Below are 230,686 nucleotides of genomic sequence, written 5' to 3'. Positions count from 1 at the left end.
CGGGGTCACGGGGGTCACGGGCGGAAGACCGCGGAAGGACGAGGCAGGTGCCCGGGGCGAGCAGCTCCCGGCGAAGGGGGCGGCAGCACGGGGAGGACCGCCGGACTCGGCCTCGGCGGCTCATTTCAACGGTCCCCGCGGGTTCCCGGCAAGCAATGATCGACGTTCTGGCAGACAGTCGCTTGGCTCCTTCCGGCTGGTGCATCGAGCATGGCCGGGCCATGGAACGGTTCTCCTTGCTCCAGAAGGTCCTTCCCGAGTGCGCGGCCTCGGCGGAGGCGTACGACGACGACACGGCGTATCCGCTCTTCCCGGAGGAGGCGTCGGCGGTGGCCCGGTCAGCCGAGAGCAGACGGCGCGAGTTCACCACCGGGCGCGGCTGTGCCCACCGGGCGCTGTCGGGTCTGGGGCTACCTCCGGCACCGGTGCCCAGGGACGGGCAGCGCGCGCCGGTCTGGCCGGCCGGGGTGATCGGCAGCATCACGCACTGCGTGGGCTTCCGGGCGGCCGCAGTGGCCCGGGCGGGTGAACTGGCCGTGCTCGGCATCGACGCCGAGCCCCACCGGCCGCTGCCGGCGCGGGTGGGCGAGGAGATCACGGTGGGCGGGGAGCGCGCACGCCTCGGTGTGCTGTGCCGGGAGGCTCCGCGGATCTGCTGGGACACCGTGCTGTTCAGCGCCAAGGAGTCCGTCTACAAGGCGTGGTTCCCGCTCACGCGTGCCTGGCTGGGTTTCCAGGACGCGGAGGTCGGGCTGCGAGCGGACGGCACCTTCGCCGTCCGGGTGCTGCCGGCCGCCCGGGCCGTCCTGGACACGGGCCCATCGGGTTTCGCGGGGCGCTGGCTGGTCGGCAGGGGGCTGGTGATCACCTCGGTGACGAGCGTGCGGTGGCCGGCACGGTCGCGCCGCGGGCCCGCTGTCCCGCGGTACGGGACGCTTCGGGGAGCACGGCCACCGTTCAACCGCGGCGGCGTCGCAGTTGAACGGAACGGTGAACGCACCGCCTGAGAGGGCGCCTTGTTGGCCGGTCGGCCCCTCGGCTACCGTCACCGACCGTCGTCCGCACTCCGAAAGGCACAGCTATGGCCGAACCAGGACCCGGCTCCCCCTCCCCCTGGCGCAACCGGGACTTCCGTCTGCTGCTGAGCGGGCAGGTCATCTCCTTCGTGGGTGACCAGGCCCAGTTCTTCGCCCTTCCGCTGATCGTGCTGGCGATCTCCGGCTCGGCGACGCAGGCGGGTCTCGTCACCGGCCTGGGCACGGCGTCGTTCCTGCTGTTCGGTCTGGTCGCGGGCGCCTTGGCGGACCGCTGGAACCGCAAGGCCACCATGATCTGGTGCGAAGCGGGCCGTGCGCTCCTCGTCAGTTCTGTGGTGGCGGCGCTCGCCGCGGACGGCCTGACGCTGCCACACCTCTACGGGGTGGCCGTGCTGAACGGCATGCTCAGTACCCTCTTCCTGTCGGCCAACAGCGCCGCGCTGCCCAATGTGGTGGGGCGTGAGCAGTTGTCGGCCGCGCTCGGGTACAGCGAGACCGTCCACAACACGATCCGGATCTTCGGAGCGGTGGCCGCGGGTGCGCTGTACTCCCTGAGCCGTATCGTGCCGTTCGCCGTGAACGCCGTCTCCTTCGCCGTGTCGGCCCTGAGCCTGCGGCTCATCCGGCGCGACTTCCAGGAGGAACGGCGCACGGGGCCGCGTCCCCGTCTGACGGCGGAGATCCGCGAGGGGCTGAGCTGGGTGTGGCACCAGCCGGTGATCCGGTTCCTGACCCTGGTGAGCGCCGCCGACAGCGTCCGCTACGGCGCCGGCTACCTGGTCATCGTCGTCCTGGCACAGGAGGCCGGGGCGTCCTCGGTGGAAATCGGTGTGATCTTCAGCGGTGCGGCGGTAGGCGCGCTGCTCGGTGCCCTGGTCTCGGACCGCGTCGTCAAGCGGTATCCGCTCGGGCGTATCGCCGTGACCATGCTGTGGGTGGAGGCGCTCGGCTTCCCCCTGTACGCGGTCGCGCCCAATCCGGCCACCCTCGGGCTCGTGGCGGCGCTGGAGTCGCTGGTCGCCCCCGTGTACATGGTCGCGATCTCCACCTACCGGCTCGCGATCACCCCGGACGAGCTCCGCGGCCGGGTGAGCAGCACGGAGTCCACCCTGACCATGAGCGCCCTGGCCGTCGGGTCGGCGCTCAGCGGCACGCTGATCACCGCGCTGGGCACGGACCGCGTCGTCCTGCTGCTCTCCCTGTGGATGATCTGCCTGGCCGTGCTCACCTCGACCCGGCGCGCCGTGCGCACGGCGCCGGTCGCCGCGCTCGCGCAGCCCTCGCCCCGGCCCGGGACCGGTGACGAGAGCGTGGTCCGCACCGGCGGGTAGGACGTACCGGCTACGCAGGAAGGTGGTGTGTCATGGAGCGGCATCCGCTGCTGGGCACGCTCGTCGATCCCGACCCCCGGCGCGGAATCCGGTTCCACGACGGACGGGGTGGCTGGGATTTCCACCCCTACACCGAACTGGCGCGTGCCGCCTTCGCGGCGGCGGACCGGTTGCGGTCGCTCGGTGTGGTGCCCGGCGACCTCGTCGTCCTGGCGACGGGGACGGGTCCCGAGTTCGTGGCCGCCTTCCTGGGTACGGTGGCCGCTGGTGCCACTCCCGCCCCGCTGGCTCCCCCGGGCGTGTTCGAGGATGCAGACGCGCATCGGCGCCACGCGGAGCGGATGTTCGCGTCCGTCCGGCCGAAGGTCGTGGTCACCCGTCCCGAATGGGGGCCGGGCGCGGTTGCCGCCGGGCCCGGCCGCCCGCGGGTGCTCACCGTGACCATGGCCGGGCTGTCGGCGGCAGGCGCGGGGCCGCAGATCCTCGCGAGGCCGCCCGAGCGGGCGCTGGTGCAGTTCACATCGGGGTCGGTCGGCCGGTCCAAGGCGGTTGCCGTCCCGGCCGGCGCCCTGTCTGCGAATCTGGCCGCGGTGCGCCGCTGGCTGCGGATGGGGGTGTCGGACGCCACGGCGACCTGGCTGCCGTTCCATCACGACATGGGCCTGGTCGGCTGCCTGTTGACGCCGCTGTCGATCGGCGCCGATCTGTGGGTGATGCGTCCGGAGGATTTCGTGCGCACGCCGCTCGAATGGCTGCGGTGCTTCGGCACCCGGGGCGCGCGGCTCACCGCGTCTCCGGCCTTCGGACTCGAGCACGTCGTTCGTCGGGTGCGGGCCGAGTCCCTGGAAGGGATGGACTTCTCCGGATGGTCGGCCGTCATCACGGGGGCCGAGCGTGTTCCGTCGCGGACGCTGCGGCTCTTCGCCGCACTTCTGTCGCCGTTCGGGTTCCGTTCTCCGGCCCTGCTGCCCGCGTACGGGCTGGCCGAGGCGACCCTCGCGGTGACGGGGTCCTCGCTCGACGACGAACCGCGCACCCTGACGGTCGACCCACGCGCGCTCGATGTCGGCCGCCCTGTGCGTCCGGTCACCGGCGGTACCGGTGCGGACGGCGCCGATACAGTGGAACTGACCGGCTGTGGGAGCCCTGTGGTGTCCGGGAGCCGTGTGCTGGTCACCGACCGGCTGGGCCGGCCGCTGCCCGAGGGGCATGTCGGCGAGATCGTCGTCGGCGGCCCCTCGGTGGCCGAGGGCTACACCGGGGCCGACGCGGAGGCCGGTGCGGGCGTCTTCAGCGGGGGCCAGATCCGGACGGGCGATGCCGGGTTCCTCCACCGGGGGGAGCTCTTCGTGGTCGGCCGGCTCGGTGACAGCCTCAAGTGCCGGGCGACGACCGTCTTCGCGGAGGACCTGGAGGCTTCCGTGACGCGGCTGCCCGCGCTGCGGACGGCCGGGGTGGCCGTGCTGCTCGGCGCCGCCGCGGGGTGCGACACCGCCGTCGTGATCGTGGAGCGCCGTCCCGGGCCCTGGACGGAGGAGATCGTACGCCGGCTGCGGCACCGCGTGCCGGGGCTCGACGTGATCGTCGTGACCGGCCCTCGCGGCACGGTGCTGCGCACCTCCAGCGGGAAGCCCCGGCGCCGGGCGATGTGGCGGGCGTACCTCGCCGGCGAACTCGGAGGCACGGTGTTCGAGTCGAACGTCCTGGACGTCGCTTCGGCCGCCCCGACAGGATGACGAACTGCCACGCCGCCCCCGCCACCCGCCCGCGCGCCTCTGCGGTGCTCCGGCGGCAGGAAGCCGGCGCGGCCGCCACCCCTTGCTCTCCCGACGAAGGGACGACAGATGCGATCCGATGGTTCCCCACGTTTCCGCGTGGTGGTCAACGCGGAGGAGCAGTACTCGATTTGGCCAGCCGACCGCGCCCTCCCGGAAGGGTGGCGCCCGGAGGGCACGTCCGGCTCCGAGGAGGAATGCCTGCGCCGTGTCGACAGCGTGTGGCCGGACATCCGCCCGCTGACCGTCCGTACGCTGCCCGCCGCGAGGACGTCCACCACCTCCGCCTCGCACTCCTGCCAGGGTGACTTCCGATGACTGACGTGACGACCGTCGAACGCACGGCCCCCGCCTCACTCGGCCAGCGTCTTCTCGGGCTCATGGAGCACTACCGGGGACGCGAGTCGCCGCTCGCCGTGCCGGTCTTCTACCGCCTCGACGGCCCGCTCGACCGCGCCGCGCTCCGGGAGGCCCTCGACGCCCTGGCCGACCGGCACGAGGCGCTGCGCACGACGTACGAGACCTCGCGCAGGCGTCTGGTGCAGCACGTCCACGAGCCCCGTCCGGTGCCCCTGGAGACGCACCGGACCGACGGCACTCCCGCCGCCCTGGAGGGGGTCATGCGGGATCTGGTCCGCACCCCGTTCGACCTGGGGGTGTCGCCGGTGCGGGCGGCACTGCTGGAGGTCGGGCCCGAGGAGTCGGTGCTGATGCTGAACATTCACCATCTGTCGACCGACGGCTGGTCGGGGGGCGTGCTGGCCGGGGACCTCGGCCGGTTCTACCGCCCGGGCGGCTCGGCGGCCCTGCCGCGGCCGGAGCGGCCGGCCATGCAGTACACGGACTTCAGTGAGTGGCAGCGGGACCGCTTCGAGTCGGGGGCCCTGGCCGGGCAGCAGGAGTTCTGGCGTTCCCGGCTGGCCGGTGCCCGGCCGCCCGCGCTGGTGGGGCGCCCCACGGGAAGGGCCGACGGCCCCCAGCGGCCCGGAACGCACACGTTCGACCTGCCCGAGGCCGCCGTCGCGAGTCTGGCGGAGATCTGCCGGTCCAGGCGCACCACGACGTTCGTCGCCGGACTCGCCGTCTTCGCGTCGGTGCTGCACGCCCACACCGGGGACACGGATTTCGGTGTCGCCTCGATGTTCGCCAACCGGCTGCGTCCCGAACTAGCCGACACCGTCGGTTTCTTGACGAACCTTCTGGTGTTGCGGGTGACCATGCCGCAGCGGCCCACCTTCGAGGACGTGCTGGCGGCCACCCAGGACATCGTGTTCGACGCCTTGGGCAACCAGGAGATCCCCTACCACCTGGTGCCGCAGGCGCAGGGCGAGCGCGGCCCGGGGCTGGAGAACATCCTGTTCCAGGTCATGGCCGGACCCGAGTACCAGCTGTCCCTGGACGGACTGGAGGTGTCCCAGCTGGCGCCGCCGGACGGATCGGGCAGCCGTTTCGACCTGGAGTTCGCGCTGATCCCCGGGCGCGCCGGCATCCAGGGCATCGTCTGGTACGACCAGCGCCGGTTCGAGAGCGCGTGGGTACGCCGGCTCGTCGGCGATTTCGCGCACATGGCCGTCCACGTGGCCGAGCACCCCGACCGGCCGGTGGGTGAGGGCGGGCGGAGCTGATGCCGGCGTCCCGGCCCGGCGAGTCCGCCGGGCTCACGGTGGAGGCAGCGGTCAGCGCCGTGCTCAGCTGGGATTACGACGCCCGGCCCACGCGCCTGTCGCAGGTGTACGAGTCGGCCAAGCTCGCCCAGTGGAACGCGTCGACGGACATCGACTGGTCCCTGCCGGTCGGGTTCGGCTCCCCGTTGCCGACGGGCTCCGCCCACGCTCTGGGCACATTCCGCTCCTCGCCGCTCGCCCACCGGGGCACGGCGGGCTGGGACGCCTTCCGCTGGGAGGTTCAGGCATGGATGGTCTCCCAGTTCCTGCACGGGGAGCAGGCTGCGATGGTCTCCTGCGCCCGGCTGGCCGAGGTGCTGCCCGGCGTCGAGGCGAAGTTGTGCGCGATCAGCCAGGCGGGTGACGAAGCCCGTCATGTCGAGGCGTTCACCCGGTACGTACGTGAGCACGTGCCGGACCCCTATCCGCTGACAGGACCTCTCCGGACCCTGTTCCAGGACGCGCTGGTGGCGCGGGAGTGGGAGTTCACGGCACTCGCGGTCCAGTGTCTGGTGGAGCCGGTCGCACTGGCCGGGTTCCGGCTGGCGGAGGCGACCTTCCACGATCCGCTGATCAAGCAGATCATGGTCCGGATCGCCCGGGACGAGGCGCGCCATGTGTCGTTCGGCGTCCTGCTGCTCAAGGACGTGCTGCCCGAGCTGTCCGCCGCGGAGCGGGCGCACCGGGAGGAGTTCGTGCTGGAGGCGATCGAGCTGCTGCGCGTGCGGTTCCTGCTGACCGACGTGTGGGAGCGGCTCATGGTGGACCGGGCCGAGGGGGTGCGGTTCGCCACGTACGACCCGGGCCTGGCCGCGTACCGCCGGTCCCTGTTCTCCCGGGTCGTGCCGATGCTGGCGCAGATCGGGCTGCTGACGCCGGCCGTGGTGACGGGGCTGGACCGGATGGATCTCCTCGACCGCGCTGCCGCCCGGACCGTCGCACGGATGGGTCTGGGCGGCCGCGGCGCCGGCTGACGGGCGGCGCCGCGGCCGTCGCGTGCGGCGCGTGCGGCGCGCTCGGGCTGCTGGGGTGCGGTTCCTCAGCTCTGGTGCCGGTCGAGGGCCGCCGCCACGTCCGCCGGGTTGTCCAGCAGCAGGTTGTGGCCGCCGGGAAGCAGTTCGAGGCAGAAGCCCACGGAGGTCCATTTCGCCCAGGACACGACGTCCTCCACGGGTACCGCATGCTCCTGTTGGCCCAGCAGGGCGAGGATCGGGGCGTCGATGGGCTCCGGCGCGTGAGCGTGGCTCTCGATCGCCCGGTAGTCGGCCCGCAGGGCGGGTTCGACGAGGTCCAGGAGGTCCGGGTCGGCGACGAGTTCGTCCGGCAGGTAGCCGTCCTCCCGTACCCGTGCGAAGAACTCGTCCCGGGGCAGTCGCCAGGCCTCGGTCACGGGGATCCGGTCCGGGGACTGGTGCGCGGACACCGCGAGGCCGCGCAGCTGTCCCGCCGGCAGTCGGCGGGCGACCTCGTACGCGATGACCGCGCCGGCACAGTGTCCGTAGAGGTGGACGCCGCGGCTTCCGGCGTGCGCGGCGATCTGCGCGCTCAGGGTGTCCGCGAGCACGTTCAGGTCGGACACCGGAGCCTCCGCGGTACGCGACTCCCGGCCCGGCAGCCGGACGCCGACCGCCGTCCACCGGCCGTCGAGCTCGCGGCACATCTTCTTGACGGCCGCGACCCCTGCGCCGGCGTGCGGAATCGCGTAGAGAACTCTCTCGCCGCCCGGTTCCCCTGCTATTTCTACAAGTCCTCGACTTTTCGCCATGCGCGGCATCCTAGGTCTCTGGACCGGCCCGGCACCACGTTCAATTTGTTCGTTTCCCTGAGCCGCGCATCAGGTGGATTCTTTCCGGACCACCCGATGAATTCAGCGGATTGGAGAGTGGAATGACTGTTCCACGACTCGCGGTTTCCTTGGTTCAGCAGGGCGTCTGGGACATGCCGCTCGAATCCATGCCATTGGCATCCGGATACCTCAAGGCAATGGTTCTGGACGACGCCGAGCTGCAGGGCAGGGTGTCGGTGGACATCTGCAACTTCCGCGGGAACATGACGCACGGGGAGATGGCCGGGCGGTTGTTCTCGGGAGCCGTTCCCGACGTGCTGGCCTTTTCGGTGCTCGGCTGGAACGTACGTTCCTTCGGCGCCCTCGCCGCGACCTTCAAGCAGCTCAACCCGCAGGGCTTGGTCGTCTTCGGCGGCACGCACGTCTCCAACCAGGCGGAACGGATCTTCCGGATGTACCCGGAGGTCGACGTCATCGTCAACGGTGAGGGCGAGCTCACCTTCACCGAGCTGATCCGGGCCAGGGTCGAGGGCGTGCCGAGCACGCGCCTCGGCGCGATCCGGGGCATCTCCTGGCGGCGGGCCGACGGCACCGTCGTCACCAATGAGGAGCGGCCGCGCATCGAGGACCTCGACGTCATCCCCTCGCCGTTCCTCACCGGCGCAATCGAACTCGTCGACGCCGACGGAAACTTCCGCTACGACGTGGCGCTCATCGAGACGAACCGCGGCTGCCCCTACAAGTGCGCCTTCTGCTATTGGGGCGGGGCCGTGGGCCAGCGGGTGCGCGCATTCTCACGCGAACGACTCAAAGCCGAACTGGAGATGTTCGCCAAGCTCGGCGTGCACACCGTCGTGGCCTGTGACGCCAACTTCGGCATGCAGGCCATCGACCGGGAATTCGTCGACGACCTCATAGAAATCAAGGAACGGCACAGGTTCCCGCGGGCCTTCGAGACGTCCTGGGCGAAGAACAAGTCGAAGACGTTCTACGACATCGTCCGGCGGATGAAAGAAGCGGGGCTCCGCAGTTCCTTCACCCTGGCACTCCAGTCGCTCAGCCCGGACGCGCTCACTTCCATGAAGCGGCGCAACATGAAGGTGAACGACTGGCGGGATCTCGTGGAGTGGCTGAACAAGGAGGGAATGGACTGCTATGCCGAGCTGATCTGGGGCGCGCCCGGCGAGACGGTCGATTCGTTCGTGCGCGGCTACGACGAACTGGCGGAACACGTCTCGCGCATCGCCGTCTATCCGATCATGCTGCTGCCCAACACGGACTACGCCGAGAACAAGGACGTGCACGGGATCGTCTCGCTGCGCGGCGACCACGACGACTTCGAGTACGTGCTCGCCCACCGCACCATGTCGTTCGCGGACAACGCGCGCATGCAGCGCTTCCTGTTCTGGGCGCGGGTGATGGCCGAGAACGCGGTGCTGCGGCACTGCTGGCTGCCGTTGCGGGTCCTGGCCGGCTGGCCGCAGTCCCGGGTCCTGAACAGCCTTGCCGACTGGGTGGACGCCACCGCGTCACCCGACGCCGTTCCGCTGCGCGAGGCCGCCGCCCGTGCGCACGGCGGAGGCGCCCCCGCGTATGCCACCGCCATCGGCTACCTGTTCACCGACCCGGCGGGCCGCAGTGCGCTGGAGCAGTGGTGGCGCGAGGCGGTGAGCCCGCTGCTGCCCGAGGAGCACCGGGCCTTCGTCGACGAGGTGTTCCGCTACGACCTGCTGACCCAGCCCGTCTGCGACGGTTCGCTCCCGCCGGTCGAGGTGGCCGGGTGCTCGTACACGGTCCGCGAGGGGGTCGTCCTCACCCACAACGTGCCGGCGGCCCTGGCGCTGCTGCGGGCGGGCGAGGAGATCGATCCGCGGCCCGAGCCCACGGCGCTCGACCTGTACTACCGCGAGGGTGCTCTGAACGCGGTGCTCTCCACCAACCACGAGGAGATCGTGCACTTCATGGCCGAGCCCCGGCCGGCGGGCGCGCCCTTCGATCTGGCCCGGACGGCCTGACCGGGCGGCGCCGGCACGCATGCGAAAGGGGAGGGGGCCACCCGCCGAGCGGGTGGCCCCCTCCCCTTTCGTCGTACTGTCTCAGCCGCCGCTGGTCAGCGCACCTCGGTCGACCTTCCCGGTGGCCGTCAGCGGCAGGGTGTCCACGGCCGCGATCCGGGCCGGAACCATGTAGGCCGGCAGCAGGGTGCCGAGGTACCTCCGGACCTCCTCGACCCCGACCGGGGACGCCGCCTCCGGCACGTAGGAGGCGGCCAGGTCCTTGCCGCCGGGTACGTCGACGGCGACCACGGCGGCCGTGCGCACGCCCGGACAGCGCACCAGCGCGCTCTGCACCTCACCGAGTTCGATCCGGTAGCCGCGTACCTTGACCTGGTCGTCGAGACGGCCGAGGAACTGTACGTTCCCGTCGGCGAGCCAGCGGGCCCGGTCGCCGGTCCGGTACATGCGTGCGCCGGGTCCGGGCGCCCAGGGGTCGGGCAGGAACTTCCGGGCGGTGAGTGCCGGACTGCCGACGTAGCCGACGGCCACGCAGTCACCGGCGATGTAAAGGTCGCCGGGGGTCCCGACGGGGCAGGGCCGCAGGTCCTCGTCCAGCACGTAGTAGCGGACATTGGGCATGGGCCTGCCGTAGGGAATGCTCGGCCACTGGGGGTCCACCGCCGTCACCGGGTAGTGGTTCGACCAGACGGTGCACTCGGTGGCACCGCCCAGTGCGATCACCTCCGCTCCCGGGAAGGCGGCGCGCATCTCGTCCGGCAGGGGCAGCGGGATCCAGTCCCCGCTGAGCAGTACCAGCCGTAGCCGGTCGCGTCCCCGCGCGTCGCGCTCCCCGAGGAACGGGGTGAGCATCGCCAGCGCCGCGGGAGCCGAGTCCCAGAGGGTGACCGGTTCGCCCTCCAGTACGTCGATCAGGACGTCGGGTTCGGAGATCTCGGCCTGCGTGGCGACGCGGACCGAGCCTCCCGCGGCGAGCACCCCGAACATGTCGTACACCGACAGGTCGAAGCAGAACGAGGTCACGAACAGCACCCGGTCCGCGGGGCCCACCCGGTACGTGCCGTTGATCCATTCGATGAGGTTGACGACGGACCGGTGCTGCACCGCCACGCCCTTGGGGGTCCCGGTGGAGCCGGAGGTGAAGATGGCGTACGCGAGATCGTCGGCGGTGACCGCGCCCTGCGGGGGCAGCGCGGGGCGGGCTGCCACGTGCGCCCCGGTCCAGACCCGTCCGCCGCGTTCCGCCTCCGTCACCGGTCCGGCCAGGCGGATCAACGCGTCGTAGCGGCCGTTCAGTTCGCCGGCGAAGTCTCCGTCCGCACGGCGCTTCACCTCCACCTCGGTCACGGTGGGCAGCACCTCGGAGAGCCGGTGGAACAGGGCGGGCGGCACCCTGAGTCCGGCGTGCGACTCGGCATCCGGGTCGATCAGGTCCGCGAGCAGGATCCCGCCCCCCGGTCGGAGCAGACCGCTGAGCGAGGTGAGGGTCTGCAGCAGGTAGTCCATGTCGGGCAGGAACTGGACGGTACTGGCCATGATGATCAGGTCGAACGGTCCCCGGACGGTGTCCGCGACCTCGTGCGCGTAGGCGACGACGCCCTCGGCCGCGAATCCGCCGGCGGCCGCGGCGTCGAGGTTGCGCCGCACCGCGACACTCGACGGGTCGACGGCGACGTACCTCCGGGCCCCGGGAGCGAGGGCCTCCGTGATGAGTCCGGACCCGCAGCCCACCTCCAGGATGGAGGCACCCGGCCCGGCCGCCTCCCGCGCCAGGGCCGCCACGTGCTGCGCGTACGCGGTCACGTCGTCGGGCGTGTAGGGGCGGTCGGAGCGCCTCAGGTTGAACCCGGCGGCCTCCAGCGGGTCGGGCTCTCCGGAGAGGAAGTCGAAGAACTCCTCGACCACCGTCCGGTCCAGGACAGACTCCCAGGTGCTCTCGGCGTCGATGTCCGGGCAGACGACGTCGGTCACGGTCGGCACGACCCAGCGGAGTTCCTGCACGGTCCGCAGGTGCACGGCGTCGGTGATGACGCACCGGACGCCGAGGTCGCGCAGGAGCCCGGTGACCCGCTGGCGCGGCCAGGCGGGATCGAGGGGAAGGTACGCGGCCCCGGACTTGAGCACACCGAGCAGCGAGGCGACGGCGGACGGGGTGCGGTCGCAGTACAGCGCCACGTAATCGCCGCGCCCGAGGCCCCTGTCGCACAGCAGCCGGGCCATGCGGTCGCTCCAGGCATCCAGTTCGGCATGGGTCGTCACCCGGCCGTCGGCCGCGACGAGGGCCGGCCGACCCGGGTGGGCGGCGGCGGCCTCGCGCACCAGGTCCGCCACGGTCGCCGTGGTCCGGTAGCCGCGGGAGGTGTCGTTCCAGGCGGGCGGCGGGAGCCGTACGTCCGTGGAGGTCATCGCGGCTCACCTCCGGCGCGTCCCACGACGGCCTCGATCTCCCGCGACAAGCTCTCGACCGTGGGGTTGTCGAAGAAGAGGCGCAGCGAGAGTCGTTGCCCCACGGCCCGGCTCAGGCGGGCCATGATGCGGGCGGCGAGCAGGGAGTGCCCGCCGACGTCGAAGAAGTCCTCGTCGTCCGCGAACGTGTCCTGCTCCAGGGCGGCGGCCCAGGCGGCACGCACCTGCTCGGTGACGTCCGTGACGTCGGTGACGGGGGCGGGCTGGATGGACGGACCCGATGACATGTCCTGCCTCCTTGGGGCGGTGGTGGAGAGGTGGACGACCAGTGCGGTCAGCGCCTCCCGCAGGTGGGTGAGCAGCTCCTCCGCCGGCGGCCGTCCGGGGGCCTCGGCATGCACGACGCGCAGACGCATCCGTCCGCCGACCGGCATCGCGCTGATCTCCAGCTCGTAGGGGCGCGCGTTGGCGGGGCCGCGGTCGGCCGTCCCGCCCAGGGCTGCCGTGGTGAACAGCGCCCCGGCCGCGGCCGGTTGCCCGGCCGCGCCGAGCAGCCCGCCCATGCGGCCCAGGTAGTTGAAGTTGACGGTGGCCGGCGGTACGGCCGCCATGCGGTCGCGTACGGCGGGATCGCTCGCGGCGTACCGCAGCAGCCCGTAGCCGGCCCCGTCGGCCGGGACCCCGCGCAGCTCGTCGCGGACCGCGCCGAACACGGCCAGGGGATCCGGGTCCGGCGGCAGGTCGAGCCGCACCGGGTGCATGACCGTGAACCAGCCTACGGTGCGGCCCGGATCGACCCCCTCGAACAGGTGGTCCCTGCCGTGCCGTTCGAGGTCGATGCGGACCCGGGACTCCCCCGTCCACCGTGCCACCGCACAGGCGGTCGCGGCCAGGAGGAGGTCCTGCGCGCGGGTGCCCACGGCGTTGTCCGCGTGGGCCAGGAGCGAAGCCGTGGCCTCTGGCGACAGCTCCGCGGTGACCACGCGCGCGTCCCGCTCGAGCCCCGGGTCCACGGGTCGGCCGGCCTGCCGTTCCGGGGCGCCCGGCGGGGCCCAGTGGTCGAGTTCGGTCCGTACGGCGGCGGAGTCGGCGTGGGCGTGCAGCAAGGCCGTCCACCGGGAGTACGGCACGAAGGCCGGCAGGCGTACGTCCTCCCCCGCGGCGAGCTGTCGGCAGGCCGTGGTGAGGTCGTCCACGACGATCTGCCAGGAGACGAAGTCGATCACCAGATGGTGGGCGACGAGCAGCACGTGAACGGGGCCGCTGCCGTCGTCCGTGGCCGGGAGGACCGCGGCGGCGAGCAAGGGACCCTTCTCCAGGTCGAGTGAGGCGTGCAGCTCCTCGGCCACGTCCTCCGGCGCGCGGGCGCGGCTCTCCTCGACGAGGTGGACGGCCGTACCGGCGGGGTCGTGCCACTGCCGCGGGGCGGCCGTGGCCGTCGGTGGGGTGAAGCGGTGCCGGAAGACCGTGTGGTGCCCGGCGACCCTCCGCAGCGCCTCACCGAGCACGGCGCGGTCGGCCGCTCCCGTCGTCCTGAGGAGGATCGCCTGGTTCCAGTGCGACCGCTCGGCCGGTTCGAGATCGAAGAACCACTGCTGGACGGGGGCCAGGGGGATCGTGGCTCCAGGCCCGGGATCCTCGGACCGTGACCGGACCGGTTCGCCCGGGGCGTGGGCCTCCCGTGCCGGAGGCCCTGCGGCGTCCGCCTGGGCCGCTTCGCCCATGTCCTCGGCCACCGCGGCGAGTTCGCGGAGCACGGGGTGGGTGAACAGCTGCCGGGGAGTGATCCGGATGCCCTCGTCCGCGGCGCGGGAGACGATGCGCAGGCCGGTGATCGAGTCGCCGTCGAGATCGAAGTAGTCGTCGTCCGGATCGACGGAAGGGACGCCCAGGATCTCCTTCCAGATGGCGGCGAGCCGGCCTTCCATCGGGGTCATGGTGCCGGTGCCGGTCGTGACGGCCTCGCCCCCCACGGGGTCGGCCGGTGCCGTCCCGGGCACGGGGGTGGTCCGTGCCGTCTTCGCGTTGCCCGCCATGGGCAGCCTGTCGACGATCAGGAAGTCGGCCGGGAGCATGTACTCGGGGAGGACTCGGCGCAGCTCCTGGCGCAGCGCCGCGGCCGTGCACCCGTCATCGGGGCCGCCGTGCCCGAGGCCGGCCGGTTGGACGTGCGCGGCGGGCGAGCCGTCCGCGCCGGGGACGACCAGAGCCCGGGCGACGGAGGGCAGGCGGGTGAGGGCCGCCTCCACCCGGGCCGGTTCGACGCGATAGCCGCGCACGGCCGTACGTTCGCCGAGCCGGCCGAGGACCACGACGTCACCGTCGGGCAGGTAGTAACCGGCATCTCCGGTGCGGACGAGCGACGGACCATCGGGCTGCGCGGCCGACGGGGTCCGCCCCACCAGGAGTTCGCCGACGACACCGGGGGGACAGAGCCGCCCCGAGGCGTCCAGGACGTAGCGCTCGACACCGGGCACGGGGCGGCCCACCGGTACGGGCAGGTCCTCGCGCGGCACGTCCCGCGGGACCTCGTGGGCGCTGACCACCGGGAGGGTGTCGGCACCGCCGTACTCGTGCACGACACGTACGCCTCCGGCCGCCGCGGTCACCTCCCGCAGCAGTCCGCCCGGCAGCGTCTCACCACTGATGGCGAGGGCGGCCGTACGCGGCCTGCGCCCGGCCAGCGCGGGAAGGAGCCCGGCACACTCCGTGGGGGTGAGCGTTACGAGCGCGAAGTCCCTTTCACCAGTGAGGAGTTCGGCCAGCTCGGCGGGGCTGCCGCCGGCCCGGGTGAGTACCGCGCGGCCCCCCGTGGCGAGGACGGCGAGCAGCCGGGCCAGCATCCGGTCAGGTGCGAGGGAGCCGTGTACGAGCACTCCGTCGAGGGGGCCGTACTGTTCCCGCAGCCACTGGGCCCAGGTCGCGAGCGTCAGATGATCCAGTTCCGTGGCGCGCGGCGGACCGGTCACCCCCGAGGTGCGCTGGATCACCGCGGGCCGACCACCGGCCGTGGTGTCCGGCACGGGATCCGGCTCTCCGGGGAGGTCCTCCCCGGCGGCGGGCGGTATGCCGTCCACGCAGACGACCGGCAGTCCGAGCGCGCCGAGCCGCTCGCGGCCCGAGGCCGTGGTGACGACGAGATGCGCGCCGCCTTCCGCGGCGACGGCCCGGACCCGGTCGGGCGGGCTGTCCGCCCCGACGGGGTCGCAGGCCACCGAGGCCATCATCGCGCCGAGGCCTGCGACGGCCAGGTCGGCGGTGGGCGGCAGCCACACCACGGCGACGGCGTCGGGCCCGGGGCGGGTGGCCCGGACGCGGTCGGCAAGCACGGCCGCCCGTCGGACCAGCTCCCCGCGGGTGAGCAGCTCACCGTCCGCTTCGACGGCCGTCACGTCCGGCAGGGCGGCGGCGTGGCGGAGCGTCTCCTCGGTCACCGTACGCGGGTTCTCGGGGCCCGGTCCGCCGCGTGAGGCGGCGAGCAGCCCGTCGCGGGTTTCGGCGTCCAGCACCTCGACACGCCCCACGGGGGTCAGCGGCGCCCGCAGCACGGCCCTCAGCACGTTCTCGAACTGCGCCGCCAGCCGGACGACGGTCGGCTCGTCGAAGAGCTCGGTGCTGTACTCCCAGGCGAGCGCCACCGAGTCGGACGCCTCGTACACGGCTGCGGAGAGGTCGTAGACGACGCCGCGCTGACGCAGCGCCACCGATTCCAGGGCGAGATCGCCGAGGCTCAGCGTCCGGCCGCTGCCGCCGGACAGGAACCGGCCGACCGCGAGCCCGGCGTCGTCGTGCGCCTTGTTCTGGCCGAAGGCCACCTCGACGAGGGGGGCCCGGCTCCGGTCGCGGCGGAGGCCGAGCCGTTCCACGATCCGCTCGAAAGGCAGGGTCCGGTGCTCGAGTCCTTCGAGCAGACTGCCGCGGACCCGCCCGAGCAGTTCCTCGAACGGCTCGTCGGGATCGACCGGCGTCCGGCAGACGACCGGGTTGACGAAGTATCCGAGCACGTCCTGGAACTCACGCCGCTGCCGGTTGGTGGTGATGGCCGCCAGCGCGATGTCCCGTTCGCCGGTGCAGGCGTGCAGCAGGACGTGGAAGACGGCGAGCAGCACGGTGTACACGGTGGTGCCGCGGTCGTGGGCGAAGGCCTCCAGCTCCTTGACGGCATCCTGGCCGAGGTCGTGGAAGTAGGTGGCGCCGTGCTGTGCCTGGACGACGGGGCGGGGCTTGTCCAGGGGGAGCTCGAGGGCGGGTGGCGGGTCGCGGAGCACCTCCCGCCAGTGGGCCCAGTCGCGCTCCCCCACCGGCCCGTCCGCGGAACCGGTGTGCCAGCGGGCGTAGTCGGTGTAGGTGTGCGGCTGCGGGGGCCGGTAGATCTCCTCGCCGGTCACGGCCGCCGTGTAGGACGTCTCGAGGTCCCGCAGCATCGTCACCAGCGACCAGAAGTCGGAGGCGATGTGATGGCTCGTCACGAGAAGAACGGGGCCGCCGGCGCCTGCGCCGGTGTAGAGCCGTACCCGCAGCGGGTACTCCGTCTCCAGGGCGAAGGGCCGGAACGCCTCGGCGCTCAGCTCCCGTTCGGCCAGCCCGGGGTCGAGCACGGTGTCGATCACGCGGAAGTCCGCGCGGGCCCGGGCGGCCACGTGCTGGAAGGGCTCGCCGCCGCGCACCCCGAAGGTGGTGCGGAGCACCGGGTGGCGGTCCACCAGGTCTTGGAAGGCGCGCCGGAGTGCGTCCACGTCGCAGCCGGAGGTGATCCGGGCGGCGAAGCTCTGGTTGTAGGCGGCACTCTCAGGGGCGAGCCGGTCCGCGTGCCATATCGACAACTGGTTCGCGGACAGCGGAAATTCGCCACTGGTCCGCCCTTCGGCCGCCAGCGGCTCCAGCAGCTCCCCGGTCTGTTCGGCGAGCTGCCGGGCCAGGGCCTCCACGGTGGTGCCGGAGAGCAGGTCGTGCAGGGGGACGGTCCGGCGGAGGCTGTCCTCCAGGGCCATCTTGAGGCGCAGTGCGCGCAGGGAGTCCAGCCCCAGGTCGCGCAGCGCCGCTTGCGGGCCGTGCTCCTCGGGGACCGCCCCGGTGAGGGCGGCCACGCAGCGCAGCACGTGTCCGGCGATCAGCCGGGTGCGTACCTCGGGGTCGGGCTCGGACCGGATGTCGTCGGCGGCCGGCGGGGCGCCGGGCTCCGGCTGGGCTGCGAGCAGGGCGGCGAGTGCGGCACGGCGGACCTTCCCGAGCGGGGTGCGGGGGATCTCCTCGACCGACACGAAGCGTGCGGGGACCTTGTAGCCGGTGAGGCGTTCCGCGCAGTGGGCCGCGAGCCGGGTGGCGTCCAGGGCGCCGTGCGGCACCACGGCAGCGACCAGCAGGTCACCGCCACCGCCCAGCGGAAGCCCGACCACGGCGGCTTCCGCGACGTCGGGATGGGCCTCCAGGACCTCCTCCACCTCGACCGGGTTGACCTTGTGCCCGCCGGTGTCGACCAGGATCCGTTTGCGCCCGGTGACGTAGAGGCGGCCGTCGGGCCCGAGCCGGCCGAGGTCGCCGGTGAGGTGGCGGCCGTCGGCGGGGCCACGGGGCTCCCCCTGTCCGGCGTACCCGGTCATCACCGAACCGCTGGTGACGGCGATCTCCCCGGTCTCGCCGGGCGGCAGCGGTCGGCCGCGGTCGTCCAGGATCTCCACCCGGACTCCGTTGAGCGGACGGCCCACGGACTCCGGCACGACGGGGCCGGGGCCGCAGTCCCAGGACACGCTGCCGGCCTCGGAACTGCCGTAGGTCTGGCGCACGGGCACGCCGAAGCGCGCCAGGAAGCGTTCCTGGACACCGGGGGCGAGGAAGTTGCTGCCGGACAGGCACAGGCGTACCGACGACAGGTCGGCCTCCTGGTCCGCGGGCCAGTCGGCGAGCGCCCCGAGGAGGTACGGAACGGCGGGAAAGACGGTGGCCCGGTGTTCCCGCAGCAGGCCGAGGATCCTGCCGACGTCGAGTGCCGGAGCTCCGTCGGGGACGTCGCCGGACTCCTGTGGTTCGACGAGGACCAGCGTGGCGCCCACGAGCACGGAGACGATCATGCAGCAGAACTGGCCGAGCGCGTGGAACAGGGGGACCGGACAGAGGATCACGTCGTCGGGGGTGATCCCGGCGGTGGAGGCGATGTTGTCCGCTTCGGCCAGCTGGTTCGCCTGGCTCCGCCGGATGCGCTTGGGCTCGCCGGTGGATCCGGAGGAGTGGGTGAGGACCCAGGGGCCGTCCGACGGCTCGGGGGCGGCGGCGGAGTCGTCCGGGCTCCGGGTTCCCGCGACGGCCAGGGTGTCGAAGCCGAGGACTCCCGGGCGGGGTCCGCCGACGACGATCAGTGCGGGCGCCCGGCGCCACGTGGCGCCCAGGCGTTCCAGGAGCGGCGCCCGGAGGGTGTCCGTGATGACGACGGCGGGTTCGCAGTCCGTCGTACGGGCGAGGATCTCCTCGGCCGTCAGGTCCGGGTCGAGGGCCTGCACCTCGGCCCGCAGGCCGGCGGTGGCGAAGTAACCGATGACGAATTCGGGGCAGTTGGGCAGCACGATCAGTACCCGGTCGCCGGGGCCCACGCCGAGCCGGGCGAGGCCGCCGCGCAGCGCCGCGGTCCGGTCGTTCAGTTCGCGGTAGCCGAGGCGGCGTTCGCCGAAGATCACGGCGGTGCGGTCCGGTTCGCGTGCGACAACGGCGCGCAGCCGCGCGTCGATCACCGGGCACCTCCGTCGGCCGCGTCCTGCCGCAGCTGTGCCAGGACGTAGTCCTCCACGTCACTGACCTTGCGGATGCCCTGGGCGCTTTCCTGGTCGATGGGCGGCAGGGCGTACTCGTCCTCCAGGGCGAAGGCGAGTTCCAGCAGGGCGAGTGAGTGGTAGCCGAGCGTCTCCACCAGGTCGGGGTCGGGGTCGGTCGCGTCGGCGGCACCGGCCTCCGGCGCCATGCTGATCACGATCTCGCGGATCTGCCGACGCGTGTCTTCCTCGGTCCGCTGTGTCATGGGGTGGTCCCGTCTGTGAGTCCGTGGGGTGTTCTGTCTCCGGACCGGCGCCCGGCGCCCGGGGGCCGGGGGCCGGGCGCGGCCGGATATGCGCCGTGTCCGCTCATCGCGCGGTCACGACCTCCAGCAGGTGGGGCCGGGCCGAGGTGAGCGCCGTGCGCAGGGCGTCGGCGAGCAGGCCGGGCCGTTCGACCCGTGAGGCCTCGCAGCCCTGGGCGCGGGCGAGTCCGGTGAAGTCCAGACCCGGCAGGGCGGTGCCGACGGCCTTGCCGATGCCGAAGCGCTCGGCGAACCGGTCGACGGTGGCGTACGAGCGGTTGTTCACGACGATCACGGTGAGCGGCAGGTCCAGCTGGGCCGCCGACCACAGGGCCTGGATGGAGTACATGGCGGAGCCGTCTCCGACCACCGCGATCACCCGGCGGCCGGGCCGTCCGAGTGCCATGCCCACCGCCGCCGGCAGGGAGTGCCCCAGCGCTCCGCTGGCGCAGGTGTAGAAGCTCTCGGGGCGGGTGTTGGGAAGGTACTCGCACATGACCGGGCGGCTGCTGGGTGCCTCCTCGACGATGACGCTGTCCGCGGGGCGCAGCCGGGCGAGTGTCTGCATGAGGAACGGCTGGCCGATGGCCGCGCCGTCGGGGGCCACCGGGTGTGGCCGGGGCCGCCGGGGCGGCTGCGCGCGCGTCGTCCGCGGGGGGTACCCGAGCAGATCGCGCACGCCTTGCCGGACGCTGGTCACCACTGAGGTGCCGACCGGGGTCCAGGCCGCGGTGTGCGGGTCGTCGGTAAGCTGGAACAGGGCGGTGTCCGGCGGTACGACGGGGCCGGCGCCGGCGACGTGGTAGGTGAACACCGGTGCTCCGAGGGAGAGGACCACGTCGTGTCCGGTGAGCTGTTCCACGATGCCCTCGCGCAGGGGCGGCAGGAATCCGGCGAAGAGCGGATGGTCCTCGGGGAAGGAGCAGCGGTAGGACATGGGGGCGGCCCAGACCCGGGCCCGGTGCAGTTCGGCGAGGGCCACGACGTCGTCGAAGGCCCGCTCCTGGTCGACGGCGGCGCCGACCACGAAGGCCGGCCGGGCGGCGGCGGCCAGCGCACGGCCGGCGTCGTCGACGCGTTCGGGGTCTCCGCGCAGGGCGGTGCTCACGGTGCGTGGTGCGACGGGCTCGGCGGGGGCCGCCCAGTCGTCGGCGGGGACGGAGACCAGCGTGGGTCCCTGGGGCGGTGTCATGGCGAGGTAGTAGGCGCGGGCGATGGCCGCCGGCACGTCCTGGGGACGGGCGGGTTCCCTGCTCCATTTGACGTACGGGCGCGGCAGTCCCGCCGCGTCGTCGTTGAGCAGGTACGGCTCGCCGCCCAGCAGCGAGCGTGCCTGCTGACCGGCCACGATCACCAGCGGGGTGCGGTTGCGGTGGGCGGTGAACAGGCTGCCCATCGCGTGTCCGACCCCCGCCGCCGAGTGCAGGTTGACCACGGCGGCGTTGTGGGTGGCCTGGGCGTGGCCGTCGGCCATGGCGAGCACGACGGACTCCTGGAGGCCGAGCACGTATCGGAAGTCGGCGGGGAAGTCCCGGAACATGGGCAGTTCGGTGGAGCCCGGATTGCCGAAGACGGTGGTCAGGCCGAACGATCTGAGCAGGTCGAAGGTGACGTCGCGCACGGTCAGGGTGTGGTCGTCCGCCATGGACGGGGCCTCCTGGGTACGAGGGGTTCGGCAGGGTGCGTGGGGCGGTCAGCCGCGATCCGTCCTGGCCGCCTCCAGGGCGGACCAGACACGGAACGGTGACAAGGGGGTGTCCGTCAGCCGTTCGCCGATCTCGGGCACCGCGTCCGCGACGGCGTTGGCGACGGTCGCCGGCGGCGGGATGGCGCCTCCTTCCCCCAGCCCCTTGAACCCGCCGGGGATGATCTCGCTGGGTGTGACGCGGTCCTCGATGGTCACCGGCGGCACGTCACCGAGGGTCGGCAGGACGTAGTCGCCATAGGCAGCGGTCAGCGGACGTCCGGTGGCGGGATCGTGCACGACCTCCTCCAGGAGTGCGATGCCCAGCCCCTGGGCGACTCCGCCGGTGATCTGCCCGGCCGCGATGAGCGGATTGACCAGCACTCCGCTGTCGTTGACCGTCCAGTAGTCCTCGACGGACGCCCGGCCGGTCTCCAGGTCGACGGCGACGGCCGCGCCGTGTGCGCTGTAGGAGTAGGTGAGGGCCGGCGGGTCGAAGTCGACCGACTCCTCCAGCTGGATCCGGTCGGGGTCGGGGCGGCCCCAGCCCTTCCAGCCGCGCGAGGCGACCTCGCGCCAGGCCATGGTCGCGTCACGGCCGGCAACGCGGAACACGTCCCCGTCCAGGGCGACGTCCGCCGGTTCGGCGCCGAGGTATCCGGCGGCCAGGAGGCGCATCCGTTCCCGCATCCTGCCGGCCGCCTTCATCAGGGCTCCGCCGGCCAGCGTGATCGACCGGCTGGCCTGTGAGGTGAGGTCCGAGTACGGCGACGTGGCGGTGTCCCCCAGCTCGACCGTGATCCAGTCGAGGGGGACGCCCAGCTGGTCGGCCGCGATCTGGGCGAGGGCCGTCTCGATGCCCTGGCCGATCCCGACGACGCCGGAGAAGACCGTGACGGTGCCGTCGTGGTTGACGCGCAGCCGGGTGCTCTCCCAGCCGCTCCAGTCGATGTCGAAGGCCTCCAGGAGCGCCGACGGCGCGAATCCGGTGATCTCGACGCTCGCGGTCACGGCGACCCCGCGCCGGATCGTCGGGGTGGACCTCTGCCGGCGGTCGGCGCCGATGGCGGCGGCACGGCGCAGGGCGGCCGGGTAGTCGCCACTGTCGTAGGTCAGTCCGGTGCGCGTCGTGTACGGCATCTCGTCCGGTCCGATCATGTTCCGGAGCCGCAGCTCGACCGGGTCGAGGCCGCGTTCCCGCGCGGCTTCCGCGACCAGCCGCTCCCGGATCCAGGAGGCCTCCTGCATCCCGTATCCGCGATAGGCGCCGGTGGGCACGGCGTTGGTGAACACGCCGGTCACCGTGGAGCCCGCGCGCTGGAAGCGGTACGGACCCTCCACCGCGAGGCCCGTCACCTGGAACGGGCCCGAGCCCGCCTGGATGGGGAACGCGCCGAGGTCGCCCAGGATGTCGGCGTGGACCGCCAGGAACCGGCCGTCGTCGTCCAGGGCGAGACGGCCGCGGGCCTGCTGTCCGCGCCCCTGGTAGCTCGCGGTGAGGTTCTCGGTCCGGTCCTCGATCCACTTGACCCGGACGCCGAGCACCATGGCGGCGAGGCAGACGAGCGCCTCGTCGACGTAGAGGGTGACCTTGCCGCCGAAGGAGCCGCCGATGTCGGGGGCGACGACCCGGATCTCGTCGACGCGGAGCCCCAGCGCCGCGGCCAGGTCCCGCCGGACCGTGTGGGGGGACTGCGTGCTGCTCCACACGGTCAGCCGACGGGTGTGCCCGATCCACTCGGCGAGCAGCCCTCGCGGTTCGAGGGGGCTGTGGCTGACCCGCTGGACGCTCAGCCGTCGCTCGACGACGTGCGGCGCGGCCCGGAACACCGCCTCCAGTTCTTCGGCGGGATCGCCGAAGTGGATCCTTCCGGCCACGTTGCTCCCGGTGTCCTGGTGGACCAGGGGCGCGTCCTTTGCGAGCGCCGCGTCGATACCGACGACGGCCGGCAGCGGATCGATGTCGACCGCGACGCGTTCGGCCAGGTCCTCGGCGACGGCGCGGCTGTCCGCCACCACCAGGCCGATGGGCTGGCCGACGTAGCGCACCGTCCGCGCCTGCGGGTCGATGTGCCGGGCGCGCTGGCCGGGCAGCCGCCAGGAGGTGGGCAGCGGGCCGAGCCGCCCGGCGATGTCGTCGGGCCCGAGGACGAGCCGGGCATCGCCGGTGGCCAGGACCGCCGTGGCGTCGAAGCGGGTGACGATGCCGTGGGCCTCGGTGCTGCGCAGGACGAACGCGTGCAGGGCACCGGTCTCGTCGAGGTCGTCGACGTACCGGCCCCCGCCGCGCAGCAGCCTCGCGTGGTGGATGCCGGGAACGGTGCGGCCGATCAGGGGTTCACGCCGCTTCACCGGCCGGCCTCCCCGCCCTGCCAGTGCCGTTCGACGGCGGCGCGGATCCCGGCGTAACCGGTGCAGCGGCACAGGTGACTGTCGACGACGCTCTCCAGGGCCTCCGCCGCACCCATTCCGGCGCGTTCGGCGTAGTGGAGGCCCATGAGCACACCGGGGGTGCAGAATCCGCACTGGAGCCCGTGTTCGTCCCTCATGGCCTGCTGCAGACGGTTCAGTCCGCCCTCGGGTGCGAGCCCCTCGACGGTCTCGACGCTCGTGCTGTCGGCCTGGACGGCCAGCATCAGGCAGGAGCGGACCGGCTCGCCGTCGACCAGCACGGTGCACGCTCCGCACGCGCCCTGTTCGCAGCCGACGTGCGTGCCGGTGAGGCCCAGCGCGTGGCGCAGGAAGTCGCTCAGCAGGGTGCGGACCTCCGCTGGTGCGGACCTCACCGTCCCATTGACGGTGAGGGTGATGTCCTGGGACCTCATGGGGCGTTCCTCTCGGCTGTGAGGCGGGCGACCGCCCTGCGCAGAGCGGTCCGGAGCATGTCGGTGCGGTACGCGGCACTTCCGTGGAGGTCGGCCGGCGGGTCGCAGGCGGCGGACGCGGCTTCCAGCAGGCTGCCGAGGGACGTGGCCAGCCGCTGTCCGACCAGCACCTGTTCCGCTTCCCGCAGCCGGACCGGCCGGTCGGCGACGCCGGCTGCGGCGACGCGGGCCTGCGTGACGACCGGCCCCGCGAAGGCGACGCCGAGGCAGACCCCGACGAAGGGCCGGCCGGCGCTGCCGCGCCGGGTCACTTCCTCGAACCGGTGGCGGAATCCCGGCCGGCGTGGCAGGTGCACCGCGGTGAGCAGTTCTCCGGCCCGTCGCGCGGTGAGGTGGGGGCCCTGGAAGAAGTCCTCGGCATCGACCGTCCGCGCGCCCTGGGTGCTGTGCAGGGTGAGCCGGGCACCGAGGGCGAGTACGGCCGCGGGCAGCTGCGCGGCGGGGTCCGCGTGGCAGAGCGAGCCGCCCAGCGTGCTGCGGTGGCGTATCTGCCGGTTGGCCACGAGGAAGGCGGTGTGGGCCAGGACGGGCAGCACCGCGGTCAGGGCGGGATCGGACTCCACGTCGCGGAGCCTGGTCATCGCGCCGACGCGTACGGCGTCGGCGGTGACCCGGATGCCGGTGAGTCCGGCGACCCGGTTGAGGTCGATCACGGTGGCCGGCCTGACGCGCCGCTGGTTCAGCAGGGGGACCAGGCTCTGTCCGCCGGCCAGCGGTACCGCGGGCCGGTCGGCGCCGGCCAGGACCGCGAGGGCTTCGTCCAGCGTCCGTGGCACCTGGTAGTCGAACGCCGGCGGCTTCACCGTGCTCCCTCGTGGCCGGCGCCGGGGGAATCCTCCGTGCGCGCCCGTACCAGTTCGACGGCCTGGGGCGGGGTGAGGTGGCACAGTGCGTCCAGCACGGTGGCGTCGAGCAGCACCACCGCTCCGGAGCGCTCCGATTCCAGCCTGAGGCGTTGGCCGTTGCCTGTGGGGCTGACCGTCACGCGTACCGCGGCCGACTCGCAGACGATCCTGCACAGTTCCGATTCCTGCCGTCCTGCAGAACTCCAGGCGAGTCCGCTCATGACGATTTCCTGCCGTCGTGGCCGTACCGGCCGTCAGAAGATGATGGAGAGCTGTTCATGCGTGGGTACTTCCATGTCGAGGAGCACGCGTCGGCGCAGCAGGCGGTACGTTCCCCCGCCGAGGTCGGTCACGATGTCCTGCCGGGCGGCGGTGGCGGTCGCGCTCTCGCCGCGGCCGCGGGCCCAGGTGGCGAGCACACCGGACTCGACGCGCCACGTCCCGGCCCGGTCCGTGGCGAACACCCGTACGGTCCCGAGGAAGCGGCGCTGGACGCCGCCCGGGCGGTCCGACCAGGCGTGCTTGAGGCCGAGCCGGCCGAGCTTGAGGGCGAGCACGTGCCTGGTCGCCTCGAAGAGCATCGCCTGATCGCTGTGCCGGGGGAGGTCGGGGTCCTCCCGCAGCAGCGGCACCGGCACCTGGTAGAGGAAGCCGTCCTCCAGCAGGTCGAGCCAGTCCTGGTACTGGCGGTCGTCGAGCAGCACCGACTCCTCGTCGAGGAAGTCCCGCAGCGGCCGGTCCATCTCCCGGTGGCGGGCGCCCCGCCCGGGGAACGGCTGGTGTTCGGGCAGCGGCCGCGTCGGCTCCGCCGTGCCCGTCACGCTCGCCTCAGTCACCGGTGGCCTCCATCAGTTCGGACCAACGCCGGTAGAAACCACGCTGGTTGTGTTCGGAGAGGGTCAGGTACTCGGCCCGGCCCGGACCGGGGAAGCCGGGGACGGGCGTCCCGAGTCCCATGCCGAGGGAGAGGTCGGTGGGCGCGTCGTCCGCGACGCTGCCGCTGATCGCCGCGTCGATCCGGGCGAAGTTCTCGAAGTCGTCCATCTCGAAGAGGATTCCGCCGGCGGACTGCGACCGGGCCTGGAAGGCGTACGAGCGCCGCTTCCACTCCGCGCTCATCGATCGGGGAACCAGCGTCCAGTAGGTGCATTCCGTGTGGCGTGCGTCGATCGGGGTGTGCACGCGCCAGACGAAGTACTTGGTGAGCGGGTCGGTGTCGCGGCCCACGGCCCGGTCGTGCGAGACGCTCAGAAAGGCGGCGTTGGGGAAGACGGTGCCGTGCACGACCTCGCAGTGCGAGTTGAACCTCACCTGCTCCTCGGTCTGCGCGGCGGTGAAGCGCGGCCACTCCTCGCGCGGATATCCCAGGTACGCGGCCTGCTTCAGGTCACGCTCGAGCGTGGGATTCGCCTTCTCGACGACGTAGCCGGCGCGCACCGCATGGCCCTGGGGGGTGCTGATGTTGATGCCCATGAGGTCGAGTTCGCCCTTGCCGAGGGTACCGTCGGCGAGGCTGCTGCCGTAGATGCCCTGTTCGAAGGCGGCCTGATGGGTGGTCTGCATGTGGTAGCCGTCGCCCGCGAAGTTGTCCGTGGCGATCTTCCAGTTGCCCTTCACGACGGAGCGCTGCGGCGGCCCGTAGACCTCCCAGTCGCCTCCCGTGAGATCGAGCAGCGCGTCCAGGTACCAGCGGAAGTCGCCGAGGTACTCCTCCAGCGGCGGCGCCTGCTCGTTCCAGGTGGCGAAGACGAAGCCGCGATAGGCGGTGACCCGGGCCCGGGGCAGGTCGTAGGCCTCCTTGCGGAAGTCCGGCGGGTAGTTGCTGCGCAGGCTCGGCACTCCGACGAGGCGACCGTCGTTGGAGTAGGTCCAGCCGTGGTAACTGCACCTGAAGTGGGCGGAGTTGCCGAAGGTCGCACGGCATAGCTGGGTGCCCCGGTGGCTGCACGAGTTCAGCATGACCCTGACGCTGCCCTCTTCGTCGCGGGCGACGATGACGCCGTCGTCGCCCAGCCGTCGCACCACGTAGTCGCCGGCGTCGGGCAGTTCGGACTCGAAGCCGATCAGCTGCCAGGTCGTCCGGAACACCCGCTTCATTTCCTCCTTCAGCACGTCTTCATCGGAGAAGGCGCGGCGATCGAGCCGATACACCTGTTGCGCATCCTCCGAACGAGCTGCTTCCAGCATCCTGATCCCCCTTTTCCAGGCCGGCGGGAACGGCCTTCACCTCCGACGACGCGAGAGGCTAGATCCTCCGCGTTCTGTCTGGCCAGTGCGTGAGCAATCGCGAACAGCCGCCCTGTTCAGCATCACCCGACGCCGTTGCCAGTGAGCCGTCGCTTCTGTTCTAGTGCGTCGACGCGCTTCGATGCCGCCGTTACCCACTAACAGTTCTCCGAGACGGAGGAAATCCCTTGCCGACCCATGCCCTCTCCGCGGAAGAATTCACGCACAACGACCTGGAGTACATTCCGGACCCCTTTCCGTTCTACGAGAAGATGCGGAACGAGAGTCCCGCCTTCCGCTCGGACCGCATCTTCGGCGGCGCGTGGCTGTTCTTCGGCTACGAGGACTGCCTGCGGCTCATGAAGGACGAGCGCCTCTCGAACGCCCGGGCCGCGGTTCCGCTCTGGTTCCTGCCCGAGTCACAGCGGGAGGAGTTCGCCGACATGATCGGCGTGTACGAACGCTGGCTCGCCTTCCATGACGGGAAGGAGCACACGGTGAACCGCCGGCAGGCCAACAACAGCTACCGGCCGTTCAGCGACGAGTGGCTCGAGCCACGCATCCAGGGCCTGGTGGACGGGCTCCTGGACAAGGTCGACCCGGCCGCCGGCTTCGACCTGATGTCCGAGTTCGCGTTCCCCCTGCCCGCCATGGTGATAGCCGATGTGCTGGGCGTCCCGGTCGAGGCCCACCCCGAGCTGACCCGGTGGACCGACGACATCGCCCACCTCTTCGGGTCGACGCAGGTCACCGTCGAGCACCTCAAGCGGACCCAGGCCAGCACCCGCGAACTCACCGAGTTCCTGGCCTCCCCCGAGTGCGCCGAGAGCGCGGCGCGGCAGAACGGGCTGCTGCACACGCTGCGCACCACGGAGGTGCACGGGCACCGCTTCTCCGAGCAGGACGTGGTGGCTCAGGCCGCGCTGCTGCTGTTCGCCGGCGTCGCCTCGATCCGCTACCTGATCGGCAACAGCGTCCACGCCCTCGACCGGTGCACGGCCGAGGAAGTGGCCCTCCTGCAGGATCCGGCCGCCGTCCCGGACGCGATCGAGGAACTGCTGCGCCTGTGCACCCCCGTGCAGTTCGTGGGCCGGGTGGCCCGCGAGGACATCCCCTACACCACCGCCGCCGGCGAGGAGATCGTGCTGCCGGGCGGGCGTCCGATGATGCTGTACGTGGCGTCCGCCAACCGCGACCCGCAGCAGTTCACCAAGCCCGACGAGCTGGTGCTCGACCGGCCGGCCCCCAACCAGCACCTGACGTTCGGCGCCGGCCGTCACCTCTGCTTCGGCGACCCCCTGGTGCGCCAGACCATGCGCATCGCGCTGGCGACGCTCTACCGGCGGATGCCGGGGCTGCGGGTGCTGCCGCAGACCCTCAACTACAACAACAACCTCGGCTTCCACGGGTTCACCGCCCTGCGCGTCCAAGACGGCGCGGCCTCCGCCCGCGGGGCCGCGTGAACCCTCCGTACCCCACCCCGCCGCTTCCCGAGGAGACCCTGATGCCCCTGCCCAGACTGTCCAACTTCGTGGACGGGAAGAAGACCGAGCCACTCGGCGACGGTTTCACCGAGCTGCTCGACCCGTGCACCGGGACGGCCGGCGCCCTCGCTCCCGCCAGCGGCCCCGAGGACGTCGATGCCGCGATGCGGGCGGCGGAGACCGCGTTCGAACAGTGGCGGCGCACCACGCCCGCCGAACGCCAGCAGGCGCTCCTGCGCATCGCCGACGCCCTGGAGAGCCGGATCGACGAGTTCGCCGCGGCCGAGCTCCTCGACACCGGGAGCACCGCGGCCGCCGGCGAGGCGCCGCTGATGGTGGACCAGCTGCGGTTCTTCGCGGGAACGGCCCGGCTCCTGGAGGGCAGCTCCGCGGGCGAGTACTCGCCCGGCCACACCTCGTACGTGCGCAGGGAGCCGGTCGGCATCTGTGCCCAGCTCGCTCCGTGGAACTTCCCGCTGCTCATGGCCGTGCTCAAGAGCGCGCCGGCGATCGCGGCGGGGAACACCGTCGTGCTCAAGCCCGCTGAGACGACACCCCGGTCGGCCCTCCTGTTCGCGGAGCTGGCCGCGGAGTTCCTTCCCCCGGGTGTCCTCAACGTGGTCTGCGGCGGTCCCGCCACCGGCCGGCTGATGGTGGAGCACCCGGTACCCGCGATGGTGTCGCTGACCGGATCGCTCGAGGCCGGCATCGACGTCGCCCGTTCGGCCGCGGCCGACCTCAAGAGGGTCCATCTGGAACTCGGCGGGAAGACGCCGGTGGTCGTCTTCGCCGATGCCGATCTGGACGCCGCCACAGCGAAGATCATCGACGGCGCGTTCGGCAACGCCGGACAGGACTGCACCGCGGCGACCCGGGTGCTGGTCGACGGCGCCGTCCACGACGAGCTGGTGGAGCGGCTCGCCGCCGCCGCGCGGGCCGTTCGTCCGGGCCCGCCGGCCGACCGGGGCGCGGCGTACGGTCCACTCAACAACGCCGCCCAGCTGGAGCGGGTGCGCGGGATCGTCCAGCGCCTTCCGGAGCACGCCCGGATCGTCACCGGCGGGAAGCAGGCGGGCGGGGAGGGGTACTTCTTCGAACCGACCGTCATCAGCGGCGTGCGGCAGGACGACGAGATCATCCGTACCGAGGTCTTCGGCCCGGTCATCACGGTCCAGCCGTTCGATTCCGAGGAGGAGGCGGTACGGCTCGCCAACGGGGTGGAGCAGGGTCTCGCCTCGGCGGTGTGGACGTCGGACCACGCGCGGGCGATGCGGCTCACCGGTCTGCTCGACTTCGGCACGGTCTGGGTCAACACCCATCTCGGATTCCCCTCGGAGATGCCGCACGGCGGGTTCAAGCACTCCGGCTACGGCAAGGACCTGTCCGTGTACGGGTTCGAGGCGTACACGCGGATCAAGCACGTCATGCACCACGTGGGCGCGTAGCCCGGCAGGCACGGACGAAGGCGCCGGAGGGGATTCCCCTCCGGCGCCTTCTCGCTGCTCACGACCGGGTAGGCGCCACGACGGCGGGAAGGTCACGCAGTGCCCCGCCGACCAGCTCGCACATCCGGCTCTGCTGGGTCGTCACGAACAGGTGCCCTCCGGCGATCTCGCAGGAGGTGAAGGGACCGCTGGTGTGCCGGCGCCAGGCCGTCACGTCCGCGGCGTCGACCAGAGGGTCCGCGTCTCCGCCGAAGGCGCTGACGGGGCAGGCCACCCGCGTGCCGGCGGGGCGCTGATAGGTCTCGGCGGCCGCGAAGTCCGCGTGCAGGGCCGGCAGGATGAGCTCCGCCAGATCGTCGTCGTCCAGCGCTCCCCCCGGCTCGGGCTGGAAGCGGCGTACGGCCTCCAGGAACGGGCCGGGTTCCAGCGTGTGCAGGCCCCCGTAGTGCAGTGGCCGGTGCGGTGCCCGGGATCCCGAGACGAACAGCCGGACGGGGGGCAGGCCGTCCCGGGTGAGACGCAGGGCGGCCTCGAAGCTGACGAGGGCCCCCATCGAGTGTCCGAAGAGGGCGTAGGGGCGGTCGATGTCCTCGCGCAGCACGGGTACCAGGGCGTCGGCGACGGCGTCGACCGTGCGCAGCGGTTCTTCCCGGAGCCTGCGTTCGCGTCCCGGCAGGGCGACGGGCACGACTTCCACCTCCGCCGGGAACGTCCGGGCCCAGGAGCGGTACACGCTCGCCCCCGACCCTGCCCAGGGCAGGCAGTACAGGCGCACCGCGGCTCCGTCGCGAGGTCGGGGCACCGTCAGCCACCCGCCACCGCGCACGGTCCCGGTGCCCGCCGAGCCGGCCGCCGCCATCTCAGGCCTCCCCAAGTTCGTGGAGCACACGGATCAGCTCCTCGACCAGCCGCCCGGCGCGCTCGGGCGTGCACCACCTGGTGGTGTGGGTCAACAGGCCGTGCAGAGAGCGCCCGTCGTCGACGAGGGTGAGGAAGAGGTCCTGGTACTGCTCGGCGACGGCCAGGGAGACGGGAACGGGTTCGACGTCGCGGTCCCCGGTGTCCAGAGGCATGTCGATGTAATTGAACAGCACCTGCCCGTAGTCGGCGCCGGTTTCGAAGAGGGCTTCGATCGGCAGCGAGTGGGCGAGTCCGTCCAGGTAGGAGTCGCGGACGGCGCCGAGGCGGTCGCGGAGGTCCTCGCTCCCGCGCAGGTCCAGCCGAAGCCACAGGGTGTTGGCGAAGAACCCGACGGTACGGGCGAAGTCCTGGGTACCCCGGTTGGAGACGGACGTGCCGATCACGAGGTCCGACCGGCCGGTCATCCGCTCCAGGGCGACGGCCAGCGCCGTCAGCGGCACGACGGACGCCGGTGTACCCGTGCGCGCGGCGGAGCGGACCGCGGCCACCGCGGACTCGGGGACGGCGAACGTGTGCTGGAGGCTGGGCAGGCTCATCGTGTTGCCGCCGCCGAACAGGGGCTGGGCACCTGCCAGTCGTCGCTGCCAGTACGGGAGGTGCCTGGTGTCCTCACCGGCACCGAACTCCGCGTACGGTCTGGCCTGCGGCAGCCGGGGCGGCTGCTCGCCGCGTTCCAGTGCCCGGTAGCAGGCCAGCAGTTCGTCGGCGAGAACGCCCATCGACCAGCCGTCGGTGTTGAGGTGGTGGACGACGAGCACCAGCAGCCACTCCCGGGCGGCGAGACGCAGCGCGTCGAGGCGCAGCAGTGGCCCCACGGCGAGGTCGAAGGGCTCACGGACCCGCTCACCCGCCCGCGGAAGGGCGTCCTGGACGGTGACCGCCCGTTCGCCGCCGCGTAGGTCGGCCGTACGGACCGCGACGCGGACGACGGGCAGCACCCGTGCGACCGGCCGCTCCCCGTCGCGCGGGAAGACCGTGCGCAGCGCGGCGTGCCGTTCGGTCAGCCACCGCAGGCTCCGCTCCAGCAGGGGGACGGAGAGGTCTCCTCCCCAGCGCAGCAGCGTGTGCACGTTCAGCGACGGGTGGTCGTGGCCGGCCATCCATTCCTGCGCCCGGGAGAGCCGGGACGGCTCCGCGGCGGGTTCCGGCCCGGGATCCTGGGGGGCTGCGGCAGGGAGGGCGGCGGCCAGCGCGGCCAACTCGCCGAGCACGGGGGACGCGAACACCTGACGCGGGGTGAACCCGAGCCCACGTTCGGCGGCGCGGTCGATCATCCACAGGGCCTTGAGGGAGTCGCCGCCGATCCCGAAGAAACTGTCGTCCGGCGATATGGCTTCGCGCTTTCGCTGTAATACCTCCGCCCATATGTCGGTCAGTACGTTCAGGGCCGCTTCATATTCCGGCACGAGGTGCCTCCTCTGTCTGCGATCACACGTCGCCCGAGGGTACGAAGCGGACACGCGTTCCCCAAAGGAGCGCTCAACTCGAGTTTCACACGGGCGTGGTGGCGTCTCGGAGCACACCGGCGCGCGTGATCGACGCATAGATGTCCCTCACTTCGAGCGCGGCGCGCTGCCACGAAAAGCCGTCGACGGCGCGTAGCCGGCCGGCCCGCCCCATCCTTTCCGCGGTGTCCGGGTCGTCCAGCAGGGAATTCACCCGGGCGGCGAAGTCCTTGGCGAAGACATAGGGCTCTTCCGGCTGCCCGCCCGTCCCGGGCCGGCCGTGCAGCGGTACGAGCCGGCCGGTCTCCCCGTCGACCACCACCTCGGGGATGCCGCCGGTCGCGGTGGCGACCACCGGCGTGCCACAGGCCATGGCTTCCAGGTTCACCATGCCGAGCGGTTCGTAGACCGATGGGCAGGCGAACACCTGTGCATGAGTGAGGAGTTGGACCAGAGCCCGGCGGGGGAACGCGCCGCCGATCCAGTGGACGTCGACGCCCTCGCCACGCAACCGGCCCACCCCGTCGGCGAACTCCGCGCGGGCCCGAGCGGTGTCGGCGGCCTGTGCCACTATCACCGTGCGGGTGCCGGGGACGAAGTGCCGGGCGGCCCGCAGGAGGTGGTCGAGCCCCTTCTGCCTGGTGATCCGGGCCACGGCGGCCACGATGGGCCGGTCGGTGCGTATGCCGAACGGCTCCAGTGCGTCGGTGCCGTGGTCGGGGGCGAACTCCCGGGTGTCGATGCCGTTGTGCACCACGGTGACCCGGTCGGGGTCGACTTCGGGGTGGAGCCGGGTGATGTCCCGGGCCATGGCCCGGGAGACGGCGATCACGCGGTCGGCCGTGCACAGGGCGGTCCGTTCCATGGAGCAGGACAGGCCGTACCCTCCGGCGAGCTGCTCCTCCTTCCACGGTCTCAGGAGTTCCAGGCTGTGTGCTGTCACCACGTGCGGGATGCCGTGGAGCTGCTGGGCGAACCGGCCGGCCAGCCCCGTGTACCAGGTGTGACTGTGCACCACGTCCGCGCCCGCCACCGCGTCGGCCATGGCGGCGTTGACCGCGACGGCCTGCAGGGCCGGGTTGGCGTCGCACAGTCCGGCCGGCACCCCGTGGGCGAGCACGCCCAAGGTCCCACCCTCCCGGGCGGGCCGCGCGTCCGGGGGGAGGGAGGGCCCGTAGTGGTGGACCCGCAGATCCACCAGTGGCCGCAGCTCTCCGGCGAGGGCCGTCACGTGCACGCCCGCGCCCCCGTACACATAGGGCGGGTACTCGCGGGTCAGCAGGTCCACGCGCATGGGGCGGTCCTTTCCGGTGCGTCGGGAGGCACGGGTCGGTCGAAACGGTCGCTGCTCGGGTGGCCGGAGGCCCCGGCCAGCCTTTCGAGGACGCGGGCGACGCCGTCGTCGTCGTGGTCGGGTGCCACCTCGTCGGCCACGGCCTTCAGGTCGGGATGGCAGTTGCCCATGGCCACGCCGTGGCCCGCCCGGCTGAGCAGGGGGATGTCGTTGGGCATGTCTCCGAAGGCGACCACGTCGGAGAGGTCGACGCTGTAGCGCTCCGCGGCGAGGGCCAGTCCCGTCCCCTTGTCCGTACCGGCAGGCAGGATCTCCACCAGGCCGCGGTCCGAGTGCGTGACGGCGGCCAGCGGGCCGCATACCCGGGCGGTGAGCGCTGCCAGATCGTCGTCCGGGAGCACGGGATGGCGCAGGAAAACACGGTCCACTGGCCGGCGCCACAGGTCCCGGTGTCGGCAGGTCCGGACCGGCGAGAGGGTGTCGTGGACCGGAAACCCGGGGGTGCGTACGAACTCGCCTTCCGGGGTGTTCACGGCAAGGGACAACTCGCCCGGTACGCCGCGCTCGGCCAGCTCCTCGTGCAGGCGGGCGACCAACGTGCGGGCCAGGTCCCGGTCGAGGGCGACCGTGCTGAGCATCCGGTGCGCGGTCACGTCGTACAGCTGGGCCCCCTGCCCGCAGACGGCGATCCCCCGGTACCCAAGGGCCTCGAAGACCCGCCCGCACCCGGAGGCAGGCCGTCCGGTGACGATCAGATGGCGCATGCCGACCCGTCGCGCGGCCCGCAGCGCTTCCCGCGTCCGCGGGGCGACGCTCTTGTCGCTCCGCAGGAGCGTTCCGTCGAGGTCCGTGGCCGCCAGCCTCAGCATGCCCGACCGCCGCGGGGGGCAGGTCCGGTGGATCCCCGGACCACGAGCTCGGGCGCGTAGACGAGCTCGGCGCGGGGCACGGGCACGCCGAGCAGCGCCTCCTTCAGCGCCGCCGCCGCGCTCTCCGCCATCCGCCGGACGGGCAGCTGCAGCACCGTCAGCGCCGGGTCGGTGAAGCGGTTGGACGGCGCGTCCTCGAGGGCCATCAGCGACACGTCACCGGGCACGGTCAGGCCCCGGCCCCTGACCGCGTCGAGCACGCCGAGCGCGAGCAGCCCGTTGTCGCAGACGACGGCCGTGCAGCCGGCGTCCAGAAGCGCTCCGGCGGCGGCGTATCCGCCTTCCGGCGACGAGATCGTCTGCTGCACGAGCACGGGACCCCTCCCCAGAAACGTTTCTGCACGGTCGCCGGTCGCCCGGTGCCCGGTGTGTGCGAGGACGAGCCCGATCGCGGTGTGGCCCAGCCCGGACAGGTACCCGAGCGTCCGCTCGGCGGCCACCACGTCGTCGGTGCAGAGCTCAAGGCCGACGGAGTCCTCCGCGCCCGCGTGGACGACGAACATCGGCGCGCCCCGGCAGGCAGCGACCCCGCCCTCCGGCCCCTTCTCCTCCCTGTTCCACACCGGTCCTATGTGCACCACACCGGAGATGCCGCGTGCCCTGAGCCGCCCCGGGAGCTGCTCGTGCCACTGTTCCTGCCACTCCTGGGCGGCCCCCTCCGGGCAGAGGACAGAGAGCAGTCCCTGCCGTAACAGGGCGTGCGCCATCTGGCTCGCCAGATGGATGAGCAGGGGGTTCTCCAACTCCGGCACGACGATGGCGACCAGCCCGGTCGTGGGCTCCCGGTACCGGTCGTGCGCCGTCCGGCGGCGCGGTACCGGTTCGGCGCGCTCCCCCGGAACACCCGCGCGGTCCACCGTTGTGTTGGTCATCGTTCCTCCTTGAGTCACGCACGATGTGCGCCCGATCGGCGTTCAACCGCTGCACCAGCGCAGTTGAACAGGATGGTCCGGACCCGGGAACCGGGGTCAGACCGCTGAGGGGCTCATCACCTCGGTGTCCTCACCGATCTCTTCGGCGAGGTAGCGCCACATCTCGGCGTATCCGAGGAACAGTTCGGCAACCAGGAGGCGACAGTGCGGTGGAACGCTGTCGGCGATGTTCCGCCGCTCGCGGGCGGCGAGGGCACAGGAGTCGAAGACCCGCAGCACCAGTCGTCCGGTGTCGTTGAACCGGAGGGAAGGATCCCGGCGCAGGTGGTCGAAGATCGACGTCAGGTCCGACAGCTTCCGGCTGCGCAACAGCGGCGGCACTCCGGTGTCGGCGGCCGGCCTGGTCCGCCGGCCCGGCTGCGGCTTCCCGCCCCGCAGCTTCAACGGCACGGGGTCCACGCCCTGGCGGATCCGTGCACGCACGTCGGCGACCGTCGCCGGGGAGATGCCCACCTTCCTGGCGATCTGCCGCAGCGAGGCACCGGGATTGGAACGGATCATCTCGCTCGCCAGTTCCCGGCCCTGCACGCTGTTGACCGGGCGGGCCCGGCCGTCGAGACCGACCCGGACGGCGACCTGGGGATCGTCGCCGTCCATGCCCCGTCGGACCTCGGCCACCTTCCTGGCGGAGAGACCGGTCACGGAGGCCACCGCGCGGTCGGACCACTGCGGGTGGGAGACGAAGATGCGCTGCACCGCGGCGATCCGGTCGGCCCTGGCCAGCGGCAGGCCGTGGGCCACGTTGGCCGCCACCGAGAGGACGAACGCGTCCTTCTCGTCACCGTCGAAGAACCGCACGGCTATCTCGTGGTGGCCCCGGAGCTCCGCCGCCCGCAGCCGGTGCACGCCATCGACGACGCGCATCGTGGCGCGATGCACGGTGATGGGCGGCAGTGCTAACTCGCTCTCGGCCAGGGCCTGTGCGTGACCGGCGTCCGCACCCGAGCTCCGGAGCGAACCCAGGGTCACGAGCCGCTCAAGGGGAACGAGTTCGACAGGGGATTGGCGGAGCTCGCTTTCGCACTGCGCCACGTAGGAAAGGGCGTCGTTCTCGCGTGCCCCCATCTGTTCAAATGCGCTCAACGCAGGCTCCTCAAAAGGATGTTCTGACGACAGAGTTCGGCATCCGTCGAGCAACATACCTTGATCACCGCGTTCCGCCACCAAACATATAGCCCGGTTTCTTTGCGCTCCATTACCGTGTGCGCTTCCGCAAAGCAAGAGGGGGCGGTCCCTTGTGGAACCGCCCCCTCCTCCCGCCGCGCACCCGCCCCCGTGGGTGCGTTCAGCGCACCGACAGTCCGCCGTCGGGACGGAGCACCTCCCCCGTCATGCCCGCCGCCCGAGGTGAGGCCAGGAAGCGGTAGAGGGGTGCCAGTTGCTCCGGTTCCAGCACGGTCCCGAGCGGGTTGTACGCGCGGATGGTGCGAACGATCGGGTCCGGGTCCCCGAAGACCGGCCGGCTCGCCGGTCCGGAGCCGTCCACGGCCCGGAGCCCCGTCACCACCCCGCCGGGGGCCACCGCGTTGACGCGGATCCGCGGCGCCAGGTCCGCGGCCAGATGGCGGACGAGCCCCAGGGCCGCGTGCTTGGCCGCCGCGTAGGCGACGCCCGCACCGTTCCCGCTCACCAGGAACGACGCGTCGGAGAGCGTGAAGACCATGCAGCCTCCCGTACGCTCCAGGGCGTCGGCCGCGGCCCTGGCACCCAGCAGGTAGCCGACCACGTCGACGTCCAGGACCTGCCGGGCGGCCTCGGCCAGTTGCTCGGCCGGGAGGTCCCGCAGCCGGGCCCCGGCGTCGTGGACCCCGGCGTTCCCGACGAACACGTCGAGCCGGCCGAACCGGTCGAGGGCGACGGCCACGGCCCGCTCGTTGTCCCGCACACTGCGCACGTCGCCGCGGACGAAGGCCACCCCGGCCGGCAGTGCCTCCCGGGGATCCTCCTGGTCCAGGACGACGGCACGATGCCCGTGCGCCGCGAAGTCCTCGACGACGGCCCGTCCGATGCCCGAGCAGCCCCCCGTGACCAGGACCACGGGGGTCGCTCCGCCCGCCGTGCCGCTCCCGTCCGCGCTCAAGCCGGCGGAGCGGTCCACAGACCCGGGTCGGGGGTGCCGATGAGGGTGGTGGAGACCAGTTCGTCCCTCGCGTTGGCGGTTCCCCACACGTCCTGCGTCTGGGCTGTCGCGGGGTAGACCTTGGGCGTCCAGCCGTGCTCGTCGTCGATCACCTGGGCCGCGGTGGTGTACTCGAGGACGAATCCCGACGACGGGTCCTGGAAGTAGGAGAACGTGTTCTGGCCCACTCCGTGGCGTCCCGGCCCCCAGAGGGGCGCTATGCCGTGGCGCATCATCCCTCCGGTCGCCCGCATGAACTCGTCGAGTCCGCGCACCTCGAAGGCCACGTGGTTCAGAGAGGTGTGCGGCGCCCGGGTGAAGGCGATGATGTGGTGCGCCCGCCCGGTGCGCATGAAGCACATGATGTCCTCGACCCAGTCGGACACCCTGAACCCGAGCACGGACTCGTAGAAGGTGCGGGCGGCCTGCAGGTCAGGGGTGTTGAGCACCACGTGGCTGATGCCGATCGGGCGGGTCTCCGTCTCCTCCACCGGCCGGAAGGCACGGCCCGCCACGTCCGCGGACACCTCGACCGTCCGGCCGTCGCAGTCGAGGAACCACAGGGCGTATCCGCCCCCGAGGTCCTGTCGTCGGCCGGGTTCGCGGACGATCTTCGCCTGCGGATGACGGGCCACCCGCTCGGCGATCTCGTCCACTTCGGCGGCCGAGGAGGCGGCGAACGAGATCAGGTCGACCCGGGGTTCGGCGGTCTCGCGAAGGCGCAGTACGTGGCTCTCTGGGCAGCCCGAGCCCAGGTAGAGCCGGCCGTCGTCACTGCCCACGGCCTCCAGTTGCCAGCGCTTCTCGTAGAATTCCCGCGCCGCGGCGAGCTGCGGCACCCCGAATCCCACGTGGCGGACGTGCGTAATCATCCTTCATCCTTCGTTGTTCGACATGCGTGGTCATGAGCCCGGCACGTTCCGGTCAGGTCAGGTCAGGTCAGGTCAGGTCCGTCACGAAGACCAGATCCCGCAGCCGCAGCCCCGGCGGAAGGTCCGCGTTGACGGTGCGGAGCACCTCCTCCCGGCAGTCCAGTTCGACACGGGGCGGGAAGACGGGCTGCCGCCACGGCCGGGAGGCCCCGGCAGCGCCGGGCACCGCCCGGCAGACGGCCGTACCGGGGTGGCCGGAGGGTACGCACCAGATGTCGTACCTGCCGTCGTCGTCACCGGGTGTCCACCGCAACGCCGCGGACCAGCCGGACTCCTCGGCGAGCAGGCACAGCCGCTCGGGGTCGAGACCTCCGTCCGGGACCGGGTCGCGGACCGCCCCGCCCGGGCGGCGCAGCGCGAGGGCCTCCGCCAGCCGCCCGTTGGGGACGCCCCGGAACCCGAACGCCTTCGCCTCCCCGGCGAGGCGGTTCCGCAGCCGTCCGACCGTCAGGGTCCCGCCGTCCGCCCACTCCGGGTCGGCGCCCGCCGGCGGACAGCCGACGTGCAGCACGGCGTCGTACCGGAACAGCGTCATCTCGGTCGGCGCGGAACCACGGCGCGGGGCGGTCTCCGCATCCGAGATCCCGTCGATCCGCCCCACCAGGGAGTGCAGGTACTCCGGATACAGGCTCAGTTCCCCGTCGAGCCTCAGGTCCCGGCCCACCTGGGCCGCCAGCCGGCCGCGGTCGGCTCCGGCCGGTGCCCGCCGGTGGTGCCTGAGGCCGACGAGGGCGTCGCGCAGCCCCTCGTGCCTCAGGTCGCCCAGGAAGACATGGCCGCCGTGCGCGACCGCCGGCAGGACGCGGCGCAGGACTTCCTCGAGATACAGGATCGAAGGGAAGTACTGCGCCACCGAGTTGACGATCACCAGGTCGTAGGGACCGCCCTCCACGGGCGCGACGGCCGGCGCCTGGGAGGCGGTCACGACGGTCGCAGGGGCGTGCTGTTCCAGTTCGGCCGCGAGCGCCCTCAGCAGGAAAACGGCCTGTTCCGATAAATCGGTGGCGGTGTAGACATCCGGGCGGAGAGCGCGGACGAGGGGATCCATCAGAAGTCCCGTACCGGCGCCGATCTCCAGAATTCTACGGGGCTTGAAATCAGAAATCCGCGCGACGGTCGTGTCGACCCATTCTGCCATCTGGGCGACGGAAACAGGACGTCCGGTGACGCCGTCCGTCCACCCGGTGATTCTGGACGTCTGTGGAGTGGTGTCGAGCGCGGCCATTTCATAGCAGTCGTCGAAGACGTACTGCCACGATTCCACGACCGGATCGGCGTCCCCGGCCGGACCGCCGCCGGGATCCGCCACCGGGACGACCCGGGCTGTGAACCGCCCGCTCTCATCCGGTGCCCCCTCACCGTACTCGACTCTCGCCGCCCGCACGCGCGGATGACCGCGGAGCAAGGCTGCGACCACCGCGACTTCATCCTCTTCAACCAAGGGGATTCCGCGGGGTTTCGGCATGGACTCACCTCCTGGAATTCTCGTCAATTCCTTCGCGATCCCAGGGAGTTTAGGGCCGGGCAGCCGGACGGCGCATCGCTGTGCAGGTGTTCATATCGAGCATCGACCGGTGGCTGCGGTGCCTCCTAGAGTCCCCGCACATGAGCCTGTACGACGTGATCGTGGTGGGTGCCCGCTGCGCCGGAGCTCCGCTCGCAATGCTTCTCGCCCGCACGGGGCATTCGGTTCTGCTCCTGGACCGCGCCTCCTTCCCGAGCGACACCCTCTCGACCCACTGGATGCTGCGCCCCGGTGTCGAACTCCTCGCCTCCTGGGGCCTGGAGGAGCGGCTCGCGGCCACCGGCTGCCCGCCGATCGACCGTCTGCGCGTGGACTTCGGCGGCACGGTGTTGTCCGGCACCCCGGCTGCCGCGAGCGGACCCGCGACGACGTACGCCCCTCGCCGTTCCGTGCTGGACGCACTGCTGGTCGACGCGGCGCGGGAGGCGGGCGCCGAGGTGCGCGAAGGTTCCTCCGTGCGCGAGGTGGTGTGGGAGGACGGCGTCGTGACCGGTGTGCGGGGGCAGGACGCGCGGGGCACGTCCTTCACCGAGCGGGCCCGGCTGGTGGTCGGCGCCGACGGACGCGGTTCGACGGTCGCGCGGGCGGTTCGCGCTCCCGTGACGAAGGACCGCGGGGCGCTCGCCGCCACCCTCTACGGATACTGGTCGGGCGTGTCGGCCGACGGGGCGGAGACGTTCGTACGGCCCGGGCTGGGGGCTTCCCTCTGGCCCACCCACGACGGACTGACCGTGGTGGCACTCACCGTGTCCCGCACGGAGTTCCTCGCCCACCGTTCCGGCGCCGAGCGGCTGTACCTCGACGCCCTGGCGCGCGTGCCCGAGCTGCGGGCACGGTTGGCCGGCGGGCGTCTCGCCGAGCAGGTCAGGGCCGCCGGGCAGCTGCGCAACTTCTTCCGCCGGCCGTACGGCCCCGGCTGGGCGCTCGCGGGTGACGCCGGACAGCACAAGGACCCGATCGGTGCGCACGGCATCTCGGACGCGTTCGCGGACGCCAACGGTCTCGCGCGGGCGATCGGCCAGGAGTTCTCCGGCACGCTGCAGCCCGGACGGGCCATGGCCCGCTATGCCGCGCGGCGTGACGCCGGCCGGGCCGCGATGTTCGAGTTCGTCTGCCGCCAGGCCTCATTGGGGCCGCTGGACGAAGACTTCACCCGGGTCGTACGAGCGGCCGCCGAGGACGCCCGCCTGCGGGGACGGCTGCTCGACGTGTTCGCCGGGAGCCGGCGCGTCGAGGAGCTCTTCCAGCTCGCCGCGGCGCCCACCGGCGTCCACGCGCAACTGCCCCAGGACCGCACTTGAACGACGCACCCCCCGAACCAACAAACATACCACCCGGTTGGTTTTGAGTCCTCCGGTGGTTTGCCGCGCCCGCCGGTACCCGGCGCGCGGCCATAACGGCAGTGCGTCGGACGGGGCCGGCCGATACCCTGGGGCCATGTCCACGCCCCGGATCTCCTAGCTCACGGACCCGCTTCCACGCCAGAAGTGTGTCCATTTGCTACCCGGAGCGTCATCAAATGATCACTGTTAACGGTGTCGGCCTGCGCGTCGGCGCCCGTCTGCTGCTGTCCGACATCTCCTTCACCGTCTCGGCCGGCGACCGGATCGGCCTGGTCGGCCGTAACGGTGCGGGCAAGACGACCCTCTTGAACGCCCTCGCCGGGCAGGCCCGTCCCGCCGTGGGAACGATCTCCCGTACGGCACCCGTCGGTTACCTGCCCCAGGATTCCCGCGCGGCGGATCCCACGGTCACCGTCACCCACCGGATCCTCTCCTCCCGCGGGCTCGACCAGGCGGTCCGGGCCCTGCGTGCCGCGGAGGCCGCCATGGCGCAGGCCGCGGACGATGCCGGCCGCGCGCGGGCGATGAACGCCTACGTCCGCGCGGAGGCGGCGTTCCAGACCGGCGGCGGCTACGCGGCGGAGACCGAGGCCGCCCGCATCGCCGCCGGGCTCGGGCTGCCGAACCGTGTCATGGCGAAGCCGGTCGGCGAGCTTTCCGGAGGTCAGCGACGACGGGTGGAGCTGGCCCGGATCCTGTTCGCGGGCGGCGACCGCACGCTGCTGCTGGACGAGCCCACGAACCACCTCGACGCCGACTCCATCGCCTGGCTGCGCACCTTCCTGGCCGGCCACGGCGGCGGGCTGATCCTGATCAGCCACGACACCGGACTGATCGCCGACACCGTCAACCGGGTCTTCCACCTCGACCCGCAGCGCGCCACCATCGACGTGCACAACACCGGCTGGGCCGCCTACCTGACCCAACGGGATGCTGACGACCGGCGGCGCGCCCGCGAACGGGCCAACGCCGAACGCAAGGCGGCCTCCCTGCACGCCCAGGCCGACAAGATGCGGGCCCGGGTGGCCACGGCCACCGCCGCCCGGAACATGGCCCGCCGCGCCGACCGGATGCTGGCCGGCCTCGAACCCGCCCGGCGGGCGGAGAAGGTGGCGCGGATCAGCCTGCCCGAGCCCGCCCCCTGCGGCCGGATGCCGCTCGGGGCCGTGAGCCTGGCCAAGTCGTTCGACGGCCGGGCGGTGCTCAGCGGTGTGGACCTCGCCGTCGACCGGGGCAGTCGGCTGGTGGTCCTCGGCCTCAACGGTGCTGGAAAGACCACCCTGTTGCGCCTGCTCGCCGGCCGGGAGACGCCCGACGGCGGCCGAGTGGTGCGCGGGCACGGGCTGCGGCTCGGCTACTTCGCCCAGGAGCACGAGACCCTGGACTCCGCCCGGACGGTCCGGGAGAACCTCGCGTCCGCCGCGCCGCATCTGAGCGACGGCGAGGTACGGCGCGTGCTCGGCGCGTTCCTGTTCACGGGGGAGGACGCCGACAAACCGGCCGGGGTGCTCTCAGGAGGCGAGAAGACCCGGCTGGCGCTGGCCACGTTGGTCCACTCCGGTGCGAACGTGCTCCTGCTGGACGAGCCGACCAACAACCTCGACCCGGCGTCCCGCCATGAGGTCCTGGAAGCGGTGGGCACCTACCCGGGCGCCATCGTGATGGTCACCCATGACGAGGGTGCCATCAAGGCCCTGCGCCCGGACCGGGTCCTGCTGCTGCCGGACGCCAGCGAGGACCTGTGGAACGAGGACTACCTGGACCTGGTCGCCCTCGCCTGACACACGGTCGGTCGCCCGGCGTCCCCCGGCACTGCCGCGCAGGCGGCGCCGGGGGACGCGGATCCCGCTCCCCTCAGGGCCCCGTCCGGCCAGGCGCACGGCGGGCCCTCAGCGGTCCTCCCCGGCGGCGCAGGACCCGCGGAGCACTCAACTCGTGGGAGAGCAGGCGCTCGGCCACGGCCGTGCGCTGCTGTGGATCGAGCACGGCCAGGGCCGCGAGCAGCCGTCCCACGGTCGCATCATCAACCCCGCCCTCCCGATTCCCGTCCCGCTCGTCGCTCTCGTAACCGAGGAGTCGCGCGGTCTCGGCGTCCAGCGGGGCGTACGGGCCGGTGTCCCCGTCGCGGGCCCCGGCCGAGCCGCGCAGCGGTTCGGCGGCCCGGTCCGGGAGCAGGTCCGCATACCGAGGCAGATCGGCGTCGTCCGCCGCGAGCAGCAGGTGCTTGGCGATGAGCCCGTCCTCCGGGAAGGGGGTGCTCACCGCGAGCGGGGCGAGCGTCTCGGGCGCCAGGCCGAGGACGCAGCCGGCGTGCAACAGCACCTCGCGGACGCGCACGGCGCCCGGTACGTCGGGCAGCAGGGCCGCCGTGCGCTCCAGGAAGCGTGTCAGCACCTTCTCGGGTCCGGCGGCATCGGCCTGCTCGCCGCCACGGTAGTAGCGCGCCAGGTACCCCTGCCACCAGGCCAGCTGCACGGCGTACAGCTCGGCGACCGTGGCCCCGTAGGCGTCCTGGGCGAGCAGCCCCTCCTCGGTGAGGGCCTTGAGCGCGGGGACGAGGTCCCGGTAGACGAGCCTCATCCAGGTGTGCGGGGAACGCTGGATTCCCCAGCACTCGCCGTGCGCGTGGTCGCCCAGCACCTCGGCAAGGCTCACCTCCCCGGCGACGAAGTCGGTGCGCAGGCCCGTCGCGGTGGTCTCATAGCGGTAGAGGTGGTCGGAGGTGCGGGGCGCCGACGGGGTGGGGAGTGCGCTGTCGATCAGACACTCCACCTGCGCGTACTGCTGCCGGAGTTCCTCGAACGGGATGTCGAGGCCCGGGTGGAGCGGGTCGGCGAACCGGACCTTGATCTTGGCGATCTCCTCCGACAGCGCCTGGTAGAGGAAGATCTTGTCGAACCGGTAGCTGAACGAGAGCCCGATGTAGGGGAAGACGGTGCAACTGCGGCACTCCGGGCGCTGGCCGACCTCCTCGTCGCGCACGCGCAGGAACTCCTCGTCCTGCACCAGTTCGCGCAGGGGGCGGTCCCACGGCACCGAGTTGTCGAACGCGTGGTAGCAGGGCAGGACCAGGCGCCCGTCCGGGCCGACGGTGAGGATGCGCTTGTTGGCGAAGCACGCGGTGGGCGCGAGGGGGTCCAGGTTCTCCATGTACTTGCGGAAGTGCAGGTTGATCAGTGCGAACGGCTGGTGGAGCAGCCGCATCAGCTCGGCGGCGATCGGTCCGCCGGTCGGCTCCGACAGGTCCATCCGGTCCGCCCGTGCGGCGGCGACGTCGGCGAGGGGCTTGCCGTTCTGCTCGATCAGCTTGAGCTTGCGGGCGGTCCGCTGCACGTCACGGACGGTATCCTGCTCGTCGAAGTACTCGAACATCCCGGAGAAGTAGATGGTGATCCGGTTCTCGTGGGCGAAGCGCAGCAGCTCCGGTATCTCGTCCACGTTCTCCCGGGTGACGACGCAGATCAGCTTCAGGTTTCCGGAGCCGGTGGCCGCGATCCGCCGGATCACGTCCAGGGCGCGGTCCAGCGTGGGGACCCCGCGGATCTGCCGGTAGCGCTCGGGGCTGAGCGTGTCCAGCGAGACGTTCATGGTGTCGACGTAGGGCACGATCGCGTCGATGTGCCGGGCGAACCGGATGCCGTTGCTGGTGATCTCGACCGTCATGCCGAGGGACTTCGCGTACTGGACGATCCCGTCGATGTGCGGGTGCAGCACCGGCTCGCCGCCCGTGAAGTCGACGTAGCGGACGCCGAGTCCGTACAGCTCGTCCAGGATCCGGCAGGCCCGCTCCAGGGTGAGCTCCTCGTACCCCTTGAACTTGTCGTCCTGCCAGACGTTGCAATACCCACAGAGCGAGTTGCAGCGGAAGGTGATGTAGAAGCGGGCGGACTGCAGGGTGCCGCGCGGGGTGGTGGTCGTGCGCGGGGTAATCGCGGTCACTGTGTTCGTTCTCCGTCTGTGTGTACGGCGGGGTCGAGCAGGTCTGGTCGTCCCGGGACCGGTGGGAGGGGGCGCGGGTCAGGGCAGCGGGACGCCCCGGGCGGCGATCCACAGCTCGTACCACTCCTCGTGGGTCAGGGCGCAGTCGCGCGTCGCCGCGTCCCGGCAGGCGCGGATCCGCTCGGGCCGGCTGGTGCCGAGAACCGGGGTGATGCCCGCCGGGTGGTGCTGGAGCCACCACAGCAGGACCGTCTCCGGGGTGGTGTCCTTGCGCCGGGCGAGCTCCTTGACCAGCTCCGCTGCCGGGGACGGCACGGCGCCGGTATAGCGGCCGTTGGCCAGGGCTCCCCATGCCTGGAGCTCGATGCCGTGGTCGACGCAGTGTTCCAGCGTGCCCTCCGGGAAGGCGGTCCCGGCCCGGGCCGGGGTGTTCACCAGCACCCCGGCCTCGACCCAGTCCCGCCGGGCCAGGCTCATCTCCAGCTGGTTGACCGTCAGGTCGTGGTCGAGACGGGCCTGCAGACGGACGATCTGCGCGGCGCTCATGTTGGAGACGCCGAACCGTCTCACCAGGCCCTGCCGGTGCAGCCGGTGCAGGGCACCCGCGATCTCGTCGGGATCGGCGAGCGGATCGGGGCGGTGCAGGAGCAGGGTGTCGATCACGTCGGTACGCAGCCGGGTCAGACTCTCCTCCACGCACCGCAGGATGCTCTCGCCGCGGAGGTCGTACAGGCCGGGCCGGTCGCCCTCGGCGAGCCGGATGCCGCACTTGGTCTGCAGCTCGACGCGGTCGCGAAGCCCGGGTGCACGGGACAGCACCTCGCCGAAGACAGCCTCGGACTTGCCGAACCGGTATATGTCCGCGTGGTCGAAGCGGGTGATCCCCGCCTCCAGCGCGGCCTCGACCGCGGCCTCGGCGCGGGCGATGTCGTGGGCGGTGTACGGGGTCCGGTCCCATCCGCCGCCCAGGCCCATGCAGCCGTACACCAGCCGGCCCCGGCGGCCCTGCCGCGTGTCCGGGGTCCTCCGTGTCTTCTCAGTTCCGGTCGGGTCGGTCATCGTCCTTCGGCCTCCTTCACGGCGTCGGCGAGCAGTTCGGCGAGGGCGAGCACCGGGAGCTGGGTGTTCGCCGCGGGAACGGTGGGCAGGACGGAGGCGTCGGCCACCCGCAGGTTGTCCACGCCCCGCACCCTGCCCTCGCCGTCGACGACGGCCGCCGGGTCGTCGTGACGTCCCATCGCGCAGGTGCCCACCGGGTGCCAGTACGTGCCGAGCCGGGCGCGCAGCTCCTCGTCCGGCAGGTCGTGCGGGGGGCGGCCCTCGAGGGGGCCGGCCAGGGGTTTGAACTCCGCGGTCGCGGCGAGCCGCTCGACGAGCCCCAGGCCCGAGCGGAGCGCGGCGATGTCGTGGCCGGCCGGGTCGGTGAGGAACGCCGGGTCGATGTCCAGGGGGGCGTGGGGGTCGGCCGAGCGCAACCGCACCCGGCCCCGTGAGCGGGGTTTCATCAGGAAGGCGGAGATACCCGCCTCGTACTCCCCGGGCGGCAGCGTGCCGAACAGCGGGTCGCCCGCGGAGGGCAGGAGGTGCAGGTCCCAGGATCCCTCGGGACAGACCTTGCTGGCCGCCCTGATCAGCATCCGGCTGACGTACAGCTCGCCCGCCTCCTCCTTCGCCGCCAGGGCGGCGTTCAGCTCGGCCGTCGGGGCCAGCGGTACGAAGACACCGGGCTGGTCGACCAGGTTCGCGCCCACGCCGGGCAGATCGACCGCGGGCCGGATCCCGGCCTCGCGCACGTGGCCGGCGGGCCCGATGCCGCTGCGCAGCAGCAGCGCGGGCGAGCCGAAGGCGCCGCAGGCGACCAGGAACGTGTCCGCCTCCAGGGTCTCGCGCCTCCCGTCCACGAGCACCTCGGCGCCCCGGACCCGCCCGTCGCGCATGGTCAGCCGGTCCGCGGTGGCACGGCCCAGGATCGTCAGGTTGGGCCGGGACCGGGCGTGTTCGAGGTAGGCGAAGGCCGCGTTCCAGCGGAGGCCGTCCAGCGCGTTGATCAGCGGGGTGCCGCAGCCGGGTCCGCCCGCGGCGGCCATGTCGACGTCGGTGTAGCCGAGTTCGCGTGCCCCCGCCAGGGCGGCCCGGGCCCAGACGGAAAGTTCCCGGTCCGGTACCGTCCGCAGCCGCATCTGCTCGATGGCCCGCAGCCGGTACGGGTCCATGGCTCCGGCCGACCACCGTGGGCCGCCCGCGTCCGCCCATTCCCGATGGTCGGCCGCCGAACCCCAGGTGTGCCAGCAGCCGTTGACGCACGAGGAGCCGCCCAGGACGCGGGCGCGGATGCGGTGCACGTCCGTGTGGCGCTCCCAGACGTCGTCGCGCGGCAGGGCCCGAGCGTCGAGCAGCGTGCCCGGCCACGCCTGCCGGTCGGGGCCGTAGTCCGGTCCGGCCTCCACCAGGCAGACCGTCCGGCCGGAGTCCTCGCTGAGCCGGGAGGCCAGCACGCAGCCGGCCACTCCCCCGCCGAGGATCACGACGTCGTATCCGGCCGGGGACGCGGCACGGGAGGCGGACGAGCCGCTCATCGTACGCGTCATGTGAGGTCACCGGCCACATCCGCACCCGCGGTCACGGCCTCCTCGGACACGGACCGTCCCTCCAGCTTCGCCACTTCGGCGAGGAGTCCAGCCTTCCCGATGGAGTCCGTACGCGTCGACGGCACGGTACAGGCGTACGCCCCGGCGACCGCCCCGTACAGAGCACACCGACGGGGGTCCTCGCCGTTCAGCCAGCCGAGCAGGAACCCGGAGGCGAAGGCGTCGCCCGCGCCGTTGGAGTCCACCACGGGGGCCGGCGGCGGGACGGCGGGGGCATGCGTCAGTTCGCCGTCGGCCAGCAGGTGGGCGCCCTCGGCTCCGGCCGTGGCCACGACCACCCGGGCCCGGCCGCGCCGCGCGATGTCACGCATGGTGCGCTCGGGGTCGTCCAGGGCCGTGGTGGACAGGAAGACGAGGTCCGCCGCCAGGGCGAAGGGCTCGTGGTAGGGGTTGGCCCCGTCCCAGTCGTGCAGGTCGGTGGAGATGGTCAGCCCGGACTGCCGCAGCACGGGCAGCGCGAGCGCGCACGGATGGGTGATGACGACGTGGGCGTGCCGGCTGACGGCGGCCAGGGCGCGCACCGTGTCCTCGGGCAGCCGGTCCGACTCGTGCGCACGGCTGTCGTCGTACAGGGACAGCCGTCGTCCGTCGGGTCCGACCAGGTTGACCGCGCGCTTGGTGCCGCCGGGCAGCGGCACCTCGGTGAGGGGGATGCCCCGGTCGCGGTGGAGTGCGCGGACCAGATCGCCCTCGTGGTCCTCACCGATCATGTCGAGGTGGTGGGTGCGCAGGCCCAGCGCGTTCACCCCCAGTGCGACGAAGTCCCCGCTCTGTCCCGCTCGGGTCTCGATGCCGGGCCGGATCATGTAGCTGTCTGCGTACGGGAGCGGCAGCTCGGGGACGTGGACGATGGTGTCCACGCCGGAGCCGCCCAGGACGAGGACATCGGTCTCGGTGTTCATGGTTCTGGTCGTTCCTCTCGGTCGGGAAGGTGGATCAAAGGAAGGGCAGGTCGCGGTAGACCTCGGCGACCGCTCGCGGACCCGGGTGCGCGCACAGGTCCTCCAGGGTGAGCGGACTCCCCTCCGGTCCGGCCACGGGCAGTCGCCAATTGGGGTACTCGTCGGTCGTGCCGGGGAGGTTCTGCGGGCGGCGGTCCCCGACAGTGTCGGGCAGCCACACGCCCAACAGCTTCGCGGGTGTCCGGGCGAGGAAACCGTGCAGGGCCAGGACCTCCCGGCTCGGGACGCCGTCCTCTCCCGCATCGGGACGGGTGTCCCCGTCGGCCTCGTCCCCGTCGGTCTCGTCCTCGGGGCCGAGAACGCCGGTTCTGCGCAGTTCGGCCAGCCAGCCGTCGCGTTCGGCCGCGGCCGCGGCCCGGGCCTGCGCCACCGGCTGGGTGAGCATCCCCAGGCGGTCCTGGAGCCGGATGTGGTCGCCGTCCAGCCAGGCCGCCGTGCTGGGCAGGTCGTGGGTGGTGAGGGTGGCCAGGCAGTCGGCGCGCCAGTGCTCGGGCGGCAGCGGGCCCGAGCGCTGTTCCGAGCCGCCGAGGTACTCGAACCGGAGCACCGAGGTGCCCAGGATGCCGCGGTCGGCCAGTTCCTCGCGCACCCCGTGCTCCACGGTGCCGAGGTCCTCGCCGATGACGATGCTGCCGGCCCGGTGCGCCTCCAGGGCGAGCACACCGAGCAGCGCCTCGTGGTCGTAACGGACGTACGTGCCCTCCCCCGCAGGTGCGCCCTCGGGGATCCACCAGAGCCGGAACAGTCCCATGATGTGGTCCAGGCGAAGCGCGCCCGAACGGCACAGGGTGCCGCGCAGCACCTCGGCGAAGGGGGCGTACCCGGCCTCCGCGAGGGTGTCGGGGCGCCAGGGCGGCAGCCCCCAGTCCTGGCCGCTCCGGTTGAAGTCGTCGGGCGGGCAGCCGACCGTCACTCCCCGGGCCAGGTACGGCCCGAACTGCCAGGCGTCCGCGCCCTCCGGGTCGACGCCCACCGCGAGGTCGTGCATCAGCCCGATCGCCATTCCCGCCCCGCGCGCGGCGTGCTGCGCCTGCGCGAGCTGCTCGTCGACCAGCCAGGCGAGTCTGCGGTGGAACTCGACGCGGTCGGCGAGCGTGGCACGGGCGGCCTCGATTCCGGCTCCGGCGGGGCTGCGCAGCCCCGCCGGCCAGGAACGCCAGCGGGGGCCGTGCACCTCGGCGAGCGCGCACCACAGGGCGTAGTCCGCGAGCCCTTGGCCCCCGGCGTCGGCGTAGCGGCGGTACGCGTCCCGGCGGGCAGGGGCGAGCGGGGTGCGGTGCACCAGTTCCAGAGCCGACAGCTTCAGTGCGCGAACGGCCTCCCGGTCGATGTGTCCGCCTTCGAGTACGCCCTCGTTCAGCTCCCTCGCGTGCTCGAGCAGTCGGGCGGCGCGCTCCCCGTCCTCGGGCGACAGGGCGGCGAACTCGGGGAGGGCCTCGATCCTCAGGTTCATCGGATCGGGATGGCGGCGGGTGCCGGGACGGTAGGGGGAGGGGTCGGGCAGCGGTCCGGGCACGTACCCGTGCAGCGGGTTGAGCAGGACGAAGCCGGCGCCCAGAGCACCGGCCCAGCGGACGAGTTCGACCAGGTCGCCGAGGTCGCCCAGGCCCCAGGAGCGCCGGGAGAGCACCGAGTACAACTGCACCAGGAATCCCCAGCCGCGCCGGTCGGGCCCCTTCAGGCGCTCGGGTGCGACCAGCAGCGGTACCGTCTCCGCGCACGTGCCGCGCAGCGCGTGCAGGACGTGGCGGCCGACCGGAAGCGCGGCCAGTTCCGCGCCGTGGGCGCTGACGCGGTGGCGGCGGCCGTCCTCCGTCTCCGCCCACAGTTCGGAGCCGGGCGGGGCGACCGGGGTCCGCGGGGGCCGCCCGGCGCGCACCACCACACAGGGCGGCAGCAGGTGCGCCGCCAGGGCCCGCCTGCGTTCGGTCACGGCGTCGCGGATGCCGCCGGGAGTGCTCGTGTCGACGTCCAGTGCGCCGAGCACGGCCCGCAGGGTGTCCGGGGAGATGTCGGCCCGGCGGCCGAGATCGGTGGTGTAGTGGGTGGCGACGCCGTGGAGGCGGGCCAGGTCGGCCAGGTCGTGTCCGGCTCGGGAGCCTCGTGGGGTGTGGTGGCCACGGACGGGGGGCATGGGGGCGGCTCTCACTGAGGGGTGGGCGGTCAGGGGCGGGTCGAGGCGGGTCACGCCGGGCGTGCGGGCGGGAACAGCCGCTCCAGGACGACCGCTACGCCGTCCTCCTCGTTGGTCGGGGCGATCTCGTCGGCGCGGCGCCGGAGTTCTTCGTGGGCGTTGCCCATGGCGACGCCGTGGGCCGCCCATGCCAGCATCGGAAGGTCGTTGGGCATGTCGCCGAAGGCGATGGTGTCGGCGGCGCTGAAGCCCAGTGTCCGGGCGGCCGCGGCCAGGCCGGTGGCCTTGCTGACCCCGGCGGGCAGCAGTTCGATCATGTCTTCCCCGGAGTGGGTCACGGTGATCCGGCCCGCGCAGACCCGGTCCGCCAGCGCGGCGAGGGTGTCGTCGTCCATGCGCCGGCTGCGGATCAGCACCTTCTCCACGGGGCGGGTCCACAGACCGGCCGGGTCCTCGACGAGCCGCCAGCCGTGCCGGACGCGCTCCCCGAAGCCGGGGGTGACCAGGAACTCCCCGGACAGGCCCGCGGTGACCACGCCGAGTTCCAGCGGTCCCGCCACGTCGGAGATGCGTGCGACCGACTCCCTGGCGGTGGGCCGGTCCAGGGTCGCCGAGGAGAGCAGCCGGTCCGCGCCCACGTCGTACAGCTGGGCACCCTGGCCGCACACCGCGAGGCCCCGGTAGCCCAGGGGCTCCAGCAGGCTGCGGCAGCCGGCGGCCGGGCGGCCCGTGACCACCAGGTGGCGGGCGCCGAGCTCCGTGGCCCGGGCCAGGGCCGTACGGGTGCGCGGGGAGACCTTGAGGTCGCCGCGGAGCAGCGTGCCGTCCAGGTCGGTGGCGACGACCCGGAAGCGGGGCGGGCGGCGGTACGGGACGGGGGTCATCGCCCGGCCTCCCCGCACGGGCGGCCGGTCCTGCCGTGCCGTGCCCCGCCGCCGGCGCTCCCGTTCGGCGTCTCCTCGTGCAGGGTCAGCAGGGTGTGGGCGGCCAGGGTGGCGGCGTCCGTGATCCGGCCGGCGCGGACGAGCTCGCGCCACTGTTCCGGGTCGGCCGACCGCTGACGCATGTCCGCCTCGCTGGCCTCGCGTTCGGGCTCTCCCTGGATCAGCCCCTCGGCGAGGAAGACGTGGCAGCCCTGTGACGCGTAGCCGTAGGCGACGTGCACGAGGCCGAGGTAGGTCATCCGGGTGGCCCGCAGCCCGGTCTCCTCGCGCAGTTCGGCGCCGGCCAGGTCGACCAGGGCCGCACCGTCGTGCCCCTCGGGCCAGGAGCCCTGCGGGAACTCCCAGTAGCGGCCGCCCACCGGATAACGGTACTGCTCGACCAGGTGCACGGCGCCATTGTCCTGACGGGGGATCACCAGCGCGTAGTCCGGTTTGTCGACGACGCCGTACACGGCGGGAGTGCCGTCGGGGCGGCGGACGTCGTCCTCACGGACGGTCATCCAGGGGTTGCGGTAGACCTCGCGGGAACGGACGGTACGGATCACGGGGCAGCCTCCAGGAGGACGCGGATCCCGTCGGCGACCCCGCGCACCCGCAGCCCGTGCCGGCGCAGGAAGTCGTCCAGCAGGGTGCTGGTCAGGCAGGTGTACGCGGGCCGGCTGGCGTACCGGCCGTGGGCCTTGGGCACCCGGACGACCCGGGAACGCGGCACGCCGAGGCCATCGGCGACGGCCTCGGCCCATGCGGCCCGGGACACGCGGTCGGGGCCGCCGAGGTGGAGCAGGCCGGGTGTGCCCGGGGCCAGGGCGGCGGCGGTGACGGCGGCGACGTCGTCGACCAGGACCGGGGTGGTCCACTGGTCCTCGGGGGCCTCCACCTGCTCTCCGCCGCGCAGCCGGTGGGCGCAGGCGGCGAAGAAGTTCAGCCAGGTGGCGGAGTCCGCGGGCTCCCAGCCGTAGACCAGGCTGACCCGCAGCACGGTCGTGTCGCTGGCTTGCGACACGATCCGCTCGGCGGCGCGTTTCGCCCGGCCGTAGGCGTTCGCGGGGGCCGTGGCGGCGGATTCGTCGTTGGCCGGGGAGGTGCCGTCGAAGACGTTGTCGGTGGAGATCAGGACGGTACGGCGGCCGGGCGCGGCCGCGGTGAGGTTGGCCGCCGCCGCGGTGTGCAGTTCGGCCGCGCGCTCGGGGTCCGTCTCGCACCAGGTCACGTCGGACGGGCCGTGCACCAGGACCAGCCGGTCGGGCCTGACCTCCTCGACGACGCGGGCACAGGCGGCCGCGTCGGTGGCGTCCAGGCGGACCCAGGGCCCGGACCGCTGCGCGGGCGGGCGGCGGGAGGCCAGGACAGCGGTGTCGCCGCGGGTGGTCAGCCGGGCCGCGACGGCCCGGCCCACGAAGCCGCTGCCGACGACCAGGGTGGTCGAGCCGGGCGCCGGCGCGCCCGCGCTCGTGCCCGTGCCCGTGCTCGTGCCCGTGATTCGGGTCATACCGGCGTCACCGCCCTGCGCTCGGCGTCCCGGGTGGCGAGCAGGCGTCCGGCGCCGATGAGCCCGTGGTCGTCGTCCGGTGCTCCGAGTTCGACCATCCGCCGGATCTCCACCGTGTCCAGCCCGAAGCAGCCCAGTCGCTCCAGCTCCTCGGTGAGCAACTGCACGTAGCGAGGCCCGACGGCCAGCGCGAAACCACCCATCAGGATGTAGCGCCGTACCCCGATCGAGGTGAACACCGAGGTGATGGCCAAGGCCAGGTGGGCCAGACCGCCGCGCAGCACCGCCGTCGCGAAGGAGTCCCCGGTGCGCACGGCGGCGGCCAGCGCCGTGTTCTCGAGCTGTTCGGAGTGGGGTGCGGCCTCGGCGAGCGCCGAACGGGCGTAGCCCTGCGGGTCGGCGAGCGCGGCGCGGCGGGCCGCGGCGAGCACGCCCCGGCCCGAGGCGATCCCGCCGAGGTGGCCGCGTGCTCCGCAGTCGCACAGGGGCGCTTGCGGCGAGGGGTCGCAGGTCCAGTGGCCCAGTTCGCCGCCGTGGCCCTCGGCGTCGAGGAGCACCTCACCCGCCCGGTAGACCTTGCTGCCGATCCCGGAGCTCACCGTGATCAGGCAGAACGGCTGCTCGTCCGGTCCGTTGACGTAACGCCACACGGCGGCCGTCAGGTCGTTGACCAGGATCACGGGGATCCCGAGGCGTTCCTCCAGCAGGAGGCGGAGGGGCAGGGGTGCGCCGAGCTCGCCCCAGACGGTGGGCGCGGCCACCACGCGGCCGTCGGCGGTCACCGGTCCGGCGAAGGCGACGGCGAGCGCGTCGCTGCCGTGCCGTGCGACGGCCTCGGCGGCGACGGACGTCAGCTGGTCGACGACGCCGGACTGCAGGACGGCCACGGACGCCCCCGGCCGGCGGGCCATGCCGTCCGTGGGCATGCGGCGGACGTCGGAGACCGTGTCCGTCCCGGCGCAGTAGCGGGCGATCCGCAGCACGGTGCCGCCCACGTCGACGACGGTGAAGGCGCGTTCAGACACGTGGTCCTCCGGTCGGTCCGGTCGTATCGGGCTGTCCGGCCCCGGTGGGCGCCCGTTCCGTCGAGGTGTCGCACCGGGTTCCCGGGAGCTCCAGGGCTGCGCGGGCGTCGGGGGTCCCCACCTGCTGCACGGTGCCGTCCTCCAGCACGATCGCCGAGTCGACCTCGGCCCCGGCGGGCACGTGTGCGCCCGGCAGCAGCACGCTCCGGCGCACGTGCGCCCCCGCGCCGACGCGGACGCCGGGGAAGACGACGCTGCGCTCGATCCGGCCGAGGTTGACGAGGTCGGCGGGAACCAGGCTGCGGTCGGTCCCGGGGGCGGCGGTGACGATCCCGCGCCGCACCTGCGGCTGCACCGTCCGGGGCAGCATGTCGGGGGTCAGGGCCGCCCCCTCCTCCAGCAGCGCCAGGTGGGCCCGGTGGTACCGGTCGACCGTCCCGATGTCCTCCCAGTGGCCGGGGACCTCGTGGCCGAGGATGTGCTCGCCGCCCGCGAGCATGGCGGGGATGACGTCCCGGCTGATGTCGTGCTGCCAGTCGGTGCCGTCCAGTCTTTCCAGGTAGTGGTGCAGGCGGGCCGCGTCGAAGACGCAGAAGGCGGCGAAGACGAGGTCGCTGGTGGGCTCGGCGGGCTTCTCCACGAACGCCGTGAGCCGGCCTTGGCCGTCGAAGTCGACCATGCCGAAGAGGTGGACGTACCGCCGGTCGATCCGCTGGTAGGCAAGGGTCAGCGCCGCGCCGGAGCGGCGGTGGGCGGTGATCAGCGGACCGTAGTCGAAGCGGTAGACGTGGTCGGCGTGGAGCAGCAGGACCTCGGACGTGCCGGGTCCGAAGAGGTACGGCGCCTTGCGGATCAGGGCGTCGGCCGTGCCGCGCTCCGGCGGGCCCTGCGGGGCCGGGAGGCACCGGCCGGCACCCTCGCGGTACGCCCGGTCGTTCGGCCCGAAGTGGACCCGGAAGCCCGGCCGCCACCAGGTGCGGTACAGGTCGTCCATCAGTTGCCGCTCCTCGTGCTGGGAGAGCAGCAGCACCTCGCCCAGACCGGATGCCTCGGCGTTGGCCAGCGAGAAGTCGATCAGCCGGCAGGAACCGCCGAAGGGCACCAGCGGCTTGAGCCGGCCCTGGCTGAGCCGGCCCATCCTGCGGCCCTCGCCCCCCGCCAGCAGGGCGGCGCGCACTCCCTCAGCCATGGCGCACCACGTCCCAGGTGGAGCGGCCGGAGGACAGGGTGAGCAGCAGGTGGAGCTCCCCCGCGGTCCGGGGTTCCTCCCCGGTGAACTCGCCCGGTCCGGTCCGCTCGAGACGGCGGACGGTCACGTCCCTGCGGCCGGGGCCGGGAGGGGCGAGGCCGACCAGTTCCACGCGTTCCGCGTGCGGCAGGCGGTAGACGATCCGGCCGTCGCCGACCGTGCAGCGGCCTTCGAGGAGGGCGTGCAGCTCCGGGTCGCCGCCGGCGGCGCCCGCGCAGCGGGCGAAGTCGGCGCGCCGCCAGGCCGCGTCGAACAGGGCGCGGGCCGCGGGCGCGTCCAGCGGGCGGCTCCGCCGGTATGCCGGGGCGTCACCGAGCCGGGCGGCGGCGCCGGCGATCGCGTCGCGGTGGCTCTCGTACGCCTCGTCGGGCAGCAGGTCGAACCATCCGTGCCGCAGCAGCAGTTCGACGCTGTGCGCGGGCCGTGCGCCCTCCAGGAGAGCGGTGAAGGCCTCCAGGTGGAGGCGGGCGGTGCGCTCCCAGGTGAACCGGCGCGCGGTGGCCATGGCGTTGGTCCGCAGCCGGCGGTACTCCTCGGGGCGTTCGCGCAGCAGGGCGGCGGCCTGGTGGATGCGGTCGGCGAACGCTTCGGCCAGGAGGACGTCGTCCTCGGCGAAGGACCGGTTGACCGCGAAGCCGGTGGCCCGCGCGGCGTCGGGGCCGTCCAGCGGGTCGGCCACGTGCCCGAAGTGGGACATGCCCAGCTGGGCGGTGGCGATCGGAACGGCGCCGACCGCCATCGCCTCGCCCTGGGCGATCAGGAAGGTGTCCATCTCGAACTTGGACGGGAAGAGGCAGTAGTCCGAGGAGGCGGCGTACTCGATGATCCGCTGCTCGTCGACGCGTTCGCACTCCAGGTGGACGCGGCCCTTGTGGCGTTCGACGACCTCGTGCACGCGGGGATCGTCGATGCCGCCGTCGCTGAGACAGCGGAGGATGAAGTTGGCCGCCAGTCCCTCGCCCAGGACCCGGTCGACCGCCCGGAAGAGTTCGGCCTGGCCCTTGTGGTTCACGGCGTAGCGGGCGTTGTGGAAGAAGGTGGGCAGGGCGGGATCGAGGCCGAGACCGGCGAGGACGGATGCGCGGTCGACGGCCGGCCGCTCCGGTGCGGTCCAGCCGGCGCCGATGGCGCAGCCGCCGACGAAGCTCTTGTGGGCGTTGCGGCGCACGGTGTCGCGGACCGGCAGCCGAGCGAAGAGCTGTTCGAAGGGGGTGTCGGCGAAGTCGGTGTAGAACTCGAGGTGTCCGGGCGAGAGGAAGTCGACCAGGTCCGCGTGATCGGCGACCAGGTCGTAGATGCGGACGTGCCCGGGCCCGTACTCGTAGTGCAGGTGGGTGCGCTGCTGGTAGGCGCTCAGAACCGTCTCGTGCTCCGTGCGGGGGCGGCCTGGGGCCTCGTCCTCGGCGGGCAGGGCGAGCGGGGTGCCGAGGAACTCCAGGAGCCGTTCGACTTTCGGCCGGTAGACCTTCTTGGTGATCGGCATGTTGCTCTGGACGGTCCCGACCACGTGCTTGGCCGGGTCGTTCCGGAAGGCCGCCGGCATCAGGTAGTGGTAATAGGGTTCGTGGGCGTGGAGCACGGCCTCCTCGCCGCCGAACCGGTCGCGCACGAAGCGGATGGTGTCCACCTGGTAGGCGAGCGGCTTGAAGAAGACCAGGTCCCGGCCCTTGCTGTCATAGGGCGGGTAGAACCGGTCGGGCAGTTCGTCGAGCAGCTGGTTGGACAGGAAGTAGAGGTCGACACCGTCCAGGCGGAGCCGGTGGGCGGTGGTGGTCAACGGGACGCGGACCTCGGCGGGGAAGCGTTCGCCCCAGGTGTGCGGGTCGAGGACGAGGGGCAGTTCGTAGCTGTCCTCGTAGTCGAGCCGTTCCAGTTCGTACGAGCCGCGCAGTTCGTCGAGGCGGCCGTGGGCGGGGGTGACGACGGAGACGCGGTGGCCCTGGTCGGCGAGGGCCTTGGAGAGGTTCCAGAGGTAGACGGATATGCCGCCCTGGAGGAAGCGGTGGTCAAAGCCCCCGCACTCGAAGTAGGTCTCGATGATGTGCACGGATGTCGGTCCTCACCGGGCGGCCGGGAGGCCGCTGGCCTCGACGGCGTGCCGCAGGTTGATCGCCGCGTGGTAGGCGCGGTCGTGGGCGTACGCGTAGTCGAGTTCGTGGATCAGGCGGCGCAGCCGGAACAGCTGCATGGCGGGGTGGCCGGAGAAGGCAGGGCCGTCGTCGGCGAGCAGGTCGCCGGTCCGGGCCGCCCAGAGGCGGGCGGCGGCGCGCAGGCGGTCCAGTCCGGCGAGCTTCTCCGGCGTCCAGCCGGGGGTGTCGGGGCGGACGCCCGCGGCTTGGAGGAGCGCCGTGCGGCAGGTGTCCTCGGGGTCCATGCCGAGGGTGTCGGCCGCGTGGTCGGCGAACTCGTCGGCGGTGAAGATCTCCAGACCTCGCACGAGGGCGGCCATGTCCTGCCAGGGCGACTGAGCGGTCGAGGGGTCGGCCGGGTCCAGGAGCGGCGTGGACAGGTCGATGACGCAGAACTCCCATTCACCGTCCGGCAGTTCATGACGGAGTACATGGGACAGGTGCAGGTCTCCGTGGCACGGGCCGGACGGCCACGGCTGCGGCGGCAGGCCGGCAATCCGGTTCAGCGCCCGGGCCATCCCGCCGGCGGCCGCTTCGCGCACCTCGACCGGGATGCGGGTGTCGGCGAGGATCAGCGGGGTGAGGGCGGCGAGCTTCCCGGCGGCCTCCTCGAGGAAGCGGTCGGCGGGGAAGTCGGGGTACGGTCCGAGCCGGTCGGCGAGGTCCCGGTGGAAGCCGCGCAGGAACCGCCCGGCGGCACGCAGGGGCACGGCAAGGGCCTGCTGGGATCCGGTGACAGCGGCCCGGGGGGCGACACCCGCGTGCAGCAGGGGCCACAGGGCCCGGATGCCCGCCCGGAGGGGCACGTTCAGGCCCTCTCCCTCGGCGTAGCGGTAGAGCACGCCGAGCGGTTCCCGGCGGCCGGTGGCGGTGTCCACGTAGCTGTACTCGCCGACGGGCCGCTGCGTGCGGCCGCTGTCCGCCATCAGGCGCAGCAGTTCGGGCTCGCGGGTCCCGCCGCCGATCCGGCGGTAGGTCTTGTGGGCGTGGGGCGTGTCGCCGAGGTCGAGCAGGGAGAGGGCGTTGGAGCACCAGCCGGCGTCGAAGGGCAGTTGTGCCCGGTACGGGGCGGGTTCGCCGCGGAACTCGATGGCGTTGCCACGACGGGTGGTCACCCGCAGGCCGTCGCGCAGGGCGTTGACCACGGCCCGGTGGAAGGCGGCGGTGCCCTCGGCGCTGCGGCCGGGGTCGGCGTCGAGGACGGGAACGAACCAGCGGGCGGCGGTGTCCGTGCCCGGGGAGGGCTCGGGAGCGGCCGCTCGCGGGACGGTTTCCGGAATGCCGACGACCAGCAGCCGGACCTCACCGAGGGTGGCCTGGTCGACGAGCTCCCAGCCGCCGGTGTGGCGGCTGCTCCCGTCCATCCAGGGGGCGGCGCGCAACAGTTCGACCGTGGCGGGCGGAAGGCTGCCGAGCAGCAGGGTGTCCAAGGTTCAGCTCCCGGTCATCTCGTAGCGGTCGACGCCCCGGTGCCAGACGACCAGGGCGAGGGTCACCAGCCCACCGGTCACCACGAAGAGCCAGGGCAGCATGCGGGTGTGCCCGAACAGCAGGTAGGACGCGGGGACGTAGGCGGTGAAGGCGTAGGGCAGCAGCCACGTCAGCAGCCACCGCAGCGACGGGTGGTAGAGGTCGAGCGGATAGCCGCTGAACTCCCCGACCTGGTTGGCCGCGTACAGGGCCGGGAAGCTGCTGGTGGTCCAGAACGCGAGCGAGGCGAACAGTGTCTTGACCGAGGCGAGGATCAGCGTGCCGCACAGCACCAGCAGTGCGGCGAACAGCAGCTCTCCCACGCCCGGGCCGAGGCCCAGGTGCGCGGCGGCGTACCAGGCGAGAGCGGCTCCGGTGAGGAGTTCTCCGAAGCCGTCCGGGTAGAGGAAACGTTCCGACAGCAGGGAGAACAGCGGGTGCACCGGGCGGATGAGGTAGCGGTGGAATTCGCCGTTCTGCACCAGCTTGCGGGCGAGGATCCACAGCTGGTCGGTGAACATCCTGTCGAGGCCGCGCGGCAGCAGCGAGAAGCCCAGCAGGAACAGCACCTCGTGGTAGCGCCAGCCGGCGATCACGGGGACCTGCCGGAAGACCGTGTCGATGACGGCGATCTGGCCGATCACCCGCAGCAGCAGTCCGCCGGCACCGATCAGGAAGTCCATGCGGTACTCGGTCAGCCGGTGCACGCTGACGGCGCTCAGGTGCCAGGTGAGCCGGCAGTAGCGGGCGGCGGTGGCGAGCGGTCTCATCCGCCGAGCACCTCCACGCGCCGCACGGCACCGCGCCAGGCCAGGGCGGCCAGCGCGGAAAGCGCAACGGCCCAGGCCAGCTGCACGGCGAGGATTCCGGCGGCGTCGAGCGGATCGTCGTACCGTCCGAGGAGCAGCCGCAGAGGTGAGTCGACCATGCCCTGGAAGGGCAGCGCGTGGGCTACGGCGGCCAGTGGACCGGGCAGCAGCGCCAGCGGGACGACCTGCCCGGCGAAGAACGCGACGACGCTGTCCTTGACGATGCGCACGCCCCAGATGTTGGTGGTGACGAACCCGGCCAGGCCGACCAGCAGGTTCACCCCGAAGCCGATCACCAGCGACAGGCAGGCCGAGCACGCGAACAGCAGGGCGCCGGTCCAGGTCGGGGCGGTGAGCGGCATCAGCAGCGCGTAGAGGAGCACCACCGGCACCGCGACCAGGGTGGCGTTGGTCAGGGAGACCGGCAGGCCGGCGGCGAAACGGGCGAGCGGATAGCTGACCGGCCGCAGCAGCGAGACGGCGATGTCGCCGCGCTGGACCTCCCCGGAGACCTCCTCGTCCACGCGATTGGCCTGCATCAGACCGAGCACCTGGGCCATCAGCACGTACGTGGTCAGCCGGGGCAGGTCGTAGCCGCCCAGCAGACCTCCCTCGCGCCCCGCGGACACCGCGCGCCACAGGAAGACCTGCACCCCGACCGCGGCCGTCGCCGTGAGGGCGTTGATCAGGAAGGTCGAGCGGTACTGGAGCAGCCCCTGCAGACTCGCCGCGGCGAACGGCGTGTAGCGGCGCAGGGTGGCCTGGCGTGACACCGGCATCAGACGGCTGTCTCCCGGCTCCCGGCGGAGGACCGCACGTCGCCGCTGCCGTTGAAGATGCGGCGCAGCACCATCTCCAGGTCCGGTTCGGGGGCGACACAGTCGGTGATGTCGAAGTGCTCCAGCAGGAACCCCATGACCTGACGGGCCGTCCATCGGTCGGCGGGGTACTCGACCTTGATCCGGCCGCCGTCGGCCGGGATGGCCGACGCCCCGTCGAGATGGCGTTCGATCAGGCCGGTCGTGCGCTCGGAACCTGCGTCGCCGTCCCGATGCCCGGGCTGTTGGCGGTACTCGAAGACCACCGCGCGGGTGTCGGCGGTGCGCAGCAGCTCGCGCATGGTGCCCCGGTGCACCACCTCGCCCCGGTTGACCACCAGCACCTGGTCGCAGATGGCGCTGATGTCGCCCATGTCGTGGCTGGTCAGCATCACAGTGGTGCCGAGTTCGGCGTTGACCCGGTTCACCAGCTCGCGCACCGCCTCCTTCAGTACGAGGTCGAGGCCGACCGTCGGCTCGTCGAGGAACACCACTTTCGGGTCGTGCACGAGGCTGGCCGCGACCTCGGCGCGCATCCGCTGGCCGAGGCTCAGTTGCCGTACGGGCGTGTTGCCCAGGGCGTCGAGGTCCAGCAGCTCCCGGAAGAGGCCCATGTTGCGCTGGTAGACGGCGCCGGGTATCTCGTGGATACGGCGCAAGATCCGGAAGGAGTCCAGGACCGGCAGGTCCCACCAGAGCTGGCTGCGCTGTCCGAAGACGACCCCGATGTTGGCCGCGTTGCGCTGCCGTTCCCGGTAGGGCTCCAGGCCCGCGACGAGGGCGCGACCCGAAGTGGGGCGCATGATGCCAGTGAGCATCTTGACGGTGGTGGACTTGCCCGCGCCGTTGGCGCCGATGTACGCGGCCTTCGTCCCGGCGGGAATCTCGAAGGAGACGCCGGAGACCGCGTGCACCAGGCGGTACTCGCGGCTGAACAGCGTGCTTAGGCTTCCGAGCAACCCGGGCTTGCGCTCGTGGACCTTGAACTCCTTGGCCAGGTTCTCCGCGACGATCACCGCTCGCCTCCCGTCACGCGTTCCAGGGCCCGGCCGAGGAGGGCGATGCCTTCCTCCAGCAGCGCGCGGTCGATGGTGAACGGCGGGGCGAGCCGGATGATGTGGCCGCCGATCGAGGTCCGCAGCCCCAGGTCGAGGGCGGCCTGGTAGACCTCGCGGGCGACCTCGGGCGCAGGCTCGCGGGTGTCGCGGTCGCGCACGAACTCCAGGCCGTGCAGCAGTCCTACGCCTCGGACGTCGCCCAGAACCGTGTATTTCGAGTGGAGTTCGGAGAGTCTCGCGTCCATCAGGGCGCCGAGGTCGTTGACCTGCTCGATCAGGGTGTCGCGGCGGACGACCTCGAGCGTGGCCTTGGCCGCGGCGATGCCCAGGGGGTTGTTGGAGTAGGTGGAGGCGGTGGACCCCGCACGGTCGACCTGCGGGTGACGCAGCACCTCGGAGCGGCCGGCCAGCACGGCGAACGGGAAGCCCGAGGCCATGCCCTTGGAGAGGGCGACCAGGTCAGGTTCGATGCCGAACCGCTCGCCGGCCAGGAAGGTACCGGTGCGCCCTCCTCCGGTGAGTACTTCGTCGGCGACCAGCAGCACGCCGTGCTCACGGCAGCTGTCGGCGATCTGCTCCCAGTAGCCGGGTGGCGGCACGATGACCCCGGCCGCGCCCAGCACCGGCTCGAAGACCAGAGCGGAGACATTGGACTTCTCTGCGATGTGCCGGCGTACGAGGGTGGCACAGCGCAACCCGCAGGACGGGTATTCAAGTTCGAGGGGGCAGCGATAGCAGTACGGGGAGTAGCCCAGGACACTGTTGCCCGCGAAGGCCTGGTTGCCGACGTCCCAGTGGACGAGCATCCGGGCGCCCTGGGTCTTGCCGTGGAAGCCGTACCGCAGCGCCCCGACACGGTTGCGGCCGGGCTCGGCGACGGCCTGGACGGTGCGCAGCGCGGCCTCGACGACCTCGGCGCCGGTGGAGAAGAAGGCGTAGGTGTCGAGGTACTCCGGCAGCAGGTCGCCGAGCAGGTCGCACAGGGCGGCGCGGTCGGCCGTGGCGAAGTCGTGCACGTTCCAGAGGCGGGAGGCCTGCTCGGTGAGCGCCGCGACGACCTCAGGGTGGCAATGGCCGAGGGACTGGGTGAGGGTGCCGGCCGCGAGGTCGATGTACTGGTTGCCGTCGAGGTCCGTGAGCACCGCGCCGCGGCCGTCGACGAAGACGCGGCGGCCCAGCGCCGACTCCTCCGAGGCGCCCGGGGCCAGCCGCGCGTCCTCCCGGCCCAGCAGCTCCCGTTGGCGGGGGCCGGTCATCGGGCGGTGCCCAGCGGACCGACCTCGAACACCAGCAGCTTGAGCTCGGTGTCGCCGTCGTTGGCCAATCCGTGCTCGCCGTAGGGCCGGTTGGGGATCACGTCCCCTTCGCGCACGTCGAACTCCACACCGTCCAGGGTCATCCGGCCCCGGCCGGAGAGGATGACGTAGGTCTCCTGGTCGTCGGCGTGCCGGTGCGACCCGATGGAGGTGTGCGGGGGCAGCACGACGAGGTCCACGAAGGCGATCGGGGCCGGGGCCTCCTCCCGGCGGTAGGCGCGGTGGGCCAGGATCGTGCCGTTGCCGCCGTGGTCGCCGGTGACCTCGCGCAGCAGCCCCTCGTACAGGTTGGTGATCCGGACACGGGCGGGCCCGGGAGTGGGCGGGGCGTAGTGGGCAGGCGTCGGATCCGGGTGGGCGGGGCTCATCTGGGCGTGGCTCCAAGGGCTGGGCGTGCGCTGCGGGATGGACTCGGCGTGACGGGCAGGGGAGACCGAAGTGGACCGCTCGAACGGGAATGTGACGCTTTCGGGTAGAGCGAGGAGGCACCCGCCATCCGACGGAGGCGTCGGCACCGGGGGTCCATGAGGGTCCGGATCGACGCTTCAGTGCGCCGTCACGAGAGAGGTGGACCGCACCTCGGCGCGGGCACCGAGTGCCCGCAGCGCCTCCTCCAGGGCAGCGGCCGGAATGTCGTCCAGGTCGTCCACGAAGACGCCGGAACCGATGCCGCCAGGCACCACGAGGTGCAGCCGACGTCCACGCCGCTCCCAGGAGCTCTCCAGGGCTCGGCTCATCAGGTCGGGGGTGCAGGTGGCGGGGTCGTGGACCGGCAGGCCGAGCGCGACGAGAAGACGGATAATCCGCTCACCCTCCTCGGCTTCGATCAGCCCCAGGACCCGGGCGAGCTCGCTGGAGAGGGCCATGTCAATCGCAACGGACTCGCCGTGCGCGATTCGATATTCGCTCGCCGTCTCGATCACCGGGCTGAAGGTGTGACCGAAGTCCACCAGTCTGGCCAGGTCGTGCTCACGAAGGTTGGGGCAGAGTTCCTCCATCATCAACGCCATCGAGGTGCGCAACACGTAATCCTCGACACCGCGCTGCCCGAGGCCCGTCTGAGAGAGCCATGCCGATGATGGGTTCGGCCGCTGGAAGACCTCCGGACACTCCTCGAGAACCCGGAACAGGGCGGCGTCCTTGATGATCGCCATCTTGGCTATCTCGCCGAGCCCGCAACGTATGTGACGGGGTGGCAAAGTCTGCAGGAACGCAGGATCGTTGAGGGAGGCGTGCGCCGGGTGGTAGGCACCGAGCATGTTCTTGACGCCGAGAGCGTTGACGCCGGTCTTGACTCCCACCCCCACGTCGACCTGGCCTACCAGCGTGGTGTTCACCTTTATGTAGCGCACGCCCCGGCTGTAGATCGCCGCAGCGAAGCCCACCAGGTCGCAGGTGACCCCTCCGCCAACGGCCAGCATCACTCCGCGTCGGTCGAGCCCCGCCAGCTTGGCCCGGGCGCAGATCTCCTCGACCGACGCCATGGTCTTCCGGTGCTCGCCGCCCTCCAGTACGACCGCGCTCCAGCTCTCCGGGGCGAGTCGGGCCCCGAGGTAGGCGCGCAGCTGCCGCCCGTAGAGACGATCGACGGTGGGGCTGAGGAAGGCGACTACCCGGCGGTCGTCACAGTAGTCCGCCAGCAGCGGGTTCTCAGGGGCGAGGACGTCGGTCGTCACATCGACGCGGTACGAGGTTCCTTCCGGTGCGTGGAGTGTGAAACCTCTGTCGTCGCCTAAGACTCCGGGCCGCGCAACAGATGCCTGCGCCGTCACAACACTCCTCGGATAGGTCGGCCGAGTGACCGAACTGGTCTCCATTGGTGATCACAGAGGCTAAACAGTGATCGTCTCCGCTTGCAAGGAGTTGACGAAAGCTTCAGCACGCCCTTGCAAAGTGGGCGTGGCGCAGGGGGCGCAGCCGCCAGGGGCTTGTCATACGCGACCTGGCCACCTGGCCGTACATGGCGCGCGCGGTGCTTCACCCGCGCCACGTGCCATGGCGTCTGCCCCGAAGACCCACATCGCCGCCGGCCGTGGCGAACCACCGACCGTCTCCACAGAAGCACGGGCCGAGGCTCAAACCTCCCCGGCAGGACGCCGTTCCGAAGAAAGGCAATCCCACGATGCCGCCCCTTTCCGAAGGCGGTGAGCACCATCACCGCCCTCTATCCGCCCGCAACGGCGGCCCCACCTCCGGTGGTCGACATCCGTACCCGGCTGCCGGCGCCAACCCCCACGCGATCCCAGCACACCGGCCTCGCAGGAGAGATGGCCGCCGGCGAGCGGCTCCGCATAAGTTCGACGTGCCCATAAGAGAGCCAAGTGTCAGATTTCCGCATCACCGCCGCGCTCGGTAACGACCGTGGCGATCACAGCCTCCATGCTCCACGCGCAGCCGGCCGGCGGGATCGTAGACCAGCTGGGCGGAGGCACCTGACGGTAGCTCCCCGGTCTTCCAGGCGAGCCTCTCCTCGAAGGGCTTACGACTCGGTCCGCGATTGAGGTCTGGGCGTGCTGACCTGGCGGGTCGGGCTGGTGGTTGATCAGCAGACCGCCTTCCAAGCGGGCACCAGTTCGGTGCTCGGCCTGCGGTGGGTCGGCCGGCGGGCGAAGCGGTCCAAGACCAGTGAAGCGATCGCACGATGAGCCTCGGCACCCTGATCGAGCAGCATCGCGGACCGCGTCGTAAACCACTGGTCGACGGCAGCATCCCGGAGAGAAGCTGTGCCCCATGACGACAACCTTGATCACCGGGGCCAACAAGGGACTCGGCCGCGAGACCGCCCGCCGCCTGCTCGCTGCGGGCCACACCGTCTACCTGGGAGCGCGCAACGTCGAGCGGGGCGCGGCAGCCGCGGCCGAGCTCGGCGCCCGGTTCGTGCAACTCGATGTCACCGACGATGCGTCGGTCGCGGCCGCGGCGGCCACCATTGAGGCCGACGGCGGCCTGGACGTCCTGGTCAACAACGCCGGAATCGAGGTGCGGTCACCGGAGGGCGACATCATCGGCGCCGCGGAGCTGACCGCCGACGTGATGCGGGAGGTGTTCGAGACCAACGTCTTCGGCCTGGTCCGGGTGACCCACGCCTTCCTGCCGCTGCTGGAACGCTCCGCCGCCCCGGTCGTGGTCAATGTCAGCAGCGGCCTGGCCTCGCTGGTCCGGGCCGGCAAGGGGTACCCGGGGGCCGCCTACCCGGCCTCCAAGACCGCGGTCAACATGCTCACCGTGCAGTTCGCCATGGCATTCCCGCGGATGCGGATCAACGCCGTGGAGCCCGGCTACACCGCGACGGACCTGAACCGGCACGAGGGCACGCAGACCGTCGAGCAGGGCGCCGAGATTATCGTTCGGATGGCTCAGCCGGGGCCGGACGGTCCGACCGGCGGATACTTCGGCGCGGCGGGCCCTCTGCCCTGGTAGGTCACGAGGGCTCTCCCGAGGTGAACGTGCGGGTGACCGCGCTCCCGGAAGCGGGGTCGGGCCTCGCCCGTGACATGGACCGCAAAAGGGCCTGAACCTTCCGCACAGCGCGGTGGCGAGGGCTTCCGTCCGATTGAATGAATGCCGTGACACATGCTCTGGGTTTCACCGAGGAAGACCTGCGCCGACTGGCCGGGGCGCGCTCCTTCGAGCGGGGGCTCGGCTACTTGTCCGCGATCTCACGGCTGGAGATCGGAGACGAAACAATCACCGCCATCGTCGACGGAAGCAACACCTACCAGGTGGAACTGACCGAGGACGAGGACAGCGGGCTCACCGGCTGGTGCGACTGCCCGTACGGCCAGGAGGGCAACTTCTGCAAGCACTGTGTGGCGGTCGGCCTGGCCGTCCTGGGGCAGGCCGAATCCGTACCGCAGCAGCGGTCGGCCGCCGCTTCACGCACCCGGCTGCTGGACGGCTGGCTGGAGTCCCGTACCCAGGAGGAGCTGCTTGCCCTGGTACGAGAGCAGCTCGCCGACGACCGTGACCTGCGGCGCCGCCTGGAGTTGCGCGCGGCCGCCGCCGGCGAGGACACCGGCGTCGTACGCGAGCGCGTTCTGAGCCTTCTCGACACCCGCCCCTTCGCCCGCTACGGCTACGTCGAGTACGCCGACGCCCACGCTTACGGCCGGCAGGCGGCAGAGGCGGTCACCGCACTGCGAGCACTGACGGCGAGCGGCCGTTCGGCGAACGCGGTGGAGGTGGCCCGCGAGGCTCTCCAGAGTCTGGGCCGCGCGTACGGCGAGATCGACGACTCGGACGGGCTGGTCGGGGACGTGGCCGCCAGGCTGGCCGAAGCCCATCTCGAAGCCTGCCAGACCGCGCGGCCCGACCCGGTGGAGACCGCCGAGTGGCTGGTGCCGTACCTGCTGAACGAGGCGAACGACACGACCGACATCGACCTCTTCGACTACCGGGAGGTGCTCGGTGACCCGGGCCTGACCCGGGCACGCGCGCTGGTCGTGGCTGCCTGGCGGGCCAACCCGAAGGGGTGGGCGGAAAAGTACCTCATGGAGCGCGTCCTGAAGGCCGACGGCGACAACGTGGACGCACTGATCGCGGTACACGCGGCGGACCTCGCCCCGAACGGCCGAACCCACCTGGTGATCGCCAGGGAGCTGAAGGCGGCGGGCCGCACGGGCCAGGCCCTCGAGTGGGCAGAACGCGGCCTGCGGGAGACCGTCGCCGAATGGGGACCCGACGATGAGCTGGTCAACTTCGTCTGCGAGCACTACGAGCAGGCCGGCCGTCTGGCCGACGTGGTCGGGGTCCGCCAGGATCTGCTGCGCGCCCGTCCCTCGCTGGCCGCCTACCAGCACCTGCGTACGGCGGCGCGTGCGGCCGGCACCTGGGAGGGCGCCGAACGCACGGGCGCCCTGGAAGCACTGAAGGCCGTCGCCCAGCCCAAGAAGGGCCGCTGGTACAACGGCTCCGTGCTGGTCGACGCGCTCATGGACGACGACGACCTCCAGGCCGCCTGGCAGGCAGCCTCTGGCGGCTACGCCGACGAGGGTCAATGGCTCGCCTTGGCCGACCGGATCCGCGACCGGCGACCGGCCGACGCGCTGAACGTCTACCTGCGCCAGATCGAACCGCTGCGCAGGCAGACCGGTGACAGTACGTACGAGCGCCTTGCGGAGCTCCTGCTCAGCGCCCGCGCCTGTCATCGCCTGCTGGGTTCGGAAGCTGAGTTCGCCAGCTACCTGGCCGCCCTGCGCGCCGACCAGAAACGCAAGCGGAAGCTGATGGCCATCCTTGACCAGCACGGGCTCTGAGTGACCTACCCGCTGCCCGCCGCCGAGGTGCGCTCCGCGTACCAGGACATCCCGGCGCCGCTGCCCTGCGGGCAGGTGACCACACAGCCCTCGTTGGTCGCGATGACTGCCGCCGCGCTGGGCCTCGCCGGCTGTGAGGGGGTGCTCGAGACCGCCCTGTTTCGGCTTGTGCAGACCGCGGTGAGCGTCGAGCGCCGTCCGGACCTGGTGGCGGAAGCCCGGCGGCGGCTGACCGCGCAGGCGCGTGTGCGCCGCTTTGCCCGGTCGGCGAGCCGGCGCGCTACAGCTCGCTTGCCGGCTTCTCCGACCCGCCGGCAGACGGGTACAGCAGAGCTCCGTCCGCCTCCCAGACCTGCCGAGGCGGCTGCACACGCCTGCGCAGCACCGTCCGACAGGAGTCCGCGACCAGCGCCCCTCTGGCCTTTGGGGTTGGCCACCGAGCCGGGCGTGACCGCCGGCGCAGTCCGTTCACACCGAACTCCGGCGCGGGCGGTCCGAGCAAGAGGCGCGATCGCCTTGTCCCACGCGCGTCGCTTGCGCAGACTCGATCCTGACGGTGCGTCTGCTGGAGGGGGACGGGATGAAACAGCTGGAAGGCGCCGACCCGGTGACGGTCGGCAAGTACCGGACCATCGCGGAACTCGGCCGGGGTGGAATGGGCCGAGTCCTGCTGAGCAGCGCCCCGGACGGCCGGTTGGTCGCGCTGAAGCAGATACGCTCGCAGTTCGTCGAGGACGACGGGTTCCGGGCCCGGTTCCGCCGGGAGGTGGAAGCCTCCCGCAAGGTCTCCGGAGCCTATACGTCCGCGATCATCGACGCGGACGCCGATGCACCCGAACCCTGGCTGACCTCGGAGTTCGTCCCCGGACCCTCCCTCCAGCACGCCGTGGCGACCGTCGGGGCGCTGCCTGAGGAGTCGGTGCTGCGCATGACCGCGGGACTGGCCTCGGCTCTGAGCGACATCCACCGGGCAGGTCTGGTGCACCGGGACCTCAAGCCGTCCAACGTGCTCCTCGCAGGCGACGGGCCCCGCGTGATCGACTTCGGCATCGCCCGGGCTGCCGACAGCGAGGAGGGCAGCGACCTGACGACCACGGGCTGGCTGGTCGGCTCGCCGGGGTTCATGTCCCCGGAGCAGGCCCAGGGCGCAGCGCTCGACTCGGCCAGCGACATCTTCTCCCTCGGGACGGTGCTGGTCATGGCGTGCACCGGCGCGTGCCCGTTCACCGGGCCCTCCCTGCCTCAGACCCTGTACAACGTCGTGCACACCGAACCCGACCTCAGCGGGCTGCCGGCGAAGATCCGCCCGATCGTGGCCCGATGCCTCGCCAAGGACCCCGCCGCCCGGCCGAGCGCGGCCCAACTGCGGGATTCTCTCGGGAGCCTGGCGCCCTCGCCGCGTCCCTGGCCGCAGGAGATCCACGAGTTGATCGCGGAGCAGCAGGCCGAGATCGAGCGGCTCCGGGCCGAGCTGAGGAAACGGCCTGCCGTCCCGGAGTCCGTGACACCGGTCCTCGGCAAACCCGCACCGCCGTACCCGGGGTCCCCGCCCGCTTCGGCCCGGCGCGGCTTCGCCGTCGGCGCGGGCATCGCCGCCGGCCTCGCGATCGCCGCGACCGTGCTCGCCCTGGTGCCCGGCCGCGACGGCCGCACCGGCACCGTCGCCGACCCCGAGGCGACGGTCACGGCGTCCGGGCAGCCGACCGGAGAACCGAGCGCTCCGGGGTCCGCGCGCCCGGATCCCGCCCCCACCACCGAGGCGCCCCCCACGCCGACCGTGGAGCCGACCCCGCCCGCGCCCGAGCCCTCGACCGCACCGGAGCCCTCGGAGCAGGCGCCGACGACGGTCACCACGCGGTCGAGCACGCGGCCCGCCTCGATCGTGAGCTGCTTCGGGGACTACCTGGAGGAACCCGAGTCGCTCCTGCTCCACTGCGGAGACGGCAAGGGCATGCTCCAGGGCCTGACCTGGTCGGACTGGGGACAGTCCACCGCCCACGCCAACGGGCAGGAGTGGATGGTGATCTGCCGCCCCAACTGCGCGAACGGCAGCGAGGTCCACTACCCGACCACGGTGACCCTCACGGGTCTGGTCGGCGGGCGTTACACGACGATGCAGGTCAGAACCCCGCAATCGCCCTACGGCCCTGTCTCCCGCTACAGGCTCGACTCGAACGGGCCGACGCAGACGGACTGACGGGGCCGGAGCCGGGTGAGCGCTCACACCCCCCACGCGGTGAACGCGGCCCAGTGGACCGGCGAGGCGAAGGGACGCCCGCCGGCCGTCGCCCGCGCGGTGTACCGCCCGGTCAGGGCCGCCAAGTGGGGCCGGGAGGCTGTATACCGGTCGAGCTCCTCCCAGGTGAGCCGGCGCAGCCAGGTACGGGCCCGGCGCAGGGCGGCCACCGGGGGGAGCCCGCCGGGCCCCTGGGCGGGGGCGAGCAGCTCGTAGAAGCGCGCCATCAGCACCGCGGTCACCATGTCGTCCACCAGCCACAGCCCGGCCACCGCGCACGCGGCCCCGGCCTGGAGGAAGCCCGCCGCGAGCCCGCGGAACTCGTCCGGAGCCCGGACCACCTCGTAGTAGCCGGACTGGCAGGCACTGGCCACCGCGAGCCGGCAGGCGGGGAGCCGGCCGGCGCCCAGGGTGTCCATGTCCAGGCGGCCGTCGGCCAGGGCCAGGGAGGCGCCCCGGCCGTCGAACTCGCCGCTGCCGTGGCAGATGATGTGGAGGTACGAGGCCTCGGCGAGCCGGGCGAGCAGCCAGTCCACTGTGGCTTCGGGACCCACCGCGCATCGGGCCTCGCCGTGCGGCTCGAACAGCGTCCGGATCTGGGCGAGTTCACCTCGGCCACCTGGGAGCGAACCGTCGGGGTCGGTGACCGCCACCAGACGTGGCACCGGATCCGGCAGCCGGGCGGCCGCGATGCGGGAGGACGCGTACACGGCCACGGACGGGCAGAGGATCACGGTGCCTATGTCGTCGAGGACTTCTCCCGCCCCCGGCCCGAGCGGCACGGCGTGCAGGGGGACCAGGCCCAGCAGGCCCGTCGGTACGACGACGGCCTCCTGCTCCGGGTCCTCCGCAAGGAGACTCGCGACCGGGCGCAGGAGCGGTCCGAGGGCGGCGAGCCGGTCCAGGGCCTGCGGGAACAGGCGTCTGCGCCGGAGCGCTCCGGCCTCCTGGACGAGGAGCAGGCCCGGGGCGCCGTCGGCCGGGTCCAGCACCAGGAGGCCGGTGACGGTCCCGCTGCTCACCTCCGGAACGGGAACGGCCCGTACGGCGGGCGCCTCTCCCGTACTGCGGGGAAGCACGAGGGCGTAGCTGCCCCACGGCGCGTTCACCAGGTAGACGAGCGGACGCCCGCCCGCCGCGCGGACGATGTCCGCCAGCCCGTCGGTGCGCAGGAAGCGCTCGAAGCCCGGGATCGCGCGGATCTCCGCGATCGCCGCACGCACCCCGCGTTCGGCGGCGGCTTCCCCGCTCGCCGTGGAGCCGGCGGCGGCGGGACCGCCGGACGCCGCGGCGGACGCCTCGCCGACCGAGGCCCGGTACCGGGCCTGCGCCAGCCGGTAGCGGTGGGCGGCGGCGGGGTCGATCCGTTCCAGGGCCTCCAGGTCGACCGCCCCCCGTCCGGCCACCACCGAGAGCTCACAGGCCACTCCGCTTTCGATCGCCTCGACCGCACGCTCCGGACGCCCCGCCCGGGCCAGCAGAAAGGCGGCCCAGCGGGCGATCCGGTTCACCTGGGCGAGGACGCTCCGGCGGCCCGTCCCGGTGACCTGGGCGTCGTAGAGCGCGGTCACGGCGGTCAGCATGCCGGACGCGACATCGGCCGCCTCGCTCCAGCGTTGCGCCGAGGCGTGCGCGCTGAGCAGTTCCCGGGCGATGCTGAGGTGCAGGGAGGGCGACACCGTGGCCGGTGTGGCCCCCAGGGCCGCGTGGCGCAGCCGGAGGCCGTCCGCGCTGCCCGGGCCATCGATGTGGTCCATGGCCCGGGCCAGCAGCCAGGCGATGCGGCCTGTGTCCAGGATGCCGGGGCGCGCGGTGGACAGGGCGAGCGCTGCCGTCGCCGCCTCCCGGGCACCGCGCGCGTCGACGGGCTCCCGGGACAGCAGCAGGTCGCCCAGATTGCACTGGATCCGGGACCACAGGGCCGGGTCGTCACCGGCGCCGAGGTGGCTCAGGGCGTCCCGGTAGCACTGCTCCGCCTCCCTGAGGTCGTCCACCCCGGCGCGCCGATACAGCAGAAGGCCGAGGTTGAGCATCGAGTAGGCCCAGGCGACCCTGTCCCGCTCGGGGGCCCTCTCCTCCAGCCCCGCCCTGATGTGCTCGATGCCGAGGGTGAGGTCCTCGGGGCCGCCGCCGGGCCGTTCCGAGAGGAGCAGGCCGTAGTTGGTCTGGACCACCGCCCAGTACTCGGGATACTCGCCCCGGTCCAGCGCGGTCGCGCGCGCCAGCAGGCCGCAGGCTGCTTCCCAGATCTCCGACCGGTCGCCGTCGTCCCGCAGGTGGTGAGCGCTGGCCAGGTTGTTCGCCACCTCCACCCACTGGAGAGTCCCCTCGGGCAGCCGGCTCAGGGCGCGTTCAAGGACGCGGACGGCCTCGGACGGATCGGCGTCGAGCCCGGCGTGCACAGCGAGTACCAGGCGTTCGCCGAGCCGCGCGGCCAGCTCGGTCTCCACGCCCTCCTCGCCCAGACCGGCCGCGAGCTCCAGCGCCTCGCGGGCCGGCGGAATGCCTTCGGGCCCGTCGGTGTGGCGGGCCTCCAGGTACATCGCGTGCAGCCGGGCCCGCAGACCGGCGTCGGAGCGGCCCAGGGAATCGAAGTAGCGGCGCATGGCGGTGTCCGGACTGGTCCGGCCGTCGCACAGTTCGTCCAGGAGCCGCTGCCGCATGCGCAGCACCTCTTCGAGGGGGGTCTCGGCCGCCCGGCGCAGCTCCTCGCGGCCCGCGTCGCGCACCCGGGTGCCGTCCGTCAGCTCGGGGTGCGTACGCACGAGTTCCGCGAGGGCGTCCGGCAGGGCGCGCAGCATCGCGGTCAGCAGCTCCCCGGCCAGGTCCTCCGCGCGTGCCTTCCCCAGGTAATCGAGGAAGATCCGGTAGTTCGCGACCGTCGGCGCCCCCTCGGGCTCCAGCTCCCGGCACGCCGACTCGGGATCCGTGAGGTCCCGTTCGGGGTCGCGGGCCAGGACATGGGGGAGCAGCCTGCGCGGCAGCGGGATCGCCTTCCCGGGGAACACGCCGCCGAGGAAGGCCCCGGCCCGCGCGGCCTCCGCCAGCAGGGGCTCCCCGGAGGGCGGCGGACCGCCCCCGAGCTCCGCGACGGAGACCGCGAGCAGCAGGGGAGCCGCCGCACCCGGGCGCAGGACCAGCAGCGGCGCCTCGATGTGCGTCCGGGTCCCGCAGACGGGGCAGTCCACCCAGGAGACGCCCGGGACACCGGGAACGGGTTGCGCCAGTACGTCGGCCCGCTCCCGTGCGTCGATGACGCGCCAGACCGGAGCCCCCCGCTCCTGGACACATCGCTCGCAGTGCCACGCGTAGGGCGCCCTCACCGAGACCGTCATCGCGAACCCCCTCCCGGTCCGCCGGCTACTTGCCGCTGGTGATCTGCGAGAGCAGGGCCGTCAGGACCCGGCCGAGGGAGGAGTCCCGCAGGGCCCGCTTGTGGATGGTCAGGCTCCACCTCCCGCGCGGATCCCGCTTCAGGATCACCTCGGTCTGCAGGAGCGCGACGGCGAGCGCCGCTACCGGGAGCGTGACGGGGTCGACCCGCTCCATGGGTGAGCATGCGTAGGCGACGGCCTCGCCGACCGTGTCCGCCAGGTCCTCGCGCAGCTCCGCCGCGTACTCCAGTAAGCGGCGCGCCAACTCGCCGTCGGACACGTCGGGCCGGTCCGCCCCCATGTACCGCTCGAGCTCCACGGCGGCCACCTCCGCCCGCAGCTCATCACCGCCGTCGGACAGCTGCCGCGCGGCGGGGAGCAGCCCGTGCTCCTCCGCCAGCGCCGTCAGCGCGCGGACGGCCTCGTCGTCGGCGAGGGTGCGGATGCCCCGTTGCAGATCACCTTGATTCAACATGCTCGCAATTCTGTCTCTGGCGGAGCATGTTCGTGTGTGAATCAGGGAGTTGGACGCACGACGGGCGCCGGTCGCGGTCAGGCGACGCCGGGGTCGGAGAACGTCTCCGGTACGCAGCCGGTCACGCCCGCCACCTCAACCGACATGCTGCGGGATGCGGTCGATTCCATGCATTTTCAGCGTGCGTCATGGCCATGATCGATCGACTGTGAGTGCAATTTGATCAACGAGGATTTCCGTACCGGTCAAGGCCACCTGGGGTACCCGAACTGACTATGCTCGCCCCGCGTGTTGCGCTGCAATCACCGCGCGTCGGACGTCGCACTGCGCGCAGACGAAGCCTGGCCACAGAGAGGCTTGACCACCGATGCGATCTCGAACCGACCCGTCGGGCGCACTCATTGGAACGTCTTTGCTCGGCCGAGCAAAGATCCGATTGTTCCTGTCGGCACACCGCATCACACCCAACCGACCAATTCCAGAAGTTCTAGGGACCCTTCGATGGCTCGTGCAGGTTCAACCCCTGGAGCACTGTCGCGTGCAGTGGCTCCGGTATGGCTAATCCCCACTGGCGTCCTGGCCGGGTCCTGCGTCGTGGCGCTGATCTGCGTTTCCGCGCAGATACGCACGCCAGTTGCCTGGTGCGGCCTCGTCGCGGTCGTCCTGACGGCTGTCACTTCGGCTGATACGGCACGCCGGGCGCGCTCGGCGGAGGCGGCCCGCTCCGCGCCGGCGAATGCCGAGGTGCAGCGGCACTACGCCCAACGCGAGACCGCTCTGCTCGCACGCTTGTCCGATCAACGGACCACCACCGTATGGCTCGCCGAGGAGCTCCTCCCCGCAGCTGTCGCCCGCCTGCACCAGGGCGAGACCGCTTCGCAGATCCTGCAGTCCGTCCCGTTCGGGGAGCATCTCGACGGCGAGTTCGCCGAGGCGCTGCGGGCAGCTCTGCGGACGCTCCTGGAAGCCGTGGATGCCGAGGAGCGCACCCGGGACTCGTCACAGCGGGCACTGGTGGCGATCGCGCGGCGGGTCCAGGCGATCGTGCACCAACTCGCCAAGGACCTGCACGACATGCAGATCCTCCACGGTACGGATGTAGTGGTCTCCCATGGCCTGCAGGACATCGACCATCGCAATGCCCTGATCGGACGCCTTGCGGCCAGCATCGCCGTACTCGGTGACGCCCGGCCCGGGCGCCAGTGGTCGAAGCCGATCCCGCTTTACGACGTCGTGCGAGGGGCCATGTCACGCATCGTGGACTACCCCCGCGTGAAGCTGCAGTCGGTGACAGAGGTGGCTGTGATCGGCCAGGGAGCCGAGCCGCTGATCCACCTGCTCGCCGAGTTGCTCGACAACGCCACGACCTTCTCGCCGCCGCACGCCCCGGTCGAGGTGACCGCGCACGAGGTGCCCTCCGGTATCGCGATCGAGATCGAGGACCGTGGGGTCGGACTCACCGAAGAGGTCCGCCAGCGCATCGACCGCGTCATGGCCCGGGCGTCGTCCGGCATCGGTCTGGCCGACCTGGGCGAGGCGACGCAGCTCGGCCTGCCCGTCGTCAGCAGGCTGGCCCGCGAGAACGGTCTCGACGTCGACTTGCGCACCTCCGCCTACGGAGGAGTGCGGGCCGTCGTACTCGTTCCCCGGCGCCTGATCACCACGGTCCAGCCGGCTGCCCGGAAAGTCCAGCAGTTCGCGCCGAGGCCCACGGGTGCGCCGGCCGTGCCCCAGCCGACGGTGACGCGCGCTGTCGCAGCGGATTCCGTCGAGGTCGGACAGGCCGCCGTCGGCGGACTGCCGCAGCGGCGACGCGAGTCGCCCGTCCCGACACCGGTCGTCCGCACGGCCCCCCATCCCCCCGCCGCTCCGGTCGCCACCCCGGGAACGGGCGGCGCACCCCGGCAGCCGGGTCTGATGTGGGAGGCGTTCAGCGGCGAGAACAGACCGGTCACGGGCCCTTCCAACCCAACCAGCAAGTCATTAGACGAGGGTGAGTAACCGTGCCGCCACTGCCCAACATGGACTGGATGCTCAAGGAGCTTGCAGCCGGCGTCCCGTACGTGCGACACGTGGTCGTGCTGTCGTCGGACGGCCTGTGCATCGGTCAAGCGAACACGGAGCCCGACACCGCCGACGCGATCGCCGCTGCCTGCTCGGGTCTCCAAAGCCTGGCGAAGGCCATCGCCCAGAAGTTCCCGCACGGAAACGGCTCGACCCACATGGTCGGGATCGAAGTCGACGGCGGATACTTCTCCCTCATGGCGGCCGGACCCGGGGCCTATCTCTCGGTACTGGCAGACGCGGAAGTGGACGCCGGGTTGCTGGGCGACCGCATGCGCACCCTGGTGTTCCGGATCGGCCAGCACATGACCAGCCCTCCTCGTGATGACATCGGGCAGGCGATGTGACGTCACAGAACCAGGACGCATGGGATGAAGGCAGTCCCGTGCCGCTCTACGTCATCTCCGGTGGCCCGGGTTCCTCGGCCAAAGCCTTCAACCTGGTCACCCTCATCGCATCGAGGTCCGCACCCGAACCCGGTATGCAGCCCGAACAGGCAGCCATTCTCGCCATGTGCCAGTACCCGTTGTCGGTGGCCGAGATCTCCGCGTACCTCAGCCTGCCGTTCAGTGTCATCACGGTGCTGCTCTCCAAGCTCGTGGACCACGAGCGTGTTGAGGCCACCGCTCCCGTTCCTGTCGCAGCGGTCCCCGAACTCGGCCTTCTGGAGGCGGTGATCCATGGACTACGCAAGCTCTGACGCACCCGGTGCCGGCCCCCGCCGTTCGGACGTGCTGCTGCCGCACGGCGCCAGGGGCGTCAAGGTCGTGATCGTCGGCGGCTTCGGTGTGGGCAAGACGACCATGGTCGGGGCGGTGAGCGAGATCCCGCCCCTGACCACCGAGGAGACCATGACTCAGGCCGGCGTCGGGATCGACCACAATCCCGGCGCGCACGGCAAGAACACCACGACTGTCGCTCTCGACTTCGGCCGCATCAGCATCAACGAGGAGCTGGTCCTCTATCTCTTCGGCACGCCGGGACAGGAGCGCTTCTGGTTCCTCTGGAACGGCATCTTCGAAGGCGCGCTCGGTGCCGTGGTCCTGGTCGACACCCGGAGGCTCGAAGTCTGTTTCGAGATCATCACCCGACTGGAAGACCGCCGCGTCCCCTTCGTCGTGGCTGTCAACACCTTCCCCGAGGCGCCGCAACACCCGATTCCAGCCCTGCGCACTGCTCTGGCGCTCAACGAATCGGTGCCCATCATCACCTGTGACGCACGCGACCGGTCGTCCAGCCGCGACGCGCTGCTCTCGCTGATGGGCTACCTGTGCACCCTCGCCGCCGCTCAGGAGTCCGTATGACCGTCCCACCCGCCGACCGCGCCACCACGGAACCGGGGCTCGCCCCGCCCCCGGGCTGCCCGGCCCACAACGCGACGGGACCCGACGCGGTGACCCGGCTCTGGGGGGCCGCCGCCGAGACCGACCCCATGGGCCTGTACGAGGAGTTGCGGGCCGCCCACGGTCCGGTGGCCCCCGTCCTGCTCGACGGGGACGTACGGGCCTGGCTCGTCCTGGGGTACCTCGAGAACCGTGATGTGGCCAGCCGTGCCACCCAGTTCTCCCGCGATCCCCGCATCTGGCACGGCTGGAAGAGCGGCGAGATCGACGCCACCACCTCCCCGCTGGTGCCGATGATCGGCTGGCGGCCCGACTGCGTCTGCGCGGACGGCGAAGAGCACCAGCGCCTGCGCGGCGCGGTCACCGCGGGCCTAGACCAGTTCGACCAACGCGGAATCCGCCGCCGCATCACCCGCTTCGCGCACCAGTTGGTCGACGAGTTCTGCGAGAGAGGCAACGCGGAGCTGGTCGGTCAGTTCACCGAGCACCTGCCCATGCTCGTTCTCACCCACCTGCTCGGAATGCCGGACGAGTACGGCCCCAGGCTCGTGCACGCCGCCCGGGACCTCTTCAAGGGCACCGAAACGTCGCTCGCGAGCAACGCCTACGTGCTGGAGACCCTCGAGCAGCTGGTCGCAGCCAAGCGCGTCCTGCCCGGACACGACATCGCATCCGTACTGATGGCCCACCCGGCCGGCCTCACGGACGATGAGGTGCAGCACCACCTGCGCCTCATCCTGCTCGCGGGCTATGAGACGACCGCCAACCTCATGTCCAACGTGCTGCGCATGGTGGTCACCGACCCGCGGTTCCGCGGATCGCTGGCCGGCGGACAGATGACCTTGCCGGAAGCGGTGGAGCAAGTGCTCTGGGACGAGCCGCCGCTGATGGTGTGTCCGGGGCGCTGGGCCACCGGTGACACCTCCCTCGGGGGACAGGAGATCAAGGCGGGAGACATGCTCCTGCTGGGCCTGGCCGCCGGGAACGTCGATCAGGGGGTCCGCCGGGACCCCTCGACCCGTGTGCACCACAACCGCGCACACCTGTCCTTCAGCGCCGGCGCGCACGAGTGCCCCGGCCAGGACATCGGCCGTGTCATCGCCGACGCCGGCATCGACATCCTGCTCACCCGGCTTCCCGACATCGGCCTGGCCGTGCCCGAGGAAGAGCTCACGTGGCGCTCCTCGACCTGGTCGCGGCATCTGACGGCGCTGCCCGTGACGTTCGCGCCCCGCAGTCCGCAAGCCCCTGATGTGCTGCCGCCGCTGCCGGCCGCGCCCCCGCCGAGTACCGGCATGCCGGCTCCGCCGCCACGGCCGCCCTACGGACCGGAGTTGTCGCGCCCGGTCGAACCCCGCACCACGTGGCGGGCACGGCTGGGGCGGCTCCTGCGGAGACGGTAGGCCTCGCGGCTCACTTCAGAGCCGAGCGCCACAGCCGAGGGGGCTGCCGAGCGGCACGGGCCGGCAGTCCCCGCTGCTCCTGGAACGGACCGTCTGCGGGAGCGTAGCGGGGAGCCCTGGTGTACCACGCATGGAGGCCCGACAGGAAACTGCGTGCTCCCTGGAGCCACGCCTCCAGCTCGATCTGCTCATCCTGGCTCAACCCGGCCCGCTCCACGACCGGGGGCAGTTCGCTGCGTGTGAGGTGCTCGAAGTGGCGCAGTCGGGCGGTCACCAGATCGGCGGCCGCGTGCATCGCCTCCTGGACGGTGATGCGCAGGGATGCCTGGAGGACCGTGACGAGGTTGTTGACGTCGTGTTCGTCATGGACTTCCCGCTGATAGGAGGCAATGTCGTTCGCCATTCCCATGTAGTCCATGAAGGCGTCGAGCACGGCGCGGAAGGCGCGATCGTGCCGGATCCGCTCAGGGACCCGTGCGCCGGTGGAGAGTTCGACGGAGTACGGGGCGGTGTAGGCGGCGAAGCTTTCACGGCGGAACTGGGCGTACTCGATGAGGTCCGGGACACGGCCGGCGCGGCTGTTGGCCAGTTCCTGAACTCCCGCGTCGATGTACCGCGCCAGGGCACGGTTGAACCCCTGCTGCCAGTGCGCTCTCCTCTGGGTGAACAGCCTTTGCTGGAGGTCGGCCAGGCCCCTTTCGACGGCATTGGCCGGCTCCGGCAACCGGGGGCCGGGCGCCGGCGGCAGGAAGGCGTGGAGGCGGGCCGTGAAGGCTTTCGCACCGGTGAGGTCGCCCGTCCGCTTGAAGGCGGAGGCGAAGTGGTCGTCCCAGGCCAGGGCCCAGAGGTTGAAACGGTGGTTGAGCCGCAGGTCGGCGAGTGAGGCGTCGGGAAGAGCCCAGGCGGTCAGCTGGTCGACGGCCATGGCGTGGAACTGGGACGAGGTCCATATCGCCCCGTGAGCCGACGGTGCTTCGTCACCGTCCAGCATGCCCATCTCCCGCGCCCACGTCTCGGTCTCCTCGCGCAGGGCCGCGAGGTACGGATTCACCCGCACCGGGTACGGCATCCGCGGTATCGGCGGCTTGACGGCCTGCACTGTCATGAGATCCCTGCTTCCCTTTCGGCGCGCTTCGGTGTCCCCTGTCGCCCCGGCACGACAGCGAGGGCAACTGGTGCCGCTCCGTCACGAGGTCACGATCGTCCCGTGGCGGGCCGCCGGCGCGTCCCGCTGCCACGGGGTCGGACGCCGAACCCTTCCCACCCTTTGGTGCTCCAAAACGTGCGCCCGCCCCAGCCGATCCGCAACCCCTCGTACCCACCCCGGCTCTGCGGTTGAGGCCGGTTTACGAGGAATGAGACGATCCTTCTGGGTCAAGTTGGCTCACATTCGATCCCAAATCCAGCCATGATCAACCCAATGGAGACGCCGACCTCGAGGCGGCGTGGCCGGCCGCCACTCGCTGTGAGCAGCCTGGAGCCGTACGTGTGCGGCGCCCACGGGGAGGGCCGGCGATCACGGCACGAGGCGTCGGGTGCGTGCTCTCGGCGTGCCCGGCGGTGCTTCCTGCCATCGGACGCCGGCGCACGGCGGCGCCCACCGGCGGGAGCGGATGCGGAGCGGCCTCCGGACCGCTCCCGCCCGGCGATCGGCGCCCCCGCTGCCGACGGCCCGCGTAGGTAAGAGAATGGACTATGAGCAACCTCCTGGGACCCTTCCGGCGTTGGCTGCTCCGCTCCACCGCGGGCTCTTCCCGTCCCCCTCGGAGTCCCCGCTCAGGACGCCGTCAGGAGCATCAGGCGGACGTGCAGCCCCCGACGGCGACGGCGCGGCCCCAGCGTTTGTCCTCCTTGCTGAGCGTGCGCAGCGTGGCAGGGGAGGTGTTCCTCCTCCAGCTGACCGTCGTGGTGCTTCTCGTCGCCGGCGCGGTGGCGGCCCTCGTGGTGCAGGCCCGCAGCAGCGCCATGCTCGACGCCCGGCACCGTACGCTCGCCGCCGCCGGAACCTTCGCGGAATCTCCGGGGATCGTCGCGGCCCTGCGCAGCGCCCACCCGAGCGCGGTGCTGCAGCCGAGCGCCGAGGCGGCCCGGAAGATCGCAGGGGTCGACGGCATCAACGTGTACACGCTCGACGGGGTCACCGTCGCGCACAGCAACCCCGAACAGATCGGGAAGCGGGTCGTCGGCCCCTTCGCCAAGGCGGCGGCCGGCACGTCCTTCACCGAGACGTTCGAAGGGTCCCTGGGGCAGTCGGTGGTTTCGGTGGTCCCGGTCAAGGACCCCGCCGGCCACGTCGTCGCCGTGGTCTCCTCCCCGGTCACGGTCCAGAACGTCCAGGGCATGGTGAACCGGCAGCTGCCGGTCGTCCTCGGGACCGCGGCCGCGGTACTCGCCCTGTCCGCGGGCGGGACGGCGCTGGTGAGCCGCCGGCTGCTGCGCCGGACACATGGCCTGGGACCGGCCGAGATGACGAGGATGTACGAGCACCACGACGCGGTGCTGCACGCGGTGCGGGAGGGCGTCCTGATCGTCGGCGGCGGCGGACGGCTGCTGCTCGCCAATGACGAGGCGCGGCGGCTGCTGGACCTGCCCGCGGACGCGGAGGGACGTCCCGTCACGAGCCTGGGTCTGGAGGAGGCGATCGCCGAGCCGATCGCATCGGGCCGTTCCGCGACCGACGAGGTGCACATGGCGGCCGACCGGCTGCTGGCGGTGAACATCCGGCCCACCGCCCCGTACGGGCAGGCGGGCACCGTCGTCACGCTGCGGGACACCACCGAGCTGCGGGCGCTCACCGGCAGGGCCGAGGTGGCCCGCGAGCGGCTGAAGCTGCTCTACGACGCGGGGGTGCGGGTCGGAACGACGCTGAAGGTGGAGCGCACCGCGGAGGAACTGGCGAAGGTGGCGGTCCCGCGGTTCGCCGACGTGGTCACGGTCGACCTGCTGGAGCCGGTGCTGTGCGGCGAGGAGCCGCCCGAAGCGAACACCGAGATGCGCCGCACCGCCGTCGTCGGCCTCCAGGGCGACCACCCGCTCTCCCCCGTCGGCGAACTGATCCGGTTCTCCCCCACCGGCCCCATGGCCGCCGGGCTGGCCGGCGCCCATGCGGTCCTGGAGGCGGACCTGCGGGCCAGCCACCGCTGGCGGTCACAGGACCAGGCCAACGCCCTGCAGATCCTGGACCGCGGCATCCACTCCCTGATCGTCGTGCCCCTGCGGGCCCGGGGCGTGGTGCTGGGCATGGCCGGCTACTGGCGGGGGCAGGACTCCCCGTCGTTCGACGAGGAGGACGTGTCCTTCGCCGAGGAGCTGACCGCCCGGGCGGCCCTGTCCGTCGACAACGCGCGCCGGTACACCCGCGAGCACTCCATGGCCGTCACCCTGCAGCGCAGCCTGCTGCCGCGGGGTGTACCGGAGCAGTCGGCCGTCGAGGTCGCGCACCGCTATCTGGCTGCCCAGGCCGGGGTGGGCGGCGACTGGTTCGACGTCATCCCGCTGCCCGGCACCCGGGTGGCCCTGGTCGTCGGCGACGTCGTCGGCCACGGCCTGCACGCCGCCGCCACCATGGGCCGTCTGCGCACGGCCGTGTACAACTTCTCCACGCTCGACCTGCCCCCGGACGAACTTCTGAGCCACCTGGACGAGCTGGTCGCCCACATCGACACCGACGAGCAGGAGTGGCAGGGGATCACCGGAGCCACCTGTCTGTGCGCCATCTACGATCCCGTGTCGGGGCGGGTGACCGCCGCCACCGCAGGGCATCCGGGCCCCGCTCTGGTCGGCCCCGACGGGACCGTGTCCTTCCCCGAGGTGCCGGCCTCCCCGCCGCTGGGCCTGGGCGCGGGCCTGCCCATCGAGACCTTCACGGTCACGCTGCCCGAAGGCTCACTGCTGGCACTCTTCACCGACGGGCTGATCGAGAGCCGCGACCGTGATCCGGACGCGGGCCTCGCAGCGCTGCGCGCCGCCCTGGCAGGGCCCGCCCGCACCCCCGAGGAAACCTGCACCGCTGTGATCGACGCGATGCTGCCCGCCAGGCCCAGCGACGACGTCGCGCTGCTGGTGGCCCGCACCCGCCGGCTGGATCCCGGGCGGATCGCCGAGTGGGACGTGCCCCCCGAGCCGGCGGCGGTGTCCCGGGTACGCAACGCCTGCGCCCGCCGGCTGGCGGACTGGGGCCTGGAGGACCTCTCCTTCACCACGGAACTCATCCTCAGTGAGCTCATCACCAACGCCATCCGCTACGGCACCGAGCCCATCCGGGTGAGGCTGCTGTACGACCGCAGCCTGGTCTGCGAGGTCTCCGACGGGTCCAGCACGTCCCCGCACCTGCGCCGGGCCGAGGCCACCGACGAGGGCGGCCGCGGCCTGTTCCTCGTCGCGCAGTTCGCCGAGCGCTGGGGCACCCGCTACACCGCCCGCGGCAAGATCATCTGGAGTGAACAGGCCCTCCACGACGGGGCCTCACCACCCCCGACGGATCTCGGGGAGGCGCTCTTGGCCGAGTGGGGCGACGAGGAGTTCTGAGAACGCGCCGGTACGGCAGCCGCAGGGAAGACGACGGACACCACCGTCTGGGACCACTCCGCCGAGGCCGTCGAACGTACTCTGGGCCTCGATCTGTACACGACCGCCCGTTATGGAGCCTTTGTGCCCACACCCCGTCTCCGGACAGCCTCCGTCGCCGTCTGCCTGGCCCTCGCGGTGGTGCCCCTCGGTGCCTGCGGAGACAGGCCCACCGCCGCTCCCAGAGCACCCGCGGCGGCCACCTCCGCGGCGGACGCCGGCGGCATGGCGGCACTGACCGCGGCGGCGAAGAAGGAGGGCGCGCTCAACGCGATCGCGCTCCCGAGGGACTGGGCCAACTACGGCGCGCTGATCGACGGCTTCGAGAGGAAGTACGGGATCAAGGTCAGGGTGGAGAACCCGGAGGGTTCCAGCCAGGACGAGATCACCGCCTTGAAAGAGCACAGGGGTGGAGGCCGCGCCCCCGACGTGGTCGACGTGGGGGGCCCGTTCGCCCAGTCCGCGGCCCGACAGGGCCTGTTCGCGCCCTACAAGGTCGCCGCGTACGACCAGATCCCCGACGAGCAGAAGGACCCGCAGGCCCGCTGGTACAACAACTACGGGGGCTACGTCTCGATCGGCTGTGACGCCAAGCGCGTCAAGACCTGCCCCGCGACTTTCGCCGACCTGCGCAAACCCGAGTACAAGGGCCAGGTCGCGCTCGACGGCGACCCCACCAGGTCCGGCTCCGCGTTCGCCGGAGTGTATGCGGCGGCCCTGGCGAACGGGGGCTCCTTCGACGACATCCAGCCCGGTATCGACTTCTTCGCCGAGCTCAGCAAGAGCGGGAACTTCATCCCGCTCCAGTCCACCCCGGACACGATCGCGAAGGGCCGGACCCCGATCAGCATCGACTGGGACTTCCTCAACCTCGGATACGCCGACGAGTTCCGCGAGAAGGGCGCGGACGTCGACTGGCGGACCGCCATCCCCTTCGACGGCAGCTTCGCCGAGTACTACGCGAACGCGGTGAACAAGGACGCCCCGCACCCGGCGGCGGCACGTCTGTGGCAGGAGTACGTCTTCAGCCCGGAGGGCCAGAACCTCCGGCTCGGCGCCTACGCGCGCCCCGTCCTCATGGAGGCGATGAAGAAGGACGGCACGCTCGACAAGGCCGCAGCGGAGAAACTGCCGACGGTCGAGGGCACCCCGACGTTTCCGACGGAGGCGCAGACGGAGAAGGCGAGAGAGACCGTCAACCGCAACTGGGCCAAGGCCGTCTCGCGCTGAGAACGGGGGCGATCCGCCGGACCTCCCGGCCCGACACGTTCCGCACGGATCAGCCCCGTGCGTCCCTCACCGGCCGGCGCCGCGACCGGCTGCCGGTGACGACCCTACGCGACCGGCGCGGCTCCGGCCCAGGTCGTGTCCCCCACCGGGTTCCTCCTCTCCCCCATGCGAGGCCGAATGATCGCCAACCTGATGCGGCGCGCCCGGGGCGCGCTCGCGGTCGCCGTCACCACCGGCGCCCTGCTCACGACAGCGGTACCCGCCCAGGCCGCCGCCGCGCCCGCCCTCACCGCCGCCGGCGCGATCCTCGTCGACGCCGCCACGGGCGCCACGCTCACCTCCAAGGCCCCTGACACCCCACGGCAGATGGCCAGTACGACCAAGATCATGACGGCGGTCGTGGTCGCGTCGCAGCCCGGTCTGAACCTGGACCGTAAGGTCACCGTCAAGCAGGCGTACCTCGACTACGTCCACCGGCAGGGGGCGAGCTCCGCGCAGCTCAGGGCAGGGGCCACCCCGACGGTGCGTCAGCTGCTGTACGCGATGATGCTGCCGTCGGGCTGCGACGCCGCGTACGCGCTCGCGGACGCCTTCGGCGCGGGCGCGACCACCGCCGGGCGGACGGCGGACTTCATCGCGAGGATGAACGCCAGGGCGAAGGCCCTGGGCATGACCAACACCGTCTACGACAGCTTCGACGGCATCTCGCCGACCGGCAGGAACCTCACCACCCCGCGCGACCTGGCCCGGCTCACCCGGCACGCCATGTCCGTCCCGCTGTTCCGGACCGTCGTGAAGAGCGCCGCCTACGCCACCGGCGGCACCTCCGCCCTCGCCACCTGGTCGAACAGCAACCTGCTGGTCCGGCCCCGGCCCGCCGGCTACGGCCATCCCGGCGCCGTCGGCATCAAGACCGGCACCGCCACGGCCGCAGGCAGGTGCCTCGTCTTCTCCGTGACCCGGAACGGAAAGTCCGTCATCGGCGTGCTGCTGAAGGACGAGGAGCGGTACAGGGACTCGATGGCCCTCTCGGACTGGGCCCTCGGCCCTGCCGCCGGCTCCAGGACCGCGCTCCGGCGCAGCAGCGCCGAACCGGTCCCCGACGTCCTCGACTGACCGCTCCGTGGGCCCGGCCGGGGCCGGCCCGAGTCCGCCGCCGGCCGAGGTCCCGGGCGGAGCCCCCGCCCCGGCCCGGCGGCCGCACCTCCCGGGCCGCGTCGGCCCCACCCCGGCGCCCGGCGGTCGGTCTACGGCGTACGGGTCGCCGTGCGGCCGTGGGCGGCGGCGGCCCGGGCGAAACGGGCGGCGTCGACGACGGCCGCGCCGCCCGTGTCGTTGTTGAAGTAGACGTAGACGTCGGCCCGGTCCGGCCAGCCGTCGGCGATGCGCCGGGCCCAGGAGTCCAGGGCCTGCCGGCCGTAGCGGGGCGGCGGGCTCGCGGCGCCGGCGTGGAGGCGTACGTATCCCCAGGACGCGGTCCGCCACAGCGGGCCCACCGGCCGTGACCACCGGTCGGCCCAGCACAGGGCGCTGCCGTGGCGTTCCAGGACGGACCGCAGTGCCGGTTCCTCCTCCCACCACGAGGGGTGGCGCGGTTCGACGGCCACCCGGACGCCGCGGGGGAAGCAGTCCAGGCAGGCGTCGAGCGAGGCGGGGTCCGCCCGGAGGTTCGGCGGCAGCTGGAGCAGTACGGGGCCCAGGCGGGGGCCGAGGCCCTCGGCGTGCTCCAGGAGCCGGCGGACCGGCTCCTCGGGGTCGTGCAGGCGCTTGACGTGGGTCAGGTAGCGGCTGGCCTTGACCGCCATCACGAAGTCCTCGGGGGTGCGCTCGCGCCAGGAGGCGAAGACCGAGGCCTCGGGGAGCCGGTAGAAGGTGTTGTTGTTCTCGACGGTGGCGAAGCGGCGGGCGTACTCTTCCAGCCAGAGCCGCTGCGGCAGGCCGTCCGGGTAGAGGGGGCCGCGCCAGTCCCGGTACTGCCATCCCGAGGTTCCGACGTGCAGGGGCATGCCCGGCTCCCCGGTGTCCTAGCCCCCGACCCGTACGAGGGCCAGGGTGATGTTGTCGGGCCCGCCGGCCTCGATGGCGGCCTTCCAGAGTTCGAAGGCGGCACGGCCGTCGTCGTGGACCCTGAGCACGGCGTCGATCTCCTCGTCGGGCAGCGGGTCGCTGAGTCCGTCGCTGCACACCAGGTAGCGGTCGCCTCCGGAGAGCCCGAAGGAGGACACGTGGGCTACGGGGGTCCCGGAGGCGCGGCTGCCGCCGAGGGTCTGGGTGACGGCGGAGGTCGTGCGCCGCCCGGGCTCCGGGGGCGGGCTGTCGTCCACGCTGACCCGGCGCAGGCCGTCGGGGCCGGCGGCGTAGACCCGGCTGTCGCCCACGTTGAACACGAGCAGTGACTCCCCGAGGACGAGGACGCCGGCGACGGTGGTGGCCATGGTGAACAGCTCCGGGCGGCCCTCGGCGGCCGCGTTCACCTCGTAGTCGCACACGTCCAGGGCGTCACGGAGCGTGTCCGGGCCCTTCAGGGTGGGGCCGAGGGTGGAGAGGCGGCGGGCGACGAGGGCGCTGGCGACCTCTCCCGCCGGCTGTCCGCCGAGTCCGTCTGCGACGGCGACCACCAGCGGGCGTCCGAGGGGGAACACGAAGGTCTGGGGGGTGTCGGTCACGGTGGCGCACAGGGTCCACGGTCCGACGACGAGGCTGTCCTCGTTGTCCTCGCGGACCAGGCCGGCATGGCTGAGCGCGGTCACCGCTATGTACGGCACCCCACCATTGTCGCGCGGCACGCGGTCTGCGGCACCATCGGGCCGGGGGGCCGCTCCGGCCGGAGCGGAACGGCGCGATCCATCGACTTTCGGCCAAGCCAACTGCCTTGGTCGGTCCGTATCATGACCTCCTGTCAATACCTGTGCACAGAGCGGCTAGGATCCCGGGCTGTTGTCCAAGATCTTCCGCAACCGATCGTTTGAGGGTTCTTGTGGTTCGAGAGGGATCGCCCGGCAGTCCAGGGCCCGCCTCACCCGTCGCATGGGCGCTGCCCGCCCTGGTGACCGCCGCGATATCCGCGGCGGCCGCCGCACTGGTACCCGGGTCCGCGCGCGCCTCCGTCGCCTGGATCGGCGCGGCCGCCTGCGTGGCCGTCGCGCTGTCCTGTGCCGAGGCCGCCCGGCGCGGCCGTGCTGTGGCCGCGATGCGGGCCGCCGTGGCGGCCCGTGAGGAGGCCCTGGCAGTCCAGCAGGCGGAGACCGTGTGGCTGGCCGAGGTGCTGCTGCCCGACATCGTGGGACGGCTGCGCAAGGGCGAGTTCCCCGAGGACGTCCTCACCTCCCTCGAGGACGACGACGTCCACCGGCCGGGGCTGACCCCCGAGTTCAGGGCGGCCCACCAGGCGGTGCTGCGGTCGGTGCTCGACGCCGTGGTCGCCGAGGAGGACCTGCGCGACTCCGCGCAGCGGGCCTTCGTGAACATCGCCCGCCGCGTCCAGGCCATCGTGCACCAACAGGCCCAGGAGATGCGGGAGATGGAAGACCGGCACGGGCAGGACCCGGCCGTCTTCGGCGACCTGCTGCGGCTCGACCACGGCACCGCGCTCATCGGCCGGCTCGCGGACTCCATCGCCGTGCTCGGCGGTGCGCGGCCCGGCCGCCAGTGGAGCAAGTCGGTGCCGCTGTACAGCGTGCTGCGCGGCGCCATGTCCCGGATCATCGACTACCAGCGCGTGGAGCTGCACTCGGTGACCCAGGTGGCCGTCGTCGGCCCCGCCGTCGAGCCGCTCATCCACGCGCTGGCGGAGCTGCTGGACAACGCCACCCGCTACTCGCCGCCGCAGACCAGGGTGCACCTGACCGCGGTCGAGGTGAACTCGGGCATCGCCATCGAGATCGAGGACGGCGGCCTGAGCATGAGCGAGGAGGCCCGCAACCGGGCCGAGCGGATGCTGCGCCAGGCGCAGGAGGGCATCGACCTCACCGACCTGGGCGAGACCCCGCGACTGGGCCTCGCCGTGGTCGGCCGGCTGGCGCAGGCGTACGGCTTCCAGGTCTCGCTGCGCTCCTCGGCGTACGGGGGCGTGCGCGCCGTCCTCGTGGTCCCGCAGGGGCTGATCACCACCGTCTCCGCGGCGACCGGCCTCGCGCACGGCATCGGCACCTCCTCGGGCCCGCGGGCCGCGGCCCTCCCGGCGAGGGCCGACGGGGCGTCCGGATCGCCGCGGCCGCGGCCGGCCACGGGGCCGCAGGTGCTCCCGGCGGACGACTACGACGAGGGGCCGGTCGTGACCGAACGGACGCCGAACGGCCTGCCGCAGCGCCGGCGCAGGACCCGTGTCACCGCGTCGGCGGGACCGGCCGCCGCAGAGCAGGCGAGGACCACCAGTACCGCCAGCACCACCGCCGCACCGGAGCAGGCCGAGGCCCAGCCCGGAATGTGGCTCGCCGCCTTCCAGAGCGGCCTGTCCGGGGACACCCGGCCCGCCGAGGACCACACGGCGGACTACCAGCACCACACGCACAGCTCGCCGGCCTCGGCGACCAAGGGGGAACAGCCGTGAGTCAGCAGCAGAGCAACATGGACTGGATGCTCAAGGACCTGGCCGAGAGCGTCCCGCAGACCCGGCACGTCATCGTGCTGTCCGCCGACGGCCTGCGGATGGCCCAGTACGGCGCGGAGACCGACACGGCCGACCGGCTCGCCGCCGCCTGCGCCGGCCTCCAGAGCCTGGCCGGGGCGGTCGCCTCCGAACTCCCCCACAGCAGCGGGCGGATGAGGCTGGTCGTGATCGAGATGGACGGCGGCTTCTTCTACCTGATGGCGGCCGGCGCCGGGGCCTACCTCGCGGTGCTGGCCGACGAGGGCGTCGACGCGGGGCTGATGGGCCAGCGCATGCGGGACCTCGTGGCGCGGATCGGAGAGCACCTCAGCAGCCCGCCGCGCAGCGACAGGCTGACCGCGTGAGCGACCCTGGCAACACAAGCTGGGAAGACGGCAGCCCGGAACGGCTCTATGTCATCACGGGCGGCCGCAGCGAACCGCTGGGCCCCTCCGGCCTCGACCTGGTGACGCTGATCGTCGCCACGTCGGGGCCCCGGCCCGGCATGCAGCCGGAACACTCGGCCATCGTGCGGTTGTGCCAGTCGCCGCTGTCGGTGGCCGAGATCTCGGCCTACCTGGGTCTGCCGGTGAGCGTGGTCACCGTGCTCCTCGACGACCTCCTCACCGCGAAACGGGTGCTCTCGCGCGCACCCGTCGCCCCCGCCCAACTCCCCGACCTGGCATTGATTGAGGCAGTCATCGATGGACTTCGAAAGCTCTGAGCATCCCGCGGGGCCGCGGCGCGAGGACATACTGCCGGCGACGGCCACGGCCGCGGTCAAGGTGGTGATCGTGGGCGGGTTCGGGGTCGGCAAGACGACCCTGGTCGGCTCGGTGAGCGAGATCCGGCCATTGACCACCGAGGAAACCATGACCCAGGCCGGGATCGGGGTCGACGACACGGCGGGCGTGGAGCGCAAGAAGTCGACGACCGTGGCCATGGACTTCGGCCGCATCAGCATCAACGAGGAGCTGGTGCTGTACCTCTTCGGGACGCCGGGCCAGCAGCGGTTCTGGTTCCTGTGGAACGGCCTGTTCGAGGGTGCCCTGGGTGCGGTGGTCCTCGTCGACACCCGCCGGCTGGAGGTCAGCTTCGACGTGATCGGCCGGCTGGAGGAGCGGGGCGTTCCGTTCGTCGTCGCCGTGAACACCTTCCCCGACGCTCCCGTGTACCCCCTCGACGAGCTGCGCGGCGCCCTCGACCTTCCGCAGTCCGTCCCCCTCGTCGCGTGCGACGCCAGGCACCGCGACTCCAGCCGCGACGTCCTGATGGCGCTGATGCACTACCTGCACTCCCTCGCCGCGACCCCGGAGGCCTCGTAGGTCCTCCTCCGGGCCGGCCCGGGACCGGCCCGCGCCCCGTTCGGAAGCGGGCCGGGGGCCGGGGCGGTCAGATCCCGGACGCCCAGGCTCCGATGGTGAACCGGCCGGCCTCCTCGCGGACTTCGAAGGCCCCGCTTCCGCCGAAGTGCGCGGGCACGACCAGCTCCCCGCGTTCCGCCGCGCGCCCCAGGGTGCGGCGGCGGGTGTCCGCCGCCTGCGCCGCGTCCATGCAGAAGCAGCTGTTGCAGGAGGGCCGCAGGACCTGCACCGGGCTGTGCAGCATGTCCCCGACGAAGACCGCCCGGTCGCTCCCGGACTCCAGCCTCAGCACCGAGGAGCCGGGGGTGTGGCCCGGGGCCGCCTCCAGGGTGAGCCGGTCGTCGATGCGGTGGGAGTCCTCCCAGAGGTCCACCTGCCCGGACCGGTGGGCGGGGGCGACGCTGTCCTCGTAGACGAGCCGGTCGATCTCCCGCGCGCCGCCGCCGTATCCGCCGCGCGGCCCGAAGTGGGCGTCGTCGGCGGCGGGGACGAGGTAGCGGGCGTTGGGGAAGGCCGGGACCCACTCGCCGTCGGCGTCCACGGTGTTCCAGCCGACATGGTCGGCGTGGAGGTGGGTGTTGACGACGACATCCACCTCCTCGGGGCGGACTCCGGCGGCGGCGAGGTCCGCCATGAAGTCGCCCTGCCGCTGGTGGAACAGCGGCGAGCCGGGCCGCTCGCGCCCGTTGCCCACCCCGGTGTCCACGAGGACGGTACGGCCGCCGCTGCGCAGCACCCAGGTCTGCAGGGCGAGCACGGCCTGGTCGGCGTCGGGCTGCCAGTGGTCCGGCGCCAGCCACTCCTCGTTCTCCTTCCACAGCTCGGCGCCGGACTGCGGGACCAGGTCCCGTGCGGCCGCGAAGGGGCCCCGCGCCTCGATGACGCGGGTGATCTCGACGTCCCCCAGGACGATGCTCTGCGTTTTCTCGTTGGTCATGTGCCTCACACTAGGCAGGCGGGGCGAGCCGCCCAATGCTCCTTCCGCTCAAGGGGATGCGCATCCCGCTCACCGGCCTTCGGTGTCGGCGGTACCCTGCGCGCATGGACGTGGTGAGCGACGCGATCTCCGCCGTGCGCCTGGGGCGCCCCTCCTCGGACCGGGTGCGGGTGGCCGGCAGCTGGTGCGTCCGGCTGGACCCGTACGAGGGCGCGGGGTTCCACGTCGTCCTCGCGGGCGACTGCTGGCTGCTGGCCGACGGCGGCGAGCCGGTCGTCCTCACCGCCGGCGACGCGGTGCTGCTGCCGCACGGGGCCGGCCACGTGCTGGCGGACGCGCCGGTCGACGCGGCTGCCGCGGCGCGGGCCCTTCCGCTGGAGCGGTACCGCGACGGGCGGGCGCCCCGCGCCCCGCTGCCCGGCCGCGGAGCGGTGGAGATGCTGTGCGGGAAGTACCGGCTCGACCGCCGCCGGGTGCACCCGCTGCTGGCCGAACTGCCCGGCGTGGTGCGCCTGCCGGGCGGAGCGCACAGCGAACTCCACGCGGCGATACAGCTGTTGAGCGGTGAACTGGACGCGCGGCGGCCGGGGTCCTCCATCGCCCTGCCGAGCCTGCTCGACCTGCTGCTCGTCTACATGGTCCGCGCCTCGGTGGCCGGGGCGGCGGCGGGGTCCTGGTCGGCCGCCCTGGGCGACCCGGTCACGGCCGCCGCCCTCCAGGCGATCCACGCGGACCCCGCGGCCCCCTGGAGCGTGGACCGCCTGGCCGCCGAGGCGGGCGTCTCCCGCCCGACCCTGGCGCGCCGGTTCACCCCGCTGGTCGGCCGTCCCCCGATGGCGTACCTGACGTGGTGGCGCCTGACCCTGGCCGCCACCCGGCTGCGCGACACGCCGGACTCCCTGGCCGCCATCGCGGCCCGAGTCGGCTACGGCAGCCCGTACGCCCTCTCCCACGCGTTCGTGCGGGAGTTCGGCACCACTCCGGGCCGCTACCGCGCCCTGGTCTCCACCACCCCGGGCTGAACCTGTTCAAACGAGCGGATACCGTGGCTCCCATGGATGTGCCCGGAGCGCGCAGGCCTCCCGGGCACCCGTCTGCCCGAGGAGTTCACATGGCAAGCCAGACCCGTACCGCACTGGTCGAGGGCCTGATGGAGCGCTTCCCCCACGTGCCGCGGGAGGCCGTGATCAAGGAGGACCTGCTGCGGGGCGGCATGGCCTTCGACGAGTCCGCGCTCAGCGGCGGCGGTGCCGACGGGCCGGGCGGCGGCGACGTCAAGCCGAAGTCGTACTTCATCTTCTCCTTCGACCACCGCACCCTGCCGGAGCTGGGTGCCGCCGCGCTCAACCGGCCGCCCGAGGAGATCGTGCTCACCGGCGGCCCGTACGGGCTGCGCCGCACGGTGGTGTCCGTACGGGTCAACCCGGACTCCCCGTACGTGGTGCGCGGCGGCGAGGACGGCACGCTCGGCCTGTACCTGGACGGCGTGCGGATCTCCGACGTCGGGCTCCCGCCGATGCCGGAGTACTACCGGCACAAGCTGTCGAACGGCAAGTCGGTGATGGAGGTCGCGCCGACCATCCAGTGGGGCTACCTGATCTACCTGACCGTCTTCCGGGTGTGCCAGTACTTCGGCGCCAAGGAGGAGTGCCAGTTCTGCGACATCAACCACAACTGGCGCCAGCACAAGGCGGCGGGCCGCCCCTACACCGGGGTGAAGCCGGTCGAGGAGGTGCTGGAGGCCCTGGAGATCATCGACCGGTACGACACGGCGGGCACCTCGCGCGCCTACACGCTCACCGGCGGGTCCATCACCTCGCAGGTCGGGGGCCGCGACGAGGCCGACTTCTACGGCCACTACGCACAGGCCATCGAGGAGCGCTTCCCCGGCCGCTGGATCGGCAAGGTCGTCGCCCAGGCCCTGCCGCGCGACGCGGTGCAGCGCTTCCACGACCACGGCGTCCGGATCTACCACCCCAACTTCGAGGTGTGGGACCGCCGGCTGTTCCAGCTCCACTGCCCGGGCAAGGAACGGTACGTGGGACGTGACGAGTGGCACCGCAGGATCCTCGACTCCACCGAGGTGTTCGGGCCCCGCCACGTGATCCCCAACTTCGTGGCGGGCATCGAAATGGCCGAGCCCTTCGGGTTCACGAAGGTCGGCGAGGCCATCGACTCGACCACCGAGGGACTGCGGTTCTTCATGTCGCACGGCGTCGTGCCGCGCTTCACGACCTGGTGCCCGGAGCCGACGACCCCGCTGGGCAAGGCCAACCCGCTGGGCGCCCCGCTGGAGTACCACATCCGGCTCCTCGAGGCCTACCGGGCGACGCTGGAGGAGTTCGGCCTGAGCTCCCCGCCCGGCTACGGGCCGGCCGGCCCCGGGCGCGCGGTGTTCTCCGTCAGCTCGTTCATGGACAGCCTGGAGGGGCTGGAGGAGCCCGGGGAGGACGCGCCCGCCGCCCGCTGACCCCACTTCCCTCCGCTCCTCCCCCCGCACCGCCCAGGGGCCCGGTCCGCACGGACCGGGCCCCTTCGCCATGCTCGGGGGCCGCCGGTCCCGCTTCCGGAACGCGGCAAGGTAGCAGCGTTTCGGCGGGCCGCGCGGATGTTTGTCCGATGGTGATGGTCCTTCCGCGACGGCGCCCCGGCGGGCACTAGCGTCCCGTGCCACCCCAGCCCACCGATCGAGGAGGCAGTGTGCTGTCATTGCGGCGGCGATCCACCGGCGGCCTGTCCGTGGCCACGAGATACACGATCGGGAGCGGCCTGGTCATCAGCGCGCTGGTGGTCACGCTGGTCGCGCTGCTGATCCCGGTGTCGAAGTTCGGCGACCGGGCGGCCGCGGCGCCGACGGGGTCGGCGGCCCTGCCCGCCGGGGTCGAGGACGACGGCGCCGGGACCATGAGCACGGCGTACGGGCCGCTGAGCGCCGTGGACCGGGACTTCGTCCGCAAGGTGCGGCTCGCCGGCCTGTGGGAGCTCCCCGCCGGACGGCAGGCCCAGCAGCGCGGGACCCGTCCCTCGGTGCGCACCGCCGGGCAGCACCTGGTGGAGGGCCACACCGAACTGGACCGCCAGGTGCTCCAGGTCGGCCAGGCCCTCGGGATGGACCTGCCCGGCCGGCCGTCCGCGCAGCAGCAGGCGTGGCTGGACCAGCTGGCCGCCGCCCAGGGGCCGGAGTACGAGCGGCTGTTCGTGCAGCTGCTGCGGCGGGCGCACGGCAAGGTGTTCGCCCTGCTGGCGCAGATACGGGCACAGACCCGCAACTCCATGGTGCGCGCCCTCGCGACCTCGGCCAACACCACCGTCCTGGACCACATCACGGTCCTGGAGGAGACCGGCCTCGTCGACTTCGACTCCCTCTCCGACGCGGGCCCGTCGCCCTCCTCCCCCGCTCCCGCCCGTCCCCAGGGGGCCTCGACCCCTCCGAATGTCCGACCGACGAACTGAAGTGAAGTGATCGCATGAGTCAGCAGGGCCACAGGCGCCCCCGGTTGTCGAAGAAGCTCCTGGCCGTGGTCAGCGCCCTGGTGCTGGGCGGCGGCGGGGTGGCGATCGTCGCCGGGAACGCCAACGCCGGCCAGGACGCCTCCCGTACCGGACAGGTGACGGCCACGATCGACTGCCCCGACGTCGGGGACAAGCTCACGAACGTCCCCGACCAGGCCAGGGCGGAGGTGGACGAGAACCTCGCGCAGCTGGACGTCCAGGTGGCCGACGCCTACCGCCAGCTCGCCGGAGGACAGGTCAAGGGCAAGACGCAGCAGGACGCCCTGCTGGGCCGGCTTCGCGACCAGCGCGGCACGACCATCTCCAGGGTGTCCGACGCGATAGGCCGCTCGGGCGGGCGCCCCGACGGGCTGGGGGCGCTGAGCGGGTGCTCGATGAAGGAGGCCCCGGCGCAGGACGACGCGGCCGCCGCGGAGCCCGCCGCCCTGTCCGGGGCCGCCCAGGACGGGGCCCGGAGCATCGGCCAGAAGGGCGGGCCGGCGAAGAGCGACTTCGTCGACATCACCAAGGTGCGGCCCAACGTGAAGGCCCCCGCGCAGTCGGCGGCCGCGTCGAAGGGCTCGTTCACCTCGGAGTGCGGGCGCAACGAGAACGGCCACTTCAACCCGGACAACGTGATCGTCGCCCCGGGCGTCTCCAACGGCGCGCACCACATGCACGACTACGTGGGCAACAAGACGACCAGCGCCTTCTCCACGAACAACAGCCTGGCCGCCTCCGGGACCACCTGCGCCAACGGCGACCAGTCCACCTACTACTGGCCGGTGCTGCGGCTGCGCGACGGGAAGGCGGAGCGCGACGCGAAGGCGCCGGGCGGCGGGCAGGACGCCAACGTGGGCACGATCCTGCGGCCCAAGCAGGTCGGCATCAGCTTCAAGGGCAGCCCGGTCGGCCAGGTCAAGGCGATGCCCCGGTTCCTGAGGATCATCACGGGCGACGCGAAGGCCTTCAGCAACGGGACCGCCAACGCCAACGCCTCCTGGAGCTGCACCGGTTTCGAGGACCGGCAGCTGAAGGACAAGTACCCGGTCTGCCCCAAGGGCAGCGACGTGGTGCGCACGTTCACCTTCCAGAGCTGCTGGGACGGCCGCAACACCGACAGCGCCAACCACCGTACGCACGTGGCTTTCCCGGACGCTTCCGGGCGCTGCAAGAAGGGCTTCACCGCCGTTCCGCAGCTGGTGGAGCGGGTGACCTACGGGATCGCGCCCGGGGCGCGGTTCGCGGTGGACAGCTTCCCGGAGCAGCTGCACAAGCCGGTGACCGACCACGGGGACTTCATCAACGTGATGTCGGACGGCCTGATGGCGCGGGCGGTGGGCTGCATCAACAGCGGGCGGTCCTGCCGCTGAACCCCGCCCCGCACGCGAACGGCCGGCCCGGAGCCCCTCGGCTCCGGGCCGGCCGTGTGCACGGGGCCGGCGGCCCCGGTCAGAGGCCGTTGACGCGGGCCATCCGGCCGACGACCAGGGGGGTGAAGTCGGCGGTGACCACGCGGGCGGCCCGGCGGGCCACCCGGGAGTGCTGGCGGCGCACCTGGGCCATCAGGCGGCGGCTGCGCAGGGCCATCTCCAGTTCGAAGCGGGTCCGGGGGTCGCGCAGCCCGGGCCCGAAGAGCTTCTCCAGCTGGCGCATCCGGTAACGGACGGTCTGCGGGTGCACGTTGAGGGCCTTGGCGGCCTCGGGTGCGCCGCCGCCCTCCAGCCAGGCGAGCAGGGTCACCTCCAGCCGTTCGCTCTGGCGCGGGGTCAGGTCGGCGAGCGGCCGCAGCCAGCGGGCGGCCAGGGCGTGGGCCAGGGGCTCGTCCTGGAGGAGCAGGAGGGTGGAGAGGTGGTCGTCCACGAAGACGGCCCGGGCGTCGACGCCGGCGCGGGCGGGGGTGAGGGTGAGCAGGCGCAGGGCCCAGCGCAGGGAGGAGGCGGTGTCCCGGAGGGGGACGGCGTGGCCGACGGCGGCCAGGCGGCCGCGCAGGGTGGGTTCCAGCGCCGCCCGGGCGTCCGGTTCCGCGCTCGGGAGCAGCAGGCAGGGGCGGCCGGCGAACATGCCGGCGAGGGCGTCGTCGAGGACGGCCGACAGTTGCTGGGCCTCGCCGGGGGTGGCGAGGGCGACGGCCCGTACGGCGGCGGGAAGGGCCCAGCCGGCGGCCCGGGCGAGGTCGTCGAGGGAGTCCTGGGAGGCGGCCCGGTCGTCGGTGAGGGCCTTGAAGAGCTCCTGGCGCACCCGGTCGGGCGCGGCGGGGGTCTCCTGCCGGGTCCCGTGGGTGTGCGCGTGGCCGTGGTGGGGGTGGCCGTGGGTGTGGCCGTGCGTGTGGCCGTCTCCGCGGGCCGCTCCGCGGGCGTCCTCGCGGGGGTCGTCGCGGCGGCCGTCGTGCCGGACGTCGTGTCCGGCGTCCGGTCCGGCCGCCTCCCCGACGCCGTCCCCGCAGCCGAGGCCGGCCGCGAGGACGTCCTTGTCCTCGCCCTCTTCGCGGTGGGCTTCGTCGCGGTAGCCGAGGGCGGTGAGGAGCGCCTCTTCCACCCGATGTCTGATCAGATCGTCGTCGATGGCGTCGTTACCGTCGACAAGTGCGGAAAATCCGGGAATTCCATGCAGGAGCTCCTCCACTATCTCCGCGGCCAGTGCGGGGAGTTCCCTGCGCACGGCACGCGTCCACTCTCCTCGTGGGCGGGACCAGATGCGGTTCAGAAGTTCGCACATCGTTTCCTCGTTCTTGCCGGGGTGAGGCCTGTCCGGTGGAGGAGCGACAAGCCCGCCAGGATGGTCTGCCTCGCCAACCACCCTGCCTGTCAAGAGAGTTGCAGCCCCCGCGCGCCCTTCTGGAGGGTTCCGGCCACTTTTGCTCCCCCCGGGTTTGCCTTGATTTTGCCCCCGGGGACGCATGGATGGCGCGCGACGCGGTGGCCTGTCACGACCTCCACTGGAGGGGAATCTTCCGGCGTTGTTCGATGCGCCGGAGACGCGGTGCGAGAAATTATCACGTTTAGATAAATCCTGTGGAGATGCTGCGTAGCTCCACGATGCTGCTGCACTCCGGCCCCGAGCCTCTTCGGCCGGCGCGGGAATTCCACAGCGCTGCCGGCCGTCACCACCACGACCCCGGGTGCCGAGCGCCAGGTGGACTGTGCTCGGAGCCCCGGTGCACAGGAGAACTGGATGCCCCTGCCCCAGCCTCACATACCCCGCTCCCACCGGTCGCGACGCAGGAGCCGCCACGCGGCGGCGGCCGCCCAGGCCGCGGGACGGCGGGCCGTCCGGCGGCCCCCGCTCCTGCCCGCCTCCGGCGGGCTGCGCCCCAGCGTGCTCTTCGCCGCCGGCGCCGCCGCCGTCTCGCTGCTTGTGACGGTCCGCGCCGGAGCCCTGTCCCACCTGTGGGAGTTCCTCGACTTCGGTGTGGGCGTGCTCTCGCTCGTCAGCCTCACCGCCACCGTCCTGTGGGGCCTGGCGGCCACCGACCGGGCGGTCCTCGGCTCAGGCCACCGGCTGCTGGCCCAGGGCGTGCACCGCGGCCTGGCCGTGGCCGGGCTGGGCTTCCTCGCCCTGCACGTCTGGGTCAAGGTCGCCCAGGGCCGCACCACCGCGGCGGGCGCGTTCCTGCCGTTCGCCGACGCGGACCGGCCCGTCCTGATCGGCCTCGGCACCCTGGCCGGATATCTCTTCGTCTCCGTCGCGGTCTCCGGCGCCGTGCGTAGTGTGTTCGCGGTCAAGAACCGCTCCGTGTGGTGGCGGGCGCTGCACATCGGCGCCTACCCGGCATGGGGGGCCTCGCTGGTGCACGGGCTGAAGGCCGGCCGCGCCGCGGACCCCTGGGTGACGGCCTCGTACGCCCTGTGCCTGGCCGGGGTCGCCGGCGTCATCGTGCTGCGCCTGCGCGCCCGGCGGCTCGGCGCTCCCCCGCGTCCGGCCGCCGCCCCGCGTCCGGCCGCTCCGCCGCGTCCGGCCGCCGCCCCGCGTCCGGCCGCTCCGCCGCGTCCGGCCGCCGCCCCGCGCACCTCCGCGCCGCAGTCCGCCCCCGAGCCGTCGGCAGGTCAATCCCCGCGCGAGCCGGCGTACTTCGTGCAGGACATGCCCCTCACCGAGGTCCCGGCCGTCCCCGGGCAGCGCTCCGCGGCCGGGCCGGGCGGCGCCCGGCCCGGAGTCCAGCCGTACGCGGCCGCCGCCTCGGCTCCGATGGACCCGGGCGGCGGGAGCGGCGGACCGCTCGGCGGGCGCCTCGCCGACTTCGAGGGGCGGCTGTGAGCGGCCCGGCGGAGCGGCCGGGCCTCGGCTGCGTGGGCGCGCCCCGGCTGCTGGCCGGGCTCGACCGGACGGGGTGGCTCGACCGCGACGCCCACCTGGCGTCCCACGGCCCGCTGCCCCGCTTCCACCCCGACGAACTCGTCGACCTGGCCGCGGACATCGACCTGCGGGGGCGGGGCGGCGCGGGGTTCCCCTTCGCGCGCAAGCTGCAGGCCGTGACGCGGTCGGCCCGGGAGAAGGAGTCCGCCACCGCTGTCGTGGTCAACGGCAGCGAGGGCGAGCCGAGTTGTCTCAAGGACACGGCGCTGCTGCTGCACGCGCCGCACCTGGTGCTGGACGGCGCCCTGCTGGCCGCGTCCGCCGTGTCCGCCGAGGAGGTGGTGGTGGCCGTCACCCGGGCGGACGTGGAGCAGTCGGTGCGGGACGCCGTCGACGAACGGGGCCCTGGCGGACGGCGCGTGCGCGTGGCCCGGCTCCCCGAGCGGTTCGTGACGGGCGAGGGCACCGCCCTCGTCAGCGGCCTGAACGGCGGGCCGGCGCTGCCGTCCGGGCAGCGGGTGCGCACCAGCGAGCGGGGCCTGGGCGGGATGCCGACCCTGCTGTCGAACACCGAGACCTACGCCCAGCTCGCCGTCGCCGCCCGGCTGGGCGCCGCGGGCTACCGCTCGGTGGGCCTGCCTTCGGAGCCGGGGACGGTACTGCTCACCGTCGCCGGCTCCACGGTCGTCGAGACCCCGTCCGGCACCTCGTTGGCCTACGTCCTGGACCTGTGCGGGAGCGGCGTGGGCCAGGGGGTGCTGGTCGGCGGATACCACGGCCGCTGGCTGGAGCCGGGGGCGGCCCGCTCCGCGGGCCTGTCCCGGCAGTCCCTGGCCGCCTTCGGCGCGGTGCTGGGTGCCGGGGCGGTGCTGCCACTGCCCGAGGAGACCTGCCCGGCCGGGGAGGTGGCGGCGGTGACGCGCTGGATGGCCAACGAGTCGGCCGGGCAGTGCGGGCCGTGCGTACGCGGGCTGCCCGGGCTGGCCGACGTACTGGACGACGCCGTCCGGGGCGGCGGCCGGGCCGCGCTGGAGGCCGTGGAGGCCCGGATGAGAGCGGTGCGGCGCCGCGGCGCGTGCAGCCATCCGGACGGCACCTCGCACTTCGTGGCCTCGGCGCTCGCCTCCTTCCCCGAGGAGTTCCGCGACCACGCCCTCGGCAGCGGCTGCGGCCGGCCGGTGACCGGGGCGCTGCCCCTGCCCCGGGAGGAGGCCGCCGGGGGCGAGGAGCGGCTCGTCGTGGACTGGACGCTGTGCAAGGGGCACGGGCTGTGCGTGGACGTCCTCCCCGACGTCGTACGGCTCGACGCGGACGGCTACCCGGCCCAGGCCTCCATGCCGGTCCCCGCGCGGCTGCGGCCCAAGGCGCTGCGCGCGGTGCGGCGCTGTCCGGCGCTCGCGCTGCGCTTCCGGGAATGAGGGGCGCACGGGCGCGGCGGGGGCCCGAGTTCATTCCTGTCGCGATCTGACAAATTCCCGGGGAATTCGACTCCGACCGGCCCGGGCCCCGTATCAATGTCGAAGGCAGTGAGCCCACGGGATCGAACCAGAACCTCAAGGAGAGATCGTGAAGACAATGCGCCGTGAAATGATCGCCGGGTCGGCGGCGGTCGCGGTACTGCTGTTGACGGCCGGGTGCGGTGCCGACGGGAATTCCACTGCGAAGGGGAATGCTGTGAAGCCCGTGAGCGACAGCAAACAGCTCGACCTGTACGGGTCGGGATACGGATCGGGGTCGGGTGACGGCGGCGGGGCCGCCGACGCCCCGGCGGGCGGGGGCGCGAAGAGCGGCCCGGCCGGGCAGTTGAAGGTGCAGGAGACGGCCGGCCTCGGCTCCGGGGTCACCGACGGCGAGGGCTTCACCCTCTACCGCTTCGACAAGGACACGGCCAAGCCCCCGAAGTCCAACTGCGACGGCGACTGCGCCAGGGCCTGGCCGGTCGTCCTCGCGGACGACGCGCAGGCCGGGGCGGGTGTCGACGCCTCGATGCTGGGCTCGGTCACCCGGGCCGACGGCACCCGGCAGCTGACGCTCGGGGGCTGGCCGGTGTACCGCTACGCGAAAGACGCCAAGGCGGGCGACGCGCTCGGCGAGGGCGTCGGCGGCACCTGGCACGTCCTGGGACCCGACGGCAGGCCGGCCGCGGCCGGCAAGGGCGCGGGCTCCGGCTCGGGTTCGGGTTCCGGGATGAACGGGATGAACATGGGCTCGGGAATGGGCTCCGGAGCGGGAACGAACCTGGGGGCCGGGGCGAATACCTCGGCGGACGGGAAGAAGGTCTCGCTCTCGGTCCGGCAGAACGCACAGCTGGGCGGAATTCTGCAGAACGCGGAGGGCTGGACGCTCTACCGTTTCGACAAGGACAGCGCCTGGCCGATGAAATTCGGCTGCCTCGACGCCTGCCTGGACACCTGGAAACCCGCCAAACCGGTGAACAAGTCGGAGGTCTCCGGAATTCCCGCCGAACTGGTCGGAACGGTGAAACGCCCGGACGGTTCGGAGCAGCTGACGATCGACTGCTGGCCCGTCTACACGTTCACCGGTGACAAGCAGGCGGGCGACGTCAACGGGCAGGGCAAGCAGGGCCTCTGGTTTGCCGTCACCGACAAGGGCAAGAAGGCGAAGGCCGCCGGCTAGGCCGCCGGGCGGGCCCCCGACGCACGCCACCCCCGATCCCGTGGTGCCCGGCACCCCCTCCCCCGCCGGGCACCACGGTCCCCTCCCCCTCGACCCTCCCGTGAGGTTGCCGATGTTCCCGTCCGACCGCCGGATCCGCCGGGCGCTCGCCCTGGGCGCCGTCCTGTGCGCCGTGTCGGCGGCCGGTGCCTGCGCCGGCGCGCCCGCCCACCCGGGGGCCGCGCACGCGGAGCACGCCGCCCACGCCTCGACCGCCGCCCCCGCCGCCCCCGCCGCCCCCGCGACGGTCGAGCAGATCGCCACCGCCCTGGGCTGCACCGCCGAACTCGGCACCCAGGCCGAGGAACTGCGCCAGGGCGCCTGCGAGACCGCCCAGGGCACCTACCGCATGACCACCTTCCGCGCCGAGGAGGGCCTGCACTCGTGGCTGGCCGAGGCCGAGCCGTACGGCGGCGTCTACCTGGTCGGGGACCGCTGGGTGGTCACCGCGCAGTCGGCGGACGCCCTGGCCGGCCTGCGCGGGCGCCTCGGCGGCAGCGTCGAGACCGGCGCGGAGCACACCGGGCACTGAGCGCGCGTCCGGGCGGGGCCCCGCAAACCCCCGCAGCGCGTAGGCCAGTTGTCCGGAAATCCCCTCATTCGTGAGGAGGACGAGAGCCACCGCGAGGGATGATTCGCTCCGCCCCGCCGTGCTCCAAGGTGTCAGGGAACCGTCGTCCGCCGAAAGGAACGACCCTCCCGTGCCGCGCATGAAACGCCTCGCACCCCTGCTCGCCACCGCCGGTCTGCTCGCCGGCTCCCTGCCCTTCCTGACCGCCGCCCCGGCCGCCGCCGACCCCGCCGTCCAGGAGTACCGGCCGGCGAAACCCGCCTGGCACCGGTGCAGTGCCGAGCAGCCGGCCTCGTACGAGTGCGCGACCCTCACGGTGCCGCTCGACTACCGGCAGCCCCGGGGACGCACCCTCGACCTCGCGATATCCCGGGTCAAGAGCCCGGACCCGGCCAAGCGGCACGGCGTCCTGCTGATGAACCCCGGTGGCCCGGGCGGCCCGGGCCTCGACCTGCCGCTGACGGCGGGCGCGGCCCTGCCCCCGGAGGTCCGGGAGCAGTACGACCTGATCGGCTTCGACCCGCGCGGGGTCGGTGCCAGCAGCCCGGTCGGCTGCGGACTGACCGACGCGGAGAAGGAGTTCCAGCGCGCCTACCGGCCCGAGGCCTTCCCCTCCGACGTGGCCTGGGCGCGCACGGTCGCGGACAAGTGCCGGGAGAAGGCCGGCGCGGTGCTCCCGTACATCACCACCCGCAACACCGCCCGCGACATGGACGCGATCCGCTCGGTCCTGGGCGAGCGGAGGATCTCGTACCTGGGCTACTCCTACGGGACCTACCTCGGCGCCGTGTACACCCAGATGTTCCCGTCCCGGACCGACCGGTTCGTGCTGGACAGCGCGGTGGACCCGCAGCGGATCTGGCGGGGGATGCTCCAGGTGTGGGCCTCGGAGGCCGAGCCCGCGTTCGCCCGCTGGACGCGGTGGACGGCGGAGCGCGACGCCGAGTACCACCTCGGAGCCACCCCGGAGGCGGTGTCGGCCACCTTCTGGGGGCTGGTGGCGCGGGCGGACCGCGACCCGGTCGAGTTCCAGGGCCAGAAGATCACGGGTGACGACATCCGCCGGGGGCGGCCGCTGTTCTTCTCCCCGGCCCAGGCGGCCCCGGCCCTCAGCGCGCTCAAGGCCGCGGCCGACGGCACCCCGCCGCCGCAGGGCCTCGCCGTGCCCGACGTGCGCGCCGCCCTGCGCGGCTCCGCCGAGCCCCCTTCGGACAACGCCACCGCCGTGTTCTGGTCGGTGGTGTGCGGGGACACCGACGCCTGGCCGCGCGATCCCGAGCAGTACCGGCGCGACGCGGAGCGGGACAAGGCCCGGTACCCGCTTTACGGGGACATGGCCTCCAACATCAAGCCGTGCGCCTTCTGGCAGCGGCCGGCCGAGGCGGCCACGCCGATGCGGACCCGGGCGGACGCGCTGACCGTGCAGAACGAGTGGGACTCGCAGACCCCGCTGGTCAGCGGGCTGGGCCTGCACTCCGTCCTGCGGGGTTCGCGGATGGTCCTCGCCCGGGGCGGGGAGGGGCACACGGTGTACCTGAGCGAGCCCGGCTCCTGTGTGAACGCCCCCGTCACCTCCTACCTGGCCACCGGCCGGCTGCCCGCGCGGGACGTGGCCTGCACGACCGTGCCGGCGCCGGACCGGCGGCGCGAAGCCCGGCCGGGCGGGGAGCCGCTGCCGTTGCCGGCCGGACCGCAGCGGTTCTGACCCCGGCTCCGGCTCCGGCCCCCGCCCCGCGCGGAGTTCCGCTCAGCGGAACGCGCGTGGAGCGGGGGCCGTCCGGCGCGGCATCGTGGTGAACGCGCCGGGGGGACCGGCGCTCCGGGCCGCCACGGCGGCCCGCAGGACGGAACCGACACCGGGGGACTCCACCATGAGCCGCATCACCGCCCGCTTCGCCGCCGCCTCCCTCATCGCCCTGGGCAGCCTCGCGGGCTTCGCGGGGACCGCGCAGGCCGAGCCGATCGACTACGTGAAGATCGAGCTGCTCGAACTGACCTGCCACCAGCAGAGCGAGGGCGACCACGACGAGGCGTACCTGAACATCACCGACGCCAACGGCAACCAGGTCAAGGTCTGGCCGGGCAACAACGTCAAGTACCAGACGATGGGCACCGGCTACGTGCGCTCGCTGGCGGACGGCAACGGCAACAGCGCCCTGATCCTCGGCAAGCAGCAGGCCCGCACCCTGACCCTGTGGGACTACGACACGACCAGCGCGGACGACAAGCTGGGCGCGACCCTGGTCACCGGCAGCGAGTTCAACGGCGAGGTGCAGTACCGCTCGCTGGAGGGCTCCGGCGGGGTGTACACGATCGCCTACCGCGTGATCGACATCTGATACCGGCCGCCGGGGGCGTCCGTCACGCCCCCGGCGCCGTCTCCTCCGCCCGCCGCGCCCCGCGTCCGGCCGGAGTGGGCGCCCCGGGCGGCGCGGCCGCCGCCGGGCGGCCGCCGCGCAGCGGGGTCGCCAGCCCCGCGCCGAGGATCAGCAGGCACAGGACGCCGCCGGCGAGGCTCGCCGCCGGCACCCCGTAGTGCTTGCCCGTCAGGGTCAGGACGGCCGCGCCCACGGGGCCGCCGGCGTTGTGCACCGCCCAGAAGGCGGAGGTGACCCGGCCGAGCAGCGCGTCCGGTGTCACCTCCTGGCGCAGGGTCATCGAACAGACCCCGCCGAGGGTCGTGCCGAACATGAACACGGCGGCCAGTACGGCGATCACGGCCACGCTGCGGCTGAGGCCGATGCCCGCGACCGCCACCGCGATCATCCCGACGGCGCCCAGCCAGCAGGGCCCGAAGCCGAGGGCCCGCCGCAGCCGGCCGGCCGCGAGGGCCGCGCCGATGACGCCCGCCCCGCTCACGGCGAGCACGTAGCCGAGGGTGGCCGGGCCGTGGCCCAGGTCCTCCTCGACCCGGTAGATCAGCAGGTCGGTGGCGCCCATGGTGACGAAGGTCAGCAGGGTGAGCAGGAGGGTCAGGGGGCGCAGCAGGGCGTGGCCCCACAGGAAGCGGAAGCCCACGACGAAGGTCTCGCGCAGGCGGGCGCCTCCGGGAGCGGGGGCGGGGGTCTCGTCCGGGGGCACCGCGTGGCGTCCGAAGCTCACCCAGCGCAGGCTGAGCGCCGAGACCAGGAAGGTGGCCCCGTCCACCCCCAGCGCCCATTCGGCGGAGGCCTCGGCGGTGAGCAGCCCCGCGGCCACGGGTCCCACCAGGGTCCCGAGGGCGAAAGTGCCCATCAGCCGGCCGTTGGCGGCGGTGAGGTCCTCGCCGCGCACCAGTTGCGGCACGGCGGTCACGTACGCCACGTCGAACACCGTCTTGAGGGCGGTGACCATTGCGGTCAGTACGTAGAGCACCCACAGGCGGGGGCCGGCCGTCAGCCAGACCAGGGGGACCGCGCCGAGCAGCACGGCCCGCAGCAGATCGCAGGCGATCATCAGGCGGCGGCGGTCCGAACGGTCCACCACATGGCCGGCGAACAGCCCGGTGAGGATCCCGGTCACCCCGGAGACGACGGTGATCAGGCCCATCTGGACGAGCGACCCGGTGGCGCGCAGGACGAGTACGGGCAGCGCCATCAGGGTGAGGGAGCCGCCGATGACGGACAGGGCCTGGCCGATCCAGAAGACGGTGAAGTCGCGGTTGCGCCGGAGGGAGGCGGGGGCCGACACCCCGTCAGCCCAGCAGGGCGTACACGGTGGAGGCGGTGGCGGCGGGGTCCTCGGCGCCGACCGGGGTCATGGCGGCGTCGGCGAAGGCCATCCGTTTGCCGAGCTTGGTGACGCGGACGGTGACGAGCACGTCCGCGCCCACGACGGGCCGCTGGAAGCTCGTGGACTGCTGGACGGTGGTCATCGGTCCGTAAGCCCCCCGCGCGGCGGAGACCGCGATGACGGTGGCGGTGTCGGCGGCGGCCATCAGGGCCTGGCCGGACAGGCCGCCGCCGTCGCGGGCCAGGGAGTCGGACCAGGGCAGCCGCAGGACGGCGTGCCGCTCTCCGGTCTCCTCGACGGTGAGGCCGAGGGCGAGCACCCAGGGGGCGAAGTTGTCGGCGAGGATCCTGTCGGCTTCTGCGGGTGTGAGCGTCACCCGGCGATTGTGGCGGCCCGGCCGGGCCGCCACAACTGCCTTTCCGCCGGAGGGATCAGGGGCTCAGAGGGCCGCGGCCAGCTCGGTGCCCTGGCGGATGGCCCGCTTGGCGTCGAGTTCGGCCGCCACGTCGGCGCCGCCGATCAGGTGCGCCTCGATGCCCTCGGCGCGCAGCGCCTCGTACAGGTCGCGGCGCGGCTCCTGGCCGGTGCACAGGACGACCGTGTCGGCGGGGACCAGGTGCGGCTCGCCGTCGACGGTGATGTGCAGGCCCTCGTCGTCGATCCGCTCGTACGTGGCGCCGGCGACGGAGACGACGCCGCGGTGCTTGAGCTCGGCGCGGTGGATCCAGCCGGTCGTGGTGCCGAGGCCGGCCCCGACCTTGGTGGTCTTGCGCTGGAGGAGGGTCACCTTGCGCGGGGCGGCGGGCCGCTCGGGGGCGGTGAGGCCGCCGGGGCCGGCGTACGCGGTGTCGACGCCCCAGTGCCGGAAGTAGACGGCGGGGTCCTGGGAGGCGCCCTCGCCGCTGTCGGTGAGGAACTCGGCGACGTCGAAGCCGATGCCGCCGGCGCCGACGACGGCCACGCGCTCGCCGACGGGGGCGCCGTCGCGGAGCACGTCGAGGTAGCTGACGACGTTGTCCCGGTCCACGCCCTCGATGGCGGGGGTGCGGGGGGTGACGCCGGTGGCGACGACGACCTCGTCGTAACCGCGCAGGGTGTCCACGTCGGCCGGGGTGCCCAGGCGCACGTCGACGCCGAGGGCTTCGAGCCGGTTGCCGAAGTAGCGGATGGTCTCCTCGAACTCCTCCTTGCCGGGGATCCGGCGGGCGATGTCGAGCTGGCCGCCGATGTGGCCGGAGGCCTCGAAGAGGGTGACGGCGTGGCCGCGTTCGGCGGCCGAGACGGCGCAGGCGAGGCCGGCCGGGCCGGCGCCGACGACGGCGACGGTCTTCTTCGTCCGGGTGGGGGACAGGACGAGCTCGGTCTCGTGGCAGGCGCGCGGGTTGACCAGGCAGCTGGTGATCTTCCCGCTGAAGGTGTGGTCGAGGCAGGCCTGGTTGCAGCCGATGCAGGTGTTGACGGTCTCGGGGCGGCCGGCCGCGGCCTTCGCGACGAACTCGGCGTCCGCGAGGAAGGGGCGGGCGAGCGAGACCAGGTCGGCGCGGCCGTCGGCGAGGATCTCCTCGGCCTTCTCGGGGGTGTTGATGCGGTTGCTGGTGACCAGCGGGACGGAGACCGCGCCCATGAGCTTCTGCGTGACCCAGGTGTAGGCGCCGCGCGGGACGGAGGTGGCGATGGTGGGGATGCGGGCCTCGTGCCAGCCGATACCGGTGTTGATGATGGTCGCGCCGGCCGCCTCGATCTCCTTGGCGAGGTGGACGACCTCGTCGAGGGTGGAGCCGCCGGGGACCAGGTCCAGCATGGACAGGCGGTAGATCAGTATGAAGTCCTCGCCGACGGCGGCGCGGGTGCGGCGGACGATCTCCAGCGGGAAGCGCACGCGGTTCTCGTACGCGCCGCCCCAGCGGTCGGTGCGCTTGTTGGTGGCGGCGGCGATGAACTCGTTGATCAGGTAGCCCTCGGAGCCCATGATCTCGACGCCGTCGTAGCCGGCCAGCTTGGCGAGGCGGGCGGCGCGGACGAAGTCCTCGACGGTGCGCTCGACCTCGGCGTCGGAGAGCGCGTTCGGGACGAAGGGGCTGATGGGGGCCTGGATCGCGCTGGGGGCGACGAGGTCCTTGTGGTAGGCGTAGCGGCCGAAGTGGAGGATCTGCATCGCGATCTTCCCGCCCTCGGCGTGCACCGCGTCGGTGATCACCCGGTGCTCGGCGGCCTCCTCCTCGGTGGTGAGGCGGGAGCCGCCCTCGAAGGGGCGTCCGGCGTCGTTGGGGGCGATGCCGCCGGTGACGATCAGGCCGGCGCCGCCCTTGGCGCGCTCGGCGTAGAAGGCGGCGAGGCGTGCGAAGCCGCCCTGGTGCTCTTCCAGGCCGGTGTGCATCGAGCCCATGATCACGCGGTTCGGCAGGGTGGTGAAGCCGAGGTCCAGGGGGCTCAGCAGGTGCGGGTACGGGCTCATGGGTGTGTGTCTCCTCGCGCGGTGTCCTGACCCCTGTTGTAAGGGAGCGGGAGACGGTTTTGCAACTAGGTGCAAAAGAGCTGTGGCGACTCTCACGGCACCGCCGCCCGCGCGGCCGGGGCCACGGGGGCGGCGGGGCGGACCCGCCCCGGGCTGGAACCCGTCAGGAGCGGCGGAGGCGGACCGTGACGATCTGGAACGGGCGCAGGTTCAGCGGGACCTCCCCCGACGGGGTCGCGGCGCCGACGGCCGTGGGCGGCAGGGGGCGCTCCAGCAGGTCGGTCTCGGTCGCCGCGCCGAGGGGGAAGCCGGCGGTGAGGACGGCCCGGGCGCGGCCGCCCCGGGACTCGTAAAGCCGCACGACCACGTCGCCGCCCCGGTCCTCGGCGAGCTTGACCGACTCCACGACGACCGCGTCGTTGTCGACGGACAGCAGCGGCGCGACCGGGCCCGCTCCGCGCAGGACCCGCTCGGGCAGGTTGAGCGCGTGGCCCTCGCGCACCGCGTCCCCGACGTCCGCGCCCGGCGCGAGCGCGAAGCGCAGGGTGTGGCGGCCCTGGTCGGTCTCCGGGTCCGGGTAGCGCGGGGCGCGCAGGAGCGAGAGGCGGACGGTGGTGGTCTGGCCGCCGTCGGGGCGGACGTCGCGGGTGACGTCGTGGCCGTACGTGGAGTCGTTGAGCAGGGCCACGCCCCAGCCGGGCTCCTCCGCGTGGATCCAGCGGTGGGCGCAGATCTCGAACCGGGCGGCCTCCCAGGAGGTGTTGGTGTGGGTGGCGCGGTGGACGTGGCCGAACTGGGTCTCGGAGGCGCTTCGTTCGGCCTTCACATCGAGGGGGAAGGCCGCCTTGAGGAACTTCTCCGTCTCGTGCCAGTCCACCTCGGTGACCAGGTCCACGGTCTTGGCCCCGGCCCGCAGGGTGATCGTCTGGGACACGGCCGAGGAGCCGAAGGACCGGGTGACGGCGACGGTGCAGGCGTCGGGGCCGCTCCCGGAGACCTCCAGGGTGTCGAGCGCGTCGAGGTCGGTGACCTTGTTGCGGTAGAAGGCCTCCACGTCCCAGGCGTCCCACATGTTCGGGAAGTCCGGGTGGATCTGGAGCAGGTTGGCGGCGGCGCCCGGGGCGACGGCCTCCCGGCCCTGTTCGAGGTCGTACGCGGAGACGATCAGGCCGCGGCCGTCGACCTCCACCAGCAGCCGTCCGTTCGCCAGGACGTACCCGCCGCCGTGCCGCTCCTCCACGGTGACCGGCTGCGGGGCCGCGGCGGGGAGGTCCGCTCCGCCGGCCGGGACCCCGCGCCGGGTGTGCGGGGCGCAGTTGAAGACGAGCTCCCGCCCGCCCTCCCCCGCCAGGGCGGTCCGCGCGGCCAGGGTGAGGGCGCGCAGTTCCTCCCCCACCCGCGCGTACGTCTCGCGGGCCTCGCGGTGGACCCAGGCGATGGAGGAGCCGGGCAGGATGTCGTGGAACTGGTGGAGCAGGACGGTCTTCCAGAGGCGTTCCAGGTCCTCGTACGGGTAGGCGAAGCCGGGGACGCGCACGGCGGCGGTCGCCGCCCACAGCTCGGCCTCGCGCAGCAGCGACTCGCTGCGGCGGTTGCCCTGCTTGGTCCTGGCCTGGGAGGTGTAGGTGCCGCGGTGCAGTTCCAGATACAGCTCGCCGGCCCAGACCGGCGCGTCCCCGTACTCGGCGCGGGCCTGGTCGAAGAAGGCGTCCGGGCGCTCGATCTCCACCCGCGGGGAGCCCTCGAGGTCCCGCAGGCGGCGGGCCCGGGCCAGCTGCTCGCGGGTGGGGCCGCCACCGCCGTCCCCCCAGCCGAAGGGCACCAGGGAGCGTGAACCCCGGCCCTTCTCGCGGTAGTTGCGGGCGGCGTGCGCGAGCTGGGCGCCGCCGAGGTCGCTGTTGTAGGTGTCGACGGGAGGGAAGTGGGTGAAGACGCGGGAGCCGTCGATGCCCTCCCACCAGAAGGTGTGGTGCGGGAACCGGTTGGTCTGGGACCAGCAGATCTTCTGGGTGAGGAACCACCGGTTGCCCGCCAGCCGGACGATCTGCGGCAGCGCGGCGGTGTAGCCGAAGGAGTCGGGCAGCCAGACCCCCTTGGTGTCGATGCCGAACTCCTCCAGGAAGAACTTCTTGCCGTAGAGGAACTGGCGGACCATGGCCTCGCCGCCGACCATGTTGGTGTCCGACTCCACCCACATGCCACCGACCGGCACGAACTGCCCGTCCGCGATCTTCTTCTTGACCCGTTCGAAGAGCTCGGGCCGGTGGGTTTTGATCCAGTCGAGCTGCTGGGCCTGGGACATGGCGAAGACGAACTCGGGGTGCTCGTCCATCAGGGCGACCATGTTGGAGACGGTCCGGGACACCTTGCGGACCGTCTCGCGCAGCGGCCACAGCCAGGCCGAGTCGATGTGGGCGTGGCCGACGGCGCTGATGCGGTGCGCGGAGGCGTGTGCGGGGGCGGCGAGCACCCCGGCGAGGCGGGCGCGGGCGGCGGGGGCCGTGCCCGGGACGTCGTCGAGGTCCACCTCGTCGAGGGCGGAGGCGACGGCGTGCAGGACCGTGTGGCGGCGGGCGTCGTCCTCGGAGAGCTGGCCCATCAGCCCTTCGAGGACGTCGAGGTCCTGCACGAGCTCCCAGACCTCGGTCTCGAAGACGGCCAGCTCCATCCGGGCCAGCCGGTACAGGGGCCGGTCGCCGCTGGTCAGCCGGTCCCCCTCGGCGGTGGGGCGGTGCTCGACCAGGACGGGGTTGGCGGCGGCCTCGACATACCACTCGATCCGCTCGCCGCCGGCCGCCCGGTCGGCCACGCGCACCCAGTCGTTGTACGGGTTGAGGGCCTTGACCTCGGAGCCGTCGGCCCGGTGGACCAGGCCCTCGCACTGGAAGCCGGGCATCATCCGGTCGAAGCCGAGGTCGAGGACGGCCTCGACGGTGCGGCCCGCCCAGTCGGCGGGCACGGCGCCGGTGACCCGGAACCAGGTGGTGCCCCAGGCCGGGCCCCAGGCGTCGCCGGGCGCGCAGGGCGCGTAGGCGGCGGCCAGCGCCTCGGCGACGGGGACGGGCTCCCCGGGGGCGTCCCAGCGTTCCACGGTGAGCGGGACCGTGCGGGAGCGGACGGCGGGCCTGATGCGTTCGCCCAGGACCCGGCGGAGGCGTTGCTCGGTGATGCTGCGGTCGTCGTGCATGACGGCGGCTCCAGGGGGAGGGTCGGGTGCGGTTCAGACTTTGACGGCTCCCTCGCCCACGCCCCGGAAGAAGAAGCGCTGGAGGGCGAGGAAGAGCAGCATCATCGGCAGCAGGGCGGCCATCGCCCCGGCCGCGATCAGCCTCTGGTCGTTGACGGTCGTGGCGCCGGCCAGGCTCTTCAGGCCGAGCTGGAGGGTGTAGTGCTCGCTGTCGGTCAGGACGATCAGGGGCCACAGGAAGTCGTCCCAGGCCCCCATGAAGCTCGTGATGCACACCACGGCCAGGGCGCCCCTGGCCGACGGGACGAAGACGCGGGTGAAACGGGTCCACTCGTTCGCCCCGTCGAGCACCGCGGCCTCCTCCAGCTCCCTGGGGACGGCGAGGAACGCCGCCCGCATGATCATGATGTTGAGGACGGAGACCGCGCCGGGCAGCCACACGCCGAGGAGGGTGTCGACTAGGCCCATCCCGCGCACGGTGAGGAACATCGAGATCATCACGGACTCGAAGGGGAACATCAGGGTGGCGGTCAGCACGGTGAAGACCGCCCTGCGGCCCCTCCAGCCCTCCCTGGACAGGGCGTAGCCGCCCATGGCGGCGAACACCAGGTTCGAGGTGACGGCGAGGGCCGCGACCACGAGGGTGTTGGCCGCGTACGGGAGCAGCGGGAAGGACTCGGCGACGCGGACGTAGTTGCCGAGGGTGGGCCGGGCCGGCAGGACCCCCTCGTAGACGTTCTCGCCGCGCCCGCGCAGTGAGGTCAGGAACTGCCAGGCGAGGGGGCCGGTCGTGACCACGAGGGCCAGGCAGAGCGTCAGGTAGCGGGCCGCCAGGCCGGCCCGGCGCCTGCCCGTGCCCCGTCGCCCGTTCGTGTCCCGTCGCCGGCCCGTGTCCCGGCGCCCGCTCATGCCTCGTCGCCCTTCGCCAGCCGGCGGCCCAGCAGGCTGAAGGCCAGGGTGAGCAGGAACAGCAGCAGGGAGAGGGCGGAGGCGTAGCCGGTCTCCCCCGCGAAGCCCAGGCCGACCTGCCGGATCAGGAACGGCAGGGTGCGGGCGCCGCCGCCGGGGCCGCCGCTCTCCCCGCCCAGGATGTAGACCTCGGTGAACACCCGCAGGGCCGAGATCGCCGACAGGGTCCCGACCAGCAGCATCATCGGCTTCACCGACGGGACGGTGATGCTGACGAACCGGCGCACCGAGCCCGCCCCGTCGAGGGCCGCCGCCTCGTGGAGCGCGCCCGGCACGTTCCCGAGGGCGGCCAGGTAGAAGACCATGTAGTAGCCCAGGCCCTTCCACACCGTGACGATCATCGCGGAGGCCAGCAGCAGGGTGCCGTCGGTCAGGAAGGGCACGGGCTCCGAGACCAGCCGCAGCCGGCCCAGGACGGCGTTGACCGCCCCGTCGCTGCGCAGCAGCCATTGCCAGATGAGGCCGACGACCACGGCGGAGGCGATCACCGGCGTGTAGAAGGCGGACCGGAACAGGCCGATGCCGGGGACCTCCCGCCGGACCAGGACGGCCAGCCCCAGCGGCAGCACGACCAGGCAGGGCACGACGACCAGCAGGTAGAGCACGCTGTTGGCGGCCGCCGTCCAGAAGTCGGGGTCGGCCAGGGCCCGCCGGTAGTTGGCGAGGCCGACGAAGCTCCCGCCGTCCAGGACCCGGGCGTCGGTGAGCGACAGGACGACGGTGTTGACGAACGGCCACAGGCTGAACAGCAGTACGGCGGCCAGCCCGGGTGCGAGGAACAGGTACGGGCTCCACCACCTGCGGTGCGGCAGCCCCCCTGCGCCCTGCGGCGCCGTCACCTCTTGTCCGCTGCGACCAGCAGCCGGTTGGCCTCCTCCTGGGCCTTGCGCACGGCCGTCCGGGCGTCCTGCTCCCCCATGATGGCCTTCTGCATCTCGCGCGTGACCGCGTCGCCGACCTGGCTGGTCCACTGGACGGGGGTGTTGGCGTCGAGTGCGGCCGTCCTCAGCTGCTCGGCGCCGATCGCGCGGGCCAGCGTCTCGGCGTCCTTGCCGTCGCCCCGGTCGGCGAAGCGGGGGTCGGCCAGGCCCCGGGCGTTGGAGGGGTAGATGGTGGCCCGGCGGGAGAACTCCACCTGATTGGGGCCGTTGGTGACCCATGCGGCGAACTCCGCGGCGGCGTCCGGGTGCGCGGTGTCCTTGCGGATGCCGAGGGACTGGGCGTAGATCCCGATGTGGCCGAGGGTGCCGGTGACCGCGCCCGCGACCCTGGTCTTCGCGTAGACCTGCGGGGCGTTGGCCTTGATGTCCTTGACGAAGCCCGGGGAGCCGGGGCCGAAGACGAGTCTGCCGCTGCCGTAGAGCTGGTTGATGTCGTCGGCCTTCAGCAGGGACTCCCTGGGCATGGCGCCCTTGGCGTACAGGTCCTTCATGCGTTCGGCCCAGGCGACGGCCCGGTCGGTGTCGAAGGTGAAGCGGTCGCCGGCCGGGGCGAGCAGGGGCACACCCATCTTCTGCCAGTCGCCGGGCAGCCGGCCCTTGGGGTCGGCCATGAAGGCCGCGTACCGGCCGCCGGAGCGCGCGGCGATCTGCTCGGCGCAGTCGAAGAACTGCTCGACGGTGGTGGGCGGCCGGTCGGGGTCGAGGCCGGACGCGGTGAACAGGTCCTGGTTGTAGGTGAGGATCTCGGGGGTCACGTACCAGGGGTAGGCGTAGACCCCGTCGCCCTTGCCCGGCAGCTTGAACTGCTCCCAGGCTCCGGGGACGTACTCCTTGGCGAGCCCGCCGTCGAGGGCTGCCACGTCGGCGAGCATGCCGCGGTCCGCGAGGAGCTGGAAGGAGTCGGTGGAGAGGTTGACCACGTCGGGCAGGGCCCCGGCCCGGGCGTCGGCGACGAGCTTCTCGTTGTAGCCGTCGCCCGGGACGTCCTCCCATTTCACCTTGGCGTCGGGGTACTCGCGCTCGAAGGAGTCGATGACCCCCTGGACGTAGGCCGTGTACACGGGCTTCAGCTGGAGAGTCCGGAAGGTGATCTCCCCGGCCACCCTGCCGGTCCTGTGCGCCTCGCCCGCGCCGCCGCCGCTGCCGCCGCCGAGGCCGCAGGCGGAGAGGGAGAGGAGGCCGGCGGCCGCCGCGGTGGCGACGGCCGTGCGGATCGGGTGGGAACGGGTCATCGTCGCCGCCTTCGTGGGAGTTCCGGCTCCGGCGCCGGAGGGCGGTGCCTCAGGCTGTCCCCACGCGCCGGGCGCGTCAATGCGGCCGGAATCCCGATGGCCGGGGGAACCCGCGTCCGGGGCCGTCGGCAGAAGGCGGGAGCCGGGCCGTCCCGACGGTCCCGAACTGGACTGCTGCGCTTTGGCGCGGGGCTTTGCGCCCTCATCGGACCCGGGCCGCCCGAGGGGCTTCCCGGCCCGGATTCGACTTCTTATCGACGGTCCGCCGGAAGGCCGCGACGGCGAATCGGCGCGGCGCACTAATGCGGTTTACCGCAATGAGGGTCGCCGTACGGGAGGGAGGCGCGGGGCGCTCACTTCATGCGGTACCGGGCCTTCTCGGCCAGCTTGCCGTCCTTGAAGCAGAAGCGGAGCACGTCCTCGGTGGCCTTGTCGTCGGTGGACACGTACCAGGCGCACACGCTGCCCGCGGGCTCGGCGGGCCCGGCTTCCTTGAGGGCGGTCCTCACGAAGGTATCGCCCGAGGGGAGCTTGGCGCGGACCTCTCCCTCGGGGTCGCCGACGTTCACCGATGTGTAGACCGTCGGGTCCAGCAGGATCTTCCCCGCGACGTCGACCATCTTCCCCAGGCCGAGGAAGAGGGCGACGAGGACTCCGGCGGCCGGCACCAGCGCCACTGCGCAGCCGATGAGACAACCCTTGCGCTGCGCCATGAACCGTTCCTCCGTGCCCTCGTGTTTCCTTCTGACACCACGGAGCCTCGCAGGGGCCGGGGCGGGCGCGCCGTACTCGAAAGTCGCAGGCCGGGGCGACGATCGCCTCGGTGTCAGAGGTCCCCGGGGTCGGTGTTCGCCCCGCACAGGACGACGGCGACCCGCTCGCCCAGCGGCCGCGGCGCGGTGCGCACGGCCGCGAGGGCGGTCGCCGCCCCGGCCTCGACGACGATCCGGTGCTCCTCCCAGAGGGCGCGTCGCGCGGCGGTGATCGCCCCGTCCGGGACGAGGACGGACACGGCGTTGTCCTGCCGGGCCGCGGCCAGGGCGTCGGCGGACACCCGGGTGGCGCCGAGGGAGTCGGAGGCGACGGAGTCCACGGCCACGTCGACGGGGCGGCCCGCCTCCAGGGCGGCGTTCAGGGCCCGGCAGCGCTCCGGTTCGACGGCCACCACCCGTACGCCGTGGGCCCGCGCGGCGGTGGCGACTCCGGCGAACAGCCCGCCCCCGCCGACCGCGACGACGACGGTGTCCAGCCCGGGCAGGGCGGCGCGGATCTCGTCGAGCAGGGTTCCGGCGCCGGCCGCGATGAGCGGGTGGTCGTAGGCGTGACTGCTCAGGGCCCCGCTGTCGGCGGCGAACCGGTGGCAGGCCTCCAGGGCCTCGGCGTAGCGGTCGCCGACGAGCCGTACGTCGGCGCCGTAGCCGCGCAGCCGCTCCACCTTGACGCGCGGGGCGGTGACGGGGAGGAACACCGTGGCGGGCACGCCCTGGGCGCGGGCCGCCCAGGCGCAGGCGAGGCCCGCGTTGCCGCCGGAGGCGATGGTGACGCCCGCGGCCGGCAGGGCCCCGGCCTCGCGGTGGGCGGCGAGGAAGTTGTGGGCGCCGCGGGCCTTGAAGGAGCCGGTGTGCTGGAGGTGTTCCAGGGCGAACCAGAGGCCCTCCGCGGCGGGTGCGACGGCGACGGGCCGGACGGCGCCGGCCGTGCGGACGGCGGCGGCGCGGACGGCGGCGTGGTCGAGCTGCTGTTCCATGGCGGGGCGGGCCTCTCTGGTGGTGCGGGGCGGTGGGCGCTCAGGCGGTGGGCCGGGCGGCGGCGATGAGCTGGCGCAGGGCGCCGTAGTACACCTCGTGGTCGGTCAGCGGGGGCAGCAGCTCGGCGGGCGCGCCGCCGAGGACCGGGAACTCGGCCGGGTCGAGCGCGGCGAGCGCGGCCCGTGAGGCGGCGGTGGCCCCGGCGGGGTCGCGGTGGTCGACGAAGGCGGCACTGCCCAGGGTCAGGAGGTACATCCGGCGGTAGACCGTCATGGCCTCGGCGGGGCTCATCCCGGCGGCGACGCTGTCGGCGAGGGCGGGTTCGACGAGCCGGGACAGCAGCTGGCGGCCCAGCCAGGGGCGTCCGCCGCGCAGGACGAGCAGCCCGGGGTGGGCGGTGAGCAGCCGGTAGAGGGCGCCGAAGCGCAGTTCGGCGGCCTCGGCCCAGTCGGTGCCGGCGGGGATGTCGGGGAGCCGGGCGGCGAGGTGCTCGGTGCACAGGTCCATCAGGCCGGCGAGGTCGGTGCAGCGGCGCTGGACGGTGGCGTGGGAGACGTCGAGGCGGTCGGCGAGGGCGCGGAAGCTCAGGGCCGCCGGCCCTTCCTCGTCGAGGATGCGCAGGGCGGCGACGGCGATGGCCTCGGGGGTGGCGCGGTCGAGGGCCGCTGATCGTCTCGGCATGAGATACACCGTATCAGCCACCGTCACATACAGCGCGTCCCGACAGCTCCCCTCCCCGCGGCCCCGGCAGGGCCGCGTGACGGCAGCTGCGGCCGAATTGCTGGTCATCGGGGCATACACATCGGCTGCTGTTGACAGCGGGTAGCCGCACCGCTGCACTGAGGCACGATCCCCGTCGGTACACCACGCCAAGGAGACCCCGTGCCGCCACGCCTGCGCGCCTCACTCCCCTGTCTCACCGCGGCCGCCCTGCTCGCCCTCGCGCTCTGCCCCGCCCCGGCGACGGCGGAGCCGACCGTGACCTCGGACACCCCGCTCGCCCTCACCCCGCCCATGGGCTGGAACAACTGGGCGCACTACATGTGCGACATCGACGAGGCGAAGGTGGTCGCCAACGCCGCGGCGCTCGTCTCCAGCGGCCTCGCCGCCAAGGGGTACGACACCGTCACCGTGGACGACTGCTGGATGCTCAAGGAGCGCGACACGCAGGGCAACCTGGTCGCCGACCCGGTGAAGTTCCCGCACGGCATGGCCTGGCTCGGCGAACACCTCCACGCCAAGGGGCTGAAGTTCGGGATCTACGAGGACGCCGGCTCCCTCACCTGCGAGCGCTACCCCGGCAGCGGCTCCCCCGAAGGCGGCGGCGCGGACCACTACGCCCGCGACGCCCGGCTGTTCGCCTCGTGGAACGTGGACTACGTGAAGATGGACGGCTGCAACCTGTGGGTGCCGCCCGGGAAGACGAAGGAGCAGGCCTACCGGGACGCGTACGGCTCGGTGGCCCGGGCGCTGCGCGACAGCGGGCGCGCGATGGTGCTCTCCGCCTCCGCCCCCGCCTACTTCCAGCAGGGCGAGTGGGGCGGCTCCGACTGGCACAAGGTCCTCGACTGGGTCGGCGAGAGCGGCCAGTTGTGGCGCGAGGGCAAGGACATCAAGGTCTACGCGCCGGCCGCCCCGCAGACCTCGCGCTGGGGTTCGGTGCTGGGGAACTACGGGTACAACCGCTGGCTCGGCCGGTACGCGGCCCCCGGCAACTGGAACGACCCGGACTTCCTGATCGCGGGCGCCCCCGGGCTGAGCGACGCGGAGGGCCGCAGCCAGGTGGGGCTGTGGGCGATGATGGCGGCCCCCTTCATCCTGTCCTCCGACGTCGCCTCGCTCAGCCCGGGCGGACTCGCGGCCCTCGGGAACACCCGCCTGATCGCGCTGGACCAGGACCCGCTGGGCCGCCAGGGCGCGGTCGTCTCCTCCAACGCCGCCTTCGACGTGCTGGTCCGGCCGCTCGCGAACGGGGACCGCGCCGTGGCCGTGCTCAACCGCTCCGCCGCCGCGCGGGCCGTGTCCGTGCCACTGGCCGACATCGGGCTGCCCGCCCCCTGCGCCGTGGACGCCGAGGACCTGTGGAACGGGAAGCGCACGAAGGTCGGCGACGCGCTGACCGGGCGGCTCGCCGCGCACGACACGGCGGTGTGGCGGCTCACCCCGCGGGGCTGCGCCGAGGCCGTGCCCACCGGGCAGATCAACGGCCTCGGGGCGAAGTGCGCCGACGGGGCGAGTACCAGCGGCGTCGGTGCGGTGGTCCTCGCGGCCTGCACCGCCGGGGCCGACCAGCGCTGGACCCTGGGCGGCGGACGGCTGAGGCTGGCCGGCCAGTGCCTCACCGCGGGCGGCGGGGGGCTGGTGCGGCTGGCGGACTGCGCGCCGGGGCGCCGGGCCGGGCAGAGCTGGCGGCACCGGCGTGACGGATCCCTGGTGGAGGAGTCGAGCGGGACGTGCCTGACGGCTCCCCCGGCTCCCGCGACGGCCGACGCCCCGGCCGAGAGGCTGCGGCTGGCCGGCTGCGGCGACCACCGCGCCGACCAGGCCTGGTCCCTGCCGGTCTGACGGCGCGGAGCGCCGGTCCGGGGGCCGCGGCGGCGGGCGGGGTTCACTCGTCCGGGGGAATCGCCCCGGCGGGCGGCCCCGCCCGGCACGGGCGCTCGGTTCACTGGCCGGGAGACAGCGGGGGGCGGCAGCCGTAACGATCCTGCGGCCGCCCCTTCCGGCGCCCACGGGCCGGGCGAGCCGACAGGAGTGCACCGAGATGTACGAGAACGCGCAGGAGCGCCCCCAGACCCCCGCGTCCCCGGCCGCCGGGATCACCGACGGCGTGGTGGAACTCCGCAAACGCAGACCGTCCGCCCCCGCTTCGGACACCGACCGGCCCGCCCCGGCGGCCGCCAGGGGCGGCGCCCGCGGAACGACGCCGGATCCCCCGGGGGCACGGGGGGCCTGACCGGCCCGCCGCGGACGGCAGGCGGGGCCCGGCCCGGCCCGGCAGGGCGGCAACGGACGCGGTCGGGGCAGGGCACGGGCCGCCCGACGCGGGCGAGCCGAGGCCGGCGCGAGCCGAGGCCGGCGCAGGCAGGGGGCCGCCGCAGGCAGGGCCTGCCCGGACAGGGCCCGCGCGAGCAGGGCCGCCGCAGGCAGGGGCAGCGCAGGCAGGGCCGCCGCAGGCAGGGGGCCGGGCAGGGCGGGTGCGGTGCGCCCGGCGCGGGCGCGCCCGGGGTGGTGGCGGGGCCCCGGCCGGGGTGGGCGGCGCTATGTTGGCGGGAGGGCTCCGAGGGGGCCGCGCGGGCCGCTCCGGTCCGTGGTGTCCGGCCGGCCGGCGCGGAGGTGACCCCATGACACGTGTGCAGGCGGACCCGGCGCACCGCCCCCCGGACTGGTCCGGCGCCGTCTGCGGCTGGGCCGCCGCGTTCGCCGGGCTGGCGGCCGCCGCGCTCGCGGCCGCCTTCGTCCGGCCGGAGGCCGCCCCGCTCACCGCGGTGGGCGGGGCCGTGGTGGACCGTACGCCCGCCGCCGTCAAGGAGTGGGCCATTCGCTCCTTCGGCACCTCCGACAAGCTGGTGCTGACCCTCGGGGTCGTCGCCGTCCTCGCCGCGCTCTCCGCCGCCACCGGGGCCCTCGCCGTACGCCGCCTGCGCGCGGGATGCGCGCTCGCGGGGACGGTGGGACTGGTCGGGGCCGCGGCCGCGCTCGGCCGCCCCGAAGCCGGGTGGAAGGATGCGCTGCCCTCCCTTGTCGCCGGAGCGGTCGCCGCCTGCGTCCTGTACCTGTTGGTCACGGCCCTGCGGCGGCCCCGGCCGGCGGCTGGACGGCCCGGCGGGACCTGGCCGATGGACCGCCGCGGGTTCGGCCGCCTCCTCGCCGCCACCGTCGCCGCCTCGACGGTGGCCGGGTACGCGGGGCGGCGCCTCGGCGCCCACGGCTCGGCCGGAGCCACCGCCTCCCGGGCGGACCTGGTCCTGCCGCCCCCGGCCGTGCCCGCGCCGCCGGTGCCCGCCGGGGCGGACCTGGAGGTGCCGGGCGTGGGGCCGTTCGTGACCCCGGCCGCGGATTTCTACCGGGTGGACACCGCCCTCGTCGTCCCCCGCGTCGATGCCGGCTCCTGGCGGCTGACCGTCCACGGCGAGGGGGTCTCCCGGCCCCTGACCCTCACCCTGGCCGATCTGCTCGCCCGCCCGCTGACCGAGCACGACATCACCCTGTGCTGCGTGTCCAACGAGGTCGGCGGCCCGTACGTGGGCAACGCCCGCTGGCTCGGCGCGCGCCTCGCCGACCTGCTGCGCGAGGCCGGGGTGCGGCCTCCCTCGCAGGGCGGCCCGGCCGACCAGCTGGTGGCGCGCTCGGTGGACGGGATGACGATCGGCACGCCCGTCGAGACGGTGATGGACGGCCGCGACGCCCTGCTGGCCGTCGGAATGAACGGCGAGCCGCTGCCCTTCGCGCACGGCTTCCCTGTCCGGATGGTCGTCCCGGGCCTGTACGGGTACGTGTCCGCCTGCAAGTGGCTGACCGAGCTGCGGCTGACCACCTTCGCCGCCTACGACGCGTACTGGGTGCGCCGCTCCTGGGCGCAGCGGGCCCCCGTCAAAACGCAGTCGCGGATCGACACCCCGCGCCTCTTCTCGCAGCTCGCGCCGGGGCCCGTGGCGGTGGCCGGGGTGGCCTGGGCACAGCACCGAGGAATCTCCCGCGTGGAGGTCCGGGCGGACGGCGGCCCCTGGCACGAGGCCCGGCTCGGCGACGCCGACGGCAACGACACCTGGCGGCAGTGGGTATGGCCGTGGGAGGCGGCACCCGGGGAGCACACGCTGGAGGTCCGCGCCACCGACGGGCGGGGAGAGGTACAGACGCCGGAGCGCCGGGGCACCCTCCCCGACGGCGCGACGGGCTGGCACTCGGTCACGGTGAGCGTCCGCGCGTAGGGGCTCCGGGGTCGTACATTGTGGTGGAATACCGGATGTACGTGCGGATACCGGGTATGCCCGTGGAATCCGGGGATGGCAGTAGATTCCGGGATGACCCGTGGATGCCGGGCGTCCCGGGGACATGACGCTGTGGGGCCGTACGTCAGGAGCCGACGCCGTGGAACTGACCAGCACGTCGTTCCTCGCCACGATGATCGCCGTCACCGTGCTGGCGATGCTCCTCGCGCTGCTGCTGTGGAACCGGGTGCCGGGTCCGCGCGTGGTGCGCTGGGCGGCCCGGGTGCTGATGATCGGCCTGTGCCAGCTGACGGCCATCGGCGTGGTGGCGGCGTGGATCAACGACGGCTACGGGCTCTACGCCTCCTGGGACGACCTGCTGGGCACCGGCGCCGGCGCGAACGCCTCGGCGATGACCGGCCCCCCGGTCGGCCGGGCCCGCTTCACTCCGGGGGAGAACGGCACGCGGACCACCTACTTCCGGGGCAGCCACTCGAAGCTCGCCGGACAGGTGACCGTGTGGACGCCCCCCGAGTACGACGCCCCGGGCGCGGAGAAGACCCGCTTCCCGGTGCTGACGCTGCTGCACGGCTACCCGGGCACCCCGCGCTCCTGGCTCGACCTGGGCTCGATGCCGGACGCGCTGGAGCAGCTGGTGCGCCTGGGTGCGGCACACCCGTTCATCCTGGTGATCCCCGAGGTGTACCCCGGCGGGGTGAACACGGACTGCACCGACACCCCGCAGCGCAAGATCGCCACCTGGCTCGCGCGGGACGTCCCGGACCTGGTGCAGAAGAACTTCCGGACCCTTCCCGAGCCGAAGGGGTGGGGGCTGATGGGCGTGTCGACGGGGGCGTTCTGCGCGGCGAAGCTGCCCCTGCAGTACCCGAAGGTGTTCCGCGCGGGTGCGGCCCTGGACCCGGATCCGCTGACCGGGGACCCGGAGGTGCTGCCCGATCCGGTGCTGCGGGAGCACAACAGCCCGATGTGGCTGGTCGGGCAGGCGAAGGGGGTGGACGTCGGGCTGTTCCTGGCCACCTCCGCGCAGGACCGGGACAGCCCGCCGGAGCAGCTGGCCGCTTTCAGCAGGGCGGCGCAGGGCAGCGGGGTCCGGGTGAAGACCCTCGTCCGCCCGGCCGGCGGCCACAACTTCCAGACCTGGACCGGGATGTACCCGGACGCGCTGGGCTGGCTGAGTTCGGAGCTGTCCGCGCCCGTCAGCCCGTCGTAGCGGCCGCCCTGCCCGTCACGGCCGCCCCCGGGGGACGTCCGTCAGGCCGTCCCGAGCGGGCTGGGGCCGGGCGGCGGGGCGGGGGGCCGGCCGGCGGGTGCCGGTGGCTACCGTCGGCCGGCGGGAGCGTCGGCGGGCCGGCGGAAGAGGGCCGTCCAGAGGAAGGCCTCGCCGAAGTGCGGGGCCTCCTCCGGTTCGTCGCGCATCCGGCGCAGCTCGCGCTCCTCCAGGCCGGAGAAGATCCGGCGCAGGGACTCGGGATCGTAGGCGAGGCCGCCGCCGAGGCCGCCGCGGCGGTAGTGCTCGGCGTCGGGCAGCTCGGAGCCCATCGCACCGGCGGCGAAGCAGGTGAGGCCGAGATGGCCGCCGGGGGCGAGGGAGCGTTCGAGGAGGCCGAGGTAGCTGATGCGGCGGTGGGGCGGCAGGTGGTGGAAGCAGCCGGAATCGTAGACCAGGTCGTAGGGGCCGCCGAGGGCGCCGGAGGCGGCGAGCGCGAAGGCGTCGCCGTGGTGGAAGCGGATGTCGGCGCCCGCCTCCCGGGCGCGGTCCCGGGCCCAGTCGAGGGCGGTCGGGGACAGGTCGACGGCGTCCACCTCGAAGCCCAGGGAGGTGAGGTGCAGGGCGTTGCGGCCCGGCCCGCAGCCAAGGTCGAGGGCGCGGCCGGGGGCGATCAGGCCGCGGTCGAGGTAGGAGACGAGGTTCTCGTCGGGCTTGGCCACGAAGAACGGCACCGGCCTGGAGCGGTCGGCGTAGAAGCCGTCCCACCAGTCCGCGCCACCGGCCGTCCAGCGGTCCGCCCCCGGCGCGAACAGGCCGTCCAGCAGGTTGAGCACGTCGTCCACCGAGCGTATGTTCCGGTCCATGAACTCCCCTTTCACCAGGGGGACATGATATCGAGATCGGTCATATGACCCCAGGTAGGAGCCTGTGTGCGGATACCCGTCGCGGCCGCCCGGCCGCCGCCTGCGTGCCGCCCGGCCGCGCCCTGCCACCCCGCGCCGCCCGTCCGCCCACACCCCCGTCAAGGCCCGTCACGAGGGCGTTCCGACCGGACCCGGAGCACGTTTCCCGACCGCCCCCCATCCGGGCGTACGCACGCTGCGTACAGTGTGCGCATCGCGTTAGGCTGGGAGCATGTCCTCATCAGAGCAGCAGACCCCGCCGCCCGTCCCCTCCGTCTGGACCCGGCCTCGCCGGCAGAAGGAGCAGCCCGCGCTCAGCCAGGAGCAGATCGTCGCGGCGGCCGTACGGCTGCTGGACGCCGAAGGCATCGAGGCGCTGAGCATGCGCAGGCTCGGCAGCGAGATGGGCACGGCCGCCACCTCCCTCTACCGGCACGTGGCCAACAAGGACGAGCTCATCGAGCTGGTCGTGGACGAGGTCTACGGCGAGCTCGAACTGCCGCCGGCCACCGGCCCGGACGGATGGCGCGAGGCCCTGGCGCACAGCGGGCACAGCCTGCGTGGCATGGTCCTGCGCCACCCCTGGGTGGCGTCCGTCCTCGGCCAGGTCGGGCTGGCGCACCTGGGCCCGAACCTGATGCGCATGTCGGAGCGGATGCTGGCCATGGCCCTGGCCGCGGGGTTCCCGAAGGCGGAGGCGGACCTCGCGATGAAGGCCGTCATCTCCTACGTGATCGGCGCGACGACCAGCGAGGCCTCCTACCTCTCCCTCCTCGCCCGCAGCGGCAAGAGCGAGACCGAGTGGCTGGAGTCCCTGGTGCCGGCCTCCCAGCAGGCCCTCGAGGACCATCCGCTGACGAAGGACCACGCCTCCGCCTGGCAGGGCCGGGACCCGGCGCGGATGCGCGACGAGAACTTCGACTACGGACTCCAGCGGGTCCTCGACGGGCTGGCGACCCGGCTCGAACGTGGCTGAACCCCCGTCAGGGGAAGGTCAGTTCGGCGCCCTCGCCGAGGGGGGCGAAGAAGCGCTCCACCGTCGCCGCGCTGACCTGGACGAGGGCCGCCGGGGACCAGCGCGGCCGGCGGTCCTTGTCGACGACCTGGGCGCGGATGCCCTCGACGAGGTCGGGGGCGGACAGCGCCGCGCTGGAGACCCGGTACTCCTGCTCCAGCACCCGCTCCAGCGAGTCCAGTTCGCGGGCGCGGCGCAGGGCGGCGAGGGTGACCTTCAGGGAGGTCGGGGACTTGGCGTGCAGGGTCTGCGAGGCCTCGCGCGCCGCGGGCAGGCCCGTGGCCAGCAGCCGCTGGTGGATCTCCTCGACGGTGTCGGCGGCGTAGCAGTGGTCGATCCACTCCCGCTCGGCGGCGAGCGGGGCCTTGGGAGCGGTGGCGCCGTGGAACTTCCCCAGCACCTCGGCCACCGGCCCGGCGGTGAGCTCCCGGGTGAACTCCTCCAGCCAGTCCGACGGCAGGTAGTGGTCGGCGAGCCCGCACAGCATCGCGTCACCCGGTCCGACCGCCGCACCGGTCAGGGCGAGGTGGGTGCCCAGTTCGCCGGGGGCGCGCGAGAGCAGGTAGGTGCCGCCGACGTCGGGGACGAAGCCGATCCCGGTCTCGGGCATGGCGACCCGGGAGCGCTCGGTGACAATCCGGAATCCGCCGTGCGCCGACAGCCCCACGCCGCCGCCCATGACGATCCCGTCCATCAGAGCCACGTAGGGCTTGGGGTAGCGGGCGATGCGCGCGTTCAGCCGGTACTCGTCACGCCAGAAGGCGAGGGAGTCGGTGGTGCCGGCCTTCGCGTCGGCGTGGATGGCCCGGATGTCGCCGCCCGCGCACAGGCCCCGCTCGCCGGCCCCGCGGAGCAGGACCTGCTCGACGGCCGGGTCGTGCTCCCAGGCCGTCAGCGCCTCCCCGATCCTCAGCACCATGGGGCGGGTGAGGGCGTTGAGGGCCTCGGGACGGTTGAGGGTGATCAGGCCCGTACAGCCTTCGGTGCCGATCTGAACGGTTTCGTCTTCGGTCTTCACAGGCGTCAGTATGTCGGCTGCGGCGCCATATGAAGATCGTTTCTGACGATCTCGTCATGTCTGAACGGCTTGGGGCTTAAAGCCGTGCGTGACCGTTGACTGCGGAACGCCCCGTTCGGTGCCCGCCGGCGGCGGTGCGCAGGGCGCGGAGCGCCCCGGGGCGGGCGGTCCGGCCCGCACCGGGCAGGATGAGTCTGCGTCACCACCCCGCGCAGCGCAGCCCAGAGGAGCTTCCATGACCGCCTCCGAACTGATCCTCGACCCCGCCACGGCCCTGGTCCTGATCGACCTCCAGCAGGGCATCCTCGCCATGCCCACCGCCCGCCCGGCCGGCGAGGTCCTCGCCAACGGCATCGCGCTCGCCCGGGCCTTCCGCGCCCACAAGCTGCCGGTGGTCCTGGTCAACGTCGCCTGGTCGCCCGACGGCGGCGACCTCCCCACCACCGACGTCGACCGCCCGGGCCCCGCCGCCGCCCCGCCGGCCGCCTTCTCCGAGATCCCGGCGGAACTGGCGGCACTGGGCGACGTCACCGTCACCAAGCGGCACTGGGGCGCCTTCACCGGCACCGAGCTGGACCTCCAGCTGCGCCGGCGCGGCGTCCACCGCATCGTGCTGGCCGGCATCTCGACCAGCGTCGGCGTCGAGTCGACCGCCCGCACCGCCTGGGAGCACAGCTACGGCCTGGTGTTCGCCGAGGACGCCACCGCGGACCTGGACGCCGCCTCGCACGCCCACAGCTTCGAGAAGATCTTCCCGCGCATCGGCCGCGTCAGCTCCACCGCCGAGATCATCGCCGCGCTGGACTCCACCCGCTGAGCCCCGCCCGGGCCGGCGCGCCGGGCGGGCCGCCGACCCCGGGCGGGCAGAGCAGCTCCAGCCAGACGCACTTGCCGACCACACCCGGCCGCCAGCCCCAGTCCCGGGCCAGACGCTCCACGATGAGCAGCCCGTATCCGCCCGGCCGCCCGGGGGCGCCGCCCGCGCCGCTCCGGACGGGGAACCCCGGCGGCACGGGCGGCTCCGGACTGAGGTCCGTCACCTCGATCCGGAGCCGGTCCCCCGTACAGTCCAGTACCAGCGCCCCGGGCCCGCCCCCGTGCCGGCAGGCGTTGGCCACGACCTCCGAGACCAGCAGGAGCGCGTCCTCCGCGGTCCGGCGCCCCTCCGGCGTCGAGAGGGGCCAGTTCCACGCGTTCATGGCCCGGCGGGTGAAGTCGCGGCTGCGCGAGACGGGGTCCGTGATCCCGTCGAGGACCAGGAGCCAGTTCGGGTTGACCGGCCCGCGCTCTTCCATGGCCCTCCTCCCCCCTCTCCTCACCGGCCGGGTCTCATCCCAGCGCCTCTTCCACGTCCGTGTGCACGGGGAAGACCGAGTCCGCTCCGGTGATGCGGAACATCCGGGCCACCGGCCCGCCGAGGCCGGCCAGCTCCAGGGAGCCGCCGGACTCCTCGACCGCGATCCGGCCGTGCAGCAGTGCGTTCAGCCCGGTGGAGTCGCAGAACCGGAGCCCGGCCATGTCCACCACCAGCCGCCCGCCCCGGCCGGCCGCAGCCGTCAGGGCCTGGCGCAGGGGTTCCGCCGTGTCGTGGTCCAGCTCGCCGCCGAGCGTGAGGACGACCGCCCCGTCCACCGTCCGAACCGCGACGCTGAACCGCTCGCCTTCCGTTCCCGGCATCACCATCCGGCATCACCCTTCCCGCGCGCTTCCCTGCGTCTGCCCCGGTCCCGGCACCCTATGCACACACGCGCCGTCTACCTCAGCACCGCGGTGACCAGCCACGCCGTGGCGCGCAGCCGGACCGCGCCTTCGCGCTCGAACGGGCGCAGGTGGTCCGCCAGGACCCGGTGGGCCTCGGCGCGCGCCCCGGGTCCCGCCTGGTCGAGGAGGTGGCGGCCGGGACCGGTGCCGAGGAGGAAGCCGGCCGCGTCCTCGGCGTCGGCGCCCCACACCCCGTACGCCTCGGTCCGCGCGGACTCCACCCCGGTGAAGCCCGCCGCGCGGAGCAGGTCCCCGGTGCGGGCGGGATCGGCGAGGGAGAACATGCCCGGGCTGCCCGGAGCGGGGAAGCCGCCGACGGGCAGGATCCCGTCCAGGGCCTGGAAGGCCTGCATCCACTCGTTGGCCTCCGCTTCGGCGGGGACGACGAAGGCCAGGCGGCCTCCGGGGCGCAGGGCCCCGGCGACGTGGGTGAAGGCCGCCAGGGGATCCTCGAAGAACATCACCCCGTACCGGCTGACGGCGTGGGTGAAGGAGCCCGGCGCGAAGGGGTGCACCTGGGCGTCCCCCTGGGTGAAGGCCGCGTTGCCGACGCCTTCGGCCAGGGCGGAGGCCCGGGCCCGGGCCAGCTGGGGGCCGGACAGGTCCAGCCCCTCGGCCCCGCCCTCGGCGCCCGCGGCCCCTCCCGCGGCCCGCCGCGCCGCGAGCCGCGTGGTGCGGCCCGCGCCGCAGCCGATGTCGAGGACGCGGTCGCCGGGGCCGATCGCCGCCGCGGTGAGCAGGGGCTCGTTGAACCCGTCGTTCACGGCGTCCCAGCGCTCCTGGTGGGTGGCCCAGTGGATGCCGTCGTAGCCGTTCCACGCCTCTGCCTGGGCGGTGTTGGCGATGGGGGTGCCGGGCAGGTCGCTCATGGGTCGGTCTCCTCCGTGTACCGGGTCTGCCGGACGGCAGAATGGGCGTACGCCCAAACCCTGGGCGCTACAGTATGGGCAGTCGCCCATACCTGCAATCACCCCCGCAGGCACCGTCACCCCGCCTCGTCAACCGGAGCGTTCCGATGTCACCCCGTGGAGTAGCCATCCCGGATCTGCGCGAGCGCCTGTTCGCCGCCGCCGAGCGCGTCGTGGCCCGCGACGGCGCGGCCGCCCTCACCAGCCGGGCGGTCACCGCCGAGGCCGGCTGCGCCAAGGGGGTCCTGCATACCCGTTTCGCCGGGCTGGACGAGTTCGTGGCGGAGCTGGTCCTGGACCGGTTCGCGCGCGGGGCGCGGTCGGCCCGCGAGCTGTCCGCGCGGACCGGGCGGGGAACGGTGGCCGGCAACCTGGCCGGGGTGGCGCTCGGTCTGCTGGACTCCCTGGACCCGGGCGTCGTGGGCCTCGCCCTCACCCGGCCGGCCGCCGCCCTGCACACGCGGGAGGCGCTGCGGTCGGGGGCTCCGGGGTTCGCGGGGATCGAGGACTCGGTACGGGCCTACCTGGACGGGGAGCGTGCGGGGGGCCGCGTACCGGCCGGGCTGGACTGCGGGGCGGTGGCCCTGGCCCTGGTCGGCACGGTCCACCACCTGCTGATGACCCGCGACCCCGACGGCCCGGACCCCCACGAGAGCGTCGCCCGCCTGATCGCCGCCCTGGTCCCGGCGTCCCCGGCCTGACCGGCGGACCGGCCCCCGCCGCCCCACCGCCCCGCCCCGCCGCCGGCGCGCCGGCCCCCCGTCAGTGCAGGTCGGCCCCGGCCGGGGCGCCGTCGAGGAAGCCTCCGGACTGGTGCTGCCACAGCTTGGCGTAGGCCCCTTCCGCGGCGAGCAGCTCCTGGTGCGTGCCCTGCTCCACGATCCGCCCGCGGTCGAGGACGACGAGCCGGTCCATCGTGGCGACCGTGCTGAGCCGGTGGGCCACCACGAGCGCCGTCCGCCCGTCCATCAGCCGCCACAGCGCGTCCTGGACGAGGAGCTCGCTCTCGGAGTCCAGCGCACTGGTCGCCTCGTCCAGCAGCAGGAGGGGCGCGTCGCGCAGGATCGCCCGGGCGAGGGCGACCCGCTGGCGCTGTCCGCCCGAGAGCTTCACCCCGCGCTCGCCGACCATGGTGTCGAACCCGTCCGGCAGGGCGTCGGCGAACTCGGTGACGTGCGCCGCCTCGGCCGCGCGGCGGATCTCGGCGTCGGTGGCGCCCGGCCGGGCGAAGGCGATGTTCTCGCGCAGGGTGCGGTGGAACATCGCCGGGTCCTGGGGCACGTAGGCGATCAGACCGCGCAGGTCGGACTGGGACAGCCGGCTGATGTCCTGCCCGCCGATGAGGATCCGCCCGGCGTCGACGTCCGTCATCCGCAGCAGCAGCCTGGTCAGTGTGGTCTTCCCCCCGCCGGAGCGCCCGACGAGTCCGATCTTCGACCCGCCGGAGACGGACAGGTCGAGGCCCTCGAAGAGCGGCTCGGAACCGCCCGCGTGGGTGAAGCGCACCCCTTCGAAGGCGACGTCGGCGGACCGCGCCGCCCCGAGCGGTTCGGGGGACGCGGGGTCGAGCACCTTCGGCGGGGTCAGCAGCAGTTCGGTGAACTGCGCGGCCTCCGTCATCGAGCTCTCCAGACGGCGGTAGATCTGGTTGAACTCGAACATGATCCGGGTGGCGTTGCCGTAGTAGGTGAAGGCGACGACGACCGCCTCCACCCCGTGCCCGCTGCCGACGAGGGACACGGCCAGGAACAGGCCGAGCGCGTTGGTCAGGACCGACATGGGCGCGACCAGGGTGTCGATGCGCAGGTTCCCGTAGTCCCACGACCGCAGCATGAGCCGGCGCGACTCCGCGACGCGCGCCCGGTGTTCGGCGGCCTCGCGCCGCTCGGCGGCGAACGCCCGCACCGTCTCCATGTTCATCAGGCTGTCCGCGACGTGCCCCGAGACCCGGGCGATCGCCTCCTCCCGCTGGTCGACGAGGGCCTGCCGGCGGCGGATCAGGGGCGCCGTGCCCACCGCCGTCACCGCGATCATCACCAGGAGCCCGCCGACGAGCAGCGGGTCGTACTGCCAGAGCACCACCGATCCGAAGACCAGCGGGACGAGCCGCCCGACGATGTTGAAGGTCAGGGCGTCGACGAACTCCTCGAAGCGGGAGGCGAAGCTGAGGACCCGCTTGGTGAGCGAGCCGGCGAAGTTGTCGTGGAAGAACGCGGCGTCCTTGGCGAAGAGTTCGTCCAGGCCGATGACGTACAGGCGCTCGACGCCCAGGGCGTCGACGCGGTTGAGGCAGTGCAGCCCGAGGCGCCACATCGCCTCGGAGAGCAGCAGGACCGAGGCGAAGCCGGCGACGTACGGGAGCATGTCGCCCGTACGGATGGAGGAGCCGTCCGAGATCCGGCCGACGAGTTTGGCGACGACGAGCGGCGCCACGTAGTTGATGCCGATGTTGCCCAGCGCCGGGAGCAGCATCGCGGGGGCGGTCCAGCGCCTGAGGCGGGCCAGCTCCCGTCCGTAGTAGCGAAGTGCGAGGAACACCGAGCCCCTGCTCGGCGAACTCTTGGGCGATTGTGGCATTCCCGTACCAACCCTGCTGTGTCGGACCGTCAGGCAAGGTTCCGCAGTGTTCCGCAAGGGCGCCCGTACGGTCCATGTGTTTTCGGTCCGATACGGGCATCACGCACTGTAAGGGAACGGACGCGGCGCGCGACAGGGCGTATCGGCCGCGCAGCGGGAGCAGGGGCGCGGGGCCTCGGGCCTCAGGGGCTCAGAAGCACTGCTGGTAGTAGGTCTTGATGTTCGGGAGCGACTCCAGGTCCGCCCGCCGGTGCGGGTGGTGGGTGAGGATGTCGTCCCGCCACCGTGGCCGAATCGGCCGAACCGGGGCCTCCCGTCGCGCCGTTCGGACGCCGGCCGCGCCGCGGCTACCCGTCCGCCCGGTCCGCTCCGGTCGCCTCGGCCACCGCCTCGGCGAAGGCGGACGCCTGGGCGGAGGGCCTCAGGCGGTGGCGGATCAGGCCCAGCTCGGAGTCGGGCAGGCCCTGTACGGGAACGAAGGTGAGGGAGTCGCGGCGCCCGTGGTACTCGGCCGTCGAACGGCACAGCAGCATGGCGCCGCGGTTGGCCGCGGTCAGGCTCAGCCCTTCCTGGAGGGTGTTGACGCTGGGCCCGGCCGGCACGGGCAGGCCTCCCGGGGTCAGGCCCGGGGCCTGGGCGCGCCGCCAGTAGTCGGGGGCTCCCCCGTCGATGCCGATGAGCCGGCAGTCGGCGAGCTCCTCCGCGGACAGCGACTCCCGGGCGGCGAACGGGTGGCGGACCGACACGGCGAGGGTCTGGGGCTGGCGCGAGAAGACCGGTCCGAGGACGAGGTCCTCCTCGGCCACCGGCAGCAGGACCACCGCGCAGTCCACCTCCTGGCGGCGCAGCGGCCCGAAGGGGTCGGAGAGCGGGATCTCGACGATGTCGATGGCGCACTCGGGGTAGCGGTCGCCGAAGCGGGCGATGGCCCGGCTGAGGTAGTCGTCGACCGTGCCCTGGAAGCCGATGCGCAGGACCCCGCCCATCCCGCGGGCGGCGGCCCGCGCCTCGTCGACAGTGGCGCGCAGGGCGTCGTACGCGGGGCGCAGGCCGGCGAGGAAGTCCTCGCCGAGCGGTGTCAGGGCCACCCGGCGGCTGGTGCGTTCGACGAGCGGGGCGCCGATGCGGTGTTCCAGCGACCTCAGCAGCTGGCTCACCCGGCTCTGCGAGACGTACAGCCGCTCCCCGGCCCGGCCGAAGTGCAACTCCTGGGCCAGGACCAGGAACGCCTCCAGTTCGCGTATCTCCACACCACTCATGCTGTTCCCTCCATGATGTCCCTTTGTACACGGCCGGTCACGGGCCGGCCCCGGCCCATCGAGTAGCCCAGCTCATCGAAGGATGAGGGATCGGCCGTTGTTCCCGCAGGTCGGCGCGGGTTGGCTGGGGGCATGGCACAGACTGAGGAAATTGCGGACACCACCGGAGGGCCCGAGCGTTCCGCGGGGCGCGGCTGGCTGGGCGTCGCGGCGGTCGCGAGCGCGACGTTCACCGTCGTGACGTCGGAGATGCTGCCGGTGGGCCTGCTGACGCCCATCGGCGACGCGTTGGAGGTGACCGAGGGCACCGCCGGACTGACCCTGACCATCACCGGACTGGTGGGCGCGGTGTCGGCACCGTTGCTGACCCCGCTGCTCGGACGGTTCGACCGGCGGAGGGTGCTGTGCGCGCTGATGGCGGTCCTGACCGTCGGCAACCTGCTCGCCGCGTGGTCGCCGCACTTCGCGGTGATGGTGCTCGCCCGCGTGCTCGTCGGCATCGGCATGGGCGGGGTCTGGGCGATCGCGGCGGGGCTGGCGGTGCGGCTCGTGCCGCCGAAGTCGATCGGGCCGGCGACCTCCCTCGTCTTCAGCGGGATCGCGGTCGCCTCGGTGCTCGGGGTACCCGCGGGCACCTACATCGGCGAACTGGCCGACTGGCGGACGGCGTTCGTCACGGTGGGCGTACTGGCGCTGGTGGTGCTGGTCGCGCTGGCGGCCGCGCTTCCGAGACTCCCCGCCGAGCAGGAGGTGCGCCTCGGCGGCGTGCTGCGGCTGACCGGCGACGCCCGGGTACGCACGGGGCTCGCCGTGGTGGCCCTGGTGGTCACGGGCCACTTCGCCGCCTACACGTACGTACGGCCCGTGCTGGAGGAGGTCTCCGGGGCGAGTGCCGGGATGATCGGCACCCTGCTGCTGGTGTACGGACTCGCCGGTGTCGCGGGCAACTTCGCCGCCGGCGCGGGCGCCGGGCGCTCGCCGCGCGGCACCCTGCTGGTGATCAGCGCCGTCCTGGCGGCGACGGTCGCGCTGATGCCGCTGCTCGGCGGCTCCGTGCTCACCGCCGGGGTGCTGCTCGCGGTGTGGGGCCTGTCGTACGGCGGCGTGTCGGTCAGTACCCAGACCTGGCTGCTGGCCTCGGTGCCCGAGGCGCGCGAAGGCGTGTCCGCCCTGTTCGTCGGCGTCTTCAACGGGGCCATCGCCCTGGGAGCCCTGCTGGGCGGACTGGCGGCCGACGGGATCGGCGTCACGGCCGTCATGTGGCTGGGCGCGGGCCTGGCGGCGGCGGCCCTGCTGGTGACCGCGTTCGGCAAGTCCCCCGACTCCGGACGTCTTTGAGACCGGGCCCGGCGTCCTTCCCCCGGGCCGCGCCGCCCCGTGCCGGGGGCGGCGGGGCCGGACGCCGGGCTCACGGCCGCCGGTCGGGTACGGCCGGCGCCGCCGGTGCGGCAGGCCTCCGGGCGGAGACCCGGCCGCACCGGCGGACGACCCCGGCGGAGGCCCGGCCGCACCGGCGGCGCCGACGGCGGCACGGGCGCCCCGCCGGGGCTCGGCGGTCAGCCTCCGACGGAGGTCAGGAAGCCGTCGATCAGCGCGGCCCATTCGGCCGGCCGCTCCGCGGCGATGGCGTGGCCGCAGTCGAGGGTCGCGAGCCGGGCGCCCGGGATCCCCTCGGCGAGTTCGCGGGAGTGAACGGGAGTGGTGAGGAGGTCACCCGAGGGTGAGACGACGAGGACGGGCACCGCGATCCGGGCCAGATCGGCCCGGACGTCGATCCCGTCGAACAGCGCGAGCTGCGCGTCGGCACCCGGCGGCATGCCCGCGGCGAACAGCTCCAGCTGCTCGTCGACCTGTGCCTCGGAGCGGGCGTCGAGCCAGCGGGTGCCGCCGACCAGCAGCGAGAGGTAGGAGGCCAGGACCCGGCCGTCGCCGCCCGGGGCGCCCAGCGCGCGCCAGGTGTCGACCGCCAGCTTGAGGCGCGCGTTCCGCCGGGCGAAACCGGCCGAGAGAACCAGCGCGGAAACACGTTCGGGATGCCGTACGGCGGCCCGTACGGCCACTGCCGACCCCATCGAGAATCCGGATACGGCAAATGAATGCACTCCGGATTGCACGGCGCTTTCCACAATGTGGTCGGACAGCATGTCGAGCGTCAGCGGAAGGTCCGGGAGGGGGTTATCGCCGGAGCCCGGATAATCGGGCCCCACCACGGTCCTGCGGGCCGCGAGACTTTCGATGACGGGGCCGTAGCTGTCCTCGATGTCACTGCCCGCTCCGTGCGCGAGCAGCAGCCCAGGACCGCTTCCGCGCACGAGGACGGATTTCCGGGAAGGAGGTGTGGAGGTCATGACGGAGATGTTAGCGAGCACCTACGGAAATTCTTGACCCGATAGCGGGCGAATCACATGTTCCCCGGTACGACTACTTGAACGAGTAGTCCGCGTCTACTCATACGAGTAGTGGTGTACTCGATTGCGGGAAACGTAGGCTCCTGATCATCGGACGGCGAAAAACATCCGGCTGTCCGAATTAACGAAGGAAGGCCGATGCCCGCTACACGCCAGCTCCCTCTGTCCGCCTATCAGCAGGACATCTGGATCGCCGAGTCCACCGCGCCGGGTGACCCCCAGTTCAACGTGGTCCTGCACGAGCGGTTGGCCGGCGAGGTCGACGCGGACCGCTTGCAGGAGGCCCTGGAAGCGGCCCTGCGCTCCCACGACGCGTTCTCGCTGCGCTTCGACGAACACGCGGGGACCCCCTTCCAGTGGGTCGCCGCGGCCGGCGGCGAGGAGGCGGCGGACCCCTGGGTCGCCTACGCCGACCTGTCCGGCGAAAGCGATCCCGCGGCGGCCTGCGCCGCCTGGCGCGAGCGCTCCCTCACCCGCCCCTTCACCCTGCGGCGTTCGCGACTGTTCACGGCCGCGGTGCTGCGCGAGAGTGCCTCGGTCGTCCATGTGCACCTCAACGCGCACCACCTGATCGCCGACGCCTGGGCGCTCAACCGGGTCTCCCTCGACCTGTGGGAGCGCTACGCCGCCCTCACCGGCGGCGGGGCTCCCGCGGCCGTTTCCGCCGGCTCTGCCTCCTCCGCCTCCTCCGCCGCCTCCGCCGCCTCCGCCGGCTCGACCGCCTCCCTCGTCGAGGCCGAGGCCGCCTACCGGGCCTCCGCCGCCTTCGAGGAGGACCGGGCCCACTTCCGCGAGGCGCTGGCGGGCGTCCGGCCCGCCCTGTTCACCCGCGCCACCGTGGCGCCCGTGGGAGGGCAGCGCCGGGACCGGCACACCTTCACCGTCGACGCCGAGCTGGTCCGCCGCATCCGGGACGCCGGCGGCTCCCCGTTCGCGTACCTCGCGGCCGCCTTCGCCGCCTACTTCAGCCGGGTGCACCGCGCCGAGGAGTTCGTCCTCGGCGTCCCGCTGCGCAACCGCCGCACGGAGGCCGAGCTCGGGACCGTCGGCCAGCTCGCCAACAACCTGCCGCTGCGCCTGGCGGTGGGTCCGCGGACCACCCTGCCCGAGCTGGCCGCCGCCGCCCGGCGCGGCACAGACGCGCTGCGCGGGCACGAGCGGCTGTCCCTCGGCGACGTGCTGCGCGACCTGCCGGCCGTCGGCGCCGGCTCCCGCCGCCTGTTCGACGTCACCCTGTCCTACCTGCGCCACCCCCGCCCGGCCCCGCTGCCCGGTGCGGTGCTGGACTCCGTCGTCCTGGCACCCGTCCACCACCAGGACGCCCTGTCGGTGATGGTCCACGCCTTCGAGGACGACGCCGCGCTGCGGGTCGACCTCGACTACGCCGTGGACGTGTTCGACGAGGACCTCCCCGTCACCGCGGTCGCGGGACACCTGCTGCGGCTGCTGGCCGCAGGACTGGCCGAACCCGGACGGCCCGCGGTGACCCTTCCGGTCCTCGACGAGGCCGAGCTCAAGGAGCTCACCGAGCTGTGGCAGGGGCCCGACGCGCCGTACGCCCACGACCGGACCGTCCACTCCCTGATCGCCGAGCAGGCCGCGCGGACCCCCGGACGCACCGCCGTCACCGGCGCCGACGGCGCCCGGCTGACCTACGCGGACCTCGACGCCCGCTCCAACCAGGTGGCGCACGCCCTGCGCGGCCACGGCGTGGGCGCCGGCGACCGGGTGGCCGTCCTGATGGACCGCTCCCCACTGCTGATCACGTCCCTGCTCGGCGTCCTGAAGTCGGGCGCCGCCTACGTCCCCGTCGACCCGGGCTACCCGGCCGAGCGGATCGCCTTCCTGCTCCAGGACAGCCGTGCCAAGGCGGTCCTCGCCGACGACGCCGGACGGGCCGGTGACCTGGCGGTGCCGGTGCTGGCCACCGCGGAGCTGCTGACCGGGCCGGACGGGCCGGTGGCGGAGCAGGCCGGTCCGCACGACCTCGCCTACGTCATCTACACCTCGGGCTCCACCGGCCGCCCCAAGGGCGTGATGGTCGACCACCACTCGGTGGTCAACCGGCTGGCCTGGATGCAGAACGCCTACCCGGTCGGCGAGGACGACGTCCTGCTCCAGAAGACGCCCATCTCCTTCGACGTCTCCGTCTGGGAGCTCTTCTGGTGGGCGATCGAGGGCGCCGGCCTGGCCCTGCTGCCCGTGGGCGGCCAGCGCGACCCGCGCGGCATCCTGCGTACGATCGCCGAACAGCGCGTCACCACCCTGCACTTCGTCCCCTCGATGCTCGGCCCGTTCCTGGACCTGCTGGAGGACGCGCCGGAGCTGCGCGGCGAGGCCGGCTCCCTGCGCCGGGTGTTCTGCAGCGGCGAGGCCCTGCCCGCCGCCCGTGTGGAGCAGTTCAACCGGGTCTTCGCCGGCCGCGGCACGGACGCTCCCCGCCTGGTCAACCTGTACGGCCCGACCGAGGCCACCGTCGACGTCTCGTACCACGACTGCCCCGCCGAGGGCCCGGTCCGCCGGGTTCCCATCGGCCGCCCCATCGACAACACCCGGCTGTACGTGCTGGACGCGTACGGCGGGCTCCAGCCCGCCGGTGTCCCCGGGGAGCTGTGCATCGGCGGCGTCGGCGTGGCCCGCGGCTACCTGGAGCGGCCCGAGCTGACCGCGGAGAAGTTCACCGAGGACCCCTTCGTCCCGGGCGGGCGGCTCTACCGCACCGGCGACCTGGCCCGTTGGCTGGCCGACGGCACGCTGGAGTACCTCGGCCGCATCGACGGCCAGGTCAAGATCCGCGGCAACCGGGTGGAGCTGGGCGAGGTCCAGAACCGGCTCGCCTCCCTGCCCGGCGTGCGCGACGCCGTGGTGGTCGACCACCGGTCCGACAGCCGGGGCACCGTCCTGGTCGGCTACTACGTGGCCGGCTCCGACCTCGGCGCGGCGCACCTGCGCGCCGAACTGTCCGCGGTGCTGCCCGAGTTCATGGTCCCGGCGCACTTCATCCGGATCGACGCGGTCCCCCTCACCCCCAACGGCAAGGCCGACCGCCGCGCCCTTCCCGCGCCCGCGGCGGACTCCGGCTCCGGGTACACGGCCCCGCGCGACGCCACCGAGGAGACCCTCGCCGCGATCTGGGCGGAGGTCCTTGAGACCGACCGGGTCGGCGTCCACGACGACTACTTCGCCCTGGGCGGGGACTCCATCACGATGCTGCGCATCCGCTCCCGGGCGGAGCGGGCCGGCATCGTGTTCTCCCTCACCGACCTGGTGCAGCAGCCGACCGTCGCCCGGCTGGCGGCCCTGGCCACCGCCGGCGGGGCCCCGGCCGCACCCGACGCCGAACTTCCCCCGTTCGCCCTGGTGTCGGGCGTCGACCGGGCCCGCCTGGAGGGACGGGCCGACGCCCACCCGCTGACCCGCCTCCAGCTCGGGCTGCTCTACCACAGCCGGGCCGAACAGGACTCGGCCGTCTACCGGGACGTGTTCCAGTACAGCGTGACGGCGGCGTGGGACGAGGAGGGCTTCCGCCGCGCCTTCGAGCGGCTGGTCGCACGACACCCCGTGCTGCGCTCCTCCTTCGACCTGGGCTCCTTCTCCGAGCCGCTGCAGATCGTCGACCACGAGGTGGCCGGCGGGTTCGACGCGGTGGACCTGCGCGGCCGCGAGGAGGCCGCGGCCCTGGCCGAGATCGGCGCGCACGTCGAGGAACGCCGCCACCACCGCTACGTGTTCGAGCGGGCGCCGCTGTACCACCTGCGCGCCTACGTCCGCCCGGACTCCCTGGAGCTGGTGCTGAGCTTCCACCACGCCCTCCTCGACGGTGGCAGCGTCGCCACCCTGGTCGCCGAACTGCTCCAGGACTACCTGCACGGGCTGGGTCACCCCGTCGCGGCGGTCGCCGAGACCGTCCTGCCGTCGGCCGCGCACCACGTGCGGGCGGAGCGCGAGGCCCTGGAGTCGGAGCGGACCCGCGCCTTCTGGCGGGAGCGGCTGCGGGACGCGCCGCTGCTGCGGCTGGAGCCGTTCCGCGGCCACGAGGTCCCCGGCCCGGACACGCAGATCACCCGGATCGTGGACCTCCCGGACGACCTCACCGCGCAGGTGAACCGGTTCGCACGGGAGCGGGCCCTGCCGGTGAAGTCGGTGCTGTTCGCGGCGCACTGCCTGACCCTGGGGCTGTTCTCCGGCTCCGAGGACATCACGACCGGCCTGGTCACCCACGGGCGGCCCGAGCTGGAGGGCGGCGACCGCGTCACGGGCCTCTTCCTCAACACCATGCCCGTGCGGCTGGGCATCGCCGCCGACAGCTGGGCGGACGTGGTCCGGGCGGCGTTCCGGCAGGAGCAGCAGAGCCACGCCCACCGCCGGTACCCGCTGAGCGCCATCCAGGAGGACCGGGGCGCCGCTGTCCTGGACACCGCCTTCAACTACATCCACTTCCGCCAGCTGGCCGGGGTGTTCACCCTGCCCGGGGTCCGGCTGCTGGACTTCCGGACCTGGGAGGAGACCAACTTCCAGCTGCTCGTCAACGCCATGACCGACCCGGTGGAGGGCTCGGTGCGCCTGCGGCTGGACCACCACGGGCAGACTTTCACCCCGGCCCAGGCCGACCTGTACGCCGAGCGGTTCACCGCGGTCCTCGACCGGCTCGTCCACCACCCCGACGAGGCCCCGGACTTCGGCTTCCTGGCCCCCTCGGCGGAGTCCGCGCCGGCGGAGCGGGCCGGGGCCGACGGCCCGCCGGACGTCGTACGGGCCGTGGCCGCGCAGGTCGCGCGGACCCCCGACGCCACGGCGCTGGTCTTCGGCGACCGCCGCTGGAGCTACGCCGAACTGGACCGGGCCGCCGACCGCGTGGCCCGCGAGCTGCTCGCCATCGGCTCCCGCCCGGGCGACCGGATCGGCATCGCCATGGACCGCTCCCCGGAGACCGTCGCCGTGATCCTCGGCGTCATGCGGGCCGGCGCCGCGACGGTGCCCCTGGACGTCACCTACCCGGTGGACCGGCTGGCCTCGATGATCAGGCAGGCCCGCCCCTTCCGGGTCGTCGCGGGCGCCGCGCACCGCTCGACCGTGGGCGTCCCGGGGCTCGTGCTGCCCGCCGAGGACCTGTTCGGCGAGGAGGACGGGCGGCCGTACCTGCCGCGCATCCCGGCGGAGGTGACCGCGGACATCACACCCGACTCGATCGCCTACGTCCTGTTCACCTCCGGCTCCACCGGCGCGCCCAAGGGCGTGGCGATGCCGCACCGCTCGCTGGGCCGGCTGGTCGCCTGGCAGAACTCCGTCCCCAGCGGCGTGGCCGGCGGGGTCACCGCCCAGTACGCGCCCCTGAGCTTCGACGTCTCCTTCCAGGAGATCTTCTCCACCCTCGCGGGCGGCGGCACCCTGCTGCTGCTCTCCGAGGACGAGCGCCGCGACATGCCCGCCCTGCTGCGGCTGCTCGACCGGGCCGGGGTGGAGCGCCTGTACCTGCCGTACGTCGCGCTCCAGCAGCTCGCCGAGGCCTCGGACGCGCTCGGCCTGGTCCCGCGCTCGCTGCGGGCCCTGCTCTCCTCCGGCGAGCAGCTGCGCGTCACCGGCGAGATACGCCGGCTGTGCGCGGCCCTGCCGGGGGTGCTGCTGGAGAACCAGTACGGGCCGACCGAGTCGCACGTGGTGACCACGTACACGATGACCGGCGATCCGGCCGCCTTCCCGGCGCTGCCGCCGATCGGGCGGGCCGTCACGGGCTCGGCGGTGCTCGTCCTGGACTCCCGGATGCGTCCGGTCCCGGCCGGGGTGCGCGGCGAGCTGTACCTGGCGGGCGCCTGCCTGGCGGAGGGCTACGTGGGCCGCCAGGACCTCACCGACGAAAGGTTTCTCCCGCACCCGTCCCCCGCGGCCGCGGTGGCGGGGGAGCTCGTGTACCGCACCGGCGACCTCGGCTTCGTCCTGCCGGACGGGAACGTGGTGTGCCTGGGCCGGGCCGACGCCCAGGTGAAGGTGCGCGGCTACCGGGTGGAGCCGGCCGAGGTGGAGCTGGCCATCACCCGCTTCGCCGCCGGGCACCCCGGGATCGCGGAGGCCGCCGTCGTGGCCCGGCGCCGGGAGGGCGGCGACTCCTTCCTCGCGGCCTTCCTGACCGGGGTCCCGGACGGCGCCGACCCGGCGCTGCTGCGCAAGCAGCTGCGGACAGTACTGCCCGAGTACATGATGCCCTCGCACATCGAGTGGGTGGCGGCGCTGCCGCTGACCCCGAGCGGCAAGCGGGACGACGCGGCACTGCGGGCGCTCCCGCTGTCCGCCGCGGCCGGCGGGGACACCGCGGCCGCGCCGCGCGACGCGTACGAGCAGACCCTGGCGGAGCTCGTGGGCGACCTGCTCCAGCTGACCGGCCTGGGCGTGCACGACAACATCTTCGACCTCGGGGCGACCTCGCTCACCGCGATGCGCCTGGTGGTCCAGATCGAGCAGCGCTACGGGATCAGCGTCCCGCTGTCCGAGTTCGTGTCGGCGCCGACCGTGGCCGAGCTGGCGCGGCGGCTGCGTTCGGGCGGGGCGACGACGGCCTTCGACCCGCTGGTGCCGATCCGCCCGGCCGGGTCGAAGCGCCCGGTGTTCTTCGTCCACCCGATGGGCGGCAACGTGCTCTGCTACGTGCGCTTCGCCAAGTACCTGGAGGAGGACCAGCCGTTCTACGCCCTCCAGGCCGCGGGCGGCGATCCGGGCACCGAGCCGCTGCGCAGCGTGGAGGAGATCGCGGCGAGCTACGTCGAGGCCATGCGCCGGGTGCAGCCGAGCGGCCCGTACGTCGTCGGCGGCTGGTCGTTCGGCGGGTTCGTGGCCTTCGAGATCGCCCGTCAGCTGCGGGCGGCGGGCGAGGAGATCGCGCGGCTCGTGCTCCTGGACACCACCGCCCTCAACCCGGGCCGGCGGCTGACCACGGGCGACGAGGCGCTGCTGGGCTGGTTCTTCTGGGAACTGCTGTGGCTGCGGCGCGGCGGGGACTCCCCGCTGGAGCTGATCCCGGCCGAACTGACCACGCTGGACGAGAAGTTCGACTTCATCGCCAAACTGGCGAGCGACGAGGGCGTACTGCCCGCGGGGAGCGGCGGGGCCGTGGTGCGGCGCCTGTTCCACGTGTACGAGGCCAACTGGAAGGCGGCGTTCGCCTACCGGCCCGAGGTCGTCGACCAGGACATGGTCCTCATCCACGCCTCCGAGCCGCTGCCGGATGTCCTCAACTCCATGCACACCGCGATCGAGAGCATGCACGCCGACCCCAGCAACGGCTGGCGGGAGCGCACCGTCGGCAGGCTCGACGTCCTGGACGTACCCGGCGACCACCTCACGATCATGGAGGAGCCGCACGTGGCCCACATGGTCCGGGTCGTCACCGAACTGATCGGACAGTGAGATGACGAAGCAGACGGAACGCAGGAAGGCCCTGGTCCTCGGGGCGGGCATCGGCGGCCTCACCGCCGCGATCGCGCTGCGCGAGGCGGGCCTGGACGTCGAGGTCCACGAGCGGGCGGGCGAGTTGCGTGCCGCGGGCTCGGGCCTGTCCGTGATGAGCAACGCCGTCGGGGCCCTGAACTCGCTGGGCGTGGGCATCGACCTGGAGAAGCGCGGCGAGGCCCTGCGCTCGTACCGGGTGAAGACGGCCTCGGGCCGGCTGATCCGGGAGTTCCCCTTCCCGGAGATCATCGGCCGGCTGGGGGTGCCGAGCGTCCTGATCACCCGGGCCGACCTCCAGCAGTCGCTGCTGGAGGCCGCGGAGGGCATTCCGGTCCGGCTGGGCGCGGCCGCGACCGGGTTCGAGTCCGAGGGACTGCCGGGCGGCGGGGTGCGGGTCGCCTTCGACGACGGGAGCACCGCCGAGGGCGACGTGCTGATCGGGGCCGACGGCTTCCACTCGGTCGTGCGCAGACAGCTGGTGGGCCCCGAGGACTCGCAGGACAGCGGCTACATCTGCTGGCTGGCGGTCGTGCCGTTCTCCCACCCCCGGTTCACCCCGGGCTCGGTCACCCACTTCTGGGGCAGCGGCAAGCGCTTCGGCCTCGTCGACATGGGGGCCGGGCGGCTGTACTGGTGGGGGACGAAGAACATGCCCGCCGAGCTCTCCCAGGACTGGAAGGGCGGCAAGGCGGAGATCCTGCACAGCTACGCCGGCTGGGCCGACGAGGTGCGGCAGGCGATCCTCGCCACCCCCGAGGAGTCGATCATCGCGGTGCCCTCCCGGGACCGCGCCTTCCTGGAGCGGTGGGGCCGGGGCCCGGTGACCCTGCTGGGCGACGCCGCGCACCCGATGCTGACCAGCCTCGGCCAGGGGTCGGGCATGGCCATCGAGGACGCCGTGGTCCTCGGCCGGGCCCTGCGCGGTGCGGGCGACCTGCCGCGCGCGCTGCGCCGGTACGAGGACGAGCGCCGCGAGCGGACCCGGGGCATGGTCGCCGCCTCGCGCGGCATCAGCACCTTCGAGCAGTCCGAGGACCCGTTCCGGCGGCCGGTGCGGGACGCCTACTTCCGGTTCATGCCGGAACGCCGGCTCACGCGCACGCTGGAGGACGCCCTCACCTTCCCGGCGGTGGCCGGATGACCGCCGCCGGATCCCCCGGCTCCGCCCAGTCCCCCGGTGCCGCCGGATCTCCCGGTGCCGCCGAGTCCCCGAGGAGGAAGTTCGTGCCGTCCGTCCCGCAGCGCCCCGCCCTGTCCCCGCGCGGCCGGTCCGTGCTGGTCACCGGCGCCTCCTCGGGCCTCGGCCGGGTCTGCGCGCTCCGGCTGGCCGACGCGGGCTTCCGGGTCTTCGCGGGGGTCCGCAGGGAGCCCGACGGGGCCGCGCTCGCCGGGGCCGGCGGCGGGTCCGGCCGGATCCTGCCCGTACGGGTCGACGTGACCGACGAGAAGTCGGTGGCCGCGGCGGCCGAACGGGTCGCGGCCGAGACCGGGGACGCGGGCCTGTGGGGGCTCGTGAACAACGCCGGGATCTGCGTGTCGGCGCCGCTGGAGTGCGTCTCGCCGGAGCGGCTGCGCGCGCAGCTGGACACCAACGTGGTGGGGCAGCTGGCCGTCACCCAGGCGTTCCTGCCGCTGCTGCGGCGCACCCGCGGCCGGGTGGTCAACGTGACCTCGGGCCTGGGCAGCGTGGCGATCCCCTTCCTCGGGGCGTACGCGGCGGCCCAGTTCGCCAAGGAGGCGCTGACCGACGTGCTGCGCCGCGAGCTGGCCCCGCAGGGGGTGGACGTCGCCCTCGTACAGCCGGGCGCCATCATGACGCCGATCTGGGGCAAGGTCTCCGGGGTGGCGCGGGACGCGATGGACGGGGTCCCCGGACCGGTGGCCGAGCTGTACCGGATCCCCTTCGGCCGGTTCCTGCACCGGAACGAGAGGCAGGCGCGGGAGAGCACCACCCGGCCGGAGGACTTCGCGGAGACGGTACGGGTGGCCCTCACGGCCCGGCGGCCCAGGACCCGCTACCGGGTCGGGGCGGACGCCCGCAGGGTGAGCGTGCTGGCCCGGGTGCTGCCCGACGCGGCGCTCGACCGGTACCTGCGGCCGATCACCGAGTAGAACCCGCCAGTCGGCGGGCCCGCCGGGGAGGGGCGACTGACGCTATCGAGCCAGTTTGCGGCTGATAGTCGTGAGTTGTCGGGCAATATGGCCATCATCACGTTTTGCTCTCCCTCCCCGGCGGGCGGGCCCAAAGGGCCTCGTCCGGCCGGTGACGCGCACCCGGCAGGAGCGCCGGCAGGGCCCCGAACACGTCCGATCCGCCTCGGAATCGTGTGAACGGCCCGTCAATTCCTCTCATGACCGGACTCCGACGTGGGTCCGAAAGTGCCGATTTATCGTGATCGCCAGGAGTCTCCGCGTTCCACGGTTCGCACTCGGACCGACCCCCCACCCGTTCGACAAGGATGAGGACCATGGCGCACACCGTGCCCCTGCCCGTTCCCGGAACCCACGCCGAACCCTCCGCCCCGGCCCTGTTCGCCGCCCGCCACGCCGACACCCTGGACAAGGCCCGCGAGACCGTCCGCACCCGCGCGCACTGGTCCCCGTACTCCGAGGACCCCGAGGACCCCCACGCCTACGGCCCGGGCGCCCGGGAGGCCGGCGAGGCCGCGTTCCGCGCGCTCCTCGGCAGGGAGTTCACCCTCGGCCAGCCCGGCCGGGACGGCACCGTCGGCCCCGCCCCGGAGGCCGGCGGCGAGCGCTCCCCGTACGGGGGCCTCCTGGAGGTCTCCTACCCGCACTGCGACCCCGACGTCCTGCTCCCCACCATGGAGGCCGCCCTGCCGGTCTGGCGCGACGCAGGCCCCCACGTCCGGGCGGCGGTGTGCGCCGAGATCCTGCACCGCGTCAACACCCGCAGCTCCGAGTTCGCCCACGCCGCCGTGCACACCAGCGGCCACAACTTCCTGATGGCGTTCCACGCCGGCGCCGTGCACGCCCAGGACCGCGGTCTGGAGGCGGTGGCCCGCGCCCTGGAGGAGCAGACCCGGATGCCGGCCGCGGCGCTCTGGCGCAAACCCCTGGGGAACGGCCGGACCCTGACGCTCTCCAAGACCTTCACGGCGGTCCCCCGGGGCGTCTCCCTGGTCGTCGCCAACAGCGTCTTCCCCGCCTGGAACAGCTACCCGGCCCTCTTCGCCTCCCTGGCCACCGGCAACCCCGTCCTGGTCAAACCGCACCCGGCCGCCGTCCTGCCGCTGGCGCTCACCGTCCGCACCGCCCGCGAGGTGCTCACCGAAGCCGGGCTCCCCGCCGAACTGGTGTGCCTGGCCGCCGAGTACCCCGGCGAGGGACTGGCCCGCAGGCTGGCCGTCCGGCCCGAGGTGCGCCTGGTCGACTACGCGGGCGGCACGGCCTTCGGGACCTGGCTGGAGGACAACGCCCGGCAGGCGCGCGTGTTCACCTCCGGATCCGCGGTCAACAGCGTGCTCGTCGAGTCGACCCGCGACTACCGCGACATGCTCGCCAACCTCGCCTTCTCGGTCTCCCTCTACAGCGGACAGCTGTGCACCAGCCCGCAGAACCTGCTGATCCCGCGGGACGGGATCAGCACCGACGAGGGGCACCGCTCCTTCACCGAGGTCGTCGCCGACCTCGGCGGCGCCCTCGCCGGGCTGCTGGAGGACGACGCGCGGGCGAGCGGGATCCTGGGCGCACTGCTCGGACCCGCGGTCCTCGACCGGGTCGAACGGGTCGCCGCCGGAGCGGCCGGACCCGTCGCCGTGCCCTCCCGCGCGGTGCGCGACCCCCGCCACCCGGAGGCGGTCGTCCGCACCCCGGCCGTGGTGGCCCTCGACGCGGGCCGGGAGGCGGACCGGGCCGTGCTGCTGTCCGAATGGCAGGGCCCGGTGGTCCTCGCGGTGGCGGTGGACTCCGCCGCCGCCGGGGTGGAGCTCGTCGCCCGCACCACGCGCGAGTGCGGTGCGCTCTCCGTCGGCCTCTACTCCACCTCACCGGAGGTGGAGGCGGCGATGGAACGTGCCTGCGCGCAGGCCGGCGTGATGCTCTCGGCCAACCTGATGGGCGACTGGTACATCTCCCAGTCGGCCGTCTACTCCGACCTCCACGGCACGGGCCTGAACCCGTCCGGCAACGCCGTGTACTGCGACCCCGCGTTCGTGACCGCGCGCTTCCACACCGTCGGCGTGCGCCGCTACGGCGGTTCGATATGAACCGCACCCTCACCGAGCTGCCGTTGCGAGGGCGCGAGCGGGAGATGCGGACCGTCCGCGAGGTGCTCGACCACGGCCGCCGCACCGGGCGCGCCGTGCTGACGGTCGAGGGCATGCCGGGCATCGGCAAGACCCGGCTGCTGCGGGAGGCCGCCGCCCTCGCCGACGACCTGGGCTACGCCCGCCACCACCCCGACCCGTGGACGGAGCGGCTCCCCGCACGGCGCCGCGCCGCGGCGGCCCGGCACGGCCGGGGCCGGCCCGGCCGCTGCCCCGCCGCCGCCACCGGGCCCCTCCTCATCCTGGTCGACGACGCCCGGCCCGGCCAGGGCGCGTCGCCCCGCAGGCCCTACGCACCGCGCGAGCAGGCCGGCGCCGAGCGGCCCGTGGTCTGGCTGGTCGCCCACCGGCCGGGCGCGGGCCCCGTCCTGCCGTCCGGCCTGACGGGCCGCAGCGAGCGCCTCTCCCTCGGCCCGCTCAGCCCCTCCCACGCCCTGGACCTCGCCCGCGACCTGCTGGCCGCCGAGCCGGCGCCCGACCTGGTCCGCCTGCTGGACCAGGCCCGCGGGCACCCGCGGCTGCTGCTCGAACTGCTGGCCGGGCTGCGGGAGGAGGACTCCCTCGCGACCGTGGACGGAGAGGCCCGGCTGCTGACCAGCCGGCTGCCGGCGCGGCTGGCCCTGCGGACGCGGGCCACCCTGGAACGGTTCTCCCCCGAGTGCCGCCAACTGCTGCGCGTCGCGGCGGTCCTGGGGTGCGAGGTGGTCTACGAGGACGTCGCGCTGCTGCTGCGGACCTCGGTCTCGGCCCTGCTGCCGGTGCTGGAGGAGGTCACGGCCACCGGGGTCGTGCGCAACGAGGAGGGCCGGGCCGTCTTCGCCGGCCCGCTGCTGCGCCGCCTCGTCGCCGAGTCCGTCCCCGAGTCGCTGCGGCTCTCGCTCCAGCGGGAGGCGGCCGCCCTGCGCACCACGACCGGCCTCCACGCGGCTCCGCCCGCCGGACCCGAACTGAGCCGGCAGCAGAGGGAGCTGGTGGGGCTGGTCCGCGAGGGCCTCACCAACCAGCAGATCGCCCGGCGTCTGGCCCTGTCCCCGCACACCGTCAACTACCACCTGCGCAAGCTGTTCAAGGCCTACGGGGTGAGCTCGCGCATCGACCTGCTGACGGCGGCCGAACACCCGGACCCCGCGGGCCACGCGGCCCGCGCCCGCCAGAACTGACCGGGCACACCCCGCCGGCACGCACCACCCCGCCCCCTCCCCCACCGCATCCGCACACCGACCGTGGAGAGCCGCACCGTGAACGCCCCCGACCTTGTCCTCGCCGGCGCCTGGCCGCGCCCCGACACCCCCGCGCCGGCCCGGCGGACCGCCTGGCTCCGCGACGCCCTGGCCGCCGAACCCGACGACGGCCGCGCACCGCAGCTGCTGGACGAGGTCCGCTGCGACGTCCTCGTCGTGGGCGGTGGCTTCACCGGCCTGTGGACCGCCCTGGAGATCCTGCGGCGTGCCCCCGGCACAAACATCGTGCTGATCGAGGCCGACGTGTGCGGCGCCGGGGCCAGCGGGGCCAACGCCGGTTACCTGATGCCGATGTGGGCCCGGTTCAGCAGCCTGGTCACGATCGGCGGGTACGAGGAGGCGCTCCGTATCGGCGAGGCCTCCGCGCGGGCCGTCGACGAGATCCTCGACTTCGCCGAGAGCCACGGGATCGACATCGAGCACCGGCGCGGCCCGTGGCTGTGGGCGGCCTCCTCCCCCGCCCAGCGCGGGGCCTGGCTGCGGACACTGGAGGACCTGCGGCGGGCCGGGACCGGGCCGCTGCACGAGGTCTCCGAAGCGGAGTCGCGGCGCGCGGTCGGCACCCGCAACCACTTCGGCGGCGTCCTCGACCCGGGCTGCGCCACCCTGCAACCCGCGAAGCTGACCCGGGGGATGCGCCGGGTCGCGCTGGACGCCGGCGTCCGCATCCACGAACGCACCCCGCTGACCGCCCTGCGCAACGCGCCCGGCGGCGCCACCACCGCGCACACGCCCTACGGACGGGTGCGCGCGGGCCGGGTGGTCCTGGCCGTCAACGCCTGGGCAGGGCAACTGGAGGACCTCGGCCGCCGCATGGTGACCGTGGCCAGCGACACCGTCCTGACCCGGCCCGTCCCGGAGCGGCTCGCGGCCCTCGGCTGGGACGGCGGGACCTCGGTCTGCGACGCGCGGCGGAGGCTGAACTACTACCGCACGACCCCGGACGGCAGGCTGGTCTTCGGCAAGGGCGGATCCGGCGTGGCGTACGGGCAGGCGGGTGCCGACACCCTGTGGGGCGACCCCCTGCGCCCCGCCGAACTCCGGGCGCAGCTGGCCCGGCTCTTCCCCGAACTCGCCGACGCCCCCATGGACATGGCCTGGACCGCGCCGGTCGAGTACTCCACCACCTCGCTGCCCTTCGCCGGCTGGCTGAAGTCCGTACCCGGGGTCTGCTACGCCACCGGCTACTCGGGCGACGGTGTGGGCCCGTCCCGCCTGATGGCCAAGGTGCTGGCCTCCCTCGTCCTGGGCACGGCCGACGAGTGGTCCGGCTCCGCCTTCACCCGCCCCCCGGGCGGCTGGATCCCCCCGGAACCGGTCCGCTACCCGGGAGCCCGGCTGGTGATACCCGCCCTGCGGGCGGTGGAGCACCGTGAGGACCGCGGCCGCGGCGTCCCGTCCGCGGTCAAACGCCTCGCCTCCCTGGACCCCTCCGCCTTCCGCCGCTGACGCCGGGCACGTCCTTCCGGCCGGGAGGAACATCCCAGGCGGCGGAGTCCGGCGTTCCTCGTCCTCGCAGACCGTGCGGGCTTTCGCGGGCATGGAAACCGTCGACGTCAGCGAGTCCGGCCTCGCTTCCACGGACCGCTCGCTCCACTCGGTCAGGCCCTCGCCGGCGTCGGCCCCACCGCACTGCTCAACGCCTGGCACCGCTCGCCCCCGGCCGTGGGCGGCCGAACCGCGGTGAGCTGTCCTCCTCCAGCTGGTCGAGGAAGCCGGCGAGGGTGTCGGCTTGTGACCTCTAGCGCACCCTGGCCGGGTCAAGAAGCGTCGCAGGACCTGGAGACCGGTCCCCAACTGGTCCGATTGGGCGGGTGCGGAGGTTCCTTGTCGACCTGCCGCCTCTCGGCGGCGACATGGCCGTCACGGCCTGTGAAGCCGCCCTGGCGGACGGCGCCTGCGCCCGAGGTCGGCGAGCCCCGACGGCCGGCAGTGGTGGGCGCCGCGGCGCGCAGCCGCGGGGCCAGTACCGCGCGCAGCGCCGGGGTCAGGCTGTGACGGATCTCGGACGGGGTGAGGGCGGCAGGGGTGGGGAGGGGGTTGAGGTAGCGGGTGTAGATGAGGCCGCCGAGGATCGTCACCACGGCCGTGGCGCGGGCGGTCGCGTCCCGGCCGCCGAGAAATTCAACAAGCCGGGCCAGCAGCTCGCGTTCCAGGTATTCGCGGACCACCTCGGCGGCTTCGTCGCCCTGGATGGTGAGCTGCTGGAAGTCGGCGTCCTCCCACAGGCCGGTCACCGCGTCGATCAGGCGGTCGGGGAGGGTGGCCGGATCGCCGCCGAGGACGTCGTCCACCGCCAGCGCACTGGCGCACTGGAACTGCATCACGTCCGCGAACAGGCCCTTCTTCGAGCCGAAGTGGTACGCGATCAGCGCCGGGTCGACTCCGGCGGCCCCGGCCACCGCACGCAGGGTGGTGCCCCGGTAGCCGTGCTCCAGGAACAGCGAGCGGGCCGCCGAGACGATCGACTCACGGGTCGGCGGGTTGCCGCGGGGGCGGCCTCGGGGACGGGCGGGGGCAGGGACGGCGTTATTCATCGGCGTTGAGCCTGCGTTGAATGAGCAGCACAGTCAAGGGCGTTCCCGCTACCGCACGAAGGGATGACCCGACACCATGCGTATCGCAGTCTTCGGCGCCAACGGACCGACCGGCCGCTGCCTCACCGATCAGGCCCTGGCCGCCGGCCACGAGGTCGTCGCCGTGACCCGCAGACCCGGCTCCCTGTCCGCGCAGCCCGGCCTTGCCGTGGCCGTCGCAGACGCCACCGACCCGGCGGCTGTCGACGCCGCGATCGACGGCACGGACGCCGTCCTCTCCGCGCTGGGCGCGCGCTTCAGCAAGGAGACCATCACCACCTACTCCGCGAGCGCCGCCGTCATCACCGGGGCCATGGCCCGCCACGGCATCAAGCGGCTGCTCGCCGTCAGCTCCAGCATCGCTGACCCGAACTGGCGCCCTACCGGCGCGCATTTCTTCAACCATGTGCTCGACCCGCTGGTGAACCGACGCCTCGGCCGTACCCTCCACGAGGACATGCGCCGCATGGAGGCCGTGATCCGTCAGACGGGCCTCGACTGGACCTTCGTCCGGCCTTCGGGCCTGTTCGAACACCCCGTCGTCACGGACTACCACACTGCCGAGACGAGCGCCGACGGCGTCTTCACCGCCCGTGCCGACCTCGCCGCGAGCATGCTGCGCGAGATGACGGAGCGGCGGTACGTCCGTACGGCCATGGGCGTCATCACCACGGCCGTGAAGCCGAACATCGCCAAGCTGATCTGGAACGAGGGCGTGAAGAAGAAGTGAGTCGCCCCATCTTCCAATTTTCCGCCATCGCACGAGCGTTCCCCACCTCCCGCACACGGCCACCTCCACGCCGCTGTCGAGCAGGGACCCGAACGGCCCCTACCGTCGTCACGGAACGTTGGCGCAGCCTGGGAGAGTCGGCGTAGCCGTTACCTCAGCCGAAGGAGGCGGTCAGAGATGAACGCCGGGACCGGGGGCGATCCCGAGGAGACACGGGTGCTGGTCGTTGAAGACGACCGGGGCATCGCGGAGTCCTTGGTACGTGGCCTCCGGCAGGCCGGATACGAGGCCGAGGGTGTGCGGACCGGGCGGGCGGCGCTGTCGTCGCCCACGCCCGACGTCGTCCTGCTGGATCTTGGACTTCCGGACATCGACGGCGTCGAGGTGTGCCGGAGACTGCGGGCACGTTCGGACGCCGCGATCATCGCGGTGACCGCGCGGGGCGAGGAGGCCGACCGGGTGGTGGCCCTGGACGAGGGCGCCGACGACTACCTGGTCAAACCCTTCGGTCTTGCCGAGCTCCTTGCGCGGATCCGGGCCGTGCTGCGCCGTCGGCGTCCGGCTGAGCCGGAGCTCCTGCGGCACGGGCCGCTGACGGTCGACCTCCGTACCCGGCAGGTCTCGGTCGACGGACGTGCGGTGGCGCTGACGCCGAAGGAGTTCGGCATCCTGGAGTGTCTGGCTGCGGATCCTGGGCGGGTGGTGAGCCGCCAGCAGATTCTGGAGCGGGCCTGGGACGCCCACTGGTACGGCCCGACGAAGGTGCTGGACGTGCATGTGGCGGCGTTGCGTCGCAAGCTCGGCGTGCCGGGGCTGCTCGAGACGGTCTACGGGCAGGGGTTCCGGCTCGGGGCGGTCGAGGTGCCGCGGGAGCGGTCGTGACCCGGCGGATCACCTGGACGTTCCTTGTTCTCACGTCCGTGCTGCTGGTGCTGGCGGTCGTGCCGCTGGCGGTGTCGCTGACGGCGCGCGAGCGCGTCGCCTACCGCGACAGTCAGCGGTCGGCCACCCGGGTGATCGCGGCGGCGGCCGAGGAGCACCTCTCCGACAACAAGCCCGCGACCGTCCTGGAACAGGAGCTCGAGGCCGCCGCCCGGGCGGGGGACTGCGCGGCGGTGTACGACGCCTCCGGGCGCCTGGTGGCCGGTACCCCGTGCACGGCGGCCCAGGGCGAGGAGGCGGAGGAGCTCGTGGAAGACGTACTGGCCGGGCACGAGCCGGAGCCGCCGGAGAACGAGGGCCGGCTGCTCGCCGCGGAACCGGCCGGAGAGGCGCGCCGGCCCGCCGGCGCGGTCGTGCTGGCCCGCTCCGCCGGTCCACTGGACGCCCGCATCGCGGCGATCTGGGGCTGGTCCGCCGCGATCGGTGTCGCGGGTCTTGCGGCGTCCATGCTGCTGTCCGTCCGGCTCGCCCGCTGGGTCAGCCGTCCGCTGTCGACGCTGGACGCCAGCGCCCGGCGCTTGGGCGAGGGCGCCCTCGACGAGCGGGCCGAGGTCGGGGCCGGCCCGCCGGAGGTGCGCCGGCTGGCCGCCACCTTCAACACCATGGCCGCCCGCACGGAGGCCCTGGTCCACGGTCACCGGGCCGTGATCGCCGATGTGTCCCACCAGCTGCGCACGCCGCTGGCTGCGCTGCGGCTGCGCCTCGACGTGCTGGCCGCCGGGTCCGAGCCGGACACAGCGGTGGAGCTGGCCGCCGCGCAGGAGGAGATCGCGCGTCTGTCGCGGATGGTCGACGGACTTCTGGCGGTCGCGCGTGCTGAGCAGACGACACCGCGTCCGGCCGCGGTGCGGGTCGACGAGGTGGTCGCCGAACGGGTGGCGGCCTGGTCCCCGGTCGCCGAGGAGCACGGCGTCCGGCTGACCGCCGTGCCCGAGGGGCCTGCCCTGAGCGCCGCGCTGGGCGCGGGCCATCTGGAGCAGATCCTGGACAACCTGATCGCCAACGCCGTGGAGGCAGCGGAATCCGGCGGGAGCATCACCCTCGGCCACGGCACGGTACGGGGGCGGGCCCGGGTGTTCGTGCGGGACGACGGGCCCGGGATGACGGACGAGGCGAAGGCGGTCGCCTTCCGCCGGTTCGGCAACCCGCAGGCCCGGGGCACGGGCCTGGGTCTTGCCATCGTGCACCGGCTGGTCACCGTCAACGGCGGTACGGCCCAGCTGGAGGACACCCCCGGCGGCGGGCTGACCGCCGTACTGGATCTTCCGCTGTGGTCGGAGGGCGGGCACGAGCAGGGCGGGGCGTAGAGGGTTCCGGCGCGGAGATCTTTACCGGTTCTGAAGGAGACGTGAGCGAGTTCCCAGGTGCGGTGAGCACAGCCTGGAAGTGCACGCAGCCGATCCGGGCCGCCGATTCTCCAGGAGCGCTGCCATGGCCCCCTCGCCCGACGACTTCCGGCCGACACCCACACCCGTCGCCTCCCCGTACGCACGCGACCGCGGACTGCGCCGCAGCCGCCGCACCACCCGGTGGATCGCGGTCACGGCCGCCGCCGGCGCGGCGGCCCTGGGCGGCTTCTACACGCACCTGCTGCCGGGCGGTTCGGCCGCCTCCGCGCCCGCGAACGTACCGGCGAACGCACCGGTGCAGAATCCCGCGCCGTCGGCTTCCGCCACCGTGGGAAAGGACGACGAGGGGCGCGAGGAGCAGGACGGCGACAAGGACGACGTGGAGGACGCGGCTCCGGTCGCGCAGCCGGCTCCGCAGCCGCCGGCCCAGCCGGCCACCGTTACGCCACCGGCTCCGCAGCCCCCGGCCCAGCCGCCCGTCGCGACCCGGCAGCCGCCGCAGACCACGACGGGGGCATCATGAACGCTTACCCCTCGGCACCCGCTCCCGCCCGGATCGTCTTCCCGGCGCTGGGCACCACGGCCGCCCTGCTCGTCACCGACCCGGACGCCCTGCCCACCGCGGAAGCGGTGCTGCGCACCGAGCTGGCCGCCGTCGACCGTGCCTGCAGCCGCTTCCGGCCCGATTCGGAACTCAGCCGTGTGAACCTGAACGCGGGCCGTAAGACGGCGGTCAGCACGTACTTCGCCCAAGCTCTGGAAGCCGCGCTGCGGGCCGCCAGGCTCACTGACGGCGCGGTGGACCCGACGGTGGGCAGCGCGGTGACCGCGCTCGGCTACGACCGCACCTTCGCCTCCGTACGCCCCGACGACGCCCGCCCCGTGCCGGTGGGCCGGCCGGCACCCGGCTGGCGGCGGATCGTCTTCGATCCGGGTGCGCGCCGACTGCGCCTGCCTCCGGGCTCCCGCCTCGACCTCGGCGCCACCGCCAAGGCGCTGGCCGCCGATCGTGCCGCGCGCCAGGCCGCCGAAGCGACCGGCTGCGGGGTCCTGGTGAGCCTCGGGGGCGACCTGGCGACCGCCGGACCCTCACCCGAGGGCGGCTGGCGGATCGCGCTCGCCGACGACCACGCCCGGCCGGCGCCGGAAGGCGGTGCCGCCATCGCGGTGACCGGCGGGGCCCTGGCGACCTCGGGCATCCGGGTGCGCGCCTGGCGGCGCGACGGACGGATCTTGCACCACATCGTCGACCCGGCCACCGGGGAACCCGCCGCACCCGCGTGGCGCACGGTCACCATCGCGGCCGCCACCTGCGTGGACGCCAACGCCGTCAGCACGGCGGCGATCGTACTCGGCGAACGGGCGCCCGACTGGCTGCGCGGCACCTCCCTGCCGGCCCGGCTGACCGCCCTCGACGGCGCGGTGGTACGCCTCGGCGGCTGGCCGCCCGACTCGCACGCGCCCGCGCCGCCGGGATCGCGCAGCGCGGACGCCGGAGGCCCGCGATGACGACGGCCCTGGCACTGACCGGCAGCCCTCTCTGGTACGCGAGCCGTGCGGGCGGCACCCTCGCCCTTGTCCTGCTCACCGCCACGGTGGTGCTCGGCATCGCCTCCGGCGGACGGACCTCGCCCCGTCGCGTAGCCCGCTTCGAGATCGGGCTGCTGCACCGCAACCTGTCCCTGCTCACCCTGGTGTTCCTCGCCGTGCACGTGGCGACCGCGGTGCTCGATCCGTTCGTGCATCTGAGCTGGGCGGCGGCGGTGGTGCCGTACGGGGCGTCCTACCGGCCCCTGTGGCTCGGGCTCGGCACCGCGGGGCTCGACCTGCTGCTCGCGGTCCTCGTCACCAGCGCGCTGCGGCGCCGGCTGGGGGTGCGTCCCTGGAAGGCCGTGCACTGGCTCGCGTACGCCGCCTGGCCGCTGGCCCTCTTCCACAGCGCCGGGACCGGTACCGACACCCGGCTCCCGCTCCAGCTGTGGCTGTACGCCGGCTGCCTTGCGGCGGGGGTCGCCGCCGTGTGGTGGCGGCTGGCGAAGGCCGGTCCGGGGCATGTCGCCGGGCGTCTGACGGCCGCCATGGCCGTGGCCGCCGTCCCCGTGGTGCTCACCGCGTTCCTCGCCGCCGGGCCGCTCCAGCCGGGCTGGGCGCAGCGCGCCGCCGTGACGCCGACGGTCCTGATCGGAGGCGGACGATGAACACGCCGACAGACGCGACGACGGACGTGGCCCCGAACTCCTCGGCCCCCTCCCCGGCGCAGGACGTGCCCCGGCTCCTCTCCGGCTGGTATGCCACCGGTGCGCCGGCCACCCTCGCCGATCACCTGCGGCGCTACGGCCCGCCGGCTCCGGACACCCGTACGTCGCCGACGTCCGTGGTGGAGGCCGTCGAGGCGGCCGGGCTCACCGGACGCGGCGGTGCAGGGTTCCCCACGGCCCGCAAGCTGCGCGCGGTCGCGGAACGGGGCGGCCGGGCCGTGGTGGTCGTGAACGCGATGGAGAGCGAACCGGCGAGCCGCAAGGACGGGTTCCTGCTCGCCGTCGCACCTCATCTGGTCCTGGACGGCGCCGTGCTCGCTGCGAGGGCGGTCGGCGCCGACACCGTCCATGTGTGTCTGCCCCGCACCCGCGCCGTCCGGTCCGGGCAGCTGCGCTCGGCCCTGGACGAGCGGCGGCGCGCCCGTCTCGACCCGGTGCGGCTGCGCCTCCACGCTCTTCCGCACGCCTATGTCTCCAGTGAGTCGACGTCGCTGGTGCGCTGGCTCAACGGCGGCCCGGCGCGCCCGCAGGGCAGCCCGCCCCGTACCCACGAACGCGGTGTCGCCCGCCGCCCCACGCTGGTGGGCAACACCGAGACCTTCGCCCACCTGGCCCTGATCGCCCGCTACGGGCCGGACTGGTTCCGGCAGACGGGAACGGCGGACGAGCCCGGCACGCTGCTCGTCACCGTCTCCGGCGCGGTCGCGGCGCCGGGCGTCCTGGAGACCGCGTTCGGGACGCCACTCGACGTGATCCTGGACCGCGCCGGAGGCCGCACGGAGTCCCTGCAAGCGCTCCTGCTCGGCGGGTTCGGCGGCACCTGGCTTCCCGCCGAGCACCTCCAAGTGCCGCTCACCCGGCGCGACCTGGCCCCGCTGGGCGCCGCACCCGGCGCGGGCGTGCTGGTCGCCCTGCCCCGGGCGGCCTGCGGACTGTCCGAGACGGCGCGCATGCTCGCGTACCTCGCCGCCGACGGCGCCGGTCAGTGCGGCCCGTGCCGCTTCGGGCTGCCCGCCGTCGCCGAGGACTTCGCCGCACTGGCCGCCGGACGGGCCGACACGGACCTGCTGCGACGGCTGCGCCGGCGGGTCGGCCTGCTGCCGGACCGGGGCGCCTGCCGCCACCCCGACGGCGCCGCCCGCCTGGCCGCCTCCGCACTGCGCGCCTTCGCGGACGACGTCGAGCGCCACCTCACCCTGGGCGCCTGCGCCGCGACCCACCGGCCACAGCGGATCCCCGTACCGCCCGCCGTACCCCCGGAGACCTGGCGATGACCCCCGCGACTCGCGCCACGACCCTGCGTATCGACCGCATCGCCTGCACCGGACAGGGCCTGTGCGGGGAACTGCTGCCCGAACTGATCGACCTCGACGAATGGGGCTACCCGATAGTCAAGGACCGGTCCGTCCCCGACCACCTGCTCGCCCACGCCCATCGGGCCGCCGCGGCCTGCCCCCTGCTGGCGTTCCACCTCGATGCCGGCCGGACGTGACGGGCGTGCGCCGGGCCCGGCCGTCCGGCCCGGCAGAAGGACCGGACGGCCCCTGTCGCCGAGGTCACCACCACGATGGGATGGAGGGACCAAGCCCCGCGGTCGCCGCACCGCACGGATCGAGGTGCGCCATGAATCCCACCGCAGCAGGTCTGCGCCGCATCATGACGGCCATCACCTCCCTGCGGCTCGAACCGGTCCTCCTGGCCGTCACAGCGGCCGCGCTGGCCGGCGGCGGCATCGCCTGGCTCGTCGGCGCGCACGGCCTGTCGGACCTGTTGTGGGCTCTGGGCACCGTCGCCGCCATCGTGCCCGCCGTGGTGTGGGTGCTGACCGCGCTGCGCCGCGGACACGCGGGCGTGGACCTGATCGCCGTACTCGCGCTCGGCGGCACCCTGGCGGTGGGCGAGTACCTGGCCGGTGCGCTGATCGCCCTCATGCTCGCCACCGGCCGCACGCTCGAGGCCGCGGCCCAGCGGCGCGCCTCGCACGACCTGCGCGCCCTGCTGGAGCACGCGCCGCGCTCGGCGCGCCGCCGCACGGACTCCGGAGTGCTCACGGTCTCACTTGCGGAAGTCGCTGCCGGCGACCTGCTCGTCGTCGGCCCCGGCGAGGTCGTGCCGGTCGACGGCCGTGTGGAGAGCACGGCCGCCGTCCTGGACGAGTCGGTGCTCACCGGCGAGTCCCTCCAGGTCGAGCGGCCCCGGGGCGAGACGGTCCGCAGCGGCGTGGTCAACGCCGGTGGCGCCTTCGAACTGCGGGCCACCGCCACGGAGCAGGACAGCACGTATGCGGGGATCGTGCGCCTGGCCCGCCAGGCCGGTGCCGAGTCCGCCCCGGTCGTGCGGCTGGCCGACCGGTACGCGGCCTGGTTCCTGCCCCTGTCCCTCGCGGTGGCGGGACTGGCCTGGCTGATCAGCGGATCCGCCGTACGCGCGGTCGCCGTCCTCGTCGTCGCCACCCCGTGCCCCCTGCTGCTGGCCGCCCCCGTCGCCATCGTCTCGGGCCTCTCCCGCGCCTCACGCATCGGCGTGGTCATCCGCGACGGCGGCGCGCTGGAGAACCTCGGCCGCGCCCGTACCCTCCTGCTCGACAAAACCGGCACCCTCACCCGCGGCCGCCCCCGCGTCCTCGATGTCACCGCCGCCCCCGGCATCACCCCCTCGGAAGTGCTGCGCCTGGCCGCCTCGCTCGACCAGTACTCGCCACACGTCCTCGCCCAGGCCATCGTCGACACCGCCCGGGAACGCGGCCTCTCGCTCTCGGTCCCGACGGACGTCACCGAGGAGCCCGGCCGGGGCGCCACCGGCAGCGTGAACGGGCACCGGGTCGCCATCGGCCGCCTCGGCCCCGACGAAGCACGGCCCCCGTGGGCCAAGGCGGTCGACAACCGCGCGCTCCTCGACGGCGCGGCCGTGGCCTGGCTCACCGTCGACAGGCGGCTCACCGGTGCGGTCCTGCTGCGCGACCCGCTGCGTCACGACGCCCCGCGCACCCTGCGCCACCTGCGGGCGGCCGGCATCCAGCGGCTCCTGATGCTCACCGGCGATCGGGCGGCACCGGCCCACGAGGTCGCCGCCGTCCTCGGCCTCGACGGCGTGCTCGCCGAACTGAGCCCCGCAGGCAAGGTCGCCGCCGTACGCGACGAGCGTGAACGCGCGGTCACCGTCATGGTCGGCGACGGCGTCAACGACGCCCCCGCCCTCGCCACCGCCGACGTCGGCGTCGCCATGGGCTCCCGCGGTTCCACGGCCTCCTCGGAAGCCGCCGACATCGTCCTGACCACCGACCGCGTCGACCGCCTGGCCGACGCCGTTGCCATCGCCCAGCGCGCCCGCCGCATCGCCGTGCAGAGCGCTCTGGGCGGCATGGTCATGTCGCTGGCGGCCATGGCCGCGGCTGCCGCCGGTCTGCTCCCGCCCGCCGTCGGCGCACTGCTCCAGGAAGCCATCGACGCCGCCGTGATCCTCAACGCCCTGCGCGCCCTGCGCGTCGGCCAGGCCGCCCGTCCGGCCCTCACCCCCGCCGCCGAAGCCCTCATCCACCGCTTCGCGGCCGAACACGACGACCTGCGAGACGTCCTCGACTCCGTACGCGACGCCGCCGACCGGCTCTCCGACACCCCCGACCCGACGGCCCTGGCGGCCGTGGGGGAAACGCACCGGCTGCTGACAGAGCGCCTGCTGCCGCACGAGTACGCCGAGGAGCACCAGCTCTACCCGGCGCTCGCCCCCACCCTCGGAGGACCCGAGGCCACCGCCACCATGAGCCGCGCCCACACCGAGATCGAACGGCTCTCCCGCCGCATCGCCACCCACCTGCAACTCGCCCGCACGACCGGCGCACTGGCCCCCGAACAGGTCGAGGACCTGCGCTCCTGCCTCTACGGCCTGCACACCGTCCTGCGCCTGCACTTCACCCAGGAAGAAGAGAGCTACTTCTCCCTCGCACCATGACGCACGCCGGCTCTCTCCTCCTGCCCGGCGGGGACCGCGGCGGCGAAGCCGGTTGAAGTCGGCGAGTACGGCCGGCCTTGGTGTGCCGCCTCGCATGAGCCGGTCGGCCGCAGGCATGGGTGCGGTGGGAGTGGACATGCGCCGACCACGAAACCCACAAGGACACCGGGGCCCGGGGAAGGACGTCAGAGGCCCGGCGGTGAGGCGGCGGGTCCGGGTCGGCAGGTTGAGGAGCGGGCGCCGGATCGGCTCTCTGAGCTGCCCAAGCGGTCCTGGAAAGCGGTGCTGCGCGGGACGCTGAAGGAGTTCAAGGACGACGAGCTGGCGGACCGGGCGGCGGCACTGACCTACTACGGGGTCCTCGCCCTGTTCCCCGCGCTGCTGGTGCTGGTGTCGCTGCTGGGTGTCGCGGGCGAGTCGGCGACCAAGCAGGTGCTGGACAACCTGCGGAAGCTCACCCCGGGGGCGGCTCGGGACGTGATCAGCAACGCGGTGTTAGCAGCTGCGGGGCAATGCCGGCATCGGCTCGCTGCTGGCCCTCGTGGGTCTGCTGGTGGCGATCTGGTCGGCGTCCGGGTACGTGGCCGCGTTCATCCGCGCCTCCAACGCCGTCTACGACATGCCCGAGGGCCGGCCCGTGTGGAAGGTGCTGCCGCTGCGCGTGGGGCTGACCGTCGTGCTCGTGATCCTCGCGGTGGCCAGTGCGCTGATCGTGGTGTTCACCGGCGCTCTGGCCCGGCAGGCGGGCTCGGCGCTGGGTGTGGGCGACACCGCGATGACGGTGTGGTCGATCGCGAAGTGGCCCGTCCTGCTGGTCCTGGTCACAGTCATGATCGCGCTGCTGTACTGGGCCGCGCCCAACGCCAAGGGCCGCGGCCTCAAGTGGGTGACCCCGGGCAGCCTCCTCGCGTTGGTCATCTGGATGATCGCCTCGGCCGGCTTCGCGTTCTACATCGCGCACTTCGGCTCGTACAACAAGACGTACGGCACGCTCGCGGGCGTGATCATCTTCCTGGTGTGGTTGTGGATCACCAACCTCGCCGTCCTGCTGGGTCTCGAGTTCGACGCCGAGATGGTCCGCCAGCGCGCGATCGCGGGCGGGCTGCCTGCGGATGAGGAGCCCTACGTCGAGCCGCGGGACACCCGGGAATGGAGCGAGGAAGACCATCACCGCCTGGACCGAGAGCCAGACGGCGGCCGACCGAGGGGTGCTGGCCGGCTTGCGCGTCCCAGGCTTGCCGGGGCGCGCACACCCTGCCGCTCGCCGGTCACCCACCAGGGCAGGCGTGGTCATGGTCGACAGCGGACCAGGAGGCGGGGCGCCGTACGGACCAGGGCCGCCGCCGCGCCGCCGATCGCGGCACCTGCCGCCACGTCGGAGGGGTAGTGGGCGCCGCTGTGGACGCGCTCGACGGCCACCAGCACGGCGGGGACCGCGAAGCGGAAGAAGGTCAAGGGTTCGATGAGCGCCGAGGGGAGCCATGGCAACGATGCCCCGGTGGGCGAGCGTGTGACGCGGGCGTCGCAGCAGATCTCCAGGGACGCCACGGCCCTCTGAAGGTGGATGCACCTTGCCGTGAGCCTCGGGGATCACCGTGTCCGCGATCACGGCGAGGATCGCCCCGCCCGCCACCGCCGTGATCACCGCCATCACCGTCTCGGAGGCCCCGCCGAGCAGCGCGCACCCGGCGAGAGCCGCCAAGCCGCTGGCCAGCGCGATGCCGCCCCACAGGGTGAAGACGCAGCGTCGGCTGCGGCCGGCGCTGCGCATGCCGGCGGCGCCGGCCAGGCCTTCGGGCAGGTTGCTGATGAACACCGGTCATCACGGCACCGAAGACCCGCTCCAGCCGCGGCCGGGTCGCCATCTCACCGCGGGTCGCCACCGCCCTCCGGCACCGAGCGATGACAACGCCCTGTGCACGGGGCGATCCTGACGATCCGTTCACCGGACTGGACTGGTCTTCTGTCGGCCCGACGGCAGACCGCTCGGACCCACCACCCCGTCCACGACCGCGAACCTCTACAGCCACCTCACCCGTCAGGCCGCCCGTGAAGCCGTCGACACCATCGACCGCACCCTCACCGGAGCCGAGAAGGCCGGCGCCGACACGGGCCGCCCGGCGTGGCTGCGACCATCATGGCTCCGGACGCACGAAAGGCCGTCCTCTCATGGATGAGAGAACGGCCTCCGACCTGCTGAAAGCATGGTCGGGACGACAGGATTTGAACCTGCGACCCCTTGACCCCCAGTCAAGTGCGCTACCAAGCTGCGCCACGTCCCGTTGTACCGCCTGTGTCCCTGCGGCCCGGGGTTTCCCCCGTGCGCCGGGCACACGCAGAACATTACCGCACGTCGAGGGGTGCGTGTGCACGGGTGAGCGGGGCGGGGGAGGATGGGCCCGTGGACGGGCGGGAGCGGGATCGGGACGGTGCGGGGCGGGCGCGGAGCGCGCGGCCCCGGGACGGGTTGGGGCGGCCGCTGGCGTACGGGGCCGACGGGGTGGCGCGGCAGCCCGAGGGGGTGGTGCGCCCGCCCGGTGAGACGGTCGCGGAGGCGCAGCGGCTGCTGGACGCCGGGATGCCCTTCCACGCGCACGAGGTGTTCGAGGACGCCTGGAAGTCCGGGCCCCCGGAGGACGCCGCCCTGTGGCGGGCGCTGGCGCAGCTCGCCGTGGGGCTGACGCATGCCGCGCGGGGGAACACCCTCGGCGGGGCGCGGTTGCTGCGGCGCGGGGCGGCTTCGCTCGCCGGGGTGGAGCGGGCGTACGGGATGGACCTGCCGGGGCTGGTCCGGTGGGCCGGAGAGTTGGCCCACCGGGTCGAGGCCGGGGCCGCGGTGGACGCGGCGCGGGAGGCACCGGAGCTAGGCGGAGGCGGGCTGTAGCAGGTCCCAGCGGTTTCCGTAGAGGTCCTCGAAGACGGCGACGGAGCCGTACGGTTCGTGGCGCGGCTCCTCCAGGAAGCGGACGCCCTCCGCGGTCATGCGGGCGTGGTCGGCCGCGAAGTCGGCGGTGTAGAGGAAGAAGCCGACCCGGCCGCCGGTCTGGTCGCCGATGCGGGAGCGCTGGGCGTCGTCCTTGGCGCGGGCCAGGAGGAGGGCGGCCTCCTTGGCGCCCGGCGGGCGGACGACGACCCAGCGGGAGCCGTCGGGGCGGGGGGTGTCCTCGGCCAGTTCGAAGCCGAGGGCGCGGGTGTAGAAGTCGATGGCCTCGTCGTAGTCGCGGACCACGAGGGTGGTGAGGGCGATGTGGGATGGCATGCGGCTATTGTGCGCCGAGGAGGACCACGTCCAGGGTGCGGGGGCCGTGGACGCCCTCGACCCGGTCGAGTTCGATGTCGCTGGTGGCCGAGGGGCCGGAGATCCAGGTGAGCGGGCGGGTGGGGTCGAGGCGTTCGAGGGCCTGCGGGACGGAGTCGACCACCTGGGCGGGGACGCGGACCACGCAGATGTGGTGGTCCGGGATCAGGCTGATGCGACGCCGGCCCTGGTCGGGGCCGCCGTCCAGGACGAGCGTGCCGGTCTCGGCGATGGCCAGGGCGCAGCCGGTGACGACGCTGTCGACCCCGTCCAGGTCGTGGGGGGTGGAGGCGGCCCGGTCGTGGATCCGGGTCGTGCCGGCCGCCGAGAGCCAGTACGGGGGCAGGGCGGGGGGTACGAGGACCGTCCGGGAGGCGGCGAGCAGCCGTGCCAGGAGCGGGGGGAGGCCGGCTTCGTCCGTGCGGTGGACCCGCGCCCGGTACTCGGCCAGGTTGGCGGCGAGCAGGTCCGCGGTCTCGGCGGGGGTGCGGGTGCCGTGGACGCGCAGGTAGTCCCGGGGGACGGCGTCCGGGCCCGTGGCGGTCGCGGCGGTCGCGGGCCCGGGAGTCGCGCCGGAGGGGCCCGGGTGGGTGGTGTCCGGGGCGGAGTTCGCCCTGCGGATGCGGGACAGGATGCGGTCCCTCGTGGTCACGGTCGGGTCCCCCGTTCTCGGAGCCACCAGTCGCGGAAGGGTTCCGCCGGGAGGTCGGGAAGTTCGCGGGTGTCCGTCCAGGCGCGGCCCGGGCCCGGGAGCCGGCGGGGGCGCAGCCGGCGGGCGCGGGCCAGGAGGCGTTCGCCCGCGCGCAACGCGCCGGGGTGGTCCAGGAGGAGCCGGACGGCGCGCAGGGCGGCGCGCTCGGCGGTGTGGCCGTGCGCGGGGCGCAGCCGTACGCGGACCCCCTCGCGGGTCACCGGGCCGCCCTGGGCGACGCGTTCGCGCAGGTGGACCAGTACCTCGGGGATGTCGATGGCGACGGGGCAGACCTCGTAGCAGGCCCCGCACAGGGTGGAGGCGTAGGGCAGGGTGGCGTCGATGGCGCTGCCGGTGCCGCGCAGTTGGGGGCTGAGGACGGCGCCGATGGGGCCGGGGTAGACGGAGCCGTAGGCGTGGCCGCCGGCGCGTTCGTAGACGGGGCAGACGTTCAGGCAGGCGGAGCAGCGGATGCAGCGCAGGGCCTGGCGGCCGGTCCCGTCGGCGAGGGTGTCGGTGCGGCCGTTGTCGAGCAGGACGAGGTGGAAGGCGGAGGGGCCGTCGCCGTCCACGGTGCCGGTCCACATGGTGGTGTACGGGTTCATCCGCTCGGCCGTGGAGGAGCGCGGCAGGGTCTGGAGGAAGATCTCCAGGTCGCGGAAGGTGGGGACGACCTTCTCGATGCCGACGACCGAGATCAGGGTCTCCGGGAGGGTCAGGCACATCCGGCCGTTGCCCTCGGACTCGAGGACGACGATGGTGCCGGTTTCGGCGACCATGAAGTTGGCGCCGGAGACGGCGACCTTCGCGCGCAGGAACTTCTCCCGCAGGTGCAGGCGGGCGGCTTCGGCGAGTTCGCGCGGGTCGTCGCCGAGGTCGTCGGGGGCCGGGCGGCCCCAGGCTCCCATCTCAGAGCGGAAGACGTCCCGGATCTCGCCGCGGCCCCGGTGGATGGCGGGGACGAGGATGTGCGAGGGCCGGTCGTGGCCCAGCTGGACGATGAGCTCGGCGAGGTCGGTCTCGTAGGCGGCGATCCCTGCTGCCTCCAGGGCCTCGTTGAGGCCGATCTCCTGGGTGGCCATCGACTTGACCTTGACGACCTCGCGTGCGCCGGTGGCCCGGACGAGGCCGGTGACGATGCGGTTGGCCTCGTCGGCGTCGGCCGCCCAGTGCACCGTGCCGCCGGCCGCGGTGACGGAGGCCTCCAGCTGGAGGAGGTAGTGGTCGAGGTATCGGAGGGTGTGGTCCTTGACGGCCCTGCCCGCCTCGCGCAGCCGGGCCCAGTCGGCGAGTTCGGTGACCGCGCGGGCGCGTTTGTCGCGGATGGTGTGGGTGGCGCGGCGGAGGTTGGCGCGCAGCACCTCGTCCCGTACGGCTTCCTTCGCCGCCTCCGGGAAGGGCGGGAAGGCGGGCATGCCCAGCGGGGTACGCGTCATGGCAGCGGGTCCTCCTCGGTCGACGCCAGGATCTCGGCGAGGTGCAGGGTGCGCAGCGGGGAGCCGGCGCGGCGGAGGATGCCGTCGAGGTGGGCGAGGCAGGAGTTGTCGGCCCCGCACAGCACCCCGGCGCCCGTCGCGCGGGCGGCGGCGGCCTTGTCGGCGCCCATGGCGGCGGAGACGTCGGGGTTCTTGACGGCGAAGGTGCCGCCGAAGCCGCAGCACTCCTCGGCGCCGGGCAGTTCGACGAGGTCCATCCCCCTGACGGCGGCCAGAAGCCGCCGGGGACGCTCGCCCAGCCCGAGGGTGCGCAGGCCGTGACAGGAGGGGTGGTAGGTGACGGTGTGCGGGAAGAAGGCGCCGACGTCGGTCACTCCGAGCACGTCCACGAGGAACTCGGTGAGTTCGTACACGCGCGGGACGAGGTCCTCGGCGAGCCGTTCGAGTCCGCTCCCCCTGCCCTCCCGGGTGGCCTGGCGGGCGATGCGCGGGTAGTGCGCGCGGACCATCGCGGCGCAGGAGCCGGAGGGGGTGACCACGTGGTCGTAGCCGGCGAAGGCCTCGGCGGTGCGGCGCAGCAGCGGCTCGGCCTCGCGGCGGTAGCCGGTGTTGTACTGCGGCTGGCCGCAGCAGCTCTGCGCGGCCGGGAAGTCCACGTCGACCCCGAGCCGCTCCAGGAGGCGGACGACGGCGATCCCCGTACGGGGGTACAGGGCGTCGTTGACGCAGGTGACGAACAGGGCGACACGCATGGTGGGCACAATAGCCCGGTGAAGAAGTTCTCAGTGATCGGTATAGGCGCGGGCGACCCGGACCACCTGACCCTCCAGGCGGTCAAGGCGATCGGCGCGGCGGACGCATTCCTCATCCTGGAGAAGGGGGAGGAGAAGGCGGACCTGACGGGGCTGCGGCGCGCCATGCTGGAGGCGCACGCCCGGCCCGGCCACCGCCTGGTGGAGGGCCGCGACCCGGACCGCGACCGCACCCCGGCCGACTACGCGCCGACGGTGGACGGCTGGCGCAGCGCCCGGGCGGAGATCTTCGAGCGGTTCGTCGCCGAGGACCTGGCGGACGGCGAGACGGGCGCGTTCCTGGTGTGGGGCGACCCCTCGCTGTACGACTCCACGCTCGCGATCCTCGACGAGGTGCTGGAGCGCGGCCGGGTGGCGTTCGAGCACGAGGTGGTGCCGGGCATCAGCAGCGTGTCGGCGCTGCTGGCGCGGCACCGCACCAACCTGAACCGGGTGGGGCGCCCGGTCCAGATCACCACCGGCCGGCGGCTGGCGGAGGGCTGGCCGCAGGACGTGGACGACGTGGTGGTGATGCTGGACGCGCGGCACGCGTTCACGGCCCACCTCGACCAGGACCTCTTCATCTACTGGGGCGCGTACGTGGGCACCCCGGACGAGATCCTGGTGTCGGGGAGGCTGTCGGAGGTGTCCGGCCGCATCGAGGAGCTGCGGACCGAGGCCCGGGCCCGCAAGGGCTGGATCATGGACACCTATCTGCTGCGGCGGTCCTGAGGCGGCCGGGGCGGGTCAGGGCAGGAAGGCCGGGAGGGCCGCGGCGAGGCGTTCGTACTCCTCGGGCCGGTTGTAGACCTGCCCGCAGACCCGCAGGCCCCCGCCGCCCGCCCAGGGCCAGACCAGGACCCGGATGCGGAGCTTCGCGGCGAGTTCCTCGCGCAGGGCCGTGGCGGCCTCGCGGGTCTCGGCGACGCCCGGCGGCAGCAGCAGGGAGCGCAAGGCCAGGCCCGGGGTGTGCGGCAGCAGGGTGAGTCCGGGGATCCGGGCGAGCAGTTCGGCGCCGTAGCCGGCCAGTGCGCTGTTGTGGGCCCGGACCCGGTCGGCGCCGAGCCGCTCCAGGAGGTCGAGGCCTTCGGGGGCGGCCAGCCAGCCGGTGTAGTCGAAGGTGGCGCGGTACTCGACGGAGAGCGGGAAGCCCCGGTGGTCCTCCCAGGACGGGCTGAGGGCGCGGACCCGGGCGCGGTGGGCGGGGGCCACGGCGAGGAGGGCACTGCCGGACGGGGCGTACCCCCATTTGTGCAGGTTCCCGAACCAGAAGTCGGCTCCGGCGGCGACCGGTTCGGCCAGCATGCCGGGGGTGTGAGCGCCGTCGACGACGGTGGTGATCCCGCGGGCGGCGAGGTCGGCCAGCAGCCGGGGGCCCGCGATGAGGCGGGCGGTCGGCGAGCTGACGTGGTCGAGCAGGGCCACCCGGGTGCGCGGGGTGACCCCGGCGAGCACGGCCTCCCGGACGGCGTCCTCGTCGGGGAGGCGGGGGTCCAGGGCCACGGTGGTGACCTTCGCCCGGCGGGCGGCGGCGTCGACGACGGTGCCGTAGCCGTGGTCGGTGACCAGGATTTCGTCGCCCTCGGCGAGGGGGATGGCGTCGAGCGCGAGGTTGGCGCCCTCGGTCGCGTTGGAGATGAAGGCGAGACCGTCCGGGTCGGCGCCCAGGCGGGCCGCGATCCGGCCGCGGGCGGCGGCGAGCCGGTCCGAGACGCCGTTGAAGAAGGTGTCGGGGTCGGCGTGGGCCTGGGCGCGCAGGGCTTCCTGGGCCTCCTGGACGGGCAGCGGGACCGCCCCGTACGAGCCGTGGTTGAGGTGCGCGACGGCGGGGTCCAGCCGGAAGAGGGCGGGGCCGCCGGGGAAGGCGGACGGGGCGGTCGGTTCGGTCACGGATGCCTCCGGGTCGGGAACGGGCGGGCGCGCCTGGCCTCGTGGGCCCGCTCGGGCAGCATGCGGCGCACCGGGGCGGAGGGAAAGGGCCGCTTGGGCGGGATTGGCCTGGCAGGGACCCCGCCGCGCCCGATTTCGGCCCCTGTGCCCGGCGGCGGAACCCGGGCGGGCCACGGGGGCGGGGCGGGGCGGGGGCCGGGCGGAGCCGAGGCCGGGTCGGCCGGGCCGTCCCGTCGGGTGGCTCGCGCCGGCCGTCCGGGCTCCCCTACCCCGCCCGGCCGCTCGTCGCCGCGTAGTACTGGAGGTCCTGTACGGGAACCTTCCGGTCCACCGGGTACGGCAGTTCCACCTCCGCCGCGGCCCTGCCGTCGCGCACCAGCCGGGCGGAGCTGATGCCGGGCCCCAGGGGGAGCAGTGCGGAGTGGAGTCCGGCCGGGGCCCCGTACTCCCCCGCGGTCCGGCCGACCGCCGTACGGATGCTCCCGGGCCGGGTCAGGAAGCTGAGCACCTCCACCGTGTCCCGGGCGGCGGCGCTGCCCTTGCGCAGGGACATCACCAGGGACTGGGCGCCGCCGGGGTCGGCGTCGGCGAACTGGGTGCGGGCGGTGAGGTACAGGGTGTCGCGCACGACGGGCGGCCAGGCGCCGGTCTTGAAGCGGGTCAGGTAGTACGACGCGAGGTCCAGGTACGCGTAGCCGTTGTGCAGGGACGGGGCGAACTGGCTGCCCTCGGAGTAGTCGTTCCAGGTGGTGAGCTGGACCCAGTCGGCGCCGTCGTCGATGGCGTGGGTCCAGGTGGAACGCAGGGTCTCGGTGTTGCCGGCCTCGTCGTAGATCCCCTGGTTGGGCCGGGCGTCCTGGACGGACACGGGCTGCATCCAGATCCTGCCGAGGCCGTGGGCCCGCCGGACGTCGGCGGCGGCGCCCTCCTGGCCGGCGTAACTGCGGCTGCCCCACTCGGAGAACCCGTAGCTGAGGGGCGCGAAGGCCTCGCTGTGGGCGTCGAAGTCGAGGAAGAGAGGGACGAAGGCAGTGCGGATGCCGTACCGGGTCCTGAGGGTGTCGAGGACCCTGCTCCACCAGCCGGGGTCCTTCTGCTCGGCCTTGAACGGGGAGAGGACGAGGCGGCCGTCGCCGAGCCGGTGGGCGGCAGGGGACGCGGCGAGGGCGGCCACGGCCTCGGCGAGGACCGCGGGGTCGTCGGTGTCCAGGGCCGTCATGTCCGGCATCAGCATGATCTTGAAGGCGGGGTCCACCGCGTGGGCCGCCCGCAGCAGCATGTCGGCCCGCTCCCGGTTCTTGCCGGAGAGGGAAAGCAGGTCGAGCGTGAAGCCGTCGATGCCCGCGTCGCGCGCGGTGCGCACCTCCTGCCGGAGGTTGGCGTACTCCCAGTCGCCGTCCTTCGGCGGGACGGGCAGCGGGCGGTCGCGCAGCAGGCCGCCGTAGCTCCGGTGCTTGCCGCTCTCGCCGCCGGGATCGAGGTAGTTGCGGGTGTAGTAGTCGGCGTCGGCGCTCGCGTTGTCCAGGGAGAGCGGGTACGGGGTGAAGTAGTGGGCGAACACCAGCTTGCGGCCCGCGTCGCCGGAGCGCAGCGCGGCCGGGCCGGGCAGGTCGAAGGGGAGGGCGCCGGCGGGCCGGGGGCCGCCGGTGTCGACCCGGCCGCGGGTGGCGGGTGGCGTGGCCCCGGCCGGGCCCGGGTCCGTGCCACGGCCGTCGGACGGCGGGGCGGTGGGGACGGCGGACGGTCCGGCGGACCCGGGTGCGCCGGACCGGGGCGCGGCCGGGGCGGCGGCGCCGGTCGAGAAGGGGTCCCCGGCGATACCGGTGGCGGCGCAGACGCCGACCAGGAGGAACACCGAGAGCGCCAGGGCGAGTAACGGCCCGCTGCCCCGCAGGAGCGGGCGGCGCCGGTGCGAAGAGGGCCTGCGTGCACGCCTGTTGGTCCGCCGGTCCGCCGTCATCGTCGAGCCCCTCCCTGGAACGCGCCCCGCCGGGGGGGGGCTGAGAGCAGTAGAGCCGATGTCCGCAGCACGGACAACCGTTCGCCCTCGGCCCGGCCGCGGCAGGTACGTCACGCGGACCACAGGAACGACGAAGTCCGCTGCGCCGGGGCTGATGTGGCGTCCATCCGCCGGCGCGGATGCGACAGTACGGAATACGACATTCCCCTAGGCGTGCCGGGCAAGGGGCGCATAATCGTCGTCACGCGGCCCGAACCGTCCCGGCTGCCGCACCGGTCACGCATGCAATGGGGGGCATCGTGATGATGGGCGACATCAGGCCCGCACGATCGGACGGGGTGGCCGGAACACTTCCGGCCACCTCCACGGAGCTTTCGGTCCTGCTCACCGCCGTCCGGCGGGGCCGGGTGCTGACCGTCACGGGCCGCTTCCGCGAACCGCGGAGCCTGCTCGTGCGGGACATCGCGCGGCGGATCTCCTCCAACTTCTGCGACGGCGCGGTCGTGGTCCGCCCCTGCGGGGACGGCGGCGTGCGCGACCTCGTGGCCGCGCTGGGCCGGCTGCCCGGTGTGCCGGTCCTGCCCTGCGGGGCGCCGGACGCCGCTTCCTGGCTCGCCGAACGGGACCTGCTGCTGGTGCTGGACGACAGCGACCGGCTCTCCCCCGAGGCCCTGGCCTGGCTGCGGCGGCTGCTCGCCGTGGCGCCCGGCCTGCGCATCCTGGCGGCGGGCCGCCACCCCCTGGCGGTCGGCGAGGGCCGCGTGCACCGCCTCTGAGACGCCGCCGGACGCGGGTCCGCCCCGGCCGGCGTGGTGTGCCGGCCGGGGCGGACCCGTACCACTGCTACAGCCCGGGGCGTCAGCCCAGGAGCGCGAGCGCCTGGTTCAGCGTCGCGGACGGACGCATGACCGCGGCGGCCTTGGCCGGGTCGGGCTGGTAGTAGCCGCCGATCTCGGCCGGGGAGCCCTGGACGGCGATGAGCTCGGAGACGATGGTCTCCTCCTGCTCGGCCAGCGTCTTGGCGAGCGGCTCGAAGGCCGCGGCCAGCTGGGCGTCGTCGCTCTGGCCGGCCAGCTCCTGCGCCCAGTACAGGGCGAGGTAGAAGTGGCTGCCGCGGTTGTCGATGCCGCCGAGGCGACGGGTCGGCGACTTGTCCTCGTTGAGGAAGGTGCCGGTGGCGCGGTCGAGGGTGTCGGCCAGCACCTGGGCGCGGGCGTTGCCCGTGGTGGTGGAGAGGTGCTCGAAGGACGCGGCCAGCGCGAAGAACTCGCCCAGCGAGTCCCAGCGCAGGTAGTTCTCCTTGACCAGCTGCTGGACGTGCTTCGGGGCGGAGCCGCCGGCGCCCGTCTCGAAGAGGCCGCCGCCCGCCATCAGCGGGACGACCGACAGCATCTTGGCGCTGGTGCCCAGCTCCAGGATCGGGAACAGGTCGGTCAGGTAGTCGCGCAGCACGTTGCCGGTCACCGAGATGGTGTCCTCGCCGCGGCGGATGCGCTCCAGGGAGTACTTGGTGGCCTCGACTGGGGAGAGGATCTCGATGGTCAGACCGTCGGTGTCGTGCTCGGCCAGGTACGTCTTGACCTTGGCGATGAGCTGCGCGTCGTGGGCGCGGTCCTCGTCGAGCCAGAAGACGGCCGGGGCGCCGGTGGCACGGGCGCGGGTGACGGCGAGCTTGACCCAGTCCTGGATGGGCAGGTCCTTGGTCTGGCAGGCGCGGAAGATGTCGCCGGCGGCGACCTCCTGCTCCAGGACCACGTTGCCCGCGGCGTCGACGACGCGGACGGTGCCCGCGGCGGCGATCTCGAAGGTCTTGTCGTGGCTGCCGTACTCCTCGGCCTTCTGGGCCATGAGGCCGACGTTCGGCACCGAGCCCATGGTGGCCGGGTCGAACGCGCCGTGGGCGCGGCAGTCCTCGACGACGGCCTGGTAGACGCCGGAGTAGCTGCTGTCCGGGAGGACGGCGAGGGTGTCGGCCTCGGCGCCGTCCGGGCCCCACATGTGGCCGGAGGTGCGGATCATGGCCGGCATCGAGGCGTCGACGATGACGTCGGACGGCACGTGCAGGTTGGTGATGCCCTTGTCGGAGTCGACCATCGCCAGGGCCGGGCCCTCGGCGATCTCGGCGTCGATCGAGGCCTTGATCGCGTCGCCGTCGGCGAGGGCGCCCAGGCCGTTCAGGATGGTGCCGAGGCCGTCGTTGGGGGACAGGCCGGCGGCGGCCAGGGTCTCGCCGTAGCGGGCGAAGGTCTTCGGGAGGAAGGCGCGGACCACGTGGCCGAAGATGATCGGGTCGGAGACCTTCATCATCGTGGCCTTGAGGTGCACGGAGAACAGGACGCCCTCGGCCTTGGCACGCTCGATCTGGTCGTTCAGGAAGGTGCGCAGCGCGTCGACGTGCATGACGGACGCGTCCACGACCTCGCCGGCGAGGACCGGTACGGACTCGCGCAGGACGGTGGTCGCACCGTCGGCGGCGACGTGCTCGATGCGCAGGGTGCCGGCCTCGGCGATGACGGCCGACTTCTCGGTGGAGCGGAAGTCGTTCGCGGCCATGGTGGCGACGTTCGTCTTCGACTCGGGGGTCCAGGCGCCCATGCGGTGCGGGTGGGCCTTGGCGTAGTTCTTCACCGAGGCGGGGGCGCGGCGGTCGGAGTTGCCCTCGCGCAGGACCGGGTTGACGGCGCTGCCCTTGATCTTGTCGTAGCGGGCGCGGACGTCGCGGTCCTCGTCGGTCTTCGGGTCGTCCGGGTAGTCCGGAAGGGCGTAGCCCTGGCCCTGGAGCTCGGCGATCGCGGCCTTCAGCTGCGGGATCGAGGCCGAGACGTTGGGCAGCTTGATGATGTTGGCCTCAGGGGTCTTCGCCAGCTCGCCGAGCTCGGCGAGGGCGTCGGCGATGCGCTGCCCCTCCTCGAGGTACTCGGGGAACAGGGCGATGATCCGACCGGCCAGGGAGATGTCACGGGTCTCGACATTCACACCGGCCGTCGACGCGTAGGCCTGGACCACCGGCAGGAAGGAATACGTCGCGAGGGCCGGGGCCTCGTCAGTGTGCGTGTAGATGATGGTCGAGTCAGTCACCGGATGCTCCGCTCCACAGTCTGCGTCTCTCGTCTGCAACATTGCTCGACATCAAGATATCTCGTGATCGGGCCGGTCCGGACAGCCCCCTGCCGCAACCCGGGCGAGACGCGTGTCACCCCGCACGCGAAAGCGCCGTCACCGGCTGCGACGAGCCGGTGACGGCGCTGCGGAGCGCGGGGTGCCGGGAGGTGCGGTCAGGCGCCGATCTGCTTGGGGTTCGCGCCGTAGACGTTCGGCCCGGCGTCACCCTCGGTGGCCATCAGGATGATGATCCAGACGAAGCCGATGAAGGGGATGAGGCTGATCAGGTACCACCACCCCGACTTCCCGGTGTCGTGCAGCCGGCGGACCGTGAGCCCCAGGGAGGGAAGGAACACGGCGAGGGTGTAGATCCAGCTGATCACCGGGTAGCTGCCGAGCGCGAAGTCGATGACCGTGAGGACGATGACGATCGGGATGTTCCACAGGAGGAACATCCAGTACTCCTGGCGGCGGGCGCGGCCCTGGAAGTCCGCGTACCGCTTGATGACGTCGAGGTAGTAGTTCACGAGTCCCCCCTTGGGACGGAACCTGCGGCCCCTCCCCTGAAAACGGGGCCGGGCCGGGGTTATGCCCCCGCGGCGACGCGCTCAAGCCACTTCGAGCCATCTGGATTAGGACAGCACCCCTGTTTTCAGGGGCAGTTGGGTCGCTCGCGGGCCGGGGTCAGCCGATGTGGTACGAGTCCCCGTAGACCTTCCAGTCGAGCGGGGTGTTCAGGTTGAGGTTGCCCTTCTTGAGGAAGACCCGCTGGGCGGTGTCGACGCGGCTGGTGTCGCTGTGCGCCTCCTCCTGCTTCATCGCCCAGACGCGGGCGTCGAGGAAGGCGTTCAGCCAAGCGGTCTCGTTTCCGCCCTGGGCCGGGGGCTTGGCCTTGGAAAGAGCCCGCTTGCGGATGTTGCGGAAGCTGGTGACATCGCCGCCGTCGCCGTGCATGACGATGGCGTCGTAATAGGCGAACTGGCCGAGGGTGCCGACGCCGTCGGACTTGCCCTGCTTGACGGCGGGGCCGAAGTAGACCCGGTCGCGCTCGTGGTCCTGGGCCTTCTTGAACTCGGCGTCCTGGGCGGCCTTCGCCCAGTCCTTGGTGAAGTTCGGGTCGAGGCCGGCATGGGAGTCGCCGCCGTTGACCCTGCGCAGGGCGGGGAGGTACTTGGCGAGCACGTTGCCGGGCTTGACCTGCGTGTAGTACTCGACGAGGTCGAGCATGTCGCCGGTACCGGAGCAGAAGCCGATGATGCCGGCGGTGTAGCCGCGGCCGTCGCCTATGTCCTCGATGTACTTGTACTGCGCCTTCCAGTCGAGGGAGGAGTTCTCGGCACTGGAGACGATCTGCATGGCGATCTCCTTCTTCGCCGGGTCGTCGAGGCCGGCCGCCGCGCGGACGGCGACGGGCGCGGGCGGCGCGGGCGCGGGCTGGGCTGCGGCCGGGGTGGCGAGGAGGGTGGCACCGAGGAGCAGGCCAATGGCCAGGGGGGTGCGGGGGGTCGTGAACACGAGGCCTCCGTAAGGGGGTTGAGCCTTTCCTGTTCCGTTAGGAAACTTTCCTACCAGATATGGGCGGTAGAGAACACCCCTGCGGAAGCCACCTCCGGAAGCCGCCGGTCCGCACTGCGGCCGAACCGGCCGGACGCCCTGCGGGAACGGCCCCGGACCGGCCGACGGGCCGCCGGGCGTGCCGGGCCCGGCACCGTGGTCAGAGCCAGCCGTTGCGGCGGAAGCCCCGGTGGATGACGTAGCAGGCCACCGCCATGACCACGAGGACCGCCGGATAGCCGTAGGTCCAGTGCAGTTCCGGCATGTGGTCGAAGTTCATTCCGTACACGCCGCACACCATCGTCGGCACGGCCACGATCGCGGCCCACGCCGTGATCTTGCGCATGTCCTCGTTCTGGGCGACCGTCACCTGCGCCAGGTGCGCCTGGAGGATCGAGTCGAGGAGCCCGTCGTACGCCGAGATCTGCTCCGTGGCGCGGGTCAGGTGGTCGGCCACGTCGCGGAAGTACGCCCGGACCTCAGCTGGGATCACGGGTATCGGCTGCGTGGCGAGGTGTTCCAGCGGCCGCCCCAGCGGGGCCACCGCCCTTCGCAGTTCGAGCAGTTCGCGCTTGAGCTGGTAGATCCGGCCCGCGTCGCCGCGTCCGCCGTGCTCGCTGAACACGGCCGTCTCCACGGCGTCCATGTCGCTCTGCACCGCGTCGGTGACGGCCACGTAGTCGTCGACCACGTGGTCCGCCATGGCGTGCAGGACGGCCGCCGGACCCTTCGCCAGCTGTTCCGGCTCGTCCTCCAGCGCCTCGCGGACCGGTCCGAGCGTGCCGTGGCCGCCGTGCCGGATGGTGATGACGAAGTCCTCGCCGACGAAGGCCATCAGCTCGCCGGTCTCCACCACCTCGCTGGTCGCCGTCAACTCCTCGTGCTCCACGTAGCGGACGGTCTTGAAGACGGCGAAGAGCGTGTCGTCGTAACGCTCCACCTTCGGGCGCTGGTGGGCGTGGACGGCATCCTCGACGGCCAGCGGGTGCAGGCCGAGCAGCTCGGCGAGCCCGGCGAGCTCCAGCTGGGAGGGTTCGTGCAGGCCGATCCAGACGAAGCCCTCGCCGCTCTTGCGGACCCGGCGCAGCGCCTCCTCGACCTCGGCGCAGCCGTCCTGGCGGATGCCGTCCTGGTAGACCACGCAGTTGACCACGGCGCTGCCGAGCGGGGAGCGGGCCGGGTGGCTGAGGTCGACGGCCCGCCGGTAGCCGCGGCGCACGGCCCGGCGCAGGTTGCTGAACATGGACAAGGACGTACTTCCCTTCGGCGGATCAGCGGCCAGTCTGCCACCGCCTCGCCGAAGGGCCCCCGGAGGTCAGGCCCGGTCGACGAAGACGCTGGTCGACTTCACCCGCGCCGTGGCCCGCGAGCCCACCTCCAGGCCCAGCTCCTCCACCGCCTCCCGGGTCAGCAGGGAGACGATGCGGTGCGGCCCGGCCTGGATCTCCACCTGGGCGTCGACGGTGCCGAGCTTCACCCCGGTGACGATGCCCGGGAAGGCGTTGCGCGCCGAGGTGTGCGGGGTCTCCTCCCCCTCGGTCCCCTCCTGCGCGGCCTCCACGCAGAACGCGGCCAGGTCCGGGCCGTCGACCATGCGGCGGGTGCCCTCGCGGCGGGTGGGGAAGCGCTCGGCGTCGGCCCAGCGTCGGGCCGTGTCGACGCTGACGCCGAGCAGCCGGGCCGCCTGGCCGATGGTGTAGGACTCCATGGGCGCAGCTTAGGCCGGGGGGCGGTGGGGGGTTAACACGCGGGGGACGAGCCCTTCTGGCCGGTGAGGTCGCGGTTGTAGAGCCAGCCGGTCTGGTTGGTGCCGTCCACGCGCACGAACGTCCACTGGTTCCCGTAGGAGTTGACGATGTAGCAGTGGTACCAGAGCTTCGTGCCGCTCTTGACCAGGGAGCCCTGGGCGCACTGCTGGTAGGGGGCGGCCAGGAGGTGGTGGTCGCCGGATATGTAGCCGTAGGTGCCGGGCTTGGGGTCCTTGTGGGTCCAGCCGGCGCAGCCCGTCGGCACGGGGCCCGGCTTGGCGGCGGCCGAGGAGGCCGACGCGGAGGGGGACGCCGTGCCGGCCTTCTTCGAGGGCGTGGCGGAGGGGCCGGTCCGGGACGGGGACGGACCCGGGCTCGCCGGGACCGGAAGGTCACCGGTCGCCGGAGACGCGGCGGCGGTCGGCGGCGTGGCCGTGGTGTGCGACTTCTTGCCGCCGCCCGAGGAGGTCAGGGCGTACGCGACGCCTCCGGCGGCGAGTACGGCGACCACGGCGACGGCGATCGCCGCCCGGGGCCCGCGCCGCGACCGGGGAGCGGGCGGGGCCCCCGCGGCGGCCGGGGGCTGCCCCGCCGGACCGCCCTGCGCGGGGAACGGGGCGTAGGGGGACGGGGCGTGGGACGGGTGCGGAAACGATCCCGCAGCGCCGGGACCGGCGTCCGCGGCACCCGGCGGGGGTCCGAACCCGGCGGGCGCCCCGGCGGCGGGCCCGGCCCCGGGCCCGCCGCCGGGGCCGGGGCCGTAGGCGGGCGCTGCGGCGGGTCCGTAGGCGGCCGCCGCGGGCGACGGCGCCGTGGGCGTCGGCCCGAGCCCGACGAGCGGAGGCTGCGGCCCGGCCGCACCCGGCGCGGCAGCCGCTGCCGCACCCGGACCGACGGGATACGGCCCCGTCCCACCCGGCCCCGGGACCCCGGTCGCGCCCGGCTGCCCGGGGTGCGCCCCTGCGGCGCCGGCACCAGCGGCCCCGCCGCCACCGGCCGCCGCGAACCCACCGGCCGCCGCAAACCCATCGGCCCCACCGGCCCCTGCCGCCACCGTCTCCAGCATCGCCCGCGCCTGCTCCGCGGTCGGCCGGGCCTCCGGCTCCTTCGCCATCAGCGCCTGGAGCACCGGCCCGAGCGGTCCCGCCCGCCGTGCCTGGGGCAGGGGTTCGGCGACGATGGCGGACAGCGTCGACCACACCGAGGTCCGGCGGAACGGAGAGACCCCCTCCACCGCCGCGTACAGGGTCATCCCCAGCGACCAGATGTCCGAGGCCGGGCCGGGCTCCCGGCCCTGGGCCCGCTCCGGCGGCAGGTAGTCCAGGGAGCCGACGATCTCGCCGCTGCGGGTGAGCTTCGCCAGTTCCTCGTCGTCGGGGGCCTGCATGCTGGCGATGCCGAAGTCGGTGAGGACGACCCGGCCGCCCCGCTCCAGCAGCACGTTGCCCGGCTTGACGTCCCGGTGCAGGACGCCGGCCCGGTGGGCGGCGCCGAGGGCGTCCATCAGCCGGGCGCCGATCGCGGCGGCCTCGATCGGGTCCAGCGCGCCCTGCCGTTCGACGACCGCGTCGAGCGAGGGGCCGTCGACGAGTTCCATCACGATGACCGGGAGCCCCTGCTCCTCGGTCACGTCGTGCACGGTGACCACGCCGGTGTGCCGGATGCGCGCGGCGGCCTGCGCCTCCCGCTGCATCCGGGTGCGCAGGTCGGCCAGTTCGGCGGGGCTGGCGTCGGTGTAGGCCCGCAGCAGCTTGACGGCGACCTCCCGGCCGAGCAGTTCGTCGACCGCCCGAGCGACCACGCCCATGCCGCCGCGGCCGACGACCGCGGTCACCCGGTAGCGCCCCCCGAGCGCCCGGCCGACCAGGTCCCCGTCGTTCGCCTGCTCCGATGGCACCGGCACCGCCCGCTCCGTTCCCTCACCGGCCGTCCGTCGACGGCCTGCCGGAGCCAAGCGTAGAGGCATGATCACACCAGGGTTCACCCGGTCGGCGGAGCGCGTCCAGGCGGTGGTCCTCCCGGGGCGGACGGGTCCCGGCGTCCTCGTAGCGGCGGCCGAGGAGGAGGGTGCCGGCCGCCGCCCCGGGGCGGTCAGCGGGAGCGGTCCCCGGCGGCGGGCCCGCCGGGTCCGGGCCGCCCCGGCGGCAGGAGCGCCGCGCGGGCGGTCTCGGCGACCAGCCGGGCCACCACCGCCAGCGCGGGCGAGTCCAGCTTCCACTGCTGCCAGTACAGCGGTACGTCCAGCGTCCGCCCGGGCGTGAGGCGTACGAGGGCCCCGGCGCGCAGCAGGGGCTCGGCCTGCGGTTCGGGCACCAGCCCCCAGCCCAGTCCGGCGGCCACCGCGTCGCGGAAGCCCTCCGAGGTCGGCACCTGGTGGCGGACGGCCGATGCGCCCGTGCCGTCCCCGGTCAGCGAGCGGACGAAGGCGTCCTGGAGGTCGTCGCGACGGTCGAAGACGATGGTTGGCGCCTCCCGCAGGTCCCGCGCGGGGTCCCCGGCCAGGTGGCGGGCGGCGAAGCCGGGGCCGGCCACGGGCAGGTAGCGGGCCAGGCCCAGGGCCCGTACGGTGCAGCCCGCCACGGGGTCCGGGGAGGAGGTGACGGCGGCCATCACCTGGCCCTCGCGCAGCAGCGCCGTGGTGTGGGACTCGTCCTCCCGGTACAGCTCGAAGCAGACGGGCGGGTCCTGCGGGACCCGGGAGAGCACGGGCAGGAACCAGGTGGACAGCGAGTCGGCGTTCACCGCTATCGGCAGCCGGACGGGCCCCTGGCCGTCCGCCGTCCCCATCCCGAGCTCGGCCCGCGCGTCCCGCTCCAGCCGGGCCAGCTGGCGGGCGAAGCGGACCACCACCTCGCCGGACTCGGTGACCCTCACCGGTTTGGTGCGCATCAGCAGGACCCGCCCGGTGCGCTGCTCCAGGGCCTTGACCCGCTGGCTGACGGCGGAGGGCGTCACGTGCAGGGCCGTGGCGGCCGCGTCGAAGGTGCCCTCGTCCACGACCGCGAGCAGGGTCCGCACCTGGTCGAGGGGAAGCTCTTCCATCACGAACGCTAAGGGTACGTAAAAATCTTTAGCTGTACCGAGAGGCGCGCGCTGCCTACGGTCGGAGTCATGAACAACGGCATCACCGCAGCACTCCTGGCCGGCTTCGGCACCGGTCTGTCCCTCATCGTCGCCATCGGCGCGCAGAACGCCTTCGTCCTCCGGCAGGGGGCGCGCCGGCACGCCGTCCTGTGGGTGGTCGCCATCTGCGCCGTGTCCGACGCGGTCCTCATCGCCCTGGGGGTGGCCGGCGTCGGCGCCTTCGTCACGGCCTGGCCGGCCGCCCTGACGGCCGTCGGCGTCGCCGGGGGCGGATTCCTCGTCTGCTACGGGATCCTCGCCGCGCGTCGGGTGCTGCGCCCGGCCCCGGGCGCGGCCCTGACGGCCGAGGGCGCCGCCTCCGGCTCCGCCCGCGCGGCCGTGCTGACCTGCCTGGCCATGACCTGGCTGAACCCGCACGTCTACCTGGACACCGTCCTGCTGCTGGGCTCGCTCGCCGCCGACCGGGGGGACCTGCGCTGGGCCTTCGGGATCGGGGCCGGGCTGGCCAGCCTGACCTGGTTCTCCACCCTGGGCTACGGGGCACGGCTGCTGAGCGGCCTGCTCGCGAAACCGGGGGCCTGGCGGGTGCTGGACGGGGTGGTGGCGGCGACCATGGTGACGATGGGCGGCATGCTGCTCGCCCGGGCCTGAGGCCGGCGGGCGGGCAGCGGTAACGGTGCGCGGTGCCCGCCGCGCCCCCGCCGCCCGCCGCCCGACCCCGCAAGTCCAGGAGCCGCCGCCGTGCCCGACCGACCGTCGCCCGAGGCCGTGCGCGCCTATTACGCCGCCCAGCACTCCCCGCTGGTCGCCGCCACCGGGATCGTCCTGGACGCGGAGGGGCGGGTCCTCGTACTGACCCCTTCCTACAAGGACGGCCTGGAACTGCCGGGCGGCACGGTGGAGGACACCGAGACCCCTGAGGAGGGGCTGGCCCGCGAGCTGAAGGAGGAGCTGGACCTGTCCGTGCCGGTCGGCCGGCTGCTCGCCGTGGACTCCTGCCCGCCCGGGGCGCTCGGGCGCTCGCTCGTGGTCCACGTGTACCTGGTGGGGCCGCTCTCCGCCGAACGGGCCGGGGCGCTCTCCTTCCCGGACGGCGAGGTCTCCGAGGCCCGCTGGCTCCCGCCCGGGGAGGCGGTGCGGCAGCTGTCCGCCCGGCTCGCGCCGCGGCTCGCCGCCGCGCTGGCCGCGCTGCACGCGGGCTCCCTGGCGCACCTCGTCGACGGCGTCCCGCAGCCCGGTTCCCCGGCCGGGCTCGACCCGGCGGACCGCGCGGCCCGGGAGCACGCGGGCGGCTACGACGCCGCGGCCCACCTGGCCGCCCGCCCCAAGGCCCTCACCGCGGCGAACGTGCTGTTCACCGACGGGGACGGCGGCATCCTGCTGGTCCGCCCCGGCTACGGAGAGCCGGGCCGCTGGCTGCTGCCCGGCGGCGGGGTGGACAGCGACCTCGGGGAGACCCCCCGGGCGGCCGCCGCACGGGAGGTCCGTGAGGAGATCGGCCTGGACCTGGCCCCCGGCCGGCTCCTGGCCGTCAACTGGTCCCACCGGCCGGGCTGCCCCGCGCGGGTGCGCTTCCTCTACGACGGCGGGGTGCTCGACGCGGCCTCCCTGGCCCGGATCCGGCTGGCGCCCGGCGAGCTGCTGGAGTGGCGGACCGCGCGCCGCGGCGAGCTGCGCGGGCTGGTCAAGCCCCATCTGCGGCGGCAGATCACGGCCTGCCTGAAGGCCCTCGCCGAGGGCGGCGGGCCGCTGGAGCTGCACCGGGGCCGGCCGGTCTGAGCAGGCCGCCACATACCCCCTACCCCTTTCGGGTATGCCGGAGCGGTCGCATACGATGCCCGGCATGAGGACACGAGCGGGAGGAACGGGGAGGCCCTGCGGGCCGGCCGCCCTCCCGCTGCTCGTCCTGGCCGTCCTCACCGGCCTGGTGGCCATGCACGGCCTGGGTCCGGGCGGACTCCCCGGCCCCCGCACGGCGGCCGCGGCCCACGCCGAGGCCGCCGCCGCCCACGCCGCCGCCACCCACGCCGGGGCCGCCCGCACCCACGCGGCGCGGACCGGACCGGCGGAGACCGGACCGGCGGAGACCGGACCGATCCGGGACCGAACGGCGGACGACTGCGGATGCACCCGCGCGGGCGACCCCGCCCACGGCGGCAGCGACGGGCACGCCCAGCACGCCGACCCCACCTGCGCGGCCTCCGGCACCAGCGGGGCACCGGTCCTGCCCGCCCCCGCCCCGGCCCCCGGCGGTGCCCCCGCCGCGGCGGCGGCCGCCCACGCGGCGCCGCCCGGGTCGACGGCGCACGGGCGCGCGCCCCCCTCCCTCAGCGAACTCCAGCTCCTGCGCGTATAGGGCGTCCCTCGCCGGCACTTCCCGCCGGCCGAGCCGTTCCCGCACGTCCCAGCACAGGAGGAGCACCACCATGTACGCCAAGCGTCCCCCGATCCGCCGCATCACCGCGCTCGCCGCGGCCGCGACCGCCGCCCTCGTCCTCGCCGCCTGCGGCGGGACCTCCGGCAACACCTCCGAACACGGCGGCGGCCACGAGGCCTCCGCCGCCCCCTCGGGCACGGCCCAGGGCTCGGGCGCGAACAACGCGGCCGACACCGCCTTCGCCCAGGGGATGATCCCGCACCACCGCCAGGCCCTGGAGATGGCCGGCCTGGCCGCGACCCGCGCCGAGTCGGCCGAGGTCAAGGCGCTCGCCGGCGAGATCGAGAAGGCCCAGGACCCGGAGATCCGGACCCTGTCCGGCTGGCTGGCCGCCTGGGGCGAGCAGGTGCCCGCGGAGGGCGGCGGGCACGCGGGCCACTCCATGTCCGGGATGATGACGGGCGAGGAGATGGACCAGCTGTCGAAGGCCTCCGGCAAGGCCTTCGACACCGCGTTCCTCCAGCTGATGGTCAAGCACCACGAGGGCGCCGTCGCCATGGCCAGGACGGAGCAGACGGACGGCAGGTACCGGCCCGCCAAGGACATGGCCGCCTCGATCATCGGCTCCCAGAGCGCCGAGATCACCCGGATGAACGGCCTCCTCGGCAAGAACTGACCCCGGCCGCCGACCGGAGGCCCCCGGCGCCGCCCCCGTCCGGGGCGCCGGGGGCCTCCGGCGTGCCGCCGCCGGCAGGCCGCCGCGGCGGATACGGCGGCACCGACAGCCCCCTGAACAGCAGTTGACCTTATTGATCACTGACAACCGGTGTGCGAGGCTGTCGCTCTCCGGGGGAGGGGACGATGGTGGGGCGGGAGCGTGCGTCCGGCGGGGGACGGCGGCGCGGAACGACCGGCGGCGCACGGGCGGCGCTGGGCGTCCTCCTCGTGGGCGGAGCCGCCGCGGGAGCGCTGCTGCTGCACCCCGACGCGGGTCTGTCGGCCGAGGGCCGCGGGCCGCTCGGCGGCAACCCCCTCCTCGTGCTCGGCCTCGCCCTGCTGTCGCTCCTCTGCGGCATCGCACTGCGCGGGAAGTACCTGGAGCAGCTTGGACCCCACCCGGTGCTCGGCCCGGTGGAACAGCGGCTGGTGGACGGCGTGCGCGGCGTACTGCTGGCCGCACCGCTGGTCCTCCCGCTGCTCATCGTGGTCCTGCACCGGTTCGGTTCGTCCGGCAGCGGCTCGGGGGGCAGCGGCGGGCCCTTGCCGCCCGCCCTCCCGCAGCAGGACCCGGTGCCCACGCCACCGCCACCGCCGCCGCAGGCCGCACCCGGTGCGCAGGACGCGCACGTGGGGCTGACGCACGTCCTGCTCGGTGTCGGCATCGCCGTGCTCGCCGTGGCCCTCGTACTCGCCGCGCTCCGCCTGTGGCGGTACCTGACCCGCCCGCCGGTGCCCGGGGCACCGGCGACGTACGCGACGCCCGACGCCGGCCAGGACCAGCTGTCCCGGGCCGTGGACTCCGGGCGCCGCGCCCTGCTGGACGGAACCGACGTCCGCGCGGCCGTCATCGCCTGCTACCTGGCCATGGAGGAGTCCCTCGCCGACTCGGGCGTGGCGCGGCGCGCCTCGGACAGCCCCCAGGACCTCCTGGAGCGGGCCCTCGACGGCGGCCTGCCCGCGGGGGCGGCCGCCGCCGAGCTCACCGCCCTGTTCCGCGAGGCCCGCTACTCCACGCACCCGATGCACGACGGTCACCGCGACCGGGCGGCGGCAGCGCTCGGCGAGATCGCGCAGGGCCTGCACCCGCCGGCGCGCGGCGCCGGAGCCGGAGCCGGGGCGGGTGCCGGATGAAGGCGTGCACACGGATCCGCGGCCTGGCCGGATCCCTGCTGCGGGAGCCCGGTTCGGTACGGCACTCGCTGGCCGTACTGGCGACCGTCGCCGTCGCGGCCGAAGTGCTGCTCGCCCTGACCGACGGTGCCGCCCCGGCGGCCACCGGCGCCGCCCTCATCACCTCGGTCGCGCTCGTCCTGGGGCGCTACGCCGCGGGCGGCGGCGCCCAAGACGACGGATACCGCAAGCCGGTGCGCCTGCTGGACGGCCGGGCCCCGGAGCTCGGCCGGTGGCGGCGCATCGTGGCGGACACCCTCGGGGACGACGGCGAGGAGCACCTGCACACCGTCATGCGGCCCCGGCTGCAGCGGCTGTTCGCGGCCCGGCTGGCCGAACGGCACGGCGTGGAGATGCACCGCGACCCGCGGCGAGCCCGGGAGCTGGTCGGCGCCGAGCTCTGGCCGTGGATCGACCCCGGGGCGCCCACCCCGCGGCCCACCCTGGCCGAGCCCGTCCTGCGCTCCCTGCTCGACCGCCTCGAAGCCCTGTGACCGGCGCCGCCGCAGCCGGCCCAGCGTCCCGCACACCCGACCCCGCCCGTGAGGATCCGATCGTGACCAGCCCGCAACCCGTCTCCGACCACGCCGTCCTGACGCCCCGACAGGCGGGCGAGCGGGCCGCGACCGTACTCGACGAGATCCGCACGGCCGTGATCGGCACGGCGGAACCGCTGGCGCTGGTCATGCTCGGCGTGCTCGCCGGGGGCCACGTCCTCATCGAGGACCTGCCGGGGCTCGGGAAGACCCTGCTGGCCCGCTCCTTCGCCACCACCCTCGGCCTGGACTTCTCCCGCGTCCAGTTCACCCCCGACCTGCTGCCCTCCGACGTCACCGGCGCCCCGTTCTACGACCGGCGGACCGCCGACATGGTCTTCCGGCCGGGACCGGTCTTCACCCATCTGCTGCTCGCCGACGAGATCAACCGCACTCCGCCCAAGACCCAGGCCGCGCTGCTGGAGGCGATGGCCGAGTCCCAGGTGTCCGTGGACGGCAGCACCCGGCCGCTGCCGGAGCCCTTCGTGGTCATCGCCACCGCCAACCCGATCGAGTACGAGGGCACGTACTCCCTGCCGGAGGCCCAGCTCGACCGGTTCCTGCTGCGGGTGCGGATGGGCTATCTCACGGCCTCCCAGGAAGCCGGCATGCTGCGCGCACGGATCGACCGGGCGGCGCCCGAGGCCGTGCTGCGCGCGCTCAGCGGACCGGGCGAGGTCCTGGCCATGCGGGCCGCCGTCGAGCGCGTCGAGGTGGACGACGACCTGCTGGAGTACGCCGTCGCCCTCGTCGGTGCCACCCGGGACCACCCGCACGTGCAGGTCGGCGCCTCCCCGCGCGGCGGACTGGCCCTGGTGCAGCTCGCCCGCGCCCGCGCCGTACTGGAGCTGCGGGACTACGCGACCCCGGAGGACGTCAAGTCCGTGGCGGTGCCGGCCCTCGCCCACCGCGTCACCCTCAAGCCGGAGCTGTGGGTCCGGCAGATCGACGGGGACGACGTGATCCGCGAGATCGTCCGGTCCGTGCCCGCCCCGCAGACCCTGCCGCGCACCCCGGCCGCATCGTGAGGGAGCCGGCGTCGGCGCGCCGGGCCGCGGCCGCCGTCCGACGGGCCCTGGACGGCCGCCAGGACGTGGCGGCCGGACCCCCGCCGCCGCCCCCGCCCAGACGGCGCGCCGGCGAACGCGCGCTGCGACTGGGCACGCTGGCCGCCGTCGCGCTGGCCGCCGCCCTGGTCAGCGGGCGCCCCTGGGTGCTGGCCCTCGCCGCCGCGCCCTTGGTGCTGCTCGCCCTCGCGCTGCCGGGCGGGCCGCGCCCGCAGGCGGTGACGGCCGAGGCCGGGGTGGAGCCGCGGCGGTGCTTCGAGGGCGAGCGGGTGACGGTGCGGATCGAGGTGGCCCACGACGGGGAGGCGGGCCGCCTCGACCCCGGTGTCACCCTCGGTCACGGGGTCCGGCTCGACCACCTGGCGGTCGGCCCGCACCACGTCGAGCTCGTCCTCACGGCGCAGCGCTGGGGCCGCTGGACGCTCGGCACGGTTGACGTCGACGTCTACGACCGCGGCGGCCTGGGCCGGCTCACCGTGCGGGCCGACCTCGGTGAGATCTCCGTCTTCCCGGTGCCCGGACACGCCGGCCTCACGCCCATCCCGGTCCGGCTGCCGCAGCGTCTCGGCGAGCACACCGCGGCGCAGCGCGGCGAGGGCGTCGAGGTCACCGGAGTGCACCCGTACGTGCAGGGCGAACGGCAGCGCCGGATCCACTGGCCGGCCACCACCCGCCGCGGCGCCCTGCAGGTCCACCGGTTCGCGGCGGAGTCCGCCGCCGACACCGTGGTGCTGCTGGACGCGCTCGCGGACGTGGTCGACCCGGTCACCGGCACGTCCTCGCTCGACGAGACCTTCCGGGCCGCCGCCGGGCTGGTCCGCGCCTACCTGCGCACCCACGACCGAGTCGGCGTCGTGTCGGTCGGCGGAGCCACCCGCTGGCTGCGGCCGGGCAGCGGCCAGGGGTACTTCCACCGCATCGCCGAGAGCGTGCTGGACGTCCGCAAGGACCTCGCCCACCGCTCGGAGGGCCTCGGCCCGCTCCCTCCGCCCGCACTGCCCGACGGGGCCCTGGTGTACGTCGTCACACCGCTGGCCGACCAGCGGATCCTCGACGTCCTGCACCAGGTGCGCAGGCGGGCCAACCCGGTGGTCGTGGTCGAGGTCCCCACCGGCGACCCGGTCGTGGAACCCGGCGACACCGAGGGGGAGCTCGCGCTGCGGCTGTGGCGGGCCGACCGCGCGGCCATGCGCTTCGCGCTGGTCGAACGCGGCATCGCGGTCGTCGCCCACCGGCCCGGCGAGACCCTCGACCTCGCCCTGGCGCCGCTGCTGCGGACCCGCGTCCGCGGAGGGACCCGATGACCCCGGCCCCCGCCCGGTCCGCCCCGGCGGGCCCGCGTTCCGCCGACGGCCGGGGCGCCCGGCTCCTGGGACGTCTCACCTCGCGGATCACCGACCGGCTGCTCGGAACGGCCCTCGCGGTCGCCGCCTGCGACCCGCCGGCCGCCCTGCACGCACCGCTGTCGGCCGGCCTGCTGGTGCTCGGGGCGGCGGCCGCGTGGTGGGCCTCGCCGATGGTCGACGCACGCCCCGTCCTGACCTCCATGGGCCGGCGGGCCGTCGCGGCCCGCCGCAGGACGACCGTGCTGCCGGCCGCGGCGATCGCGGTAGGGGCGGCCACCGGCCCCCCGGTCTGGCTGGTCGTCTGCATGGCTGCCCTGCTGCCCGCCTACCTCCTCGTCACCGACGCGTGGACCGGCGGCGCCACCGCACCGCCCGGCCTGCCGCGGGCGGCACCCGCCCTGGCGGCCGCCGCCGCGAGCGCGGTGGTCCTGCTCGCCGCCCAGGCCCCGGTCGCGCACACCTCGTACGCCCGGCTCCCCGCCGCACTCGCCGTCGCCGCCACCGCGGCCTGCCTGGTACTGGCCCTGCTCACCCGCCGCCCGGCCGGTCGGCGGCACGGTCCGAAGGACACGGCCTAGCTGCCGACCCGTGCGACGAGGAGGGCGATGTCGTCGTCCGCCGCGGCCGGGACCAGGTGGGTGATCAGCGAGTCGCACACGTGGTCCAGCCGGCGCTGGGGGTCCGCGAGCAGCTGGGTGAGCTCGGCCAGCCGTTCGTCGAGGTCGCTGCCGCGCGCTTCGATCAGGCCGTCGGTGTAGAGGACGAGGATGCTGCCCGGGGGCACCTCGACCTCGGTGGGGGTGAAGGCGATGCCCCCGACCCCGAGGGGGACGCCGGGCGGCGTGTGGAGGATCCGGACGCTGCCGTCGGGGAGGGCGAGGGCGGGCGGCGGGTGGCCGGCCCGGGTGACGGTGCAGCGGCCGACGGCGGGGTCGACGACCACGTACAGGAAGGTGACCAGCATCGGCTCGGCGAGGTCGGCGAGGGCGGCCTCCAGCTGGTGCAGCAGCCGTACGGGCGGCAGGTCCAGGCGGGCGAGGGCGCGTACGGAGGCGGACAGCCGGCCCATGACGGCGGCGGCGCCGATGCCGTGGCCCATGACGTCGCCGATCAGCAGCCCGGCCTTGCCGCCGGCCAGGGGCAGCACGTCGTACCAGTCCCCGCCGACCTCGTTGACGTCGCTCGCCGGCAGGTAGCGGTGGCTGACGGAGATGCCGGCGGGCGGGGTGATGTGCTGGGGCAGCATGCTGCGCTGGAGGATGACGGCGGTCTCGTGCTCGCGGTGGTAGAGGCGGGCGTTGTCGATGCTGAGGGCCGCGCGGCCGGCGAGTTCGGCGGCGAGGGTGACGTCCTCGGCGCCGAAGGGGCCGAGCGGGCGGAGGCGGTAGAAGCTGGCGACGCCGAGGACCCGGTCCCGGGCCACGAGGGGGGCCATCACGAAGGAGTGCACCCCCGCCTGGAGCAGTTGCGCGGGCTTGGCCGTGTGCCGGGCGGCGGCGGCGATGGACTGTTCGTCGACGGTGGCCACGAGGAAGGGCTGCCGGCCGGAGAGGGCCTGCGTGTAGGGGGCGGTCGCGGGGAACGCGAGGGTCCGGCCGAGGGGGGCGAGGATGTCCGTCAACCGGGATCCGCCGAGCGGGGCCCGGCCCAGCCGCCGCAGGGCCACACCGCCGGTGAGGCCCATGCCGGGCTCGTCCCCGCGGGCCAGCGCGTCGAGGACGTCGACGGTGACGGCGTCGGCGAGGCGGGGGACGGCGAGGTCGGCGAGTTCCTGCGCGGTGCGCTCCAGGTCCAGGCTGGAGCCCATCCGGATGCTGGCCTCGCTGAGCAGGGCGAGCCGGCGCCGGCCCGCCTCCGCCTCGACGTGGTCGCGCTGCTGCTCGGTGATGTCCACGAGGGAGGCGATGACCCCGATGGGCATGTGGGCGGGGTCCTCCACCCGGACGTAGGAGCAGGACCAGACCCGGTCGTGGTCCGGTTCGGCCGGGGTCCGTCCGACGCGGCGCCGGTCCAGGACCGGTTCGCCGGTCTCCAGGACCTGGAGCATGGCGTCCTCCATGTCGCGGGCGTTGACCGTGGGGAGGATCTCGGCGAGGCGGCGGCCCACATGGGCCGACTCGGGCAGCCCGTTCATGGCCTCGAGGGCGGCGTTGACCTGGAGGAACCTCAGCTGGGTGTCGAGGATGGCGATGCCGACGGGCGAACGGGCGAACAGGCCGTCCCAGACCGCCGAAGAGCCCCGGATGCGCCGTGCGGCGGGGGCCTCGGCGGCGAAGACCAGCACCGTGGCGGCACCGTGCCCCTGCCGGTCGGCCACGGGCGAGGCCCAGATCTCCAGCTCCATCGGGTGTCCGTCGCGGTGCCAGGCGGTCACCGTTCCCATCACGCCCCGGCCGGTGGCCGCGGTCTCCCACAGGGCTCGGCCCAGGCTGCGGTCGGATCCGGGGTGGAGGAGGTCGGCGATGTTGTGGCCGAGCATCTGCGGCGGGGCGTAGCCGAGCAGTTCCTGCGCGACCTGGTTCCAGCGCACGATCGTCCCCGTGGCGCTGGTGGCCACCAGCGCCACAGGCAGGGAGCCCAGCCAGCCGCCGGCGGCCTGCGCCGCGCTGCCGATCAGGTCGTCGACCCGGGTGTCCTCGTTCATCCGGCACGCACCCCACACACCGCGCCCGTCGTCCCGCCGGCCACCGTTCACCCGAACGGACCTGCGGGAGCCTCCGCTGTCACTCCATCGTCCGCCGCCCCGCACCGGGCCGCCTCCCGGCCCCGGTGGTGTGGTCCGCCCCGCGTACGGGACCACGGGGCGGCACGTCCGCGTCTGCCCGGGGGCGGTACGGGCAAACGCGCCGGAGTAGCGTCGAAGGGGGGTGCAGAGGAGTGTGCGTCATGGGTGACAGGCAGCACGGCGAGAGGAAGGAGCGGGGCCGGAGCCCGGAGCAGGAGCGGGAGCGCCGGATCCGCGGGCGGTCGCCGAGTCCCGGGCAGCTGAGGACGGGCGGGCGGCCACGCACCCCCGACGAGGTCGCGCACGAGCGGGGCCGGGAGGACGCGACGTTGCGCGACGTGATGCGGGACCTGCGGGAGGAGGACCTGGACGACATGCGCGACGACCGCTGACGCGCGTGCGCGCGACTGCGGCCCGCGCGGGCGGGTAGGCGCCGGGTTCACAGCGAGGAGACCTTGATGGATCCGCTGACGATGGGCGTGGAAGAGGAGTACCTGCTGGTCGACAAGGTCAGCAGGCGTCCGGCCGACCGGGCGCCCGCCGTGATCGCGGCGGCTGCGGCCGAGCTCGGCGAACAGGTCCAGTCGGAGTTCTTCGCTGCCCAGGTGGAGGTGTGCACCCTGCCGGTCGGCGATACGGCCGGGCTGCGGGCCGAGCTGGCGCGGCTGCGGCGCACCGCCGTGGCGGCCGCCGAGGAGTACGGGTGCCGGCTGGTGGCGACGGGCACCCCGGCGGTACCGCCCGACCAGCCGCTGGCCGTCACCGACAGCGACCGCTACCGGCGCATGGCCCGCCACTTCGCCTCGCTCGTCGACCCGTACGACGGCCTGGTCTGCGGCTGCCACATCCACCTCGGCACCATGGACCGGGCCACCGCCCTGGCCCTGTCCCACCGCATGCGCCCCTGGCTGCCGGTCCTGCAGTCCCTCACCGGGAACTCCCCCTTCATCCTGGGCCGGGACACCGGCTTCGACAGCTGGCGCCACAAGAAGTTCTCCCGCTGGCCCACCGTCGGCCCGGCCCCCGTGATGCGCGAGGCCCAGTACGAGGCGTACGTGGGCTCCCTCGTCGAGCACCACGTCCTGATGGACCGGCGGATGCTCTACTGGTACGCCCGCCCCTCCGAGCACGTGCCCACCCTGGAGATCCGCGTCGCCGACACCAACGCCGACGTCGACACGGTGGTCCTCGTGACCGCCCTCGTCCGCGGCCTCGCGCAGGGCATGCTCGCGGAGGCCGAGCACCAACAGCCGCCCCCCGAGGTCTCCGACCGGCGGCTGCGGGCCGCGCACGAGCTCGCCGCGGCCAACGGGCTGCACGGCTGGGGGCTCGACCCCTTCAGCGGCGAACGCCTCCCCGCCGGCACGCTGGTGGACCGCCTCCTGGCCGTCGCGGCACCCGGGCTGGAGGGCACCGGAGACCTGGCCCTGGTGGAGGAGCTGCTGCGGCGGCTGCGGCACGAGGGCTGCGGAGCGGACCGGCAGCGCGCCGCGCTGAGCCGGCACGGCCGCCTCACCGAGGTGGTCGACTCGCTCGCGGACATGACCGCCTCCGTGTAGCCGGGTCGGGACGGAGGGTGGACACCGCCATCAGCGCGGCCAGGCCGACGGCCGGCCGGTCGAGGCAGTCCCCCACGTGTCCGGAGCGCCGGCGGCGCGGCGGCACCGCGGCGAAGCCGGTGATGCGGCCGCCGCGTCACCGGTACGGAGCAGAAGGGCCCGGTGCGGGCATGCGCGCGAGGTGCCGTCCCGTGTCACAGTGGAGGGCGACGGCTCCGCTAGGGGACTGGCCATGGACGAGACTGACAGAACGCTGGAGCAGTTGCTCGCGGGCCTGATGGCGGTCCGCGACGGGAACCTGGACACCCGGCTGCCGGAGGACGCCGGCGGTCTGCCGGGGAACATCGCGTCCGTCTTCAACGGGATGGTCGCGCAGCTGTCGCTGGTGACCACCGAGGTGACCCGGGTGGCCCAGGAGGTCGGCGGCGAGGGCCGGCTCGGCGGCCAGGCGCGGGTGCCGCCCGTCGGCGGGGTGTGGCGCGAGCTCACCGACGGCGTCAACAGCATGGCCGACAACCTGACCTCGCAGGTGCGCAACATCTCCCAGGTGGCCACGGCCGTGGCCAGGGGCGACCTCACGCAGAAGATCAGGGTCGACGCGCGGGGGGAGATCCTGGAGCTGAAGGAGACCATCAACACGATGGTCGAGCGGCTGTCGTCGTTCGCGGAGGAGGTCACCCGGGTGGCCCGCGAGGTCGGCACGGAGGGCAATCTCGGCGGCCAGGCCACCGTCCACGGGGTCTCGGGCACCTGGATGGACCTCACCAACAACGTGAACTCGATGGCGGACAACCTCACCAACCAGGTCCGCAACATCGCCCAGGTCACCACGGCCGTCGCCGAGGGCGACCTCACCCGGAAGATCGACGTGGACGCCCGCGGGGAGATCCTGGAGCTGAAGACGACGATCAACACGATGGTGGACCAGCTGGGCTCGTTCGCGGCCGAGGTGACCCGGGTGGCGCGGGAGGTCGGCAGCGAGGGACGGCTCGGCGGCCAGGCCGAGGTGGCCGACGTCTCCGGCACCTGGCGCCGGCTCACCGAGAAGGTCAACGAGCTCGCGGGCAACCTGACCCGCCAGGTCCGGGCGATCGCCGAGGTCACCAGCGCCGTGGCCCGCGGCGACCTGACCCGGACCGTCACCGTCGAGGCCCCCGGGGAGGTCGGGGCCCTCAAGGACAACATCAACTCCATGGTGGAGTCGCTGCGCGCCACCACCCGGGCCAACGAGGAGAAGGACTGGCTCAAGACCCACCTCGCCCGGATCTCCGGCGGGATCCAGGGACGGCGTGACCTGACCACGGTGGCGCGGCTGATCATGCGCGAGGTGCCGCCGCTGGTCCACGCGCAGTACGGCTGCTTCTTCCTGGCCCAGGAGAGCCCCGACGGCCCCGACGGCGCCGAAGGCGCCGCGGGCTCCGACCGGGCCGAGGGCCAGGCCCCCCACCTGGTCGCGATCGCCTCGTACGGGCTGCCCGACGACCCCGCGGCGGCCCCCCGCCGCTTCCGCGTGGGCCAGTCGCTGGTCGGGCAGGCGGCCGCCGACCACCGGGTGGTCGTGGTGGACGAGCTGCCGCCGGGCTACGCGCCGGTCCTCACCGGGACGGGATCGGCCGACCCCTCCACCCTGATCGTGCTGCCCATCGTCTTCGAGGGGCAGGTGCTCGGGGCCCTGGAGCTCGCGTCCCTGCGCCCGTTCGCCCCGCTGCACCGCGACTTCCTGGAGCAGTTCACCGAGCTCCTGGGCGTCAACGTCAGCTCCCTGACCGCCAACGCCCGCACCGACGAGCTGCTGGAGCGCTCCCAGCTGCTGACGGCCGAGCTGAGCGCCCGGTCCGGGGAGCTCCAGGCCCGCCAGCGCGAACTCCAGCGCAGCAACGCCGAACTCCAGGACAAGGCGGCGCTGCTGGCCGACCGCAACCGGGACATCGAGCGCAAGAACCACCAGATCGAGCAGGCACGCCAGGAGCTGGAGGAGCGCGCCCGGGAGCTGGCCCGGGCCTCCCTGTACAAGTCGGAGTTCCTGGCCAACATGAGCCACGAGCTGCGGACCCCGCTCAACAGCCTGCTGATCCTCGCCCAGCTCCTCGCCCAGAACCCCCAGGGCAATCTGACGGAGAAGCAGGCGGACTACGCGACCGTCATCCACTCGGCCGGCTCCGACCTCCTCCAGCTCATCAACGACATCCTCGACCTGTCGAAGGTCGAGGCCGGACGGATGGACGTGCACCCGGAGCCGGTCCCGCTGCACCGCGTCCTGGACTACGTCGACGTCACCTTCCGGCCCGTCGCGGACGAGCGGGGCCTGGAGTTCACCGTCAGCGCGCCTCCGTCGGCGGGCGAGGGGCTGATCACCGACGAGAGCCGGCTGCGCCAGGTGCTGCGCAACCTGGTCTCGAACGCCCTGAAGTTCACCCGGACCGGCGAGGTCTCCCTGCGCGTCCAGCACGCCGACGCGCAGGAGGTGCCCGCTCCGCTGCGCGGCGCGGGCCCCGTCCTCGCCTTCCGGGTCGTCGACACCGGCATCGGCATCCCCGCCGAGCAGCTGGAGTCCGTGTTCGACGCCTTCCAGCAGGGCGACAGCGGCGCCGACCGGGCGTACGGCGGCACCGGGCTGGGCCTGTCCATCAGCCGCAAGGTCTCCAAGCTGCTCGGCGGGACCATCACCGTGGAGAGCACGATGGGCCAGGGCACCTGCTTCACCCTCTACCTGCCGGAGCGCGGCGGGAGGGAGCGGGCGCCGCAGGCCCCGGGCACGGCCGACGAGGAGCCGGACGAGGCCGTCGGCGCCCCCTCCCTGGCCGCGCCGGTGGACGACGAGGGGCTGCGGGACCGGACCGTACTGCTGGTCGACGACGACGCGCGCAACGTCTACGCCCTGACGGAGGTCCTCAAGTCGGCGGGGATGCAGGTGCTGACCGCCGACAACGGCGAGGCCGGGATCAGGCTGCTGGCCGCGCACCCGGAGGTCGACCTGGTCGTGATGGACCTGACGATGGCCGGCCTCGACGGCTACGCCACCACCCGGGCCATCCGCGCGATGCCCCGGCTGGCCCGGCTGCCCGTGGTGGTGGTGACCGCGAAGGCGATGCCGGGCGACCGGACGGAGGCCCTGGCCGCCGGGGCGTCCGACTACGTGGTCAAGCCCGTCGCCCCCGACCGGCTGCTCACCGCCCTGCGCACCTGGCTGGCACCCCGCTGAGGGGCCGTCATGGACCAGCCCGAGAGCGGACTTTCCTCGGCCGTCGCCGATCTGACGGCCGAGGTGGCGGCGCTGCACGCCGACCGGGCCCGGCGCAGCCTCATGGACCTCGCCTGCGGGGTGCTCATGGGCCGGATGTCCCTGTCCCCCGCCGAGGCGGCCGACCACCTCCTGAAGCTGGCGGTGTCGACGGGGCTGAGCGCCACCGACCTCGCGGCGGACATCGTCAACGGGGCCGCCGGCCCGGACGCCGGACGCGACGCGGGGCCGGATCCCGGGGCGCTGCCGGCGCCGGAGGCCCGGCGGATCCGCCGGGGCACCACGGCCGTGGTGACCTCCGACAGCGCCGACGCCGCTGCGTCGGCGCTGCTGGAGAGCGGCCTGCGGCGGCTCGGGGTCGAATCCGTGTACCTGTGGCGGCGTACGGAGACCGAGTGCCTGGAGCTGGCCGGGCAGGCCGGGGCGAGCCCGCTGGAGGCCGGTCACTGGCGCTGGGTCCCTCCCGAGACGGGCGGGCCGCTGCACCGCACGCTCGCGGTCGGCCTGCCCGCGTGGTTCCCCGACGGCCCCGGCGCGGAGGGCCGGCTGCCCGGTCCGGCCGCCGACGCGGCCCGGGGGCTGGTCCCCCTGGAGCGCGCCGGGCGGACCGTGGGCCTGGCGCTGGCCGTCTGGTCCGGCGCCCGGGCCCTGGACGGCGCCGTGCGCGCCACGGTCACGGCCCTGTGCCGCCCGGCCGGGCAGGTGCTGGACCGGGGCGGCTGCGGCCCGGGGCCGGTGCCCCGGCTCACCACCGTCCTCGCCGAGCTCGTCCTGCCGGCGATGGTCGTCGGCGTGGCGTCCCCGGCGGGGGGCCGGGCGGCCGCCGGCTTCGGGCGGGCCCACACCGTGGACTACGTCAACCCCGCGGCGGTGCGCGCCCTCGGTCCCGTACCGGCCCCCGTCGGGCGACCCGTCGCCCAGCTCTTCCCCGCCGTCTACGAGGAACTGGTCGGCCTGATCGCGCGGGCCGGGGCCACCGGCGCCCCGCAGTACGCCCCCGCCCTGCCGGGCGCGCCGTCGGACGCGCGCCACAGGCCCGGGGAGGCCGCCGAGCCCGTGCTGGCCGAGGTCCGGGTGCTGCCCCTGGGCGGCGGGCGCGCCGCGGTGCTGTGGCGGGCCGACGACCGGCGCGGCGCGCCGGTGACCCGGGCGCTGGCACGGCTGGACCAGCTGGCCGTCTTCGAGGAGGACTTCGTCGCGGGCTCCACCGTGTGGAGCGCCCACGCGTATCCCGTGTTCGGCCTGCACCCCGAGGATCCGGCCGTGCCGCTGCGGGCCCTGGGGCCACGGCTGCACTCGGACGACGCGGCGCGGCTGGACGGCCTGCTGGCCTCGCTCGCCGACCGGCACGAGGGCGGGCAGGTCCTGGTCCGGGTGGCGCGGCCGGGGGGCGGGGTGCGCCGGGTCCGCGTGTCGGCCGAGCCGGTGCTCACGGGCAGCGAGCTGACCGGGCTCGTCGGCGTGTTCCAGGACGTCTCGACGCAGCACCACACGGAGGTCGCGCTCACCGCGACGTACGACCAGCTGTCCGCCGCCCGGACCGAGGCCGAGCTGCGCGACCACCTGGTGCTGGGGCTCCAGCACGCCATCGTGCCGGAGGCGCCGTCGCTGGAGACCCCGCCCGGGCTGCGGGTGGCGGCCCGCTACCGGCCCGCGGCCGTGGAGTACCGGGTGGGCGGCGACTGGTACGACGTGCAGTCGCTGCCCGGCGGGAAGGTGCTGGTCACGGTGGGGGACATCGCCGGGCACGGCATCGGGTCGGCCACCGCCATGATCACCCTGCGCGGAGCGCTGCACGGGCTGGCCTTCACCGGGAACCCCCCGGGGCGGCTGATGGAGTGGCTCAACGAGGTGGCCCTGCGCACGCCCGGGCAGCCCACGGCGACGGCGGTGTGCGCCCTGTTCGACCCCGCCGACCGCTCGCTGCGCTGGTCGGGCGCCGGTCATCCCCCGGTGCTGCTGCTGCGCGGCGGGCGCGCCCGCTTCCTCCAGGGCGCGCACAACGTCCTGCTCGGCGCGCTGCCGGGGGCCGGCTACTCCGACACGGCCACCGAGCTGCACTCCGGGGACACCCTGCTGCTGTACACGGACGGGCTCATCGAGCGCCGGCACCTGGGGCTGGACGAGAGCCTGGAGGCGCTGCGCCGGGCGGCCGAGCGGCTGCGTCCCCACCCGGCGGAGGAGCTCGCGGACCGGCTGATGGCGGCGGTCCTCGGGGACACCGACGACGACACCAGCCTGGTGGTGGTGCGGGTTGCCTGAGCCACCCCGCAGACAAAAAGGGTCATAGCCCATGGAACGGGTATCAATGATTTGACAGTCGACACGGGCCGGAGGTCCGTCCCATGACCCGCATCCAGCAGACCCCCATCCGCCGTACCGCCCCGCCGCAGGAGCCCCCGGGGATTCCCGGGGAGCCCGTGGCGGACCTCCTCGCCGAGCCCCTCAAGGCCAGCACCGCCGACGCCCGGACCCTCTCGCGGGACCTGTTCCGCCGGCTGGGCGCCCTGGAGGAGGGCACGCCCGAGTACGCGTACGTGCGCAACACCCTCGTCGAGCTGAACCTCAGCCTCGTCAAGTACGCCGCCCGCCGCTTCCGCGGCCGCAGCGAGCCCTTCGAGGACATCGTGCAGGTCGGCACGATCGGACTGATCAAGGCCATCAACCGGTACGACGTGACCCGCGGGGTGGAGTTCACCACCTTCGCGCTGCCCACCGTCACCGGCGAGATCAAGCGCTTCTTCCGCGACACCAGCTGGGCCGTGAAGGTGCCGCGCCGGCTCCAGGAGCTCCGCCTGAACCTGGCCAAGGCCTCCGACGAGCTGGAGCAGGACCTGGGCCGGGCCGCCACCGACGCCGAGCTGGCCGGCCGGCTCGGGCTGACCGAGGCCGAGCTGGCGGAGGGCCGCCGGGCCGCCCGGGTGTACGCCTCGCGTTCCCTCGACGCACCGGCCCAGGAGGACGGCGACTCCGGCACCGCGCAGCGCCCGCTGGGCGAGGAGGAGCCGGTCTACGAGCGCATCGAATGCCTGGAGTCCCTCAAGCCGCTGCTGGCCCGGCTCCCCGAGCGGGACCGGGAGATCCTGTCCCTGCGCTTCGGCCAGGAGCTCACGCAGTCGCAGATCGGCGAGCGCCTCGGCATCTCGCAGATGCACGTGTCCCGGCTGCTCACCCGGACCCTCACGGCCCTGCGCACGGGCCTGCTGACGGACGACCCGCCCCCGGAGCCGGAACCCGCCGCTCAGACCAGCTCGGGCTGTGCCTCGCGCCGCGGCTGCGGCAGGGTCACCGGCGGGGCCTCGCGGTCCCACGGCCCGGTGGTCCGCACGTAGCCGTAGACCACCGAGGCCGTCGCCAGGACGAGCAGCGGCCCGCACAGCCACGGGAGCGCGGCCAGTTCCTGCGACAGGAAGCGGTACGAGAGCAGCAGCGCGGTGAAGACAGCCGCGCCGTAGCCCGCCAGGAGCATCCCCCGCCGGTCCCGGCCGCGGTCGTAGGTGCGCAGAGCCGTCTCGATCGTGACCGTGAAGACCACGCCGGCGAGGATGTCCGCGCCGTAGTGGTAGCCGAAGCCCAGCGTGGCCCCGAGGGTGGCGACCAGCCAGAAGGACCCGAGCCAGCGCAGCGCCCGCGGGCCCTTCCGGGAGTGGATGAAGATCGCGGTGGCCCACGCCGTGTGCAGGCTGGGCATGCAGTTGCGCGGGGTGAACCCGTCGAAGGGCATCGCCTGCGGGGTGCCGAGCGGCGGCGGCGTGTTCGGCCAGAGGTCCGCGAGGGCCCACTGGCCGCCGTCGGCGCCGTAGGCGAGGATCGGCCCGACCACCGGGAAGACCATGTAGATGCCGGGTCCGAGCAGGCCGATCACCAGGAAGGTGCGCACCAGGTGGTGGACCGGGAAGCGGCGCTCCGCGGCCACGTTGCGCAACTGGTGGAGGGCGACAACGACCGCGCCCACCGCGAGCTGGATATAGACCCAGTCCAGGACGTGGGCGCCGACCGCGCCGGTGGCCTCCACGATCCTTCCGGCCACCCACGACGGGTTGCCGAGCGCGTGGTCGGCGGTGGCCACGTACTGGTCGAGCACCATCGGGCGGGTCTTCGCGGTGATGTCGAGCCAGGTGTAGCCGGTCTTGCGGCCCGCGACCAGCAGCAGGGCGAGCCCGACGCCCTTCAGCAGCAGGACCCGCTCCCGGCCGGTGCGGCGCGTGACGGCGATGACGGCGCAGGCCAGGGTGACGATCAGCGCGCCGTTGCCGAACATCGTCGGGGTGCCGGCCGCCCAGCGCCCGAGCCAGAAGAGCAGGTCGATGCCGACCGCGGCGCCGACGGCGACGAACCGCTGGCGCCAGGGCAGCGCCACGAGCATCAGCGTCATGGCGGCGTAGAGCACCGTCCCCGAGCGGGGCGGGAAGAACACCTCGCGCGCCTGGGCGGTGATCGGGCCGGGCGTGCCGTAGTGGCGCGAGGCGATCTCCAGGGCGACGAGGAACCCCAGGCCCACCGCGACGACGGCAGCCCACAGCACCACCCGGGTCCGGCTCCGGGCCTCCCGTCCGTCTCCCCCGTCTGTTCCTGAAACCGCTCGCGATATCGCAGATATCAATTCTTCAGCCGATGTTCATGTTTCAACTTGGTCATGGTCGGTCCGCACATGCTAGTCCCCCGGACGGCGGCGCCGGCGCCGGTAGTGCCACAGGCCGCCGGTCAGGAGGGCCGCGGCGATCACCACCAGGGCCGCCACCGGCCAGGTGCTCCCGGCGATCCGGAGGTTGCCGACGTCGACGGCGGCCACCAGGAACACCGGCACCACCACGAACATCAGGGCCCGGGCGACGGCGGCCAGCATGCCGGGCTCCAGACGGGAGCCGGCGCCGCGCTGCGGCGGCGGCGCGTCGGCGAGGTAGTACGCGGCGGCCCGGCCAAGGACCTGTCGGGTCGCCCTGCGGTAGGAGACCGCCATGTAGGGCGGCCACACCAGCGGGACCACCGTGCCCACCAGGATCGTCACCCCCAGGAGGGTCCAGCGGCCCACCAGGCCGAGCCGCTCGCGGGCGGTCGGGCGGCCGTCCCGGGGGCGGGGCGGCATCAGCCCGAGGAGCTTGGCCATGCGCAGCGTCAGGGCGGTCAGGGTCGCCAGCCTGCGGCGCCGCGGGAGGTCGTCGGGCGGCTCCGGCGGCCCGTCGCCGACGCCCTCCCGCCCTGCGAGGGCCCGCTCCGCGGTGTCCTCGTCCGCGTAGACCCCTTGCAGCACCAGGAGCTCGGCGCCCCGCCGAAGCGCCGTGGGGTCGCGTCCGGCCACCGCGGCCAGCTCCAGCGTCGTTCGAGCCTGGCTCAGCAGCGCCGCGCAGAACGCGACCGGGATGAAGAGGAGGAACGGGCCGCCGACGAAGGCGCCCTCGGCGACCGTCCGGCGGATGCCGCGGGCGACCGCCTCGGCGCCGAGCGCGCCGGCGTCCGCGTCGGGCCGCTCGGCGCGCAGCCGGGCCACGCTCCGTGCGGCACGCGGTCCGGCGTGCCGCAGGGCGAAGCCGGCGAGCAGCTCGGGCATCCGGTCCGGCCTGCGCACGAGCGCGCGCAGGAGGACCTCGGGCGCCCCCTCGGGGGTCTCGGGGGTGGCCGCCATACCGCGCCTCCTCGGCGCCGTCGGGGTCGTTCGCCTCCGTCGGACCGCCGCCCCGGTGTCCGGGACGGCGTCCGCGTGACCTGTTCCACGCTCCCCGTGCGTCGGGGATCCGCATCACCCGCCGCGGGTGGGGTGGCCGGCCTCCCGGCCGGGGTGCGCCCTGTCGCCCGGGGCGGCCGCGAGGACGCCGAGCAGGACCAGGACGAGGACCACGATCCCGAAGACGACGGCCACGACGGCGGGCGTCGGATGGTTCCAGAGCAGCAGGGTCAGCGCTCCGGCCCCGATCACCACGCCGGTCGTCCACGGACGGTGCCCGTCCAGCCACCGCCCGGTGGAACCCGTCCGCACGCCGAGCCGCTCCAGATAGCGGCCTCCGGCGCCGGTGGCCCGGCCGGCCTCGGTGCGCACGACCCGGGCACCGCGCCCCGGCCCGTACAGGTACGCGGCCAGCAGGGTGATCAGGGCGACGACGATGAGCGTGCGGGCACTCTCCCGCAGGAACCGCACCAAGGTGTCGTAGATGACGGCGGCCGCGTCCGGCGGCAGGGTCTCCGGCGGTACGGAGTCGAGGTAGATCCGCCGGGCCACGGCCAGGGCGACGAGCAGCACGCCCATCATCACGCCCACGCCGATGGCGGTGGCCATCAGCCACACGCGGTGGGCGGGGGCGCACCAGATGGCGAGGGCCGCCAGGGCGAGGGCCACCACGGGCAGCCAGACGCCCACGACGTTCAGCAGCCGCATGGCGTCCTGGGCCTTGTCCAGCTTGTCGACCTTGAGCAGCGGGATCTGCTTGTCCACCTCGGGGATCGCCGACGCCTTCTCGAACCCGGCGTCGGTGAGCCGCTCCTTGAGCTGGTCGGTGAGGGTGCCGAGGTCGAGGACGATCGTGTCGCCCTTGGACACGACGGCGCTGGAGCCCTCGCCGGTGAGCACCTTGACCACGGCGGACTGGGCCCGCCGGTTGGCCTCGGTCCAGACGGTCTCGAACTGGTCGCTCGCCACCACCTTGGCCACCACGGCGTGGACCGCCGAGGTGATGGCGCTCTTCAGGGGACCTTCCAGGGCCTGCGACTTCTCCACGATCAGGGGCGGGGCGTCAGCCTGCTTCAGGGCCCGTCCCAGGGCCTCGGTGATCGCCTTGACGTCGACGTTGGCCACCACGCGGGCGGTCAGCTTGTCGTTGACCGCGTTCTGCACGGCGGGCTCGTCGGCGAGGGGGGCCACCGTCTGCACGTACCGGTCCGTGTCGGTGATCGTGTCGTCCACCCAGGCGGACACGACCGCGATCGGGGACAGCAGGAGCGCGAGCAGCAGCAGGACCGAGGCGCCCGCGTAGCGCAGGCGCCGATGGCGCACCGAGGCGGCCTTGCGCAGCCGCTCGTACTCCGCGTGCTCCTCCGCGCTGAGCGGAGGGCGGGGCCCTTCGGGGCCGGAGGGGACCGGGGCAGTCGGGTCCATGGTTCGTCCTCCCAGTTCTCGGTGCCCGCCGCCGCGGTCCGCGGGCGGTCGGTCAGCCCTCGGCCGTGGCCACGCGGCCGGTTCGGGCGGCTTCGAGGAACGCGTCGTAGTCGCGCAGGTTCTGTTCGGCGTACGCCTCGGCGAAGGCGGCGACCGCCCGGTCGAAGGTGTCGGCCATGCCGAGGTAGCCGGCGATGGCGACGGGGTCACCGGACCGGGCGTGGCCCCGGGCGAGGGAGAAGCCGCAGGCCCGGGCGAACAGGCTGAGGCCCTCCGGGCGCATCGACTCGGCGGGGATGGAGCCCTTCCAGTCGAACAGCTGGCGGACGTAGAAGTCGCGCTCCATGCCGTCGATGCCGCGGACGCGCATCCACCCGAGGAAGATGTCGCTGGCGGCCTGCATCAGCCGCTGCCCCGTCACCACGCGCCGGCCCTGGCTCCCGTAGTCCACGGGGGTTGTGTAGGGGGCGAGGACGGAGTCCCGCGCCTCCTTGGCCTGGAGCAGGAGCGGGTCGTCCTCGTCCCGGCCGGTCAGCAGGATGATCCAGCAGCGCGTGCCGACGCTGCCGACGCCGACGACCTTGCGGGCGACGTCGACCAGGCGGAAGCGCGCGAGCAGTTCGCGGCGTTCGGGGGACAGGCTCTGCGCGTACGCCTCGACGAGGGCGTGCACGGCGGAGTCCTGGTCCGTGCGTGCGGCGTCGTCCAGAAGGTCGGACAGGGGCACGATCAGGGGCGGGGCGGGAGCGATCCGCAGCTCCCCGCCGACGCGGCGGGTGAGCTTGGCGAGGGCCTGGAGGTGGTCCCTGCCGCGGGCCTTGGCCAGGGTCCGGTCCGTGCGCCGCAGCATGCGGTCCCCGCCCTGGGCGGCGATCAGACGGAGCTCCTCGGAGTCGTCCTGGGCGTACCAGATGTCCAGGACGCGCATCTCGGCGAGGCGCCGCATCCGGCGCCGGTAAGCCGAGACGGCCTCGGCCACGACGGCGGCCCGGTCCTGGGGGGCGAACCCGTTCTCGCGGCCGGCGACGGCGAGGCTCGCCGCGAGCCGCTTGACGTCCCATTCGAAGGGACCGGGGTAGGTCTCGTCGAAGTCGTTGACGTCGAAGACGAGGGAGCGCTCGGGCGAGGCGAAGAGGCCGAAGTTCATCACGTGGGCGTCCCCGCACAGCTGCACGGTGAGGTCCGTGTGGGGTGCGCGCCCGAGGTCCGCGGCCATGACGGCGGCGGCGCCCCGATAGAAGTGGAAGGGCGACTTCAGCATCCGTCCGTGCCGGATGGGCACCAGTTCCGGCACTCGTGACGCGGCCTGCGCCAGCAGGACCTCGACGGGGTCGGACCGGTCGGGCCCCGGGTCGAAGCCGGCCTGCCCGGACCGCGGTACGGCCGCCCGCGCCCGCTTGCCGCGCTCGGCCCGGTCGGCCGGTGTGGGGGCGTCGCCCGGGGCGACTGGGAACGTGGTCACGGTGCTCCCGCCTCCTGCCTGCGTGGGTCCTGGGCGCCCTGCCCGGTCAGTCGGGCAGGCGCCGCATCTCCTCGACGTGCAGTCCCAGGTCCCGGAACCGTCCGAGGAGGCCGTAGAGGTGTGCCTCGTCCGTCACGGTGCCGAAGAAGAGGGTCTGACGGGCCGCCGGGAACTCCCGGAGCTCCGGGAAGGCGTGGGAGACCGGCTCGGACACGCGGCCCGTGATCCGAAATTCGTAGCGCATGGGCAGCCGTCCCTCTCTCCCAGTCGCCGCAGCCCGGTCGGGCCCGCCACGTCCATCGTGGCCGCCGGTCCGCCGGAGCACCTCACCCGTCGCAGGTGAGGAACGGCCGCGCGGGTGTCGGCGGGGTCACAGCATGTGCAGTTCGCGGGCGCGTTCCACCGCGTCGCGCCGGCGGGAGACGCACAGCTTGCGGTAGATCCCGCGCAGGTGGGTCTTGACGGTGTTGACGGACAGCTGGAGCTCGGCGGCCACCTCGTCGGTGGACATCATCCGCGCCACCTGCTGGAGCACCTCCCGCTCACGGGGGCTCAGCTCCTCGACCAGCGGACGGTCGGCGGCGGCGTGCGGGGTGCCGAGCCAGGCGTAGGAGCCGCTGCGCCCGTCGAGGCCGGCGGCCAGGTGCCGCACCCAGGGGCCGGCCTCCGTGAACGGCCGCCGGAGTCCCTCGGGGCGCGCGGTGTCGAGGGCCTGGACGAGCAGGTCCCGCGCCGTGTCCTCGTGTCCGTCGAGGAGCGCCTGGCGGGCGCGGAGCAGGAGCAGGCGGACCCGGTCGGGCACGGTCACCGCCCCGGAATCCTCCGCGGTCTCGATCAGTTGCAGGGCCTGTACGGGGTGGTCGGCGGCGGCGCGGACCTGTGCCAGGGCGACCGTGTGCGAGGGCGGGGCGTCGTCCGCCCCGACGTGGTCCAGGGCAGTGGCCGCCGCGTCGACGTCCCCCCGGGCCAGGGCCGCGGTGGCGTGGGCGACGGCCAGGCGCGCGGCCGGCCCGGGCGAGGCGGCGGCCGCACCCTCGAGGTGGCCGTCTAGGTGGGTGCGGGCGGCGTCCCAGGCGCCCCGGGCGATCTCCAGCTGGGCCCGGAGCACCGACCTCTCGACGAGGAGGTCGGGGTCGCGCCGGGTGTCGGGGAGCAGGTCCGCCTGGTCGAGGTGGCCGGCCGCCGCGGTGACCTCCTCCCGTTCCAGGGCCACGGCGGCGAGCGCCAGGCCCGCCGCGCCGGAGCGGTGGGACTCCGGGATGCCGTGCTGGTCGGCGAGGGCCAGGGAGGCGGCGCCGTGCTCCTCGGCGCGGGTCAGCTCTCCGGCGACGGCGTCGGCCAGCGCCAGCCGCCCCAGGCACCGGTGGCGCAGCAGGACCGCGGCGTCTCCGCGGCAGGCCCGGACCGCTTGTTCGAGGAGCTCGCGGGCGGGCTGGAGGCCGCCGCCGCGCAGGCGGGCGCAGGCCTGGCCGTAGAGGCGCAGGGGCTCCAGCTCGGGGTGGCGGGCGCGCTCCTCGGACGGTATGCGGGCCAGGAGCTCGGTCACCCGGTGCGCCTGCTCGTCGGCGGCGCCGGGGGCGGACAGCAGCCGCAGCAGGGCGGCGGTGAGCCCGTCGGCCGGCTCGGCGTCCAGTGCGGTGCCGCCCGGTGCCTCCTCGGCGCGTTCGAGCCGGGAGCGACAGCCCTCGACGTCCTGGCGGGCCATGCGGCAGGCGGCGGCGACGAGGGCCGCCCGGGCGCCGGGTACGTCGTCGGGCATCCGGGAGAAGGTGTCGGCGGACGGGGAGGCGCCGGAGCCGGCGAGGAGGGGGACGACCAGCAGGTGCTGGACGGTCTGGGCGGCGGCGAAGCTCCAGTCGCCGCCCGCGGCGGCCTCGTCCACCGCCTCGGCGCTGCGGCCCTGTTCGGCGTACCAGCGGGCGGCGCGGCGGTGCAGCAGGGGTTCCAGCTCGGGCTGCCTGCTGCGCAGGTGGGCGCGCAGGACCTCGGCGAACAGGGGGTGGAAGCGGTACCACCGGGTGCCGGGCAGCGGTTCCACGAACGCGTGGCAGCGGGCCAGGTCCTGGAGGATGCGGCCGGAGTCGCTCCGGCCGGTGAGGGCCGCGGCGAGGTCGGGGTGGACCCGGTTCAGGATGCCCGTGCACAGCAGCAGTTCGCGGGCCGGCTCGGGCTGGGCGGCGAGGACCTCGGTGAGGAGGTAGTCGGAGACCGCCTGCTCGGAGGCGGTGAAGGAGCGGGCGAAGGCGGCGGGGTCCTCGGAGCGCGCCATCGCGAGCGCGCACAGGCGCAGTCCCGCGGCCCAGCCCTCGGTGTGCTCCAGGAGGAGGTCCACGAGGTCGTCGTCGGGGGCGGCCCCCTGGCCGCGCAGGAGTTGGACCGCCTCGCTGCGGGTGAACGCCAGGTCGTGCTCGCGGATCTCGTGGACGCGGTCCTCGGCGCGGTAGCGGTGCAGCGGCAGCGGCGGGTCCTCCCGGCTGATGAGGACCAGCCGCAGGGCCGGACCGGCGTGCTCGGAGACGAACCGCAGGCCTTCGGGGACGGTGCTGCCGGGGGCCTTGTCGAGCCCGTCGACGACCAGCACGAGCGGGGCGGGGGCGAGTTCGAGCGCGGAGGCGAGACGGACCAGCAGCGAGCGGTCGACGTCGTCCGCGCAGACGGGTGTGCCGAGGTCGTCCTCGGCGAGGGCCCCGGAGCGCCGGAGCCCTTCGACGACGTAGGCCCAGAAGACACCCGGGGTGTCGTCCTCGTCCAGGGTCACCCAGACCACCGGGTCGGCGGCCGACGCGGACCGGGCCCAGGAGGCGGCCAGGGCGGTCTTGCCGACCCCGGGCGCTCCGGTGATCAGCGTCAGCGGTCCCCGGGTGCCCAGGGCGAGCCGGTTCAGCAGCCGCGGCCGGCGCACCAGGCCGGGGGCGTGGAAGGGCACGGCGAGTTTGGCGGCCAGCAAGGGGTCGCCGGTCAGAGGCACGGTCATGAGGTCATACCCCCGGTGGGGCGGCTCGTCATGGCACGGGCCTCCTCCGGCCCCTGGTGTCCGTGTCCGCGCCCCGCCGCCGGAGCCGCTGCCGAGCGGTGGCGGGGCCCCGAGCAGTGCCCCTCCATGGTCACGTCCCGCCGTCTTGATCGCACGCCGCGCACATCGCCCGGCCCGGGCGATGCGGACCGGGCGGGCAGGGGGGCCAATGGAGGGGTCGTGGTGTCCCGCGGAGTGGAGGTGGGCTGCGTGAGCATGCAGGCCAAGGCCCGGTTGGCGCTGCTGGCGGGCACGGCGGCGCTGGTCGTCATGCTGGTCTTCGCCGGGCTGCGCGGCATCGTCCTGGTGGCGGTGGGGCTGGCCGGGATGGCCGTCACGGCGGCGGCCGTGTGGCTGTTCCTGGCCCACCGCGGGCCGGTCCGCTGGATGGCCCTGGCTCTCGCCGTGGCGTCGCCCGTCACCGTGGTCGTCTCGTACGTGCGCGCGGAGCTGCTGTGGGTGGCGCTGTGCGCGGTCGCCCTGTGGGGGCTTGCCGTGGCGGCGGGGCGGTCGGCCCTGGCCGACGAGGGCCGCTCCCGCATGCCCGGGCGTCCGGCACGGCCGCCCCGGCACCCCTTCCTGATCATGAACCCGCGGTCGGGGGGCGGGAAGGTGGGCGCCTTCCGCCTCCGTGAGAAGGCCGAGGCACTCGGCGCCGAGGTGGTGCTGCTCGACCCCGACCGCCACGAGGACGTCACCGAGCTCGCGCGCCGCGCCGTGGACCGCGGCGCCGATCTCGTCGGGGTCGCCGGGGGCGACGGCACCCAGGCCCTGGTCGCCGCCGTCGCCGCCGAGCGGGGGGTGCCGTTCCTGGTCGTCAGCGCCGGCACCCGCAACCACTTCGCGATGGACCTCGGCCTGGACCGGCGCGACCCGTCGACCTGCCTGGACGCCCTCACCGACGGCGTCGAGCTGCGGGTGGACCTCGGCCGTGTCGGCGACCGCGCCTTCGTCAACAACGCCTCCTTCGGCACCTACGCCGAGGTGGTCCAGAGCCCCGCGTACCGGGACGACAAGGTCCGTACGACGCTGAGCCTGCTGCCGGACCTGCTGGCGCACCACACCGGCCCCCGGCTGACGGTGCGGGCCGGGGACACCGCGGTCGACGGCCCGCAGGCCGTCCTGGTCAGCAACAACCCCTACGGGACCGGCGACACGGCGGGCCTGGGCCGGCGCAGCCGGCTCGACACGGGCGTCCTCGGCGTCCTCGCGGTCAAGGTGAACAACGCCGCCCAGGCCGCGGGCGTCCTGCGCGGCGCACGGTCCACGGGGCTGACCTCGCTGACCGCCCGCGAGGTGGAGGTGGACTCCGACGCGCCGCAGGTGCGCGTCGGCATCGACGGCGAGGCGATCATGCTCCCGGCCCCCGTGCGCTGCCGCGTCGAGCCCGGCGCGCTGCGCGTCGTGGTGCCCCGGCACCGGCCGGGGAACCGCGCCGGCGTCCCGATGGACTGGGCCGGAGTGCGCCGGCTGGCCCTGACGATGGGCCGGGCGGCGGGCCGCCGCCCGCCGGAGCCGCCCGCCGGGCCGGGGGGCGCCACCCGGACGGCGGCCGGTGCGGCCGTGCCCCACAAGCCGCACTGGCACTGGCACCGCCCACCCGACCGGGCACCCGTCGACTACATGGGCGCCGTCTACGGGTCGATGCTGGCCGCCTCCGTCATCGTCGGGGCCGGCGTGCCGGGCGGCGCGTACCCGCGGGTGGAGCTGGCCGTGCTGCTGCTGTGCACGGGGCTGGTGTTCTGGGCGGCTCACGTCTACGCACACCTGTTCGGCATCTCGCTGACCAACGGTCACCTGACCTGGCGCGAGTTCCGGACGGTGTGCAAGGACGAGCGGTCCGTCGTCGAGGCCGCGGTGCCGCCGGCCGCGGCCGTGGCGCTCGGCCCGGTGTTCGGGCTGGACCTCAAGGGGACGGTGTGGCTGGCGCTCGGCGTGGCCCTGTGCGGCCAGATCGGATGGGCCGTCGCCGGATCGGTGCGCACGGGGGCGCCGCGCCGCCTGGTCGCCGTGTCCGCCGCGGTCAACCTGGTGCTGGGCGCCGTCATCGTGGCCGCCAAGTCGGCCCTGTCCCATTGACGGACGGCGACGCGCGCCCATCCGTGTGCACACCGGGGCCCCCGGCACCGCATGCCCGTGATCGGGTGAGGTGTGGTCCATGCTGTCCCCCAGGACGGGTGACGACGGTCGGGCAGGAGGCAGCGATGGACGCGACGGGCTCCGGGCCCGAAGGCACTGCGCCCGCCGGAACCGCGGCGCCCCGGGGCGTCCGGCCGGGCCGGGCGGCGCTGATCGTGGCCCTGCGGTGCGTGACCACCACCACGATCCTCGTCGCGGCGTACTTCCTGCTGCCCTTCAGCCGGCGCGACGTCAACGTCCTCGCCCTCGTCATCGGCCTGAGCGCCGTCACGGCCGTCTTCGCCCTGCAGATCCGGTCGATCACCCGCTCCGACCACCCCCGGCTGCGGGCGGTCGAGGCCCTCACGACCACGTTGCCGCTGTTCCTGCTGATGTACTCGGCGACCTACTTCGTCATCGAGGAGTCCGCGCCCGGCAGCTTCAGCGAACCCCTCACCCGCACCGACGCCCTGTACTTCACGCTCACCGTCTTCAGCACCGTCGGCTTCGGGGACATCGTGGCCTGGACCGAGCCCGCGCGGATCCTGGTGATGACGCAGATGGTGGTCAACATCGTGGCCGTCGGCGTGGCCACGCGGATCCTGTTCGGCGCGGTGGAGGCGGCCGTCCGGCGCCAGACCTCCGGCACCCGGGATCCGGACTAGCGGTACGGCGTCCGGGGACGGGGCCGGGGCCGCCGAGAGCCCCTCGAATCACCCGTCACGGGTGAAGGCACCACCCGCCGGCGCACCGATCCTGAAGGCGATCGGCGGGGGCCGCCCCGCCCGCACATCGCTGTGCTGAATGAAGGAGGCGCACGATGGAGAGCCAGCTCCTCGCCTACGACTACCCCCTGTTGGGTGCGTTCTGGACGGTCCTGTGGATCTTCCTGTGGGTGCTGTGGTTCATGTTGCTGTTCCGCATCATCATCGACATCTTCCGGGACGACGGGATGGGCGGATGGGGAAAGGCCGGCTGGCTGATCTTCGTGGTCTTCCTGCCCTTCCTCGGCGTCCTGGTCTACATCATCGCCCGGGGCAAGGGCATGGGACAGCGCGAGATCAAGCACGTCCAGGAACAGCGGGCCGACATGGACGCCTACATCCGTGAGACGGCCGCCCCCCGCAGCCAGGCCGACGAACTGGGCAAGCTGTCGCAGCTCCGGGCCAGCGGGGCCATCACAGAAGCCGAGTACCAGCAGGCCAAGGAGAAGATCCTGCGCTAGCGCGTCCCCGTCGCATCGGCCGGCCGGGCCCCAGGCACCGGCCCGTGAAGAAGAAGGATCACCATGGCACACACACCGACCACGCCACGCGGCCACTCCGACACGACCCTGGCGGCCGCCGGAGGGCTGGTGGTATTCGCCGCCGTGATGCTGCTCATCACCGGGGTGCTCGGGATCTGCCGCGGCATCATGGGCATAGTCGAGGACGAGGTGTTCGTCCGCACGCCGAACTACGTCTTCCAGTTCGACCTCACCACCTGGGGATGGCTGCACCTGATCTTCGGCATCATCGCCGTGATCGTGGGAATCGCCCTCTTCAAGGCACCGCTGTGGGGGCGGATCGCGGGAATCGCCATCGCGGCCCTCGTCATCCTCGTGAACTTCCTGTCCCTGCCCTACTACCCGTTCTGGGCCATCATCGCCATCGCCCTCAGCGGCTTCATCATCTGGGCGCTGTGCATCATCTCCCCGGAGGACATGCGATGACGGGACCATGAACCCCCGGACCGGGACCGGGCCCGCACCACCCACCCAGCCCCCCCCCCCCCCCCCCGCGCCCCAGGGCGCCGGACGCCGGTACGCGGCACGCCGCGTACCGGCGCCGCGCGTCGGGGGGCCGGGGTTTCGGGGGTCACCCCTGCGGGGCGGGGGCTCCGCCGGGTGAGCGGGGCTGGACGGACGGAATCCGGTGGGTGAAGAACAGCGCGACGAGGGCGGTGACGGCGAGGATCCCGAGTGCCGCGCGCAGCCCGTCCAGCCGGGCCTCCGCATTGGCCTCCAGGGCCGCGTCGGACACCTGGGGACTCGCGCCCGCCTCGTCGAGGGCGGTCCTGAGGGCGGCGTCGGAGAGGAAGGGGACCCCGCTCTGGAGCTCGGCGGACGCCTGGGTCTTGACCGGGTCCGGGACGGCCGGGTTCTGCTCGATGCTGGTGAGGAACGAGGTCGTGAGCCCCGCGAGCATGACCGATCCGGCGAGCGCCGTCCCGATGGAGGCACCGAGGTTCGTCACGGAGTTCTGCACGCCGCCGACCTCGGCGCTCCGCTCGTTCGGCACGGCGGACACGGTGACCGAACCGAGCTGGGACGCCAGCGCGCCCATGCCCAGTCCGATCAGCAGCAGCGGGAGGGTCACGATCTCGGGACCCGCGTGGACGTCGAGCGCGACCATCAGGACCACCGCGCCGACCAGCAGCGCCAGGACCCCGAGGCGCACCACCCGGCGCGGGGACACGTCCGGCAGCAGTTTCGGGATCAGGATCGCCGCGGCCAGCAGGGTCAGCGACAGGGGCAGGATGTGCACCCCCGTGGACAGGGCCGACAGGCCGAGCGCGACCGACAGGTACAGCGGGACGAGGAAGAACACGCCCATCTGCACCAGGTACTGGAAGAAGAACATCGTCAGCCCGCCGGTCAGCTGCCGGTTTCCCATCAGGCCCGGGTCCACGAGGGGCTCCCGGCCGCGGCGGGCGACGCGGCGCTCCCAGGAGAGGAAGATCCAGACCAGGAACAGCCCGGCCCACATCAGCCACGCGGCGGGCGAGATCCCAAGCCAGGACGGCCCGTCGGCCTTGGGCAGGAACCAGCCCCACTCCCCGGAACGCAGCACGCCGAAGACGAAGAGGCCGAGACCGAGCACGGACAGCAGGGCGCCGACGAGGTCGATGGAGGGCCGGGCCTCGGCCGGCGCGTCGGCCACCCGCCGGGAGAGCAGCAGGACGACGATCACGAGGACCACCTCTCCGGCGAAGACCCACCGCCACGAGAAGTAGGTCGTCGCCAGCCCGCCGATCAGCGGCCCCACCGCGATCGCGACGGCGCCGGCCGCGGTGACCAGGCCGTATGCGGCCGGCCGCCGTTCGGGGGCGAAGTTCTGGGCGACCAGGGCCACGATGGCGGGCAGGATCAGGGCCGCCCCGATGCCCTCCAGGAACGACCAGCCCAGCAGGAGCACGGGCAGGTTCGGTGCGATCGCGGTCGTGAACGACCCGCAGCCGTACACCACACCGCCGATCATGAAGGCCCGCTTGCGGCCGATGAGGGCCCCGACCTTCCCGCCGGGGATCATGAACATCGCCATGACGAGGGTGTAGGCGGTGATGGCGCCCTGGATCCCGGTCACGGTCGAGCCCACGTCCGCCGCGACGGTCGCGATGGAGACGTTCATGACCGAGCTGTCCAGGGCCATCAGGAACTGCGCGGACGCGAGCGCCAGCAGGGTGGTCCGAGGGGACGTCGGACGCGGCGGGGTGCCTCCGGAAGCCATGCGGGCCAGCATCCCAGCCGCCTGCGGCCGCCCGGCGGCGACGCGCCCGCGCATCCCCTCCGGCACCCGCCGACGGCCCTGGGTCCCCCACCGGCCCGGAAACGGACCAAGGCCGTACCGGATGATTCCGATACGGCCTCCGACCTGCGTACTCGCAAGTCGGGACGACAGGATTTGAACCTGCGACCCCTTGACCCCCAGTCAAGTGCGCTACCAAGCTGCGCCACGTCCCGATGCCGCTGACCTGGGGTTTCCCCCGGCCGAACCGGCATGAGAACCATACCGCACTTCCGCGGGTGGTCGCGCGCACCTTTCCCGGGACGGCCGGATCCGGCGGGCCGGGCGGCGGACGTTTGACCTCAAGTCGACTTGAGGTCGCATGGTTCCTCCATGACACACGCAACCGCGGAGTCCGGCTTCCGCTACGAGGACCTGGGCCGCCTGATGGCCCTCATGACCGGGGACGAGAAGCACGGACCCGCCGCCACCTCCACTCTGGACGTGCTGTGGGTGCTGTACGACCGCGTGCTGCGGGTCGGGCCCGAGAGCGCCGAGGAGCCCGGACGGGACCGGTTCCTGCTGTCGAAGGGGCACGGGCCCATGGCCTACTACGCCGTGCTCGCCGCCAAGGGGTTCTTCCCCGTGGACTGGCTGCCCGGTTTCGGCACCTTCGACTCCCCCCTCGGCCACCACCCCGACCGCCTCCTGGTGCCCGGCGTGGAGATCGCCAGCGGCTCCCTCGGGCACGGTCTGCCGCTCGCCGTGGGCAGCGCCCTCGGACTGCGGGCGCAGGGGCTCGACGAGCCCGCCGTGTGGGTGCTGACCGGGGACGCGGAGCTCGACGAGGGCAGCAACCACGAGGCCATCGCCTACGCCGGCGCCGCGGGTCTGGAGGCCCTGCACGCCGTGGTCGTCGACAACGACTCCGCCACCCACGGCCGGCCCGGCGGCATCGCCTCCCGCTTCGAGGCGGCGGGCTGGAGCACGGCCACCGTCGACGGGCGCGACCACGCGGCGCTGCACGCCGCCTTCACCACACCGCATCCGGGCCGGCCGCACGCCGTCGTCGCCCGCGTCGAGAAGAAGTTCTGAGGGGGATCCATGGACACCATGCGGGAGCGGTTCGTCTCGGTCACGTCGGAGGTGCTCGGCGAGGACCCGCGGCTGGCCCTCGTGCTCGCCGAGATCACCATGGACGGGTTCCGGCCCGCGCAGCGGCGCCATCCCGACCGCGTGATCAACGTCGGCATCCGGGAGCAGCTGCTCGTGGGCGTGGGCGGCGGCCTGGCCCTCACCGGGATGCGGCCGGTGGTCCACACCTTCGCCAGCTTCCTGGTGGAGCGGCCGTTCGAACAGGTCAAGCTGGACTTCGGGCACCAGGGCACGGGCGGGGTCCTGGTCAGCGCCAGCGCGAGCTACGACTGGCCGGCCGGCGGGTACACCCACATGGCCCCCGGGGACGTGGCCCTGCTGGACACCCTGGACGGCTGGACCGTGCATGTGCCCGGCCACCCCGACGAGGCGGAGGCCCTGCTGCGGCACGCGTACGCCGCCGGGGACGACCGGGTCTACGTCCGGCTCTCCCAGATGTCGAACTCCGCCCCGCGCCCGGCAGCCGGCGATCCGCGCTTCGAGACCGTGCGGGAGGGGCGCGCGGGCGTGGTGCTCGCCGTCGGACCGATGCTGGACCACGTCCTCGCCGCGACCGAGGGCCTCGACCTCACGGTGCTGTACGCCGCCACCGTGCGCCCCTTCGACGACGCCGGCCTGCGCACCGCCGCCGGGCAGGCCTCGGCCGACGTGGTCCTGGTGGAGCCGTACCTGGCCGGGACCTCCGCGGCGGCCGCCGGCCAGGCGCTGCTCGACGTCCCACACCGGGTGCTGCCGCTGGGAGTGGGGCGCGCCGAGCTGCGCCGGTTCGGGACGATCGAGGAGCACACCGCTGCCCACGGGCTGGACGCCGGGTCGCTGCGGCAGCGGATCACGGCCTTCCTGCGCTGAGCGGGCGCCGGTCGGGGCGGGGTGTTCAGGCGGGGAGGTCCCCGGGCTCCTGGAGCAGCTCCACGAGCTCCATGGCGAGGGCCTTCACCGTGGTCAGGCCCGCCAGCCCCCACCTCCGGGGCACCACGTCCACCGCGCACACCGTGCCGAGGACGATGCCCCGCCGGTCGGTGAGCGGCGCCCCCAGGTAGGAGCGGATGCCGCTGCCGTCCACGACGGCGTTGCCCGCGAAGCGCGCGAAGTCCCGTACGTCCTCCAGGACCAGGGCCCGGCGGCGCACCACCACGTGCGGGCAGTAGCCGTGGTCGCGGGGCAGCACCCGCGCCGGGTAGGCGCTCGGCGCCGCGTGCGGCCCGTGGTGCAGTCCGGCGAAGAACTGGCGTTCCTCGCCGACGAAGTTGACCCCCGCGTACGGGGCGTCGAGGGTCTGGGCGACGCGGCGGGCGAAGGCGTCGAGTCCGGCGTCCGCCCGCTGGCCCAGGTTCATCTCGCGCAGCCGGACGGCCCGTGCGGGAGCCTCCCGGTCCACGGGGGTGAGCAGCAGGTGGCCGGTCGATTCGTAGCGGTTCACGGTGGTTCCCCCGGTGTGAAGTGGTGGGCGTACGGGTGCTGTGCTGCCGGACCCGGCTCCGCGGCGCGCGGGCCGGTGGACAGCAGGTGGTGGACGAGGGCGGCGAGCGTCCCCGTCCCCGATCCGGTGAGGCGCGCGTCGCAGCGGACGACGGGCACCTGTGGCCCGAGCCCCACCGCCCGGCGGACCTCCTCGACGGTGTAGCGGTGGCTGCCGTCGAACTCGTTGACGGCCAGGACGAAGCCGATGCCGCGCCGTTCGAAGAAGTCCACGGCGGGGAAGCAGTCGGCGAGGCGCCGGGTGTCGACGAGGACGACGGCGCCGAGCGCGCCCGCGCACAGCTCCTCCCACAGGAACCAGAAGCGCTGCTGGCCGGGCGTACCGAACAGGTAGAGGACGTGCCGGTCGTCGAGGGTGAGGCGGCCGAAGTCCAGGGCCACCGTGGTCGCCGTCTTGGCCTCCACCCCGTCGAGCGCGTCGGCGGCCCCGCTCAGGCCGCTCAGCAGTTCCTCCGTGCAGAGCGGCTCGATCTCGCTGACCGCCCCCACGAAGGTGGTCTTGCCCGCCCCGAACCCGCCCGCGACCAGGATCTTCAGGGTCGCGGGCAGGGCCGGGGCCTCAGAGCCGTCGGCGCAGGCCATCGAGCACCGCCCTCAGCAGGCACTGGTCGTCGGCGGCGAAGGACCCGCCGCCGCCCGGGAACCGCGGCGCCTGCGCCCGTACAGCCCCGAACCCCATCAGGTCGGACAGCAGGACCTTGACCACTCCCGCCGGGAGCCGCAGGTGGCCGGCCACCTCGGCGACCGTCACCGTCGGCGCGGCCGTGCAGCACCGCAGGGCGAGGGTGTGGTCGGCGCCGAGCGGGACCCTCGGCCGGACCCCGGTGGCGCTCACCAGGGACAGCAGGTCGAGGGCGACGGCGGGCCGGGTGCGGCCGCCGCTGGCCGTGTACGGGCGCATCACCCGGCCGGCCGAGTCGTCCAGCCAGGGCGTGTCGCGCAGTGCCCCGGCCCCGTTTCCGTGAGCCCCCCCGGCCCAGAGCCTCATCGCGCGGCGTCGGCGTCGGCGCCGGGACGGCGGGGCGGGGCGGCCAGGTACGGCCGAACGCTCTTGACCAGCATCGCCATCTCGTAGCCGAGGACGCCCGCGTCGGCCTCCCGGTCGGCGAGGACGGCCAGGCAGGTGCCGGAGCCGGCCGCAGAGACGAAGACGAGCGCGGTGTCGAGCTCGACGACGACCTGGCGGACCTCCGCGCCGTCGCCGAAGCGGGCGCCGGCGCTGCGGCCGAGGGAGTACAGGCCGGAGGCGAGGGCCGCCATGTGGTCGGCGCTGTCGGGGTCCAGGCCGTGCACGCAGGTGACGAGCCCGTCGTTGGTCAGCAGCACCGCGGCGCGCGTGTACGGGACGCGTTGGACCAGTCCGCCGAGCAGCCAGTCGAGATCCGAGAGGCTGCCTGTCTTCGTCTGCGTCGCCACTTCGCCGGCCATGGGGGTGTGCTCCTCGCTGGGGTTGGTGCGGGTGTTCAGTCGGGGGGTCATGTCTGCTGCTCCGGCGACTGGGCGAGGCCGAAGCCCCGCTGGAAGGCCGCCATCAGGCCGGGGTCGTGCACGGGCGGTTCGGCGTCCCCGCCGGCACGGCGGGGGGCGGGGGCCTCGCGCAGCTGCGGCGCGAGGTGCGTCTGGGCCAGGCGCCGGGGCAGCGGCGGACGGCCGTCGCGGTCCGCCCGTGCGGCGGGCACCCGGTGCGGGAGGGGGTATCCGTCGTCCGCGTCGGCGCCCCGCGCCCACACCGGCCCCCGCCCGGCCGGGGCGGCGAGCCCCTCCGGGGAGGCCGGGACCAGGCCGAGCTCCAGGGCGTGGACGGGGCCGGCGGCCGGGGCGGCGAGGAGGGCGGGCTCCGCCGGCGCGGCGGCCGGGACGGGCTCCGGGCCGGGTCCGGCCAGGACGGGCTCCGGGCCGGACCCGGCCGGGGCGGGCAGGCGGGCCGGGTCCGGGTGCGGGGTCGTCTCGGCGGTGCCCCAGGAGGTGGGGCGGGAGCCGCCCAGGGCGTCGGCTGCGTTCGGGGCCTCCGCGCCCAACAGGCCCTGGGGCAGGACGAGGACGGCGAGGACGCCGCCGTAGATGTTGGTCTTCAGCTCGACGGCGATCCCGTGCCGGCGGGCCAGCGCCGAGACCACGAACAGGCCGATCCGCCCGTCGGCCAGCAGGTGCCGGACGCTGACCTGGTCGGGGTCGCCCAACAGGGTGTTCATCCGGTTCTGCTCCTGCGGCGGCATGCCCAGCCCGCGGTCCTCCACCTCCACCGCGATTCCGGAGGTGACCCGCTCGGCCCGCACCACCACGTCGGTGTCAGGGGCGGAGAACACCGTGGCGTTCTCGACGAGTTCGGCCAGCAGGTGCACCACGTCGGCGACGGCGTGCCCGCGGACCGTGCCACCCGCGGGGGGCACCACCTTGACGCGCGTGTACTGCTCCACCTCGGCGACCGAGGAGCGCAGCACCTCGCTCAGGTCGATCGGCCGCGTCCACTGGCGCCGGGACGCGGCGCCGCCCAGCACCGCGAGGTTCTCGGCGTGCCGGCGGATGCGGGTGGCGAGGTGGTCGACGTGGAAGAGCTGCTTGAGCAGGTCGGGGTCCTCGACCGTGTCCTCCAGCTCGTCGAGGAGCGAGATCTCGCGGTGCACCAGCGACTGAAGGCGGCGCGCGAGGTTGACGAAGACCTCGACCTTGCGGTCGCTGTCACTCGGCGCGGCCGGCGCCGCGAGCCGCAGGAGCGTCCCGTGCGCCTCCTCGCGGGCGCCGCGCAGCTCCTGCGCGAGCAGCCAGAACTCGTCCACCCCGGCCGGACCGGCCTCCGGCGGCGGGGCTCCCCGGCCCGCCCGGACGGGACGCCCCGGCCGCTCCCCCCGTTCCAGGCGCTCGGCGGCCGTGCGCAGCTCCTGTCGGCCGCGCATGCTGGAGCGCCGCAGCGCCTCGCACCGGTCCCGGACGGCCTTGGCGCCGCGCCGGGCGCCCAGCAGGGCGGCGGCCAGGGCCCCCACGGCCAGCAGGGCGCAGCCCGCGAGCACCGGCCACAGCCGCGCGTCGCGCTCCCCGGCTCCCCCGCCCAGCTGCAGGGTGAAGATCACCGCGGCGGTGCCGCTTAGCCCGGCGGCGAGCGTGGGCAGGACGGCGGCGCGGACCAGTTGGGGGCCTATCTGCCGGCCGGGGCCCGTGGCGGCGTGTCTCGACGGGGCGTGGCGGGCGGCGCGGAGTCCGGACATCGGCGTCCTCGGTACGTGGGGCCCGGCCCCCGGTTCCAGTTCCCGGGGCCCGGTGTTGATCACCGGATACCCACGCTAGACCGCACGCTCCCGCGGCCGTTGCCCAGTTGGGGAACTTGGCGGGGGTGCTTCCCGCTCCCGATGGAGCGCTCGCACGACAGCCCGAATGCGCCGGGAGCGCGTACGCCCGTGCAGGTCGGAGCGTACGCGCTCCCGGATTCCGGGGGCCACGGCCTCGTTCTAGGAGCCCACCGCCTCCGGCTCGCCCAGTCCGGCCGAGAGCGCCGGGGCGGGCTCGGCTGCGCCCGTCGCGGCGGGGGCCGGGCCGGCGGCGGGGATCGCGGCGCTCGCGACGAAGGGACGCCACCAGGCCTCGGCCGGGGCGTCGGCCGCGCCCGGCTCGAAGGGCCGGCCCGGGATCGGCAGGGCGACGGCCGCCCCGGCCGCGCCGGCGGCGGCGACGGTGCCCTCGCCGGGCTCGTCCCACGGGTGCGGGGCCAGGTTGAAGGTGCCCCAGTGGATCGGCAGCATGGTGCCGGCCGGGACGCCCCCCTGGAGGTCGAGGTGGGCCCGCATGCCCTCCTCGGGCGTCATGTGGATGTCGGGCCAGTACTCCGAGTAGGCACCGATCTGGATCATCGTGGCGTCGAAGGGGCCGTGCTCGGCACCGATCTCCTTGAATCCGGGGAAGTAGCCGGTGTCCCCGCTGTGGAAGATCCGGTGCTCATCGCCCGCGACCACCCACGAGGCCCACAGGGTGAACTGCTGGTTGCGCAGGCCGCGTCCGCAGAAGTGACGGGCCGGGGTGGCCGTGAGCGAGAGGCCGGCGACCTCGGTGGACTCGTTCCAGTCCAGCTCGCGCAGCCGGCTCGCCGGCACGCCCCACCGCTCCAGGTGCGCGCCGACGCCCAGCGGGACGGCGAAGACCGTGTCGGTGCCGGCCAGCGCCTTGATGGTGGGCAGGTCCAGATGGTCGTAGTGGTCGTGGGAGATGACCACGACGTCGATCTCGCCGAGCGAGGCCAGCGGCACCGGTACGGGATGCAGGCGCTTGGGCCCGGCGAAGGGGAAGGGGGAGCATCGCTCGCCCCAGACCGGGTCGAAGAGGACCCGGCGGCCGTCGATCTCGGCGAGCACGCTGGAGTGCCCCATCCAGGTGAGGCGCAGCCCGCCGACGGGGGGCTTGGCCAGCTCGGCGAGGGTGGTGGGGTAGACGGGGATCGGCGCGCCGGGGTTGCGCCGGATCCGCTGCTCCTTGTGGAAGTAGATCCTGGCGAACTCCAGCATCGAGCCGGAAGGCCTGGTCCGGGCCCCCACCGGGTTCTGGAAGACGCCGTCGGCGAAGTTGGGCGAGCGCAGGATGCGCTCAAGCCGCGCGCCGGACGGGTCCGCGCCGAAGGCTTCGGGCCGCAGGGCGCGCAGCCGGGGACGCAGGGGAAGGGAGCCGGTCAAGGCGCCTCCTGGGTAGTGCGGGCGGGTGGGACGGGCGTACGCCCCGACCATCCCAACGCGCACCGGCTTCCCAGGATTCCGCCCGGCCGCGTCCCGGCGGCCCGCCCGGGCCTGCGGCGGGCCCCGCGAGGGGGACCCGTGGCGGGCCCGGCAGGGTGCCGGGACGCGGCGTGCGGGCTACAGCGGGAGCAGGTCCGGGCGCTTGGCCTCGACGTTGTCGCCGGAGGACTCCCCGCGCAGCCGGCGCCCGATCCAGGGCACGAGGTGCTCGCGGGCCCACTGGATGTTGTCGCGGGTGACGTCCACGGAGCCGCGCGGCGCGGCCGGCGGCCAGGGCTGGTCCGGGTCGGCCGGGACCTCGTAGCCCAGGACCTGCGCGGCGCGCAGCGCGACGCGGGTGTGGCCCTCCGGCGAGAGGTGGAGGCGGTCGACGTCCCAGGCGCGGCGGTCCTGTACGGTCTTCAGCGACCACAGGTCGAGCACCGGGCAGCCGTAGCGGTCGGCGATGGCGCGCACATGGACGTTGTACGTCGCGATCTTGCCCCGCAGGTGCTTGAGGACCGGCACGCCCCGGGTGTCGAAGCCGGTGGTGATCATGACGAGGCCGACGGCGCCGGTGAGGTCGGCCACGGCCGCCTCGAACCGGGCCGCCACGTCGTCGGGGTCGCTGCCGGGCCGGATGATGTCGTTGCCGCCCGCACAGAAGGAGACGAGGTCGGGTGCCAGTTCCTTGGCCCGGGGAACCTGCTCCTCCACGATCTGGTCGAGTACTTTGCCCCGTACCGCCAGGTTCGCGTACCGGAAGTCGTGCTCGTCGCGCTGATCCGCCAGGAGCACGGCGAGGCGGTCCGCCCAGCCGAGATACGAATCCCCGGGTCCCGGGTCCCCCACGCCTTCGGTGAAGCTGTCCCCGATCGCCGCGTACGAGCCGATGGTCTTGAGTGTCGTCTTCGTCGCTGCCACGGGAACCCATCCTTCACCCCCGCCGCCAACCTACGCCAACGTAATGAGGGGTTGACGGACCGTGATCTATACCACGCGGGGGATAAGGAATAAGTACACACGGGGCCGGGACCCCCCCTCGGGTCCCGGCCCGTGCGCGTCGGCGCTCCGCCGCGGGGGTCGTCAGATGGCGACGCCCTTGGAGCGGAGGTAGGCCAGCGGGTCGATGTCGGAGCCGTAGGACGGGCCCGTGCGGATCTCGAAGTGGAGGTGCGGACCGGTCACGTTGCCGGTGGCGCCGGAGAGCCCGATGGTCTGGCCGGCGGTGACGGTCTGCCCCGTCGAGACGTTCAGCTGGGAGAGGTGGCCGTACTGGGAGTACTTGCCGTCCGCGTGCCGGATGACGACCTCGTTGCCGTACGCGCCTCCCCAGCCTGCGGAAACCACGGTGCCCGCGCCGACGGCCCGGACGGTGGTGCCGGTGCTCGCGATGAAGTCGACGCCGGTGTGGTAGCCGGAGGACCACATGGCGCCGGGCGTGCGGTACTGGGTGGAGATGCCGCCGCTGACGGGGGCGACGAACCCGGCGGCGCTCGCGGGCGCGGACTGCGCGGCGGGCGCGGACTGCTTCATTCCGCGAGACGGGGCGGCGGAGCCCTTCAGCCCGGCGGCGCCGGCGGCGGCTTCCGTGCCCGATCCGGCGGCGGCGCCGTCGGACGGAGCGGTGTCGGCCGCGGCCTCGCCGGCCGCCGGAGCACCGCTGGAGGACTCCTCGGCCGGCGCCTCAGGCGCCTTCGCGGCGGGGGCCGCGCCCTGCCCGTCGAGGGTCAGGCGCAGGCCCGGGTGGATGAGGGAGGGGTCCTCGCCGACGGCCTCGCGGTTGTCGGCGTACAGCCGCTCCCAGCCGCCGGACAGACCGCGCTCGGCGGCGATGGCGGAGAGGCAGTCGCCCGGCACGACCGTGTAGACGGCGGGCGCGGCGGCGGGCACGGCCGCCCGGAACGCCGCCGGGGCCTGGGCGGGCGCCGCGGCCGGGGCCACGGCGGCCGGGGCGGCCGCGTGGGCGCCGGCGGCACCCATGAGCGGCAGCGCGAGGGCCGCGCCGCCCGTCCCGGCGAAGGCGATCCGCCGGGATATGGAACGGGACTTCGGACGGCGGTGCTTACCCTTTCCGGGCATGGTGAATTCCTCTCCGGCGCCTGCGAGGTGAGCTGTCGGGTTCGGACTGGAGATGTCCGGCCGTACGGGTACGTCCGCAAAGCGGATCACCGGCACGGCTTCACCCCGAGCCGTACCGGAATGGATCCGGGACGGCGTCCTGCGCGGTTCCCCCGCTCCTGCCGCGTGCGTGGTTGGTCGGGTGCGGTTTCCGGGAGGCGGCAGGACGAGGCGGTCCACCCGGATCGCTCGCGAAGGTAATCCAGTGGGACGGCGGCCAACAAGCCGCGAATTCCCTGACGCAATAGCAGGTATGAGGGATCAACGGAATTCCGGTCACCCTGCGTCCATTCCGGACCCGCAACGGCCGCCCCGGCAAAGGAATTCGGATTTCGCGATCAGGCACGCTCGGTCACCGTATGATCTGGCTCACGGAGTTCGGCCCGATCTCGCTTCCACCTACGGCAAGTTGGTTCCAACCAGAGCAATTCGGACACACGGCACCACGCGAAGGAGAACACGTGACCCAGCAGATACCTCAGGACCTCCCGGCACGGGACGAGCGCACGCCCGGGATGACCGGAGTGCGCAATTTCCGCGATGTGGGCGGTTTGCCGACCATGGACGGACGGAGGGTCAGGTCGGGACGACTGTACCGAAGCGGACATCTGGCACATGCCACTGAAAACGATGTGGAGTTCCTCGCCTCGCTGGGCCTGCACACGGTCTTCGACTTCCGCAACGGCGCCGACCAGGCCACGGAGGGCCCGGACGTGGCACTGCCGGGCGTGCGCAACGTGAACATCCCCCTCTCGGACCCGGCCGACGGCGGACGGTTCTGGAAGACGGTCCGCGAAGGGGGCCTCGACCGGCTCCGCGACCTCCTGGGCGGGGGCAGGGCGGCCGCCCGCATGGCTGAGTCGTACCGCGAGATGATCCGCGACCGCACCGCCGAGCACGGACGGGTGCTGCACGCGCTCGCCAAGGACAGCGTGCCGGCCCTGCTGCACTGCGCGGCGGGCAAGGACCGGGCGGGTCTGTCGATCGCCGTCATCCTGCTCGCGCTCGGGGTCGACCGCGAGGCGATCGTGGCGGACTACCTGGAGTCGAACGCCCCGCACAACCGCTACCGGCTGCAGCGCGCCGACGACACGCCCGAGACCCGCTCCCCCGAGGTGACCGAGCTGCTGGCGCCGCTGTTCGACGCCCGCGCCGAGTACCTGGTGGCCGCCTACGAGACCATCGACACGCACTGGGGCGGGATCGAGCGCTACCTCGCCGAGGGCCTCGGACTCGCCCCGGCGACGCGGGAGCGGCTGCGGGACCGGTTGCTGGACTGACCCGCGCCCCGGGGCCGGGCACGGCGGCAAGACCGCCGCGCCCGGCCCGGGGGCCGCACGGCTAGCGGTCCGCCACGGCCTGCTTCACCAGAGTCCGGCCGAAGTCCCACATCAGCGAGCCGCCGCCGTGCGCCTCGTCCATGACCTCCCGGAAGGCACCGACGAACCGGTCCACGTCCGCCTCGTCCACGATCAGCGGCGGAATGAGCTTGATGACCTCCAGGTGGTCCCCCGAGACCTGGGTGAGGATCCGGTGCCGGTTCAGCAGCGGGACCACGACCATCTGCGCGAACAGCCCCTTGCGGGCCGCCTGGAGCATCGTCCAGCGGCTGCGCAGCCCCAGCGAGGACGGCCGGCCGAACTCGATGCCGATCATCAGCCCGCGGCCCCGCACCTCGTGCAGCATCTCGTACTCGCCGACGAGCGCGGCCAGCCGCCCGCGCAGCAGGTCGCCCATGGCGCGGGCGTTGGCCACGACCCCCTCGTCCTCCATGACGTGGAGGACCGCCAGCCCCGCGGCCATCGCCTGGGCGTTGGAGCCGAAGCTCGCGGAGTGCACGAGCACCCGGTCCATGGACGAGTAGACGCGCCGGAAGATCCAGTCCTTGCCCAGGGTCGCGCCGACGGGCACGTAGCCGCCGGAGAGGGCCTTGGCCACGCACACCAGGTCCGGTTCCACGCCCGGTTCGTTCTGGTACGCGTAGAAGTCCCCGGTCCGGCCGAGGCCGGTCTGCACCTCGTCGGCGATCAGGAGCGCCTTGTGCCGGTGCAGGAGCTCCTGGGCCGCGCGCAGGAATCCCGGCGGGGCGGCGTGCACGCCCTTGCCCTGGATCGGCTCGACGACGAAGGCGGCCACGTCGCCGCGGCGCAGCTCGCGCTCCAGGGCGCCGAGGTCCCCCAGCGCGATCCTCGTGTCCGGCAGCAGCGGGGCGAAGCCGTCGCGGAAGCCGCCCTCCCCGTTGACCGACAGGGAGCCCGTGGTGAGCCCGTGGAAGGCGTGGTCGCAGTAGAGGATCCTGGGCCGGCCGGTGGCGTAGCGGGCGAACTTCAGGGCGGTCTCGACCGCCTCGGTGCCGCTGTTGCCGAAGAAGACCCGGTCCAGGTGGGGGCTGTGGGAGAGCAGCTTCTCCGCCAGCAGCCCGGGCAGCGGCTGGCAGTCGAAGCGGGTCAGGTCGGCGAGCTGGGCGTCCAGGACCTCGTGCAGGGCCCGGCGGACCACGGGGTGGTGGCGGCCCAGGCCCATCACCCCGAAGCCGGCGAGCATGTCGAGGTAGTCGTTGCCCTCGGCGTCCCAGAAGTGGGCGCCCTCGGCGCGGACGTAGACCTTGTCGAAGCCGATGGTGCGCAGCATGCGGGGCAGCTGGTGGTTGAGGTGGCGGGCGTGCAGCTCGTAGCGTTCCGCGCCGCGCTCGGCCAGCAGCGCGGCGAGGTCGAAACCCCCGCCCGCGCCCGCCGCCGCTCCTGCCTGCGGCGCCGTCATGCCGACGCGTCCCGGTTGCCGGCGACGGTCTCGCGGGCGGCGCGCAGGGACTCCTTGAGGGAGCCCATGGTCGCGAGGACGGCGGTGGGCTCGTAGCCGCAGTGCGCCATGCAGTTGGCGCAGCGCGGGTCCTTTCCGCGGCCGTACTTGCTCCAGTCGGTGTCGTTCACCAGTTCCCGGTACGTGGGCACGTGTCCGTCGCTCATCAGATAGCAGGGGCGCTGCCAGCCGAAGAGGGAGTAATTCGGAATGGCCCAGGCCGTGCAGGGGAAATCGGCCTTCCCTTCCAGGAAGTCCAGGAAGAGCGGGGAGTGGTTGAGCCGCCAGCGGCGCCGGTTTCCCCCGGCGAAGGCCTTCCTGAACAGTTCGCGGGTCTGTTCGACGCCCAGGAAGTGCTCCTGGTCGGGGGCCTTTTCGTAGGCATAGGCGGGCGAGATCATCATCTCGTCGACCTGGAGGTCGTCATTGAGGTAGTTCAGCACCTCGATGACGGTCTGCGGGGTGTCGGTGTTGAAGAAGGTGGAGTTGGTGGTCACCCGGAATCCGCGCCGCTTGGCCTCCTTGATGGCGGCGACGGCCTCGTCGAAGACCCCTTCCTTGGCCACGGACTCGTCGTGGCGTTCGCGCAGCCCGTCGATGTGCACGGCGAAGGCGAAGTAGGGGGACGGGGTGAACTTCTCGATCTTCTTGCGGAGCAGCAGGGCGTTGGTGCAGAGGAAGACGTACTTCCGCCGGGCCACCAGCTGCCGCACGATCTCGTCGATCTGGGGGTGCATCAGGGGCTCGCCACCCGCGATGGACACCATCGGCGCGCCGGACTCCAGGACGGCGCCGACCGCCTGGGCGACGGGCATGCGCTGCTTGAGCACCCCGGCCGGGTGCTGGATCTTCCCGCACCCCTCGCAGGCCAGGTTGCAGGCGTAGAGCGGCTCCAGCTCGACGATCAGCGGGAACTTCTCACGCTTGCGGAGCTTCTGTTCGAGAAGATAGGTCCCGACCCTGATGGACTGTCGCAACGGCATGGCCATCTGGTTCACCTCCTGGGAATCAGCAACGAACGGTGCCATTCATGGAAAGCGGGTAGTACAGAACGCAATACACGGAAGGCAGATATTCCACCGCGCACCGTGCCGATACGGACGAGCTCGTGCTCCGGAGCGTCCACGATCACCCGGACGGCGGCAACGGGGAGGCCCGCCCGCGAGGCGGTCCACAGGGTGGCTGCCGACTCCATGTCGACCGCGACGCCGCCGGCGGCGCGCAGCCGGTCACGCTCCTGGCCTCGGACGACGTGGTCGGCTCCGGTCAGTGTGCCGGTGTGCACGGTCCGCCCGGGGACGGCGCGGGCCAGTGCCTCGGCGAGCAGGGCGGTGCCGGTGCAGGCGACCGCCCCCCGGGGGTCGCGGGTCTCCTCGGCGACCACGAGGTCCCCGGGGTTCATACCGGGGACCAGGCCGGCGCAGAAGCCGGTGGCCAGGACGGCGGCCCGTTCCATCCCGGGGCGCTCCAGGGCCCGGGCCACGGCCCGGTCCGCGGCGCGGGGGCCCATGCCGGTCCGCAGCACCGCCGCGCCGGCGGAGCGGCCCGCGCCGCCGAGGGCCGCCCGCTCGATGCGCAGGGCGCAGGCGATCAGCAGCGGCGTCGCGGGCGGGGCCGCCCGGGCGGGCATCAGGCCTCCTCGGCCGGGACCCGGGCGGCGGCCGGGGGCCGGCCGGTGCGCCGGGTGGCGGCCTGGCCGAAGGGCTCCCCGTACAGGTACCTGCCCAGGGCGGTGAGCGGGAACACCTGGCGGTAGAGGTGGTAGTTGATGGAGAAGTCCCAGGGGAAGCCGGTGCCGGTGAAGTACGGCTCGTCCCAGGTGCCGTCGGCGCGCTGGGTCTCCACCAGGTGGGCGAGCCCCCGCCGGACGGCCTCGCCGTCCCGCTCCCCCGCCGCGAGCAGGGCCATCAGCGCCCACGCGGTCTGGGAGGCCGTGGAGGTGCCCTTCCCGGCCCAGGAGCGGTCCTGGTAGGAGCGCTGGTCCTCGCCCCAGCCGCCGTCCTCGTTCTGCACGGACTCCAGCCAGCGGACGGCCCGCCGGACGGCGGGGTGGCCGGGGTCGATCCCGGCGGCGGTGAGGGCGGGAACCACCGACCCGGTCCCGTAGACGTAGTTGGTGCCCCAGCGGCCGAACCAGCTGCCGTCCTCCTCCTGTTCGGCCAGCAGCCAGGCGATGCCGCGCCGGGCGCGCGGGTCGGCGGCCTTCCCCTCCGCGGCGAGCATCTCGACGACGTGGGCGGTGACGTCGGCCGAGGGCGGGTCGATGACCTCCCCGAAGTCGCAGAAGGGCAGCCGGTTGGGGAGGGTGCTGGTGTTGTCGGCGTCGAAGGCGGCCCAGGCGCCGTCCTTGGACTGCATGCCGAGCGTCCAGGAGGTGCCGCGCGCGACGGCCGCCTCGACCCTCGCCGGCTCGGGGTGGTGGATGCGGCGCAGGGCGAGGATGACCTCGGCCGTGTCGTCGACGTCGGGGTAGGTGTCGTTGTGGAACTCGAACGCCCAGCCGCCGGGGGCCAGTCCGGGACGGCGCACGGCCCAGTCCCCGCTGCGCCGGATCTCCTCGCCGAGCATCCAGTCGGCGGCCTTCACCAGCGCCGGGTGGTCGGGGCGCACGCCCGCGTCGGCCAGGGCGATGGCGGCGAGGCAGGTGTCCCAGACCGGGGACTGGCAGGCCTCGACCATGCGGGCGCCGTCCTCGCGCCACACGGCGAAGCGGTCGAGGGACTCCAGCCCGGCCCTCATCACGGGGTGACCGAGGTCGTAGCCGAGCAGGTGCAGGGCGATGACGGAGTACACGGCGGGCGGCTGGATCCCGCCCCAGCAGCCGTCGTTCTCCTGCCGTTCGACGATCCACCGGCCGGCCGCGTCCATGGCCGCCCTGCGCAGCCGTCGCGGGGCGACGCGCCGGTAGAGGTGCAGGACCTTGTCCATCCGCTGGAAGGCCCCGTCCCAACTGGTCATCGAGGCCAGCGGCTTGGCCGGGTAGGGGTCGCGGGCGTCGGTGTGCAGCTCGTCGAGGACGAAGGGGGCCGGGCGGACGGGCCGCAGCGCGGAGACGACGGTCAGCGGGACGATCGTCTGGCGGGCCCAGCAGCCGAAGTCGTAGATGTTCAGCGGCACCCAGGGCGGCAGGAAGACCAGCTCGGGCGGGAGTTCGGGCAGGTGGTCCCAGCTCCACCAGCCGAAGAGGGCCAGCCAGATGCGGGTGAAGACCCGGGCGGAGGCGATCCCGCCCCGCTCGCGGATCCAGGCGGAGGCGCGGGCCATGTGCGGGGCGTCCGGCGGGTCCCCGGCGAGCCGCAGCGCCACGTACGCCTCGATGGTGGCGGAGAGTTCGGGCGGTCCTCCGTGGAAGGTGGCCCAGGTTCCGTCGGCCTGCTGCTCGCCGCGGATGAAGAGGGCGGCGGCCCGGGTCACGGCCTCGTCGCCGATGCCCAGGAACTGGCGCAGCAGCAGGTCCTCGGCGTCCATCGTGACGTTGGTCTGGAGGTCGCCCTTCCACCACCCGGCCGGGTCCTGGCGGTCCAGCAGCTCCCGGACGGCGCGGTCGACGGCCTCCTGGACCCCCTGGTGCAGGCCGGTGTCGCCGCCGGACGGGCCGGCGGCCGGGGCCGCCGTGCTGTCGTGTCGCGGATCCGCGCCGTCGGTGATCGCACCGCCGCCGTCGGTCGTCGCTGTCATGGCTTCCCCTTCGTACAGTGCTTCGGCTGTTCCCGGGTCTGCCGTCGGCCGGGGCCTCCCTCAGGAAGGGTCCCCGGCCGGCGACTCGCGATTCATATCCACTTTCGGGCGGAGATCACCTCTTGCGCACGACGACGAAGTCGGCGAGGGCGACGAGCTGTTCCCGCACCCGCTGGGGCATGTCCACGTCGTCGAGCGCCCGGACGGCGATCGCGTGCTGGCGGCGCGCCTCGTCGGCGGTCCACTGGCGGCCGCCTGCGGCCTCGATGAGGGCGGCGCGATGGGCGAACTCCTCCTCGGAGAAGTTCTCGAAGTCGTTGCTCTTGGCGTCGGCGGCGAGCAGCCGGCCGAGCTCCTCACATGCGGGTCCGCCCGCGGCGAGGGCGGCCACGACCGGGAGGGACTTCTTGCGCTGGCGCAGGTCGCTCCAGGTCTGCTTGCCAGTGGACTCGGGGTCGCCCCAGATGCCGAGGAGGTCGTCGACGGCCTGGAAGGCGAGGCCGAGGTGGTAGCCGTACTCCTCCAGCTTGTCGGCCGTCCGGTCGTCCGCGCCGCCGAGCACGGCGCCGATGGAGACCGCGCACGCGAGCAGGGCTCCGGTCTTGTTCCCCTCCATCTCCAGGCATTCCCGAACGCTGACGCGCTCGCGGTGCTCGTAGGAGATGTCCTGGGCCTGGCCGTCGATGAGCTTGCGGCTGGCGGTGGTCAGGCGGCGGGTGGCGCGGCCCGCCTCGACGGTGCCGAGCTCCAGCAGTACCTCGTTGGCGAGGGCGAAGAGGGCGTCGCCGACGAGGATGGCCAGGGCGGGACCGTGGACCTTCCACACGGTGTCGCGGTGGCGGCGCTGCTCGTCGCCGTCCATCAGGTCGTCGTGCAGCAGCGAGAAGTTGTGGACGAGCTCGACGGCCACGGCGCCGGGGATGCCGACCTCGGCGGCGGCACCGGCCGCCTCGGCGGAGAGCAGTGCGAGGGCGGGGCGTACGGCCTTGCCGCCGTCGCCGTCCGCCGGGTTGCCCTCGGCGTCGATCCAGCCGAAGTGGTAGGCGGCGACGGTGTCCATGGGCGCCGCGAGCCGGTCCACGGCCGCGCGGAGCACGGGGGTCGACAGCGTGCGGCCGCGTTCGAGGAGGGCGAGGGTGCCGGCCTTCTCCGTTCCCCCTGCGGCCGTGCCAGCGGCGGCATCCGTGTTCTCGACAGCCGGGTTCCCCGGGTTCACTGGCTCTCCTCTGGTTCCTGTACGTGCTGTGCTGGTGGTGCTCGTGGTGGTCGTCATACCGCCTCCTGCAGAGGATGTTCGCGGGGGCGGCCGAGAGCGGCGAGCGCGGCGTGTGCCGCACCGAGGCCGCTGCGGACGGCGCTCTCCATGGTCGCGGGCCAGCCGGTGGCGGTCCACGCACCGGCGAGATAGAGCCCCGGCGTGTCGGTCCGGGGGGCGGGACGCAGCCGGCCGACGCCGGGGGCGGGGGCGAAGGTGGCGGTGCGCTCGCGGGTGACGAAGAAGTCCCGCACCTTCGCACCCCGCGCGGCCGGCAGCAGCCGTCCCAGTTCCGGCAGGTACTTGGCGCGCAGGACGGAGACGGGCTCGTCGATGTCGTCCTGGGCGGCGGACTGGGACACGGCGAGGTACTGGCCACCGTCGGTGAGCCCGGAGGAGTCGCTGCGGTCGAAGACCCACTGGACGGGGGTGCCGAGGGCGGCGAAGAAGGGCTGCCGCAGCACCTTGCGGTCGTAGACCACGTGGACGTTGAGGATGGGGGCGGTGCCGATGTCGAGAAGTTTGTCGGGGTCGGCGAGCGCGCCGGGGGGCAGCAGCCCGTGGGCCTCGCGCTGCGGGACGGCGAGCACGACGGTGCCCGCGTCGAGGGACTCGCCGTCGGTGTCGACCCGCCAGTTCCCCTCGCCGGTACGGGAGACGGCGGTGACGCGGGTGCGCAGCCGGGTGCGGACCCCGGCGGAGTCGAGGGCCTTGCGGGCGAGGGTGTCGTGGAGTTCGCCGAGGGGGACGCGGGCCCAGCCGATGTCGGCGGCGCCGTTCTCGGAGAGCAGACCGGTCTTGAACACCATGGCGGCCAGGCCCAGGGAGCAGTGCCGGGCGGTGGCGTTGAGGGTGGCGACGCCGACGAGGTCCCACAGGGCGGCGACGGTGCGCGGGGACTGGCCGTAGCGGGCGAGCCAGGTCGCGAAGTCGAGGCCGTCCAGCGCCGGGTCGGCGGGGTCGAGGCGGCGCAGCGCGAGGGCGGCGCGGCCGACGGCCGCCCGCTCGGCGAGGGAGAGGTGCGGGTAGCGGGCCAGCGAGGCGGCGAGGTGCAGGGGGACGGGCAGGGCGCTGCGGCGCAGCCGGCCCAGCCGGGGTCCGTCGGGGTGGGCGACGTCGAGGACGGGGACGTCGAGCCGGTCCTGGAGCGGGGCGAGGGCGGCGCCGTCGACGCGGTCGAGGAACCACCGGTAGGCGGTGCAGCAGCGCAGGTAGACGTGCTGGCCGTTGTCGACGGTCAGGTCGCCGCGCTTGAAGGAGAAGGCGAGGCCGCCGAGGCGGGGGCGCCCTTCGAGGAGGGTGACCCGCAGTCCGGCGTCGGCGAGTTCGAGGGCGGCGGTGACTCCGGCGAGACCGCCGCCGATGACGACGGCGCGGCCGTCGTCGCCGGTTCCGCTGCCGCTCATGATGCCTCCGGGGTCGTGCGCGGGCCCGCCGGGCCCGGGTGTGTCGTCGTACGGGTCCGGCCCGCCGGGCCGGAGGGTGCCGCGCGGCCCGCACGGTCAGACGCGGCCAGGCCCCGGGTGGTTGCCCGCACGCGGGCTCGGTCCTCGCGGCCGGGGGCGGCCGCCGGACGGCAGGCCGCCGTGCCACGGGAACCGGCCGGGCCGGGGGACGCCCCGCAGGAGCCGGCGCGGGCTCCCCGGCCGGCGTGACCGGCGGGGCCCGCCGGGCCGTCGGCGCGGCGCGCCGGGGCGCAGGCCCGGGCCGGGGTCGTGGTCGGGGGCATCAGCCGCGCCTCCGGGCGCTCTGGCGGGAGATGGTGCGGGCGTCGAGGCCGGACAGGCCGCGCACGGCGACGTACGCCTTCTCGTGGGTCGGCAGCGAGACGCGCCCGCGCAGGACGGCGCCGGGTTCGCGTTCGATGCGGTCCAGCAGGCGCCGGTAGATGCCGGCCATCGCGGCCACGCAGGCGCCGCTGCGCCGGTCGAGCATCGGCAGCAGCCGGTAGCCCTCGGTGAACAGCGCCCGCGCGCGCCGGACTTCGTGGTGGACCAGGCCCGGGAAGTCGGAACCGGCGGGGGCCCGGCCGCCCTGGAATCCCTCGGAGCAGCCGAACTTGGCGAGGTCCTCGGCGGGCAGGTAGGTACG

General features: G+C 73.6%; 182 protein-coding genes, 2 tRNA genes, 3 pseudogenes and 1 riboswitch (1 of these 188 cut by a window edge). Of the genes and pseudogenes, 84 read left to right on the top strand and 103 right to left on the bottom strand.

The window, feature by feature from the left end; all coding sequences use genetic code 11:
• Positions 1 to 221: 221 nt before the first annotated feature.
• The 6 genes from ACFY15_RS15460 to ACFY15_RS15435 all read left to right on the top strand — a co-directional run bounded on the left by ACFY15_RS15460 (position 222) and on the right by ACFY15_RS15435 (position 6,781).
• Positions 222 to 1,007: a 4'-phosphopantetheinyl transferase gene (locus tag ACFY15_RS15460; RefSeq protein ID WP_390686980.1), complete on the top strand. Its 786-nt coding sequence runs from the start codon at positions 222 to 224 to the stop codon at positions 1,005 to 1,007.
• A 74-nt stretch (positions 1,008 to 1,081) separates the two neighbouring features.
• Positions 1,082 to 2,368, top strand: a complete 1,287-nt coding sequence (locus ACFY15_RS15455) for an MFS transporter (protein ID WP_390686979.1) — start codon at positions 1,082 to 1,084, stop codon at positions 2,366 to 2,368.
• A 32-nt stretch (positions 2,369 to 2,400) separates the two neighbouring features.
• Entirely contained in the window at positions 2,401 to 4,104 is a 1,704-nt protein-coding gene (locus tag ACFY15_RS15450) for an AMP-binding protein (protein WP_390686978.1), read from the top strand.
• Positions 4,105 to 4,212: 108 nt separating this feature from the next.
• Positions 4,213 to 4,461 (top strand): MbtH family protein, encoded by a 249-nt coding sequence (locus tag ACFY15_RS15445; RefSeq protein ID WP_390686977.1) that lies wholly within the window; start codon positions 4,213 to 4,215, stop codon positions 4,459 to 4,461.
• Complete coding sequence (locus ACFY15_RS15440; RefSeq protein WP_390825588.1) at positions 4,458 to 5,768, top strand: condensation domain-containing protein; 1,311 nt, start codon at positions 4,458 to 4,460, stop codon at positions 5,766 to 5,768. The genes ACFY15_RS15445 and ACFY15_RS15440 overlap by 4 nt, the downstream gene beginning before the upstream one ends.
• Positions 5,768 to 6,781 carry a ferritin-like domain-containing protein gene (locus ACFY15_RS15435; protein WP_390686975.1) on the top strand — a complete coding sequence of 338 codons (1,014 nt, stop codon included), beginning with the start codon at positions 5,768 to 5,770 and terminating at the stop codon, positions 6,779 to 6,781. Before ACFY15_RS15440 ends, ACFY15_RS15435 begins: the two co-directional genes overlap by 1 nt.
• 65 nt (positions 6,782 to 6,846) lie before the next feature.
• Here the strand turns inward: ACFY15_RS15435 and ACFY15_RS15430 are convergent, their stop codons facing one another.
• The gene (locus ACFY15_RS15430) at positions 6,847 to 7,572 is read right to left on the bottom strand and encodes a thioesterase II family protein (RefSeq protein WP_390686974.1); all 726 of its coding nucleotides are present in this window, start codon (positions 7,570 to 7,572) and stop codon (positions 6,847 to 6,849) included.
• A 122-nt stretch (positions 7,573 to 7,694) separates the two neighbouring features.
• On the opposite strand from ACFY15_RS15430, the gene ACFY15_RS15425 reads away from it, so the two are divergent.
• A complete protein-coding gene (locus tag ACFY15_RS15425; RefSeq protein WP_390686973.1) occupies positions 7,695 to 9,608 on the top strand; it encodes a KedN5 family methylcobalamin-dependent radical SAM C-methyltransferase in 1,914 nt (637 codons plus the stop codon).
• An 81-nt stretch (positions 9,609 to 9,689) separates the two neighbouring features.
• On the opposite strand, the gene ACFY15_RS15420 is transcribed toward ACFY15_RS15425, so the two are convergent.
• From ACFY15_RS15420 to ACFY15_RS15375, 10 genes are all read right to left on the bottom strand, one after another.
• Complete coding sequence (locus ACFY15_RS15420; protein WP_390686972.1) at positions 9,690 to 12,014, bottom strand: amino acid adenylation domain-containing protein; 2,325 nt, start codon at positions 12,012 to 12,014, stop codon at positions 9,690 to 9,692.
• A complete protein-coding gene (locus ACFY15_RS15415) occupies positions 12,011 to 18,736 on the bottom strand; it encodes a condensation domain-containing protein (protein WP_390825587.1) in 6,726 nt (2,241 codons plus the stop codon). Before ACFY15_RS15415 ends, ACFY15_RS15420 begins: the two co-directional genes overlap by 4 nt.
• Positions 18,733 to 19,020, bottom strand: coding sequence for a hypothetical protein (locus tag ACFY15_RS15410; protein WP_390686970.1), 288 nt, complete (start codon positions 19,018 to 19,020; stop codon positions 18,733 to 18,735). Before ACFY15_RS15410 ends, ACFY15_RS15415 begins: the two co-directional genes overlap by 4 nt.
• A gap of 103 nt (positions 19,021 to 19,123) precedes the next feature.
• Positions 19,124 to 20,704 carry a benzoylformate decarboxylase gene (mdlC, locus tag ACFY15_RS15405; protein WP_390825586.1) on the bottom strand — a complete coding sequence of 527 codons (1,581 nt, stop codon included), beginning with the start codon at positions 20,702 to 20,704 and terminating at the stop codon, positions 19,124 to 19,126.
• A 48-nt stretch (positions 20,705 to 20,752) separates the two neighbouring features.
• Positions 20,753 to 23,095, bottom strand: a complete 2,343-nt coding sequence (locus tag ACFY15_RS15400) for a xanthine dehydrogenase family protein molybdopterin-binding subunit (RefSeq protein ID WP_390686968.1) — start codon at positions 23,093 to 23,095, stop codon at positions 20,753 to 20,755.
• Positions 23,092 to 23,568 carry a (2Fe-2S)-binding protein gene (locus ACFY15_RS15395; protein ID WP_390686967.1) on the bottom strand — a complete coding sequence of 159 codons (477 nt, stop codon included), beginning with the start codon at positions 23,566 to 23,568 and terminating at the stop codon, positions 23,092 to 23,094. The genes ACFY15_RS15400 and ACFY15_RS15395 overlap by 4 nt, the downstream gene beginning before the upstream one ends.
• A complete protein-coding gene (locus tag ACFY15_RS15390) occupies positions 23,565 to 24,431 on the bottom strand; it encodes an FAD binding domain-containing protein (protein ID WP_390686966.1) in 867 nt (288 codons plus the stop codon). The genes ACFY15_RS15395 and ACFY15_RS15390 overlap by 4 nt, the downstream gene beginning before the upstream one ends.
• On the bottom strand, positions 24,428 to 24,694 hold the full coding sequence (locus ACFY15_RS15385) for a hypothetical protein (protein WP_390686965.1): 267 nt from the start codon (positions 24,692 to 24,694) through the stop codon (positions 24,428 to 24,430). The genes ACFY15_RS15390 and ACFY15_RS15385 overlap by 4 nt, the downstream gene beginning before the upstream one ends.
• A 33-nt stretch (positions 24,695 to 24,727) precedes the next feature.
• The gene (locus ACFY15_RS15380) at positions 24,728 to 25,309 is read right to left on the bottom strand and encodes an aromatic-ring-hydroxylating dioxygenase subunit beta (RefSeq protein WP_390686964.1); all 582 of its coding nucleotides are present in this window, start codon (positions 25,307 to 25,309) and stop codon (positions 24,728 to 24,730) included.
• A complete protein-coding gene (locus ACFY15_RS15375; protein WP_390686963.1) occupies positions 25,302 to 26,585 on the bottom strand; it encodes an aromatic ring-hydroxylating dioxygenase subunit alpha in 1,284 nt (427 codons plus the stop codon). The genes ACFY15_RS15380 and ACFY15_RS15375 overlap by 8 nt, the downstream gene beginning before the upstream one ends.
• A gap of 302 nt (positions 26,586 to 26,887) precedes the next feature.
• Here ACFY15_RS15375 and ACFY15_RS15370 point away from each other — a divergent pair, with 302 nt between their 5' ends.
• The gene (locus tag ACFY15_RS15370) at positions 26,888 to 28,162 is read left to right on the top strand and encodes a cytochrome P450 (protein WP_390686962.1); all 1,275 of its coding nucleotides are present in this window, start codon (positions 26,888 to 26,890) and stop codon (positions 28,160 to 28,162) included.
• A 41-nt stretch (positions 28,163 to 28,203) separates the two neighbouring features.
• On the top strand, positions 28,204 to 29,628 hold the full coding sequence (locus tag ACFY15_RS15365; protein ID WP_390686961.1) for a gamma-aminobutyraldehyde dehydrogenase: 1,425 nt from the start codon (positions 28,204 to 28,206) through the stop codon (positions 29,626 to 29,628).
• Between the two features lie 58 nt (positions 29,629 to 29,686).
• Here the strand turns inward: ACFY15_RS15365 and ACFY15_RS15360 are convergent, their stop codons facing one another.
• From ACFY15_RS15360 to ACFY15_RS15320, 9 genes are all read right to left on the bottom strand, one after another.
• Complete coding sequence (locus ACFY15_RS15360; protein WP_390686960.1) at positions 29,687 to 30,430, bottom strand: thioesterase II family protein; 744 nt, start codon at positions 30,428 to 30,430, stop codon at positions 29,687 to 29,689.
• Positions 30,431 to 30,488: 58 nt separating this feature from the next.
• On the bottom strand, positions 30,489 to 31,955 hold the full coding sequence (locus tag ACFY15_RS15355; RefSeq protein ID WP_390686959.1) for a condensation domain-containing protein: 1,467 nt from the start codon (positions 31,953 to 31,955) through the stop codon (positions 30,489 to 30,491).
• A gap of 85 nt (positions 31,956 to 32,040) precedes the next feature.
• Positions 32,041 to 33,288, bottom strand: coding sequence for a glycogen synthase (glgA, locus tag ACFY15_RS15350; RefSeq protein ID WP_390825585.1), 1,248 nt, complete (start codon positions 33,286 to 33,288; stop codon positions 32,041 to 32,043).
• Positions 33,270 to 34,157, bottom strand: a complete 888-nt coding sequence (locus tag ACFY15_RS15345; protein ID WP_390686957.1) for an HAD family hydrolase — start codon at positions 34,155 to 34,157, stop codon at positions 33,270 to 33,272. The genes glgA and ACFY15_RS15345 overlap by 19 nt, the downstream gene beginning before the upstream one ends.
• Positions 34,151 to 35,089, bottom strand: a complete 939-nt coding sequence (locus tag ACFY15_RS15340; RefSeq protein ID WP_390686956.1) for a substrate-binding domain-containing protein — start codon at positions 35,087 to 35,089, stop codon at positions 34,151 to 34,153. The genes ACFY15_RS15345 and ACFY15_RS15340 overlap by 7 nt, the downstream gene beginning before the upstream one ends.
• A gap of 96 nt (positions 35,090 to 35,185) precedes the next feature.
• Positions 35,186 to 36,289, bottom strand: a complete 1,104-nt coding sequence (locus tag ACFY15_RS15335) for a ParB N-terminal domain-containing protein (protein ID WP_390825584.1) — start codon at positions 36,287 to 36,289, stop codon at positions 35,186 to 35,188.
• A 145-nt stretch (positions 36,290 to 36,434) separates the two neighbouring features.
• Complete coding sequence (locus ACFY15_RS15330) at positions 36,435 to 37,187, bottom strand: SDR family oxidoreductase (RefSeq protein WP_390825583.1); 753 nt, start codon at positions 37,185 to 37,187, stop codon at positions 36,435 to 36,437.
• A gap of 38 nt (positions 37,188 to 37,225) precedes the next feature.
• Positions 37,226 to 38,140: a VOC family protein gene (locus ACFY15_RS15325; protein ID WP_390686953.1), complete on the bottom strand. Its 915-nt coding sequence runs from the start codon at positions 38,138 to 38,140 to the stop codon at positions 37,226 to 37,228.
• 67 nt (positions 38,141 to 38,207) lie between these two features.
• On the bottom strand, positions 38,208 to 39,464 hold the full coding sequence (locus tag ACFY15_RS15320) for a class I SAM-dependent methyltransferase (RefSeq protein WP_390686952.1): 1,257 nt from the start codon (positions 39,462 to 39,464) through the stop codon (positions 38,208 to 38,210).
• Positions 39,465 to 39,805: 341 nt separating this feature from the next.
• Between ACFY15_RS15320 and ACFY15_RS15315 the strand changes: the two genes are divergently transcribed.
• Together ACFY15_RS15315 and ACFY15_RS15310 are read left to right on the top strand one after the other, a co-directional pair.
• Positions 39,806 to 41,026: an NAD(P)/FAD-dependent oxidoreductase gene (locus ACFY15_RS15315; protein ID WP_390686951.1), complete on the top strand. Its 1,221-nt coding sequence runs from the start codon at positions 39,806 to 39,808 to the stop codon at positions 41,024 to 41,026.
• Between the two features lie 218 nt (positions 41,027 to 41,244).
• A complete protein-coding gene (locus ACFY15_RS15310) occupies positions 41,245 to 42,849 on the top strand; it encodes an ABC-F family ATP-binding cassette domain-containing protein (RefSeq protein WP_390686950.1) in 1,605 nt (534 codons plus the stop codon).
• A 73-nt stretch (positions 42,850 to 42,922) separates the two neighbouring features.
• On the opposite strand, the gene ACFY15_RS15305 is transcribed toward ACFY15_RS15310, so the two are convergent.
• The 18 genes from ACFY15_RS15305 to ACFY15_RS15220 all read right to left on the bottom strand — a co-directional run bounded on the left by ACFY15_RS15305 (position 42,923) and on the right by ACFY15_RS15220 (position 64,734).
• The gene (locus ACFY15_RS15305; protein ID WP_390686949.1) at positions 42,923 to 45,007 is read right to left on the bottom strand and encodes a radical SAM protein; all 2,085 of its coding nucleotides are present in this window, start codon (positions 45,005 to 45,007) and stop codon (positions 42,923 to 42,925) included.
• A gap of 78 nt (positions 45,008 to 45,085) precedes the next feature.
• Entirely contained in the window at positions 45,086 to 46,066 is a 981-nt protein-coding gene (locus ACFY15_RS15300) for an aldo/keto reductase family oxidoreductase (protein WP_390686948.1), read from the bottom strand.
• Positions 46,063 to 47,595, bottom strand: coding sequence for a GMC family oxidoreductase (locus tag ACFY15_RS15295; RefSeq protein WP_390686947.1), 1,533 nt, complete (start codon positions 47,593 to 47,595; stop codon positions 46,063 to 46,065). Before ACFY15_RS15295 ends, ACFY15_RS15300 begins: the two co-directional genes overlap by 4 nt.
• Complete coding sequence (locus tag ACFY15_RS15290; protein WP_390686946.1) at positions 47,592 to 48,557, bottom strand: adenosine kinase; 966 nt, start codon at positions 48,555 to 48,557, stop codon at positions 47,592 to 47,594. Before ACFY15_RS15290 ends, ACFY15_RS15295 begins: the two co-directional genes overlap by 4 nt.
• 34 nt (positions 48,558 to 48,591) lie before the next feature.
• Positions 48,592 to 50,751, bottom strand: a complete 2,160-nt coding sequence (gene malQ, locus ACFY15_RS15285; protein WP_390686945.1) for a 4-alpha-glucanotransferase — start codon at positions 50,749 to 50,751, stop codon at positions 48,592 to 48,594.
• Between the two features lie 50 nt (positions 50,752 to 50,801).
• On the bottom strand, positions 50,802 to 51,635 hold the full coding sequence (locus ACFY15_RS15280; protein ID WP_390686944.1) for an HAD family hydrolase: 834 nt from the start codon (positions 51,633 to 51,635) through the stop codon (positions 50,802 to 50,804).
• On the bottom strand, positions 51,632 to 52,240 hold the full coding sequence (locus tag ACFY15_RS15275) for an NUDIX domain-containing protein (RefSeq protein ID WP_390686943.1): 609 nt from the start codon (positions 52,238 to 52,240) through the stop codon (positions 51,632 to 51,634). Before ACFY15_RS15275 ends, ACFY15_RS15280 begins: the two co-directional genes overlap by 4 nt.
• The gene (locus ACFY15_RS15270) at positions 52,237 to 53,184 is read right to left on the bottom strand and encodes an SDR family oxidoreductase (protein WP_390686942.1); all 948 of its coding nucleotides are present in this window, start codon (positions 53,182 to 53,184) and stop codon (positions 52,237 to 52,239) included. Before ACFY15_RS15270 ends, ACFY15_RS15275 begins: the two co-directional genes overlap by 4 nt.
• The gene (locus ACFY15_RS15265) at positions 53,181 to 54,209 is read right to left on the bottom strand and encodes an ROK family protein (RefSeq protein WP_390686941.1); all 1,029 of its coding nucleotides are present in this window, start codon (positions 54,207 to 54,209) and stop codon (positions 53,181 to 53,183) included. The genes ACFY15_RS15270 and ACFY15_RS15265 overlap by 4 nt, the downstream gene beginning before the upstream one ends.
• On the bottom strand, positions 54,202 to 55,398 hold the full coding sequence (locus tag ACFY15_RS15260; protein ID WP_390686940.1) for a sugar phosphate nucleotidyltransferase: 1,197 nt from the start codon (positions 55,396 to 55,398) through the stop codon (positions 54,202 to 54,204). Before ACFY15_RS15260 ends, ACFY15_RS15265 begins: the two co-directional genes overlap by 8 nt.
• Positions 55,391 to 57,505, bottom strand: coding sequence for a glycogen/starch synthase (locus ACFY15_RS15255; RefSeq protein ID WP_390686939.1), 2,115 nt, complete (start codon positions 57,503 to 57,505; stop codon positions 55,391 to 55,393). Before ACFY15_RS15255 ends, ACFY15_RS15260 begins: the two co-directional genes overlap by 8 nt.
• Before the next feature lie 12 nt (positions 57,506 to 57,517).
• Positions 57,518 to 59,017, bottom strand: coding sequence for a phosphotransferase (locus ACFY15_RS15250; RefSeq protein WP_390686938.1), 1,500 nt, complete (start codon positions 59,015 to 59,017; stop codon positions 57,518 to 57,520).
• Positions 59,018 to 59,020: 3 nt separating this feature from the next.
• Positions 59,021 to 59,827 carry an ABC transporter permease gene (locus ACFY15_RS15245; protein ID WP_390686937.1) on the bottom strand — a complete coding sequence of 269 codons (807 nt, stop codon included), beginning with the start codon at positions 59,825 to 59,827 and terminating at the stop codon, positions 59,021 to 59,023.
• The gene (locus ACFY15_RS15240) at positions 59,824 to 60,645 is read right to left on the bottom strand and encodes an ABC transporter permease (RefSeq protein ID WP_390686936.1); all 822 of its coding nucleotides are present in this window, start codon (positions 60,643 to 60,645) and stop codon (positions 59,824 to 59,826) included. The genes ACFY15_RS15245 and ACFY15_RS15240 overlap by 4 nt, the downstream gene beginning before the upstream one ends.
• Positions 60,645 to 61,700: an ATP-binding cassette domain-containing protein gene (locus ACFY15_RS15235; RefSeq protein ID WP_390686935.1), complete on the bottom strand. Its 1,056-nt coding sequence runs from the start codon at positions 61,698 to 61,700 to the stop codon at positions 60,645 to 60,647. The genes ACFY15_RS15240 and ACFY15_RS15235 overlap by 1 nt, the downstream gene beginning before the upstream one ends.
• The gene (locus ACFY15_RS15230; protein ID WP_390686934.1) at positions 61,697 to 62,998 is read right to left on the bottom strand and encodes an aspartate aminotransferase family protein; all 1,302 of its coding nucleotides are present in this window, start codon (positions 62,996 to 62,998) and stop codon (positions 61,697 to 61,699) included. The genes ACFY15_RS15235 and ACFY15_RS15230 overlap by 4 nt, the downstream gene beginning before the upstream one ends.
• Positions 62,995 to 63,426 carry a cupin domain-containing protein gene (locus ACFY15_RS15225; protein WP_390686933.1) on the bottom strand — a complete coding sequence of 144 codons (432 nt, stop codon included), beginning with the start codon at positions 63,424 to 63,426 and terminating at the stop codon, positions 62,995 to 62,997. Before ACFY15_RS15225 ends, ACFY15_RS15230 begins: the two co-directional genes overlap by 4 nt.
• Before the next feature lie 177 nt (positions 63,427 to 63,603).
• Positions 63,604 to 64,734, bottom strand: coding sequence for a sedoheptulose 7-phosphate cyclase (locus tag ACFY15_RS15220; RefSeq protein ID WP_390686932.1), 1,131 nt, complete (start codon positions 64,732 to 64,734; stop codon positions 63,604 to 63,606).
• Positions 64,735 to 65,788: 1,054 nt separating this feature from the next.
• Between ACFY15_RS15220 and ACFY15_RS15215 the strand changes: the two genes are divergently transcribed.
• From ACFY15_RS15215 to ACFY15_RS15205, 3 genes are all read left to right on the top strand, one after another.
• Entirely contained in the window at positions 65,789 to 66,478 is a 690-nt protein-coding gene (locus ACFY15_RS15215; protein ID WP_390686931.1) for an SDR family NAD(P)-dependent oxidoreductase, read from the top strand.
• A 146-nt stretch (positions 66,479 to 66,624) separates the two neighbouring features.
• Positions 66,625 to 68,313 (top strand): SWIM zinc finger domain-containing protein, encoded by a 1,689-nt coding sequence (locus ACFY15_RS15210; protein ID WP_390825582.1) that lies wholly within the window; start codon positions 66,625 to 66,627, stop codon positions 68,311 to 68,313.
• Between the two features lie 580 nt (positions 68,314 to 68,893).
• Positions 68,894 to 70,510 carry a protein kinase gene (locus tag ACFY15_RS15205; protein ID WP_390686929.1) on the top strand — a complete coding sequence of 539 codons (1,617 nt, stop codon included), beginning with the start codon at positions 68,894 to 68,896 and terminating at the stop codon, positions 70,508 to 70,510.
• A gap of 23 nt (positions 70,511 to 70,533) precedes the next feature.
• On the opposite strand, the gene ACFY15_RS15200 is transcribed toward ACFY15_RS15205, so the two are convergent.
• Together ACFY15_RS15200 and ACFY15_RS15195 are read right to left on the bottom strand one after the other, a co-directional pair.
• A complete protein-coding gene (locus ACFY15_RS15200; protein WP_390686928.1) occupies positions 70,534 to 73,884 on the bottom strand; it encodes a CHAT domain-containing protein in 3,351 nt (1,116 codons plus the stop codon).
• A 25-nt stretch (positions 73,885 to 73,909) separates the two neighbouring features.
• Complete coding sequence (locus tag ACFY15_RS15195) at positions 73,910 to 74,398, bottom strand: hypothetical protein (RefSeq protein WP_390686927.1); 489 nt, start codon at positions 74,396 to 74,398, stop codon at positions 73,910 to 73,912.
• A 594-nt stretch (positions 74,399 to 74,992) separates the two neighbouring features.
• On the opposite strand from ACFY15_RS15195, the gene ACFY15_RS15190 reads away from it, so the two are divergent.
• The 5 genes from ACFY15_RS15190 to ACFY15_RS15170 are packed head-to-tail and all read left to right on the top strand — an operon-like array spanning position 74,993 to position 79,208.
• On the top strand, positions 74,993 to 76,399 hold the full coding sequence (locus ACFY15_RS15190) for a sensor histidine kinase (RefSeq protein ID WP_390686926.1): 1,407 nt from the start codon (positions 74,993 to 74,995) through the stop codon (positions 76,397 to 76,399).
• A gap of 20 nt (positions 76,400 to 76,419) precedes the next feature.
• Entirely contained in the window at positions 76,420 to 76,809 is a 390-nt protein-coding gene (locus tag ACFY15_RS15185) for a roadblock/LC7 domain-containing protein (protein WP_390686925.1), read from the top strand.
• Positions 76,810 to 76,847: 38 nt separating this feature from the next.
• A complete protein-coding gene (locus ACFY15_RS15180; protein ID WP_390686924.1) occupies positions 76,848 to 77,162 on the top strand; it encodes a DUF742 domain-containing protein in 315 nt (104 codons plus the stop codon).
• Complete coding sequence (locus ACFY15_RS15175; RefSeq protein ID WP_390686923.1) at positions 77,143 to 77,766, top strand: ATP/GTP-binding protein; 624 nt, start codon at positions 77,143 to 77,145, stop codon at positions 77,764 to 77,766. The genes ACFY15_RS15180 and ACFY15_RS15175 overlap by 20 nt, the downstream gene beginning before the upstream one ends.
• Complete coding sequence (locus tag ACFY15_RS15170; RefSeq protein WP_390686922.1) at positions 77,763 to 79,208, top strand: cytochrome P450; 1,446 nt, start codon at positions 77,763 to 77,765, stop codon at positions 79,206 to 79,208. Before ACFY15_RS15175 ends, ACFY15_RS15170 begins: the two co-directional genes overlap by 4 nt.
• 10 nt (positions 79,209 to 79,218) lie before the next feature.
• Here the strand turns inward: ACFY15_RS15170 and ACFY15_RS15165 are convergent, their stop codons facing one another.
• Complete coding sequence (locus ACFY15_RS15165; protein WP_390686921.1) at positions 79,219 to 80,313, bottom strand: hypothetical protein; 1,095 nt, start codon at positions 80,311 to 80,313, stop codon at positions 79,219 to 79,221.
• Positions 80,314 to 81,068: 755 nt separating this feature from the next.
• Here ACFY15_RS15165 and ACFY15_RS15160 point away from each other — a divergent pair.
• The 3 genes from ACFY15_RS15160 to ACFY15_RS15150 all read left to right on the top strand — a co-directional run bounded on the left by ACFY15_RS15160 (position 81,069) and on the right by ACFY15_RS15150 (position 86,120).
• The gene (locus ACFY15_RS15160; RefSeq protein WP_390825581.1) at positions 81,069 to 83,735 is read left to right on the top strand and encodes a SpoIIE family protein phosphatase; all 2,667 of its coding nucleotides are present in this window, start codon (positions 81,069 to 81,071) and stop codon (positions 83,733 to 83,735) included.
• 123 nt (positions 83,736 to 83,858) lie between these two features.
• A complete protein-coding gene (locus tag ACFY15_RS15155) occupies positions 83,859 to 85,004 on the top strand; it encodes an ABC transporter substrate-binding protein (RefSeq protein ID WP_390686919.1) in 1,146 nt (381 codons plus the stop codon).
• 177 nt (positions 85,005 to 85,181) lie between these two features.
• Positions 85,182 to 86,120, top strand: coding sequence for a D-alanyl-D-alanine carboxypeptidase family protein (locus ACFY15_RS15150; RefSeq protein ID WP_390825580.1), 939 nt, complete (start codon positions 85,182 to 85,184; stop codon positions 86,118 to 86,120).
• A 131-nt stretch (positions 86,121 to 86,251) separates the two neighbouring features.
• Here the strand turns inward: ACFY15_RS15150 and ACFY15_RS15145 are convergent, their stop codons facing one another.
• Complete coding sequence (locus ACFY15_RS15145) at positions 86,252 to 87,010, bottom strand: DUF72 domain-containing protein (RefSeq protein WP_390686917.1); 759 nt, start codon at positions 87,008 to 87,010, stop codon at positions 86,252 to 86,254.
• 18 nt (positions 87,011 to 87,028) lie between these two features.
• Positions 87,029 to 87,769 (bottom strand): PP2C family protein-serine/threonine phosphatase, encoded by a 741-nt coding sequence (locus ACFY15_RS15140; RefSeq protein ID WP_390686916.1) that lies wholly within the window; start codon positions 87,767 to 87,769, stop codon positions 87,029 to 87,031.
• Positions 87,770 to 87,981: 212 nt separating this feature from the next.
• Here ACFY15_RS15140 and ACFY15_RS15135 point away from each other — a divergent pair, with 212 nt between their 5' ends.
• Genes ACFY15_RS15135 through ACFY15_RS15120 form a run of 4 tightly spaced genes read left to right on the top strand, consistent with a single transcriptional unit; the run spans position 87,982 to position 90,917 of the window.
• On the top strand, positions 87,982 to 89,553 hold the full coding sequence (locus ACFY15_RS15135; protein WP_390825579.1) for a sensor histidine kinase: 1,572 nt from the start codon (positions 87,982 to 87,984) through the stop codon (positions 89,551 to 89,553).
• Positions 89,554 to 89,570: 17 nt separating this feature from the next.
• Positions 89,571 to 89,957, top strand: a complete 387-nt coding sequence (locus ACFY15_RS15130) for a roadblock/LC7 domain-containing protein (protein WP_390687058.1) — start codon at positions 89,571 to 89,573, stop codon at positions 89,955 to 89,957.
• Positions 89,954 to 90,316, top strand: coding sequence for a DUF742 domain-containing protein (locus ACFY15_RS15125; RefSeq protein ID WP_042814753.1), 363 nt, complete (start codon positions 89,954 to 89,956; stop codon positions 90,314 to 90,316). Before ACFY15_RS15130 ends, ACFY15_RS15125 begins: the two co-directional genes overlap by 4 nt.
• Positions 90,297 to 90,917: an ATP/GTP-binding protein gene (locus ACFY15_RS15120; RefSeq protein ID WP_390686914.1), complete on the top strand. Its 621-nt coding sequence runs from the start codon at positions 90,297 to 90,299 to the stop codon at positions 90,915 to 90,917. Before ACFY15_RS15125 ends, ACFY15_RS15120 begins: the two co-directional genes overlap by 20 nt.
• A gap of 67 nt (positions 90,918 to 90,984) precedes the next feature.
• Here ACFY15_RS15120 and ACFY15_RS15115 read toward each other — a convergent pair whose 3' ends face one another.
• Complete coding sequence (locus ACFY15_RS15115; RefSeq protein ID WP_390686913.1) at positions 90,985 to 91,893, bottom strand: MBL fold metallo-hydrolase; 909 nt, start codon at positions 91,891 to 91,893, stop codon at positions 90,985 to 90,987.
• A 104-nt stretch (positions 91,894 to 91,997) separates the two neighbouring features.
• On the opposite strand from ACFY15_RS15115, the gene ACFY15_RS15110 reads away from it, so the two are divergent.
• The 4 genes from ACFY15_RS15110 to ACFY15_RS15095 all read left to right on the top strand — a co-directional run bounded on the left by ACFY15_RS15110 (position 91,998) and on the right by ACFY15_RS15095 (position 96,758).
• The gene (locus ACFY15_RS15110) at positions 91,998 to 92,915 is read left to right on the top strand and encodes an AraC family transcriptional regulator (protein ID WP_390686912.1); all 918 of its coding nucleotides are present in this window, start codon (positions 91,998 to 92,000) and stop codon (positions 92,913 to 92,915) included.
• Positions 92,916 to 93,004: 89 nt separating this feature from the next.
• Positions 93,005 to 94,363, top strand: a complete 1,359-nt coding sequence (locus tag ACFY15_RS15105; protein WP_390686911.1) for a radical SAM protein — start codon at positions 93,005 to 93,007, stop codon at positions 94,361 to 94,363.
• A gap of 269 nt (positions 94,364 to 94,632) precedes the next feature.
• The gene (locus ACFY15_RS15100; RefSeq protein WP_390686910.1) at positions 94,633 to 95,346 is read left to right on the top strand and encodes a DUF4142 domain-containing protein; all 714 of its coding nucleotides are present in this window, start codon (positions 94,633 to 94,635) and stop codon (positions 95,344 to 95,346) included.
• Between the two features lie 14 nt (positions 95,347 to 95,360).
• On the top strand, positions 95,361 to 96,758 hold the full coding sequence (locus tag ACFY15_RS15095; protein ID WP_390686909.1) for a DUF1996 domain-containing protein: 1,398 nt from the start codon (positions 95,361 to 95,363) through the stop codon (positions 96,756 to 96,758).
• Between the two features lie 79 nt (positions 96,759 to 96,837).
• Here the strand turns inward: ACFY15_RS15095 and ACFY15_RS15090 are convergent, their stop codons facing one another.
• Positions 96,838 to 98,046, bottom strand: coding sequence for a PucR family transcriptional regulator (locus ACFY15_RS15090; RefSeq protein ID WP_390686908.1), 1,209 nt, complete (start codon positions 98,044 to 98,046; stop codon positions 96,838 to 96,840).
• 513 nt (positions 98,047 to 98,559) lie between these two features.
• Between ACFY15_RS15090 and ACFY15_RS15085 the strand changes: the two genes are divergently transcribed.
• The 6 genes from ACFY15_RS15085 (at position 98,560) to ACFY15_RS15060 (ending at position 105,267) form a co-directional block, all read left to right on the top strand.
• A complete protein-coding gene (locus tag ACFY15_RS15085; protein ID WP_390686907.1) occupies positions 98,560 to 99,642 on the top strand; it encodes a hypothetical protein in 1,083 nt (360 codons plus the stop codon).
• A complete protein-coding gene (locus tag ACFY15_RS15080) occupies positions 99,639 to 101,099 on the top strand; it encodes an NADH-ubiquinone oxidoreductase-F iron-sulfur binding region domain-containing protein (RefSeq protein WP_390686906.1) in 1,461 nt (486 codons plus the stop codon). Before ACFY15_RS15085 ends, ACFY15_RS15080 begins: the two co-directional genes overlap by 4 nt.
• A 148-nt stretch (positions 101,100 to 101,247) precedes the next feature.
• On the top strand, positions 101,248 to 102,318 hold the full coding sequence (locus ACFY15_RS15075) for an SCO0930 family lipoprotein (protein WP_390686905.1): 1,071 nt from the start codon (positions 101,248 to 101,250) through the stop codon (positions 102,316 to 102,318).
• A 112-nt stretch (positions 102,319 to 102,430) separates the two neighbouring features.
• Complete coding sequence (locus ACFY15_RS15070; protein ID WP_390686904.1) at positions 102,431 to 102,889, top strand: hypothetical protein; 459 nt, start codon at positions 102,431 to 102,433, stop codon at positions 102,887 to 102,889.
• 178 nt (positions 102,890 to 103,067) lie between these two features.
• Positions 103,068 to 104,633, top strand: a complete 1,566-nt coding sequence (locus tag ACFY15_RS15065; protein ID WP_390687057.1) for an alpha/beta hydrolase — start codon at positions 103,068 to 103,070, stop codon at positions 104,631 to 104,633.
• 166 nt (positions 104,634 to 104,799) lie between these two features.
• Positions 104,800 to 105,267 carry a hypothetical protein gene (locus ACFY15_RS15060; protein ID WP_390686903.1) on the top strand — a complete coding sequence of 156 codons (468 nt, stop codon included), beginning with the start codon at positions 104,800 to 104,802 and terminating at the stop codon, positions 105,265 to 105,267.
• A 22-nt stretch (positions 105,268 to 105,289) separates the two neighbouring features.
• Here ACFY15_RS15060 and ACFY15_RS15055 read toward each other — a convergent pair whose 3' ends face one another.
• From ACFY15_RS15055 to ACFY15_RS15010, 10 genes are all read right to left on the bottom strand, one after another.
• Positions 105,290 to 106,597: an MFS transporter gene (locus tag ACFY15_RS15055; RefSeq protein WP_390686902.1), complete on the bottom strand. Its 1,308-nt coding sequence runs from the start codon at positions 106,595 to 106,597 to the stop codon at positions 105,290 to 105,292.
• A gap of 4 nt (positions 106,598 to 106,601) precedes the next feature.
• The gene (locus ACFY15_RS15050) at positions 106,602 to 107,015 is read right to left on the bottom strand and encodes a PaaI family thioesterase (RefSeq protein ID WP_390686901.1); all 414 of its coding nucleotides are present in this window, start codon (positions 107,013 to 107,015) and stop codon (positions 106,602 to 106,604) included.
• 63 nt (positions 107,016 to 107,078) lie between these two features.
• Positions 107,079 to 109,094: an FAD-dependent oxidoreductase gene (locus tag ACFY15_RS15045; protein ID WP_390686900.1), complete on the bottom strand. Its 2,016-nt coding sequence runs from the start codon at positions 109,092 to 109,094 to the stop codon at positions 107,079 to 107,081.
• Positions 109,095 to 109,257: 163 nt separating this feature from the next.
• Positions 109,258 to 112,281: an alpha-mannosidase gene (locus tag ACFY15_RS15040; RefSeq protein ID WP_390686899.1), complete on the bottom strand. Its 3,024-nt coding sequence runs from the start codon at positions 112,279 to 112,281 to the stop codon at positions 109,258 to 109,260.
• Positions 112,282 to 112,314: 33 nt separating this feature from the next.
• Positions 112,315 to 113,190: a carbohydrate ABC transporter permease gene (locus tag ACFY15_RS15035; RefSeq protein ID WP_390686898.1), complete on the bottom strand. Its 876-nt coding sequence runs from the start codon at positions 113,188 to 113,190 to the stop codon at positions 112,315 to 112,317.
• Positions 113,187 to 114,089, bottom strand: a complete 903-nt coding sequence (locus ACFY15_RS15030) for a carbohydrate ABC transporter permease (RefSeq protein WP_390686897.1) — start codon at positions 114,087 to 114,089, stop codon at positions 113,187 to 113,189. The genes ACFY15_RS15035 and ACFY15_RS15030 overlap by 4 nt, the downstream gene beginning before the upstream one ends.
• Positions 114,086 to 115,423 carry an ABC transporter substrate-binding protein gene (locus tag ACFY15_RS15025; protein ID WP_390686896.1) on the bottom strand — a complete coding sequence of 446 codons (1,338 nt, stop codon included), beginning with the start codon at positions 115,421 to 115,423 and terminating at the stop codon, positions 114,086 to 114,088. The genes ACFY15_RS15030 and ACFY15_RS15025 overlap by 4 nt, the downstream gene beginning before the upstream one ends.
• 353 nt (positions 115,424 to 115,776) lie before the next feature.
• Positions 115,777 to 116,136 carry a hypothetical protein gene (locus ACFY15_RS15020; RefSeq protein ID WP_390686895.1) on the bottom strand — a complete coding sequence of 120 codons (360 nt, stop codon included), beginning with the start codon at positions 116,134 to 116,136 and terminating at the stop codon, positions 115,777 to 115,779.
• A 113-nt stretch (positions 116,137 to 116,249) separates the two neighbouring features.
• The gene (locus ACFY15_RS15015; RefSeq protein ID WP_390686894.1) at positions 116,250 to 117,170 is read right to left on the bottom strand and encodes a serine/threonine dehydratase; all 921 of its coding nucleotides are present in this window, start codon (positions 117,168 to 117,170) and stop codon (positions 116,250 to 116,252) included.
• Between the two features lie 40 nt (positions 117,171 to 117,210).
• Entirely contained in the window at positions 117,211 to 117,852 is a 642-nt protein-coding gene (locus ACFY15_RS15010; RefSeq protein ID WP_390686893.1) for a TetR/AcrR family transcriptional regulator, read from the bottom strand.
• 201 nt (positions 117,853 to 118,053) lie between these two features.
• Between ACFY15_RS15010 and ACFY15_RS15005 the strand changes: the two genes are divergently transcribed.
• The 4 genes from ACFY15_RS15005 to ACFY15_RS14990 all read left to right on the top strand — a co-directional run bounded on the left by ACFY15_RS15005 (position 118,054) and on the right by ACFY15_RS14990 (position 123,333).
• On the top strand, positions 118,054 to 119,736 hold the full coding sequence (locus ACFY15_RS15005) for a ricin-type beta-trefoil lectin domain protein (RefSeq protein ID WP_390686892.1): 1,683 nt from the start codon (positions 118,054 to 118,056) through the stop codon (positions 119,734 to 119,736).
• A 199-nt stretch (positions 119,737 to 119,935) separates the two neighbouring features.
• On the top strand, positions 119,936 to 120,127 hold the full coding sequence (locus ACFY15_RS15000) for a hypothetical protein (RefSeq protein WP_390686891.1): 192 nt from the start codon (positions 119,936 to 119,938) through the stop codon (positions 120,125 to 120,127).
• Positions 120,128 to 120,515: 388 nt separating this feature from the next.
• Positions 120,516 to 122,102 carry a molybdopterin-dependent oxidoreductase gene (locus ACFY15_RS14995; protein WP_390686890.1) on the top strand — a complete coding sequence of 529 codons (1,587 nt, stop codon included), beginning with the start codon at positions 120,516 to 120,518 and terminating at the stop codon, positions 122,100 to 122,102.
• A gap of 160 nt (positions 122,103 to 122,262) precedes the next feature.
• Positions 122,263 to 123,333, top strand: coding sequence for an alpha/beta hydrolase (locus ACFY15_RS14990; RefSeq protein ID WP_390686889.1), 1,071 nt, complete (start codon positions 122,263 to 122,265; stop codon positions 123,331 to 123,333).
• A 107-nt stretch (positions 123,334 to 123,440) separates the two neighbouring features.
• On the opposite strand, the gene ACFY15_RS14985 is transcribed toward ACFY15_RS14990, so the two are convergent.
• Entirely contained in the window at positions 123,441 to 124,196 is a 756-nt protein-coding gene (locus ACFY15_RS14985; protein WP_390686888.1) for a class I SAM-dependent methyltransferase, read from the bottom strand.
• Positions 124,197 to 124,467: 271 nt separating this feature from the next.
• Between ACFY15_RS14985 and ACFY15_RS14980 the strand changes: the two genes are divergently transcribed.
• Positions 124,468 to 125,211, top strand: a complete 744-nt coding sequence (locus tag ACFY15_RS14980; protein ID WP_390686887.1) for a TetR/AcrR family transcriptional regulator — start codon at positions 124,468 to 124,470, stop codon at positions 125,209 to 125,211.
• A gap of 7 nt (positions 125,212 to 125,218) precedes the next feature.
• On the opposite strand, the gene ACFY15_RS14975 is transcribed toward ACFY15_RS14980, so the two are convergent.
• Positions 125,219 to 126,268 carry an enoyl-CoA hydratase/isomerase family protein gene (locus ACFY15_RS14975; RefSeq protein ID WP_390686886.1) on the bottom strand — a complete coding sequence of 350 codons (1,050 nt, stop codon included), beginning with the start codon at positions 126,266 to 126,268 and terminating at the stop codon, positions 125,219 to 125,221.
• Between the two features lie 235 nt (positions 126,269 to 126,503).
• On the opposite strand from ACFY15_RS14975, the gene ACFY15_RS14970 reads away from it, so the two are divergent.
• Positions 126,504 to 127,085, top strand: coding sequence for a hydrolase (locus ACFY15_RS14970; RefSeq protein WP_390686885.1), 582 nt, complete (start codon positions 126,504 to 126,506; stop codon positions 127,083 to 127,085).
• Here the strand turns inward: ACFY15_RS14970 and ACFY15_RS14965 are convergent.
• The 3 genes from ACFY15_RS14965 to ACFY15_RS14955 form a co-directional block, all read right to left on the bottom strand.
• Entirely contained in the window at positions 127,057 to 127,563 is a 507-nt protein-coding gene (locus ACFY15_RS14965) for an ATP-binding protein (RefSeq protein ID WP_390686884.1), read from the bottom strand. The two genes, ACFY15_RS14970 and ACFY15_RS14965, sit on opposite strands and share 29 nt — an antisense overlap.
• A gap of 34 nt (positions 127,564 to 127,597) precedes the next feature.
• Positions 127,598 to 127,951 carry an STAS domain-containing protein gene (locus tag ACFY15_RS14960; RefSeq protein WP_390686883.1) on the bottom strand — a complete coding sequence of 118 codons (354 nt, stop codon included), beginning with the start codon at positions 127,949 to 127,951 and terminating at the stop codon, positions 127,598 to 127,600.
• A 71-nt stretch (positions 127,952 to 128,022) separates the two neighbouring features.
• A complete protein-coding gene (locus ACFY15_RS14955) occupies positions 128,023 to 128,898 on the bottom strand; it encodes a class I SAM-dependent methyltransferase (protein WP_390686882.1) in 876 nt (291 codons plus the stop codon).
• A 146-nt stretch (positions 128,899 to 129,044) separates the two neighbouring features.
• On the opposite strand from ACFY15_RS14955, the gene ACFY15_RS14950 reads away from it, so the two are divergent.
• The gene (locus ACFY15_RS14950) at positions 129,045 to 129,638 is read left to right on the top strand and encodes a TetR family transcriptional regulator (RefSeq protein ID WP_390686881.1); all 594 of its coding nucleotides are present in this window, start codon (positions 129,045 to 129,047) and stop codon (positions 129,636 to 129,638) included.
• A 61-nt stretch (positions 129,639 to 129,699) separates the two neighbouring features.
• Here the strand turns inward: ACFY15_RS14950 and ACFY15_RS14945 are convergent, their stop codons facing one another.
• Both ACFY15_RS14945 and ACFY15_RS14940 read right to left on the bottom strand, forming a co-directional pair.
• Positions 129,700 to 131,514 (bottom strand): ABC transporter ATP-binding protein, encoded by a 1,815-nt coding sequence (locus tag ACFY15_RS14945; RefSeq protein ID WP_390686880.1) that lies wholly within the window; start codon positions 131,512 to 131,514, stop codon positions 129,700 to 129,702.
• Between the two features lie 347 nt (positions 131,515 to 131,861).
• On the bottom strand, positions 131,862 to 132,773 hold the full coding sequence (locus ACFY15_RS14940; RefSeq protein ID WP_390686879.1) for a LysR family transcriptional regulator: 912 nt from the start codon (positions 132,771 to 132,773) through the stop codon (positions 131,862 to 131,864).
• 132 nt (positions 132,774 to 132,905) lie between these two features.
• Here ACFY15_RS14940 and ACFY15_RS14935 point away from each other — a divergent pair, with 132 nt between their 5' ends.
• A complete protein-coding gene (locus tag ACFY15_RS14935) occupies positions 132,906 to 134,111 on the top strand; it encodes an MFS transporter (RefSeq protein WP_390686878.1) in 1,206 nt (401 codons plus the stop codon).
• A gap of 218 nt (positions 134,112 to 134,329) precedes the next feature.
• Here the strand turns inward: ACFY15_RS14935 and ACFY15_RS14930 are convergent, their stop codons facing one another.
• Positions 134,330 to 135,121, bottom strand: a complete 792-nt coding sequence (locus ACFY15_RS14930) for an alpha/beta fold hydrolase (protein ID WP_390686877.1) — start codon at positions 135,119 to 135,121, stop codon at positions 134,330 to 134,332.
• A 198-nt stretch (positions 135,122 to 135,319) separates the two neighbouring features.
• Between ACFY15_RS14930 and ACFY15_RS14925 the strand changes: the two genes are divergently transcribed.
• The 6 genes from ACFY15_RS14925 (at position 135,320) to ACFY15_RS14900 (ending at position 149,600) form a co-directional block, all read left to right on the top strand.
• Complete coding sequence (locus tag ACFY15_RS14925) at positions 135,320 to 142,579, top strand: amino acid adenylation domain-containing protein (RefSeq protein ID WP_390686876.1); 7,260 nt, start codon at positions 135,320 to 135,322, stop codon at positions 142,577 to 142,579.
• Position 142,580: 1 nt separating this feature from the next.
• Complete coding sequence (locus tag ACFY15_RS14920; protein WP_390686875.1) at positions 142,581 to 143,762, top strand: FAD-dependent monooxygenase; 1,182 nt, start codon at positions 142,581 to 142,583, stop codon at positions 143,760 to 143,762.
• An 83-nt stretch (positions 143,763 to 143,845) separates the two neighbouring features.
• Positions 143,846 to 144,733, top strand: a complete 888-nt coding sequence (locus ACFY15_RS14915) for an SDR family NAD(P)-dependent oxidoreductase (protein WP_390686874.1) — start codon at positions 143,846 to 143,848, stop codon at positions 144,731 to 144,733.
• A gap of 356 nt (positions 144,734 to 145,089) precedes the next feature.
• On the top strand, positions 145,090 to 146,850 hold the full coding sequence (gene paaN / locus ACFY15_RS14910) for a phenylacetic acid degradation protein PaaN (RefSeq protein ID WP_390686873.1): 1,761 nt from the start codon (positions 145,090 to 145,092) through the stop codon (positions 146,848 to 146,850).
• A complete protein-coding gene (locus ACFY15_RS14905) occupies positions 146,847 to 148,070 on the top strand; it encodes a LuxR C-terminal-related transcriptional regulator (protein WP_390686872.1) in 1,224 nt (407 codons plus the stop codon). The genes paaN and ACFY15_RS14905 overlap by 4 nt, the downstream gene beginning before the upstream one ends.
• Positions 148,071 to 148,148: 78 nt before the next feature.
• A complete protein-coding gene (locus ACFY15_RS14900) occupies positions 148,149 to 149,600 on the top strand; it encodes an FAD-dependent oxidoreductase (protein ID WP_390686871.1) in 1,452 nt (483 codons plus the stop codon).
• Positions 149,601 to 150,100: 500 nt separating this feature from the next.
• Here the strand turns inward: ACFY15_RS14900 and ACFY15_RS14895 are convergent.
• A pseudogene (locus tag ACFY15_RS14895) lies at positions 150,101 to 150,688 on the bottom strand (TetR family transcriptional regulator); the annotation flags it as partial.
• A 76-nt stretch (positions 150,689 to 150,764) separates the two neighbouring features.
• On the opposite strand from ACFY15_RS14895, the gene ACFY15_RS14890 reads away from it, so the two are divergent.
• From ACFY15_RS14890 to ACFY15_RS14845, 10 genes and pseudogenes are all read left to right on the top strand, one after another.
• Complete coding sequence (locus tag ACFY15_RS14890; RefSeq protein WP_390686870.1) at positions 150,765 to 151,457, top strand: NAD(P)-dependent oxidoreductase; 693 nt, start codon at positions 150,765 to 150,767, stop codon at positions 151,455 to 151,457.
• A 177-nt stretch (positions 151,458 to 151,634) separates the two neighbouring features.
• Positions 151,635 to 152,339, top strand: a complete 705-nt coding sequence (locus tag ACFY15_RS14885; protein WP_390686869.1) for a response regulator transcription factor — start codon at positions 151,635 to 151,637, stop codon at positions 152,337 to 152,339.
• Positions 152,336 to 153,706, top strand: a complete 1,371-nt coding sequence (locus ACFY15_RS14880; protein WP_390686868.1) for a sensor histidine kinase — start codon at positions 152,336 to 152,338, stop codon at positions 153,704 to 153,706. Before ACFY15_RS14885 ends, ACFY15_RS14880 begins: the two co-directional genes overlap by 4 nt.
• A gap of 124 nt (positions 153,707 to 153,830) precedes the next feature.
• The gene (locus ACFY15_RS14875) at positions 153,831 to 154,271 is read left to right on the top strand and encodes a hypothetical protein (RefSeq protein WP_390686867.1); all 441 of its coding nucleotides are present in this window, start codon (positions 153,831 to 153,833) and stop codon (positions 154,269 to 154,271) included.
• Complete coding sequence (locus ACFY15_RS14870) at positions 154,268 to 155,257, top strand: FAD:protein FMN transferase (RefSeq protein WP_390686866.1); 990 nt, start codon at positions 154,268 to 154,270, stop codon at positions 155,255 to 155,257. Before ACFY15_RS14875 ends, ACFY15_RS14870 begins: the two co-directional genes overlap by 4 nt.
• On the top strand, positions 155,254 to 155,946 hold the full coding sequence (locus ACFY15_RS14865) for a ferric reductase-like transmembrane domain-containing protein (RefSeq protein ID WP_390686865.1): 693 nt from the start codon (positions 155,254 to 155,256) through the stop codon (positions 155,944 to 155,946). Before ACFY15_RS14870 ends, ACFY15_RS14865 begins: the two co-directional genes overlap by 4 nt.
• A complete protein-coding gene (locus ACFY15_RS14860) occupies positions 155,943 to 157,280 on the top strand; it encodes an NADH-ubiquinone oxidoreductase-F iron-sulfur binding region domain-containing protein (RefSeq protein ID WP_390686864.1) in 1,338 nt (445 codons plus the stop codon). Before ACFY15_RS14865 ends, ACFY15_RS14860 begins: the two co-directional genes overlap by 4 nt.
• Positions 157,277 to 157,498 (top strand): ferredoxin, encoded by a 222-nt coding sequence (locus ACFY15_RS14855; protein WP_390686863.1) that lies wholly within the window; start codon positions 157,277 to 157,279, stop codon positions 157,496 to 157,498. The genes ACFY15_RS14860 and ACFY15_RS14855 overlap by 4 nt, the downstream gene beginning before the upstream one ends.
• Positions 157,499 to 157,629: 131 nt before the next feature.
• Positions 157,630 to 159,954 carry a heavy metal translocating P-type ATPase gene (locus ACFY15_RS14850; RefSeq protein WP_390686862.1) on the top strand — a complete coding sequence of 775 codons (2,325 nt, stop codon included), beginning with the start codon at positions 157,630 to 157,632 and terminating at the stop codon, positions 159,952 to 159,954.
• Positions 159,955 to 160,110: 156 nt separating this feature from the next.
• Positions 160,111 to 161,134: pseudogene (locus ACFY15_RS14845) on the top strand (YihY/virulence factor BrkB family protein); the annotation flags it as partial.
• Positions 161,135 to 161,244: 110 nt separating this feature from the next.
• Here ACFY15_RS14845 and ACFY15_RS14840 read toward each other — a convergent pair.
• Positions 161,245 to 161,373 (bottom strand): phosphatase PAP2 family protein, encoded by a 129-nt coding sequence (locus tag ACFY15_RS14840; protein WP_390687056.1) that lies wholly within the window; start codon positions 161,371 to 161,373, stop codon positions 161,245 to 161,247.
• Positions 161,374 to 162,159: 786 nt separating this feature from the next.
• Positions 162,160 to 162,236: transfer RNA gene (locus ACFY15_RS14835), tRNA-Pro, on the bottom strand.
• Between the two features lie 119 nt (positions 162,237 to 162,355).
• On the opposite strand from ACFY15_RS14835, the gene ACFY15_RS14830 reads away from it, so the two are divergent.
• On the top strand, positions 162,356 to 162,838 hold the full coding sequence (locus tag ACFY15_RS14830) for a DUF309 domain-containing protein (RefSeq protein ID WP_390686861.1): 483 nt from the start codon (positions 162,356 to 162,358) through the stop codon (positions 162,836 to 162,838).
• On the opposite strand, the gene ACFY15_RS14825 is transcribed toward ACFY15_RS14830, so the two are convergent.
• Genes ACFY15_RS14825 through ACFY15_RS14810 form a run of 4 tightly spaced genes read right to left on the bottom strand, consistent with a single transcriptional unit; the run spans position 162,818 to position 166,131 of the window.
• Positions 162,818 to 163,213: a VOC family protein gene (locus ACFY15_RS14825; RefSeq protein ID WP_390686860.1), complete on the bottom strand. Its 396-nt coding sequence runs from the start codon at positions 163,211 to 163,213 to the stop codon at positions 162,818 to 162,820. The genes ACFY15_RS14830 and ACFY15_RS14825 overlap by 21 nt on opposite strands.
• Before the next feature lie 4 nt (positions 163,214 to 163,217).
• A complete protein-coding gene (locus ACFY15_RS14820) occupies positions 163,218 to 163,904 on the bottom strand; it encodes a lactate utilization protein C (RefSeq protein WP_390686859.1) in 687 nt (228 codons plus the stop codon).
• The gene (locus ACFY15_RS14815; RefSeq protein WP_390686858.1) at positions 163,901 to 165,379 is read right to left on the bottom strand and encodes a lactate utilization protein B; all 1,479 of its coding nucleotides are present in this window, start codon (positions 165,377 to 165,379) and stop codon (positions 163,901 to 163,903) included. The genes ACFY15_RS14820 and ACFY15_RS14815 overlap by 4 nt, the downstream gene beginning before the upstream one ends.
• Complete coding sequence (locus tag ACFY15_RS14810) at positions 165,376 to 166,131, bottom strand: (Fe-S)-binding protein (protein WP_390686857.1); 756 nt, start codon at positions 166,129 to 166,131, stop codon at positions 165,376 to 165,378. Before ACFY15_RS14810 ends, ACFY15_RS14815 begins: the two co-directional genes overlap by 4 nt.
• Positions 166,132 to 166,149: 18 nt before the next feature.
• Between ACFY15_RS14810 and cobF the strand changes: the two genes are divergently transcribed.
• A complete protein-coding gene (gene cobF / locus ACFY15_RS14805) occupies positions 166,150 to 166,902 on the top strand; it encodes a precorrin-6A synthase (deacetylating) (RefSeq protein WP_390686856.1) in 753 nt (250 codons plus the stop codon).
• 15 nt (positions 166,903 to 166,917) lie between these two features.
• Here cobF and ACFY15_RS14800 read toward each other — a convergent pair whose 3' ends face one another.
• Together ACFY15_RS14800 and ACFY15_RS14795 are read right to left on the bottom strand one after the other, a co-directional pair.
• Entirely contained in the window at positions 166,918 to 168,060 is a 1,143-nt protein-coding gene (locus ACFY15_RS14800) for an aminotransferase class V-fold PLP-dependent enzyme (RefSeq protein WP_390686855.1), read from the bottom strand.
• 265 nt (positions 168,061 to 168,325) lie between these two features.
• Positions 168,326 to 170,020, bottom strand: a complete 1,695-nt coding sequence (locus tag ACFY15_RS14795; RefSeq protein ID WP_390686854.1) for an endo-1,3-alpha-glucanase family glycosylhydrolase — start codon at positions 170,018 to 170,020, stop codon at positions 168,326 to 168,328.
• 338 nt (positions 170,021 to 170,358) lie between these two features.
• Between ACFY15_RS14795 and ACFY15_RS14790 the strand changes: the two genes are divergently transcribed.
• Positions 170,359 to 170,796, top strand: coding sequence for a hypothetical protein (locus ACFY15_RS14790; protein ID WP_390686853.1), 438 nt, complete (start codon positions 170,359 to 170,361; stop codon positions 170,794 to 170,796).
• Between the two features lie 82 nt (positions 170,797 to 170,878).
• Here ACFY15_RS14790 and ACFY15_RS14785 read toward each other — a convergent pair whose 3' ends face one another.
• From ACFY15_RS14785 to ACFY15_RS14755, 7 genes are all read right to left on the bottom strand, one after another.
• Complete coding sequence (locus ACFY15_RS14785) at positions 170,879 to 173,098, bottom strand: NADP-dependent isocitrate dehydrogenase (protein ID WP_390686852.1); 2,220 nt, start codon at positions 173,096 to 173,098, stop codon at positions 170,879 to 170,881.
• 197 nt (positions 173,099 to 173,295) lie between these two features.
• Positions 173,296 to 173,649: a DUF805 domain-containing protein gene (locus ACFY15_RS14780; RefSeq protein ID WP_390686851.1), complete on the bottom strand. Its 354-nt coding sequence runs from the start codon at positions 173,647 to 173,649 to the stop codon at positions 173,296 to 173,298.
• A gap of 157 nt (positions 173,650 to 173,806) precedes the next feature.
• Positions 173,807 to 174,637 (bottom strand): chitosanase, encoded by an 831-nt coding sequence (locus ACFY15_RS14775; protein WP_390686850.1) that lies wholly within the window; start codon positions 174,635 to 174,637, stop codon positions 173,807 to 173,809.
• A gap of 199 nt (positions 174,638 to 174,836) precedes the next feature.
• Positions 174,837 to 175,919: a magnesium/cobalt transporter CorA gene (gene corA, locus ACFY15_RS14770; RefSeq protein WP_390686849.1), complete on the bottom strand. Its 1,083-nt coding sequence runs from the start codon at positions 175,917 to 175,919 to the stop codon at positions 174,837 to 174,839.
• Positions 175,920 to 175,991: 72 nt separating this feature from the next.
• Positions 175,992 to 176,384 carry a molybdopterin-binding protein gene (locus ACFY15_RS14765; protein ID WP_390686848.1) on the bottom strand — a complete coding sequence of 131 codons (393 nt, stop codon included), beginning with the start codon at positions 176,382 to 176,384 and terminating at the stop codon, positions 175,992 to 175,994.
• Between the two features lie 32 nt (positions 176,385 to 176,416).
• Entirely contained in the window at positions 176,417 to 178,321 is a 1,905-nt protein-coding gene (locus tag ACFY15_RS14760) for a serine/threonine-protein kinase (protein WP_390825595.1), read from the bottom strand.
• Positions 178,322 to 178,515: 194 nt separating this feature from the next.
• Entirely contained in the window at positions 178,516 to 179,466 is a 951-nt protein-coding gene (locus tag ACFY15_RS14755; protein ID WP_390686847.1) for a LysR family transcriptional regulator ArgP, read from the bottom strand.
• A 69-nt stretch (positions 179,467 to 179,535) separates the two neighbouring features.
• Between ACFY15_RS14755 and ACFY15_RS14750 the strand changes: the two genes are divergently transcribed.
• The 9 genes from ACFY15_RS14750 (at position 179,536) to ACFY15_RS14710 (ending at position 187,302) form a co-directional block, all read left to right on the top strand.
• Positions 179,536 to 180,159, top strand: a complete 624-nt coding sequence (locus ACFY15_RS14750; RefSeq protein WP_390686846.1) for a LysE/ArgO family amino acid transporter — start codon at positions 179,536 to 179,538, stop codon at positions 180,157 to 180,159.
• 90 nt (positions 180,160 to 180,249) lie between these two features.
• Entirely contained in the window at positions 180,250 to 181,287 is a 1,038-nt protein-coding gene (locus tag ACFY15_RS14745) for an NUDIX domain-containing protein (protein WP_390686845.1), read from the top strand.
• A gap of 64 nt (positions 181,288 to 181,351) precedes the next feature.
• Positions 181,352 to 181,864, top strand: coding sequence for a DUF6153 family protein (locus tag ACFY15_RS14740; RefSeq protein ID WP_390686844.1), 513 nt, complete (start codon positions 181,352 to 181,354; stop codon positions 181,862 to 181,864).
• A gap of 70 nt (positions 181,865 to 181,934) precedes the next feature.
• On the top strand, positions 181,935 to 182,561 hold the full coding sequence (locus tag ACFY15_RS14735) for a DUF305 domain-containing protein (protein WP_390686843.1): 627 nt from the start codon (positions 181,935 to 181,937) through the stop codon (positions 182,559 to 182,561).
• A 185-nt stretch (positions 182,562 to 182,746) separates the two neighbouring features.
• Entirely contained in the window at positions 182,747 to 183,736 is a 990-nt protein-coding gene (locus ACFY15_RS14730) for a DUF4129 domain-containing protein (RefSeq protein ID WP_390686842.1), read from the top strand.
• Entirely contained in the window at positions 183,733 to 184,269 is a 537-nt protein-coding gene (locus tag ACFY15_RS14725) for a hypothetical protein (protein WP_390686841.1), read from the top strand. The genes ACFY15_RS14730 and ACFY15_RS14725 overlap by 4 nt, the downstream gene beginning before the upstream one ends.
• Before the next feature lie 62 nt (positions 184,270 to 184,331).
• Positions 184,332 to 185,339, top strand: a complete 1,008-nt coding sequence (locus ACFY15_RS14720; RefSeq protein WP_390686840.1) for an AAA family ATPase — start codon at positions 184,332 to 184,334, stop codon at positions 185,337 to 185,339.
• Positions 185,336 to 186,682, top strand: a complete 1,347-nt coding sequence (locus ACFY15_RS14715) for a DUF58 domain-containing protein (protein ID WP_390686839.1) — start codon at positions 185,336 to 185,338, stop codon at positions 186,680 to 186,682. Before ACFY15_RS14720 ends, ACFY15_RS14715 begins: the two co-directional genes overlap by 4 nt.
• Positions 186,679 to 187,302 (top strand): hypothetical protein, encoded by a 624-nt coding sequence (locus ACFY15_RS14710; RefSeq protein ID WP_390686838.1) that lies wholly within the window; start codon positions 186,679 to 186,681, stop codon positions 187,300 to 187,302. Before ACFY15_RS14715 ends, ACFY15_RS14710 begins: the two co-directional genes overlap by 4 nt.
• Here the strand turns inward: ACFY15_RS14710 and ACFY15_RS14705 are convergent.
• Positions 187,299 to 189,368 carry a SpoIIE family protein phosphatase gene (locus ACFY15_RS14705; RefSeq protein WP_390686837.1) on the bottom strand — a complete coding sequence of 690 codons (2,070 nt, stop codon included), beginning with the start codon at positions 189,366 to 189,368 and terminating at the stop codon, positions 187,299 to 187,301. The genes ACFY15_RS14710 and ACFY15_RS14705 overlap by 4 nt on opposite strands.
• A 242-nt stretch (positions 189,369 to 189,610) precedes the next feature.
• Here ACFY15_RS14705 and ACFY15_RS14700 point away from each other — a divergent pair, with 242 nt between their 5' ends.
• From ACFY15_RS14700 to ACFY15_RS14680, 5 genes are all read left to right on the top strand, one after another.
• Positions 189,611 to 189,841, top strand: coding sequence for a hypothetical protein (locus tag ACFY15_RS14700; RefSeq protein WP_390686836.1), 231 nt, complete (start codon positions 189,611 to 189,613; stop codon positions 189,839 to 189,841).
• Between the two features lie 66 nt (positions 189,842 to 189,907).
• Positions 189,908 to 191,008, top strand: coding sequence for a glutamate--cysteine ligase (locus ACFY15_RS14695; protein ID WP_390686835.1), 1,101 nt, complete (start codon positions 189,908 to 189,910; stop codon positions 191,006 to 191,008).
• A 181-nt stretch (positions 191,009 to 191,189) separates the two neighbouring features.
• A complete protein-coding gene (locus ACFY15_RS14690; RefSeq protein WP_390825578.1) occupies positions 191,190 to 194,210 on the top strand; it encodes a HAMP domain-containing protein in 3,021 nt (1,006 codons plus the stop codon).
• A gap of 9 nt (positions 194,211 to 194,219) precedes the next feature.
• Positions 194,220 to 196,511 carry a SpoIIE family protein phosphatase gene (locus tag ACFY15_RS14685; protein ID WP_390686834.1) on the top strand — a complete coding sequence of 764 codons (2,292 nt, stop codon included), beginning with the start codon at positions 194,220 to 194,222 and terminating at the stop codon, positions 196,509 to 196,511.
• 83 nt (positions 196,512 to 196,594) lie between these two features.
• Positions 196,595 to 197,581, top strand: a complete 987-nt coding sequence (locus tag ACFY15_RS14680) for a SigB/SigF/SigG family RNA polymerase sigma factor (protein WP_390686833.1) — start codon at positions 196,595 to 196,597, stop codon at positions 197,579 to 197,581.
• Here ACFY15_RS14680 and ACFY15_RS14675 read toward each other — a convergent pair.
• The 6 genes from ACFY15_RS14675 to ACFY15_RS14650 all read right to left on the bottom strand — a co-directional run bounded on the left by ACFY15_RS14675 (position 197,491) and on the right by ACFY15_RS14650 (position 205,772).
• A complete protein-coding gene (locus tag ACFY15_RS14675; protein WP_390686832.1) occupies positions 197,491 to 198,777 on the bottom strand; it encodes a phosphatase PAP2 family protein in 1,287 nt (428 codons plus the stop codon). The genes ACFY15_RS14680 and ACFY15_RS14675 overlap by 91 nt on opposite strands.
• A gap of 126 nt (positions 198,778 to 198,903) precedes the next feature.
• Positions 198,904 to 199,872 carry a hypothetical protein gene (locus tag ACFY15_RS14670; protein WP_390686831.1) on the bottom strand — a complete coding sequence of 323 codons (969 nt, stop codon included), beginning with the start codon at positions 199,870 to 199,872 and terminating at the stop codon, positions 198,904 to 198,906.
• A 114-nt stretch (positions 199,873 to 199,986) separates the two neighbouring features.
• Entirely contained in the window at positions 199,987 to 201,336 is a 1,350-nt protein-coding gene (locus ACFY15_RS14665; protein WP_390686830.1) for a hypothetical protein, read from the bottom strand.
• Positions 201,337 to 201,388: 52 nt separating this feature from the next.
• Positions 201,389 to 202,798 carry a DUF2252 domain-containing protein gene (locus tag ACFY15_RS14660; RefSeq protein WP_390686829.1) on the bottom strand — a complete coding sequence of 470 codons (1,410 nt, stop codon included), beginning with the start codon at positions 202,796 to 202,798 and terminating at the stop codon, positions 201,389 to 201,391.
• Positions 202,799 to 202,844: 46 nt separating this feature from the next.
• Positions 202,845 to 203,042, bottom strand: a complete 198-nt coding sequence (locus ACFY15_RS14655; RefSeq protein WP_045950669.1) for a hypothetical protein — start codon at positions 203,040 to 203,042, stop codon at positions 202,845 to 202,847.
• Positions 203,043 to 203,168: 126 nt separating this feature from the next.
• On the bottom strand, positions 203,169 to 205,772 hold the full coding sequence (locus ACFY15_RS14650; protein WP_390825577.1) for a LuxR C-terminal-related transcriptional regulator: 2,604 nt from the start codon (positions 205,770 to 205,772) through the stop codon (positions 203,169 to 203,171).
• Between the two features lie 255 nt (positions 205,773 to 206,027).
• Between ACFY15_RS14650 and ACFY15_RS14645 the strand changes: the two are divergent.
• The 4 genes and pseudogenes from ACFY15_RS14645 to ACFY15_RS14630 form a co-directional block, all read left to right on the top strand.
• Positions 206,028 to 207,308: pseudogene (locus ACFY15_RS14645) on the top strand (diacylglycerol/lipid kinase family protein); the annotation flags it as partial.
• A gap of 707 nt (positions 207,309 to 208,015) precedes the next feature.
• Positions 208,016 to 208,594, top strand: coding sequence for a potassium channel family protein (locus ACFY15_RS14640; RefSeq protein ID WP_390686827.1), 579 nt, complete (start codon positions 208,016 to 208,018; stop codon positions 208,592 to 208,594).
• 155 nt (positions 208,595 to 208,749) lie between these two features.
• Positions 208,750 to 209,154 (top strand): SHOCT domain-containing protein, encoded by a 405-nt coding sequence (locus tag ACFY15_RS14635; RefSeq protein ID WP_390686826.1) that lies wholly within the window; start codon positions 208,750 to 208,752, stop codon positions 209,152 to 209,154.
• A gap of 63 nt (positions 209,155 to 209,217) precedes the next feature.
• Positions 209,218 to 209,640, top strand: coding sequence for a hypothetical protein (locus tag ACFY15_RS14630; RefSeq protein WP_390686825.1), 423 nt, complete (start codon positions 209,218 to 209,220; stop codon positions 209,638 to 209,640).
• A 145-nt stretch (positions 209,641 to 209,785) separates the two neighbouring features.
• Here the strand turns inward: ACFY15_RS14630 and ACFY15_RS14625 are convergent, their stop codons facing one another.
• Positions 209,786 to 211,417, bottom strand: coding sequence for an MFS transporter (locus ACFY15_RS14625; protein ID WP_390686824.1), 1,632 nt, complete (start codon positions 211,415 to 211,417; stop codon positions 209,786 to 209,788).
• Positions 211,418 to 211,576: 159 nt separating this feature from the next.
• Positions 211,577 to 211,650: transfer RNA gene (locus ACFY15_RS14620), tRNA-Pro, on the bottom strand.
• A gap of 157 nt (positions 211,651 to 211,807) precedes the next feature.
• On the opposite strand from ACFY15_RS14620, the gene ACFY15_RS14615 reads away from it, so the two are divergent.
• Complete coding sequence (locus tag ACFY15_RS14615) at positions 211,808 to 212,509, top strand: transketolase (protein WP_390686823.1); 702 nt, start codon at positions 211,808 to 211,810, stop codon at positions 212,507 to 212,509.
• Between the two features lie 9 nt (positions 212,510 to 212,518).
• Positions 212,519 to 213,418, top strand: a complete 900-nt coding sequence (locus ACFY15_RS14610) for a transketolase family protein (protein WP_390686822.1) — start codon at positions 212,519 to 212,521, stop codon at positions 213,416 to 213,418.
• Positions 213,419 to 213,443: 25 nt separating this feature from the next.
• Here ACFY15_RS14610 and ACFY15_RS14605 read toward each other — a convergent pair whose 3' ends face one another.
• From ACFY15_RS14605 to ACFY15_RS14570, 8 genes are all read right to left on the bottom strand, one after another.
• The gene (locus tag ACFY15_RS14605; protein WP_390686821.1) at positions 213,444 to 213,989 is read right to left on the bottom strand and encodes a GAF domain-containing protein; all 546 of its coding nucleotides are present in this window, start codon (positions 213,987 to 213,989) and stop codon (positions 213,444 to 213,446) included.
• On the bottom strand, positions 213,986 to 214,630 hold the full coding sequence (locus ACFY15_RS14600; protein ID WP_390686820.1) for an ATP/GTP-binding protein: 645 nt from the start codon (positions 214,628 to 214,630) through the stop codon (positions 213,986 to 213,988). Before ACFY15_RS14600 ends, ACFY15_RS14605 begins: the two co-directional genes overlap by 4 nt.
• Positions 214,608 to 215,036, bottom strand: coding sequence for a DUF742 domain-containing protein (locus tag ACFY15_RS14595; protein WP_390686819.1), 429 nt, complete (start codon positions 215,034 to 215,036; stop codon positions 214,608 to 214,610). Before ACFY15_RS14595 ends, ACFY15_RS14600 begins: the two co-directional genes overlap by 23 nt.
• Positions 215,033 to 215,476 carry a roadblock/LC7 domain-containing protein gene (locus ACFY15_RS14590; RefSeq protein WP_390687053.1) on the bottom strand — a complete coding sequence of 148 codons (444 nt, stop codon included), beginning with the start codon at positions 215,474 to 215,476 and terminating at the stop codon, positions 215,033 to 215,035. Before ACFY15_RS14590 ends, ACFY15_RS14595 begins: the two co-directional genes overlap by 4 nt.
• Positions 215,477 to 215,523: 47 nt before the next feature.
• Complete coding sequence (locus ACFY15_RS14585) at positions 215,524 to 217,251, bottom strand: ATP-binding protein (RefSeq protein ID WP_390686818.1); 1,728 nt, start codon at positions 217,249 to 217,251, stop codon at positions 215,524 to 215,526.
• 240 nt (positions 217,252 to 217,491) lie between these two features.
• Positions 217,492 to 218,703: an MBL fold metallo-hydrolase gene (locus ACFY15_RS14580; protein ID WP_390686817.1), complete on the bottom strand. Its 1,212-nt coding sequence runs from the start codon at positions 218,701 to 218,703 to the stop codon at positions 217,492 to 217,494.
• Between the two features lie 177 nt (positions 218,704 to 218,880).
• Complete coding sequence (locus tag ACFY15_RS14575) at positions 218,881 to 219,666, bottom strand: SGNH/GDSL hydrolase family protein (protein WP_390686816.1); 786 nt, start codon at positions 219,664 to 219,666, stop codon at positions 218,881 to 218,883.
• A gap of 162 nt (positions 219,667 to 219,828) precedes the next feature.
• A complete protein-coding gene (locus ACFY15_RS14570; RefSeq protein WP_390686815.1) occupies positions 219,829 to 220,824 on the bottom strand; it encodes a peptidoglycan DD-metalloendopeptidase family protein in 996 nt (331 codons plus the stop codon).
• A 4-nt stretch (positions 220,825 to 220,828) separates the two neighbouring features.
• Positions 220,829 to 221,014, bottom strand: a riboswitch (cyclic di-AMP (ydaO/yuaA leader).
• A gap of 310 nt (positions 221,015 to 221,324) precedes the next feature.
• On the opposite strand from ACFY15_RS14570, the gene ACFY15_RS14565 reads away from it, so the two are divergent.
• A complete protein-coding gene (locus ACFY15_RS14565; protein ID WP_390686814.1) occupies positions 221,325 to 222,143 on the top strand; it encodes a tyrosine-protein phosphatase in 819 nt (272 codons plus the stop codon).
• A gap of 61 nt (positions 222,144 to 222,204) precedes the next feature.
• Here the strand turns inward: ACFY15_RS14565 and ACFY15_RS14560 are convergent, their stop codons facing one another.
• The 7 genes from ACFY15_RS14560 to hpnD form a co-directional block, all read right to left on the bottom strand.
• The gene (locus ACFY15_RS14560) at positions 222,205 to 223,623 is read right to left on the bottom strand and encodes an aspartate aminotransferase family protein (RefSeq protein WP_390686813.1); all 1,419 of its coding nucleotides are present in this window, start codon (positions 223,621 to 223,623) and stop codon (positions 222,205 to 222,207) included.
• On the bottom strand, positions 223,620 to 224,651 hold the full coding sequence (hpnH, locus tag ACFY15_RS14555; protein WP_390825576.1) for an adenosyl-hopene transferase HpnH: 1,032 nt from the start codon (positions 224,649 to 224,651) through the stop codon (positions 223,620 to 223,622). The genes ACFY15_RS14560 and hpnH overlap by 4 nt, the downstream gene beginning before the upstream one ends.
• Positions 224,652 to 224,656: 5 nt before the next feature.
• Positions 224,657 to 225,292 carry a 1-hydroxy-2-methyl-2-butenyl 4-diphosphate reductase gene (locus ACFY15_RS14550; RefSeq protein ID WP_390686811.1) on the bottom strand — a complete coding sequence of 212 codons (636 nt, stop codon included), beginning with the start codon at positions 225,290 to 225,292 and terminating at the stop codon, positions 224,657 to 224,659.
• Positions 225,292 to 227,340, bottom strand: a complete 2,049-nt coding sequence (gene shc, locus ACFY15_RS14545) for a squalene--hopene cyclase (protein ID WP_390686810.1) — start codon at positions 227,338 to 227,340, stop codon at positions 225,292 to 225,294. Before shc ends, ACFY15_RS14550 begins: the two co-directional genes overlap by 1 nt.
• 115 nt (positions 227,341 to 227,455) lie before the next feature.
• On the bottom strand, positions 227,456 to 228,613 hold the full coding sequence (locus ACFY15_RS14540; protein ID WP_390686809.1) for a polyprenyl synthetase family protein: 1,158 nt from the start codon (positions 228,611 to 228,613) through the stop codon (positions 227,456 to 227,458).
• Entirely contained in the window at positions 228,610 to 230,001 is a 1,392-nt protein-coding gene (gene hpnE, locus ACFY15_RS14535; protein ID WP_390686808.1) for a hydroxysqualene dehydroxylase HpnE, read from the bottom strand. The genes ACFY15_RS14540 and hpnE overlap by 4 nt, the downstream gene beginning before the upstream one ends.
• Before the next feature lie 322 nt (positions 230,002 to 230,323).
• Positions 230,324 to 230,686, bottom strand: the end of a protein-coding gene (gene hpnD, locus ACFY15_RS14530; RefSeq protein ID WP_390686807.1) for a presqualene diphosphate synthase HpnD. Its footprint extends 588 nt past the window's final position; only the last 363 of its 951 coding nucleotides appear in the window; its start codon lies beyond the right edge, outside the window; its stop codon occupies positions 230,324 to 230,326.

Source organism: Streptomyces sp. NPDC001373, from assembly GCF_042895815.1.
GTDB lineage: Bacteria > Actinomycetota > Actinomycetes > Streptomycetales > Streptomycetaceae > Streptomyces.
This window is presented reverse-complemented; position numbering and strand designations above follow the sequence as displayed.

Bases quoted from the DNA above. Each gene is read 5' to 3' on its own strand.
- ACFY15_RS14825 (WP_390686860.1), bottom strand. From the start codon at position 163,213: ATGCCATCCCACATCGCCCTCACCACCCTCGTGGTCCGCGACTACGAC.
- paaN (WP_390686873.1), top strand. From the start codon at position 145,090: ATGGCGCACACCGTGCCCCTGCCCGTTCCCGGAACCCACGCCGAACCC.
- ACFY15_RS15460 (WP_390686980.1), top strand. From the start codon at position 222: ATGGAACGGTTCTCCTTGCTCCAGAAGGTCCTTCCCGAGTGCGCGGCC.
- ACFY15_RS15170 (WP_390686922.1), top strand. From the start codon at position 77,763: ATGACCGTCCCACCCGCCGACCGCGCCACCACGGAACCGGGGCTCGCC.
- ACFY15_RS14855 (WP_390686863.1), top strand. From the start codon at position 157,277: ATGACCCCCGCGACTCGCGCCACGACCCTGCGTATCGACCGCATCGCC.
- ACFY15_RS14550 (WP_390686811.1), bottom strand. From the start codon at position 225,292: ATGCCCGCCCGGGCGGCCCCGCCCGCGACGCCGCTGCTGATCGCCTGC.
- ACFY15_RS15110 (WP_390686912.1), top strand. From the start codon at position 91,998: ATGGACGTGGTGAGCGACGCGATCTCCGCCGTGCGCCTGGGGCGCCCC.
- ACFY15_RS14630 (WP_390686825.1), top strand. From the start codon at position 209,218: ATGGCACACACACCGACCACGCCACGCGGCCACTCCGACACGACCCTG.
- ACFY15_RS15025 (WP_390686896.1), bottom strand. From the start codon at position 115,423: ATGACCCGTTCCCACCCGATCCGCACGGCCGTCGCCACCGCGGCGGCC.
- ACFY15_RS15245 (WP_390686937.1), bottom strand. From the start codon at position 59,827: ATGAGACCGCTCGCCACCGCCGCCCGCTACTGCCGGCTCACCTGGCAC.
- ACFY15_RS14655 (WP_045950669.1), bottom strand. From the start codon at position 203,042: ATGCGCTACGAATTTCGGATCACGGGCCGCGTGTCCGAGCCGGTCTCC.
- ACFY15_RS15185 (WP_390686925.1), top strand. From the start codon at position 76,420: ATGGACTGGATGCTCAAGGAGCTTGCAGCCGGCGTCCCGTACGTGCGA.
- ACFY15_RS15060 (WP_390686903.1), top strand. From the start codon at position 104,800: ATGAGCCGCATCACCGCCCGCTTCGCCGCCGCCTCCCTCATCGCCCTG.
- ACFY15_RS14680 (WP_390686833.1), top strand. From the start codon at position 196,595: ATGACCCGCATCCAGCAGACCCCCATCCGCCGTACCGCCCCGCCGCAG.
- ACFY15_RS15015 (WP_390686894.1), bottom strand. From the start codon at position 117,170: ATGGAACAGCAGCTCGACCACGCCGCCGTCCGCGCCGCCGCCGTCCGC.
- ACFY15_RS15215 (WP_390686931.1), top strand. From the start codon at position 65,789: ATGACGACAACCTTGATCACCGGGGCCAACAAGGGACTCGGCCGCGAG.
- ACFY15_RS15195 (WP_390686927.1), bottom strand. From the start codon at position 74,398: ATGTTGAATCAAGGTGATCTGCAACGGGGCATCCGCACCCTCGCCGAC.
- ACFY15_RS15410 (WP_390686970.1), bottom strand. From the start codon at position 19,020: ATGACACAGCGGACCGAGGAAGACACGCGTCGGCAGATCCGCGAGATC.
- ACFY15_RS15145 (WP_390686917.1), bottom strand. From the start codon at position 87,010: ATGCCCCTGCACGTCGGAACCTCGGGATGGCAGTACCGGGACTGGCGC.
- ACFY15_RS14850 (WP_390686862.1), top strand. From the start codon at position 157,630: ATGAATCCCACCGCAGCAGGTCTGCGCCGCATCATGACGGCCATCACC.
- ACFY15_RS15445 (WP_390686977.1), top strand. From the start codon at position 4,213: ATGCGATCCGATGGTTCCCCACGTTTCCGCGTGGTGGTCAACGCGGAG.
- ACFY15_RS14625 (WP_390686824.1), bottom strand. From the start codon at position 211,417: ATGGCTTCCGGAGGCACCCCGCCGCGTCCGACGTCCCCTCGGACCACC.
- ACFY15_RS15365 (WP_390686961.1), top strand. From the start codon at position 28,204: ATGCCCCTGCCCAGACTGTCCAACTTCGTGGACGGGAAGAAGACCGAG.
- ACFY15_RS14970 (WP_390686885.1), top strand. From the start codon at position 126,504: ATGACCGCCTCCGAACTGATCCTCGACCCCGCCACGGCCCTGGTCCTG.
- ACFY15_RS15165 (WP_390686921.1), bottom strand. From the start codon at position 80,313: ATGACAGTGCAGGCCGTCAAGCCGCCGATACCGCGGATGCCGTACCCG.
- ACFY15_RS15175 (WP_390686923.1), top strand. From the start codon at position 77,143: ATGGACTACGCAAGCTCTGACGCACCCGGTGCCGGCCCCCGCCGTTCG.
- ACFY15_RS14920 (WP_390686875.1), top strand. From the start codon at position 142,581: ATGACGAAGCAGACGGAACGCAGGAAGGCCCTGGTCCTCGGGGCGGGC.
- ACFY15_RS14815 (WP_390686858.1), bottom strand. From the start codon at position 165,379: ATGACGCGTACCCCGCTGGGCATGCCCGCCTTCCCGCCCTTCCCGGAG.
- ACFY15_RS15280 (WP_390686944.1), bottom strand. From the start codon at position 51,635: ATGACCCCCGTCCCGTACCGCCGCCCGCCCCGCTTCCGGGTCGTCGCC.
- ACFY15_RS15065 (WP_390687057.1), top strand. From the start codon at position 103,068: ATGAAACGCCTCGCACCCCTGCTCGCCACCGCCGGTCTGCTCGCCGGC.
- ACFY15_RS14540 (WP_390686809.1), bottom strand. From the start codon at position 228,613: ATGACGACCACCACGAGCACCACCAGCACAGCACGTACAGGAACCAGA.
- ACFY15_RS15270 (WP_390686942.1), bottom strand. From the start codon at position 53,184: ATGACCCGAATCACGGGCACGAGCACGGGCACGGGCACGAGCGCGGGC.
- ACFY15_RS14570 (WP_390686815.1), bottom strand. From the start codon at position 220,824: ATGCCCGGAAAGGGTAAGCACCGCCGTCCGAAGTCCCGTTCCATATCC.
- ACFY15_RS14665 (WP_390686830.1), bottom strand. From the start codon at position 201,336: ATGGACCCGACTGCCCCGGTCCCCTCCGGCCCCGAAGGGCCCCGCCCT.
- ACFY15_RS15385 (WP_390686965.1), bottom strand. From the start codon at position 24,694: ATGAGCGGACTCGCCTGGAGTTCTGCAGGACGGCAGGAATCGGAACTG.
- ACFY15_RS15430 (WP_390686974.1), bottom strand. From the start codon at position 7,572: ATGGCGAAAAGTCGAGGACTTGTAGAAATAGCAGGGGAACCGGGCGGC.
- ACFY15_RS14740 (WP_390686844.1), top strand. From the start codon at position 181,352: ATGAGGACACGAGCGGGAGGAACGGGGAGGCCCTGCGGGCCGGCCGCC.
- ACFY15_RS14950 (WP_390686881.1), top strand. From the start codon at position 129,045: ATGTCACCCCGTGGAGTAGCCATCCCGGATCTGCGCGAGCGCCTGTTC.
- ACFY15_RS15395 (WP_390686967.1), bottom strand. From the start codon at position 23,568: ATGAGGTCCCAGGACATCACCCTCACCGTCAATGGGACGGTGAGGTCC.
- ACFY15_RS15455 (WP_390686979.1), top strand. From the start codon at position 1,082: ATGGCCGAACCAGGACCCGGCTCCCCCTCCCCCTGGCGCAACCGGGAC.
- ACFY15_RS14980 (WP_390686887.1), top strand. From the start codon at position 124,468: ATGTCCTCATCAGAGCAGCAGACCCCGCCGCCCGTCCCCTCCGTCTGG.
- ACFY15_RS15040 (WP_390686899.1), bottom strand. From the start codon at position 112,281: ATGCACGACGACCGCAGCATCACCGAGCAACGCCTCCGCCGGGTCCTG.
- ACFY15_RS14700 (WP_390686836.1), top strand. From the start codon at position 189,611: ATGGGTGACAGGCAGCACGGCGAGAGGAAGGAGCGGGGCCGGAGCCCG.
- ACFY15_RS15095 (WP_390686909.1), top strand. From the start codon at position 95,361: ATGAGTCAGCAGGGCCACAGGCGCCCCCGGTTGTCGAAGAAGCTCCTG.
- ACFY15_RS15450 (WP_390686978.1), top strand. From the start codon at position 2,401: ATGGAGCGGCATCCGCTGCTGGGCACGCTCGTCGATCCCGACCCCCGG.
- ACFY15_RS15440 (WP_390825588.1), top strand. From the start codon at position 4,458: ATGACTGACGTGACGACCGTCGAACGCACGGCCCCCGCCTCACTCGGC.
- ACFY15_RS15420 (WP_390686972.1), bottom strand. From the start codon at position 12,014: ATGACCTCCACGGACGTACGGCTCCCGCCGCCCGCCTGGAACGACACC.
- ACFY15_RS14940 (WP_390686879.1), bottom strand. From the start codon at position 132,773: ATGAGTGGTGTGGAGATACGCGAACTGGAGGCGTTCCTGGTCCTGGCC.
- ACFY15_RS15105 (WP_390686911.1), top strand. From the start codon at position 93,005: ATGGCAAGCCAGACCCGTACCGCACTGGTCGAGGGCCTGATGGAGCGC.
- ACFY15_RS14765 (WP_390686848.1), bottom strand. From the start codon at position 176,384: ATGGAGTCCTACACCATCGGCCAGGCGGCCCGGCTGCTCGGCGTCAGC.
- ACFY15_RS14945 (WP_390686880.1), bottom strand. From the start codon at position 131,514: ATGCCACAATCGCCCAAGAGTTCGCCGAGCAGGGGCTCGGTGTTCCTC.
- ACFY15_RS15070 (WP_390686904.1), top strand. From the start codon at position 102,431: ATGTTCCCGTCCGACCGCCGGATCCGCCGGGCGCTCGCCCTGGGCGCC.
- ACFY15_RS15315 (WP_390686951.1), top strand. From the start codon at position 39,806: ATGAGCCTGTACGACGTGATCGTGGTGGGTGCCCGCTGCGCCGGAGCT.
- ACFY15_RS15150 (WP_390825580.1), top strand. From the start codon at position 85,182: ATGATCGCCAACCTGATGCGGCGCGCCCGGGGCGCGCTCGCGGTCGCC.
- ACFY15_RS15230 (WP_390686934.1), bottom strand. From the start codon at position 62,998: ATGACCGGCCCCCGCCAACGGGAGCTGCTGGGCCGGGAGGACGCGCGG.
- ACFY15_RS14585 (WP_390686818.1), bottom strand. From the start codon at position 217,251: ATGTCCGGACTCCGCGCCGCCCGCCACGCCCCGTCGAGACACGCCGCC.
- ACFY15_RS14610 (WP_390686822.1), top strand. From the start codon at position 212,519: ATGGACACCATGCGGGAGCGGTTCGTCTCGGTCACGTCGGAGGTGCTC.
- ACFY15_RS14870 (WP_390686866.1), top strand. From the start codon at position 154,268: ATGAACGCTTACCCCTCGGCACCCGCTCCCGCCCGGATCGTCTTCCCG.
- ACFY15_RS15000 (WP_390686891.1), top strand. From the start codon at position 119,936: ATGTACGAGAACGCGCAGGAGCGCCCCCAGACCCCCGCGTCCCCGGCC.
- ACFY15_RS15020 (WP_390686895.1), bottom strand. From the start codon at position 116,136: ATGGCGCAGCGCAAGGGTTGTCTCATCGGCTGCGCAGTGGCGCTGGTG.
- ACFY15_RS14725 (WP_390686841.1), top strand. From the start codon at position 183,733: ATGAAGGCGTGCACACGGATCCGCGGCCTGGCCGGATCCCTGCTGCGG.
- ACFY15_RS14640 (WP_390686827.1), top strand. From the start codon at position 208,016: ATGGACGCGACGGGCTCCGGGCCCGAAGGCACTGCGCCCGCCGGAACC.
- ACFY15_RS15010 (WP_390686893.1), bottom strand. From the start codon at position 117,852: ATGCCGAGACGATCAGCGGCCCTCGACCGCGCCACCCCCGAGGCCATC.
- malQ (WP_390686945.1), bottom strand. From the start codon at position 50,751: ATGCCCCCCGTCCGTGGCCACCACACCCCACGAGGCTCCCGAGCCGGA.
- mdlC (WP_390825586.1), bottom strand. From the start codon at position 20,704: ATGGCGGACGACCACACCCTGACCGTGCGCGACGTCACCTTCGACCTG.
- ACFY15_RS14885 (WP_390686869.1), top strand. From the start codon at position 151,635: ATGAACGCCGGGACCGGGGGCGATCCCGAGGAGACACGGGTGCTGGTC.
- ACFY15_RS15340 (WP_390686956.1), bottom strand. From the start codon at position 35,089: ATGACCAACACAACGGTGGACCGCGCGGGTGTTCCGGGGGAGCGCGCC.
- glgA (WP_390825585.1), bottom strand. From the start codon at position 33,288: ATGCGCGTGGACCTGCTGACCCGCGAGTACCCGCCCTATGTGTACGGG.
- ACFY15_RS15425 (WP_390686973.1), top strand. From the start codon at position 7,695: ATGACTGTTCCACGACTCGCGGTTTCCTTGGTTCAGCAGGGCGTCTGG.
- ACFY15_RS15290 (WP_390686946.1), bottom strand. From the start codon at position 48,557: ATGAACACCGAGACCGATGTCCTCGTCCTGGGCGGCTCCGGCGTGGAC.
- corA (WP_390686849.1), bottom strand. From the start codon at position 175,919: ATGTTCAGCAACCTGCGCCGGGCCGTGCGCCGCGGCTACCGGCGGGCC.
- ACFY15_RS14875 (WP_390686867.1), top strand. From the start codon at position 153,831: ATGGCCCCCTCGCCCGACGACTTCCGGCCGACACCCACACCCGTCGCC.
- ACFY15_RS14860 (WP_390686864.1), top strand. From the start codon at position 155,943: ATGAACACGCCGACAGACGCGACGACGGACGTGGCCCCGAACTCCTCG.
- ACFY15_RS15045 (WP_390686900.1), bottom strand. From the start codon at position 109,094: ATGAGCCCGTACCCGCACCTGCTGAGCCCCCTGGACCTCGGCTTCACC.
- ACFY15_RS14985 (WP_390686888.1), bottom strand. From the start codon at position 124,196: ATGGACCGGAACATACGCTCGGTGGACGACGTGCTCAACCTGCTGGAC.
- ACFY15_RS14935 (WP_390686878.1), top strand. From the start codon at position 132,906: ATGGCACAGACTGAGGAAATTGCGGACACCACCGGAGGGCCCGAGCGT.
- ACFY15_RS15345 (WP_390686957.1), bottom strand. From the start codon at position 34,157: ATGCTGAGGCTGGCGGCCACGGACCTCGACGGAACGCTCCTGCGGAGC.
- ACFY15_RS14635 (WP_390686826.1), top strand. From the start codon at position 208,750: ATGGAGAGCCAGCTCCTCGCCTACGACTACCCCCTGTTGGGTGCGTTC.
- ACFY15_RS14890 (WP_390686870.1), top strand. From the start codon at position 150,765: ATGCGTATCGCAGTCTTCGGCGCCAACGGACCGACCGGCCGCTGCCTC.
- ACFY15_RS15325 (WP_390686953.1), bottom strand. From the start codon at position 38,140: ATGATTACGCACGTCCGCCACGTGGGATTCGGGGTGCCGCAGCTCGCC.
- ACFY15_RS14650 (WP_390825577.1), bottom strand. From the start codon at position 205,772: ATGACCGTGCCTCTGACCGGCGACCCCTTGCTGGCCGCCAAACTCGCC.
- ACFY15_RS14710 (WP_390686838.1), top strand. From the start codon at position 186,679: ATGACCCCGGCCCCCGCCCGGTCCGCCCCGGCGGGCCCGCGTTCCGCC.
- ACFY15_RS14930 (WP_390686877.1), bottom strand. From the start codon at position 135,121: ATGACCTCCACACCTCCTTCCCGGAAATCCGTCCTCGTGCGCGGAAGC.
- ACFY15_RS14590 (WP_390687053.1), bottom strand. From the start codon at position 215,476: ATGGCCGGCGAAGTGGCGACGCAGACGAAGACAGGCAGCCTCTCGGAT.
- ACFY15_RS14755 (WP_390686847.1), bottom strand. From the start codon at position 179,466: ATGGAAGAGCTTCCCCTCGACCAGGTGCGGACCCTGCTCGCGGTCGTG.
- ACFY15_RS14995 (WP_390686890.1), top strand. From the start codon at position 120,516: ATGACACGTGTGCAGGCGGACCCGGCGCACCGCCCCCCGGACTGGTCC.
- ACFY15_RS14615 (WP_390686823.1), top strand. From the start codon at position 211,808: ATGACACACGCAACCGCGGAGTCCGGCTTCCGCTACGAGGACCTGGGC.
- ACFY15_RS15200 (WP_390686928.1), bottom strand. From the start codon at position 73,884: ATGACGGTCTCGGTGAGGGCGCCCTACGCGTGGCACTGCGAGCGATGT.
- hpnH (WP_390825576.1), bottom strand. From the start codon at position 224,651: ATGGCCATGCCGTTGCGACAGTCCATCAGGGTCGGGACCTATCTTCTC.
- ACFY15_RS15120 (WP_390686914.1), top strand. From the start codon at position 90,297: ATGGACTTCGAAAGCTCTGAGCATCCCGCGGGGCCGCGGCGCGAGGAC.
- ACFY15_RS15310 (WP_390686950.1), top strand. From the start codon at position 41,245: ATGATCACTGTTAACGGTGTCGGCCTGCGCGTCGGCGCCCGTCTGCTG.
- ACFY15_RS14730 (WP_390686842.1), top strand. From the start codon at position 182,747: ATGGTGGGGCGGGAGCGTGCGTCCGGCGGGGGACGGCGGCGCGGAACG.
- ACFY15_RS14925 (WP_390686876.1), top strand. From the start codon at position 135,320: ATGCCCGCTACACGCCAGCTCCCTCTGTCCGCCTATCAGCAGGACATC.
- shc (WP_390686810.1), bottom strand. From the start codon at position 227,340: ATGACAGCGACGACCGACGGCGGCGGTGCGATCACCGACGGCGCGGAT.
- ACFY15_RS14705 (WP_390686837.1), bottom strand. From the start codon at position 189,368: ATGAACGAGGACACCCGGGTCGACGACCTGATCGGCAGCGCGGCGCAG.
- ACFY15_RS14955 (WP_390686882.1), bottom strand. From the start codon at position 128,898: ATGAGCGACCTGCCCGGCACCCCCATCGCCAACACCGCCCAGGCAGAG.
- ACFY15_RS15205 (WP_390686929.1), top strand. From the start codon at position 68,894: ATGAAACAGCTGGAAGGCGCCGACCCGGTGACGGTCGGCAAGTACCGG.
- ACFY15_RS15335 (WP_390825584.1), bottom strand. From the start codon at position 36,289: ATGTTGCTCGACGGATGCCGAACTCTGTCGTCAGAACATCCTTTTGAG.
- ACFY15_RS14685 (WP_390686834.1), top strand. From the start codon at position 194,220: ATGGACCAGCCCGAGAGCGGACTTTCCTCGGCCGTCGCCGATCTGACG.
- ACFY15_RS14960 (WP_390686883.1), bottom strand. From the start codon at position 127,951: ATGGTGATGCCGGGAACGGAAGGCGAGCGGTTCAGCGTCGCGGTTCGG.
- ACFY15_RS15240 (WP_390686936.1), bottom strand. From the start codon at position 60,645: ATGCCGGTGTCACGCCAGGCCACCCTGCGCCGCTACACGCCGTTCGCC.
- ACFY15_RS14810 (WP_390686857.1), bottom strand. From the start codon at position 166,131: ATGCGTGTCGCCCTGTTCGTCACCTGCGTCAACGACGCCCTGTACCCC.
- ACFY15_RS14905 (WP_390686872.1), top strand. From the start codon at position 146,847: ATGAACCGCACCCTCACCGAGCTGCCGTTGCGAGGGCGCGAGCGGGAG.
- ACFY15_RS15260 (WP_390686940.1), bottom strand. From the start codon at position 55,398: ATGGCTGAGGGAGTGCGCGCCGCCCTGCTGGCGGGGGGCGAGGGCCGC.
- ACFY15_RS14795 (WP_390686854.1), bottom strand. From the start codon at position 170,020: ATGACGGCGGACCGGCGGACCAACAGGCGTGCACGCAGGCCCTCTTCG.
- ACFY15_RS15115 (WP_390686913.1), bottom strand. From the start codon at position 91,893: ATGACCAACGAGAAAACGCAGAGCATCGTCCTGGGGGACGTCGAGATC.
- ACFY15_RS14670 (WP_390686831.1), bottom strand. From the start codon at position 199,872: ATGGCGGCCACCCCCGAGACCCCCGAGGGGGCGCCCGAGGTCCTCCTG.
- ACFY15_RS15435 (WP_390686975.1), top strand. From the start codon at position 5,768: ATGCCGGCGTCCCGGCCCGGCGAGTCCGCCGGGCTCACGGTGGAGGCA.
- ACFY15_RS14965 (WP_390686884.1), bottom strand. From the start codon at position 127,563: ATGGAAGAGCGCGGGCCGGTCAACCCGAACTGGCTCCTGGTCCTCGAC.
- ACFY15_RS15300 (WP_390686948.1), bottom strand. From the start codon at position 46,066: ATGACCGACCCGACCGGAACTGAGAAGACACGGAGGACCCCGGACACG.
- ACFY15_RS14560 (WP_390686813.1), bottom strand. From the start codon at position 223,623: ATGACGGCGCCGCAGGCAGGAGCGGCGGCGGGCGCGGGCGGGGGTTTC.
- ACFY15_RS15295 (WP_390686947.1), bottom strand. From the start codon at position 47,595: ATGACGCGTACGATGAGCGGCTCGTCCGCCTCCCGTGCCGCGTCCCCG.
- ACFY15_RS14735 (WP_390686843.1), top strand. From the start codon at position 181,935: ATGTACGCCAAGCGTCCCCCGATCCGCCGCATCACCGCGCTCGCCGCG.
- ACFY15_RS15085 (WP_390686907.1), top strand. From the start codon at position 98,560: ATGCCCCTGCCCCAGCCTCACATACCCCGCTCCCACCGGTCGCGACGC.
- ACFY15_RS14865 (WP_390686865.1), top strand. From the start codon at position 155,254: ATGACGACGGCCCTGGCACTGACCGGCAGCCCTCTCTGGTACGCGAGC.
- ACFY15_RS14750 (WP_390686846.1), top strand. From the start codon at position 179,536: ATGAACAACGGCATCACCGCAGCACTCCTGGCCGGCTTCGGCACCGGT.
- hpnE (WP_390686808.1), bottom strand. From the start codon at position 230,001: ATGAGCGGCAGCGGAACCGGCGACGACGGCCGCGCCGTCGTCATCGGC.
- ACFY15_RS14695 (WP_390686835.1), top strand. From the start codon at position 189,908: ATGGATCCGCTGACGATGGGCGTGGAAGAGGAGTACCTGCTGGTCGAC.
- ACFY15_RS15035 (WP_390686898.1), bottom strand. From the start codon at position 113,190: ATGAGCGGGCGCCGGGACACGGGCCGGCGACGGGACACGAACGGGCGA.
- ACFY15_RS14600 (WP_390686820.1), bottom strand. From the start codon at position 214,630: ATGGCCTGCGCCGACGGCTCTGAGGCCCCGGCCCTGCCCGCGACCCTG.
- ACFY15_RS15225 (WP_390686933.1), bottom strand. From the start codon at position 63,426: ATGAGCCCCGCCCACCCGGATCCGACGCCTGCCCACTACGCCCCGCCC.
- ACFY15_RS15130 (WP_390687058.1), top strand. From the start codon at position 89,571: ATGGACTGGATGCTCAAGGACCTGGCCGAGAGCGTCCCGCAGACCCGG.
- ACFY15_RS14595 (WP_390686819.1), bottom strand. From the start codon at position 215,036: ATGAGGCTCTGGGCCGGGGGGGCTCACGGAAACGGGGCCGGGGCACTG.